Source organism: Dyadobacter sp. CY323 (assembly GCF_021390245.1).
Lineage (GTDB): Bacteria > Bacteroidota > Bacteroidia > Cytophagales > Spirosomataceae > Dyadobacter.
In genome coordinates this window covers 1-230,686 of sequence record NZ_JAJUXH010000007.1, presented here as the reverse complement: position 1 = coordinate 230,686, position 230,686 = coordinate 1, and the positions used below count along the sequence as shown (strand labels likewise).

The following is a 230,686-nucleotide window of genomic DNA, read 5'->3' as shown; positions in this document are numbered from 1 at the left end:
CCGAAAGTGAAAAGAAGGAATCGGTCAAGGAATTTTCGGCAATGAAAGGAACCATCGCGGCTGTTTTTGGAGGTATTATGAGCGCGTGTATGGCGCTGGCTATTCATTATGGCGGCCCCATTTCGGTGGAAGCTTTGAGGGCGGGGACTAGTGACGTTTTTGTGAATACGCCCATTTTCATACTGGCGATGGCGGGCGGTTTTACCACCAATTTTATTTATGTCATGATTTTAAGTGCCAGAAATAAATCGTTTTCAGATTTTACTCAACGTTCTCCATTTTTGACAAGGAATTACTTACTCGCTCTTTTGAGCGGCCTGATGTGGTACGGACAATTCTTTTTTTACGGAATGGGTTCTACCAAAATGGGCGACTACGATTTTGCCAGTTGGAGTCTGCATATGTCCTCCATTATCATATTCAGCAACTTATGGGGTTTATGGTTGAAGGAATGGACGCATGTGAACAACCGTACCCGCATTTGGCTCTGGGCCGGGATTATTCTGTTGATCGGGTCTGTGCTGCTGATCGGAATTGGGAATAGTATGTAGTGCTGTTCGAAAAATAGATTCCATTTAAAATGGTTTTGTCTACTCGTTTCATTCTGTTATAAAATGCGCAATGCGCTCATTACAAATCCGTTCGGTCAGATCTCTCAGCAGTTTAACACGATCGGATAAGTATTCCAATTCAGCTTTTTCGATCTTGTAATTCATATTATAACGCGAATCGATATACGCCTTTTGCAAGAGTTCAAATAGTCGCTTTTTCTCTGGCGTGTTTTTGGGAAAAACTGTCCCAAAGGCCGAATGAAGTTTTTCGACCTGATTCCCTAATACCTCAATGTCGTGAATTTTTGGCTTGTAATCGGTGAAAACGAGGAGGATTACAACATAATATTTTTCCGTTGTTTGATGAAGTAAAAAGGCGGAATCTTTAAACCAATTGTTTTCAAACTGAAATTCGAAGGTTTTTAGAAAATTGTTTGCAGATTCAAACCAATTCTTAAAATTCTCTTTTGCCTTTCTCAGTCTTTTCTCAGCATTCATCGCTTTCGGCTCGGATAATTTGAATGTTCCCGAATCAAAAAGCAAAACTCCTTCTTTTAAGATATCGACAAAAAAATATTGATTTTGTTCGATCGCATTATTTACAAAGCCAATGCCGTGATGGATGATGCTGACGTTTGGTTGCTCGCCGTTACCACTGTTTACTCTTTCTTTCAGGTCCCACCACTTTTTGTCGGCTTTGGCAGATTTCCTGCCTTTGGTAATGACGAGAATGTCATAATCGCTTACATATTCAGTGTGCTGCTGGTAATCCTCCACCCAATCACCACGCGCATGGCTGCCGAAGAGAATGATCATTTCGGCCGGTACTTTTTCAATAATGGTCTTAGTCAGATATTCCAGCTCTTCTTGTTTATCTTCGGGGAGGTGGGAAAGGGTGGTTTTCATGGGTGTGTGGTTTTTAGCTGATTGTTTTTGCTAACTGCATTGCAATCTAAACTAAGATTTATCAAAGTTCTATTTCGCGAATCGTTTTTTCTTGACTCGGGGTTTCTACTCACTTTTCAAAACCTTGGCAGGATTGTTCCGGGCGGCTTTTACGGTTTGAGATCCGATCAAAAGGAATGCAAAAAGCATGACCAGGAGTGAACCGCCGAGCATTTCAGTCAGGCTGATAGGCTGGTGATACGGAAATTTGGTTAAAACCACTTTGTCAAAAAACAGGTAAGTGAGAGGCAATGCAATGAATGTCGAGATCACCATAAGTACTAAAAACCCTCTGCATAGCAGATAAATCAGGCCGGTTTCGCTGGCGCCCAGCACCTTGCGGATGCTGATCTCTTTCAATTTCGTTTCGGTAGTAAAAACCACCATGCCGAACAATCCCAATGAAGCAATGCAAATGGCAAGGAATGCGATGAAGCCGATGATTTTGACGATCAGTGAAAATTGCGCATACGTTTCCTCGATTTGCTCGTCATAGAATTTAGCTTCCAGCTCATGGACCTTATCGACAGTTTTCCACGCGCTTTTAATGCTCGCCATGGTTCCAGGCAGGTCTTTGGAAGCAATTTTGACATTGAGATAAGTGGCGGGCTCAGCCAGATACCGGAACATCACCGGCTCGATCTTGTTTTCAAGTGAACCGTAATGAAAGTCTTTGAGCACACCTACGATCGTCATTTTTTGCCCGGCCACGCTAACGATCTCGCCCAGTGCTTTTTCAGGATTTTGTTTGGCAATGTTGAACCGTTTTAAAACCTGCTGATTCACGATGATCTCACTTTCTTTTCCTTTTTCAGGCTTTAACCGGAAATTATGGCCAGCCAGCAGTTTATGCTGATGAAGCGGCAGGTAATATTCATCCACCATATTCATCCATACCAGCGTGGAATCCGTGCCGTAAGTCAGATTTGTACCATGCGTACTCCCAAGGCTCGTGATCATCATCGATTGTGAAAAGTCTTGCACGGCCGGGATTTGTGCGATCTCTTTGGCTACAACCGCCCCTTTATTTCCTTTCAGCTTGATATTAATAATATTTTCCGTTTTGAAGCCCAGGTCAAATGTGATCAGGCCTTTGTACTGGTTATAGCCGATCAGCGTACCTGCAATGAAAATAAGCGATAATGTGAACTGGATCACAATCAGCACTTTCCTCATGCCGACTCGCCGAAACAGTTTCAGGTTGGAAACATCCTTCATCACTTGCAACGCATTCATTTTTGAGAAAAACAAGGCAGGCATAAAACCTGCGGCCAGCCCGGTTGCGATTGCTAAAAGGATAAAATAGAGTATGTTACGGAAAGAGATATCGAGAGAAAAAATGTCTCCGACGTGATTGTCCAGTCCCAGGAATTGTTCACGTAAAACCCAAAACAAGGCAAATGAAAACACCAGTGCCAGCAATGCAATGATCACGGATTCCGCCATAAACTGTCCCAGCACATGACTTCTATGTGCGCCGATGATCTTTCTTATGCCCACCTCCCGCGATCTGCGCAAGGAACGGGCGACGGAAAGGTTGGTATAATTGAAACAAGCCGAAAGGATGATCACGATCGCCAGGCCGCACAGCGTCCACATCACGGCAGGTGTAAACGCAGGTCCGATATTGTTGGAAAGCGGGCCGCCGAGAACAATGTCTTTCAATGGTTGTAATGAAACGAATACGGTCCGGGCTGTCAAATTCTTGTTTTCCTGTTTGCTAAGCCGGTCGAGTACTGCCTGGTGTTTCGAAATGTCGGTTTTTTCGGGAAATGTCACGTATACATAGTTTTGCCAGATGTTGGCCCAGCTATGAAGGTCCGCATTTTTGTGCCCGGCGTCGAGCGAGGCCAGGGATATCAATGCGCCAAAGGTCAGGTGAGAAAGTTTCGCCACATCCTGGGCTACGCCGGTGACGATGTAACTGGTCGTGTCGAATTGAACCGTTTTGCCTATCGGATCCGATGCTCCGAATAATTTTTCAGCCGTTTTCTCTGTCAAAACGAGGGAGTAAGGTTCTTTGAGCGCAGTAGCGGCATCACCTTTTATTAATGGGAATGAAAAAACTTTGAGAAACGAATTGTCGGCCCAGGTGGCGGCCATCGGAAATTTCGCGTCGCCAACTTTGGCGTCCCCGACTTTGGCGTCCCCCCAAAATCCCGGCCTCAAAATGGTAACATCTTCAATGGCTGGAATAATCTCTTTGATCTTTTCACCCACCTGAATGGACGTAGAAGCAAGCTTCAATTCAGAAGAATTTCCTTTTTCGACCGTTTTGGTGTTTACGCGGTAAGTCCGGTCTTTCTTTTCCTGAAAATCATCGTACGAATAAAGATCATTTACAATGGAGATCACCAGCAGTCCAACCGACATGCTCACCGCAAGTCCGATGATATTGATCAGTGAAAACAGTTTGTTGCGGACGAGGCTTCGCCGGGAAGTTTTGAAATAGCTGCCGATCATGATCCAGTGAATGAAAAGATGAAAAAAATCTATTTTGCGGATGGTGTATGGTCTGAGGAACTTGATCACGTCGAGCACGTAGATCAGTCGCGCCTTTTTTACCCCTTTTCGGGCGACATTTCGGTCGAAATATTCGTTAAGATCGCCTTCGAGATCTTCCAGCAGGCGCGGCCGGCAGTACCAATGTAAAAAGCGGGTGGCCCAGCGCGGCGGTTTGGCTTCTGTTTTTTGTTTCATATCGAACCTTCCAGATTAAAGCCAGGGATATTCCGCCAGATGTTTTCGCGCACTTCTTTGGCCTTCATCAATGCGACTTTGCCGGTGTGGCTTACCTCATAAAAGCGTTTCCTTTTTCCTCCCCGCGCGCTGGTGGCCTCGCCGAGGCGACTTTTTGCCAATCCTTTTTCTTCAAGGCGGTTCAGTACCGAATGCACGACGCCGAGCTTGGCAGTGCGGCCCGTATATTTTTCGAGCTCATCGCATATCGCGACACTATATGCATCGCTGGCGAGGGATGCGATCGTCAGCAGAACAAGTTCTTCAAATTCCCCCAGATTGGCTCCTTTCATTTACTCAGGCTTTTTTTTTGATATTGTAACCAAATGTATGTAAAATGGATTTATTAATTCAGGTTTTGTATGTAAAATATTTTGGGAAGCTAGTTTGGAGTGATTATCAAGGAGTTTGCCTGCTCTGTTGCGTGGAAGAAATCCTTCGGAGTCTGGCCGGTGAATGTTTTGAAATGCCGGATAAAATGCGACTGGTCAAAAAAACCGGCGTCCAGGGCAGCATCCGTAATGGGGCCGGCTACCTGCGCCCGGGCGATCACCGCTTTCATGCGGACGATATCCGCATACTGCTTGGGTGTGGTACCCACCACTTTTCTAAACCTCTTTTCGAATGCATCCAGACTGATATGCAGGTTGTCAGACAGTTGCTTCACGTTGAGGATCCCGTTCGCCCCTTTTATTTCCTGGACCGAGTGCGCGATGAGCAGGTCTGGCTTTTGGTAACGAAGTCTCGAAATGAAAAACTGCTGGACCATGTTCACCTTATCCTGCACGGAATCAGCTGCTTCCAGCTGCTCCTGAAATGCATTTAACTCCGAATGTTTGAAAAAATGGTCCAGCGATACGTTCAATTCAAACAGTTCGTGGATTGGCAAATGGAGAAAAGCAGCGGCGCCACCTTCTTTAAACTGAATAAGAATATTGGAACTGTTTTTCCCATATTCGGCTATTTTGAAAGACTTCCTTAAACCGGATACAGACCATACAGGCAGGGAAGCGTCGCCGGTCGGTTCTTTGAATTGTACAAGGCCCTGCAAGCGAATGGCTGCAACAATAGAGGTGTCAGGCAACAACCGGTTCACGAATGTGCCGTTGCTTTCGACTACCACAAACGCTTTAACGTATGGCTGTAAACAGGAAACCGGTTCGAATATTTGCATAAAATGACAGGTAAATGTACCATTTTACCGGAGTAGCCGCAACCATTCTGAAATGGCAACACCAATTTCATCCGATGAGTCCTCCTGCAGATTATGATGTCCTTGAACTTTCACAGAAGTCTGGTTGGGCCAAAGCATGCATGCTTCTTTTTCTGCCTGGGCCAGGGTCCCGGGTGTGGCTTCAATAAACAGTTTTGGAAGATCGCTTTTCGCAAGCCAGCTGCTATTTTCGTTTACGGCCTGGATGATATCCTCGGGTTCGCCGCCTAATGGCAGCTGCCGCGCCCAGCTCAGCATGGGACGTCTGCTCTCGCCGGGCTGGGAAAAGGGTCGGCGGTACTCAGCCATTTCTTCCTTTGTGAGGGGACGCAAAACTGTTTTTGGCAAATTAAACTCAATGAAGGAATTGTCGGTCAGTACCATTTGCTCACCTTCATTTGTGCGAAGTTTTTGAAAAGTTTCGCGTGCTGCACCAGGTACTTCATCCCATGAACGCGGCCTGGTGATGGCTTCCATATAAACAATGCCTTTCACGGCGCCGGGATGGTTTCGCACCCAATTGAAGGCCAGCACAGAACCCCAGTCATGTACTACAAAAGTGATGTTCTTATCAAGGCCAAGCGCACTAAAAAGTTCGTCGAGGTATTTTTCGTTGTTGTTGAAAGTATAATCCTCTTTATCAGCGAGTTGATCCGAGTCGCCCATGCCCATTAAGTCGGGGGCAATGCAACGTCCGAGATCTTGCAAATGCGGTATGATGTTCCGCCAGATATAGCTCGACGTCGGGTTTCCATGGAGAAAAATGATCGGATCACCTTCACCTTCATCCACATAGGCCATTTTGAGCCCATTAATGATTTCGAATTTCTTTTGAAGCTGAACCGCTGTTTCCGTCCGTGCGTTTTGTGCTGTTTCCATCTTGCGTTCTTTTGCTGGTTTGGTAAATAATATTTACGCAAAAGTCAGCAGGTGCAGGATTCGGAAATAGTATAAAATCATTGATATCGGATCAATGAAGAACTTTACAACGATAGCTCTCTCAGTCGGATTTCAAGCCTCCTTCGAAGGATCAGTTGCTTTCGAAGTGATCCGGAGCTGGTGGGTATTGAATACCTGGGAGTCGGGCGGGATGCTTTTAGTGAGGAAAACACTTCCGCCGATCACCGTATTTTTACCAATAATTGTATCGCCTCCCAGAATGGTCGTCCGGGCGTAAATGATCACATTATCTTCTACGGTCGGATGTCTTTTGGTACTGTGAAGTTCTTTCGCAACCTGCAATGCACCCAGGGTAACTCCCTGATAGATACTCACATTGTTGCCGATCACCGAGGTCGCACCGATGACAATGCCGGTCCCGTGGTCGATCATAAAAGGCACGCCGATGGAAGCCTCGGGATGAATATCCACCCCCGTTTTTCCGTGTGCGGATTCACTTAATATGCGTGGAAGAATGGGAATGCTGAGCCTGCTGAGGTAATTGGAAATCCGGTAAACCGTAATGGCATAAAAGCCTGGGTAGGACACAATTACTTCGTTCACGCTGGTTGCGGCAGGATCATACTCGTAAATTTTGCTTGCGTCCAGTCGCAGGTTCCGGTAAATGGTTTCCAGAGAGCCGTAAAAAGAACTGACCACGGCTTCGATCTCAATCTCCTTTGGGTCGAGATAACTCAGCAGGATATTTTCCAGGTCGATCTGGTTTTTCTTCAAAATCCCTTCGTACGAGGAATTTTTCGGCAGGTGATTGCTGGGAAACAGGAACTGGACCAGGTCATTGAGCCACGAGATCGCATCGTGCGACGAGGGAGTTGCTTCCCATTCCGCACGATGCGTTTTTCTGAGTAATTCAACCAGCGGACGGGTATCGCTATGTTCTTTTTGTGCCATTAAATTTTCCCTCTTCTTAACCGGTATAATGTGTCCACCAGCACATCAATTTCGGAGGTGGTATTGTAAAAAGCAAGCGATGGCCGGACGGTGGTTTCCTGGCCAAACCTGCGCAAAATGGGCTGCGCACAATGGTGTCCCGAGCGTACCGCAATGCCTTCCTGATTCAATGCGTTACCAACTTCTTCGGTGCGGTAACCTTCAAATACGAACGATAATACCGATGCTTTTTCCTTCGCCGTCCCAATTAGTCTGAGTCCCGGAATGACCTGCATCCGGCTGGTCGCATATTCGAGCAGGTAATGCTCGTACCGGTTGATGACATCGATCCCGATTTTGTTCACATAATCGATCGCTGCGCCCAAACCCACCGCATCTGCAATGTTACCGGTTCCGGCTTCAAACCGGGATGGGGCTTTGTGATATTGTATATGTTCAAAAGTCACGTCGACGATCATATTGCCGCCTCCCTGCCAGGGCTGGGTCGCATTCAGCAAGTCTTCTTTTCCATATAAAACCCCGATCCCGGTCGGGCCGAAGACTTTATGTCCGGAAAAAACAAACCAGTCGCAATTCAACCCGCGCACATCGGAGCGTAAATGAGAAACCGATTGGGCGCCATCCAGCAGCACTTTTGCGCCGGCCGCATGTGCCATTTCAATGATTTGTTTGGCGGGCGTAATGGTACCTAATGCATTGGAAACCTGGGTGAATGATACCAGTTTGGTCCGGTGGTTCAAAAGGCGCGCATATTCATCCAGCAGGACCTGGCCGTCATTGTCGACCGGGATTACCCGGATCTTCAACCCTTTTTTATCCGCGAGCTGTTTCCAGGGAACAATATTCGCATGGTGTTCCAAATGACTGAGAATGATCTCGTCGCCGGCTGCCAGATGCTGGTCCCCCCAGGTTTTCGCGACCAGATTAATGGCCTCCGTGGTACCCCGCACAAAAATGATCTCATTAACCGAACCCGCATTCAAAAACTGCCTGACCTTTTCCCGTGCACCTTCATAGGCGTCTGTCGCGCGTGCGGCAAGCTCGTGCGCGGCGCGGTGGATGTTGGAGTTTTCGTGCTCGTAAAAATAGCTGATACGGTCAATGACCTGGCGCGGCTTCTGCGTGGTAGCTGCATTATCCAGCCATATCAGCGGCTTGCCATTCACCCGCTCGTTAAAAACCGGGAAGTCTTTCCGGACCGAGTCAACATCGAAGCCGGAAATGCCCGGCGATTGCGTGATTGGCTTCGGAGTATTTTGTAAAAAATAATACGCCGGATCGGTGCCTTGAAATGCATGTAAAGGAATCTGAGGCAGCTTTTCCGACTGTGTGATCGCAGCTAACATTTGTTTCAACTCAATTTCCTGCCGGTGATCGAAATGGTAAGGCTTGAAATCACTTTGATTCACCTCGAACGGATGTGCATATGCGAGCGCAGCTGGCGGCACCTCCTGCGGTGACGGCGTATAGCTGTGGACCGCCCCGGCCGGGGAAACACCAACTCCGGTCGCGGATGGCGGCACTTTCCCATCTGCAAAATGCGGATCTGCCAGGCTCGTCTGCGGATTGTTCAGTTGAAATCCATCCTGTGGAGCCGGAGCTTTTGAGAAACCCGGCACGACAAGGTTCAGCATTTTTTCCATTCTGGGATGATCTTCCAGATGCGGTGAAAATACAGGCTTCGGCATTTCCGTCGGAAGTTCCGAAAATAGCTCATTCGCCAGCTTTTCGATCCACGCCGCATCCGGGACGCCCGGAATATTCGGGTCAGTATTTATACTCATGGTAGTTACTGATTTCGACATCCTCCAAAACCGCAATCGCATCGTCGACCAGCACGGCCAGAGAGCAATATAATGAGACGAGATAGGATGCAATGGCTTTGTCATTAATGCCCATAAAACGAACGGACAGTCCCGGCGACTGCTCACCAGGCAATCCCGGCTGATACAGTCCCACTACGCCCTGACGGCTTTCGCCGGTACGCAGCAAAAGGATTTTTGTCTTGCCATTCTCAATGGGAACTTTATCCGATGGGATGAGGGGAATGCCACGCCAGGTGATGAACTGGGAACCAAATAGCGAAATCGTTGGCGGCGGAACACCTTTGCGGGTACATTCTCGGCCAAATGCAGCAATGGCTTGCGGATGCAATAAAAAGAAACCGGGCTCTTTCCAGACTTTGGCCAGAAGATCGTCCAGGTCGTCGGGAGTAGGAGGGCCGAGGCGGGTAGAAATGCGCTGCGAAGGTGCAATGCTGCTGATCAGGCCATATTCGCCATTGTTGATCAATTCGCTTTCCTGGCGCTCCTTAATGCTCTCGATCGTGAGCCTTAACTGCTCGCTGATCTGATTGTATGGCTTGCTGTAAAGGTCAGAAACCCTGGTGTGGACGTCCAGAACCGTGTTTACTGCGGTGAGATTGTACTCGCGCGGGTTTTCGACGTAATCGATAAACGTGTGCGGCAGCTCTCTTTCATCGCGTCCGGAGCAGTCCACTTCGGCAGTACTGCCGTCTTTTACTTTGTTTAACCGGTACACGCCGGATTCGACCGGTATCCAGTTGAGCAGCCGGGTGAGCCAGCGGGGGGTAATGGCTTCAAACTGAGGGACGGTGCGGGTGGCGATGGCGAGCTGCCGCGCAGCCACATCGCCCAAAGCGGTTTGGTTTTGATTCTGTTTTGCCATGTAAGAATTGTGAATTGTTGTGATGCAGGGTCTTTTTATCGATACCGGGACTGACGATTGACCATGACGACCGACGATTGACCATTGATCATTGACAATTGGCCATTGACGTCCGGTACCCGGGGCGGTATGATTTTGTAAACATACGGGAAGTTGTCCCCGGAAAAACAGGAAAACCTGATGCTTACCACCTGCTAATCCGGTATAACTGGTATGTCTGATCGCTAATCAATACATTCGTTGGTATTCGGAATTATTATGGCTGTTTTGAGGAATAAAATTTTGTGATGCGCTGATAAGTGTGAGCCGAATTCTGCTATTAAGTCCATTACTTTAATAGGAGAGACAGATTGAACGATTGGGGACTTTACCACACGATCTATAAAAATCTATTAAACCGATAGATTTTATATTTTTATTTTATTAGCTTTGAAAAAGTACATGTTTCCTTCATGCCATGTCCGCAGGTAATCTGATCGATGTCTATAAAAACGAAGAAATGGCCGTCCTGGCGTTCAGGGACCTCCGATTGAGAAAAGGGGTTACCTGTAAAAAGTGCGGGAAAAGGGATCATTACTGGCTGGCATCGAAACAGCAATTTCAATGCAAACACTGCAGGTTTCGTACCACCTTGCAAAGTGGGACAGTACTGGAAGGAAGCAAGCTTCCGATCTCCTATTTTTTTATTGCGGTGTACCTCATGTTAAAAGAGGGAAATGCATTCACGGTACAGGATTTACAAGAGCAGACGGGCCACAAATACTATGAACCGCTGTACGATTTTGCACGAAAGATCAGGGCTTATCTGAATGAAAGTGATCAGAACGGTATTCTGATCACTTTCGTGGAAATATCAAATCAGCTGATTAACCGTCAGGCACCGGGTCCGCAAATACACATCGAGCACCTCATTTCGTGAACACACGGAGCTAACTTGTAAGCAACCTCCGTGTGCCAGGTCAACAACAAAAGCTACCTGCCATAAATCATGTTGAGATACTGTTTCTGCAAACTGGAAAAATAAGCCAGGCAACCGGTGGTGACCGCGGCAAGGAAAAGGAACGTGGTCGGGTGGGGGAAGTAATGGTATGTGATCACCACAATGAGCGCAGCCCGGGTGAATTCCAGGTAAAATACCCAGCGACGTTGTTCCAGGATCGCCCCGCAATTGATCAGCGTGACAAAAATCGTCAGCGCGATCATAATCTGAATGTAGGAAGTGATGTAATGCTCAAAAAGTAAAAGAAAGAACAGCGTTGTCACCATCAGGGCAAACTGGATAACTGCGTACAAACGAAATTTTTGTGACCGGGCCCGCACTTTGTGTTTGGACAGAAACCTCTTTTCTGCCAAAACTCTGAAGTCGGGATCGAAGTCGGCCGGACTACCGAAAATGATTTTCAGTTTGTTGAAAAACCCGCGCGTGCTTTTTACCGCATAACCAAGTTCCACCAGATAATGAAAATGCTGCCATAGAAAACTGTGGCTTTCCAACTGTTTCGTGAGACCGTATTTTGGCGTTTCCTTTTCTTCGGCAAAAGTCCCGAACAATTTATCCCAGATGATAAACATATCGCCGAAATTCTTGTCCAGATACACCTCATTGCTGGCGTGATGGACGCGATGATGAGAAGGTGTTACCAGGATATATTCCAGAAAGCCGAGTTTACCGATCATCTGGGTATGCGTAAAAAACGGGTATAATCCGTGCACGATGAGCATGGTGGTGATCATCGCCGGCGGAAATCCGATAACCGGTAATATCGCCCAGAATGCAGTGCGGATAAATGCCTGGAAAACGGTGATCCTGGTGCCTGCCGTGTAGTTGAACTCCTCGCTGGTATGGTGCACGACATGGAACCCCCAGAAAAGATTGATTTCATGTCCAAACCGGTGGTACCAGTACCAGACCAGGTCGGTAGCCAGTACCAGCGCGATCCACATTAAAATGCCTGGCTTAATGTCGAAAATCGCATAATGCTGATGCAGGTATTCGTAAAAGAAGTAAAATGAGGCCGCAGTAAACATATCAATCAGACGCTCGGCGACACCGACATTCATATTGGTAAGCGAGCTTGTGAAGTTGAAAACCTGACGCCCCCGCTTTTTGGAGATTACATATTCCAGTCCGATGAAAAACAAAAACACGGGGACTGCCAATGCCATGTAATTAAGGTTCATATAAGATTACACCAGATTTTAAAATACCCTGATTTTAGGGGGAAGTTAAGGAATTTTAAATAACTATATAAATGTTATAGAGTAAGTATTTTATTGCGCTCCGGCGGATTTGCTCTTCCGGTTCTATGAAGCAAATAAAAATTATATACTTTTGACTATGATATCTAAAAAGGCGAAATACGCGCTGAAAGCACTTAAAGTACTGGCGGAAAAATATGGGAAAGGCCCCGTCCTGATCTCGGAAATCGCTGAAAGAGAACGCATTCCTAAAAAATTTCTTGAAGCAATCCTGCTTGATTTGCGTAACAACGGTGTCCTGCAGAGCCAGAAAGGAAAGGGTGGCGGATATATGCTACGGATTGCTCCGGAAGAGGTAAGTTTTTCCAAAGTATTAAGGATCATCGACGGGCCGATTGCGCCTGCGCTTTGTGTTTCGATGTTTTTCTATGGCAGGTGTGACGATTGCAAGGACGAAGAAACGTGCAGTCTTAGAACTGTACTTACGAAATGGCGTGACGCAAACCTGACAGTCCTGGATACAACCACTCTTGCCGACATTCTGAAGGCCGAAAATGCGTACGTTGCGCCCAGTGACGCAGCTTAGTTAAGTACAATTTCTCCATTCCTGTTAATTTCAAGATTTTCCTTTGGAAACAATTTCCATTTACCTACATTTGCAATCTAATCTATAAAACTTATAGATTAAGTGTATAAAGCCATTGAAACAGACACATCACTTATGAAAAACTCCACAAAGTCAGGCAACTTCCTCGGTACCAACATTTTTGAGGTTCGCTATTTCGAAAGTTGTTGACAAACAATTCCTCTTTTCCTTCCCTTTTGGCCGCACCAGTTTAACCAGAGCGCTTCATCATTTTTTGATGATGCGGGCGAGGGCATTTACATCCGGCGGGAAGCTTAATTATTACTTAATTAACATTTAACATGAAAAAAAATCTAGTTTATCTGTTCCTGTTGCTTTTTGCCGTGCCAGTGAGCACTGCCTTGGCGCAGAATATTACGGTTGCGGGCCGCGTGGTTTCGCAGGCTGAAAATGAAGCGCTGCCCGGCGTTTCAATCCTACTGAAAGGTACTTCCAAAGGTACCGCTACGAATGTGGATGGCACTTACACGTTAGAAGCTGCGCCAGGCACGACGCTTGTTTTTTCTTTTATCGGCTTAAAAACAACGGAACTGGTTGTCCCTGCTGACGGGAAGCTGGATGTAGCGCTTGAAAACGACAATACCATTCTGCAGGAAGTGGTGGTGACAGCCCTGGGTATCACGAAAGAGAAAAAATCGCTCGGTTACGCGGTGCAGGAGCTCAAAACCAGGGACCTGGCAGAAGCGCGGGAGGGGAATTTAGTGAATGCACTTTCGGGGAAGATCGCCGGTGTGAATATTACGAATAGCCAGGGCGGGATGGGGTCTTCGCGGATTGTGATCCGGGGTGAAACCTCCATTGCCGGCAATAATCAGCCACTTTTCGTCGTGGACGGCATACCTGTCGATAACTCTCAACTGGGCGCCGGGGCCAATGGATCGAGGGATTTTGCGAATGCGATTTCGGACATTAACCCCGGTGATATCGAGTCGATCAGTGTTTTGAAAGGGCCGAATGCAGCGGCATTATACGGTTCGAGAGCTTCTAATGGGGTTATTTTGATCAAAACCAAGTCGGGTAACTCCGGCCAGAAAGGATTGGGGATTACTTTGAATATAGGCTACACGTTTGACAAACTTCTGGTACTCCCGAAATACCAGAATGTATTCGGGCAGGGAACCGGCGGACAGTTTTCTTATAAAGACGGTAAAGGCGGCGGCATCAATGACGCGACCGACGAAAGCTGGGGACCCAGAATGGACGGACGTTTGATCCCGCAATTCTTTTCAAATGGAGAAGCGGTACCGTTTGTGGCACATCCGGATAACGTAAAAAACTTCTTTGAAACCGGCCATACCAGGACAACCGGCGTTTCTGTTTCGGGTTCCAATGAGAAAATCGACTACCGGTTTTCTTTCAATAACAGCAAGCAAACCAGGGTTATTCCAAATACGGATATCTCTAAAAACTCATTTGGCGTGAACTCCACGTACCGGATCAACGACAAGCTGACACTTTCGACGAGCGCGAATTTCATTCGCACGGCGTCGGACAACTTGCCGGGAACGTCGGGCCGGGGAAGCAGCGTGATGCTCCAATTTTTGTGGTTTGGTCGGCAGGTGGATACCGAATTGCTGAAAGATTATAACAAAGGCGGTTTCGATTATAACTGGAACCACAGCTATTACAGTAACCCGTATTTGCTGCAATATGAAAATACGGTCCAGCAGCGTCGCGACCGGTTTTTCGGAAATGTAAACCTGAATTATAAGATCACCGACTGGCTTTCGGCGACTGTCCGCACCGGGAATGACTACTATACCGACAAGCGTAAGTTCAGAGTGGCTTATGGAACAAACGGTACGCCATTCGGCTCGTATACAGAGGATGGTTACGTTGTGAATGAGAATAATACTGACTTTAATTTTAATTTTAATAAAAGCATCGGCAGCGATTTCGAAGTGGACTGGCTGGTGGGAGGAAGTGTCCGCAGCAACTTCAATGAGCAGAATTACCAGCAGGCACCCAAGCTGGCGGTGAGTAATTTGTATACATTAAATAACTCGCGCGATCCACTGGTATCTTATAATGTGTTGAGAAAACAGAAGGTTTATAGTGCCTTTTCGTCCGCTCAGATCGGTTTCAGAAACTACGCATTCCTGAACCTGACAGCCAGAAACGACTGGTCGTCCACGCTTCCGACCGGCAACAATTCGTACTTCTATCCTTCGATCAATGCAAGTTTTGTGCTGACCGATGCATTTGACATTAAAAGCAATGTGCTGACTTTTGCCAAAATACGCGGCGGCTGGGCGGAAGTGGGGAAAGATACCGATCCATATCAGCTGATCAATACGTATCCATTCAACCAGCCTTTTGGAAGCAGTCCGCTGCTCACCGTTTCGGATGTTCTTTTAAACTCCAACCTGAAACCTGAAATCACCCGGTCGACGGAACTCGGTGTTGATCTCGCATTTTTCAGAAACCGGGCAAGACTGGATTTTAGTTATTATAACACAGATAGTTACAACCAGATATTGAGAGCCGATGTGAGCCCGACGACAGGTTATAAACAAAAACTATTGAACGCCGGCCACATCAACAACCATGGAATTGAGGCGATGCTGAATGTAAAGCCAGTCGATACCAAATCGGGTTTTAAATGGGATATCGGGATCAATTTTTCTAAAAACGTAAGCAAAGTAATCTCACTCGACGACGAAGGTTTCCTGAACGATTACAGGTTAGGAGCAAACGGAGCGACGGTGTATGCGAGCAAAGGAAAAGGGTACGGAGCTATTTTCGGGTCGGCATTTGCCCGCGATGCGAATGGTACCATTATCATCGGTGCGAACGGGTTGCCAACGCGTGACCCAAACCAGAAAGTACTTGGGCACTACACGCCAAAATGGATGGGAGGGGTTACCAACTCGTTTTCGTTCAAAGGATTTAACCTGAGTGTTTTAATTGATACAAAACAAGGCGGATCACTTTATTCGGCGACGAATGCAACCGGGAAATATACGGGTGTGCTGGTAGAAACGCTTGAAGGCCGGGACGCCGAGCACGGCGGGCTTACCTACTATTTCCCCGGAAATAACAAATCGGCACCGGCTGTACAATTGAATCAGGGTGGCGCGGCGCCTGCGGGAGAAACGACTTATGACGACGGGATTATCGCCAAAGGAAATACGGTCGACGGAAAGCCAAATGCGACGATCGTTTCGGCTGAGCGGTATTACAAAGGCGTGTACAGCAACAGTGCGGGGATCAATGAGGCCAGTGTTTTTGATGCATCCTTCATTAAGCTGCGAGAGGTGAAATTGGGCTACTCGGTACCGCAAACTTTGGTGAACCGCTATAAGCTGCAAAATGTAACGATCTCTGTATATGGACGTAACCTCGCATTCCTGCAAAGAAAAGCGACGAATATTGATCCCGAAACTGCATTTAACACCGGTAACACCGGGCAGGGACTGGAATCCCTTCAATTACCGACTACCAGTTCTTACGGCTTTAATCTGAACATTGGATTTTAACTTTCAAACAAGATCGAAACCGGTTTTATCTAAAATTTTTGAAGAAATGAAAACTAGAAATATATATTTAAAAAGCGCGTTTGCATTGGTTTTAACGGCGTTCCTGACCGCCTGCTCGGACGATCTGGAAGACATTAATAAAAACCCGAACGAAGCAATCACCGCCCAGCCCGACTACCTGCTGGCCAATGCGATCAAGTCGAATGCGGACATTATCCTCGGCTCGGATGCGAGCATGGAAACGACTACTCTGTACGTGCAGCATTGGGCGAAAATCCAGTATACCGATCCGGATAAGTACACGGCGAGTCTGACCAACATTCAAAACGTCTGGACAAACCTTTATTCGCAGGGGCTCACCGATTTTTCCACCCTTATTAAACTGGGTGAAGAAGCCGGAAATCCGAACTATCAGGCGGTTGGATTGATTTTAAAATCCTGGTCTTTTCAGATCCTGACGGACTTGTATGGCGACATTCCCTATTCTCAGGCAGTGAAAATCGATGAGTACCTGACACCCAAATACGATGCGCAAAAAGACGTGTACATTGGTTTGCTGGCTGATCTGAAAAAGGCCGGGGATCAGATCAATGTGGGCGGGAACCCCATTGCCGGTGACCTGATCTATGCTGGAAATATGACCAAATGGAAGAAGTTTGCCAACTCTTTGCGTTTGAGGATTGCATTACGGATCGCCGATAAAGATCCGGCGACAGCAAAAGCAGTAGTGGCAGAACTGGCGGCCGATCCGTCGCAGCTGATTGCCAGTAATGACGAAATCGCGCAGCTGATTTATCAGGCCTCGCCGAACCAGAACCCGGTTGCGAGAGATCGGGAAACGCGGGACGATTACCGTGTGAGCAAATCCGTGGTGGACAAATTAATTGAGCTGAAAGATCCACGTCTGGCGGTTTTCGCGAACAAAACAGTGGATACAACTCCGTTGGGTTATGTGGGAGTAACCAATGGTTTGCCGGCTGATTCGGCTGCAAAACTTGGGTTTACCAAAACGTCAAAACTGGGCGATTACTTTACCGCAGCCACTTCCCCGGCCGTATTTTTGAGCTACTCCGAAGTGCTGTTCAATTTGTCAGAAGCAGCCGCGAGGGGTTTCATTTCGAGTGATGCCGCAGATTTATATAAAAAGGCGGTTACGGCTTCGTTGCAGCAGTTCAGGATCGGCACTGCGGATATCACGGCATATCTGGCCCAGCCCGCAGTGACGTTTAATGCAGCTAATTACAAAAAGTCAATCGGCGAGCAGAAATGGCTTGCGTTGTTCAGTCAGGGACTGGAAGCATATACCGAATGGCGAAGACTGGATTATCCGCAGCTGAAACCAGCCTACGCCGGTGTTTTGAGCGGGAAATTTCCATTGAGGCTAACCTACCCAACCGGCGAGCAAGCATTGAATCTGTCAAATTACAAAGCTGCGGTGGCGAGTCAGGGAGAAGACAAGCTGACGACGAAACTATGGTTCGACGTGCAGTAAAAGTCGGAAGGATTATTTGATGGATGTAGGTGAACAAATTCCCGGCAGCGTTTTTGCCGGGAATTTTTTTGTTGCAAAACTGTCGGCTTACCTAATACGAAAAGAGTATAATGCGAGCCGGTTTTGCCTTCCTGGGTAACAGTTGACGATCCGAATGCCGTTCCTGACGGTACTGGATCGGTTTTTTATACTGAATTTTAACAAATAAAATATAAATATGGCCTCCGGTTTCTTTGCGATTTTAGATGACATTGCCTTTTTAATGGATGACGTTGCGCTGGCAACGAAAGTAGCAACAAAAAAAACAGCGGGTATCCTCGGGGATGACCTGGCCGTGAATGCGGAAAAAGCAACCGGTTTTTTGTCCGAACGGGAGTTGCCGGTATTGTGGGCTATCACAAAAGGCTCGCTGGTAAACAAGCTTATTATCGTGCCCGTAGCTTTGCTGCTGAATGCGTTTTTGCCCGCTGCGGTCACATACATTCTCATTTTGGGAGGGCTTTACCTGGCTTATGAAGGTGTCGAAAAAATAATCGAATACTTTTTTCATCATCCCAAGGAAGAACATCCGGTTGTTGCTATCATAGCAGAACCGGAAAATGATGCGCTCCGTGCCGAGAATGAAAAAACGAAGATAAAATCTGCGGTAACGACCGATTTTATCCTGTCGATCGAGATTGTGATCATTGCGCTGGGGAGTGTTGTCGAAGAGACTTTAAACATACAGATACTGACTGTTGCCGCAGTTGCATTACTGGCCACAGTCGGTGTTTACGGCATCGTAGCGCTGATTGTGAGAATGGATGATGCCGGTCGCAGGCTGATTGAAAAGTCGGGTGATAAAGGCCTTTTTGCAAAACTAGGCCACGTGCTGGTGAAGGCACTTCCTGTTTTGATCAAGATTTTAGGGGCCGTGGGAACGGTCGCATTGCTGCTGGTTTCCGGCGGGATTTTTGTTCATAATGTTGCATACCTGCATCACCTTTTTCCGGGTGTTCCATCAATAGTGAAGGAGTTCGGGATGGGTTTGGTTGCTGGTTTGCTCGTTTTCCTGCTTGTTACGGGCGTCAAAAAGGTGATTTCCCTCGCCAAATCGTAGCATCCATCACGCGGATCCAAGAATAGCCTTGATATAAATAGCCATCATTGTGGACTTTTTGTCAACAATAATTGACAAAAAGATATGTTTACATATCTTTGCAGAAACTAAACAATTAAACATGATGGAACAGTACCAAAAATCCGCGAACCAGCAATCGGTTATCTTCGCCCTCCTGCACGTCGCCACGTATTTGCCGGCGACATGGCTGCTTACACGTCATGTAGTTGACCAGCCTGTTTCGGTGCTGATTGCGATCGTGCCGGTCATTACGTTCGCCATTTTTATTTTTAAGTTAATCAAAGCCTTTTCGGTCATGGACGAAGTGAACCAGCGGGTGCAATTGGAGGCCGTTGTGATCGGTTTTTCATTGGCGGTAATGCTGATCATGCTTTTGTTTTTGCTTAGCCTTTGTGAAATATCGAATCCCGCCTGGTTTGGCTACGGGTATCTGGTGGCCTATTGCTGGGGATTTTATTTTATCGGATGGTTTGTTTCGAGGATAAAATACGGGGTATGAAAAACACGATAAAGGTTGAGCGCGCGAAAAAAAACTGGACTCAGGCTGACCTGGCAAAGTACATCGGGGTTTCGAGACAAGGCTTAAATTCGATTGAAACCGGGAAATTCATTCCTTCCACTTTACTTGCTTTGCGGATGGCGAAAGTTTTTGAAACTACTGTCGAGGTTTTGTTTCAACTGGATGATACCGAGGTGTGATTCAGGAAGAAGTGTGCGCCCGTAAATTATACGGAAACTTCCCGACGGATTTACATAAATTGCCTTTTCAACAAAAACCACCTTCCGCATGACACATACTACCACCAACCCCAGGATCCACGAAGGCCGCAACTTGAAGCGATTTCGGGAAATGATGGGTATCAAGCAAGAGGCACTTGCATTTGAGCTTGGCGAAGATTGGAATCAGCAGAGAATTTCCACGCTCGAACAAAAAGAGAAGATCGATGCCAATATATTGGAACAGGTATCGGCGATACTGAAAATACCGGCTGAGGCTATCCAGAATTTTGATGAGGAGCAGGCGATTACAGTTATTTCAAGCACATTTAATGACAATGCAGCCGTAGTTAATAATAATCCGGTGTTTCATCCGATTGATAAACTCATTCAACTACACGAGGAAAAAATCACATTGTACGAGCGGATGTTGAAGGAGAAAGATGAGATGATGGGGCTGTTGAGGGGGTTGATGGCGGGGAGGTAGGGTGGAAGTGGCGAGAATCATCATAAGATTTTTTAATTTATCTAATGACTGACAAAGTTCTCTATATCATTGCGGGCTGCAATGGAGCTGGCAAAACCGCAGCATCCTTTGCAATACTTCCAAAAATCCTGGATTGCAAAGAGTTTGTCAATGCCGATGAAATTGCGAAAGGTATATCACCATTTCAGCCGGAAAAGGTTGCACTAGAGGCCGGGCGCATTATGTTAAACCGGGTAAACGAGCTCTTAAATAATGAGGATAGTTTTGCATTCGAAACAACACTATCAACCAGAAGCTATAAGCAAAAAATAGGGAAGCTAAAGAAAAAGGATTTATAATAACACTGGTCTTCTATTGGCTTAACAATGTAGAATTGGCAAAAGATCGTGTAAGAATGAGAGTTTCCGAGGGCGGACATGACATTGCGCCTGAGGTAATCGAACGAAGATATATAAAAGGTATTAAGAATTTATATGATATCTATTTGACAATTGTTGACAATGTCTTTATAATCGACAATTCTTTTGAAAAAGAAGAATTAATAGCAGAAAAATTGGATGGTTTGAATTTGAAAATTATTGAGAAAGACAAATATGACAAATTAAGAAACTATTATGAACACAATTAAAAGGGGAGCAGAATTGAAGGAGAAAATACTCTTGGGGATAAAAAAGACCCACGAAGAAGTTATCGAGTTTAAAAAACAAAAGAATACGCCAATTGTTGTTATGAGGGGAGACAAGATTGTGAAAATTAAGCCATGGGAGAGGGACGGCATTCAACCTTGAACCGTATCATCAAGAAGAACATTACTATTCAAATTACCCATACACGCAAGCCACAATAATTGAGATCTTGTTAAATGGCGCTGCTATAATAAATCTCCCTTTTATAAATCGTATAAAGTCCGACAGAAACGAAGGTGAGTATTTCGGCAAAGGAGCGGGAAATCCATACGCCGTTTAATCCCATATGGAGGTGTTCCGGGAGTATCATTAAAAGAAGTGCGATAAATACGAATCCTTTCAAAACATTGATTAATGTGGAAATGGTTGATTTGCCGATACTCTGAAAATAGGCAGATAAAATGTAATTAGGACCGGCAGCAAGGAAAAGCAAAAAGTAAAGTCCGATGCCGCTGCTGGCTATTTGTTTGAACTCTGCGGTCGCGTCTTTCATTAGGTTTTCGATTAATAAATCGGGCAACAGGAAACCAAGTAGGGATATAATGCTACCCAAAGCCAGCGTGAAAACAAGTGAAAACTTGAAAATAGCCAGCACTCTCAGAGGTAGTTTCGCTCCGATGTTAAAGGATATGATTGGAAGTGAAGCAATCATCGCTGCCGTAAAAAAACGGATCAGTATAAAACTGACGTAATTGATCAGGCCAAAGGCTGAAACAGCGAGCGGACCGTAAGGCACAACGCGATGGCTTATGATCAAAAGACCACATGAGAAGGATAATTCCGATGCAAACGTCGGAAGCCCCAAATTCAGTAACTCCCTCCATTCCGTGAATTTCAGTGTAAAACGAAAATTGCGAAAGCTTAAATGATTCCGTCCTTTTCGGATATAGAAAAACAAATAGAGTACCGACGTAAAACTGGATAGAGCTGTTGCCAGAGACGCCCCTTTTACACCCATATCGAAGCCGATTATTAAGACAAGATCCAGGATAATATTGAGTGAAACGGCGATCAGAGATGCGTTTTTGGGAATATTTGGGGCGTTGTCGTTTCGGATAAAACCGCCCCAAAACATGCCTAAAAAGAAAAATGGCATACCGATCAGTTGCCAGAACATATAGTCGGAAATGTTTTTAACCAAGGTAGCATTGTCAACTCCGGCCAGAAAATTAGCAACAGGTTTGATCAGAAACGGCGCACTTAATGCAATGATCCCACCGAATAGTAATGCTATTGTGGTAGCGAATTGAAAAATATTATGAACCAGATCGTACTTCTTTGCTCCGATATTTTTACCAATCAAAATCCCGCTTCCAATCATAACGGGAAGCGCCAGCGCAATAAACAAAATGACAACGGGCCCATATAACCCGACTGCGGCCAGACCCTCTTTTCCAACTTGTTGACCCAATATTACGCCATTGATCACCTGGTGGAGCGTCGACGATAAGATACTTATGAGTGCCGGTGTGTAATATTTAAAAAACAAAGACCTGATCGGACGTTCTCCTAATTCATTGTCAATGCGCATATAGAAAAGGAGGAAAGCGGTTAGGGCTAGGATCTGGAAAAAGTGCACAAACCTACAACATCACCGCAAATTAATCCCATAGTTATTGCGTATCTGGAGCATTTACCAGATAAATTCCAGCTCGACAACCAATATCCTATTAAAAAACAAAAGCCCGTAAATCAAAAATTCACAGGCCCTCGCCCCATCTCACCGCACCGGCGGCCCGGATCTCACTTCTCACATTTCACATCTAACAAAAAAATTTAAATCCTCGCCTTCGCCACTGGCAAACAAACCTGCATTTCATGACCGCTGCCACGTTTAAATACCAGCTTTTTAACCAGCTTTTTCTCCGGCGCGGCGCTGCCTTCTCGAATTTTTATGAACTGGTTAGCCGCTATATTTTTTAGCTTTTGTACTTTACCGCTTCCATTCCAGCGGATTTCAACCTCGTCGATCACTCGTGCCGAGCCCAGGCCGATTTCCCGCTTGAACGGTGAAGATCCAAAACTCCCGCCGGACGATACAACCCGGTAAACGCTTCTGGTCTGTCCATTTTCGGTAAAAGTGAGTTTGATCCGTGAACCTACGGCGGCTTTGTTAGCTGTTACCCCTTCCAGGTCAATCGAAATCCAGTTGTTGCCGCTTTGACCGGGATTCATAAAAAAAGAATTCTGGTATGCATCGCCAATGTACGCGCCGCCCATTTCAATGTAAATGTCCTGGTCGCCGTCGTTGTCCATATCAGCAAAAGCTACGGAATGCCCTTTCTGCAGGCTTCCAACTTGTGCCGAGGTTGTCACGTCCGCAAAACCTTTACCTCCCATGTTTTTGAACATCTTGTTGGGGATCAGTGATTTGTAGCTTGGGTTACCTGTTCCGATGAAGATATCGAGATAACCGTCGTTGTCGATGTCCCCGAAATTTCCGCCCATCGCAAAACCGGTTTTGTCGAGCCCCATTGCCTTGGTCACGTTGCTGAATGTACCGTCGTGGTTGTTATGGTAAAGTACCGGCTGACCGTGAAACTCGGGCGACTTGCCCAGTCGCTCGGCGGCTGCGTAGTAGCTCAGCGCATAGTCCATGGTGTAATCGCCGCAGAGAATATCCTGCCAGCCATCGTTGTCATAATCCCAAAACCAGGTTGCAAAACTGCGGTTCTGATCTTTGTCCAGCGCAGCCGACTGCGTTACATCTTCAAAACTGATCCCACGTCCATCCGTACCGGCCCCCAAACCCTTGTTTCGCAACAGAAACCGGCGGCCGCTCAAAGTCGAAATGAAGAGGTCGTTCCAGCCGTCATTGTCGTAATCTGCCGAGGTTACGCCTTTTACAAAAGCGGCGATGTCTGTTTTTGCTTGTTTGGCAACTTCGGTAAATGTCCCGTTTTTGTTGTTCAGATAAAGTTCGCAGGGATGGTAATTCGCACCAATGGTGGTTTCATTTCCGATAAAAACGTCCAGCCAGCCGTCGTTGTTGAAGTCGTTCCAGGTGGCTGTCTGGGTCGGGTGCATGGAGAGTAATCCGGCGTCGATGGTAACGTCTGTGAATGTGCCGTCGCCATTATTCCTCAGCAGGGAATTAGGCTGCTCGCCAAACTGTCCACCCAGCCAGGCACCACGCAAAACGAAAATGTCCTTGAACCCGTCATTGTTATAGTCGGTCTGCGTCATGTGCAGCCCGCCCGTAAACTTGTTCAGCCGCGATTTTTCCGACTTGTCCGTAAATGTCCCGTCGCCATTGTTTTTGAAATAATGCATCGGTTCGCTGAGGTCCCAGCCCGACATGGCCAGATCCAGGAACCCGTCGTTGTCAAAATCCTCCGTGATCACGCCGCCGGCCATGTTTTTCACATCCAGTTTCAAGTCCGGTGCGATATCCTGGAACGGTTTCACCGCAATGGCATCGGGATTATCCATCGCCGGGATCAGCATGGTTTTGGGGACCCGCCCGGGGTACTGGCCGAGCGTCATATACGCAATGTTGAGCAGCCAAAGCGACTCGTAATCGTCCGGTTTTTCAGTCAGCATCTGCTCGTAAATAGTAACCGATCCCTTCGATCCTTTCGTGTTCCGGTGAATCCCTCCGTTTTTGATCGGCAGAATGCAGGCATCCACGGAATGGTGGTTAATGCAATTGACCTGCTCGCCAAACCGAAGGTAGGCCACCGCCATATCATCCGTAACTTTGCGCATAACCCCCGGCAAGGTAACGAATGGCCCCGGATCGCGTTCTAACGCCCGTAATATATTGATCGCGTCGTCGGGCTTGCCGAGTTGCATCAGAATATTTGCCTTGAAGTGCTTGATCCTGAACCGCTGCGCTACTTCGCTTTCTGGTACCGCTTTCAAAAGCGAATCGAGGTAGAGCAGCTGTGCCTCCGGGGAGAAGTTGTTTTGGTAGTTGAAAACCTTACGCCGGGTCTGTTCCAGAAGTTCCAGCATTTTGTCCTCCGAATTTGGCTTCGTGCACCGGCTTATCCCCACCGCGCCAATGAGCACGATGGTAAAAAGTATAAGTTTTTGCCTCATTTTCTAAGTTTTACTCTGATTGTTTGAACAAAACAGCATATACATACAGCTTTCCATTTCTGCTCAACAAAGAGGCAGCAAAGGATTTGTGATGTACAGGATATTCAAAAATCACCGGGGAGGCGGCGAGGCGATGTGAAGAAACAAGGAGGAAAATGTCAGTATAATGCCTTTGAAGCCCGGCGTAGCGCCGATCCAGTCGATGACGAAAAACCAGTGGTTCCGGTTGAAAGTCACGTAGTCTTTTAAGAAGTTTTTGAGGAATTGCGGAGACTTCCCCTTACCATCCGTCACGCCTCCTTTGACGTGCTTGTCTACATGCGAAACAAGGTCAAGGTAGCGGTCTTTTGCATCGATATCGAGTTTGCATTTCACATACAACGTATCATTGCGGAGCTGCTGCTCAACGATCTGATAAAAATCGTCCCCCCGCCGCAGGCGCCCCTCGGCAGGTTCCGCCACCTGCCAGTCGGTCTGATAGGGGATCATAATGGGGATTTTTAAGATCAGCATGCTTTTTGCCGCCAACGGTACCGCCGAAAATCCCGCACTTTCCTCCATCGCACAATACTCCTCGATCCAATACACCAAAGGGAAGCCCATGATGTTGTAGAGGAGTAAGCCGCACATGAGAATGGAGAATACTTTCTTCAACGGATTGTTTTTATTCAAATGTAGAATTTAAAAACCTTTAGTCATATAAGTTCTGCTAATATTTCCATTGCATCCGGTCTCAGGATGAGGAGGTTTCAGGTGCGTAACTATTTTAATAAGATTTATGGTTAATTTGCGAACTATCCTTCTTAAACGATTGCCAGTACAGTGAAAGCAAGTGGTCAGGATCAATTATGGAACAGTTTTAAGTCCGGTGACAGAGATTCTTTTGCCAAAATCTATGACATCTATATTGAGGACCTGCTGAGCTACGGGTACCGGGTAACATCCAACCGGCAGCTCATTAAAGATAGTATCCAGGACGTTTTTCTAAACCTCTGGCAGCAGCGCCGGAACCTGTCCGAGACCGACTCCATTAAATTTTACCTCTTTCGCGCATTGCGCAACCGCATTCTGCGTAACATCGGGATCCAGCACGAGAAACCGGTTTTCAGCGATCATCTGTTTATAGAAGATGTGCTCATCGACTTTCCTTTCGAAGACGCGCTCGTGGAAAATGAAACTTATCAGGAGCAGATCGAGCGACTTCAGAATGCAATCAGCCAGCTTCCCAAACGCCAGCAGGAAGTAGTTCAGCTCCGCTACAACCAGGATTTTTCCCTCGAAGAGATCGCCAGCCTGATGCAGATCAGCAACCAGTCTGTCCGCAACCTGCTGCACAGGGCCATTACCGAGTTACGCAGGTTCTTTCAGGTAACCGGCTGGATCCTGTTTTTCATTTTTCTGTTCCAATAAAAATTTTTCATTTTTTTTATAAAAAATGAGTACAAACCCATATGTCCCTGATTTAGGGGTCAGAATAGCATTGGTATGATCGAAAAATATGCAACATACTCTGTTGAAGACTTTGTCCGCGACGAGTTGTTTATTGAATGGGTGAAAACACCCGATCCGCGACGTAATGCACTTTGGCAGCGCGTAGTGGATACCTATCCGGGACAAAAACCCGTGATAAGACAGGCCAGGCAGATCGTAGCGCAGCTTTCGGAGGCGTCGCGTGCGCCATTTTACAGGGAAGATGCCGTCGGGATATGGAACAGTATTGACAATGAGTTGTTTACTTCCCAAATTAATTTCGGGAGAAAATCAATTTACCGTTCCTTGTGGATGGCGGCGGCTTCCATACTCGTGCTGCTGGGGCTCGGTTGGGCGGTATACAATCTGCCAAATAACAGAGAATCCATCGGGTATGACCAACTGGTACGCAAAACGGAAAATAAGCTGAAAGAGGTTGCCAATACCGGTGAAAAAACGCTGATGGTAAATCTTCCGGACGGAAGCCGGGTGTACCTCCAAAAAGATAGTAAACTAAGCTATGCCAGTGATTTTTCGGGAAAAACGAGGGATGTGTTCCTTTCCGGTGCCGCATTTTTTGATGTAACCAAAAATCCTGAGAAACCTTTTATTGTATATGCCAATGAGCTGGTGACCAAAGTGTTGGGTACCAGTTTCACCATCAGCGCATTCGACCGGGACAGCAAGGTGACCGTCGCGGTGAAAACAGGGAAAGTCTCGGTTTTTGCCAACCGGTATGTAGGTGACGTCGATCCCGAAACAAAGGGCATTATCCTGATCCCCAACCAGCAGGCGGATTTCCAGCGTAAAAGCGAGACCATCAGCCGATCACTCGTGGAGCAGCCGAAAGTAGTGATCGCTAAAAAGGAGCTTGAAAAATTCGCATTTAACAATGCACCGGTCGCCGAGATTTTTGCTGCGATGGAAAGTGCCTACGGAGTGGATTTTCTGTTCGACCATGAAGTGCTTTCCGAATGCCGCCTGACCACCTCACTTTCCGAAGAAACCCTTTTTGAACGACTGGATGTGATTTGTGAAGCGATCGGAGCCACTTATAAGGTGGTTGACGCGCAGATTGTAATTACCGGCAGAAAGTGCAATTAACCCTAAACCTCTAAACCCACTAATTATATATGAGTTGAACCCTACAAAAAAGCCGGTAACGGTTCCAGCGTTACCGGCCTAAAATTCCTTTCATGTTTCCGAAAAACACAGCATCCGCTTTCCGCGGATGAAAGGACCGTTATTGCTTTTCTCAAAACAAGAACAAATCAAAACTAATGAAAAAAGAATTTGTAATCCAAAAAATCCTATACCCCATTATGAAAATCTCGCTCATTCAGACGATTCTGGCGGTGATTTTTACTGGCTGGTCATTTGCGGGGAAAGCAGATGCGCAGGACCTTCTCAATCAGAGAATTACAATCAAAGCGAAAAATCAGGAGCTGGTGACAATCCTGAAAAACATAGAAAAACTGGCGGATGTGAAATTCACATACCGGCCCGACCTCATCCGTGATGCAAAAAAGCAGAGCCTGGAAGTAGAGGACCGGAAACTGGTGGAGTTGCTGGATGAGCTGCTTAACCCGCTTGAAATCAAATATAAGATTGTGAGACGGCAGGTCATCTTGACGAAGGTCGATAAAACCCAGAGCATCATCCCTGCGATCATGCCTTTACAGCCGAGAATACCGGCGGACCGCGAAGTAACGGGGAAAGTACTGGACGAGAAAAACACCGGGTTGCCGGGAGTGAGTGTAGTCCTTAAAGGCACGCAAAGAGGCACCACGACCGATATTGATGGGGCTTTCAAGCTGGCACTGCCGGACCAGAATGCCACATTGGTTTTCAGTTTCGTAGGTTATCAAAGCCAGGACGTGAACATTGGAAATTCATCGGCCATTACGGTGACCATGTCGCCGGAAGACCGCTCGCTGAACGAAATTGTAGTGGTCGGCTACGGTACCGTCAAGAAAAGCGACATTACCGGATCGGTGGCGCAGGTTAAATCCAAAGAATTGAATTCATTTCCTACTTCCAATGCATTGCAGGCACTTTCGGGCCGCGCTGCCGGTGTGCAGGTTACACAATCCAACGGCTCGCCCGGAGCGGGTATGACCGTCCGGATACGGGGGACGAACTCGATCCAGGGAAGCAACGAACCGCTTTATGTAATCGACGGTTTCCCGACTTCGGGAGGTACTCCATCCATTCTCAATAATGTGGACATCGAAAGTATGGAAATCCTGAAAGATGCATCCGCAACTGCCATCTACGGTTCACGGGGAGCGAATGGGGTAGTTTTGATCACTACCAAACAAGGTAGAGCCGGAAAAACTAGAGTGGATATTGAAACGAGTTACAGCTCGCAAACACTCCGCAAGAAGCTGGACCTGATGAATGCGGCTGAATACGCGCAGTTTTACAATATGCAGGCCGTGAATGATAAGGTAACCCCTTATTTTACAGATGATCAGATCAAAAATTTCGGTGAAGGATTCGACTGGCAGGATGAAGTTTTCCGCCGCGCGGCCATTAAGTCAACTGCATTGACGGTGAGTGGTGGAAATGATAAAACGCAGTTCTCCATCTCGGGTAGCTTCTTCGGGCAGGACGGGATCATCAAAGGCAGCGACTACAACCGCTATTCTCTGCGGACGAATTTCAAGCACAGCATCAGCAAAAAGATCGCATTTACGATGTCCACCACACTGTCACGTCTGAAAACCGCTCGCCGCGATAGTGAGGGAGGTGCACGAGGTAACTCTATGATCTCCGCTGCCATATCTTCACCGGCCACGCTTACCCCTTATAATGAAGATGGTTCATACCGGGTAATGGCTACGGCGTATCCCTTCATAGCCACGGATCTGATTAACCCGCTTAACTACATCAATGAGCAGACGAATGTGGTGAAAGCCAATCGCATACTTTCAAATGCAGCTTTCATTTATAATCCCATCCCGGAAATCTCCATTAAAGTCTCGGGGGGCATTGAAAACGCGGACGATCGCACGGACGTTTACACCACCCGTAATTTCGTTAACTCCAATGGGACCGCCAGTGTAAAAAGCCAGCAGCAGACCAGTTTTTTGAATGAAAATACCATTAGCTATAACAAGACATTCAATGAGATACACAGCTTTTCGGCGGTGGCGGGTTTTACCTACCAGGACTTTCTGAATACCAATGTCTCGGGCAGCGGAACCGGTTTTCTGAGCGACGTCCCTGAAACCTCGGGCTTAGGCTCGGCAGCAACACCCGGCATTCCGGGGTCCGGCTATTCCAAAGCCGTTTTGCTTTCTTACCTGGCGCGGGTTAACTATGGTTTAAAAGACAAATACCTGTTTACAGCCAGCATTCGCCGGGACGGATCTTCGCGGTACAGCAAGGATAACAAATGGGGTTACTTCCCATCCGGGGCAGTGGCCTGGCGGATTTCCAACGAAGATTTCCTGAAGAACAATAACAACATCTCCGAGCTGAAACTGAGAGCAAGCTGGGGACTTACCGGCAGCCAGGCGATCGAGCCTTATGCTACCTTAAATCAGTTAAATGCAAGCCGGACAGTATTTGACGATGCGATGTATACGACTTTCACACCTGGTACCATATTGCCTGGCGACCTGAAATGGGAAACCACCGAGCAGAAAGACATTGGTGTGGATCTCGGGATCTTGAAAAACCGGATCATTATTTCGGCGGATTATTATATCAAAAATACACGTAACCTTCTCAACAGAGTAAGCTTACCGTCGTCCCTGGGCTACACCTCTACCATCAGGAATGTGGGGGAAATGCAGAATCAGGGTGTGGAACTCGGCGTTGATACCCGCATTCTCACCGGCGAGTTTAAATGGGACCTCAATGCAAATATTTCATTAAACCGTAACAAGGTGGTGAAACTGTATGACAGCGGCGATGTGCTCGGTGGCAACGTCAATGTGGTGGCGATCAACGATGTAACTACGATTCTGAGAGAAGGCCGGCCGGTTGGTCAGTTCTGGGGATATCGGGAAGATGGTTATACCGAACAGGGAAAACTGAAATTCGCAGATTTGGATGAAGATGGCGCCATTACCCAAAACGACAAAACCTACATTGGAAACCCCAACCCTGATTTTATCTACGGGATCAATTCCAGTATGTCTTACAAAGGCTTCGACCTGACACTGTTCGTTCAGGGCATTCAGGGAAACGACCTGTTTAATGTAAGTTCGGTAGTGAACACGATGGATTACGGTTTCGGTCTGAATATGCCGAAAGAAGTGCTTTACAATCACTGGTCACCGGAAAATCCCAACGCGAAATATCCGATTATCAGCAGAAGCTCGAATGTGCGGGTTTCCGACCGCTTTATTGAAGACGGTTCCTTTCTGCGGCTGAGAAATATCCAGCTTGCCTACAATCTTCCATTGGAAAAATGGCAGGTGAAGTCTTTGAGAAACGTGCAATTATATGTGAGCGGACAAAATCTGCTGACGCTTACCAAATACTCGTGGTGGGACCCGGAGGTCAATTCGAAAGGCGGCGGTAATGTACAGGCCCAGGGACTTGACCACAATAGTTACCCGACTGCGAAGTCATTTACTGCAGGCGTCCGTGTCGGATTTTAACACCATTCCAGTTTTGTGTCCACTGATAAAAGCATTCTCATGAAAATCTCAAAATATATACTCCCAGCGATCCTTCTCGCCGCACTCACCTCTTGCGAGGAAGTCCTGGAAGAAAGCCCAAAATCTATTGTTGTCGAAACATTCTTCAACACAGCTGCCGAGGTGGAAGCGGCGACAAACGGCATTTACATTCCGCTCCGGAGCAACAATTATACCGTGTACGAAACCACGCTGGAATGTCAGGCCGACTATGCGTACGGCCGCGGAAGCTGGGCCCCGCTGCATGAATACCAGGGTTTTAATGATGCGAACATCAGCCGCGTGGCGGATCTTTGGAATGCATTTTACCTGAGCATCCGTAATGCGAACCTGATCATTTTAAATGCGCCAAAAGGAAAGACCATCAGTGAAGCCGATGTCAAAAAATATGTGGCCGAAGCCAAATTCCTGCGGGCTCTCAACTATTTCCAGCTGGTGAGAAACTGGGCCGGCGTACCGCTGCGGACAGAAAATAACATGTCGGAAGAGAATCTTGCAAAAAGTACTCCCGAGCAGGTATATGAGCTGATCCTGGCCGATCTCGCGGAAGCGGAGCAAAACCTGCCCGAAAAAGCGGCGATGAATGGAAGACCATCCAAATGGTCGGCCAAGATCATGCTGGCCGACGTGTATCTGAACCTCAAACGGTTCGGGGAAGCACGCGATAAGGCTGACGAAGTGATCAAATCCGGGAAGTTCTCTTTGGTTCCCATCAAATCGGCAGCCGATTATCAGACCAACGTCTTTGGTCCTGAACTGGTTAGTACCTCCGAAGAGATATTTTTCTTCAAATATACCCGTCAGGTAGGTCAGGGAAATTACATGCTCTGGATTACCAATCACCCGAGTACCGGACTGTTTAATTTCGGTGGGGCGTACGTGGTGTATGGCCAGTCAACCGAACCGTTTTATCAGACCTGGGATGAAAAAGACATTCGTAAAAGCTTATGGAACAAGGTCAATATCGGCTTGGGTGCCAATACTTTGCTGAGCTCCAAGTTTATCGACAAGGCAGCGATCGCACAAAATGGTGCGGGAAATGACGATCCGGTTTACAGCTATGCCGATGCGTTGCTGATCTACGCAGAGGCGGCAGGAATGGCTGGTAACGGACCTACGGCAGCAGCCATGGAAGCAGTGAACCAGGTTCGCCGCCGCGCATACGGGCTGGCGCCCACAACCGCAGCGGCAGGCGATTACGTCGCCAGCAATTACAATGTAACCACATTCCAGGATCTCGTTTTGCGTGAAAGAGCCTACGAATTTCAATATCTGGGCAAACGCTGGCTGGATTTGAAACGTACTGGAAAAGTGAAAGAGGTCATTCAAAAAGTAAAAGGCATTACCGTGGCAGACAAGCATTTGCTGTGGCCGATACCCAATTCAGAAATCAATTTTAACAAAGCATTGGATCCCGCCAAAGACCAGAATCCAGGCTATTGATCATTATAAATTTGACAGGATTATGAAGAGAAGATCAGCGTTAGCATCCATCGGCGCCATTTCATTTGGTATTGGTTCAAAAGAAGTGGATCCGGTTGAAATCGTAAGAGAACCTTATAAAGTCAAAAAACAATCCCTGAAAACCGATATCGTCGTGGTAGGAGGGGGAACGGCCGGGGTTATTGCAGCCATCCAGGCAGGCCGCGCCGGGCGTAAAGTGATCTTGATCGAAAACGGAAGCCAGCTTGGCGGTACCACTACCACGGGCGGCGTCGCATTTCCGGGGATATTTTTCGCCTGGGGAAAACAGGTGATCGGCGGCATCGGCTGGGAACTGGTGCAGGAAGCCGTCGCATTGAATGACGATACCCTGCCCGATTTTTCCATTCCTCACGGCAAACACCATCCGCGCCACCAGGTTAGGCTGAATGGGCAACTTTACGCCATGCTGATCGAAGAGAAATGTCGGGAAGCCGGTGTAAACCTGCGTTTTTATGAAACACCCACCCGGGTCGCGTTCCAAAGCAATACCTGGACGGTGGAGACGGTCGGAAAAGGCACAAACACGGAAATTACCTGCAAGCAGCTCATCGACTGCACCGGCAATGGATATGCCGCGCACCTGGCAGGTTACAAACTTTTGCGGGAAGCTGAAACGCAGCCGGGTACACTCCAATTTCAGCTTGGCGGATATGATTTTAAGTCGTTGGATCTGAAAATGATACAGGCTAAGTATCAGCAGGCCATTGCCAGCGGGCAGCTTGTAAAAAGTGATTTTCGGAACAACATCGTGGGTTTGCTCAAAAGCGAGGGCGATAACATTCAGCACATTCTGGGTGCGGATTCTACCACTTCCGAAACCCATTCCCTGGCTAACGTTCAGGGAAGGACGGCGCTTTTGAACACGCTGCGTTTTCTGAGAACATTGCCGGGACTTGAAAAAACGAAGATCGTGGACATGCAGAATGAAACCGGCATACGGGAAACCTACCGGATCGACGGTTTGTACAAGATCACGCACGAAGATTACGTCACCGGAAAACTCTTCGATGACGCCGTTTCGTATTCCTATTACCCCATCGATGTCCATGACGAAAACGGGGTAGTGCCCGATCATTTGAAAGAAGGCGTGGTGCCGAGTGTGCCGCTCCGCGCGCTGATCCCGAAAAACAGTAAGAATTTCATGGTAGCAGGCCGTTGTCTGAGCAGCGACAGGCTCGCCAATTCCGCCCTGCGCGTGCAGGCTTCCTGCATGGGTATGGGACAAGCCGCAGGCGCAGCTGCGGCATTAGCCTGCAAGCTTGACAAAACACCTCTCGAAGTTCCTTTAAAAGATTTGAGACAACTCATCACCGAGCACGGCGGGATCGTGCCGGGCATTGTCTGAATGGATGTTTCATGAATAAATGCCGCATATTATTTTTACTCACGTTACTTGCATTGGCTGCATCGGGCTTCCGGTCCGATCAGCCAGGCAGGTATTTTTTATCCCCGACATTATCACTTCCGGCCGACCACGTCCAAGCCTTCACGTTCGATTTCAAGGATGAGCTTCTGGACGATACACTCTTCCAAACCAGGTCAAAAGAAGGATTCCCATTATCCTATCACCGCAGGTTAAAAACGAGCGTTTGTTTTGATGACAAATGCAGGTTGCTCGATGTGGCCATTTACTGGAACATTACCGGCCGCTATCTGGGTTTTGAACTCCCTCAAAAAGAATATTTAAGCAAAACCGACCACGAACCGTTCACAACCGACGAATATCAGCGATTGAACGCATTGCTGGCAGACGAGCAGTCGCCACTCGGCAATATGTCGTACGAAGAACTTGTGCCAAGACCCTACTTTACCGTGAAAGGCATCGACGGGGTTACCTCGGCCACAGCCAAAAGTGTGCTGGATTACATTGTGAAAGGCGCCGCCTACACGACTTATAAAATGTGGCATTTTATTTACGGCCCCACCCAGGAGCGGGTTACTGAGCTTACAATCAAATCGTTATCGCCGGAACTGATCATGAAGATCCTGGAAAGCGGCGATGCATATGATAAACTTTGGGCATTGAACCACATCAACGGACATGTAAAACCGACTCCTCAGATCCTCGGACAGTTACTCAGATTCATAGATAACCGCAATTACAGCCTGTCCGAACGCGCGATAAACGCCATTAGCCCCACCGACCTGCAATCCGATTCCGTGCAGGTATTATTGCTTTCAAAACTCAATCAGGCGGATTACAGTCAGAAAAAGCTGCTCATTAAGAAACTGAAAGAAGCGCCATTTTTGAATGCGGACGTAAAAACCAATCTCGCAGATCAGCTTCCGAAATTAAGCGCGGAACTGGTCGGGGACGTGCTGGTTTTGTTCCAGAAATTTGGCGTAAAAGATCTTCCCACTTACCGTGCTGTCAGCCAATTACTTCGAAGTGAAAACAGGTTTATCGGGTCAAAAGCATTGAAATTTTTGCAGGACGCCGGAGTAACAGACGAAGCTATTTCAAGGGAAATGGCAGCTTTCCGGACAAGCCAATAACCACACCCGCCACGTTATTTAAGTACCGCAATTTTCCTTTTAGGTGTTTCCGTGACTATTAAAGTCATATAGATTTCCTTGTAACAAGTGAGAAAGGAGTTACTTGTGTCTTTGGTGAATATCCTAATCTGTCGCCATTAAACGGGCGGCTTATTCCTAAACCTAATAAACAAGATGAAAAAAATGTATTTGAGTGGGGCTCTCCTCCTTTGCGGGGCAGTGCTGCACGGCCAGCAGGCACCTTCCGGAAAAGCTTTTCGTGCGGGCGCAGCCACGAGCATCATTTCGCCAAAGATCGGCACTTCCAACAATGGCAACATGCAGGATGTTACCATTAAAAGTATCCACGATGAAACCATGGCGCGCAGCATTGTGCTCGACGACGGCGATACCCGGCTCGCCATTGTGGTTTCGGACCTTTGCATGGTTTCCCGCGAGATCCTCGACGTAGCCAAACGCCGCGCCAGCGAGATCACCAAAATCCCTGCCGCGAACATGCTGATGTCTGCCACGCACACGCACTCCGCCGGTACTGCCTGCGGTGTTTTTCAAAGTGAGCCGGATTCGGAGTACGTCAAATTCCTGAGCGAGCGGATTGCCGATGCAGTCATTCGCGCGAACCACAATCTGGCTCCCGCGCGCATTGGCTGGGGTGTGGGAAATGAGCCTTCCCAGGTTTTCAACCGGCGCTGGAAAATGAAACCGGGCACACCGATCATCAACCCGTTCGGAAAAGAAGATCAGGTAAAAATGAACCCGGGAATCGGTAACCCGAACCTCCTGGAACCTTCCGGCCCGACCGATCCGGAGCTGCCTATTCTCTCCATACAAACGCCTGCTGGCCAGCCCATTGCCCTGCTGGCTAATTATTCCCTGCATTATGTAGGCGGAGTTGGTGCCGGTGAAGTTTCAGCGGACTATTACGGCATGTTCGCCGAGCGTATGAAACAAATGCTTTCTGCGGAAGGCCAGGATCCTGCATTTGTGGCCATTATGTCCAATGGTACCAGCGGGAATATCAACAATGTCAATTTTGGAGGAAAACTAACAGCACCTGCAAAGCCTTACGAAAAAATGAGAGCAGTGGCAAATGTTGTCGCAGCGGAGGCATTTAAGGTATATCAAAATATAAAATACCAGGACTGGGTATCGCTTTCGAGCGTTCAAAAGGAGATCACACTGGGTGTGCGTAAACCGGCAGCCGATGAGGTAACGCGGGCCAAGGATATTATTGCCAAAGCGAAAAAGCCCGTTATGACCAGCATGGAAGAGATCTATGCCAAAGAAACGATGGCTATGAAAGATTATCCGGATCAGGTGAAATTGATCCTGCAAGCCTTCCGGATTGGTGATTTGGCCATTACTGCTATCCCATGTGAGGTTTTTGTGGAAATAGGTCTGGACATTAAAAAGAGAAGTCCGTTCAAACCGACATTCAGCATTTCACTGGCAAACGGATATAACGGCTACCTGCCTACACCCGAGCATCACAAATTGGGCGGGTATGAAACCTGGCGTGCCAAATCGAGCTACCTGGAAGTGGATGCTTCTGCTAAAATCACCGAATCCTTATTTGAACTATTGGGGAAACTCAAAACTGTAAATCCCTGAGATCCGATGAGAGTTTCGCGAAAAGACTTTTTGAGGTCAGCAACGCTGGCCACGGCCGGCTTGCTGGCTGTACCTCCGTCCATTACACTGGCTGGTACCCATTCCATTAAAAAATCGGCCGTTGCATTGCCGCATTTCCCAGACAAACTTCACGCCTTCTTGTGGAGAAACTGGGGGCTCGTTTCGACGGAGCGGCTTGCGGCGGTTACCGGGGCGAAGCCTGATGCTATTCTCAAACTGGCGGCAACGCTGGGACTTCCGGCGCCAAAACCGGTTACGTCCGACCAGGAGCAGCGGAGTTACCTCACCGTGATCCGGCGAAACTGGCACCTGCTGCCCCGCGAGCAGATGCTGGAACTGCTCGGCTGGACAGATGAGAAACTGACGTTTACATTACAGGAAGATGATTTTTTCTATATCAAACTCGGGAGTGTCAAACCCGAATGCGAACCGATCAGATTCCGCGCTTCTTCTGAATCACTCAAAAAGCAGGAAAAATGGTTTTCCGATGTGATCCATGAAGAATTTCGGGACGGATTGCCGCAGCATGGTCAGCCGCTTTTTCAGTTTGTTAAGGATTTGTCAAAAACCCCGGAAAGGAGCGTAAAACAAACTTCTTCAGGTTTCTCGCCCCGATTTGGATATGCGTATTTCGCCCTTTTCGGTGACCCATTGTTACAGCCCGAAGTGGATCCGTACCCCGAGGGTTACCTTGCGCAAATGGCGGCCTCGGGCATGGACGGTACGTGGATGCACATTGTACTTTCCAAACTCACGCCATTCCCGTGGGAACCGGCATTGAGCGACCGTTGGGAACAACGGCTCGAAAATCTTGGAAAACTCGTTGCGAAGTCCAAAAAGCATGGGATCGGCATTTATTTGTACCTCAATGAGCCGCGCTTCATGCCGCTGGCTTTTTTTGAGAAACACCCGGAACTTAAAGGCGTTCAGATCGGGGAGCAGGCCGCGCTTTGCACAAGCCACCCCGACGTTCAGAAATACCTGGTCGATTCCATGGCGATGATCACATCCCGGGTACCCGACCTGGCCGGTTTCTTTTCCATTACTGCCTCCGAAAACCATACCAATTGCTGGTCACATGGCAAAGGCGCCGAATGTCCGCGTTGCTCCAAACGAGGCCCGTCCGAAGTCATTTCTGAATTAAATCAGCTTTATCTCAAAGGTATAAATCAGGGGTTATCAGGTCACAAACAACAAAAAGGTCCTGGACTGATTGTCTGGGACTGGGGCTGGCGGGATGGCTGGGCGGAAGACATTATTCCTGCGTTGCCCAAAACTGCCTCGCTGATGAGTGTCAGCGAATGGGACCTAGAAATAAACCGTGGCGGCGTGAAAAATAAGGTCGGGGAGTATTCCATTTCATCCGTAGGGCCGGGGCCACGCGCATTGCGGCATTGGGAGATCGCCCGTAAAAATGGCTTGAAAACCATCGCGAAAATCCAGGCGGGATGTACCTGGGAAATTGCGGCCGTACCCTACATCCCGGCTATGGAAAACGTAACGCGACATGCCGAAAACCTGCGAAATGTGCAGGTAGACGGACTTATGCTGGGCTGGACGCTGGGCGGTTATCCTTCCCCAAATCTAGAAATCGTTGCTGAAATGGGCAGCAGCAAAACCATCACCGGCCTGGAAGCCATGCAGAAAGTCGCAAAACGCAGGTATGGTGCTGCGGGTGCGGCAGTAACGAAAGCGTGGCAGCATTTCAGTAAGGCATTCAGTGAGTTTCCGTACCATGTCGGCGTGGTATACTCGGCACCTTTACAGGCTGGGCCATCGAACTTGCTTTGGTCAAAACCTACCGGATATCATGCAAGTATGGTCGGTTTGGCGTATGACGATGTGAACAGCTGGCGCGCGAATTACCCCGTGGATATTTTTATTTCTCAAATGCAAAAAGTGGCCGGCGGTTTTCATGACGCGCTCGCCAGACTACGCAGCGAGACGTCCGGGTTGAAACTATCGTCGCCGGTTCGGAAAGCGCTGGACGATGAATGCGGCGTAGCGGAAACTGTGGAAGTCCATTACAGCAGCGTCGCAAATCAGGCGCGGTTTGTCGTGGCCAGGGACAAGCTGGCAGCCGCAAAAGACAGGAAACAAGCAGCCGATCTGGTAACCGAAATCGAAAAGATCCTGCGTGCGGAAATCGTCCTGGCCAAACGCATGGCTATGCTCCAAGGTGGCGACAGCCGGCTCGGGTTTGAAGCATCCAACCATTATTTCTATGTGTGCAACGACCTGGCCGAAAAAGTCATCAACTGCCGCGACTTGCTGGACCACTGGCTGCCGGAGGTGAAAAAAAGCTTCGCAGGTTAATTGGGATTAAAGTTTTTTAGGATCAGGGTGCGATAGTAAAAAGTGCCCTGATTCGATATTATAGGTAGGTATTAAATGCCATTAACCAAATATTGTAGGCGATTTTTCAAAAAGACTAAAATATTTTTTTCAGACCATAGGTGTTTTTCTACGCCCGGACGTCTCCCTTTCAGAGTACCAGATCAATGCCGGTCACCTTTATCTTGAAATACTCAGCATGGAGCAAGCAAGTAATCTTTATCGCGGTGAGAGAGGAGGGGGACCTTCTTTGACAAATCCGGACGATAGCGCATTTACCGAGCAGGGAAAACACGCGGATTCGGAGATTTTGATTAGAAAAGGTTTTGAATCCGATGTGAACCGGGGCATTTAACTGCTTTTCAGGTACTACTACCGCCCATTGTGCAGTCACGCGGTGCGTTATGTGTCTTCCAAGGAAATTGCCGAAGACATCGTTTCGGATATTTTTTACAAATTCCACCTGGAACAAACCTATCTGGAAATTCATAGCTCCTACCGGTCATACCTTTTCACTTCCGTGCGGCATAGGGCTTTCGATTATGTCCGTAGTGAGCTGAAACGAAATACCTCCATGCAGTTTGCAGAACTTGTCGCAATCCAGCCCGACCAGCAGCCCGACCAGATCACACAGTACGAGGACCTGTGCAACGATGTGGAAAATGCGGTGAACAGTTTGCCATTGAAACGCAGGCGCATTTATGTCATGCACCGTTTTGAAGGTAAAAAGTACCAGGAAATAGCGACCGAACTCAATTTATCGCTCCGTACGGTTGAAGCACAAATGTACCAGGCGTTGCATCAGGTCAGGAAGATCATACAGAAAAAGTGGTTTTTGTTATTCATCGCTTTTTTGAGGTGAGTATGCAGCGGGATTGCCAACAGGCCAGATCTTCATTTAACATTTGAAAAATGAACACAGAAATCAATAAGGAGCTTATATTCAATTATTTCGCAGGGAGGGCTACGGCTTTTCAAAAGCAAATGATTGAAGACTGGGCGACAGACTCCGCCAACCGGGAACAGTTTTTCATCTGGTTACAGGAATGGGAGCAAAACAATGCGCAGTATTTTTCCGATGTAGAAAAAGGATTGAGCAGGCATTGGACGCGGATCAACAATCAGGGAAACGGGATTGAAACGGCAGCTGAGGTGGCCTTGGAAGAAACGAAACGGGTCCCTTTTTTCAGCAGGTTCAACTGGCTGATCGCCGCATCGGTTGTTTTCGTGATCGCGGCAGGCGGCTGGTTTTTTAAGGAAAACCTGGAATACCACATCCACCGGACCAGCTTCGGCGAAATCCGGCGGTTCAGCCTGCCTGATGGAAGTAAGGTCGTATTGAATTCCAACTCGGTTTTGAAGATCCCGCGTTTTGGTTTTGGTACAAAAACGAGGGAGGTACTTCTGAGCGGAGAGGCGAATTTCGATATCCGTCACACCCGGGACCATCAGCGGTTTATTGTGAAAACCATCAATAGCCTGGAAGTGGAAGTACTGGGCACGGAGTTCGACGTATATAGCAGACCGAGGGGTACGAAAGTGATTTTGAACAAAGGAAAAGTGCAGCTGCGCTACCAGCAGGGCCAGGACAGGAAACAGCTGACCATGAAGCCGGGTGACCTGGTAACCATGGATGAGAAAGGATATGCGAGCCTGCGTAAGACAGATCACCCCGAAAAGTTCTCCGCCTGGAAAGCCCACCGCTTTGTTTTTAATAAAACAAGCCTCAAAGAGGTATGCCATTTGTTTGAGGACAACTTTGGAGTGAAGGTCGATATTCCCGATTCCACGCTGGCTGGGCTAACCATATCCGGCTCATTTACAGCATTAAATGCAGAAGAACTATTGGAGATCCTGACAGAGGATTCCGGGTTGAACTATACCAAATCCGGGGACGGAAAGAGCATTACCTTATCCTATTAGTACGCGTACCGATTATTCCTAAACCTTTAACCTAATCCCTTTATGAAAACAACAATACGATTATTTGTATTGACGGTGCTGCTGTGCGGAAGTATTCGGCCCGGCTTTACCCAATTGATCGCCAGCGCCCAGCTGCAGCCCCGATCAGTGGTTTCGCAGCCTTCGGTTAAAACGCTGAAAGATGTATTGCAGGAATTCAAGACCCATTACCATGTCGACATTCTTTATTTCGACCATCTGGTGGAAGGTTACCGCGTATCGGCAGACGCCGTAAAACTGGACCCGAATGTGGAACAGAGCCTGACCGACCTGCTCAAACCGCTGGGCTTAAAGTACAAAAAGACCAACAATGGGGGTTATGTGATTACCAAAGCAAAAAACAGCGAAAAGAAAGAGCAGAAGTCCCTGGTGCCTGAGGAAGTACACCTCATCAGAAACGATTTTGGCCAGGGGAATTATGCGGGTAGCATGTCGGCGCTGAAAGGCGATCAGCTTCTGCAAAAGATGAATTTCGCCGACAAGACCATTACCGGCCGGATTACCGATGCCGAAAAGCGTGAAGGTTTGCCCGGCGTGAACGTATTGGTGAAAGGTACCACAAACGGAACGGTGACGGATGCGAATGGCGGTTACAGCATTTCCATTCCCGACGGACCGGTGAGCCTGGTGTTTTCCTTCATTGGTTTTGTAAGTCAGGAAATTGCCATTACGTCGCAATCCGTGGTGGACATCGCGCTCGTTGCCGACATTCAGTCGCTGAGCGAAGTGGTGGTGACGGGTTACTCGTCCGAACGTAAAAAAGACATTACCGGCTCGGTGGCGGTGGTGGATATGAAGGCATTGAAATCCATTCCGGGCGGCTCGGCGGTGCGTGCATTGCAGGGACAAGCCTCGGGCGTGAACGTAATCAGCTCGGGGGTACCGGGCGGGGCCAGTACGATCAACATCCGCGGTATCAGCTCGTTTGGCAACACGCAGCCTCTGGTGATGGTGGATGGCGTGGAGGCAAACTTGAATGAGATCAGCTCCACGGATATTGAATCCATTCAGGTTTTGAAAGATGCGGGTGCCGCGGCCATTTACGGGGTTCGCGGATCCAACGGGGTAATTATTGTGACTACCAAAAAAGGGAAAACAGGCGCTCCGAAGATTAGTTATGACACCTACTTTGGCCAGCAGGTACCGTTGAAAGGCAATGTGTTTGACATGCTCAATCCGACCGATTTTGCCAGACTTTCCAAGATCGCATTTCCTTCCTCCGTATTGTTCAAAGACGGTCTTCCCGATTATTTATACAGCGGTCCCGGCGTTTCGGGCACCGGAAAAGAGGGTGATGCCGTGGTAAGTCCTTCCAAATATTTGCTGGACCCATCCAACCCCGCCAATAATTACCTGATCCAGAAGGTGAACAAAGAAGGTACCGACTGGTTTCACGAGATTTTCAAAAGTGCGCCCATTCAGGAACATAATTTATCGATCAGCGGCGCGACGGACAAAGCCGGTTACCTCGTTGCTTTGGGTTATTTGAACCAGCAGGGAACGTTGATCGAGACTTTTCATAAAAGGGTGTCGGCGCGGGTGAATACCAATTTTAAGATCGGTAAAAACATCCGGGTTGGGGAAAATCTCTACCTGTACAGCACGAAAAACCCCGGTTTCGCTAACCAGGCCGAAAATAACTCCATTTCGCATGTATACCGTCAAATGACGCTTCTGCCTGTTTATGACATTGGCGGCAACTTTGGGGGGATGTTCGCAGGCCCCGACCTGGGTAATGCGTCCAACCCGGTGGCGATCCAGAAACGTACCGCAAACAACCGGGGAAACACCTGGAACATTGTCGGCAATGCATACGCGGAGGTGGATTTTTTGAAAAATTTTACCGTTCGTACCAGCATTGGCGGCAGCATCAACAACCGCTACAACATTACTTTTGACTACAACCGTTACAACGACCGCGAGGGAAATACGAGTTTGAACAGTTTGTCGGAAGCGTCCGGATATTCCACCAACACGATCTGGACCAATACGCTGAATTACAACAACCGTTTTGGTAAACATTATGTAAAAGTGTTACTCGGCTCGGAAGCGATCCTGAATTATTCCAGGACTTTGAATGGAAGCAGAAGCGATTACTTTTCAACGGATTTCGACTACCTGGTTCTTGGAAACGGGACATCCAATCTCAACAATTCCAGTTCTGCTTCGGAAAACACGCTTTACTCCATGTTCGCCCGGGTTGACTATGCATTCAGCGACAAATACCTGCTCGGCGCAACAATCCGCCGCGACGGTTCGTCCCGGTTTGGTTCTGAAAAAAGATATGGCGTTTTCCCGTCCTTCTCGCTGGGCTGGCGGTTATCCGACGAAGCCTTTATGAAGGATATCAACTGGCTCAACGACTTGAAGATCAAAGGCAGCTACGGTGTGCTCGGCTCTCAGAACAACGTCGATCCGGCCAATGCATTCACATTGTTCGGCTCGGGCATCGGGACTTCCTATTATGACATTACCGGTTCAAACACCAGCGCAAAACCCGGCTTCTATCAAACCAGGAACGGAAACAGAAATACCAGCTGGGAGAAAAACATCGTCTCCAACTTTGGTCTTGATGCATCGATCCTGAACAACCGGCTTGAATTCTCTTTGGAATACTATAAAAAATCGATCAACGGATTGCTTTTTCCATTGCCACTGGCTGCAACTGCCGGTGCCGCAGCGGCTCCGACGGTCAACATCGGGGACATTCAGAATACCGGTTTCGATCTTTCAGGAACCTACCGCGGCAAGATCAGCGATGACTTCCTTTTCACGATCGGCGCGAACATTACTACCTATCAAAACGAGGTGGTAAGCACGCCCGACCCGGGCTATTTCGATACGGCTGATTCGCGTAATGGTAACCTCGTGCGTAACCAGATCGGACATCCGGTGAGCTCTTTCTTTGGATACCAGGTAATGGGGTTGTTTAAAAACGAAGCCGAGGTAACTTCCTCACCGACCCAGACCGCAGCCGCTCCCGGACGTTTCAGATACCAGGATATTGACGGCGATGGTGCAATTACAGCTGCAGACCGCACATTCACCGGAAACCCTAATCCCGATTTTACTTATGGGCTAAACCTCGGGTTCAATTACAAAGGGTTTGATTTCTCGTCCATATTCTACGGATCGCAGGGAAATGAGGTTTTCAACCTGGTACGTTACTATACCCATTTTTACTCCGGTTTCAGGGGCGGAAAAAGCAATGTGCTCCTGAATGCCTGGACTCCTGAAAATACGGACACGACGGTTCCGGTGATTGAAGCTGCCGGTAATTTCAGCACATCCAGCGTGCCCAATTCGTATTACATTGAAAACGGTTCGTTCCTCAAACTGCGGTCGCTGATCCTGGGTTACACCGTTCCTTCGGGCATTTTGCAGAAGATCAAAGCGAACAATCTGCGGCTTTATGTGCAGGCCTCCAATCTTTTTACCATCACCAAATACACGGGACTGGATCCTGAACTGATGGGCGAAAGTTCGGCATTCGGGATCGATCGCGGGAATTATCCCAACAATCAGAAGACGTTCCTGGTAGGTCTAAACATCTCATTTTAATCATCTTTTTTAACATTAATAATGATGAAAAATATCACGTCCAAATTTCTCACAGCGGGTTGCCTGATCTCCCTTTTGGCCATTCCGTCCTGTAAAAAAGATTTCCTGGAAATAGGTGCGATCGGGACTGTAAATGAAACGACACTTGCCAACAAAGAAGGTGTAAATCGCTTATTGATAGGAGCTTATTCCTTGCTGGATGAAAACGGCGGGGCGCCCGGCGCATCTTATTTCAAGTCCGGGACAAACTTTCTTTACAGCAACATTGCGTCCGATGAGGCACATGCCGGAACACTGGGTAACCTGCCTAATAATGAACTTATTGAAGCTTGGCGGCACGATGCCAGCAATGTGAATTTCGGTTTCAAATGGGCGGAAATATATGCGGGCGTGCAGCGCGCCAACGATGTGCTGCGGGTTTTGGCGCAGATTCCGGAAGGATCTATCAGCGCAGATGAAGCACTGCAAATCAAAGCAGAAGCCGTTTTTCTGCGTGCGGTGTATCATTTCAATGCCATTAAAATGTGGCGGAATGTGCCTTACCTGGACGAAACGGTGAGTTTTGGAAATAACAACTTCCTGGTATCCAACACAGAACCTGCCTGGCCCAAAGTGGAAGCGGATTTCCAGTTTGCGGCAGCGAACCTTACGCCTACCAAGCCCGACGCAGGCCGTGGCAACAGCTGGGCAGCGAAGGCTTTTCTGGCCAAAGTGTATATGTTCCAGAATAAATTTACCGAAGCAAAACCCTTGCTGGCCGATCTGATCGCAAATGGGGTAACGGCCTCGGGTAAAAAATATGCATTGGTCAATTACTCGGACAACTTCAATCCGGTTAAACAAAACAATTCGGAATCCGTATTTTCGGTCCAGAACTCTGTGAAGGATGGTTCCAGCGGCGCCAATGGGAATAATGGCGATGTAATTTCCATTCCGCTCGTGCCGGGAGCAGGTGGTTCCGGTTCCAATCAGCCCTCGTTCAGTCTGGTCAATTCCTTTAAAACAGATCCTGCAACCGGTCTGCCGCTGCTCGATACCTTCAATGATTCTGACATCAAGCACGACCAGGGTCTGGCCGCAACCGATCCATTTACACCTTATGCCGGAACAGTCGATCCCAGATTGGACTGGACGGTTGGAAGAAGGGACATTCCTCTAATGGACCACGGGCTTTTTGGGCGTTACTGGATTCTTTATCAGGATATTGGCGGACCTTATGGGCCTAAGAAGAATATGTTCTACCTTGCCGATGCAGCCTCCACCAGCGAGTCGATCGGATGGTCGCTCGCGACAGCGAACAATTACAATATGATCCGTTTTGCCGACATTCTTTTATGGGCTGCCGAAGTGGAAGTGGAGATCGGAAGTCTGACAGAAGCAGAAAAATATGTGAACATGATCCGGGCACGTGCGGCTAATGTGGACGATTGGGTGAAAACCTACGTCGACAATGCCAATCCATCCAAAGGATTTACCACAAAACCGGCGGCGAACTACAAGATCGGATTATACGCAGGCCAGTTTGCGGCCCAGGGAAAAGAATTCGCCCGGAAGGCGGTCCGTTTTGAAAGGAAGATCGAGCTTGCGATGGAAGGTCACCGGTTTTTTGATCTTCAGCGATGGGACAATGGTACCGGCTATATGGCGGATGTGTTGAATGCATATCTGGCCCACGAGACTAAGATTCCGGGTTTTGTTTATTCCAACAGGCTTCAATCGAAATTTATCAAAGGCAAACACGAACTGTACCCGATCCCGCAGAAAGAAATTGACCTGAGCGTACGGGAAGGTGCCTCTGTTTTGAAACAAAATCCAGGATTTCAATAAGTATGAGATTAGCTAAACTAGGATTTGTACTGATCGCATTGCTGGCGATTGCCGGCAATGCGGCAGCCTCGGAACTCTACATTGGTACAGCCACAGTCGACGTAACGCCAGCCTTGCCCATTGCGGTGACGGGGCAATTCCACCTCCGGGTTGCTCCGGTGGCGGAAACCCCGCTGACTGCGAACGTAATGGTGCTCGAATCGAGAGACGGTGCAAAACCGCTCGATCTGTCGATCTTCGTTTCCTGTGATTTGTTGTATGTGCCTGTGGATCTGATCGGGATCATCCGCGAAGATGTCCGCCAAAAGCAGCCGGATATTGACGTGAGCAAGATCATCATGAATGCGACCCACACGCATACCGCCCCGGTTTTGATGGCCGAAGGTGAATACCTGATCCCGAAAGAAGGTGTGACGCAGGTGGAAACGTACCGCCGTTTTTTTGCCAAAAAAGTAGCCGAGGCGATTGTAAAAGCGTGGAAAAACAAACAGCAGGGAAGTGTAACCTGGGGCATGAGCTATGCGGTGGTCGGCAACAACCGGCGCATTTCCTACGCCGACGGTTCCGCCGGAATGAGCAGCAAAACCAATTTGCCTGAATTCCGCAGTTTCGAAGGTTACGAAGACCATGACGTGAACATGCTGTTTTTTTGGGATAAACGTAAAAAGCTGATCGCCATGAGTATAGACCTGCCTTGTCCTTCCCAGGAAGTGGAAGGCCGGGTTGCTGTGAATGCGGATTTCTGGCATCCCGTTCGCGAAAAATTGAAGAAACAATACGGTGATCAATTATGTGTGATGGCGTGGATCGGGGCCGCAGGCGATCACACGCCGCACATGATGTACCGCAACGCATCCGACGACCGCATGCGTGAATTCCGCAAGTTGAGCCGGATGGACGAGATCGCCCGCCGGATCATCAATGCAGTAAATGAAGCATACGATGCCGTGAAAGACGATGGCCGCAGCGAAGTGATATTAAAACATCATGTTGAGAAACTGCCGATCCCGGCGCGGGTCGTGACGGATGCCGAATACAAGGATGCCAAAACATTTGTGGAAGAATCGGAAGCGAGCATTGCCAAAGACCCGAAAGCCGCGGACCAGCTTTACAGAAAAATGAAATGGACCGACGCTACCGTCAAACGTTACGAAAGCCAGCGCACCAATCCCAAACCGGTGTATGAAATGGAAATGCATGTGCTGCGGCTGGGCGATGTGGCGATCTGTACCAATGAATTCGAGTTCTTTTCGGATTACGGGATCAGGATCAAAGCGCGGAGTAAGGCATTGCAAACTTTTATCATCCAGCTGGCTGGAAGCCAGGCCTGGGGCGCCTATCTCCCGACTGAAAAAGCCGTGAAAGGCGGGGCGTACAGTGCGGTGGTACACAGTTCGCTGGTCGGGCCGGAAGGCGGGCAGGCCATTGTGGACCGTTCAGTCGAGCTGATCAATGCATTCTGGCCGGAGGTGAAATAAGTTTTGTGATCTGATTCAGGAGTAAAAGCATTCATTTTTCAACCTATAAATATGAACCTAACCCGCTACTTGACCATTTTCGTCATTTGCCAACTGCTGTTTCCCACCGTGCAGGCTTCGGAACTATACATTGGAAAAGCGACGGCCGATATTACGCCTGCAATGCCCGTCGCTTTAATGGGGCAGTTCAATCTGCGCATTGCAAAAACCGCCGATACACCTCTGACGGCAAACATCGTCGCATTGGAATCCCGCGACGGAACGCAATCTGTGGATGCTACAATCATTGTTTCCTGCGATCTGATCTACATTTCGGCGCAGCTGCTGGCAATGGTACGCGCGGAAGCCGGAAAGCGGATCAAGGGTTTGGATGTGAACAAGATCATCCTGAACGCTACCCATACCCACACTGCGCCGGTTTTGGAAGACGGGCCCGACGAAGCTTCTTTTCTTTACCCGATCCCGAAAGGCGTGGTGCCAGTAAAAGATTACAAAGCGCTTTTTACAAAAAAAGTAGCAGACGCCATTGTCCAGGCATGGAACAGCCGCGCACCCGGAAGTATGACCTGGGGCCTGAACCGCACAGCCGTCGGTTACAATCGCCGGTCGGTATATGCGGATAAAAAGACGATCATGTATGGCAAAACGAACTCGCCCGAATTCCGGAATCTGGAAGGGTATGAGGACCATGATATCAACTCGCTTTTCTTTTGGAATAAGGCTGGCAAGCTCATCGCAATGAGTCTCGACGTGGCTTGTCCGGCGCAGGAACTGGAACATCAGGAAACCGTAAATGCCGATTACTGGCACCTGGTACGCCAGGGTCTGCAGAAAAAGTTTGGTGCGGATGTCTGTGTTTTGGGTTGGATCGCGGCGGCGGGTGATCAGTCCCCGCACACGATGTACCGCAAATCCGCAGACGAAAGAATGCTCAAACTGAACAAAATGACACGTCTGGAAGACATTGCGCAGCGCGTGATCAATTCGGCGGAGGCTTCTTACAATGCGGTAAAAAATGATAAGCATACGAATGTAAAACTGGTGCACAAAGTGGAAAAATTGAAGCTTCCCATGCGCATCATTACCGCAGCTGAGTACAAGGAATCGATGGCGGTGCGCGACGAAGCTGCCGCGATTATGGCGAAGGATTCGAGTACCGTCGGCGCACAATATGCAAAAATGACCTGGTTCGGAGATGTTTTGAAACGGTATGACTGGCAACAAAAAAATCCCGATCCAACCTACGAAAGCGAGATCCACGTGGTGCGGATCGGTGATATTGTGGTGTGTACCAATCAGTTTGAGCTTTTTACGGATTATGGGATACGCATTCAGGCCCGGAGCAAAGCGCTGCAAACCTTCGTAGTGCAGCTCGCCGGGCCAGGCACCTATCTGCCTACTGAAAAAGCGATTGCAGGCGGCGGTTACAGTGCGGTTTGCCAGAGCAATGTAGTGGGCGCCGAAGGCGGACAAATGCTCGTTGATCGCACCGTGGCGCTGATCGATGGAATGTGGGAAGAAAAAGAGTAACGAACGGAACGAATCCTTTTTTATGAAAAAAATAAATCTGAGTAACTGTTTCAGCTGGTTTTTTCAGCTGATGATTTTAATGGGAATACTGGCGTCGTGCCAGAAAAAGGAAGCAATCACAGGCTCGCGAGAGGGTTCTACGCCGCCGGAAAAAGCATTGGGCACCTTTGAACTTGAAAAAGGTTTTAAGATAGAATTGCTGGCCAGCGAGCCGGATGTAGCCAGTCCGGTGGATATGGAAATTGATGAATACGGCCGGTTATATGTCGTGGAAATGCCGGGTTATCCGCTGGATAAAAGCGGTACCGGTCGCATTAAGCTGCTTTCCGACTCGGATGGGGATGGTAAAATGGACAAGAGTACCGTTTTTGCGGAAGATCTGGTGCTGCCGAATGGCATCCTGCGCTGGAAAAAGGGCATTATGATCACTGACGCGCCAAATGTGCTTTATCTGGAAGATACGGATGGCGATGGAAAAGCCGATGTAAGAGATACATTACTGACCGGTTTTTCACTATCAAATCCGCATGTAAATGTCAATAATCCGGTTTACGGGCTGGATAACTGGGTCTATCTTTCGCATTTAGGCGCAATCGGTACAAGAAAATACGGGACGGAATTTGGGGATAAAGGTTCGGAAATCCGGTTCCCCGGCCAGGCGGACGGGCCAAAGTTACCTCCGAATGCAGAAAGCCATAATGTACGTTTCAGACCCGAAATGCATCAGCTGGAAATGGGTTCGGGGCGGTCGCAGTTTGGACACACGTTTGACCAGTGGGGACATCATTTTTTTACCCATAACCAAAACCACATTTACGAAGAAGTGATCGGCGCACAGTACCTGGCCCGCAATCCCGACCTTTTGATCTCGGATGCGACGCAGGTTATTTCCGATCACGAGAAAGCAACCGAAGTTTTTCAGATCACCAAAAATCCTGACAGGCAACTCTTTACACCCGTTGGCGTGACCACGTCCAGCAGCGGACTTACGGCTTATCTGGGCGGCGCATTTCCTCCGCCGTTTGATGGGATGGTCACTTTTGTGGCTGAATCGGTGAGTAATTTGGTACATGCGGATATTGTTAAAGAAAAAGGCGCGACGTTCACAGCCAGCCGTTTGCAACCCAATAAGGAATTTCTGGCGTCGACCGATTCCTGGTCGCGGCCGGTGAATATGTATGTAGGGCCTGATGGTGCATTGTATGTGCTTGACTACTACCGGCAAACGATTGAGCATCCCGAATGGATGTCGGACGAAGCGGTGGCGGCGGGCGGCTTGTATAATGGCTACAACATGGGCCGCATTTACCGGATCACACCCACCGATGCCAAAGGTTCGGAATGGACAAAAGGTTTGAAACTTGGTGACGCGACAAATGCAGAACTCGTGGATTATCTTACCAACGCCAACATTTGGTGGCGGATGAACGCGCAGCGGTTACTGGTGGACCGCGCCGACAAAAGTGTGGTTCCGGTTCTGGAAAAAATGGCTGCTAATGCCACTTCTCCGATGGGCCGCCTGCACGCGCTCTGGACATTGGAAGGAATGAAATCACTCAATGCTGATTTGATTTCCAGGAGTTTGACAGATCCGGTTCCGGGTATCCGTGAGAATGCGATCCGGTTGGCCGAATTGCACCGCGACAGTTCCGATTTGCTGAAAAACCTTTTGGTACTTCAAAATGATACAGACCCGAAAGTAAGATATCAACTGCTTTGTACGCTTGGATATTTCAATACACCGGAGGCAGGTACTGCCCGTCAGAAACTGCTTTTTAAGGATCTGGATGATGACTGGGTGCAGATCGCAGCATTATCCGCAAACTCCTCACAAACTGCGCCATTGTTAAAAACGGTCATGCAAACCTACCAATCGGACAAACCCGCTTATGCGGGATTGCTCCAAAGATTAACGGGTATAGTCGGGGCCGGGGATAAGCCTGAGCCCATTCAGGAGCTAATCAACAAAGCAATTGCGCCCCAAACAGGCAAACAATCGGGCTGGCAATCGCCGATACTGACCGGGCTGACAGACGGTTTAAAACGTAAAAAAATCGATTTTGCATTATTACAAAATGAGCAGAATGCATTGGTCGAAAGCACATTTGAAAACCCCTCGGCTGATGTCAGAAAAGCTTCTTTACAAATGCTGAAAGTAATTGGTGTGAAGGATTCGGTGCAGCTGGAAAAAACATTTAAAAAAGCCATTGCAGTGGCAGGGAATCGGAATCTTCCAAATGAAAAAAGAGCGGAAGCACTTAATTTTCTGGCACTTGGCAATCCTGCGCCTTATGCTGCTACCCTGGCAGGCCTCATTGTTCCGCAGGAAGAGCCGGCGGTACAACTGGCGGCTTTGAAAATCCTGGGCCAGGTGCCGGACGAAACCGCACCGAATTATGTACTGAAAAACTGGGAGCGATTAACCCCCGAAATCCGTGATGAGGCTTTAAATACTTTTATGACAAATCCGGAGAGAGTCACATTGCTTTTGAATGCCGTCGAAACCGGAAAAGTAAAACCAGAAAGTGTAGGCTGGCCGCGCAGCGTTCAACTCATGAGCCACTCAGACGAAAAATTACGCGAAAAAGCCAGAAAACTGCTTTCCGGGGGTGATAAGGCAAAAACCAACAAGGAATACCAGCAGGCATTGAGCCTTGCCGGCGATGTGAGTAAAGGCAAGCTGGTATATATGCAGAATTGCGCGCTTTGTCACCAGGTGCGGGGAGAAATCGGGGTGGGTTACGGGCCGGACCTGGGCACGGTGCATAACTGGTTGTCCAAAGATCTGATGGCCAACATTCTGGATCCGAGCTTGTCCATCGCACCGGGTTTTGACCTCTGGGAAGTGGAGCTGAAAGACGGCTCGCCCGTGCAGGGAATGATCATGAGCGAAACCTCCGCAGCGATTAAACTGAGGACTGCCCCTGGAATCGACAAAATGATTAACCGTCAGGATATCAAAGCGTTGAAAGTGTTGAATATGTCGGTAATGCCGGTATTGAGCAGCCAGCTGGACCATCAGAAAATGGCTGACCTGATCGCATTTTTGAAAAACAGCCGAAGCGAATAACTGAACCGAACGATCATGAACAGACATACTTTTATCAGGCAAAGTTTATTGGCCGGAGCTGCATTGGTTTCGCTGGATCCGATGCGGAGTGCCGCGAATGCATTGAATCTTTTGAAAGAAAAACCTTTCAACATGAAGTTCTCGCCGGAGTTCGGGATTTTTAAAGAACTTGTCGGGAAGGATATTATTGATCAGATCAAATGGGGATATGATCAGGGTTTTCGTGCCTGGGAAAGTACCTGGCTTGCGCGCAGACCGGTGGAGGAGCAGGAGCGTATCAGCAAAACGGTGAGCCAGTTGGGTATGGAGTTCGGGCAGTTTGTAGGAACCATGAATTTCAAAGAACCCACTTTTGCCAGCCGCGACCAGGCTATTCGTGACAATGTATTAAAAGAGGTGAAGGCGTCGGTAGAAATCGCAAAAAGGATGAACACCAAATTTATCCACAATGTACTGGGAATGGCAGATCCAAAGCTTCCCTGGGATTTTCAGATGGCCAATGCGATCGAACTTCTGAAACGTGCGGCCGCTATTTACGAACCGCACGGAATTGTGATGGTGATGGAAACCATGAACCACAAGATCAACCACCCGGGCATGTTCCTGCACACGATCCCGCAAGCGTATGCCATGGCGAAAGCGGTAGGAAGCCCGAGCCTGAAAATTCTTTTTGACTTCTATCACATTCAGATTCAGGAAGGTAACATCATCCCCACGCTGGATTATGCCTGGGACGAAATCGGCTACATGCAGATCGGCGACTCGCCGGGAAGAAACGAGCCGACGACCGGGGAGATCAACTTCGTAAATGTTTTACAGCATGTGTATGACAAAGGTTACCGCGGATTTATGGGGATGGAACACGGCATTCTAAAACCCGGAAAAGCCGGAGAAGTGGCTGCATTGGCGGCTTACCGTGCCGTAGATCCGAAGTAAATCGTTCGCCACGACATCCTCTCACTTTCTAAAATCGGAAATTTAACGATTCGATAAAACCTTCGAAGGGTTTTGATGGTTCACTATCTATACTTTGGGGCTACTATTCCAAGCTTCAAGTTCGTTTCCGATTTTGCTCACGTTACGATGTCGATTTTTAACCAAAAATATAAGCAGCCGGTTTTAAAAAAGAACCAGCCTGACGATACTTATAAATTTCAACCTTTGCCTGCACCGACTGGCGAATATCCCTATCGTTTAGATCTGACGAAGATTCAGCAGGTGCCGGATGTTAGCAAACTTGCTTTTCACATGCTGGGTGATACCGGCAGCATTCGAAACCCGGATTTCCAGAAGCTGGTAGTTGCTGAAATGATCAAGCAATACCAGAAAACGGAGGACACTGGTTTTGAGCCGCAGTTTTTGTACCATTTGGGCGATGTCGTTTACAATTTCGGGGAAGCCAGTCAGTACAAAAGGCAGTTTTTTGATCCCTATGAAAGGTATCCCGGCCCGATTTTCGCGATTCCGGGAAACCACGACAGTGACGTTAACCCCGACAGCCGCGTTCGGTATAGCAGTCTGGATGCATTCAGGAGGGTTTTTTGTGATACGCATCCTCAGACGGTACCGTTTAGCGGAAATGCCGCACGCAAAAGTTTGGTTCAGCCGAATGTCTTCTGGACGCTGGTTACGCCGGTCGCCAATATCATTGGTCTGTATTGTAATGTTCCGAAGTTCGGAGTCATCACGCCCGATCAGCGGAAATGGTTTATGGAAGAGTTGCGCCATGCAGATTCGGAGCGGCCGGGGAAGGCGATTATTCTTTGTATGCACCACGCGCCATATTCGGCGGATGTCAATCACGGTTCAAGCCTGAATATGATCAGGTTTCTGGACGGCGTGTTCGAGCAGGTGGGCATTCGGCCGGATGTTGTGTTCAGCGGCCATGTTCATAATTACCAGCGGTTTTCTAAGAAATTCCATGACGGCAAAGTGGTACCATTTGTGGTGGCTGGTGGCGGCGGGTATGATGAGCTGCACCCGGTCGCGAACACTTCCGACTCTCGTTTTACACCAAACAATGCACTTTTCAATCACGTAAAGCTTGAAAACTATTGTGACACCAAGCACGGTTTTCTCAAAATACTGATTGAAAAAACCGTTACTGGTGTCACCATCACCGGGGAATTCTATACGCTGCCTCACGAAAAACATGTAGGCCCGGAAATGAAAGCGGATCTTGCAGACCGTTTTGTTATCAAAACGGGCGGTTAATTCAGCGGCAATTTTTTATTGTATGAACTTTATTTTTGAGAATGTCAGCAACGGTTGAATGGCAGTTGCGCCTGCATTTTTAAATACAAAATAAATATCGTGCTTTCCTTTGGTCGGCTGGATGCTGATGGATACCGGCGCTCTGGTCGGACGACGCGGTGGTGTTTTTGGAGCTTCACCGGGTTTCAGGTTTTTATTCTGATTTTCCAGTTCAGCCATTAATTTCTGCATATCCACTTCGGGGGCGAGCTCTACTTTCTGTTCACCCACCAAGGTCCCGGTGGGGGAGTCCAGGCGGATTTCGATGGTTCCTCCCACGGCACCTTCCCGGTTTTGGGCGACTGCGTTTAATTCCAGTTTTTCGATTCCCGAAAGGTCAATTTCGTTAAATGCAAGAAAGCTGTTCGCGAACGGCATTACGCTGAATCCAAGTCCCGCGGTACCTAATGCTTTTAATTCGGCACCTTTTACGATATTGGCTTCGGCAGCATTCAGCTCGGGGCTGCGCAACACGATCATTTCTTCGGAGGTCTGTGCAGGAATCGCTTTGTTTCCACTCACGGCGCGATCGGTGAATGCGGCCCGGATCAGAACGGAGCCTTTTCCATTATCCTTTGCAGGGATTGTTGGTGTATATTCACCTTTAACCGGCAGCGTTGCGAGCGTTTTGTCGGTGCTGTTCAGGATGTATTTCACAATCACTTCCGCATCTGCAACGGGTAATGCCGGGTGCGCGGCCATGGCTACTTCGCCCCAAACTCCAGAGCCGCCTTCCAGTACTTTTTTTACGAGCATTTCGGTTACGCCCGGTTTGCCTTTGTATTTATTTGAAATATCGGCAAATGAAGGGCCGACCGATTTCGTGTTTGGCTGGTGGCAGACTTTGCAATCGCTTTTGCCAATTAACACCTGGGCAACTGCAAATTGTGTGGAAGCATCCACACTGCGCTGACTCTGAATTACTTCAGCATAATCAAAACCTTCCGAAGTGTAGTCGATACTCACCGCTACCTGATCGGCTTTGATTTTTCCATCCGCCAGACTACCATCTTCTTTATCCGTTACATCAATCGAATAGGGGATGGGTTTGCCGGCAAAGAAAAACGTTTTATTTCCGTCCAGGTTTACAGCGACTTTTGGAGGCTCATTTCCGGCTACGATTTTTAAAGCCTGAGAATTGCTGGCTCCCTTCGCATCGGTCACCGTGAGGCTGGCCGTATAAACGCCTGGTTTGTCGAAGGTTACCTCCGGGCTTTCAGTATTGAATGTTTTGGGAGCAGATCCGGCGCCGGTGATTTTCCAGCTGTATTTTAATGCATCTCCGTCAAAATCTTTGGTGCCCGCAGCCGACAATTTTGCTTTGAATGGAACAGTGCCTCCTTTTTTGTCGATCGCTGCTACTACGATCGGTTTGCGGTTTCCGCCATTATATTCAATGCGTACCAAACGTGAGTTTTCGCTTTTCCGGAACCAGTTGCTGCCATATTCCAACACATACAAATCACCGGACGGGCCGAATTTGATGTCGATAGGCTGCACGGGATGGTAATTTGGCATAACCCGCTCCATGGACTGGTAGTCACCATTTTCTGCCATCGTAATGGCCATGATCCAGCCGCGCGAAAAGTCAGCGGCGATCCATTTGTTTTCATAATACGCTGGCCACGGACGTGTAGGCGCCTTGAAGTCGGCACGGTGATAAATGGGTCCGCCGGTCGCACTTCTTGAACCGGAACCTACCAGCGGGAATTTTTCGGAGATGCCATATGGATAGTAAATGAAGTTCGGCGCATTCGGGAAAAGCTCTTTCAAACCCGTATTGTTGGGCGATTCATTCACCGGATGGTTTGGGTCTTTTTTGGCGAGTGGCTTATTTGTAGCGTAATCAAAAACAGGAAATGCCTGATTATCACCTACAAACCATGGCCAGCCAAAGTTACCCGGTTTCCGCGCCTGATTCAATTCGTCATATCCTCTCGGCCCGATCTCCGAATCTTCACTGGCATCCGGGCCTACTTCTCCCCAGTACAAATAGCCCGTTTTGCTGTCAACCGCAATGCGCCACGGATTCCGATGTCCCATTGAATAAATTTCCGGGCGGGTTTTCGCCGTTCCTTTTGGATATAGATTGCCTTCGGGAATGGTATATGTGCCGTTCGGTTCCGGATGGATCTTCAATATTTTTCCTCTCAGATCATTCGTATTTCCCGCATGTCCCTGATCATCCCAGCTGGCCCTGCCAGGACGTTCGTCGGTTTGCGCAGCACGCTGGTTTCCGGTGTTATTGCCAACCGTCAGATAGAGATTTCCGGCTTTATCCCAGGTCATTCCCCCGCCGGTATGGCAGCAAACTTCCCGCTGCGTTTCCACTTCTATGACGTCTTTTTTACTGCTTTCTACAAGTTGCTCGTCTTTGATTTCCCAACGCGAAAGAATGTGCTTTTTCTCTGTCGGGTGGGCGTAATAGAGGTAAATCCAGTGGTTTTTATCGTAATTCGGGTCCATTGTAAAACCCATTAACCCTTCTTCGGCTTCTCTCGCTAGACCTTCGGCGCTGGTGTATTTGGTATTCACCGGGATGTTGGCGATCAGGCTGGTGGATTTGGTTACCGGATTGTATTTTTTTAAAGCTCCTTTTCTTTCAATGATGTAAACGGAGCCGTCCTTTAATACTTCGAAAACCATCGGCTCATCCAGGTTATCGGCTACAACGATGGGTGTAAACCTGCTTTCGTCGGGTTTGGGCGGACTATCCTGGAAGGTAAATGCGGCAATAAATAGTACCGGGGAAAAACAGAGAAATGACTTTAATGCGCGTGGGAACGCGGAAAGTAAGGATAAGTTGGTCATAGAGTAGCTAAATGGGGTCAAAATGTGTACCCTCTAATTTACTACTATTTTAAGAAAAAATGGGCGCGATCTTATTTTCCCATCCAATGCTTGAAATCGCTTACTTTTTCCCGGCTTACCAATGCTTCTTTACTATGACCTGGGCGGAGCGTGAGTGCCAGTCTGTTACCAAAATAGGGATCAATTTTATCGACGGCTTTATGAGCAACCATCATACCCCGGTTGATCCTGAAAAAGCGCGACGGGTCGAGTACTTCCGCCAGTTCGTCGAGCGTATAATCCACGAGTAATTTCTGACCAGAATCAGTAATGAAAAAGCTGTACCGATCGTCTGTGAAAAAATAGGAAATGTCGCCAACCTCAACCGAAAGCATTTTTTGACCTTGTTTTACAAGAAACCGCTGCCGGTATTCCACGGCGGGTTTCCGAAATCCTTCCAGCAATTTTCGGATTCCTTCCAGCGAGTCGGCGGCAGGTTGCGCACGGAGGTTTTCATATTTCTGCATACTGCGCTGCAAATCTTCCCGGTGTACCGGTTTCAGCAGGTAATCGATGCTGTTCAGTTTGAAAGCCTGCAAGGCATATTCGTCATAAGACGTCGTGAAAATGATCGTACTGGTAACCTGGATCCGATTAAATATCTCAAAACTCTGCCCGTCGGAAAGTTCGATGTCCAGGAAAATGAGATCCGGATCGGCGTTGTTTTTACGATTTTTTTCGAGCCAATCCACGGTTTCCTCAATGCTGTCGGTTACGCCCGCGACGGTCAGCGACGGAACGGTTTCTGCCAGCAACTTCTTCAACCTGCGCACGGATAAATCTTCGTCTTCAACAATCAGGGCATTCATAATGATATCAGGCAATTAAAGGTAATGTTACTGTGAAAAATTCGTGATTGCTCTCAACAACCGGCTCAGGCAATGTGGGCTGGTATTCGTTGAGGAGCTTGTATTTGGTAATGATATTGATCAGGCCTACGCGCGTGGATTCGAGATGTTCTGCGCCGGCAGTCAATGTCTTTTTTTGAAGATTATTCCGTACCATGAGCTGGTCATTTTCGGTGCTGAGAATGAATATCGTCAAAGGCCGACTGACCCGGATCACATTGTGCTTTACGGCATTTTCAACCAGTAATTGCAGCGTGAGCGGCGGAATCCGGCGCGTCAGGAGATTTTCTTCGACGTGTATATAAAGCTTCATTCCTTCGCCATACCGCGTTTTAAGCAAATGTCCGTACGATTCGATAAATGAAAGTTCTTTTTGAAGGGTAGTGAGCTGGCCGAAGTCACCGTTATCGAACGAAGAATGATTTGTTTGTAATAAATACCGGTACACCCGCGCCATTTCGTCCACAAACTGCTCGGCTTTCTGAGGATTTTCAGCAATGAGAGTCGAAAGGGAATTGAGTGTATTGAACAGAAAATGTGGACTCACCTGCGCTTTCAGACTTTCCAGCTGTCCATTCACATGCTCTTTCATCCATCGCTCTTTATTAACCTCCTGCTGCCTCCACCTCCCGATCGCGTGAAACGATTCCTGGATACCCATTACCAGCACGATCGCCCCCAGATTTACCACATAAATAATGAAAAGCGTGCGAGCCGTAAGTGTGGACCCGAAAAGCTTGAAATGCACATAAAGCCAGGCGCATAATAGTAAGAAAACCGCGGATAAAATGGCGTGCGAGCAAACCGATACGAAGATCCTTTTTACGGTTTCGTCCAGCCCGGAGTAGCGCCGGATGATGGAATCGTTGATGCGGGATTGAATGAAAAAGGTGGTCGTCAGGATTGCTCCGTTGAGCAGAATGCCACCTGTAAAAGTCTTCCAGTTACTGAAAAACGAAGGTCCGATCATCAGGTAGCTAAAAAACGTCAGGAAAACCGGCATGGTCAGTGCATAAGACCATCGGCTTTTCGGACTAATTTCTCCTGAGATATTTTCAAACCATTTTTTCATTTTTCGGTTGATGAACCCGGCATTTCAGCGGCTTTGGATGATCGGTTAATTCAAAAATAGAATAAAGGAATCTACGGCCGTCCCTAATGTTGTATCAACTGTTTTTTTTGAAGTATGAATTGTAGCGAACAGGTTACACGCGCACCGGCTCGGACAACAGGGGCAGGCTCACAATGAAGTTTTCCTCGTTCTGCTCCACGCGGACTTCCCGGTTGCTGAGTTCCTTATATTTGGCTTTGAGGCTTGCCAGTCCCGCGCGCGTCGTCCGGATCGAACGGATTTTGGTTTGCATATTATTTTTAATGGCGATTCGCTGGCTGAATGCAATTTCGATCTCGATCACGAGCGGTTTTCCAGCCGACATTGCATTGTGGTTGATCGCATTGTCCACCAATATCTGCAAAGCCAGCGGCGGAACAAACAAATCGCCCGGACCTGATTCAGGCGCGATGATCTGTAAACTTTTTCCGTACCGAACGTGCAGCAGTCTCGAATAGGTTTGTAGAAAATTCAGTTCAGATTTCAGAGGTATTAGTTCGGTTTTTCCGGCCTGCAGAATATATCGGTAAATCTTGGCAAGATCTTCGACAAAGGTTTCCGCCATATCCTGGTCTTCGCTGATGAGGGAGGAAAGCGTGTTAAGACTATTAAATAAAAAGTGAGGATTAACCTGACCTTTCAATGCATCAAGCTGGGTTTGAAGTGACATGCGTTGTAATTTTTCACTTTCAGCTTCATTCTTTCTCCATTGTTCAAGCGAGTAAAATAAACCCAGCATTGCGCATAGAAATACATCAAAAAAAGCGCCAAGTACCATAATCGGCCAGACCGTATGCCAGGCAAACTGCACCTTCAAACCGGGCGTGATGCTGTAAGCCCATACATCGAAAATCGCCAGCAACATGGTAATGCTTCCAACATAAAACAGCATCACAAGCAAACGTTTGGTTGTTTGATCGACGCCCGGATAATGATTAATAATCCAGCGAACGAGAAGCGTGAGAGTTACAATGGAGAACCAGTAAAGCACAGATACAAGCAGGGACGCAATTATAAATGTGTCGGGATCTGTAAAATAGCCTGAACCGATGAAGTAATAGTTTCCAACTGCAAAAAACACCGGCATCATCGCCAGGTGATACCACCATTCATATTTTGAAAAGAAATCGGGTTTCATGTTTTAAGAGAAGGAAGGTGTTAATGGTTTTTTCAAAAATAAGTATCCCGCACCTGAATCCAAATGGGCGCCGAGAACTTTCGGGATCGCGAGCCGGAAAAGCGCTTCGAAATTGCTGATTTTTGATTTTATCTGAATTCCTTAGTTTTGCCGACTATGAAAATTCCACACTATCAAACTCATCAGGATGATCCCGCTGACTACAAAAAGAAATGTCGCTTTTCGGAATACTTTATTCATATAAATTTTACAGTATTGGTAGAGCAGGAAACTTCGAGCTACGCATCGTCATCAGTAGGTTAAGTACGGCTGTACGAACAAGGTTATATCAACGGGAAATCGCGAAGATTATAGACCTGGTTCCAAGAGAGCTGAAAATAGAAGGTTTGATCAGGGCCGACGATATCGGATTTATGGATTTCAAAAAAGGGATAAACTTTGATGCTTTTTTGTTATCAGCTAAATGATTTGTACATTTCAATATACTTAAAACACGATATTATGTTTTCTTCTATTGCGAAGGATGAAAAAGGCAAGACTCATGCAGACAGAAAGCTTGTCGTAACTCCGATGGATGAAAATGGTTTATCCTTCATCGACCGCAAGACCATCCGAATGGACGAAACTTTAAAAAAGTTTCCCAGGCGTGCTGAAAAATAAACTAAGTACGTTCATATACGGCACGAACTTTCGTGCAGTTTTAACCGGCAATCATTTCTGATCTGTCGGTTTTTGATTTTTATACATTTAATAATTACATCGACCTCGGTATACATGGAGGCTTTTAATCAAAAACAAAATGGCTAGTCAGAGCGCGGGAATTTTAATGTATCGGAAAAAAGAAGAGTTAGAAGTGTTGCTGGTTCATCCGGGCGGACCTTTTTTTGCCAGGAAGGATTTGGGCAGCTGGTCGATACCGAAAGGGATTTATGTGTCCGGCGAAGATGCACTGGACGCAGCAAAACGGGAATTTGAAGAGGAAACCGGATTTAAACCGGAAGGTGATTTTATCGCATTGAAACCGGTAAAATTGAAAAGTGGAAAGGAAGTGAAAGCCTGGGCATGCGAAGGCGACCTGGATGCGTCGGCAATTGTCAGTAATTCATTCGACATTGAATGGCCGCCGCGTTCCGGGAAAAGGCAGACGTTTCCGGAAGTAGACAAAGCCGGTTGGTTCGGATTACAGGTTGCCACACAAAAAATGAATGAAAGGCAGATTCCCTTTCTGGAAGAATTGAAATCGCTTTTAAAATTATGAAGTTTGAAATTTAAATGGGGCACTCTATTCCGCCTATTTGACCACATCAGGCGCAAGATAATTCGTCTTTTTCTTTGAGTTAGTACGCTCGGACTTTTGTGATAGTATGGTCTCATTATTAGTAACTTAGTTATCACTTGTTATGGAGTGTCAATCCGTTTTTACACCGTACAACAATCATCGGCATTGCGGATTTTTATTAAGTGAATTCGGCCCATGTATCGGGAAATTGATGTGATCGGACTGAGGATTTATTATTAAAAGTTGCGCTTATTTTGGGAGCGAATTCAATTCATATATTATGTATTTGAAATTAAACTTAATTACAGCTTCATTTTTTATTGGATAAAAGTTTTAATTAATTGGCATGATTGCTTTATTTGTAAATAATTAAACTAATAATAACCCATCATATCCAATATGAAAGCAAGCGCGATAAAATTCTTTTCTCCGGAGGAGAATGTTGCTGTCACTAAAAAACCAAAAGAACAACCAAAGCCAACCGGTTATATATCCGCCACAGGCAAGTTGGTACTTCCTCCGAAAACGCTTGAAGAATTAGGTATAGAGCCATTAAGCACACGTTTCAGAATTGGTACCCAGCAGGGAAAAAGAACTTTGAAAAATCTTTATCTCATTCCAAGCGCAGATACCGAAGGTACTTTTGGTTTGACAAAAAGTGGTCGTGGATACTCCATTCCGCTCGATATAATCCTCAAAAAAGGCGGCGTCGATTTTGAACAGGCAAAATATACGTTTGACATCACATTGTTTAATTATGAGGAAGGTGTAGTTGGGTACGAACTCGAACTATCAAGCTCAGACTCAAAACCAAAACCAGAGTATACAGGCAAGCCACGTGGCCGCAGGCCAAAAGCTGCCGTTTCGGAATAATAACCGGAAGGGTTTTCCCTTACTCGTTTTTTTAAGTCTTTTATCTAACCAATCTGGCCAATGCGGCAGGTTGGTTTTTTTTATTAATTGCTGCGCACGAAGTGGAAATTCATTTTCACTTTTCGTATATGCGCTAATGGATAATAATAAAGTATCATTTAGCAGGTTAGGGAAAATTGCATTGGCATAATTGTTATAATTATGAACGCATTATTTTACTTCACCATGACCTATGACCACCGACTATCCCGATATGCAGGCTGAAACCGTTGAAAATTTCACCCCTCAAAAAGTGACGCTTACTGTCAACCAAAAGCCCGTTGAACTGGAAGTACTTCCCTGGGTAAGCCTGCTTGACGGGCTGCGTGACTACGCCGGATTGACCGGGACGAAAAAAGGTTGCGATCACGGGCAATGCGGTGCATGTACTGTTCTTTGTGACGGTGAGCGGATATTGAGCTGCCTCACATTAGCTGTGATGAACGATGGTTCCGAAATTACGACCATCGAGGGAATTGCGCAGGAAGGTGAGCTTCATCCGCTGCAAAAGGCATTTATTGAGCATGATGCATTTCAATGCGGCTACTGCACGCCGGGGCAGATTTGTAGTGCGATCGGGATGCTGAATGAGGGAAAAGCAAAATCACGCGAGGAAGTAAAGGAGCTCATGAGCGGTAACCTGTGCCGGTGCGGGGCCAATACCAATATTATCGACGCCATAATGGAAGTTAAAAATCAACTCGCCCATGAATAACTTCAACTACCTCAGAGCGTCGGACGTACAGGATGCAATCAGTCAATCCGCACGTGAGGCAGATGTGAAATACCTTGCGGGAGGTACCAATCTCATTGATTTGATGAAATATAATCTGACCAGAGCGGACATTTTGGTCGATATAAACCGAATTAGCGACCATCGCGAAATTACGGAATTACCGGATGGGGGACTACGTTTAGGGGCATTCGTTAAAAACGCAGCGACGGCCTGGAATCACCTGGTGGAGGAGCATTATCCATTGTTATCGAAAGCAATATTGGCCGGAGCATCTGCGCAGATCAGGAATATGGCCACGAATGGGGGGAATCTGCTGCAGCGTACCCGGTGCTACTATTTTTACGATGCGAATGTTCCGTGTAACAAACGGGAGCCCGGTTCAGGCTGTTCTGCAATAACTGGTTATCAGCGTATTATGGCCATATTGGGCACGACCGAGCATTGCATTGCGGTGTTCCCATCCGATATGTGCGTGGCACTTGCTGCATTGGATGCGGTGGTACAGGTCGAAGGTCCGCAGGGTATGCGAAGCATTCATTTTGCTGATTTTCACCGTCTTCCCGGCGATACGCCGCACATAGACAATAACCTGAAACCGGGCGAAATAATCACGGGAATTGATCTGCCTGCGAAGGGTTTTTCCAAAAACTATTCCTATCTCAAACTGCGTGACCGGAATTCGTATGCATTTGCATTGGTGTCGGTGGCAACCGGCCTGGAACTCGACGGGGAAACGATTACGGACGCCCGGATCGCATTAGGCGGGGTCGCGCACAAACCCTGGCGCGTGGCTGCCGCAGAAGATTTCCTGAAAGGCAAAACCGCATCAGGGGAAAATTTTCGGCAGGCAGCGGAAATCATCGTTCAGGGTGCCGTCGGTTATGAACATAATGCTTTTAAAATCGAATTGGCGAAAAGAGCGATCGTGCGGAATTGCATGATGGCACTTCACCCGGAATCACAGTTGCCCGGCGCTCAGCCTTCGGCCTAAACTTCAACCAAACTATGTCAACAATCCCATCAATCGGGCAGTCCGTAAGTCGTCTTGAAGGAAAATTGAAAGTAACGGGTACGGCAAAATACGCCGGTGACTATCAGGTTCCCGGATTACTTTACGGATATGTCATCAACAGTATCATTACCAAAGGAAAAATTATCCGTTTTGATACCAGCAAAGCCACGGCGCTTCCGGGCGTTATTGCGGTTTTTAATCATACCAACAGACCTTCATTAGCCTGGTTCAGCATGCAGTATACTGATATGGACGCGCCGCCGGGTTCGCCATTCCGGCCACTGCGGGATGAAGAAATTTTATATAACGGACAGCCGATCGGACTTGTGGTGGCAGAGACTTTTGAGCTGGCGCGCTATGCTGCTACGCTCGTGGAAGTGGAGTACGAAACCGAGGCCTTTGAAACAGACCTGCGTAACAACGCATCGGAGGCGCGTTCCCCGAAAATGGGTATGGCTACGATGTTGAAACCATTACCACCACGTCCGAAAGGCAATTTTGAGAAGGCGTTTGAGCAATCATTTGCACAGAGTTCGGGAGAATATTACCACGGTACCGAGCATCACAACCCACTCGAATTGTTTGCAACCACGACTATTTATGAGGGCAAAGGAAAACTGACGATTTATGATAAAACGCAGGGAACGATCAATAGTCAGCTTTACGTGGCCAATATCTTTGGGCTGAAATACAAAAATGTGAGGGTTATTGCACCTTATGTCGGCGGGGCATTTGGTTCGGGTTTGAGGCCTCAGTACCAATTGTTTTTGTCTGTAATGGCGGCGCTGGAACTTAAACGGTCGGTTCTGGTGACGCTGGACCGCAGTCAGATGTTTACGTTCGGCCACCGGCCGCCTACCATTCAGTCTACGCGTTTTGGTGCAGACGAAAATGGGAAGGTAACTGCTCTGAACCACGCGGCCATTGCGGAAACTTCGCGTTTTGAAGATTACACGGAGGTGGTTGTGAACTGGTCGCACATGCTTTATCCGGCGGAAAATACACTAATGCAATATAAATTGGTTGAGTTGGATGTGTTCACTCCGCTTGACATGCGCGCACCGGGCGGATCCACCGGTTTGCATGCAATTGAGAGTACCATGGATGATTTGTCGTACAAGCTGAAAATCGACCCGCTCGAACTCAGGCTTATTAATTATTCCGATACGGATGTGAGCCTGAACCGACCATATAGCAGCAAGGAACTGAGACAATGCTATTTGCATGGCGCTGAAAAGTTTGGCTGGAAGAACCGCAATCCTGAGCCGCGTAGCATGCGTAACGGTAATAAATTGGTAGGTTATGGCATGGCAACCGGGATCTGGGAAGCGAATTCGTTGCCGGCACGTGCCGAAGCGATCATTACACGAGACGGAAAATTACATGTAAACAGCGCGGTGACGGACATCGGTACGGGAACACTGACGGTAATGAGCCAGATCGCCGCGGATGAGCTGGGACTCCGGGTTGAAGATGTTACCTTTTCTTACGGTGATAGTCAAAAGCCGTTTGCGCCGATTCAAGGCGGTTCCTTCACCGTTTCTACGGTAGGCTCGGCCATTAAGGCAGCCGGGTCAGCTTTGCGAAAAAAGCTGTTCAAAATAGCGGTGTCGATGGAAGGCGCCTTGCTGAAAGGACTCGAAATCGAAGATGTCCGGTTTGAAAACGGCTGCATTGTTTTAAAAACAGACCCTTTCACATTCATCTCATTTACGGATATTATCGAAGCCAACGGAGGTACTCCGGTAAAAGTGATCAAGTTTTCAGTACCTAATCTGTTAAAACTAAAAAAGTATTCACGGGCGACACATGCCGCGGCTTTTGTAGAAGTAGAAGTGGATGAGGAACTTGGAATTATTAATGTCACCCGCGCCCTGACCGCCGTCGCAGCGGGAAGGATTATTAATCCCAAAACGGCGCGCAGCCAGATCCTCGGCGGAATGGTTTGGAGTATCAGCAAAGCATTGCGGGAAGAGACTATCAACGATTCGCTGCTTGGAAAATACATGAACCAGAACCTCTCGGAATACCACATTCCGGTACATGCGGATATCCACGATCTGGACGTGATTTTCGTCGAGGAAAAGGATGATATAGTGAATGAACTAGGTACAAAAGGTGTCGGCGAAATCGGGCTGGTAGGAATGCCACCCGCGATAGCCAATGCGGTTTACCATGCGACGGGAAAGAGAATAAACCAGTTTCCGATCCATTTCGATTATTTGTTGTAAGGCGGGTACATTACTGGACAAAAGTATAGCGTTGACCGTTTGGTATAAAAATAGTGGTGGTAGTTTTACAAAACCTAAAACTCCCCACATGAATTCAGATTTTAACAACAGACTCAGACAGGTTTTTTATCTCGTTGTGGTTATCTCCCTGGCCATTCTGGTTTTCAGGCAGCTCTACACCTTCTTTCCCGGATTTCTGGGCGCGCTTACCTTATACATTCTGTGTCGCAGATACTACTTTTATCTTACTCTCAAAAGGCACTGGAACAAGAGTCTGACGGCGTTGCTTTTTATGGCTTTGTTCATGGCTTGCATTGTTGCGCCCGTTTATTTTTCGTTACAAATGGCTTATACCAAAGTCGCTGCCGTGGCGAAAGAACCTGAGCAGGTAAATCAGGCATTGGATGCTATTTCTGCACAGATTAAGGATTGGACCGGGCAGGATCTGATCACAAACGAGGCGACAGCCAACATCCGGAAAAAAGCGGCCAGCTTCATCCCCCGCATTCTAAACAGTTCGGCGACCATGCTCGGCAACCTGCTCATGATCCTTTTCCTGGCGTATTTTATGTTTAAAAACGGCCAGAGCCTGGAAAAGAATTTGCAAAAGGCTATCCCGCTGAAAACCAGGAATATCAATCTGCTGTCTGACGAAATCATCAGCATGGTACGTGCCAATGCGCTGGGGGTACCATTAATTTCCGTCATTCAGGGCATCGTGGCGGTGCTCGGGTACTGGGCTTTCGGGATAAAGGATTTTTTACTGCTAGGAATGGTCACCGGAATCTTCGCTTTTTTTCCGGTGATAGGAACCGCTTTAATCTGGATACCTCTGGTTATTTTTCTTTTCTCCACCGGCGAATCCGGGAAAGCGATCGGACTGCTCATTTATAGCGTGGTGGTGATCGGTAACATTGACTATGTGGCGCGGATTACTTTTCTTAAAAAAGTGGGTGATGTACACCCGGTAACCACGATTTTAGGTTTGATAGCCGGCTTGAAACTGTTTGGTTTCTGGGGATTTATCTTCGGTCCGTTGCTGATCAGCCTGATTTTGGTTTTATTCAAAATTTACAAAAGCGAGTTTGCCACAGAACCGAAAGAAGCATAAAAAAGCCGGAATCACTTCCGGCCTTTTGCTAAATCGCTGTATCATTTTTAGAATCGATCTTATAATCGGCGAATGCATTTTTTTCATCCGACCATTTATAAACGATCTTTTTGAAACGGAGATCATTGACGATCTCCTGAATGTTATTGGTAAATGCCTTCTGAGATTTTTTAGCCTCAAACATTTCACCTGAAATCATGAGTACGTCTTTGTGGTCTCCTGAAAGCGCAATGTCGATATGCTGCGTGGCTAAAACTTCTTTTTTCGACTCGACATATGCGTTTCGCAGCTCGGGAAATTCGCGGCCCTGGACTTTCACCATTTTCTTTTTCAGTTCTTCACGCTTGGTCGCGATCTCCTTGTCCTTGCTGCTTTTAACCTCATCATAAAGTGCATGGTTTGATTTGTGCCACGACAACCGTGTCGCAATATCAGCTTCATTATGGGTCACGGCCAATTCCTGATCAATGTCAATGATCTTGTTATCAATAAACAAAGTCATGTTTTTATTGGAGGAAATGTCGACTTCCTTCGGTTTAAAGAAGTGTATTCCCAGGCCAACTGCGGCTACCAGCAGAAGCAGATACACGATAATACGGCCAATTCTCCCTTTTTTTCTATGGTCATCTTCCATCTTAAAATTCGATTTTGTTTCTGATTTATTTTCAAAAAATATGCCACCATTGGAACAGAATTTTTTCAGAGAAAGGAATATTTGAATAAATCCCTTTTTTACAAAAATGAAATTGAGTCAATTTTACAACCAGGTTTATGCCTGGATGCTTCGTACCGGCCCCTCGTTTTTATTAGGTGCAGGCGTTCTAATTATCGGCTTTTGGCTGATCCGCATCCTTTCGAGATACATGCATGCGCACATGTTCAGGAAGAAAATCGATCCGTCGCTTACGCCGTTCTTGCTGAGTCTCACGATCACTACTCTCCGCATTCTGCTCCTCATCTCTGTGATGCAGATCGTAGGTATTCAAATGACGGTTTTTGCAGCATTAGTGGGCGCAATCGGCGTTGCTGCGGGTCTTGCATTGTCAGGGACACTGCAAAATTTCACGAGTGGTGTGCTGATCCTGATCCTGAAACCATTTCAGGTCGGGGATAATATTATAGCGCAGGGGCAGGAGGGCACTGTCCAGGCAATCAAAATTTTCTATACGATCGTCAATACGTTCGACAATCGCATGGTTGTTATCCCAAACAGCAAGTTATCGAATGAGGTGATCATCAACGTGAGCGGAACGGGAAGCAGAAGGCTGGATGTGGAGATGAAATTCAACAATAGTATCGATTTCAAAGAAGTCAGGCGAACGATAAACAATGTCCTTGATGATGCTCAAAATGCCCTGAAAATCCCCGAACGCAGGATCGGGATCTCATCCATCGAGCCCGACGGGTACAAAGTAATGGTAAACGTATGGCTCAACGCCCACGGATTTGTGGATACAAAAATGGAGATTCAGGAGCAGATCATGACAGGCATTAAGGAATCCGGATTGAAGTTGCCGGGACTTTAATCAGAATCCTGCAGGCATTTCATTTTAAATTTTGTTTCTTTGTTTTATGGCTGTAAATTTACAACTGTAAAAATGCAAATGTGATTATGACCTACATCAGCGCTCAACCTCAGGTAAGTAATTCCTGGAATGACATATGCTACCCTGTCAATCCCGTCTGGCTGGCGGACTTGCTGCCGGATTACGATATCATCGCTACCGACCGGCAGCAACTGATTGTAGGGCAGCCATTTATGGGCAGAAAAACGATTTTCGGGATCCAAAGTGCCGATTATGACATCGTACCTAACATTCTGATCCGGGAAGTAGTGGACAAGCTGTATCGCGACTATACCCTTCAGATTAAATACACGTCAACCGGCGAATTCAACATCAACATCATTCTTCCGCAAGAGTTTTCTGTGGGCGGAGAGCAGTTGCAGCGCAGTATGATATTGACAAACAGCTACAATGGTAAAACGCCTTTCAGCATTCAGGGGCAGACTTTGACGGCCATGCTGGACAGTCACTCCAGTCCCGGCAGCAGTATGTACCGGGAGGTTTGTCAAAATGGCCTGATGGGATGGGCTGATTCGTTTGATGAGCTGCCCAACTATCAGCTGTGGCTAAATGAAGGGTCGGAGAAAAACAGGAAACAAAATGTGAAACATGCCCAGGGAATGAGGCAGCAGGCAAAAAAAGATTCGGTTGTGCGGAAAATCCATCACAGCCGGCTTAGCCCGGACTTATTTCAGGAGCAGCTCTATGAACTACTCGCCGATCAGGACCAGCAGCGGGTCACCCTCACTGCCAAAGTCTATGAACATTTTCAAAGGCGTTTTGTAGACCGGCAGGATGAGAGTATGCTCAAAACACTGCCGATTCCGGTGCAGGTGGCGAAGCAGGCTCACGAGCGGCTGCGACTTGAGCAGCGGCTTTTAGGGGTGGATTCGTCTTACTGGCTTATGTATAATGCTGTAAATCATGCACTTTTCAATGCCCGGAGCAGCCTTACACTAAATGATCGCTATAAGTTGGATGAAAGAGTTTTTCACCAGCTCGCGGCTAGTTCTTTTGCTTAATGAAGGCAGAATACGTTGTTTAACATCAATTGAATCTTATGCAGTCTACTTACATGAGACCAGGATCTGCTTCCGTAGCGCTGGTGCTGGCAAATATGGAAGATACGCTTAAAATGAGCGGAAGTCAGAGAAAAGGAGAGCCTGATGCCAGCTGGCAGCATTCTGATTTTTCTCTATATGCCAATTTTATCCAGGAAAATGCAGCGATACTTGGTAAAAGCAGCACTCATCCGCAGCAGTTACAGGTTAATCCGGTGAAAATCGAGGAGCGGGATAGAAATCGTTTTCTAACTATTTTAAGCCGTGTGAGCAGGGGTCACGAAGGTGTATCACGTCAGGAGCGTCTGTTTGTGTACCGGTTTTGGGCCGAAATACAAAAGACTTTTTACAAGCTGCGTAATGCGTGAAAGAATAATTGTCAGGGTATGGAGGGTAACACGCCGATCATTCTGAGAGAAAGCGACTTTCGTATTTTAAAGCGATATGTCGCGAAAATGCCGCCAAACGAATCCACTGAGTCTATTTTATTGTACTGGGACCTCAGATCGGCGATTGTGGTGGAAGACGAGATTTTGCCCGAAAATTGTGTGCGGCTAAACTCGACGGTTAAAGTAAAGGAATGGGCCAGTAATCAGATCATGGAGTTCAGCATTGTAACTCCGGAGCTTGCGAATTCAGAAAAAAGAAGAATTTCATTTTTGGATCCATTGGGTGCCGCATTTATCGGGCTTTGCAAAATGGAGAAAATAGAAAGAGAAATTTATGGGAATACCAAATGCTTCAAAATACTGGATGTCAGACATCCGACCAATCAAGTAAAAATTTGAGATACCGGAAAGGGTAAATCAAATCTCGGATCAAATCTATTTTAATTCTTACGCCGGTACCTGATCGCGCCAGACGATTTTTTATTGTCTGAAAATGCGGATCAGGCAGCAGGCTTATTGTTATACACTTTAATTAAATTGATATGAATAATCAGAAAAATCACGTCATACTTAGCGAAGATGATTTTCGCATGTTGAAACAATTCGCTGAAACTTTCCCGGGCAGTGCGAATGCAAACGAAATGTCTTTGTCCTATGAATTGAACAGGGCCATCGTCGTGGAAAATGAAGACCTTCCGCCTGACAGTATCCGCCTGAATTCGCATGTAAAAGTAAGAGAGCTAACCAGTAATAAGGAAATGGAATTCGCCATTGTAATGCCTGCGCTCGCGGATTTTAACCAAAAGAAAATCTCAGTTCTCACACCAATGGGTGCGGCTTTGATCGGTCTGTGCAAAGGTGAAACCGTGGAGTGGAAAATGCCCGCCGGAATGAAAAAATTCGAAGTATTGGATGTCATTCAGGTGGCCTGATTTAATTTTTTATAAAAAGCAGGTTACGCGGTTCAAGTACCCCGGACCTGCTTTTTTGATTTAAAAAGCTTCCTTTTAATCTGGTAACATGAAAATGCTGTGGCACGGCCTTTAACTCAGCAGGAACTCCTGCGCGGAGCAGACTGTCGGTAACCGCCGGTGTCGTATATAAATAACACGGCGCTTTTTTTATGAAATTTTGCAGGTCATTCTGGGTTTTTATCAAACTTACATCGCCCGGCGCATAGAATTCGAAACTGTATGATAATGAGCCATATTCAGCTGTCGGAATGTGTTTATGTTCTATCGGAATGACCTTTGCCGCCTGGCGGCCCGATTGGTACTGTAATAAAAAAGGATAGAAAAACAGAAATAGAAAAAGATACATGATCGCGCCCGTTGCATACGCTTTGTACAAAAGTTGCTGAAGAGGATTTTTGACCCGGATAAAAAAATTGGCAACTACAATAACCCCGCAGATGGCAACGGCGATAATTGCATTTTGAATGCCTGTGATATAGAGCAAACCGGCAATTAAAATAAATGTCAGAACCAATATCCCGCTTTGAATGTGAACAAAGATTTTGAGTTTAGATGCCCCAGCCATTTGATACAAATAATAGGCGGTAATGAGCGAGAAATGCGGGAATAAAATGACGAGGTAATGTGGTAATTGAAACCGGGACAGCGAAAAAAGAAGGAATGTAAGCAATGCACTGCCGTAAACGATCCACCTGACCGGCTGTCGGTTTTTATCCGATTTAATCAAATAAATAATCCCGGCAACCAGTCCTACCGACCATGGTAGAAATGCCCATAATGTGGTATGTAAAAAGAAAGTAGCACTGCCTTTTCCCTTTATCGGACCCGTATTGAAAAAACGTCCGAACTGACTGTCCCAGAAAAAAAAGCGGATCCCGGATACATTTGTTTTACCAAAAACCACTTTTTCGGGGTGCAGGTCAAACTGTGCGTATAAACTGTATAGTTCAGGCAGGATGAATAGGAAGCACAGAACGAGCATCAGCCACCAGCGCCAGTTGAGAAGTTCACGAAATTGCCCGGTCACCAGCCAGAAAATCGCCCATCCGCCGGTAATGGTCAGGAGTGCAAAAATGCCTTTTGTCATGATGGCGCACGCTGCAAACAATGCGGCTGCCACGATATGTCCCCAATGTTCTTTCCTGTAAACCAGCAACATATGCCAGATCGCCGCGATAATGCACGTGGTGAGATAGGGTTCCGCACGCACATCGAAGTTGAAGAGTGTACTGTGTAATGCAATGGCCGAAACGAGCACGGCAATGCGCGCGACATCCACATTATACAAATCCCGGCCCAGCAAATAGGTATAACGCAGACCGATCAGGAAGAAAATGAATGCGGGGAGTTTATAGGTAAATCCGGTGATCCCAAAGATCTTATAACTGATCGCAGCCATCCAGAATGGGAAATGCGGCTTGTCGAGCCAGTCGTGCCCGTCGCCGAAAAGGTTGATCCAGTCTCGGTGAAGTACGATGTGTTTGGCAATCGTGGCATATAATGCACCATCCGGCTCGATGATATCGAGGAATAATCCGGGTACATTTAGGGCAATTCCAATGAAAAGTAGCCAGGGAAAATAGCGTTTTAAAAAGGGATCATTCATATTCCAGCGGCAGCTTAGCTTGGCAAATGGATTCAGTTTGTCGCCGCAAGTTAACAAACAACCCTGCTAGATTCCGAGAACTTTCGGCCCGCTTTGTTAAAAATTCACTTTCGCCAGATCTGGTCGTTCGAACACTTCAGCTTCCGGCCGGGTTTCGATCCACCAGATGCGCTCGCATTTCGGGTCATAGTAGCGGGCGAGCCTGCCTTTGAATAAAACCACCTTCCGGACTTCGTTTTTTGCGGGCATGAGATTGCTTCCGACACCGTATGTCTGCCTGAAACCATCGAGAAAATAAGGTTCGTTCCGGAGTGTTTCCAGATCAAATTCACTTACCGTTTTCGATTCGATATTGCCTTTCAGCAACGCAACAGGTGGCGCGGCTTTGTGAAGTGGAAACGTGAGGTAAAAAATCTCTTTGCACAACCCTCGCTCCGCCCGGTTTTTGTATTCCTGTGTCTGGTCGATGAGGTACGGGTAACTTTTAAATGCCTCATTCACCGCATTGTAATCTGCTTTTTTTCCATCCAGATAAAACTGGGTCATGCCTTCGTAACCTACCAATTCTTTATCCCGGTTGAAATAACCTTTTCCGAATTTAGTAATCACATTTTGTGGCCATGGGTGCGCTTTTCTGAAATTGACTTTCAGAGTATGCTCCGCAAGGAATTTTTGAGACGAATCGGTGAGGTAACTTTTAAGAGAATGCCGAATGTTACCCGATGGATTTGATTCAAAAAAAGCGGATTTTGAAATGCTGTAGAAATCGGAAGGGATGTCATTGCTCCCCTTACGACTGAGAAAGATGATCTCAAAGCCGCCGAAAACGCCATACTTTTCCATATTTGGATTTTTTAATAAGCCAAACTGAGAAAATTGGTGGCCCACGTAGCTCAGCGAGTAGCTGGTTTTTTGGAAAAGCAGCTTTGTGTTCTCACTGGAAGCGTTATTTTTCGGTGGAATTATTTTTATTTCCTGATAATAAAAGCCCCTCTCGTCGGTACGGATGGATTTAACAAGCGTGTCGTTATATGAAATGTTGAGCGGAAGATTTGAAACTGGTTTGTTGGTTTCCGCATCCATTATGATCCCTGAAATGTATAGAATTTTGCGGTTCGTTTTAATAGGAGTGTCCTCCAGGAAGGACCTTAATTGTGAAACCTTATCACTGTCAGCCATTTGACTGATATCGTCCCGGAAAATGACGACTAAAACGGCCAGTAAAGGCATTGCCAACAGAAAAGCCGACAAAAATAATCTGTTTGATCTGGCTTTATTCATCATGATGATCCGCTGCTTTAATGATGAGAAACTAAACTGATTCGCGATCCTGAACCCGGGAACGCCCGCAACTTTCAAAAGTAGATACTGGTACTGGCGCATATCCACCTGGTTTTCCAGCACTTTCTGATCTGCAATGAATTCAAGATTTTGCCTGATGGCGTGACGAATGAGCCACGCAAATGGATTGTACCAGTTGAGAATGCATAGCAGTTCACCCCAAAGAATATCGACCGAATGCCGCTGCCGGACATGTATATACTCATGCAGGATGATGTCTTTCAATTCTTCGGGCCGGTGCATTTCAGGATTATAAAAAATGGCATTTCCGAACGAAAATGGGCTTATTTGTTTTTCAACATGGTAGATTTTCACGCCATCTTCGGAGACTAACGTCGCATTTCTCAGGACTTTGAGATACGAGAAAACTTGAAGTCCGAACCTGGCCAGCATCATTGCGGTGCCGACAATGACCAGAATGAGAAACGCCAGGCCGGGATCAATGGAGTAGGAGGAAACCTGTCCGACTGCCGGGATACTTCCGTTGCGGAATTGATAAATGGCTGGAATTTGGTTAATCAGGCCGGAATTGCTGATTTTGGAAATGGAATGGATAGTCTGCCGGGCATCGATAAATGGAAGTATGAAACAAAATGCAGAGTACAACAGCAAATAGTAGCGGTTCCAGTTGTAAAAGGTAAGACGTCGCAAAACGGCGTAGTAAAAAAGGCTGACGGCAGCCACGCTAACCGACATTTTGAGCAGATATTCAATGACAGGATGCATATCTTGAAGCGTTTGACCCGTTACTTTTTACCTTCAATAAGACTGATGATTTCTTTCAGTTCATCCGAGGATATTTTATTCTTCTCCACAAAAAAACTGACGAGTTCCTTATAGGAATTTTCAAAATAATCCTTCACGACATTTCCCATGAATTTTTGCTTAAATGCCTCCTCCGTCACGGCGGGCGCATATAAATTCACATTTCCGACGAGCCGGCTTGTGATATAACCCTTCTTTTCAAGGTTTTTAATGGTAGAAGCGAGGGTAGTGTAAGGTGGGAGCGGGCCTGTAAATGCGGCCATGAATGACTTAATGCTGCCTTCGCCGGTTTTCCAGACTGCCAGCATCGCCTCTTCTTCCTGTTGCGTCAACTTTTCCATAACTACGATGTTTTCGTAAATCTACGAATATTTCGTAATTAACAAACAGGATGTCTATTTTTTAGAATTAAATGCACGGATTACTCACACATCCGCATTCTGACTTTTATAAATCTGCACTTTCTTAAACATTTCAATCAGTGTGGAAACGCCCAACTTTTCGAAAATCCGGGCTTTGTAAGTACTTACGGAACTTTCGGTAAGATTAAGGTGAATGGCGATCTCCTTGGTCCAGTAGCCTTCTAACAGCATATCCATAACTTCCAGTTCACGCTGGGAGAGGTGTTTGAGCGGGTTTTCGCCATTCGTTTTGCTTTCGAGTGTATTCTTGAGTAGTTGCTGCTGTACCGCCTGACTCAAATAATTGCCCGATTCGAACATCGACAGAATGGCTCTTTTGATTTCGTTTTGTGATGAATTTTTCGATAAAAAACCGTTGGCACCCGCCTTAATGTAATGCAATGCGTAGATCTGTTCTTCAAGACTTGAAAAAATCAGAATCAATACCTTCGGTTGGATCTCCCGTATTTTCGGCATCATATTGAAACCTTCTCCATTGGGAATGTTGATGTCGAGCAAAATCAGATCAAATGTATTTGCAGCGACTGCGGCAAGAGTTTCTCCAAACGTGGCAGCTTCCATTACTTTGACAGGATTCAGCAATTCCTGAACCAAAACCTTGGTCGCCAGCCTTACAATCGCATGATCTTCAACGAGTAAAATTTGTTTCATTTTTTTAGAGGAGGCCTAAATTTTAAACCTTTTGTGTATGATCAATCAGTGCCAAGTAGTAAAACTAGGTTACAAAATCTTCGTAGTATTTCTTAGCAAGCTACGTAATATTTGGGCAATATTTCATAATGCATATTTACTTTTAAAGGTCGGATTTATCAAATTTTGTTTGTGTTCAATTCCAATTATTTTCTTGTCAACCTCCGGGCATAAAAAAAGCGTTGCCTCGCAGCAACGCTCCCGTTTGGATTTAAGAACCTTATTTAACCGGTCTTTTGAAGATTGCGTCGTCAACCGGTACATTCACTGCGATCTTGTTTGTAATGAATGACATAGTGCCCATTTGTGGATTAGAAATATCCATGGTATTCGGGAATTTCACGCCATCAACTTCTTTGTAGTCGGACATCTCAATTTCACCTTCCGTACCATTCATTGTTGCTTTGATTTTATTAATCAGATACGTGCCCGCGTCCAGATATTCGTCGATCACCTGGCCGTCCGCCGAGGTAACTTTGAGATGATAAACATCCTTCTTATCCAATTTTTCCTTTCCGATCAGTTCTACTTTGGTACCTTTTTCTTTGTACCCCACCAGGCCGCCAAATGGGTCTAGCGAGCTTATCTGTTGTTTCAGCTGATCTGCCGGCATATCTTCCGGCTCGCCGGTACCGCCCATCATCGTCGGGCGGATCATCCAGCCTTTCGAATCACTTACTACCTGCACCATCGAGTTACCCATTACGGTAGATTCGCTGCGGACTGATTTGCCGACAACCAGGATCGTTTTGGTCGGGATTTCCATTCCCTGCACGGCAAGTGAACGTTCTGTGACAAGCGTATTTACCGCTTTGATCTTATCCATTCCGCCTAATGCGGCGACATGTTTTTCTACGAGTTCATCCACAGTCTGAGCGTAGGACCCTGCCGCAAACAGCGTAGCAGCCACGGTAAAGAATAGGTTTGTTGTTTTCATACCGGTGTTTTATTTGAATGGATTAGTTTAGTGATATTTAAAGTCATTACAGTCAATTAACTACCTTGGAGTGCTGCCGCCGCCCGTAGTTCCGCCACTTTGCTGGCCGCCGCTGCCGTCACTTTTCACATCGTCGTTGTTGACGGACTTCGCTTTTTTCTTCGGCGCATCCATTGTCATTTTACCGATTTTATAAGTAAATGTTAAACGGACACCTCTGTTGTACATGTAAATGTCGTTCACCTGGTTGAACTGGATCGAATTCAGTTCAGTATGCATCCTGAATCGTTTGCTCAGGAAGTTCTCCGCAGCAAGTCCGACACTTCCTTTTTTGTTGGCAAATTCCTTTTTAACCCCTATGGTGTAGAACCCGAAGCCTCCCTGCATTCCCTGCAACTGAACCTGGTTGCCCTGCATAAAACCAAATGCCTGCGCTCCCCAGCCGTTTTTGAAAGTTGCCTGAGAGAAAACACCTCCGCTGACATTGAAACCGTCGTTTTTAATTTCCTGTGCCTTACCGTTTTGTCCGATCGTTTGTCCCGTCAGAGTGGTATAGAATGCATTGGCAAAAATCCCGAAGTTTATCTTTGAGGTAGCTGCGATATTTGCAAACAAGTTGGTACCATACGCATGTTGCTTACCGATGTTTTCAAACGTAGTCACGATCGATCCCGCCAGTGTATCAGAAGGTGCGCGAACCTGGCTTATCGCATTGTTGGTCACCCGGCCAAAGAAAGTCGCATTAATGAACGTCTTTTTAATGTTCTTGCTCAATCCGAGTTCGAAGTTGTTGGTCAGCTCGGGACGAAGTTCGGGATTACCAACGCTGATGTTCTGCGGGTTTGCCGAGTTGAAGTTCGGGTTCAGCTGTTGTAAACCGGGACGCTGGATCCGGCGGTTATAGGCCAGCTTCACCGTAGTACCCTTAAATGTTTTCGACGCATTTACACTCGGCACCAGTACACCGTAATTTCCTACACCCACCGTTCCTTCATTTGTGCTCGCATCTATGAAAGTATGCTCGTACCGCAAACCACCTTTGATGGTGTAGCGTTTTTTGGTGGTGTACGTATAAGAAGTGTAACCGGCGGCAATGTTTTGATGGTAGGTCAAATCACCCGCTGGCTGATCCGTCTCCGGACGGAAATCGCCGGTCGGCTCTGCGATCAGGAAGCTATATGCACTTTTTACCTCGCGGAAAATTCCTTTTCCACCAAATTCCAGCAACTGGTTTTTCTTGATCGGCGTCTGATAATCAGATTGGAAGGTGTATTCCTGGTTAATGCTTTTGTTCAGGTTGCGCTGGCGGCTGGTCAGTTCATTGCCTCCGTTGAGCAAATTGGCATCGAAATCATTTGTAAGATCATTCCGGCTGTAGAGTGTCGAAACGCTCCATTCCTGCTGCGGTTTGAATGTATGCAGGTAGTCGAGGTTTACATCCACTGTTCCTGAAAGGTTTTTGGCATCCACATCGCGGTTCGTAATGACATCACTCGATCCGGTTTTCATCAGCCGTGTCATCAGGTCCTGCTGGTTGCTGAAATTCCGTACGCCATATTTCACGCCGGCAGTCAGACTTTGATTTTTAGCAAGATCGTAGTCGAATCCCAGGTTATAGTTTCCAAAAAGTCCCCGGCTGCTTCCGTCGCCGGTTTGTCTGGTAACCGTAGTCACATTCTCAACCGTACTGCTTTGTTCCAGCGATGTTTTAGTAATGGTGTTGTACATCCCGCGACCAAATCCACCAATCGTAAATCCGGCTTTTCCTTTGCGGTAACCTCCATTCAATGAAAGCATGGAGCCCCGGTTTCCAACACCGGCATCCACATTCAGGTTAAGTCCCTGCAAACTGTTTTTCTTCGTAATGATGTTGATGATACCGCCCGAACCTTCAGCGTCATATTTGGCCGACGGGCTGGTAATCACTTCCACCGACTTGATCTGATCCGCAGGAATCTGTTTCAATGCGTCGGCTACACTGTTCGCAATGATGGTACTCGGTTTGTTATTGATCAAAACCCGGATGTTCTGGCTGCCGCGAAGCGACACATTACCATCCAGATCGACGGTCAGAAGAGGTACTTTTCTTAAAATATCCGTAGCATCTCCCCCTTTTGCGGTAATGTCTTTTTCTGCATTGTAAACAAGCCTGTCCACTTTTTCTTCGATTAGCGCAGCTTGCCCGGTTACGGTGACTTCGTTCAGTGTTTTTGTATTCGACGCAAGTGTAATGGTGCCCAGGTCCAGTTCCTGGCCTTTGGCAAGTGTAATGTTATCGATCGTTTTGTTGGCATAACCAATGAACGAAACCATTACTTTGTAATCTCCGGCGGCCACTTTGGTCAGTGCAAACTTTCCTTTTTCGTCGGCTACCGTTCCGTCTATTGCCTGTCCGTTTCCTTTGTTGTAAAGCGCAACGCTCACAAATTCAATGCCTTTTGATGAAGTGGAATCTACAATGGAACCAGTGATTTTCGAAGTACCCTTCGGAGTAGTGTCGCCCGCAGTACCGGGTAGCGCTTTCGGTGTAGATGCACCACCCGTCGGAAACTGCGCAAATGCAGGAGCAAAAAAGGTGGCCAGAACAATAATAATAGTGAGCAAAAGTTTTGACATTTTCATTGGTTTAAAATTAACGCAACAAAAATGCCATTAAACCCAAATGTTAAGAAGGAAATTATGACAAAGGCTAAAATAAACGGGATGGATGTCCTTATTGTCCTGCCAGATCTTTGTAGCCGATCAAAACGATTCCCTTTTCCTTAATTGCATCTTTCACTTTCTTGCTCGTGAAAAGATCCGTTACACCCTGGCGGTCCATTGCCACATCCTCGTAGCCGATGTGATGTATAGCCTTCAACTCTTCGTCATCCAATCCGGGATGATCCACAAAAAGATATGTTTTCCCGCTTTCCAATTTATTAAGCATACCAATAAAGCTGTCAATCTTCTCCTGAGGCGTCTTATGTGTTCCGGCATAGCCTGCATAAGCAAGATTTGCCGGCTCCGGATCAATGGGGATTTTGTATTCTCTGGCCAGTTTTCGGGTTAGTTCTTTTACCTCCGGCGATATTCCCGTGCAGCCCATATGTGACGATAAATGGCTTATCTGAGGAAGGTATTTCAATGCAATCTCGATCTGTGCGCGAAATTCTTTTTCTATGTCGGCGATTTTCCAGTCGTTATCCATGATGGCCCGTTTAGGGTAGTTTTTGTTCGCGCGGATCATGGGATAAAAGTAGCCGTCCGCATCCCTCAAGCTCGGACAATCAGATACCGGGCGCCATTTCACGTTGTCCCATTCACTGGTAATCGCGAGGTGAATGCCGATGTCGGTCCCCGGATTTTCCTTTAACATTTTCACCGCCTCGGGAAACCATGGCGACGGTACGATGATCTCAATGGAAGTCTGAATGCCTTCTTTAAAACTTTTGATCAAAGCAAGATTTCCAGAATGCGAATAGCCCATGTCATCGCCGCGAACGATCAGGCGGGCACCTTTTTGTGCATACACAGTAAATGCTGCGACAGAAAAAAGAAGAGATAGTAAAGTCTTTTTCATATTATAAAAGTTGAAGTCAGTTCTTTTGAGGTAAAAATCCGGAATGCTTAGATACTACCCATTCAAAACGCGGACTATATTTACGCAATGGAAAAAACGAATGCATTAAATGGTGTAAAGGAAATAGCGCGGCGCGCCAACGTCTCTACCGCAACGGTCGACCGGGTATTGCACAACCGCACGGGTGTTTCGGAAAAAACGCGGCAGAAGATCAATGAGATTATAAAGGAGCTTGATTATCAGCCGAATATCTTAGCCAGTCGGCTTGCTTCCCGGAAAATCATTACCCTCGCCATTTTAATCCCGAGCATTTCTGAGGAAACGAATTATTGGGATGCCCCATTGAATGGCGTGCGCCGCGCCGAATCGGAAATCAAGCAATATGGCGTGCAGACCACGGTTTTCTTTTTTGATCTGAGCGACAAAGATTCGTTTGCAGATCAGGTCAAGGCGATATTTCAGGCGGATTTCGATGGTATACTGATTTCACCTTCATACGTGGAGGAAACAAGGAAATTCGCCGATGAATGCACGAAACGTAAAATCCCGTTTGTATTCATAGATTCCGACGTGCCCGATTTGCGGAGACATTCCTACATCGGCCCGCATTTGCATAAAAGTGGGTATGTCGGTGCCAAATTGCTGACGTACAGGTTGGCAGAAAACAAAAAGGTACTGATCATCCATATTTCGAAGGAGATCGATAATTTCAACTACCATGAAATAGAAGAGGGTTTCCGGGCCTTTTTTAAAGACAATAATCAGCCGAATGACATCGTGCGGATCGATATCCGGGAAACGGATTACCAGTCTGTGGCGCGGCACCTTACTTATGTATTCCATTTGAATAAAGACATCGGTGCTGTATTTGTCACCAATTCCCGCGTACATACGGTGGCTTCCTTTTTAAAGAACAGCCACCGGACCGATATTTCACTGATCGGCTACGACTTTGTAAAGGAGAATGTCGACTACCTGGAAAAGAATGTCATCGACTTTCTGATCTGTCACCGGCCCGAGGATCAGGGCTACCGTGGCATCATGACCCTCTACCAAATGTTAGTGATCAATTCGTCCGTTAATCAGATTCATTATATGCCGATTGACATTGTGACGAAAGAAAATTATGAATTTTATCAAAATTAGCAACTTCCAGAAATATCTTTTCTATATTTACGGGCACGTGCCCGTTTTCTTTAAATCGCATCATAAGTTAATCTCATATCCGACCCTTTACATTGGAAAATTCTAAATCAGGAGTGCTAAGATGGCTCAAATCGCTGGGCCCGGGAATGATCACGGCGGCATTGGTCTTCGGACCAAGTAAGTTGACCATTACCTCAAAACTAGGGGCAGTTTACGGATACTCATTGCTGTGGATTGTTCTCGTGGCCATTTTGTTCATGGCCGTTTTTACGTCGATGTCAACGCGGATTGGCGTAGCGACGAATCAATCGTTTCTTGCCTCAGTAAAACAGAAATGGGGGAAAGGTGCTTCCGTAGCCATTGGGATCGGCGTTTTTTTGGTTACCACCTCGTTTCAGGCAGGTAATTCGGTTGGGGTGGGGATCGCGGCGGGAGAACTTAATAATACGTCGCCGGTTCCCTGGATCATTTTCTTCAACCTGGTCGGAATCAGCCTTTTATTTTTCAGAAGCTTTTATTCGGTTCTGGAGCGCACGATGATCATTCTGATTTTTGTGAAGTTATTCTCATTCGTTACTACTTTTTTCTGGGCAAAACCTGATGTTGCCAAAATTGTGAAAGGTTTTACAGTACCGACGCTTCCGGAGGGTTCGCAGGGATTGATCATCGCATTCGTCGCTTCCTGTTTCTCCATTGTCGGGGCATTATATCAATCTTACCTCATTCAGGAAAGGATTCGCCTCAAACCAGAACTTCGTACTGCTAAAAATGACAGTACCACCGGGATCATTCTGCTCGGATGTATGTGCAGTATTGTGATCATCTGCGCAGCTGCCATTCTCAATCCGAAAGGCATTGCGGTGAATTCGGCTACCGATATGGCAAAAGCGCTGGAACCGATTTTTGGCAGTAATGCTACCACGCTTTTCCTGGTCGGTTTGTTCGGTGCCGCGTTTTCCTCATTGATCGGTAATGCGTCTGTTGGCGGCACGTTGCTGGGGGATGCGTTGGGACTAGGCAGTAATTTTAGCTCAAAGTCAGTACGTTACCTAGTAGCTCTGGTCATGGTGATCGGTGCCTCCATCGCAATCCGGTTTGGTAAACTACCGTTGGAGCTCATCGTTTTTGCGCAAAGCGTAACCATTTTCGTCGTTCCTTTTATAGGTACTGCATTATATATGGTTGGAAATGACAAGAAGATTATGGGCGATAAAGTAAACAGTCCGCTTGTAAAAGTGGTCGCAGGGTTAGGATTGATCGTCATCTTTTCACTCGCTATAATTAATACAAAAGAATTATTCTTTAACAACCCGCTTTTCAAATAATGAACGGAATAGAATCTTTGGAAGAAAAATGGTTAAGCCCGTCTGATGCGCTCATCGAAGATATGAAGCGGATCAAAGGGGACATTATGGTGCTCGGCGCAGGCGGTAAGATCGGCCCGAGCATTTGCCGGCTTGCAAAACAGGCCATCGATCGTGCCGGTGTGGACAAGCATGTCATCGCCGTGTCCCGGTTCAGCGAAGAAGGTGTGGCTGCGGAACTGAACGCAGACGGGATCGAAACGATCTCTGCGAATATTCTGGACGATCCGCAGTTGAAAAACCTGCCGGAAGTTGAAAACGTGCTCTACCTGGCTGGTACTAAATTCGGGACGTCTAGTAATGAGCCATACACGTGGGCGATGAATACGTATCTGCCGGGTCGTGTGGCTGAGAAGTTCCGGAAATCAAAGATCGTGGTGTATTCGACTGGAAATGTTTATCCTTTTACACCAGTCAATTCCGGCGGCGCTACGGAAGACATGCGCGCTGATCCGGTTGGAGAGTATGGTCAGTCGTGCCTGGGCCGCGAGCGGTTGTTTCAATACTTTTCCTCCGTTTACGGTACACCTCTGCTGATTTACAGACTGAACTATGCGATTGATTTCAGGTATGGCGTCCTGCTGGAAATTGCGAAGTCGGTGCTCGCTCAAAAGCCGATCAACGTGAATATGGGGCACGTGAATGTGATCTGGCAGGGAGACGCGAACGAAATGGCGATCAGGTCTTTACTGCATTGCGAAGCGCCGGCGAAACTGCTGAACATTACCGGTCCGGAAACCGTACCGTTACGTTGGCTGGCGAAAGAATTTGGGAAAATATTCCAGGTTGAGCCGCAGTTTGTAGGCGAGGAGCAACCTACCGCATTACTCAGCAATGCAGCAGAATCATTCAGGCTTTTCGGTTATCCACGCACAACTCTGAAAGAAATGATCGGAATCACGGCGCAATGGTTATTGGAAGGTGGTAAAACGATCAATAAACCGACGCATTTTCAGGAAAGAAAAGGGCAGTTTTAATTTTTGGAATTATGTTAAAAGAAGAAATAAAAAAGCTGCTGTTTGAAGGAACTGTCATTCCGGCCCACCCGCTGGCATTGGATAGCAATCTGAAATTGAATGAAGAAAGGCAGCGCGGACTCACCAGGTATTACATGGCGAGTGGGGCAGGTGGCGTGGCGATCGGTGTTCATACCACCCAGTTCGAAATCCGCGATCCGGGTGTGGACCTTTACGAAAAACTACTTGCGATCACTTCGGATGAAATTAACAAAGCGGATCTCGACCGCCCGTTTATCAAAGTTGCCGGCATCGTAGGATTGACTGATCAGGCATTGGCGGAAGCGAAAATTGCGGTAAAGTACGGGTACGATCTTGGTCTCGTGAGTATGGCTGCCTGGAAACATCAGTCAGAAGATGAGATTATTGCACATGTAAAGTCGGTTGCCGAGATCATTCCGGTTTTCGGTTTTTACCTGCAGGCTGCGATCGGCGGGAGAGTTTATTCTTATGATTTCTGGCAAAAATTCGCCGACATTCCGAATGTGTGCGCCATTAAAGTGGCTGCATTCAATCGCTATCAGACCATTGATGTGGTCCGCGCGGTGTGCGCCTCGTCGCGGCGGAATGAGATCGCATTGTATACCGGTAATGACGATAATATTGTCGCCGATCTTTTGACACCATTCCGGTTCAGTATCGATGGCCGGACAATCGAAAAGAGATTTGTAGGCGGGTTACTCGGACATTGGGCAGTTTGGACTGAAAAAGCAGTAAGGCTGCTGGCTTTCATTAAAGAAAGCATCGCGAGCGACAAAAATATCTCTGAATTGATGAGCATGAATGGCGAGGTGACCGATATGAATGCGGCGATTTTCGACCCGGCACATCAGTTTCACGGCTGCATTACCGGTGTCCACGAAGTGCTGCGTCGTCAGGGATTGCTGGAAGGGATTTGGACATTAAACCCAAAAGAGACACTTTCACCCGGTCAGTATGAGGAAATTGCGCGAGTGATTGATGCCTATCCGCATTTGATCGACGATACATTTGTAAATGCTTTCCTGCAAAACGACGCTGACAACATTAGGAAAGAAGAAGCGGGCCCTTTGAGTTCATAAACAATCAATTTGTTTATGAAGACATTAAAATTTAAAATCCCGAAACTGCTGGCTGCATTCGCTATGCTGGCATGTTTGTCTTCGACATCCGACCCGTCGTATAAGGTCATAGAAGCCTTTCCGAAACTGAAATTCAAAGAGCCTGTCGATCTGACCCATTCCAATGATGGCAGTAACAGGCTTTTTGTATTGGAGCAGGAGGGTACCATTCGGGTTTTTGAGAATAATAACTCGGCGACCACCTCGCAACTTTTCTTGGATATTAAAAAGAAGGTGAGCTACGGCGGGGAGGCTGGACTTTTGGGTCTGGCATTCCATCCCGATTACAAGAAGAACGGCTATTTTTTTGTCAACTACACCAGTAAAGTTTCGGGGAAGCTCGAAACAATTATCGCGCGCTACAAGGTGAGTCAAAACAATGCGAATCAGGCGGATCCGGCCAGTGAGACGGTTTTATTTACCTACGAGCAACCTTATGATAACCATAATGGCGGTGCGGTAAAATTCGGAAAGGATGGATTTCTCTATATTTCTGCGGGTGACGGTGGAAGCTGGGGCGATCCGCACAACAATGGCCAGAACAAAAGTGCATTGCTCGGAAAAATATTAAGGGTTGATGTCAACTCGACTGAAAAAGGGAATTATGGTATCCCGAAAGACAATCCGTTTGCAGGTAACAGAGAAGGTTTCAGGGAGGAAATTTATGCACTGGGTATGCGCAATCCGTGGCGAATCAGCTTTGATAATGAGACGAATACACTTTGGGCCGGCGACGTCGGACAAAACAAAAGAGAAGAAATCGATATCATTGTAAAAGGCGGGAACTACGGCTGGCGCAAAAAGGAGAGCATTGACTGCTACAAGCCCAACAAAGATTGTGAGGAAACAGGATTCATCGACCCGATACTGGATCTGCCGCAATCCAATGGCGAGCATTCGGTCACCGGCGGATTCGTTTATCGTGGGAAAGCACTGCCCGAGCTTACCGGCAAATACGTCTTCTCCGATTACGTGAGCGGTCGCGTTTTTGCGCTGGAAACGAAAAATGGTAAAGCGGTAAAAAACAGTGTTTTGGCGGAAAAAGTCTACCAGGTTTCTGCATTTGGTGAAGACGCTGATCGTGAGCTATACCTCTGCAGTCACAGTTCAGGTAAGATTTTAAAGCTGGCTAAATGAGGTTTTTTAGGGTAGCAATGCCGCTTTTTTGACTTTCTTACATGGATCTAACAAACCATTTACATTGTGAGCGAAAGTTCTGAACATATAGACCGCCGTACATTTTTACAGCAAGCCGGCATGATTGCCGTCGCCGGTGCGAGTACGGATATCACAGGTCTGCAAATTCCATTAAACCCAACCATGAAAAAAATAAAGATCGCGAATGTCAACTCGAATTTTGAGCGGGAGCCGCTGAACCCGTACCGTTTCAAAGGCAGCGCGATCACGGATAGCTGGCAGGGGATTGCTATGCTGGAATCCGAATCGGGGATAAAAAAAGTGGGATTAGGGACGCAGGGAGTATTGTGGTCCGATTCAAAAGTGTTTGCGGAGCATTCGGAAAGTGCGGGAAATGCATTGATGTATGCGATGAGCGAAAGGGCGCTGCAAATGCTGAAAGGAACAACTTTCACAGACCCGGTACAGTTGCTGGATGACCTTTTACCCGAAGTTCTGGCTTATGGAAAAAAGATAACCAGGCATCCGGACCTTCGTAAAACCTTTGCGCTCAATGCATTGGTTTGCGTGGATAATGCGGCCTGGCTTTTATATGCGCAGGAAAACGGGATCAAGCAATTCGATGATATGATACCGGCGGCTTACAAACCCGGATTATCGTACCGTCATGAAAAAGTGGCCAGCATACCTTCGTTCAGCGTGGGTACTACCGCCGAGAGGATCAAGCAGGCGGCTGATGAAGGGTATTTTATATTAAAACTTAAAACCGGTGCAGCGGGAACGCAGCAGGAAATGATCGAGAAGGATATCGCATTCCTGACTTCGCTGCATAAAACGATCGGGCATTACGAAACGCAGTATACCGCGAGCGGAAAAATCCCTTATTACTTCGATATGAATGGCCGGTACGAGAAAAAGGAAACGTTGATGCGGTTTTTGGATCATGCCAAAAAAATAGGCGCATTCGATCAGATCGCGGTGATCGAGGAGCCGTTTGAAGAAAGTAATGAAGCGTTTGTGGGGGATCTTGGCGTGAGGGTTGCAGCCGATGAGAGTGCTCACACGGTCGAAGATGCGGCACATCGCATTGAGCTGGGCTACACCGCCATTGCTGTGAAAGCGATCGCTAAGACGCTGAGTATGACGATGAAGATTACGCAGCTGGCTTATGAGAAGAAGATCCCTTGTTTTTGCGCGGATCTGACGGTTAACCCGATCCTGGTGGATTGGAATAAAAATGTTGCCGCGCGTTTGCAGCCTTTCCCAGGCATGTCCGTGGGATTACAGGAAACCAATGGACATCAGTATTATAAAAACTGGGACAGGCTGATGACTTACCATCCGATGGCAAGCGGCAGCTGGGTTAAGACGCAGAAGGGTGTATATCCTACCGACAAATCCTTCTACGCGCAGAGCGGGGGCATATTGGCGCCGTCTGCTCATTATGAAGAGCTGTTTAAAGGCTGATCACCTCTTTCGCTGCATGCGGAAGAAAAATGACTTTCTTTACGATCGCTTCTTTATTGGAAGTGGATGAAGATTTCTTAGAAGAAGTTGAGAAAGAAGAAGGCAGGAGAGTTTAAATCGCTTTCAACGTCTTGAAAATCTCTGCGTGCGGCTGCTCACCTTCGTACGTTTTTACCAGTTTGCCTGTTTTGTCATAAATGGCAATGTAAGGAAACGACCGGATCTGGTAGTATTTCTGGACGACATAAGAAGTTCCCTCCGTCCCGACTTTGAAATTTGAATAAGAGTTCAACCCGTATTGCGTAACAAATGGTTTGAGCATATCCATTGCCTGAAACGTCACCATCACCACCTGCTTGTTCGCAACTACGCTGTAATTTTTGATGAGATCCTTTGTGAAATCCTGGCAATGATCACAGTCCGGCGAGAAATAAATAAGTACCACAGGTCCCGCTGCTAACTGAGAATAATTGTATTGCTGGCCATTCGTAAGTCTCATCGAAAACGGCGCTATTTTTTTCGCGGCTGCTCCACCTTGCGAATAGCATTTAGAAAAAGCGATAACCAGTAAAAGAACAAGTAAGAATTTACGAAGCATGTCTGGCAGATGTCTGTTTATAATAGCTGCAAGATATCAATCAGAAACCTCATCCATCTACTTTTCTATCACTTTTTCCAAAATACCGAGGAAGTTGGATGTCGCAGATATGACTTTGCTTACTTTTCCAGAATGCCTTTTAGTGTGGTAAGACTCGTTTCCAGGTCTGTGCCCAGCATTTTGTCGATAAACAAATTGGTAATGTTCATCGGATACTTACTCGTACCAGCCATTTGCCAGGTTACTTTCGTCTGTTCGGGAGCCACCGATTGCGTGGCTATTTCGGTAAGACCGATCCCCTCAAAAGGTTTGATGAAACGGATCTCGATGTTGACTCTTTCGTTTTCAGTAATGCCCGTAATTTCTTCAGCACCTTTCCCGACATTACCGTTTTTACTGTCCCATGCATAAGTGAACCCAACGGTACCATCCGTTCCGTTAAATTGTTTGGACATGTTCGGATCGGCCATTACCCATTTGTTAAAGTTGTCCTGGTTTTTCAAATACCTGACATAATCAAATACGGCCTCTTTTGGCTTGTTAATGACGACTTCCCGCTTAATGATGTACTCTTTTTTGACAAAAAGCGCGACCAAAAGAAATAATACAACAATGCCGGTAACGATGAGCAAAATGATCTTTAAGACTTGCATAACAATAAATTTAAAAGTTGTTTCAGGCAGCAAATACCACTTCGCTTTCTTTTTTGTGGTAATAAAAGTAAGAAGCGGCAATCAGCACAAGGCCGACGATCAACCCACCCCACATCTGTACGCCATCGCCAAATGCCAGGTGTGAATATAATGCGCCAAAGACATCATAAGTGAGCCCGGCATATGCCCATTCCTTGATCCGCGGATAACCCGGAACCAGAATCGCGATGATGCCAAGAATTTTCATAACACCTAAAAAAGGCACCAGGTATTCCGGGTAGCCGATCCTGGTGATGTGCTCTACGGCCTCAGGAGCCGACATGGCATCAAAAACGGAGCCGATACCAAGCATCGCAGCGAGCAGACCTGTGAGAATCCAGTAGATGATTTTTGTCTTTTTCATTTGAATAAGCATTAGGTTTATATAGGTTTTAGAGATGCCGTTGAGGCTTATACGCTCTTGTTGCAGGGGATTTTTGTTTATAAACTGTTGAGGAATAATGCATTGAAAACAGCCGACACGCAGGTACATCGTCCTTCAACACTTCTGCTTGATATCCAAAATCCTGCATAAGCCGGATTAAGCTGGTTGCGCACACTGCATTAGTGGTTGACTTTACACATAAAACTTTGTCACAATCTTCCAGGTCGAACGTTGCGGAGTAGCCCGTGAATGTTCGTTGGATCAAATCAATCATGATCCTTGCCTGATTTTCTTTGACGACATTGGTTTTAAAAACTTCTGTCATAACAGTAAGAGTTAGGTGATAAAATCAGCGGATAACCGCCCGTTTCAGTCATACAAACTAAGCAGGATGAAAACTAAAAAATGGATGTGATTTGCGACAATATGAGGGGGGGATTGTGACAACTACAAGCTGCTAAATGCGCATTCAACTTCCTTCCATTGCACGGATGTAGCTGGCGAACGTGTCGAAGTCCGTGGGCAGAATGTGCGAATGATCGGGGAAAGTATGACCGAAAAGGCCGACGTGAAGTGGAATAGGGGTTACGGGCGGCGCACCGATGTCTTTCGTTTTGAGATCGGCTACTTTCAGAAAAGTCCTGTTCACATGAATGCTGAAATCGGACCAGCCGAACAGGTAAGTCGAACTGCAGGTATTGCACGTCCAAATCGCATTATTGGCTTCGTTCCCCTCAGGGATGGGCTCAACCGTGAAATGTTTGTAGGCGGCGCTGATAAATCCCTCGGTTTCACTGGCGTAAAATGACTTTCTGAAATCCACGCAATCAATTGAGACAATTTGCCGGAAACGCTGAAAAGCGCACGGACAAGCCGTTTCATTATAAAAGTCAACCGTCTCTTCCAGGTATTTCCAGACTTTATCCGTTTTTTCCTGCGTCATTCTCAGGTATTCGGCATTCCCGGTTTTGTTTTGGGACTGGGGAGCTGCTTTAAAAAGTTTTTGAAAGATATTCATGATCGCCTTTTTTAGTTGAAGAAAGGCGAATAAAAGCGATTAAAACCGGGCACAAAATCCGGGTTATTTTCCGGCAGCTCAATCGCCCCACGCGGTAATTACCAGACTTCTCGAACCTCCGTGATCACGATGCTCACAAAGGTAAATGCCTTGCCAGGTGCCAAATGCAGGTCTGCCATTTGATATCGGAAACAGTACGGAACTTCCGAGTAACGCAGCTTTCAAATGCGCGGGCATGTCATCGGAACCTTCGTAATCATGCTCATAATCGGGATCGTTTTCCGGCACGGATTTATTGAAATACATTTCAAAATCCTTCCGGACGGTTGGATCGGCGTTTTCATTGATCGTGAGTGAAGCCGATGTATGCTGGATAAAAACCTGGCACATACCCGTTCTGATCTCTGAGATTTGCGGGAATGCGCGGAGGATCTCATTGGTTATTAAATGAAATCCTCTGCGTTTCTCACGTAATGGAATGGTTTGCTGATACATTTTCATGCAGCAATACCGTATAGTGCAACGATTGCAGCCATTTTATTACTGTTTGGATTTTCCATCTGTTAATGGTTTAGGTGAGAAAAGCGACACTATTTTTGAATAACCGACAGGATATTGCCAGCCGGATCGGTGAACCAGGCAATGGTCGGTCCCTCGCCTCTTGAGATATTGTCTTCGTCGGTTTTCAGTCCGGGCAAATCATAGCTTTCAAATTCTACACCTATGGCTTTTAGGTCGCTAACTGCCTTTTCGATATCAGAAACCTCAAAATTAAGAATTGTAAACGTCGCCGGTTCGTGATTTGGTTTTTCATAAATCATCACCGTATGCCCGCCTGCTAAATGCAGTCCCAGCACCATATCCTCCATTTCCTCAGTTACTTCGAGTCCGAGAATGTCACCATAGAATTCTCGCGCTTTTTGCAGATTGTTTACTGAAAATCCGCTGAATGCATGTGAGTCTTTAAACATGATTTTGATTGTTTAGTTGTTGATAAAGTATAATTCAAATCAGAAGCCGGAAGCAGGCAAAGCGCCCGCATCCATTTCTGGTTCAGGCTTTTTATAGACCTTTGAGAGCTTTTGATACGCATCCGATTGCATGGCAAGAAGGGTGATCAGTAATCCGATAAATCCGGTTGCGATAAACAAAAGAGCCAGCCCGCGAGCGGTCCCCGTTCCAAACCACGAACCGATCCAACTTGCGCCGGCGCCGGTAGTCATAAACGGAATAAACATAAACTTGGCAATTGGCCCGATCATAAATGCAGTTATGGGCGACGCTGCCTGCTCGATACTCTGGGCAAAACCAAAAACCCTTCCTTGTCTTTCATGCGGAATAACCTTTTGTAAAATCGTTTGCTCCGTTGCTTCCACAACAGGTATCAGACAGAGGTAAGCAAACATTCCGACCGCCAGTAACTCAATCGAGGCTTGAATCGGGAAGAGGATCGTGATTATCCACATAATGATGTTGCACACGAAAAGGGTTTTCAAAGGCTTTTTGCCCAACCCTTTTTTAGCTACAACCAGCCCGCCAATGATGAATCCGAGACTTAAAACGCCCCACAAGATCCCCCAGACCTGTACCGATACCATCGATAAACCGTATGCATCCATCAGCGACATAAAAACGCCGCCCAGAAAGTTGTTAAATGTGTTGAAGAAAATGAGACCGAAAAGCCCGGGAACGAGCCCGACTACCTTGATCGTCCCGCGAATGTCAATGCTTTCGTAATGCGACTCGGTATGCACAATGCCTTTTTCTGGAATCGTAATGGTCATTAAATGCAGCAGCACAATAATCGTGCAGCCCAGCGCGAGCGCCATCATCCAGAGAATTCCCATGAATCCGATGACCAGACCGCTGAAAATCGAGGCAACTAAAAACGAGACACCATTGGCCGTTCCTACCATCCCGTTTGCTTTGTCGCGGGTTTCCTCAGGAACGAGAATCGTCACCACAGTCGACAATGCGATTGTACGGATGTTGCCTGTGATCGCTCCGAAAAGCGCCAGGACGATGAATGCCCAGAGACTAATGCTGTCGTCGCGTTTGAAAACTTCATCCGGCGTGACAATGAGGATCAACAATGCGGCGGTGTAAAAAAGCAGTGTTAATACCCCGGAAATCATCATCGAGGTCTTTTTTTTGTACCGATCTACAATGGATCCCAAAAAGAAACCCGACAATGCGACCGTTCCCAAGTAGACACCGGCCATTACGGAAGTGGCAATGACCGATTTGGTTTCCAAATACACCCAGAAAGTCACCGCAAACCAGACAAACGTGTTGGTTAATGCTGCTGCAAGTGAATTTGCCAGAACGGCATAAAACGTTTTCATGATCTGACGGTAACAAGTTTTGCAGAAGAATATATTTCCTTCCGACAATACAAAATTACTGCAAACCTTTCGTCAACAAGCTGGCAGTATGCGACAAATGAAGGGTGGGATTGTGCCACCCTCGGTTAATAGTTAGGCTGTAGTCGCTGTGGAGAAGCAGGTACCGCGGGTGCAGTCGTGGCGGCCCGGGGTTGTGTAACAGTGCGTTGCTGCGCATTCGTCTGGCTTTGATTGGCAGTCCGGGAGTTAGGGGTCTGTTGTTGATTCACCTGTTGCTGATTCCCGGCCTGGGGCGTTTGCGTGGTCGTTGAATTTGTATTTCCCTGCTCGGTGGGCGTTGTTACATCGGTTTGAATCACCTGACCAGCAGTCGTGGACTGATTTTGTCCAGGCAAAGTCTGAGTTTCCTGAGTCGTGATCGTGGTTTCTGACTGAGTTACCGGATTTGGATTATACCGTTCAGGGAATGTCCTGGCATCCTGGTTTGAATTCACTTTCGGAACCTGACCTTGTTGCAGCACACCGCCAGACTGGGCGTTACCGGACAGCTGTGAAGCTGCCTGATTTGTAGTTTGCTGAGGAATCGTTCCTTCGGCAGGTGCAATCTGGCCGGTTGGTTTTGGCTTAAATTCAGAATACGAACTTCCTGGTTGGCCTGAGTAAGATTTTGGTACTTGTCCGGTAGGAGCTGGCCTGCGGGTTTGCGCATAAACATTTCCAGCAAATAGAAAAAGAGTAACAGCTGCGATGCGGATCAGATAGGTGCGTCTCATTAAAGTGTGATTTGTTTACACGAAGGTACTTACTAAAATTATTCCACAAAGAAATTGCATTATAAAAGTAGTTCCGGATCAAAAATCCGGTGGCTCTTGCATCGTGCCACAGGTCTTTCCCATCCGGAACTCAGATTAAAGGCTAATAAATGCTAACGGTCCCAAAATGCGGGCGGTTCGACTCCCAGCGCTCTCAGATACACATATCCTTGTGCGCGGTGATGTATCTCATTGTCAATCATATATAGGATCGTATTGTAGATCGTATTTTCGTACATTCCAAACGCCGCCTCTTTTTCGTGGAATCTTTGTGGCTGGATTTGTGGCCACAGGAGGTTGATGTAATCGGTAACCACGTCCCATAGTTGCAATACTTCCGCCTTTGTTGCCGGCGCGGGGGTTGAATGGTCCAGAGTAGGTTCGGTGAAAGTCCAGTCTCCAAATGCTATGCCCCTGATTCCAGGCGCTGAAATGCCGATTATCTCCATCGCAAGCTGGGCGAAAGTGCGCATGCCGCCAATCGAAAAATCATAAAACCGATCTTCAGGAAATGCCTCAATAACCCTGCGTGTAAGAGCACGATGTCCCTGCCAGTGTTCAAGTAATATTTCGGGAGTGATAACGGCGACGGTTTCTGGTTTTGTCTGAATGCTGTTCGTTTCCATGTCAATGATTTTTTGTTTGAGTTTGATTACATCACAAACTAAATACCATCGAATGACAGCAGTATGTCAGCAGTATTTTCAGAAACCATTATTTTTTTTCAGGGTCAGATTTGCCACAAACTATCCGTAAAATAATGTTTACAGTCGAGAAAGTGCCCGATCACCCGGAAGCCATTTGTTTCCGCAGCCTGATTTATTTCGTTAATCGTGTATTTCTTAGAAAGCTCCGTCCAGATCAATTCATTTCGCTCAAAATCGTAACATCTGTCCATTTGTGCAATATGCACCTTTTGAGGTACCAGACTCACCAGATAACTCCGTACTTCGCCATTTAATGGATTATAATGCGAATAAAAATCAAACTGGCTGGTGTTGAAATTTCCGCCAAGCTCGCGGTTGATCCGGTGGAGGAGGTTGATGTTGAATGCTTTGGTGATCCCTTTTGGATCGTCGTATGCACAGCGGATGGTCGCCGGATTTTTCTGTAAATCAAATCCGATAAGTAACTGATCACCAGGCCGCATGCTTTTTTTAAAATCTCCAAGCAGGTTATCAACTTCTGGTTTTTCGTAGTTTCCAATGTTTCCACCCAAAAACAGATATAATGCAGGAATCGCGGAATGCGATAATTCTTCCATCATCGAAAAGTAATTGCCGATCATGGGTTCTATTTTCAAACCGGGGAGTTGCTGATACATGCCAGCTTTCAACTCGCCGATCGCCTTTTTTGAAATATCGATGGGAACGTATGTGAAATCAATGTTTCGTTCGGTCAGCTTTTTGAGCAATTGCCGGGTTTTAGTCCCGTCGCCTGCCCCAAATTCCACGATATTGAACGGTTTCTCGAAGTCCAGCTTATTGATGATCTGATCTCCCTGCAACGAAAGGATTTCAAATTCGCACGGAGTAGGGTAGTATTCAGGCATTTTCATGATATCCTGAAATATCCCGCTGCCAATATCATCGTAAAAATATTTGGAGGAAATATGTTTTAGCGGTGCAGTTAACCCTTTGTGTATATCTTTTGCAAATGTATTGTCCGACATATTGAATTAAAATCAATTACTTAACCAGCCTGATGCCGGTGAATTGCCAACGTTCATTGGCGTGAAAAAAATTGCGGTACGTTTTTCTGCTATGTTCCGGGGACGTGGCCACCGAAGCTCCTCGCAACACCATTTGATTGATCATAAATTTCCCATTATACTCGCCCACGGCGCCAGCGGCTTTGGTAAATCCCGGATAAGGCAGGTAGGCGCTGTTCGTCCATTCCCAGCGCTGCCCCCAATCCAGATTTACAGAAGCAACTTCCCATTCAAATTCCGTCGGCAGCCGCATTCCCTTCCATTGCGCGAATGCAGAAGCTTCAAAAAGATTAACGTGACTGAGAATAGCCTTCGGATTAACTTGCTGCAAACCGCCGAGCGTATAATAATGCCATGCTCCATGGATCTTGTGCCAGTACATCGGTGCATTCACTTTGTTCTCATTCACCCAAGACCAACCTTCATCAAGCCATAAATTGAAATCCTCGTATCCGCCACTTTCCATAAAATCGATGTACTCTTCGTTGGTAACGAGAGATTTGCTGATTTCAAAATCATGGAGATACACCTTGTGCCGGCCAAGTTCATTGTCGAAACAAAATCCATCGCCCATAAAACCGATGTCATAAATTCCCTCCGGTACTTGCATAAAGCCGGATTCTGCATTGAATGAATTCACGAGCTGGTGACCTTCTTTGTAAACCGGAAATAATGGATTATGCCCGAGAATGTATTTAATATCGGTAACCAGAAGTTCCTGATGCTGCTGTTCATGATGCAGCCCGAGTTCTACGAGTGACCGTGTTTGATCATCCAGATCCTGATCCAGAAGTTCTTCCATGCAGCGATCCACATGTTGCCGGTAAGCATACACAGCTTTGGTGGTCGGGCGTGTAACATTTCCCCTGTCCGTCCGCAGAACCCTGTCGCCTACATTGTTGTAGTAACTATTGAACAAATAGTTGAAATCGGGATCGTATTCCTGGTAGCCGCCAAGGTATTTTTTAAGCAAAAATGTCTCAAAAAACCAGGTCGAATGCGCCAGGTGCCACTTTGGGGGACTTACAAATGGCACAGGTTGCGGAACATAATCTTCCGTCTCCAAAGGCGAACAAATTTGCTCGGAATATTTTCTAACACTGTTATATGCCTCTTTTAGGGCGGTGGTTTCCGTTAGCTGCATAGGTTGTTAAATCAGTAATGGATTTTATATTCAAGGATTGTGCCTGATTTTTTCGCATCATCAGGGCATATGCATTGTTGAATCCAATCGGTTTGAGCCATTGTAACTGGTAGTGGTTCGAGAACTGTTTTTTGACAAATTCGAAGACTTTATCGCGATTACCTTTAAGATTTTCGACCTCCGTTTTAGTTGGTTTTAAAATAACCAGCAAACCGGTACCGGTGTATTCGGGATACAGGTCGATTTCATTATTCGTTAATGCATCAAAACAGATCTTGGTTCCGCCCAGACCGGTTTTTGAGACGGTTTTCAATTGTGTGTTTCCCTCAATGAGTTCTTTATACATCTCGATCAAAATGTATTGTTCAGCGAATATCTTGGAACCCAGCCGGATAACTCCCTTATTCCCGATATTAGGTTTTTTATAAAGTCCATTGCGCACCAGAAAGTCATGCGCCACTTTTTCAGGAGTTTGTTTCAGATAATCCACCCGATAATTCAAATCCGTCATGATCGAATCATTGATTTTCCCGGATAGTAATTCCAGTGCGGGCTGCAATTCAGGATATTTTATCAAAACATCAGTCCGGACTAATGGTGATGCATAATAGGGAGGGAAAATATGTTGATCGTCATCCAGTGTCATCAGATCGTATGCTTTGAGCCGCCCGTCTGTACTATATCCGCTGATCACGTCGATCTTTTTTTCAAATGCAGCTTTGTACATGACGGCATCGCTGATCACAACCGTTGGAATACGGAGTTTGTATTTTGATTTTAAGCCGAGATAACCATCCTCGCGCCCCATAAACTCGGGTGTAAACCCGCCCAGCAGCTTGTTTTCTGAATTTGGAATGATATAAAAAGACGAGAGTACCAGCAACAAAACCGGTAAGATCACCGACACTTTACGCATTCGTTCCAGGTTCGTTTTCTGAATTCTGGACAACAAAAAATCGAATAGAATAGCGAGTAATGCGGCTGGAATTGCTCCGGCCAGGATCATGTTGCTGTTATTGAGCGCAATACCGCCGAAAATGAATTCTCCCAAACCACCTGCTGCAATGTAAGCTGCCAGGGTGGCAACGCCGACATTAATCACAGTCGCCGTACGGATTCCGGCCAAAATCACCGGCAATGCGAGCGGAAGTTCAACACTGAAAAGTATCTGCCTGGTAGTCATTCCCATTGCCCGAGCCGATTCGGTAATGGCCGGATCAACGCCTGTGATGCCAGTGTAAGTATTTCGGATAATGGGAAGTAATGCGTACAAAAACAGTGCGGTAATCGCCGGCAGCGCGCCAATTCCGAGTAACGGGATCATAAAACCGAGCAATGCTATGCTGGGTATGGTTTGTAAAATGCCCGCAATCCCGAGCACAACCCAGGTTGCTTTTTTTCTTCGGGCTATCCAGATTCCCAGCGGCATACCCACAATAACGGCGATCAGCAAGGAAATACAGGTGAGGCCAATGTGCGCGATTGTCTGGCTCCAGAGCTTGTCCGACTGTTGCCCCATGAATTCGAGTAGGCTTTGCTGTGGCTCCATTATAGGTTGTATTTGAACCGGTTGAGCGACTCCTGCAAGTTTGCCAGCGTCACTTTTTTGTGAATTTGATTGATTTTATCTACGACGACCAGTTGAGTTTTTTTCTGTTCTGAAAGATATTCCATTCCTTTCCACAAGGTTTCATTGCTCCAAAGAACCGGACCTGATAAATCGTCAGCATGAGGTAAAAGCTCCCATATGTCGTTGAATGACAATGATTTTAATTCAAGATAGAGTCTTTGGCTTTCAAAAAATGCTTTAACAAAATCATTAACCGGTTTCATGAGTAAATCCCTCGCAGTACCCGACTGCACAATTTCACCCTGGTCCATTAAACAAATCTTGTCGCCAAGTTCAAGCGCTTCCTGAATGTCGTGGGTGACCAGCACAATGGTTTTTCGTTTCAATTCGGGCAGCTGGGTAAATTCGGTTCGTATGCCCGCGCGGGTGACGGGGTCCAGCGCACCGAAAGGTTCGTCCATTAACAAAACAGGAGCATCCGCAATGAGCGCCCGGGCAACTGCCACGCGCTGTTTTTGTCCCCCACTCAGCTCATCCGGGTACTTGTGTGCGTACTCTTCCCAAGGTATTTTTAACTGCGCCAGTAATGCTTCCGTTTTGGTCTGAATGTCAGATTTCGTCCAATGCAGCAATTTTGGGATGATTGCGATGTTTTCAGAAACTGTGAAATGAGGGAATAGTCCGTTGTTCTGGGAAACGTATCCGATTGTACGTCGAAGCTTTTCCGGCCGTTCCTGAAAAATATCTTTTCCATCGATCGTAATTTTTCCGGAACTGGCCTCTATCAGCCGGTTGAGCATTTTGAGGGTAGTGGTTTTGCCGCAGCCGCTGGTACCTAGCAAAACCATGGTTTCTCCTCTTTTCACCTCAAAAGAAATATTTCTTACTGCCTTAATTTCCCGAAAATCCTTTCTGATGTTGTCTGCAACGATCATGCGCAGTGGTTCTGAATGGGTTGTTTACTTAGGATTTATTCGTCAAGCGTCATAAACAGGTTGTTCAGGGACTCGGCGTAAGTCGGGTGTGCAAATGCAGCGTCCCGGATCTGCTCATAAGTTAGCCCGCCCATCATGGCCACCTGCAAAAGCGTAGCTATTTCGCCGCCCTGCTCGGCAAGTACGGACGCGCCGAGTATTTTGCCGGATTTGGCATCCACAATGGCCTTCATCATCCCACGCTCATCGCCCGTTTCAATGGCGCGCGCCACCGAATCGTTTTTAATGGCAGCCACTTTAATCTCAATGCCTTGTTCCTTCGCTTCCTGTTCGGTGATCCCAACGCGCCCGAGTTGCGGATCGATAAACATACAATATGGAACGATGCGATCCGTTATCGACGCTGCTTTTTTATCAATAACATTGCTGGCCACAATGCGGTAGTCGTCGTACGAAATGTGCGTAAATGCCGGTCCGCCTTTCATATCTCCTAATGCAAAAATTCCTGCCGCAGAAGTTTCGAGTTTGTCATTAACTTTTACATACCCTTTTTCATCGATTTCGACACCTGCCACATTAAGTCCGAGATTGTCTGTCTGAGGTTTCCGGCCCGTGGCAACCAGCACGTGAGAGCAATTCAGCGATGTTGTTTTACCTTCCTTTTCAATGCGGGCAGTAATTTGGCCGCTCTGCTTTGCAAACGCGATGGCTTTACTCCCGGTTTCAATCTGAATACCTTCTTCGGCCAGAATTTTAGTTATCTCTTCCGCAATATCCTCATCTTCTTTTTTAAGAATCCGCCCGGAAGGTTCCAGAATGGTAACATTGCTACCAAACCGACGGAACATCTGACCAAATTCCAATCCGATATAACCGCTTCCAAGTATCAGCAAATGTTCGGGTATTTCTTCAATGTCCAGGATTGTGGTGGAGGTATGATAATCAATATCTTTGATTCCTTCGATATCCGGGATTGCAGGCGTTTCGCCGGTGTTCAGGAAAAATAAGTCGGCTGTCAAAACGGCGCTGCCACCATCATTTAAAGTGACAGTTATTTCTTTTTTATCCGTAAAAATGGCCGTTCCTTCAATCAGATCAAGATTTTTTGTTTCACCAATTCCTTTTTCCAGATTTGAGCGCATGGTATTTACGACCTTATTCTTACGTCCTAGAATGGTTTTAAAGTCAATCGTGATGGCACCAGGTTCAACGCCAAGACTTTTATTGTGTTCCGCAGACCAGGCTGCTTTTGCCGACGCGATCATGGTTTTACTGGGCGAGCATCCGTCGTTCACGCACGTACCGCCGAGCCAGCGCTTTTCGATCAATGCGGTTTTAAATCCGGCAGCAGCGAGCTTTTTGGATAGGGGAGTACCAGCCTGGCCCGAGCCGATTACAATGGCGTCATAATGTGTCATAAGATTGCATTTGGCCACTATCCGGCCGTTTTGAAAGACGAGGGCAATTTACCCGCATTCAAAAACAATAAAAGCGTGCCCGGGTAGACACGCTTTCTTAAGTCGTTAATATAGATTGCTTACTTATGCGAAATAGCTCAATGTATTTGCTTTGTCGAGGTTGATCTGTTTCACCAGCATATCCAATCCGTCAAACCTCTGTTCAGGACGCAAATAGCTGACGAGTTCAAGTTTCAGGTCCTCCCCATATATTTCCTGGTCAAAATCAAACAGATGCGCTTCAATTGTTCTTGTAGTACCGTCAACAGTGGGCCTCACACCGATGTTGAGCATTCCTTTGTACCGGTTTTCCTGATGCGTCGCGTAGATAATGTAAACGCCGTTCATCGGCACCAGCTTGTACGATTCGTGGAGGTGAAGGTTTGCAGTCGGAAAGCCAATTGTGCGTCCGAGTTGTTTGCCTTTCACTACGGTTCCCGACAAAGTATAAGATCTTCCCAGAAGCTCATTTGCTTCCTGAATGTGGCCGGTAACCAGTGATTTACGTATCCTGGATGAGCTTATCGCCATATTCTCAATGTCGGCGCGGGGAATTTCCTCTACCTCAAAACCGTATTTCGGACCGTTGTTTTGTAAAAACTCAAAGCTGCCTTCGCGGTTGCGTCCAAACCGGTGATCGTAGCCGATTACCAGCTTTTTGGTACCAATGCGATCGAGAAGGATTTGCTGGATAAATTCGTCGGATGACAGCTCTGAGAACGCGCGGGTAAACGGAACGATGGCGAGGTGCTTGATCCCTAACTCAGCGAACAGTTCGATTTTTTCATCGATCGTGGAAAGCAACTGCAGATCCTGGCTATCTTCTGAAACCACCATACGTGGATGTGGCCAGAATGTAAGTACGACCGATTCGCCTCCCGATTGTTCACTGATTTCAATGAGACGGGAAAGGATTTTTTTATGTCCCAAATGCACGCCGTCAAAGGTGCCACTGGTTACGACGCCATTTTCCAGTCTTTCAAAGGAATCCAGGCTGTGGTATATATTCATTCGTCAACTTCTAACTTCAACTCTACTCTTTTTTGATGGATGAAATCCGTGAGATTCCAGGCATTTGACAGTTCGAAAGCCCCGATACGTGTCCTGCATAGCGTTTTTAGATACGCACCGCTTCCTGCTAACTGGCCAAAATCGCGAACCATACTGCGAATATAAGTACCTTTTGAACAAATGATCCTAAAATCGATGGCAGGAAAATGCTGGCTTTCGATTTCAAAAAGAGAAACTTCGACACTGCGTTTCTTGATCTCAACCACCTCACCGCGCCGTGCTTTTTTGTAAAGCCGCTCGCCATCTACACGCACCGCGGAATAGATCGGCGGGATTTGCTCGATCATCCCGGTGAGCTGCAAACGGGCATTTTCAAGTACTTCGGGAGTAATGTGCGCGGTAGGATATTCGGCGTCAAACTCGGTTTCCAGGTCGACGGAGGGAGTGGTTTTTCCTAATACAAAGGTGCCGGTATATTCCTTTTCCTGCGCCTGATAGGTATCTATCTGTTTGGTTTTTTTGCCGGTACAAAGTATGAGCAAACCGGTTGCCAGCGGATCCAGAGTTCCGGCATGGCCAATTTTTTTGAATTTGCAGGCGCGTTTAAGCTTGTTCGCAACGTCAAATGATGTCCAGGTCAGAGGCTTGTCAATGAGAATGACTTCACCTTCGTCTGGTATGTTGTTTTCGGTATTCAAATCATGAGGTTTAAGAGGACCGGCGTGGATTTGTTATACAATATCCAGTTTATAACCGGACGCCAATAGGCCCAGCAGGATCAGTCCCAGGATAATGCGGTAGTAGCCAAACACTTTGAAACCATACTTGGTCAGAAAGCTGATAAAAAATTTAATCGCCAGCATCGCTACCACAAATGCGACCAGATTACCGATCAGCAAGGTCTGAATATCTTCGGACTTGATCGTATCGTAGGTTTTGAGTAGCTTATAACCACCTGCGGCTGCCATTGTTGGAACTGCAAGAAAAAATGAGAATTCAGCCGCCTGTTTTCTCGAAAGTCCCTGAAGCATCCCGCCGATGATGGTAGATGCAGACCGTGATACACCCGGGATCATCGCAATGCACTGGAAGAACCCGATCTTTAATGCGGTCAGATACGTAATTTCCTTTTCGCTGGTGTCATCATTGGTGATCCGGTCGATGAAAAGAAGGATGATACCGCCAACCAGCAACGAAATGGCAACTACGATTACGTTTTCAAGCAATGCGTCTATAAAGTCATTTAATAAAAAACCAATGACAGCGGCCGGCAAAAAGGCGATAAAAAGCTTAAAATAGAAGTCTGTGCTTTGGAAAAAGCGTTTCCAGTATAAAACCAGCACGGAGAGAATGGCGCCGAACTGAATATTAACCGTGAACATTTTGGTAAATTCCAGATGACTGATCCCCATGAATGAGGAAGCGATAATCATGTGGCCGGTAGAAGAAACGGGCAAAAACTCAGTAATACCTTCAACAATTGCTAAAATGATGGCCTGCCAGATGCTCATGAATTACTGGGTTTACGTAAGATCGCCCAAAACTCAACGATAAAGCCTAAAACCGTAACTATGGGGCCAAGTGTCAATCCAAGGAATCCGAAACCAAATTCTTCGCTATCGAATGCCATGATCAGGAAACCCGCCAGAATTAACGCAATGCCGACCAGCATCACGGTGTAATTGGATGAAGAAAAAGGAAGTTCTTCTTTTTTGCTGCTCATATTCGTATCTGTTTTCTTTTAACTCGTTGAACTTGATATGATCAGTACAGATCGTCCAGCGCCATTCTCAGGTAGCGCGCCAGGGATTGATAAGTACTTGAAATTCCGATTAAAATGCCGAGCGAAAGGACTGCCAGGATAAGAAAAGCAATTTTTTCATATTCCTGCAGCATTGCAAGACCTTCTACATTGCGTACCGCGATCTGTTGCAAAACAATAAGCAGGATCCCGGCAAGAACGCCTCCCACGAGCCCCTGAATGGCTCCCCGCAGTACATATGGACGCTGGATAAAGCCATTGGTTGCGCCTACAAGCTGCATACTCCGGATCAGGAAACGCTGGGAATAAATGGCAAGTTTAATGGTGTTATTCACCAGCAACACGATGATAATCAGCATCACCAGCGCAAAGCTGGCAAGTACAATGTAGATTTTTGTAACGTTCCGGTTGATGTTATCCGCGAGATCTTCCTGATACACCACTTCATACACGCCTTTGATCTGCTCAATGTCTTTTTTGATTTGCTGCAATTTGGCTTCTTCGAAGTAATCCTCGTGGATCTTGACGCGATAGCTGTTGCGAAGTGGGTTTTCTCCAAGAAAATTTACAAAATCCTCCTTGGTACCTTCTATAAATTCTTTCGCGGCTTCTTCTTTTGAAACAAAAATGATGGGTTTCACTTCGGTGGAAGCTAATACGAAGGGTTTTGACTGGATAGCCTGTAAGATCGAATCTTGTCCCGCTTTGTTTACTTCCTTGTCTAAAAATACCCTTACCTCAATATTTTGCCGAATGATGGAAACCAGCTTTTTCGATTGAATGACAAGTAGTCCGCAAAAGCCGATGAGGAACAATGCAGCCGTGAGGCTCATGACGATCATTGCATTCGGGTAACTTCCAATCTTCTTTTTTTTAGGCATGAGAGCGTACGATTTCGCTTATGTTACTTGAAGTTCGGGAAAACGAGGTGTGGCAAAAATAAGGATTTATAATTCAAAAAAGCCCAATTAGAGGGCTTCCTTAACTATTTTTAACTTAACAAAGTTGCTTGGTCAGTTCCTGCGGCCCATTTCGTCGCGGATCTTGGCTGCTTTTTCGTAGTCTTCTTTTGCAAGCGCATCGTCGAGCATTCGTTGTAGCTCGTCGAATGGGAGGTCACGTAACTGATCTTTCGAACCGGATGCTTTCACAGTCTCGCGAACCGTTTCGTCATCATCTTCTTCGTCCTCAGTCAGCGAGCTGGAAACGATTCCGGCTTCGGATAAAATAGCTTCGTAAGTGTAAATAGGAATGGCAAAACGCAGCCCGATCGCTATTGCGTCGGAGGGACGTGCATCAATTTCCACCTGCCGGAGCGAATCCGTGCAAATGATCTTTGCGTAAAAAATCCCTTCTTTCAGATCAGAGATGACAATTTCTTTCAACGTGTAATTCATTCCATCGGCGAATGATTTGAACAAATCATGCGTCATGGGACGATTAGGGACAATATTTTCGATCTGAACCGCAATCGCCTGGGCTTCGAATACACCAATGATGATCGGCAAGCGACGGTTGCCGGATTCTTCTCCCAGCACCAAAGCAAAAGAACCGGCCTGAGATTGGCTGGGCGAAAGCCCCAGAATTTCTAACTTAATTTTTTTCACGTTCAAACAGAATGTGCAGGTATGATTGACAGTAGTGATGAATACTTGCTGATTTTCAAGGCATTAACAAGCAAATTTTTCAAAGTGTTCCATCTTGCCAAACAGGCCTCGCGGAATTGAAGTTGCAAAAATAAATAACCCGTACTGCATAAAAAAATACGGTACGGGTCAAGAATCGTGTTACCTCAGGTCTGGTGAAAGTAAAACGGCTTAAAGAACTGATTTATAAGCTATTTTTAAATTTGAGCCTGCTTCGAAATATTGCATTTAAATTAAAAAGCGAGAAAATTGCCTATTTTAAGCTTTTTGCAGCTTCGGTCAGTTTTGGCAATATTTCAAATACGTCACCGATTATTCCATAGTCGGCGGCTTTGAAAAAAGGCGCTTCCGGATCTTTATTAATGACGACGATGCACTTGGAACCGTTAACACCAGCCAGATGCTGAATGGCCCCGGAAATGCCACAGGCAATGTATAAGTTGGGGGCAACTTTAATGCCCGTCTGTCCGATGTGTTCGTGATGCGGGCGCCAGTCGAGGTCTGAAACCGGTTTGGAACATCCGGTCGCAGCTCCCAGCGCTTTTGCCAGGTCGATCAGCGGTTGCCAGTTTTCAGGGCCTTTCATTCCACGCCCGCCGGAAACGATAATTTCCGCCTCCGTCAGGGACAGCTCGGAACTGGCCTTCTCAACCTTGCTCACGCTTGCTTGGAAATCTTCGTCGCGAAGCGGTGGAGTAAATGCGGTAATCTCAGCTTGTACGGTCGAAACCGGGGAGTCGTCGATTTCAATAGCATTCTTCCGGACAACCAGAATTTTGATATCTGATTTAATTTCAGTTGTAGCAAATGCTTTCCCGGTAAAAATACTTCGGGTCACCTGAAATGAGTCACCAATCTCAGGCAAAGCGGTAACGCCGGAAACGATCCCCGCTTTAAGTTTTGCAGCGGCGCGGGCAGCCAGTGCATCACCCAATCCGGATTTTGCAAGAATGATCACCTTGCTGGACTCCTGGCTTGCCGCCTGCACGAGTACATCGGCATAAGCCATTGCGTTTTCGTGCGTAAGCTTCGCGTCGGCGGCATGCAGTACTTTGGAAGCTCCATAATTACCAGCTTTTTCCAGCTCAGCCGAAGCTGCATGTCCAATGGCCAGAACGACCGCTTTCTCACCGATTTTTTCAGCAACTTTCGAGCCAAAAGCGACTGCTTCGAGGGATGTTTTTTTGATCGAACCGTTATCCAGCTCTACATATATAAGGACTGACATGTTATTCTAGATTTAAATGGATTGACAAAACCTGCTTAAAGCACTTTGGCTTCCGTTTGCAACAAACGAATGAGAGTTCCGGCTTCACTGGCCGGGATCATTTTGCAGGCACCTTTGGGCGTGGGCAGAGTATATTTCTGGGGAGTAGTTAGCTCTTCCAGCGCAACCGGTTCCAATACCTGAAGTGGCTTTGTGCGGGCTGTCATGATGCCACGCATATTGGGTATTTTCCATTCGGCAATGGGTTCCTGGCATCCCAGTACCAGTGGGAGCGGCGCTTGCAACACTTCTTTTCCCCCGTCGATTTCACGGGACAACGTGGCTGTTGAACCCGTAATTTCCAGTTTCATTACCGGTGAGTATGAAGCGATTCCGAGCATTTCGCCCACGAGCCCGTGCACTACGCCGCTATTATAATCAATGGATTCACGGCCCATTAAGATCAGGTCATACGTACCAGGCTTTGCAACCTGTGCGATCTGGAAAGCGGTGAAATAGGAATCCAGTGGATCCGCATTGATCCGGATCGCATCGTCGGCGCCGATTGCGAGTGCTTTCCGTATTTGCGGATCGGCATCCGCCTCACCTACGTGCAATACGGTGAGGGAGCCGCCGGTTTGCTCTTTTAATTCCACTCCCCGCGCAAGTGCGTAGTCGTCATACGGGCCAATGATATAAGGTATGCCTGCTTTATTAAGCTTGGTGTCGTTGTCGGTGAAAGTTATCTTAGCGGTTGTATCCGGTACATTGGTTATACAAACTAGAATTTTCATGATATTTCAGTTGCGAAACTTTTGGTTGATGAGACTAATTTAATCCGGGCAAATTAAGGCAAATCTAAATCGTATGCAAGCATAATAATTACTCATGAAAGGCTCCTTTCTTACCTCTTTACTGACATTTTACGAAGAAGATCCGACCGATCCATTTAATGTTTACGCGCTCGCCATTGAATACACGAAGTCCGATCCGATCCAGGCCGAACGTTTTTTTGAGATACTCCTGACCCAACATCCTGACTATCTGCCGACCTATTATCACGCTGGCGCATTTTTTGCAGCGTTGGAAAAAGTGGAAAAGACGGAGCAGATTTATCAGAAAGGTGTGGAGCTGGCCCGTTCCCGGAACGATTCAAAAGCACTTCGGGAGCTGATGGGAGCTTACAATGCCTTTCTTGATGAGCTGGACGACTGAACGATTTGATGCCCAAATTTGCTGTTTTCGGCGAAAACGAGTACCTTTCGCACTTAATCTATACTATTTGCCAGACTGCATACGGCATAAATCTTTCCCTCTGCTCAGTTTAGCTCGATTTTTATTGTAGAAGTCCCTGTAGAGTGGGAAGAAAAAAAAATATTCATTCATCATTATGGAAAAGGAATCATTTATTCCGCAGGTAATTAAATGGGCTAAGGCTCACGGTTTTAAGGATATTCAGGCTAACATGGAAGGCTACGAAATCCCGAAATCTTATGAAAGGGCAGCAGACAATATCAAGTTTACGCCTGATGTTACTGGTGTTAATATGTTTAACCGCCATTATCTTGAAGTTTCTGTTAAAACAGATCAGATGCGTGGCAACATCTCAAAATGGAAGTTATTGAGTGAATTGGCAGGAATGAAGGGGGCTAAATTATACTTAATGGCGCCACGCGGACACGTGAGATTCACGCGTGAAATGATTGATCAATACAACATTCCCGCTGAAGTGATTAAGATTGACTGATTGCTGTTCTCTTGGTGATACTTACTAGTCATTTATAGTCATTAATAGTCATTTATTGTTTTCTGGATATAATACAATGAATGACCACCAATGACGATAAATGACTTTTTTTACACCTTCGGATACTTCCACTCCCCGCGATAGTTCCGGCTCAGCAATTTATTTGCTTCCGCGTCACCCTCGATCGTTTCTTTTTCTCCGTCCCAGATAATACTCCTGCCTAATTTATAGGAAAGCATTCCGAGTAAAGCCACATTGGTCGACTTCTGACCCACTTCGATGTCACAGATCGGCGGGGTATTTGTTTTAATTGAACTTAAAAAATTGGCCCACAAGAGCTGGATATTCTGATCATCGGGTTTGTCCAGTTTGGCATCTTCGTGAATGATCGGCTTGTTTGGGTTTGTAGGATAAAATGTCCATCCGTCGAGCCAGCCCATGTGAAATGTGCCCTCGGTTCCGTAGAAATAAACGCCTACTGCTTGCTGCGGATGTGTTTTTTCCGCATTGTTAGCCGCGAAATTCCGGTGCTCCCATTCCAGTGTGAAACCATCAAAATCGAAAACCGCTACCTGATGGTCGGGTGCGTCGGTATTGTCTTGCCGGATCGCACGGCCGCCCGTTGAGTATATTTTCTTCGGATATTTCTGTTCCGACCACCACAATACCTGGTCAAGCCAGTGGATTCCCCAATCGCCGAGCGTGCCATTTGCGAAATTGAGATACCCCCTGAAACCGCGCGGATGAATGGTTTTATTGTATGGTACCAATGGTGCGGGTCCGCAGTAGAAATCCCAGTCGATGGTTTTTGGAGCTTCTTCGTTTGGTGTTTTCTGGCCAGGTCCGCCGCCGTAATGCACGAATGCACGCGCCATTCCAATTTTTCCAGCCTTACCCGATTTCAGAAATTCCATGCCGGATACATTGTGCGGAGACACCCGTCTGTGCGTTCCTACCTGCACGATCTTTCCATGTTTCCGCGTTGCATTCACCATGGCGCGTCCTTCTTTTATGGTATGTGAAATCGGTTTTTCGACATACACATGCGCACCCGATTCGATGGCTGCAATGCAACACAATGCGTGCCAGTGGTCGGGCGTGGCCACGATCACGATCTCCGGCTTTTCTTTTAAAAGCATTTCCCGGTAATCGCGGTAAAGTTTAGGTTTGTCAGGCGTCAGTTTGGAAACGACATCGGAGCAAACTTTCAGCTGATTTTCATCCACATCACAAAGCGCGACAACTTTCGACTCGCCGGCCTGAATGGCGCAGCGCAGAATATTGGTACCCCACCACCCCGCACCGACCAGCGCAGTGCGGTAAGGTGCGGCCCTGCTCAATGCGCTCAGCAATGGAAGTGCTGAGAAAGCGGCACCCGCAAACGCAGACTTTTCAATAAATGTCCGACGGTCCATAGTGTTATTTTTTTGCTGTTAATTTTTCAATCAGCCAGTTGTTCATCACGTCGCGCTCTTCCTGATATGTCCAGTGGCCGGTGTCGAGATATAGTTTCAGTTCTTTTGGTGCAGTGGTTACATTATATGCAGAATACATGGAGGTAGGAGGGCAGGTTTCGTCATTGAATCCCCAAATGTAAAAGCCCGGCACCTTCACTCTTCTCGCAAAATTGACTACATCGTAGTAGCCCACTGTTGCCAGTTTGTCTTTGGTATTATTCCATTTCACGCTGTTTTTATCGAAGTAATGAGGCCAGCCACCCGCGCGACCGTGCAGGTAACCAGTAACATCGCTTAATGCCGGATAAAATGCGCCCAGCCATTTCACACGCGAGTCGAGGCCGGCTGTGATAATGGATAATGCGCCTCCCTGGCTGCCACCTGTAACTGCCAGATTAACCCCGTCGAACTGCGGCATACTTACCAGAAAGTCATTTGCTCGCACGCATCCGAGATAAACCCTTTTATAATAAAACCGGTCTTTATCATCCAGATTAGCAGACGGATACCCATTTAAAGCCCCCTGGCCCAGATCGACGTAAACCGACGGATCCATTGTCACCGGAACACCGTGAATGCCTATTTCCAACGTGATAATGCCTTTTTCGGCAGTCGCTACATCACCATAATACGCTCTCACACCAGCGCCTGGCACTTTAAGTAATGCAGGGTATTTTCCTTCTTTTTTAGGGACACACAAAATCCCGTAGACGCGCACGTTCGTTCTGTTATTTTGAAGATTAAGGTGATATACATTCACTTTTTCGGTGCAGCGTTCCGGTAGCAGAGTCATTTTGGCATCCATCGGGACCGTCGCCAGCTCCTTTTTTGCATTCGCCCAAAACGTATCGAAATCTTCCGGATTTGAAACGGTCGGCTGTATTTTCAGTGGGTCGAAACCGGCCGTTGCCAACCCGCGATATTCACCGCCATCGACGTTTGCCCAGGCAATGCACCTCAAAAAACCCGGTGTTTTCAAAGTTCCACCGTCAATGGTAAGCTTTCCGTCAGCGGCCGTTTTGGTTTCTTTGATGGTCGGATCAAGTTTTTCCAAACCTATTTCATAACGTATCGATGCATTTTTAACCGGATTACCGTTACGCAATACCTGCACAATAAACTGCGCTTTTTCACCGGTTTTGTAAGTCCAGTCTTCATGGTCGGCCGTAACGATTACTTCTACGGGACGCCTGGCAGGCTGGGCATGAAGGGAAATGAGAGATACCCAGAAAAGTAACTGGACAAGGAGTAAGCGATTTTTCATACTAAACGAATATTCTATCAGACTAAGTGAAAAAATTGAGAATTGACAGATAAAGGGGCGAACCGCCGGAATCTTTGATAAAACCGGGATAATTTTTACGATTTGCTGTATTTTGTCGACGCATTCAGTACTCAGTAATTTTGAAATAATGGAATTGACCCGCATTAATAAATTTATCAGTGAAACCGGTTTTTGTTCCAGGAGAGAGGCGGACAGGCTGGTGGAACAAGGTCAGGTAACGTTGAATGGGAGGGTTGCGGTACTGGGCGACAAAGCTTCTGCGGCGGATGATGTGCGGGTAAAAGGGCAGCGGTTGAAGATTAAGAAAAAGTCCGTTTACATTGCTTTTAACAAACCGGTAGGGATCACGTGTACGACCGAGCGTAATGTGAAGGGAAATATTATTGACTATATCCGGCATCCTGAGCGCATTTTCCCGATCGGGCGGCTCGATAAACCTTCGGAGGGATTGATATTTCTGACCAGTGACGGAGATATTGTAAATAAGATACTCCGGGCCGGAAACAATCATGAAAAAGAATATGTGGTGACGGTCAATAAACCGGTAACCCCTGATTTTATCGCAAAAATGGCATCCGGCGTGCCTGTTTTAGGGACGATTACCAAAAAGTGTTTTGTGAGAAAAGACAGTAGTCATGTTTTTACCATTATCCTTACTCAGGGTTTAAACCGCCAGATCAGGCGCATGTGTGATTTCCTGGGCTATGAAGTACGGAAACTGAAAAGAGTCCGGATCATGAATGTTACGATGGAAAACCTGCCGGTAGGAAAGTGGCGAGACCTCACAGAGGAAGAAATGAAAGAGATTAATGCGGCGGTAGAAAGTTCGACCAAGACAGAAGAAGGCTCACAGATTGCCTGGGAAGAATAGCTGTGCGGGGAAGCTGAAAAGAAAAATGGAATATCTCCCCGATTTGTCTAAATTTAGATTGAAATAATACCTAAACCCGTGATGCTATGAAGTCGTTGTCCACCCTGGCCATTTTACTGATTTCAATCGGCTGCGTATATGCCCAAAAGAATACTGACGTAGTTCGGGTAAAAGATGGCAGCGACATCGGCAAAACTCTCCCGTATTCCCTGCGATTTCAGTACGATACGTTTCTCGACGGACAGGCAGTTTTCCGGAATGGCACGATTTCGAAGGCGAAATTTAATTACAGCCTCGTACACGGACAAGTGATGTTCATCGCTCCAAGTACGGATACGATGTTGTTGAACGATATTGATTTCATACGCTTCGTCTCCATCGATCAGACACCCTACTACTTTTACCAGGGCCGCGGACATGTGGAAGTTGCCGGTGAATACGGCAGGGTAAGGCTTGCTAAAAAGCTGTTTTTAGTTCAAATGGGTAATGAAAAATACGCCTCTTATGATCAGTATTCCTCCACCTCGGCTATTTCAAGCTATTCTTCTTATATGAATGGAAATGGCGTCCAGTTTTTGGAGGGACGGGACAAAGTCATTCTTAAAAAGAGATCCACCTTTTATCTTCTCGACAAAAACGATCGCATCCACCTGGTGAACCGTGGAAGCCTAATGAAAATTTTCCCATCCAATAAATCGGAAATTAACCGGTTTTTAAAAGAAAAAGGGATTAATCTGGAAAACGAGGAGGATTTGAAACAGACCCTCGCGTTCTGCAGCACCCTTTGACCTATATTCCGGCTTCATCTTTAAATCAAATATGAAACCGTTTTTATTCACTTTAATCGGCGCATTCCTCGCGATTACAGAGTTAGCCGCACAAAATCTTCCAATCTGGAATGCCGCATTTGATCAGAAAAGAAGCTCAGACTGGCTGATCGGAACTGTTAAAGAGAAAGCCGCAGCCTATAAATCTTCTGACGGTAAAAACATCATCCTGCATAATGGTCTGTTGAAACGGACGTTCCGGTTGTCGCCCGACCTGGCATGCACCGATTTTACTAATCTTTCAAATGGCCAGCAGTTGCTCCGTTCCGTTAAACCGGAGGCCCGCGTGACGATAGCCGGCCGCCATTACAACGTCGGAGGATTGTATGGTCAAAAAGAAAACGGTTATCTGCTTCCGGAATGGATCGACGGGCTAAAATCCTCGGACAGCGCTTTTCATTTCGTCGATTTTACGATCGGCAACATCAAACCGTATCTCAACTGGAAAACCTCCATGTGGACCGGCGACAAAAATCAGCCTACCGGTAAAACCATCGAATTTCATTATAAATCATCTCTTCCTGACTTGCAGGGCATTGAGGTAAATGTGCATTACTCCATTTTCGACGGCATTCCGCTTTTGAGTAAATGGGTTACCATAGAAAACAATTCGTCTTCGGAGGTTACTGTCGATCAAGTTGTTAACGAAATTCTGGCTGTGGTTGAAGAGGAAAGTGCAGTTGTCGGTACGCCGCATAGTATGGCGAAACCAAATGGGATTTATGTTGAAAACAACTTTGCATTCAACAATTCCATGCGGTACAATCTGAGCGACCAGGCGACCCACTGGAAAGTCGATCCGGCATATACCTCACAGGTTAATTACGAGTTTCAAACGCCTTGTTTACTGGAAGTACACCCGGCCAGAAATATGGGAATGGTTTTGAAAAAGGGCGAATCACTGGAATCCGTGCGAACGTATGAACTGCTGCAAGAAAGTTATGATCGTGAGCGTAAAGGATTAGCTATCAAGAGAATGTACCGGACCATTGCGCCCTGGACAACCAGTAACCCGATCTTTATGCATTTGGTCAGTAAAAACGACGAAGAAGTAAAAACAGCGATTGACCAGTGTGCGGCAACGGGTTACGAAGCCCTGATCCTGAGCTTTGGCAGCCATTGCATTATGGAAGACGTGAGCCAGACAAACCTGGATAAATGGAAAAAGCTGGCAGATTACGCGTATAGTAAAAACATTTTCATCGGCAGTTATTCTTTGTTCAGCTCGCGGCGGATCAGCGATGAAGACGATGTAATCGACCCGAAGACCAACAAGCCTGGCGGCGCTTTCTTTAATGGGCACGCACCATGCCTGGGTAGCAAATGGGGACTTGCCTACATAGAGAAACTCAAACAATTTATGAGTTACACCGGATTCAATATCTTCGAAAATGACGGACCATATCCGGGTGACGTGTGCGCATCCACGACACATCCCGGGCATACCGGGCTGGCCGACTCGCAATGGAGGCAGATGGAATTACAGAAAAGTTTGTATCGCTGGTGCAATGAAAACGGCGTGTATGTCAATGCCCCGGACTGGTACTTTCTGGATGGAACAAATAAGGTTGCGCTGGGGTATCGGGAAGTGAATTTTTCATTATCGCGGGACCAGCAAAAGATCCTGAACCGGCAGAATATCTATGATGCCATGTGGAACGAAATCCCGTCGATAGTCTGGGGGTTTGTACCACTGACGAAATACCAGGGTGGGAATGAGGATGCTGTTCTGGAACCATTGTCCGAACACCTGGATACCTACGAGCAATTGATGATGCAATATTACGGAGCAGGCGTGCAGGCTTGCTACCGCGGACCGCGGCTTTACGACACCGACCTGACAAAAAGTAAGGTATCGGAGGTAATAAACTGGTATAAGAAATACCGTGACATTTTAAACTCGGATGTGTTGCATTTGCGCCGCGCGGACGGACGTGACTGGGACGGGATCATGCATATCAATCCCGCATTGAAACAAAAAGGGTTGGTAATGCTTTATAACCCCCTCGAAATCAGCATTCAGCGCAGTGTTAAACTTCCGGTTTACTACACAGGCCAGCACGAAACGATCAGGGTCAGAGAAAAAGAAAGTGCCGCTAAAACGGTAAAAATCAGCCGGGATTATGATGCGATGGTCACAGTCACAATTCCGGCTAACTCGTACACCTGGCTGGTTTTGGAATAATGTATTGGTTTTAAAATACCAGATCCCTGATTTTCTCGCCTGATTTGATATCCCATTCCTCGAACCGGCGGAGGAGATGCATTGCTTTTAAGGACAGGTCGTCAATAGTATTAAGGCCGTTGGATTAGTTAATCTCGCCTCAGGATAAGCGTTTTGTTAGCCCACAGTTGATTAAAACTATGTTTGCGGCTTACCATAAACGTAAATCAGCTAATGAAGAAGCTTATTTTGCTACTAGGATTTTCATAATCCATCAGTACCTGTTCGGGCAGGGAGTAGGGATTAATATTGCCTCACCAGATCCAAGTGCAGCGCTCGACATTCAAAGTACTAATAAAGGTGTTTTGTTACCAAAAGTTTCGCTCACGTCAATAACCGACAAAACAACAATAGTATCTCCTGCGACAAGTCTGCTGGTTTTTAATACTAATAACGTGCTGCCCAATGGGACGGGATTTTATTTTAATGCTGGTTCGGAACAATCTCCTTTCTGGAAAAGCTTATCGAGCTGGACTACTCCATTTTACGCGGCTGCATCACCAACTGGCGCTGCTTTTCAAATCGAAAATTATGACGGGAGCCCAACATCAATCGCAATCAAGGGAATTGGTAAAGGGTACAATGTGGGAGTAAAAGCTCAAAGCACCGAAGGAAATGCGTTGGTTGTTGATGGTAAGATGCGGATATTTAATAACGGCCCCAATACTCTACAAGGAAAAGTTCTCACAAGTGATTCAGAAGGTAATGCAACCTGGGAAGGAGCAATAGCATTCAACGCGAAAGGTGTTGTAGGTAACGGAAGCGAAAAGATTGGCGCTCAAAAAAACAAGGTTCCGTTTAGTTTTGAGGAGTATGACAGGCAAAATAATTACAACAATGCTGTTCAGGCGAACCATAGCACTTTTACTGCTCCTGTAAAAGGCATCTACCATTTCAACGTCCTGGTTTCCTGGAAAGAATATGATGGAGAACCGGATGAAAATCACCACACATTCATCTACCTGGTAATGACAAGAAATGGAGCGAGTGGTGATCTAATTCGCCAGCAAAGTCATTTGCCAGGAGGTAATTCCGGGAAAATTTCAGCTGATGTCCTCTTGGAAGCCGGGGATCAAATATCCGTTCATTTCAAGCAGCTTGGTTATGATTATCTCAATCTCAGGACGGGCAACGAAGATGCGTTTTTCAATGGTAGACTTGTAATTAAGTTGTAAATAATTTTTAAAGACGGTTTAAACGAATCGTATTCACTATGAAAAAGCTTATTATAATTTTCATCTTTTTTATCATCCAGCGCCATCTGGCTGCACAGGGTGTGGGTATTAATACAACTAATCCTGATGCCAGCGCGGTTTTAGAAATAAAGAGTTCAGACAAAGGTGTGCTAATTCCAAGAGTCTCTCTTACATCGGTCAGCGATAACAGCACGATCATCCTTCCGTCCACCAGCCTATTGGTTTATAACACTAATTCAACTTTGCCGAATGGTTCTGGATTCTACTTTAACGGCAACACGCCTCAGGCTCCTGTCTGGACAAGTGTATCTAGTTGGAACTTACCTTTTTATGCTGCCGCTTCACCGGACGGCGCCGCTTTTCAGATTGAGGTAGACCAGGCAGCTGGTGCTGATGGAGTTGCAATTAAAGGTTTTGGAGTAAATAAAGGTGTCGGTATCTACGCTCAGAGTTCATCCGGAAAGGCGCTGATTGTGGATGGATTTTTAAAATTAACCGGCGATGATATTGCACCACCAGCAGTCGGGAGAATATTGACAAGTGATGATGATGGGAATGCGAGCTGGCAGGGGGCAATTGCATTCAAGGCGACTGGAGTGAAAGGGTCTGGAAGTGAAAAGATAGCAAAAAATGTCCTAACAAAAATTCCATTCGCATCTGAGCAATATGACCTGCAAGAAAGCTACACAAATTCAGAGCAAGCGAATCATAGCACTTTTACAGCACCCACTCGTGGTATTTACCGGTTTGACGCCATGATCGCATGGGAAGATATAAATGTACTGGACACTTACGCCACTGAACTGTTTTTAAGAAGGCAACGAAATGGAGGTTGGCTTACCTTAAATGAGTCAAGGTTTGACACTCCTGGTGGGAATTCGAATTACATGTCTTCTGAGGTGATACTGGAGGCTGGCGATCAAATTTCAATCTGGTGTGAACAGGGAATTCCCGATTATCTCAATCTAAATACTGACCAGGCTGCCAGTTATTTCTCGGGCAGGTTATTAATTAAGTTATAACATACACTCCAACATCATCTTATTTATGAAAAAATTAACTTTTTTTTTAGCGCTATTAATTACAGGCCAATCGGTTTTTGGACAGGGAACAGGAATAAATACATTAGACCCGCATCCCAGTGCAGCATTAGACGTTCAAAGCAATAACGGGGGCATATTAATTCCGCGGATATCTCTCAATTCCCTGACTGATAAATTAACGATCTCGTCACCTGCAAATGGCTTGTTTTTGTTCAATATAAATTCTGCCTTGCCGGGTGGTAAAGGATTTTACTTTAACAATAATTCTTCACAAAATCCAGCCTGGACAAATGTGGCGTTTTGGAGTTTGCCATTTCAAAGCGTTTCCACAAAGAATGGACCGGCATTCCAAATTGACAATTATCAGGGATCTTCGAGTGGAATTGCAATAAAAGGATTTGGAGCATTATCAGGAACAGGAATTTATGCGCAGAGTGAATTAGGATTTGCAATGGCTGTTACCGGAAAAATGAAAATTATGGGAAATGGTCAAACTCCTGACTTCGGCAAAGTGCTTACAAGTGATTTGGCAGGTAATGCCACATGGGAAGGAGCAATTGCATTTAGCGCATTAGGCATAAAAGGCGAGGGAAGTGAAAAAATAGCCAAGGATGTTGCAACGAAGATTCCATTTGACTTCGTGAGCTTTGACTTACAAAATAACTACACGAATGCCGAGCAAGCTGGTCATAGTACTTTCACTGCGCCAACCGACGGGATTTATAATTTTGATGTGCAGGTGTCTTGGGAGCCACGAAATTTTGACGAAAATTTCGATACTGTGGTACAACTTGTGAGAAAAAGAAACGGAAATGAGTCTGTGATGGCAGAAAAAAAATGTCGAGCGGCATTTTCAAATACCAGTTTTATTAACACCGATTTAAATCTACAGCTAGGTGACCAAATCTGTGTCAAGTTTTTGCACTTTCAATACGATTATGTGAAACTTTATACATCTCGTGAATTGAATCATTTCACAGGGAGTCTAATCATGAAGCTTTAACATAACCTTTTTATAAACTTTTCACTGGCCGTTTAAATGAACCAACGAGGTACATTTAAACGGCCATTTTACTGGAGGAAAGTCTCGAAACGTTTCAGGGAGCTTTTAAAACACCAAATCCCTGATTTTCTCGCCGGTGGTAATATCCCACTCTTCAAACCGGCGGAGTTCGAGAAACGATCCGTAATGCCAGTCGGTGTTGATGATGATGGCGCCTATTACGAAAAGGTACTTTCCGGTGAAACTGGTTTTTTTGATCAAACGGCTGATCAGCTCGCCTGAGTTCTCGAAAATAACTTCCGTAGCTTCCTTAATAGGCGTTTCCGAGTTCAGTACCCGCTCTTTTTCTTCAAATAAAAATTCCTGCAGACAATGCTGCTGGTAGTCATCCGCTGGCTTTTCTCCCGGAACAATCTCATCGTTTTTCAGACGGTTCAATGCCAGTACTGCCGCGCCGCAGCAGCTGGATTCTTCATTCTGACCCACCCGGATGATCTTGCCAAGCTCACCGTTGTTGCTAACCCCGATATGCGGGGCGTAAAAGATCATAGCCGCCCCATCGTCGGGTACATGGTGTGCAAATGCGCTCATTCCGGTGAGGCCCGTGAACGGGTAACCATTTAATCCGCCCATATTGAACGGACCGAGCATTTGCCTGCCTTCCTCGGGATATTCGATGGCGTTTACATCGTCGGAGCAGATCGAATGCGCGAGCATGATCTTGTCCGGCGTAAGCTGGTAAGGTGCGAGTGATTTGTACACATTTAATACAAAATCACTGGACGGAACTGCATTCGGAAAGTATTTCTGGACCTTTTCTAACATGGAGAAGTTACATTAAAATATTATTGACAGCTGTGATAGGGGCAGGGATTGATTCTTCATTCAGCATTTCGCGGAGGTCTATCTCGATCGTCCGGCAAATGGCTGTCATCGGAATGTCATTTATGGCATTTTCAAACGGATTTTCACTGGTATCACCCACGACTTCCATGGTGTTGAAAACCCACGCAATCACCATATAACTCGGGATTGAAAGCCAGAGAAAACCCGGCCCGAGTTTGGCAAACTCATTGATCAAACCAAACGGCAGGATCAAAATGAAAAGCCAGACAAATACTTTGCTGAAATAGGCATACTGGCGGGGAAAAGGGAAATTCTTGATCCGTTCGGCCGCACCCTGCTGGTTGTAAAATTCCTGGATCACGTTCATCATGTGAAAATAAAACAGCTCGTTGATCTCGCCTCTCCGGAAAATCTCATCCAGTTGCCGGGCTTGTTCCTTCATGATGTGCGTCGCAGGATTTTTTTTCGAAAACAGGTAATCCGCCTCCTTTTCAGGTAAAAGTCTTTTAAGAAGCAGCAGCAAATTCGAATCGTCCGGAATGTGTTGTTTCTGGACCAGCGCATGCGAAACCGTATCGGTATCGTTCCACACGCTTTTCGCCCGCAGTTGAATGCGGACTGCATTTACATAAGCGATATGCCTGTGAATGAGCTGCGCTTTGGCCAAGCCGCCATCTTCCGTTTTAACATAGGTACTGGCCAATGTCCCCCAGGTGCGGCTCGCATTCACGATAGCACCCCAGATCCGGCGCGCCTCCCACAGACGTTCGTACGACGAGTTGTTCTTAAAGCCTACATAAAAAGCTACGGCGGTACCGATGAGGCCGATCGGAACGAATGAGATCCCGAGTGTGAAACCGGAAAAATAGCTTATGCAGCAGAGGATTGTAGAATAGAGGAAGAAAAACAGAATGATTTTCCAGGCAAAGGACAAAACGATCCCCAGCTTTATTTCGCGACCGGTATACATGAAAGGTAAATGTTAAACAATATGATGCAGGTGTTATTCGGACGCTAATATTCTCTTTTAATCACAAAATCATCACCGATTTCAAATGAACCTGACAATTTGGGAAACCAAGAAGAAAAAAATGCAGGTGAACATGCGGGGACTCACGACAACTCTTCAAACCATTTTTTAAAAATCGGGACACGTTCTTTGCTGATCAGGATCTGATTGGTCGATGATGGGGATGTCCTGATGAGCAGCCTGCCATTAAAATACAGTTCGATCTCGGTAATGCATTGGCGGGCGATAATAAACTGACGGTTCGCCCTGAAAAAGTTGGCCGGTTCCAGCTGGTTTTCCAGTTCTTCGAGCGATTTATCGATCACAAAGTTGCGGTCATCGTGCAGGGTAGCAACCACGACGCCATTTCGGATGGTGAGCCACGCAAAATCGGTATCGCGCAAGGGGATCAGCTTGTCCCGGTAAGGTACCAGGAAGCTCCGGCGTGGATTTCTCCGGTTGAGGATCTGGGTATGCATGAGCTCTTCCAGGTATTTCACTTTGCTGATCGCATTTTCTTCATTTAGCTGGTAATATTTGTCCAGACTGAATTTCAAAGCCTCCTGCCGGATCGGTTTCAACAGATAATCAATGCTATTCAGCTTGAAGGCGCGTAATGCATATTCGTCGTGAGCAGTTGTGAAAATAACCGGGCACCCGATGGAGATTTGTTCAAAAATCTGAAAACAGGTACCGTCGCCGAGTTGTACATCCAGAAAAATAAGGTCCGGCACGGGGTGGCTTCCGAGCCATTCTACCGCTGTTTCCACGCTTTCAATGACATCCAGAATTTCTGATTTCGGGTCAATTTTTAAAATAAGTTGTGTCAGATACTGTCCTGCGGGTTGTTCGTCTTCGACGATCAGAATTCGTGTCATGGCGCTTCAATCAAGGGTACTTTTACAGTAAATTGTTGTTCGTCTTCGATAAGTGACGGCTTTTGGCCGGTCTGGATCTTGTAGCGTTTATCAAGATTCTGTAACCCGATCCCGGTGCCGCCGGAGTTCATTTTTTTATTTAGCGTATTCATTACAATCACCTGCTTTTCCTTTTCATTGAGACGAACCTCGATGAAAAGAACCTGACTGGATGACATTACATTATGTTTTATTGCATTTTCAATGAGGATTTGCAGGGATAATGGAATGATGTACCATTGTTTTGTCGTTTCGGTGTCTACAAATTCAAAAGTCATTTTTTCTCCAAATCTCGCCTTGTACAAATCAAGATATGCACGTGCTGCGGCGAGCTCGTCTGTTAAAAGGATCAGACTTTGATTTTGAACTTTCAGGTTATACCGCAGAATATCCGATAAGTCTAGCACGATGTTCTGGGCGAGTTGCGGGTTTGTGGCAATGGAGATATTCAGAATATTCAGTGCATTAAAAAGAAAATGCGGGTTCAGCTGATTTCGCAATGCTTCGAGCTGTGCCTTTAACTGTTCTCGTTTGAGCTGCTCATTTTCCAGTCCGATTTTGTGGTTCTCCTGTGTGGTAAGCAAAAAATTCCGGAAGCCGACGATCGCCAGCAAAAGCAGAAGGTGATAGAGATAGTAAACCACCCTGAAAATCAGCATATCCGAGTGGTTCGCATCCAGTGCGATCTTTAGTTGGAAAAGAATTTCATTAATGGAAAGGAAAAGTAATATGAGAAGCAAAGCCTGCACCCAGGGATTTTGCCGGTTGAACCAGCTGGGCATCTGGTAAGTATAATGCAGACAGATGTAGACGAATATCCAGGCAAATTCAAAACTGATAATGAACTGGATGCAGATATCCAGCAGGCCCGAGCCAAAGTTATCACTGCTAAATAATGACGGCCAGACGAAGATGAGTCTGGGAATGGTTGCGAAGAGGCTTAAAATAAAACAGAGACGCCAACCCAATGACATCCCGTTTTTGTAATTCAACGCTTGGTTCATGCCGGACTCGTAAGTAATTCAGGGTTTAGCCGGGATGATTTTTCGTTTGAGAGATATTTTTTGTGGATCAGGCCTGAGATCAGAACTACCAGTTCGATTTCGGCTTCCGACCATTCTCTGATATTCATGGTGTCTTCCAGCCCGATGTAGGCCAGCCATCTTCCATTTTCACAAACCGGTACTGCAAGTAGGGACATTATATCATGCCTTGCAAGCCAGTGGTGCTCATTTCGTGGCAGGTTTTCGAGTAATTCCTGAACCGGCCTTCCTGATTCAAACAGTATATTCCATCTTGTGAAAAAAGGAATTTCGAGCGGATTGGCGGACGCGGACCGTTTCAATGCAACGCCTGGCGCGGTAACCTCCACCCGTTTCCTGATCTCGGTTTCGCCGTCGTTTCCATTATGAGGCATACATAGGTAAATGCGACTCAGGTCCATTACTTCCAGCAACAGTTCAAATGCCGAATCGACAGCTTCGGCGGATCCATCGTGTCCTTTGTCCGAAGAAAATATCTCCTCGCACCGAGCCATTACCTTCTTGTTAAAAGTCTCCGAGCGCTGCTGATGCTGGTCGAGTTTCTGCTGCGCATTATTTTTCCATTTTATCAGCGTGTTTTCCAGCGCGGGAATCCATTCCAGCTTATTGGTACAATTGATGTAATAGTTAGTATCTGTTACCGCCAGGACCGGGCCTGCACTCACGGGACAAAATCCTTCAGACATCACCAGGCAAGGCAGCTGACTCCCCAGCACGTCTGCCAGATCTGTAATCGTGCCATCGGGCAATGCGCAATTGGAGATCAGCAGGTCATACCTGCCTTCATGAAATGCCTTGATTGCGGCTTGCTTTGAATCGGCTTGTTTCATTTGAAATGTATAGCCGGCATAGGTAAGTGAATTTTCCAAAAGAATGAGCCATTCGGGTCGGATCGCTACAATTAGTAGATTCAAGGGTGTCATTTACAGATATTTATAGTTATAAACGAAGTTTGTAGCGCGTATGAATTCGTGCGTGTAGCATGTTGCCCTTTAAAAGACATTGGATGGGCAGAGTTTGATTAAGTGGGAGCACCTGCAATTATACTTATAATGGTAGAAATAATACTATTGTTTTCTTCCGTTTTTCGAAAATTAATCAAAAGATTTTATGCATAATTTATTAAAAGGTAATCGATTATACTGCATTCGGACAGGTGGAAAAATTTCATAATGCCTTTTCGCAGGTTCGCAGAACCTTCGTCGGTTTGAGGTCTGGAATCAACGGGTTCAACATGCTTTTTTTCAGTTTCGATAATTATTTGAAACCCTCGGCCCCGGGTTGTAGAGATATTTGGAAATCAGAAATTAAAAAAGAACGATTCGGTATCATTTTTAACTAAACCTTCCTCCCTGGGACTTTGACCAAGATGAATACAAACAAGGTACTTTCAAGACGTTACTTTTACCAGATCATGAACGGGATGAACGAGCAGGTTGCTCACGAGATCCTTTCAGAAGATTTTGTTTTCACCCTGCCTACTCACCCAGAGCCATTTTATGGTCCCGACGGATTCATCGGACTTGTTAAAATGCTTCATGGTTCATTCCCTGATTTTTACATCAACCCGCAAGAAATGCTGGCTGGCGGCGACTGGGTAATTACCCGTTGGAAAGGCGGCGGCACGCATACCGGTGGACCTTTGGTAACTGTAAAAGGAGATGTACAAGCGAGCGGAAAACATTTCGAAATCGACGGAATGACCTGGCACACCATTAAAGACGGTAAAATCGTGGAATCGATCGGCCATGAAGATACACTTGGTCTGATGCTGCAATTGGGCGTGCTTCCGTCAGAAGGCGCGGAGGCTGAGCACGACCTGGAACACAACCAAACTTTGGCTACCCGGTACTTCGAAGAAATTATGAGCCAGGGCAGGCTGGATGTAGTAGAAGAAATTCTAGATCCTGAATTTGCATTTATTATACCTACCCAGCCTGAGCCAATCGCGGGCTACCCGGCTTTCAAAGGATTTGTTTCTTACCTGCGGAATGCATTCCCGGACATCAAGTTCACGGTGATGCGCCAGACAGCCGAAGGAAATAAAGTAGCCAGCAGATGGAATATTGAAGGTACTCACCTGGGAGAATTCCTCGGAGCACCTGCAACCGGAAACCACGTGAAGGATTACGGTATCGACATTTTTACGATCAAGAATGGCAAAATCGTTTCAGTGCATGTGAACGAAAATGATTTCGGTTTGATGCAGCAACTCGGCGCCATCCCATCCTGAAACGTCAACCATCCGGATTCATGGAAACCAGTGTTGCGCAACCAACCACTTTGTTAAGAAGATTTTACGACACATTAGAAAATAACCAAATCGATCAGCTACTGCCTTTTTTAGCAGAAGATGTGATTTGGGAAGTTGCCGGTCCGACCGATATCATGCCCTGGGCAGGAGAATGGAAAGGCCACGAAGGTGTCAGACAATATTTTATTTTACTCAACGAAGGATTAGCTTCCGATAAGCTGGTTCCGACCCGGTTTATCGTCCAGGGCAACACAGCAGCGGTTGTCCTGGACGGAAGCGGCGAAACCAGGAACGGGAGCAGGTTCACCGGGGGTGCGGTACATTGGATCACGATTACTGACGGGAAAATTAGTCGCTTGCAATCGTACCGCGACGCTTTTCCCATTATTGAAGCTCTGTATGGCGGAAGGCCATTCACGGTGCAGCTTTCGCAGTCCGCTTCCCATTACGTGATCAGTCCGCTGGCGCCTGAAAAGAATGCGGATGCCCCGCTACCCGAAACAGTAAAGACGGTATTGGCGATGTACGGCGCTTTGCAAGGTTTGAAGACGGATGAGTTGCGGAAAGTGTTTGCAGAAGATGTAGTCTGGGAAATGTTCGGTCCCGCAGACATTATCGGATGGTCGGGCAAGTGGATAGGCCCGGACGAAGCAATGGAATCGGCGAAAGCGATCATTGAAACCATGCATTTCGAACATTTTAAAGCTGTCGGGATGATTTGCGAGGGAGACACAGCAGCTGTCCTGATCGACGAGCCGGGTTCATCAAAAGCCACCGGATTACCATTTCACACCAGCGTAGTCCATATAGTAACCGCAAAGGAAGGCCGAATTACAAAGTTCACAAACTACGTAAACACAGCCGGAATCGTGGAGGCATTTTTAGGCGGGAGACCGTTTGTAGTAAGCTAAATGCTGTTAGCTATTAGCCGTTAGCTATTAGCTTTTAGAAACTAAGCCGTTCGCAACGAGATGATTATGTACCAGATTGAGAGTTTAATAAGTTTCAAAATAAAAAAAAGGCTAACAGCTAATGGCTAACAGCTAAAAGCTTCCCCCTACCATTTCAACCCTTAAAAGAAAAAACCATGTCATTAACAGCAGAAGAAAACAATGCCATTTGTATCGAGTTTTTTGAAGCTGCCTGGAATACAGGTATCGTAAGAGAAGACCTTTTATCGTCTGACGCGATCGACCATTCTCAGGTAGGTGGAAAAACCGTATCTGAACCTGGGTCAGCCAGTTTCAAAGGAATTGTGGGAATGTTTCGCGGTGCAATGCCGGACGTACAGCTTACTATCGAAGACCAGATTTATGTGGCTGACAAAGTCGTTCACAGATGGAGACTGAATGGTACCGATACTGGCGGAGTAATGGGAATGCCACCATCCGGCAAATCAATCTCCATGTCAGGAACGACGACGGTTCGTATGGCCGATGGTAAAATCGCAGAACGCTGGGCAAATGTCGACGAACTCGGTCTGTTACAGCAGCTGGGAGTTGTGCCTCCTCCTCCGGGACATTGATTTCTAAAGATATCAAATCTTCCTCTTGATCATTGATCCTCCTCTTATCAAAATTTTAAAGCTTCGAAAAACCAAAAAATATTATGTCTAAAAAAATACTCGCCGTTTTATCGGAATATGGATATTGGGGCATTGAGCTCGTAGGCCCGCTCGAAAAACTGGAAGAAGCCGGTTACACTGTAGAATTCATTACACCGACAGGTAAAAAAGCAGAGGCATTGCCGCCGAGCTACGATACTACCTATGTGGATCCTCCGCTGGGAGTATGCGTTACTACGCCGCTTGCTGCTGAGAAAGTGATTGCATTCGAGAAATCAAACCGTCTTGAAGAAAGAATGAACCTTTCCGAGATCCTTCCGGAACGTCCGTTTTTCTCAACGCCTGACTTTTTGAGAGCGTTTGAAAAATATTATGCAGATCTTAAAATTGCGCAGGAAAAACTGACCGAAGAATATGCAGCCGTTTTCCTAGTAGGCGGCAGCGGCCCGATCGTTGACATGGTCAACAATCAGCGCGTTCACGATCTGATCTTAGGCTTTTACAAAAAAGGATTGCCTGTTGCGGGAATCTGCTACGGAGTTGCTCCGCTGGTTTTTGCCCGCGATTTCAACGAGCGCAGACCGATTATCCGTGGCAAACATGTGACCGGACATTGCATTGAGTACGATTACCACGACGGTACCGGCTTCCTGCACACGGATCTGAACATGGGCGCGCCGCCATATGTACTGGAATATATCTTGTCCGACGCAGTGGGACCAGAAGGTCAGTATCATGGCAATTTTGGAAAAGAAACCTCAGTAATCGTTGATTATCCATTTATTACCGCACGTTCGCTGCAATGTTCTTTCGAATTCGGAGAGCAGTTTGTGAACGTATTAGACAAAGGTCTCACTCGTTATGGCTGGTAAAACCGGGAATCAGAAGATAATCGAACAATTTCTTGCCGACGGTATGGATTTCATGTTCGGGAACCCGGGAACGGTGGAGCAAGGTTTCCTCGATGCCCTGGCCGAATACCCGGACATGAAGTATATTCTTTCCCTGCAGGAAACCATTGCCGTCATGATGGGCGATGGTTACGCGAGGGCTACGCAAAAACCTACCCTGGTGCAACTGCACAGTTCGCCGGGTATCGGTAATGCGGTGGGCGCCGTGTATCAGGCTAAACGGGGACATGCGCCGCTGGTCGTGATCGGATCGGACGCGGGTGTGCAGTACATGAATATGGACGCGCAAATGGCGAACGACCTGGTAGCGATGATGGCCCCGGTTACCAAATATGCAACGATGGCGACCTCGTCGAAATCGCTGTTGAGGACTTTGCGCCGCGCGATTAAAATAGCTACCACAGCACCAATGGGGCCGGTTTACGTTTGTTTGCCGATGGATATTCTGGACGAGATAAACGATGAGCCCGTATTCCCAAGCTGCATTCCGTCTACGCGGGTTTTACCTTCGGAAGATTTGATCAGACAATCTGCTGAAATGCTTCTGAATGCAGAAAAACCAATGATTTTCGTGGGGGACGGCGTGGCATATTCAGATGCGATCCCGGAATTGACGAAAGTAGCGGAGCTTTTAGGCGCGGAAGTATATGGGGTTGAATTTGGTGACGTGGTAATGGACAATACGCATCCGCTTTACCAGGGCACGACCGGCCATATGTTCGGTTCATTCAGCCACCCGATTACTACAAAAGGCGATGTAAACCTAGTTGTGGGAACCTATATGGTGCCTGAGGTTTTCCCGGAGCTTGGTGAAATTTACGCACCGGACGCCAAAGTGATCCATTACGATCTGAATGCATATGAAATCGCTAAAAATCACCGTGTTGACCTGGGTGTAGTTTGCGATCCCAAGTTATCACTTGCTGAACTCGCTGAGGCTATTGAAGCCATGATCTCTCCCGAACAAATGTCGATTGTGATCGAACGTATAGAGCAGATCGGTCAGGCAAAAGAAGAGAAAATACGCAACGAAAAACAACTGGACGATAAGCAACAGGGAAAAAATCCTTTGCATATGGCACAGTTCAGCCGCGTTCTTGCAGAAAAACTCAACCAGGCCGAAACAATTATTTTCGACGAAGCATTAACGAGTTCGGCAGCAGTTAGCAGGTACATCCCGCCACGGTCTGCCGGCCAGTACTTTACAACACGCGGAGGTTCGCTCGGAGTAGGCTTTCCGGGTGCGATCGGTGCCAAGCTGGCTAATCCTGAAAAAACGGTGATCGGCTTTTCGGGCGACGGCGGAAGTATGTATACCATTCAAACGCTCTGGTCTGCGGTCCGGCATAACACCGGAGCAAAGTTTGTAGTGTGTAACAATGGATCGTACCGTCTTTTGCAACTCAATATCGACCAATACTGGCAGGAAAGAGAGATTGGCAAACATTCGTTCCCGCTGCCATTCGACCTTTCATATCCCGCGATCCGGTTTGACCTGATGGCGCAATCCATGGGCGTCGATTCCGTCCGGGTGGAAAAAGAAGAAGATATTTTACCGGCAATCGAGAGGATGCTGGCCGACGATAAACCCTTTTTAATTGACCTGGTGCTGGAAGGTGACCACCGTTCCGACTGGGTAAAAGTGAACTGTTCGCATTAGCTGACCAATTAACCTCCTCCATAAAAATGTTGAATAATCAAATCTACGATTACATCATTGTGGGCGCCGGAGCCTCCGGCAGTGTGCTTGCAAACCGATTGAGTGAAGATCCGAAAAACCGGGTTTTACTGATTGAAGCCGGTGGTAGCGATCAGAACCCGGCTGTAAAAGATCCCGGCGGTTTTGTAAGCTTGTGGGGCACGGACTTGGACTGGCAGCTTGAAACTACCGGTCAGGAGGGGTTGGGCGGGCGTAAAATAGTGATCAACCAGGGCAAAGTACTAGGCGGAGGCACATCGCTGAATGCCATGATGTACGTCCGCGGAAATCCGGGGAACTTCAACGAATGGGAAGCCCTGGGCGCCGAAGGATGGGGATATGACGATGTATTAACCTATTTTAAAAAATTAGAGAACTTTGAAGGTGGTGAATCCACGTACCATTCAACGGGCGGCGAAATAAGTATCCGTTATTGCCCGGACGATGTGATGCGTTCCGAACATTTTCTGAAAGGTGCGACGGAACTGGGTTACGACGGCCCGGACTGGGATTATAATGGCGCCCGCCAGGAAAATGGAGCTGGTTTGTTACAGTTTCACATTGATAAGGAAAATCGCCGCGATAATGGCGTTTCAGCATTTTTAGATCCGATTAGAGAAAGGCAGAACCTGACGATTATCACAAATGCGCAGGTGTCCCGGATTTTGATCCAGGACAAAAAAGCATTCGGGATTGAATTCGAGCAGGAGGACCTGACCTGGCATGCTTTGGCCGAAAAAGAAGTGATCGTTTCTTCGGGTGCGCTGGCTTCGCCGAAGTTGCTGTTGCTTTCGGGAATCGGGCCGGCGGCAGAACTGAAAGCCCTGGAAATACCGGTAGTCGCTGATTTGCCGGGTGTTGGAAAAAACCTGCAGGATCATTTGCAGCTGCCGATGATTTTCAGGTCGAAGATTCCAATGCCAAATACGACGTTGCTGACCGGTAATGCCATTTTTCTTTGCACAAAAGAAGAAGGCGGACTGGTAGATCTGCAAATCAATTTCACTCCAAGTTTGCCGGGACCGCTTGCGCCGATATTGCCCGATCTGGGCGGCCCGGTTTGCATATTCCTGCCGATTTTGGTGCAGCCGGAAAGCAGGGGAGAAGTTACTCTTCAGTCGAAGCATTTCATGGACCCCCCATTTGTAAATCCAAATTATCTCCAGGCAGCTGCCGACGTGGAAGTACTTTCCAAAGCAGTCGGGATAGTGCGGAAACTTGCCAATACCAACAAATTCCTGGAACTGAACGGCGGTGAAATGGTACCGGGCGAAGGAACGGACCTGGAAGGATTTATCCGTAGCCAATGCACCACACTCTGGCATCCGGCGGGGACCTGTAAAATGGGACAAGACGAGATGTCGGTCGTTGATCCGAGCCTCAAAGTACACGGCATTGCAAATTTAAGAGTAGCCGACGCCTCGGTCATGCCGACTGTGATCAGCGGAAATACAGTCGCAGCCTGTTTTATGATCGGTGCAAAAGCCGCAGAAATGATCCTGAAACAGCATTCCGAAGCCATAACAAGCTCGGTAGCAAGCTAATTTATCAAAGACTTTAAACACAACTGAATACCATGTTAACACAGGAAGCAATAAAAGAATTAGCACTTGACTGGTACGCTAAACTGGACGTACACGTTCCGATGGTCGAAGTTTTACCTCTGCTGGCAGACGCGGAACTGGAAATGGTATTTCCGGAAGCTACGGTTTACGGATATGCCGGTTTTGAAGGCTGGTTCCAGCGCGTGATCCGCATTTTCTTCGATGAAGTGCATACTGTTAAAAGTGTAGAATCGACGATCAATGGCGACAGAGCTACCGTAAAAGTGGTGGTACAATGGGAAGCGAGCGTTTGGAATGCACCTGAGGCATATAGCAAACGCATTAAATGCGACGCGTTCCAGACCTGGGAAGTGAAATTAAATGACGCCGGAAAGGTAGTTATCACTAAATACATCGTGGACGGACTGGAATATCACGAAGGTTCAGCCACACTTTAATACCGATCAATATTCCTTCTTTATCCCAAACAACATTATGAAGAACGTACCGGACACCAAGCTGGGTAAAATGTATAGAGAGCATATCCAGCACATTCTGGATAAAAACATCGATGCTCTTCTGGATCAATATACCGACGATGCTACGCTGATCAGCAGCTTTTCCAAATCACCCGTGGTTTACAAAGGCCGTGATCAGGTCAATGAACACATGCAGGGAATTTTAGGGATAGATGGCCTCGAAACAGAGATTATTTTCTGGGCAGAAACTGAAAATCCCGAAACGCTGATGATCACCGAACAGATCACGATGACAGTAGGCGGTGAAAAGAGCGAAATGCGTTTTGCCGATAGCTGGGTGCTGGAAAACGGTCGCATCGCCATTCATTTTGCAGGAATGGTACAACATCCTGACGGGACTCTCGCCTAAACTAGTATCCAAAAAATAACCCCCGTCATCATGAAACTTGTAGGAAAAAAGATCGGCGTGCTCATTGAGGCCGACTATTTCGAGAACGAAATCTTCTATTACAAATTCCGCTTCCCCGAGGAAGGCGCCGAAATTCATTTCCTATCTCGTCTCTGGGGACAGGATAAGCTCACATTTCTAGGTCACGAATACCGTGCGCCGATGGATTGCTGGGAGACATTCGAAAATATGAGCGACGAAGAGTTGCGCTCGTACGACGCGATCATCGTTCCGTCAGGGATGGTTTCTGACAGGCTTCGATATACCGAAGATGTGGAGAAAATCCCGCCGGCAACGGAATTCCTGAAACGCGTGTTTGCAGAGCCAGGCATTCTGAAAGGTATTATTTGTCATGGCATGTGGCTGGTAGCTCCCGCAACGGAACTTGTGAGAGGCCGGAAAGTGGTTTGCCATAACAACCTGATCGGCGATGCCAAAGCCTACGGCGCCATTTATACCAATGAAGATGTGGTTGTAGACGGCGACCTGATTACCGGAAGATCGGGCGGCCATGCCCATTTGTTTGCGAAGATGATCATTGAAACGCTTTCTGTAAACTGATAACAGCATGGAAACAACATTTTTTCATTTGGCACTGACCGTCAAAGACCTGGCAAAATTCGAGTCCTTTTATTCCAGGCATTTCGGGTTCCGACGGGCACGGGTGATCAGTTTAGGCGACGACGCTGAGCTGGTTTTCCTGAAAAACGACAAAAACGTATACCTGGAAATCTTCCCGCCTGAAGAAGAACGTCCGTGCGCAATGTCGGAGGCCGATGGACCGCATTACCCGGGACTGCGTCACATTGCATTTTCGGTCGACGACATCGATGCCAAGCTCCAGTCCATGGGGGAAGACGCGGTGATCACCCTCGGCCCATTGCATTTCGACGATGTGATCGAAGGCTGGAAGACGGTCTGGTTGAAAGATCCGGAAGGAAACATCATCGAGATCACCCAGGGCTACCGGGACCAGGAGAATCTGGTGACGGCCTAGGCCGTGAGGCCGTCGTGCCGTCGTTGGTGCCGTCGTTGGTGTTCTCACCAACGACAAAATCGCCGGTGAGAACACCGGCAACGACAAAATCGCCGGTGAGAACACCGGCAACGACAAAATCGCCGGTGAGAACACCGGCAATGGCGAAATCGCCGGTGAGAACACCGGCAATGGCGAAAATCGCCGGTGAGACACCGTCAATGGCGTAGAATACCCCTCAAATCAAAACATTATAAAACACCTTAACGACTAACGAATGAATTTAAATTTCACTTTTTCGGATACCATTGCGGGTTATATCACCGGATATAATGCAGAGGAACGCTGGTTTACTTTGGAAACTTCGGACAAAAGACCGTTCAAGCTCAACCTGATCGCCTCTACTTACGCACGCAGCGTACAAAACCTGACCGAAGGCTGGCAGGATCCGGGCGATATTGCCACGTTTCTGTCTACGAACGGCCAGTACGTTTTCGCCTACGGAACATTTTATCCAAATGCCGGCGCAGACGAAGCCGCATTTGAAGCACAGCAATTGATTTTCCCGGGTAAAGAACCGAAGGTATACCGTCACGAAGAACAAAACTGGTGGATCACGCAGATCAGTTCGATCGCTTCCAGCTACCTGAAATGGCAATTTGATTATCCCAAAGAGGAAATCAACTACAAGAACTACCGCACAATGCTGCATTTGGGAGGTTCTAAAAAAGGCGATTATCTTCAGGAAACGGATACTATATCCCGTATGGTTTACGGATTCGCTTCCGCCTACCTATTAACCGGAAAAGACGAATTCCTTGAAGGTGCGGAGCTCGGAACGGAATACCTGCGCGACCACATGCGGTTTTTCGATACCGACGATGATCTCGTTTACTGGTACCACGGTTTAAAAGTGGAAGGTCAGAAAGAAACGAAATTGCTGACTTCTGAATTCGGTGACGATCTGGATTCACTTCCAATGTACGAGCAGATCTACGCATTGGCAGGTCCTACTCAAACCTACCGCATTACGGGAGATCAGCGCATCCGTGACGATATCGACAAAACCATTGACCTTTTTGAAAAATACTTCAAAGATCCGAATGGAATAGGTTATTACTCTCACTTACACCCGATTACGCTTGATGCGCACGAGGAATCCCTTGCACACAACAAAGCCCGTAAAAACTGGAACTCGGTAGGTGACCACGCGCCTGCTTACCTGATCAACCTGTACCTGGCAACGGGTGAGAAGGCCCACGCCGACTTCCTCGAATATACGTTTGATACGATTACAAAGTATTTCCCGGATTACGAAAACAGCCCGTTCGTTCAGGAAAAATTCTTCGAAGACTGGAGTAAAGATCAAACCTGGGGATGGCAGCAAAACCGCGCGGTAGTAGGTCACAACCTTAAAATCGCATGGAACCTGATGCGTCAGCAATCGTTAACCCCAAAACAAGAGTACCTCGATTTCGCTAAGAAAATTGCAGAACTAATGCCTTCGGCTGGTTCCGATCAGCAACGTGGCGGCTGGTATGATGTGGTTGAAAGAGTAAAGAAAACCGGCGGAAAACATCAGTTTGTGTGGCACGACCGCAAAGCCTGGTGGCAGCAGGAGCAGGCAATCCTTGCTTACCTGATCATGTACGGAATCCTGGGCGACGAGGAATACGAAAAACAAGCTCGTGAGGCAGCTGCATTCTACAATGCATTCTTCCTGGATAACGACGATGGCGGTGTGTATTTCAATGTGCTTTCGAATGGTATGCCTTACCTGCTGGGTACGGAGCGTTTCAAAGGAAGCCACTCGATGAGCGCCTATCACAGTACCGAATTGTGCTACCTGTCAGCGGTTTACATTAACTTGTTGATCACAAAAGAGCCGACGTACTTCTACTTTAAGCCTTATCCAAACGGTTGGAAAGACAATATTCTTCGTGTTTCTCCTGACATTTTGCCTCCTGGAAGCATTTACATCAGCGAAGTTTTCATTGACGATCAGCCATATACCGATTTCGACGCGCAGGGACTTACCGTAAAACTTCCGGAAACAGAAGAACGCATCCGTGTGAAAGTATTGATCAGCCCGACGAAATAGGGGATAGGCCGTCGGCAATCAGCCGTCAGCTATCGGCAATCTCAAATTGATTCCAAATCAAAAAGAGAGCCGAAAGCCGACCACCGAAAGTCGACGGCCAACTAAGCTAACCGCTAAAAGCTAAAAGCTAAAAAACATGAAAGTAACAATTACCGAGCAGGACGAGATTGCGGTTGTGGAAGTAACCGGCGATATCGACAGCAAGACGGCACCTGAATTTGAGCGAAATGCGAAGCTCGCGACCGAAAAAAGTCAGAAAATCGCCATTGACCTTACCAACGTGGAATTTATGTCCAGCGCAGGATTGCGTGTGCTGCTCATGGTTTTCAGGAACATCAAATCGCAAAATGGGAAGGTGATCCTTGTCGGCGTTTCGGAGGATATTCAGGATGTGATGTCTACTACTGGTTTTATCAACTTTTTCACGATCGTTGGGACGCTGGACGAAGCACTTGTCATTCTTAAACAAGACTAGCCCATGGCAACAGATATCAGGATAGATTATTATCCTACCCACGAGCAGCAAGGCATTAAATTCAGACGCGGACATGCATTGCCTTTTGGGGCTACCATGGTTCCGAACGGGATCAATTTCAGTATTTATTCGAGCGAAGCCATCGACTGCACGCTGGTGCTTTTCGAAAGAGGTGAGGCCCAGCCATTCGCTGAGATCCGTTTCCCGGAGGAATTCCGTACCGGTAATGTGTATTCCATGATCGTGTTCGACCTCGACTACGAGCGACTGGAATATGGTTACCGCATGGACGGGCCATTCAAGCCGGAAGAAGGACATCGTTTTGACAAAAGCATTATCCTGAGCGATCCGTATGCGAAAGCGATCGGCGGCCGCGATACCTGGCTGGCGACTCCGAACTGGGACAACATTTATCCGTATCGGTCAAGACTCGTTTTCGAAGACTTCGACTGGGAAAATGACCACCCGCTGGAAACGCCGATCGAGGATCTCGTAATCTACGAAATGCACGTCCGCGGCTTTACGCAGCATCCGTCTTCCAATGTCAAAAATCCGGGAACGTTCGCAGCGATCCGCAGCAAGATTGCCTATTTGAAAGAACTGGGCATTAACTGCGTGGAACTGATGCCGATCTACGAATTCGATGAATGGGAAAACAGCAAGGAAAATCCCGTTACCGGAGGTCTGATCGTCAATTTCTGGGGATACAGCACCGTTAACTTCTTCTCGCCAAAAGCAGGTTATGCCGCAACCGGGAAGTTCGGGATGCAGGTGGATGAGCTCAAAACGCTGGTAAAAGAACTGCATAAAGCAGGTATCGAGGTCATGCTCGATGTTGTGTTTAACCACACGGCCGAAGGCGATCACCGCGGACATACCATTTCTTTCAGGGGGATTGATAACAAAACCTACTACATGCTCACGCCTGAGGGTTATTACTTCAATTTCTCGGGAACGGGAAATACATTGAACTGTAACAATCCGGTGGTTCGTAACATGGTACTCGACTGTCTGCGTTACTGGGCGGCTGATTATCACATTGACGGTTTCCGTTTTGACCTCGCCGCCATTCTCGGCCGTGACCAGAACGGTGCGCCGTTGAGCAACCCGCCATTACTTGAATCACTGGCCTACGATCCCATTCTTGCCAAATGCAAGCTGGTTGCCGAAGCCTGGGATGCAGGAGGATTATATCAGGTAGGCTCATTTCCCGCATACGGCCGCTGGGCGGAATGGAACGGAAAGTACCGCGACGCAATTCGCAAATTCCTGAAAGGGGACGAAGGCCTGGTAGGTGAAATGGCGCAATGTATCCAGGGATGGCCTGATCTGTACTATTACCGCGGCCCGACTGCCAGCATCAATTTTATTGCCTGTCACGATGGTTTTACGCTTTATGACCTTTTTGCTTACAATGAAAAACACAACGAAGCGAATGGAGAAGGTAATAATGACGGCGGCAATGATAATCATTCATGGAATTGTGGTGTGGAAGGTGAAACAGAAGATCCGTACATTAATCAACTACGTCACAAGCAGATAAAAAATGCATTGTCGATCCTGATGGTAAGCCAGGGTGTGCCGATGATCTTGTCGGGCGATGAAATGGGTGTGACCAAAAACGGCAACAACAATACCTACTGCCACGACAACGAACTGAACTGGGTTGACTGGAACCTGCTGGAAAAAAATGCCGATATCTATTATTTCGCGCAACGCATTACGCGGTTCCGCCGGGCGCATCCGGTACTGAGAAGCAGGACGCATTTCCAGCACCGCGATTATGTAGGCAGCGGATTTCCTGATGTCAGTTTTCACGGTACACAAGCCTGGGAACCAAACTTCGACGCATCGAGCCGCTGCCTGGGCGTAATGCTCGACGGCGCGCATGCAAAAGGTGGGACGATCGAAGACGACAGTATTTACATCGCGATGAACTCACATTACGACGCATTGTATTATGAGCTTCCGCAACTGCCAAACGGCAAAAGCTGGCACCTGGCCGTAAATACAGATATGCCGACAGGTGACGACATCTACGACATCGGAAAAGAGCCGAGACTCGAAGATCAGGGCAGGTTCCTGGTTGGAGGAAGGGCTACGGTGATATTGGTTGGGAAGTAGTGGAATGCGATGTCAGTTATGGTCACTAATAGTCACTTATTGTCATTAATAGTCATTCATGGTAATAACGCTTAATAACAATTCATGACGATCAATGACGACAAGTGACAATAAATGACAGAACCAACCCGGCCTCCCTGGCAACAGCTCATTTACATTTTAAATCAACTTTATAATATTAAAATCATGGCATTTCAAATAGAATCAGTAGTTGAGGATCAGGTTGCGAAACTTACTTTACATGGCGAGCTTGATTCGCTTTCGGCGCGTGTGTTTCAAACCGAGATCGAAAAAATCGCTAATCAACCGATCGAGTCGTTGGTACTTGACATGGAGGAGCTTAACTTTATGTCATCCGCAGGATTGAGGGTTTTAATTTATTCCAAACAAAAAATCGGCCCGAAACTGTCCATTTATATTGTAAAACCACAGGAGCTGATTGTTGACACGCTCACCAAAACGGGTCTTCAGCACAGCGTTACGATTGTCGATCAATATCCTGTTTAACTTCCGTTATGATGGAATCGAAAAGTTTTCCCGGCAATGTGGATTCTCTGGATTCGCTGCGGGAATACGTTGGTGAGCTTTCGCAGCAGGCAGGTTTGGCCAAAAAGCCAACTTACAGTCTCAAACTGGCTGTTGATGAAATTGCTACAAACATCATTTTGTACGGTTATCAGGAGGCTGGTTTAAATGCCGATTTCGCAGTTTTGAGCGAAATCACAGATAAGGAACTGGTTTTGATCCTCGAAGACGTAGCTGCTCCGTTCGATCCGCTGGCCAAAGACCTGCCAAATGCAAAAGATCTGACACTTTCGCTGGAAGAACGCGGAATTGGAGGATTAGGCATTTTCCTGACGATCAATGGTGTCGATGAATTTTCATATGAATACGCGGATGGGAAAAACAGAAACAAATTTGTTATGAAAATCGCCGCAACCTGAAAGATATGGTTGATAGTTCTACGCTTGCCAATCCATTTCCCGGACTAAGAAGTTACGAATACGAGGATCACGCTTTGTTCTTCGGCAGGGACGCGCACATCCGGGAGTTAAAAAATAAACTCCTGGATGGGCGGTTCCTTGCGTTGATCGGTTCCTCGGGCAGTGGTAAGTCATCGCTCATTAAAGCGGGGCTGATTCCGTCCGTCGAAGAAAGCGAAGGCGGAAATCGCTGGAAAGTCGTCATTTTCAGACCAGGTAGTAATCCTGTCCGAAGCTTTCTCACCGCTTTGAGAAATGCGTTGAAAAACGACGACCCTAGCTGGGAACATCGGGATTCCGAGACGATTGAAAAAGAAATTTTCCAGGATCCGAGAGTCGCTCTCGCATTGCTTACCGAGATCCGCGAGGCCAAAATCCTGCTGGTGATCGACCAGTTCGAAGAGCTTTTCCGTTACGAACTGGCGGAAGATTTTTCAGGTAAAAGCAGGACTACTTCGTTTGTACAACTGCTTTTGACCCTGATCAACCAGAGAGAGCTGCCTGTTCACGCGGTGATCACGATGCGTTCCGATTACCTGGACCACTGCACCGAGTTCAATGGACTCACCGAAGTGATCAACAAGGGCTACTACCTCTTGCCGAAAATGAATGCGGATGAGGTAAAGCAGGTGATTGTCGGGCCGATTGAATCTGTTGGGGCGACGATCGAGCCGGCACTGGTAGGCGGACTTTTGAAAGAATTGTCCGACAATCCGGATTTTCTGCCCATTCTGCAACACGCGTTAATGCGTACCTGGGACCGATGGAAATCCACAAAACCATTTTCGTCACCGGTTAGTGTTACTGACTATGAGGCGATTGGTGGGATACAGGAATCCATTAGCCAGCATGCCGAAGAAATATACACACAGCGACTGGACGAAAAACGCAGAAATGCAGCCGCAAAGCTTTTCAAATCGCTCATCGTTCTTGGGCCGAGCGATACTTCATCGCTGCACCCGACCGCACTTCGCGAGATCATCCAGATTACGGGCATTCCGGATTACTTATTGATTGATGTCATCCTCGTTTTCCGTGAAAACGGGGTTTCGTTTCTTACGCCCAAGCCTGGCATCAAAATCGACCATGACTCCATTATCGATGTTTCGGTGGAGAAGATCCTGACGTTTTGGGACAGGTGTAAAAAGTGGATCGAGGAGGAGCTGGAATCGGCGAAATTGTACAAGCAGCTTAGTTATTCCGCAGCATTGTATCAGGAAGGCCGCACTGGGCTTTGGGTGAACCCGGAGCTGCAAATGGGGCTCAAATGGTTGAAAGAAAGTGAGCCGACATTGGAATGGGCGCAACGTTACGATCCGTTTTTCGAGCGTGCGACTAATTTTTTGGATTATAGTAAAAAACAATACGAGCTCGAAGTAAGACAAAAAGAAGACCGGCAGAAAAGAGAACTGCGTAAAGCAAGAGTTTTCGCATCGGTACTTGGGATCAGTTCGCTCGTTTCACTTTTGTTCCTGATCGTCGCATTAGTACTGCGGACGCAGGCGCAGCAAAGTGAGAAAACGGCATTGGAGAAAGAAAGTCTGGCTTTGGAAGAACGTAAACGGGCTGAGGACCAGACACGTGAAGCCATTTCTCAAAAAAAGATCGCAGAGCAGCAAGGCACATTCGCAGAACTGCAAAAAGCATTGACAGAAGAACAAAAAGCCATTGCGGTACGGGAGCAGGAAAAAGCTGTAAAAGAAAGCATTGCGGCAAAAGCAGCCAGGGAAATTGCTGAGGAACAGAGAGCTCAGGCAGATAATGCCAGAAAAGCAGCGGTACAATCCCAAAAAGAAACCGAAGTTCAAAAAGAATATGCAGTAAGTGCCCAAAAGGAATCGGACCGGCAAAAAGTGTACGCCCAAACCGCGCAAAAAGAAGCGGAGAGTTCCAGGAACGACGCATTGAAACAAAGATCCAAAGCAGTTGCCCGCTTTATTGCGATCCAATCATTCCAAATGCCGGCAGGAGACGATCTGGCTGCATTACTTGCTTTGAAAGCGTATGACTTTAACGTAAAAAACGGGGGAGAGCAAGACAATCCCGACATATTCAACGCATTGTCCAAAGCAGCGGGCGCGAAAGCGACTTTGATCGCGCACAATGACATTGTTCGCGCAGTGGCCGAGCCTCAGGCAACCAGCTCTCTTTTTGCTACTGCCGGTGACGACGGGATTGTCAGTCTCTGGAATTATCTCACTCCATCCGCCAGACCTGTCTCGATCCGTAATCCCCGGCAAACGTTCAAAAGCATTCGTTCACTGGCCTTTATGCCCGACGGGAAAACCATTTTTACCGGTTCTTCAAATGGCCAGATTGTTCGCTGGGACAATTTCGCGCCGGGTAGTTTGCCCACTAAAACACTTGTGGGACATGACGGTATTGTGTTTTCAATGTCGGTCAGGAATATCAATAATAAGCCCCAGTTGATATCCGTAAGTTCAGCCGGGCAGATCCGGATCTGGGATGTGAGTGATAAAAAGATGGATGTGCTCAAAAATCTGAATCTGGGCGTGGAAGTCGCGAGTATGGAAACGATGTCAGACGGTCATTATATGTTTTTAGGTACCGGAAATGGAAAGCTGGTCCGGGTGAATTTAACCAAACTGGAAGAAAAACCGGTGGAATACAACTTCGCTAACTTGCGGGGAAGGCTGATTTCGATGGCTTTTACGCCGGATCAGAAGCATCTGTATTTCGGGACGAGCTCGGGGATGTTATACAATGTGAGGGTGGTAAATGATGAACCGGTGATGAATTCGCTGAACGGCACCCAGGGTACACATACTTCGGGGATAACCAAAATTGCATTCGCGCCCGATGGAAGTCGCATTGCCACAGCTTGTTACGACTGGAAAATACGGATCTGGAATGCGAAAGAAGACATTTCCAAACAACAGCCGGTATTATTGAGTGATTTCGATTACTGGGTAATGGATATCCGGTTTAGTCGCGACGGCAACAAGCTGCTTGCCGCGGGGGCTGACAAAACGGTGCGGATCTGGGACATTAATTCAGCCGATCTGTTCGCGGAAGTTTTAAAGAAAGCAAAGAGAGAATTGACCGAGGAAGAATGGGACCAATACATCGGAAAGGATATTCCGTACGAAAAATTGTCCCGAAACATTCGATAAGCACATGATGAAAAATTTTTTACTCCTGTTTGTTATCATCATACTGACCTTTGTGCCTGGCATTGCGTCTGCCCAGAATGACTGCGACGCATCGGTGATCGTGCCCGAGGCCGACAGGAAATACCGTACCGGGAATTTCGACGAGGTATTTCAATTGTTGAATCCGTGTCTGAAAACAAAGTTCTCGCCCAATGCACAGGTTCAGGCCTACAAAATCATCGCACTCACTTACCTCGCATTGGATTCGCTGCCACAAGCTGCAACCGCCGTTCGGAACCTGCTGATCGCCAATCAAAATTATGAGCCGGAATTTTCTGCATTGCCTCAGTTTAAAGATCTGGTAGCCCAGCAGCGTGATCTGATGGACCGCATTGTTCAGATTACTTCGGTTTCCAAAAAGGCGGAAAACCTGTTGCAGGTACCCGCCACGGTAACGGTTTTGACACATACCGACATTGTAAAACGAGGCTATAAAGACTTAACCCAGATGCTGAACGACATTCCGGGTTTCGATGTGATCCGGGGAAACGGACCTTCTTACGTCACTTTTTATCAGCGCGGTTACCGTTCTACCTCCAATGACCGTACCATCCTTTTGGTGGATGGAGTAGAAGAAAATGACTTGAATTCGGATAACATCCCGATTTCGAGACAATATGCATTGTCGGACATTGAGCGGGTAGAGGTCATTTACGGGCCTGCCTCCACGATGTATGGTGCGAATGCATTTATGGGGGTTATCAACCTCATTACCAAGCGTTTTCTGGAAAGAGAAATGCCGGAGGGAAAAAAAGTTGATTTTTCGGCAAATGGTCAGCTCCGTTATGGATCACTTAATACGAAGCTTGTCGACGGTGTAGTGACAGTCCGGACAAAGGATATCGCCGTTTCCGTTACTTCACGGTATTTTGCTTCCAACGAGCTGAATTACAGCCAGTACCCGGAATGGAATTATGATCCGCGAACGGCCGCAAATTATCCGTCACAACAGAACATAAATGGTGCCGCGGCCCAAACTTATATTACAAACAACAAGCTGACCACGCTTTTTCCAAACAGCGACTTATATCAGATTGGGTATGATGCCAATGGAAGTGCAAATGCACTGAGCCTGACCCCGGCTGGGAAAGCAAAAGCCGCCGAACTGGACAATGCAAATCTGTTCCAGGCCAATATAAATGGCGATCAGGTTGGGTTTAATGATGATTCGAGAAACGTATTTGTCCGCGCTAAAATCGAATTCAAAGACTTTATGATTTCGCTGATGAGCTGGAAAACCGATGAAGGTGCCACACCGTGGTATACAAACAGGTCCAGGATTGTGACGCCGGAGCTATCGCGCTGGGTAGCAAACAATAAAGCATTTTCATTGACCTACAATAAATACATTTCGGATAAAGTCCAGATCCTCAACCTTACTTCATACCGGTTGCACGAGCTCAATGGAGCTACAAACCTGCCAACCTACCGGGGCTATTACAACGGAAGTTACGGGATTGTTGACCTGCTGAACCAGCGCAAACCAACATATTCTGTACCGTACTGGTACCGTGTTTCCAACCAGCTGCGTAACGAGTTCCGTGTTCTCTGGACGCCGCTGCCGAAAATGGATATCAACAGTGGTATCGAGATCCGGAACAGTATCATCCAGGCCAATTACATTACCTCGCTGGTGGGACAGGCAGATGAAAAGGGACGCCCGGACTCGACGCTGGCAGGAGGTGATAATTTCAGGGTTTTCGATATCGGACTTTTTAGCCAGGGTACCTATAACTGGACGGAAAGCCTTAAAATGGTGCTCGCCTCACGCCTGGACTACAACCAGATCCGCTCGAACGGAGGGTATGGTTTTGTATTTAACCCCCGGATCAGTCTCATTTATTCAAAAGGCAAATTCGTATTCAAAGGCATTTATACCGAGGCATTTAAGGATGCTTCTTATCTTCAAAAATATGGAACAGGCAGCGACCGTCTTCTGAACAATCCCACGCTGCAGCCTGAGCGTGTGAAGAATGTGGAAGGCAGCGTGTCTGCAAGGTTCAGCAAAGCGTTATCCGTGAATGTGGCGGGTTATATGTCCAATTACAGTAATGCGGTAGGGCTGGCTCCGGTCGTAACACCGGCCGGCATAAAGACAAACCAGTTTCAGGCACTGGGCAAGCAGCGAATTATAGGCCTGCAATCGGAGGCACGTTACGATGTTAAAAACCTGAATGTCTGGGGAAATTTCACATACTCTAATCCGCGCGATCTCAGCAAAGTGGAGGGGCAGAAGGTACCGGTGAGTGACATTGCGCCGTGGTCAGCTAATCTTGGGGCGGTTTATGAGCCTGTCAAAAACCTGAGTATCAGCATTACCAATAATTACATTAGTGCCAGAAAATCGGGCGCGGGGACTTCCGGGAGCAGCAACCCGATCACGCATTTCGCTTCGATCTACTTGCTGAACTCATCGGTTACCTATCATAACCTGTTGAATTTATTCAGCCTGCAATTACAGGTTTCCAATATTTTAAACAGCGAATACTTTGTCCCCGGCATCAGGGCTGCCGATGGAGTTACCTCTGCGTCGCGCTATCCGCAGGAAAGACGAGTGTTTTCAATCGGATTGCTCATCGATACCAACCGGAAATAATTAGTAAGGAAATATGGAATTAGTGACTTTAAAAACTCCTCGCGTCATGGAAACACGGTTTGAAATCGGGAATTCAGAATTCTTGCTGACAAAGCTGGATTATCCCGAGAGATTGGACGAAATGGGCGCATTGCGTGTACTTGCCTGGAAAGATGAACAAGGTATCAGCCATGATTTTTTCTCGCACAAATCATGGCTTGACGAAGACGATCTGCGGGCACATCATTGGGTGATCAGCCACAATAAAGTGATCGTTGCGGCGGCCAGACTAAGTTTTCACAAAGAATACAGTTCTGTACCACATGCCGATCTTTTCGACGAATCGTTGATTGCAAAGTATGGGACCGGGCCGTATGCTTCGCTCAACCGGCTGGTTGTAGCGCCCGAATACCGCGGCAAGGGATTTTCGACTTTACTGGATGAAGCGAGGATCAACTACGCGGCAACGAATGGTGCCAAAATGATCATCGCACAGCCGGTAGCTTCGCGGATCAAATCATTGGAAGAACTCGGGTTTTTATATCTGGGAAAGATAAAACCGCTCTACCAGATGCCCGAACGTCAGATCTATTTTATGATTAAGGAGATAAGTAACTAGCTATTGAAAAAATTCAGGAACATATCGCGGATGTTGAACGTCAGGAAGGACGAGGAAGGCCTCGTAAGCTTGCTGATGGCCTATTCTTTCTTTATGGGAGGGGCAACCGCGTTGTTTTACACGGTGGTCGCGTCTTCGTTCCTGGTGAGTTTCGACAGGCTTGCGCTGCCTCAGGTATATGTAGTGGGCGGGATTTTTATCTACGTGCTGGGTTTGGGCGTCACGAGGCTGCAAAAGAAGATTGCATTCGACCGGCTGGCCGAAAACATGCTTCTGTTCCTGATTGTATCCATTAGTCTGTTTCTGGTATTTTATCACGTTACCGGCAACCGTTGGGTTTTCTTTATCCTGTTTCTCTGGAACCGCGTTTTTGTGTTGGTCAATGGCGTGACCTTCTGGGCAGTTGTAGTAAAGCTGTTCAATTTTCAGCAATCCAAAAGACTTTCCTCGCTGATTAATACAGGTGATGTATTTTCCTCGGTGATCATGTATCTCGCTGTTCCGGGTTTGGTGAAAATTCTGCCCATTGACTCGCTGCTAATCATTGCCGTGGGGTTTTTGGTGGTTTGCGCCGTGCTGCTGAGGCAGATACACAAGCGGTATGTAACTGCCGAACATAAAAACGACGAGGTAAGCAGCGAACATGTCGACAAAGTGGCCGACGACGTTGTAAATCCCTCATACTACCGTGCCATCTTTTTCCTGGCCTTGTTGCCGGTATTTGCATTGTTTTATGTCGAATACATTTTCTTCATCGAGTCGCGGGTTATTTTTCCAAACAAAGAATCACTTGCCAGCTTTCTGGGTGTGTTTTTTGGCATCTCCGCCATTCTGGAATTTTTCATTAAAACCTTTTTTTACAACAAGCTTATCAGCAAATACGGGGTCAGGCTTGGGATAATGATCCTGCCTTTAAGCCTCGTTTTCAGTTTTGCGGTATCTGTTATTTATGGTTTAGGTTATGACACTGCTGCCATATTCTTTGCTTGCGTCGCATTGTCGCGGTTTTTCCTGAGTGCCATACGAAAAGCGATCAGTGAACCGGCATACCAGGTACTTTATCAGCCGATCCAGGCGCGGTTTCGTCTGAACATCCAGGGTAGGATCGAGGGGCGGGCCAAGGCAATGGGAGGTCTGGCGGCCGGAGTCGTCCTTTTAATATTGGTCAATTTGTGGCAACTGGAAGCTTTGCCACTCGCAATCGTGTTTTTGGTAGTTGCGCTCGGCTGGGCGGTTGTATCATTTGCAGGCCAGAATGCCTACAAAAAGATGGTGCGCGAAAAAGTATTTCACTTTCCTGCACGCCAGGTGCGTGGAAACGCCTATGTTCCTCAGAACGAAAGGACAAGCAAACCTTTTGATGAACTGATCAGCCAGGTTTTTTCAAAAAATGCCGAAGAAAGGACCGAAGCTGCATTGGGACTTGGCGGCGCAAACCGGTTTTTGTCTTACAAATACCTGATACCACTTTTGCAGGATCCGGATCAGCGTGTTCGCGAAGCTGCTATTTATACGGCGGGAGAGCTCCGGAGATCGGAACTATGGCCGTATCTGATGGAGCAAATGGAGATAGACCGGTATTATTCTGTGGCATTCGATGCGTTGGTAAAATCGGGAGTCCCATTATTGAAATACATTGAAAAGTCATTTTTAAGTAATAATGATAATCGCTATCGCCAGCTTCATTTACTCAAAATCGTAGAAGAAATAGGTGGGGGCGAGGCGATCCGTTTTTTCAGACGAAACCTTGAAAACCCAAACCGTTTTATAAAAGACAAAGTCCTTGAATCGCTCAGAAACCTGAATTACGGCTGCAACAGTACCGAAAAGATATTCCTGCTCAATGAACTGGACGAGCATTTGAAAACCTTCGTCTGGCTGCTTTCCGCACAATACGACCTTTCCGAGACATACCCGCACGATTCGCAGTTGATGCTGAATATCGAAAGAGAAAAGCAAAGGATTATCCGCAAAGCATTTATTGTACTGGAAGTCGTCTATGGGTCTAGGTTTCATGCGATCACCCTGCTGAAAGGTGAGCAGGCCATGGATGCACGCGACTATCTTACTGAGATCTCGGACTTATTGCTACCCGAAAACATCAAGAATAAAATCCTGCCTTTTCTGGATAGCGCCTCGTCTGATGAAATGCGCAACCGGTATGCAGAGATTTTACCGGTTTCCGAGTTGTCGGTTGAAGAAAGGCTGATCGATATTATTAACAAAGATTATACACGGATTTCGAGGTGGACCAAAGCGGTGGCGATCCGGGAGCTGCGGCATTTTCCGGCTGAAATTGTAACTCCGGTACTTGTTGCCAATGCAGTTTCTCACTCGAAAGTAATATCGCAAACTGCTTTTTACATTCTCAGGATCGTCAATCCGGGCCGGTTTAAGTCGCTGATGGACGTGATGACGCGTGACAAAGATGCATTTCATCTCGACATTATGAAGCCGCTGGAATGGCTGGCGACCGAGGAAGATCTGCTTATCAGCAAGTTGCGCCGGCTCAGGGAGGCTCAAGGACTGAGCAAGTTGCTTAATGGCGAACTTCAGAAGATCCTGCTTAACTCGGCCTATTTTCAGGAAGAAGAAGGCGAGGTGATCGACCTCCGGAAGTATACCAACAATGCAGACGTTTCGCTCCTGATCACATATGGAAAGCTGTTTTTTTCCAAGATCGGCGGCATTGAGGCGGGAGAGATCAGGAATGTGGTTGAACTTAAAAACCAGGGAGTCGTAATGATTCCGAATGTGATGGAAAACACGGAGTTCTACCTGATCGAAAATTACCTTTTGAAAGATCTTAACATCACGCACCATGTGTCTGAGGAGGCTGTTAGTCAGTAATATTTTTCTTTTAACAATGCTTATTGCGGGGATCGGACCTGCATGGGCGCAGCATGTGGTTTCCAAAAAGCCGGAGATTGGCCGGCCTATGTCAAGCTATTTTGAATCTTCGGAATACCGCGCACACGCTCAGAACTTTGCCATTACCCAGGACAGGTCGGGTGTCATGTATTTTGCCAATTTTGCAGGTGTACTCGAATACGACGGGGTAACCTGGAATACCGTTCAAACCGAGAATGTGACGCGCGTTACTGCTCTGACGACTGACGCGAAAGGACGGGTGCTTGTCGGTGCAAATGGAGAATTTGGGTACCTCGGCTATGATTCGCTTGGCGTTCACCGGTTTGTGAGCCTCTCTTCAAAATTGAAAGATGAGGTGGGGGAGATCACGCAGATTTTAACTGTTCCGACCGGTGCGTGGTTCATTACCGGCAAGAATGGCTTTTTCTGGAATGGGTCTTCGGTTAAAACCTATACACATAATCTGAACATCCAGTCGGCATTTGCATACGATGGTAAAGCCATTGTCTTTGCGAAAGGCAGGGGAATTGTTACGCTCAGTGGCGCCAAATCTTCTGGAATCGAGCAAGATAGCGATGTTCCGGTTTTGCTCGACCTGATTTCCGTGGTACCAATGACCGATGGCTCGGCGATCTTGTTGACAACGGGTCAGGGGATTTTCCGGCTTCGAAATAACCGCATTGAAACGATCGGTGGGGATGCAAACCAGGCACTTGTCCGCATGAAGGCGGCCTACGCAGTGAAATTACCGGATGGAAATATAGCGATTAGTCTGGCTGCGGACGGCATTATAGTAATTACTTCAACCGGCGATATCGAGTATTCAGTGGCTTTCAGCGATGAAATCCGGGATAGTCAGGTGGCGTCGATGTTTACCGATCGGGACCAAAATCTTTGGCTTGCGCTGAACGACGGGATCGCGCGTTTCGACCTTCCTTCACCCATTTCCATGTATGATGCGGCAGATGGGCTGAAAGGTGCGGTGACTGCGATCACGCGTTTTCAGGGGAGGATCGTGGTGGGTACTTTATATGGTTTGTATTACATTGAAAATAACCGGGTGGTCCGAATTAATAGCTTTCCCGGCAGCTGTCTGGGGTTTGATGAGGCCGGAGGTAATCTTTACATAGCATCAAATAAAGGCCTTTTTCAATGGTCGAAAGGCGGAGGTCTGACAAATCTTACAAACGATTTTCCATTAAGTGTCACGGCTTCCGAATCGGGATATGAGCTGTATGTAGGCATGCAGGATGGGCTGAATATATGGAGAAAAGGTGCGAATGGATGGAGCTCCAATAAAGTCAAATCCATTAATGAACAGGTAACAGGCGTTTTGGAATACCCCACGGGCACATTCTGGCTGGAAACGCTTTCCAACGGACTTATGAAGTTTGATCCTGCGACTGGCCATGTGAAACGATTCTCCGCGGCTCAGGGAATTTTAAGCCCATTGTATAACAAATTGTCACTTTACGGTAACAAACTCATTGTCTCCAATAAGGACGGTTTGTTTGAATACCAGCCACAAGCCGACCGATTTTCGTGGGCCGACTGGTTGAATGGAGAAAAGGCCTGGTTCGACCGCGTAGAGCAGGATAGTCAGGGAAATGTGTGGACGACGCGGGGGGATAAGAAATCAGCTTCGTTTTTCAGAAAGAAACCTTCCGGCGGATTTGAGCTTGTTGAGACGCCATTAATGCCCATTGCGAGGGTCCAGTTTCAGGTTATCTACTCAGATTCGGCTGGGGTGGCCTGGCTGGGAGGCGATCAGGGACTTTACCGGCTCGACCTTCGGGTACCGAAGCAGTACGTCTACAAATATCCGGTCTTATTAAGAAATGTCTCGACGCTGAGAACTTCGGCTTCCGCAGTTTCCGCTCAGAGCGGCAGCATCGCACTGACGCAGGATAGTATCCCGGTTTCAACGGTTTTGGGTAACAAACAAAACAACATCGTATTTCAATTCGCATTGCCGAGTTATCGGAGCAACGAGGAAATTCAGTACCAGTATCAACTGGAAAATTATGATAAGGAATGGTCGGACTGGACACCGATCACCCGGAAGGAATACAATGGGCTGCCTTCGGGGAAATATGTTTTCAAGGTTCGGGCGCGGGACATTTATAATAACATCTCAAAAGAGGCAGTATTTCCGCTTACAATCCTGACTCCATGGTTCCGGCAATGGTATATGATTTTGTTGTATGTGGTAGTCTTTGCAGTGATGATTTACTATGTGGTCCGCTGGCGGTTGAGAAGTATCATCCGTGAAAAAGAAGCACTGGAAAACCTGATCCGGGAAAGAACGGAGGAAGTCGTGAATCAAAAGGAAGAACTCGAATTTCAGTCCGAGGAACTGTCGGCAACAAATGATCAGCTTGAACGGATCGATGAGTTTGTAAAGTCCATTAATGGGGAAGTAAATACAGGGAAGTTGTTTCAGCTGGTACTTGACCGGTTGTGCGAATTCCAGAATGTGGATGGCGCCTCGGCATTGATCTATAATAAAACCGCTGACAGTTACCAGTTTATCGCACTAGCGGGTTCAGTGGGCAATGCGAAGGTAGATGAGGTGAGGCTCACAAAAAGACAGGCAGAGGAACGGTACGTGGAGAATGGCGAGGAAGTATTTGAAGATATTTTCCTGAAAAACAATTTCCGGTACCAGAATGCAGATGAGTCGATCGACGAAGTGTTCACACCCAAATCGCTGATCAGTATTTTAATACGTGTTGAAGGTGACGTAAAAAGCTACATTACGCTGGAAAACATGGGCCGCGAAAATGCATTTGGCGAGCGTGATTTCAATATGGTCAAAAACCTGAAAGAGCATTTGATCGGGGCTTACATTAAAACCAATATTCTTGAAAACCTGGAAAGTACGCTTTCAAACCTGAAATCGACCCAGGAAGAATTGATCCGTCAGGAACGTCTGGCGTCTGTCGGAAGCCTTACAAAAGGGATTGTAGACCGGATCCTCAATCCATTGAATTACATTAATAACTTCTCGCAGTCGTCGGGGAAATTGTTGAAAGAGATCACAGAAGTGACCGATAAACATCAGGATGGACTTTCGGAAGATGAAAAGGATGATCTGGACAGTGGTTTCAGCATGCTTGAAAAAAATCTGGAGAAGATTTACGAACACGGAAACAGTACTACCCGCATTGTAAAAGACATGCAGAAGTTGCTGAAAGGAAAATCGACGGAGTTTTTCGTGACAGACCTGAACCCGTTTTTAGAGTCAAAATCAAAATCTGCGATTCAGGAAGTATTAAATGATTATAAGGATGCGAAAGTAAAGCTATCCTTTGCGCTGGATCCAACTCCGATCAAAGTCAGCTTGTTACCATTTGAATTTGCACAGGTTTTGACCAACCTGATCAGTAATGCATGTTATGCAGTGATTGAAAAAACAAAAATTGATAAGGTCTTCGAGCCAGAGATCACTGTTTCCACCGGCCGGTCCGAGGGCGGTATTTCCATTTACATACGCGACAACGGAAAAGGGATTCCGGTGAAGGAAACGGAGCAATTGTTCAATCCGTTTTTTACGACAAAACCAACGTCCAAAGGAACGGGGCTGGGTTTGTATATGAGTAAAGACATTATTGAATACCACAAAGGACGGATGTCCGTGAAGTCGAAGGAAGGTGACTTTACCGAGGTTGAAATTTATCTTCCAACCGTCAAATAATTTTTAAGTTACAAGATCACTTAATTGTCCGGATTATGGAGCCCGCAACGACCGACAAGGAAATCGAGATTTATCAGCAAAAAATAGTGGAACTGAACCGGCTCGCCGAAATCGGTCAGCTCAGTGCGGGGATTCTGCATGAAATTAAAAATCCGGTCAGCTTCGTGAATAATTTTTCGCGGCTTTCACAAAGTCTTGTGGAAGAGATCCGTGACCTCGCAGAGAAGAAAATTACGGATTTAAATGAGGATGATTTGGCAGACGAACGGGATTTACTCAATACCTTGTCGCAAAATCTGGTGAAGATCAACGAGAATGGAAAACGGATCGAACGTATTATCCAGGGAATGTTAGCGCAAACACGGTCGGATAATGCGGTGCTGGAAGCGACGGACCTGAACCAGCTTCTCGAAGAATACAGCAAGCTGGCGTACCAGAGTGTGCGGAGTGAAGACAAGGAATTTAATGTGACGCTTACCTACGAGCTGGACCCGAATGTAGGCGACGTCGCTATTTCGAAAGGCGAGTTCGGGCGTGTGATCGTCAACCTTGTGAACAATGCATGCTATGCTGTGAATGAAAAGCGAAAGCAAGGTTTGGAAGGCTACGAGCCGGAAATTAAGATCACAACAACAAGGCTCGAAACGGACATTGACATCCGGATCTCGGATAATGGAATCGGCATTCCGGAAGAAATAGTATCCAAGTTGTTTGATGCTTTTTTTACCACGAAACCGCGCGGGAAAGGCACCGGGCTGGGGCTTTCGCTGACATATTCCAGCATTGTCGACACGCATAAAGGGAAAATTAGCGTAAGCTCCGTTCTGGGTGAAAAAACGGAATTTCAGATTGTGATCCCAGGCTGAACGGCGCATTAATACAGAAAGGAAATATCTACAAAATCTCATAAATAGCAAGATAATGGCAATCAGAATATTAAGTGTGGACGATGAACAGGACATGGAGATGCTCATTCTTCAATTGTTCAGGAAGCAGATCAGAGATAAAAAATACGAGTTTGTTTTTGCCAACAATGGGGTGGAGGCGCTGGAAAAGATGGAGGAACATGATGATATCACGCTGATTTTGTCCGATATCAACATGCCCGGGATGGACGGGCTGACCTTTCTTTCCAAGATCAATGAGAAGCAAAATCCACTTCTGAAGGCAATTATGGTGTCGGCTTATGGCGATATGGATAACATCCGGACGGCGATGAACCGCGGTGCATTCGACTTTGTGACCAAGCCCGTGAACTTTGAAGATCTTGAGATCACGATCTCGAAAACGGTGGAGCATATCGAAATGCTTTCTACGCTGGAAAAAGGACGGGAGCAACTGATTGCGATCCAGAATGATTTGAGTGTAGCGAAGGAAATCCAGATGTCGATGTTGCCCAAAACGGTACCGGCCAACATTGGTAAAGCCGGTGTAGACCTGCATGCCTTTATTCATCCCGCGAAAGCAGTCGGCGGAGATCTTTATGATTATTTCATGATGGATTCCGAGCGATTGTTTTTCATGATCGGCGATGTTTCCGACAAAGGAGTTCCCGCAGCTTTGTTTATGGCCATTACCAAAGCGATTTTCAAAAGCCAGTTTTCGAACCGGAACGGGGACACGATTTGTGAGAAGGTGAAGATTGTGAATGAATTTTTGAGTGAAGACAACTCTTCATTTATGTTCGTGACAGCATTCGTTTGCATATTAAATGTAAAAACAGGCGTAGTTGAGTACGTGGATGCCGGACACGAACCTCCGATCGTTATCCGCGCGGACGGTTCAACGGAGCTTATTCCGAAACAGGGGGGAATGGCGCTTTGTTTTGACAGTTCCTTTGAGTTCGAATCTCACACCGTTACTCTTAATCCGGGCGATAAATTTGTATTATATACAGACGGTGTTACCGATGCCAATAATCTCTCTGGCGCGAGGTACGGGTTGCATTATCTGCAGGATTTCTTCACTACCGGCGATGGCTCCACAAAAGTTACGGCAAAAGAGATGAATGAAACGACGCTGGAAAGTCTGATCGATTTCATCGGCGCAGCGAACCAGTTCGATGACATTACGATGTTATCACTGAGGTATCTGGCGAGTTAGGGATTGGAAGAAGTTCATCTTTTTTGTAATCATAGGGTCTCTGAACGAGGCCCTATTTTTGTTGGAATGAATAAAAACAAAAGAGCTTTGCAAATAACTGCTAAACTCTTTTACCGACCGGGAACACCCCAATCCCAAAAAAATGTAATGTAAAATATTAAATGGCAACCTTTCTCGAAAGTAGCTTCAATACAAATTCGCCACGGGCTGATATCTGATTAGTGCCAGCCGGTAGCATTCCTGGTATCGAAGCTGCAACTCAGTCCAGCAAAGTCTGTCCAAAACTTGTCTGGATAACCTGGCGCGCGGAATGTATTGATGGTTTTCGAATGAAAATACAAAGTCTTCTAATACGGAAGTGAGCTGGGCGGCCGCGCTCTCGTCGGACTGGTAGCGGCGGTTGATGATCGCAATCTCATGATCCTGATCGGCCGTTACAGCATCGCCGATGAACTTTCCAAAACCGGAAAGATCACTCGAAATGACCGGCGTCCCATGCATAACAGTTTCCATAGGTGCGTATCCCCAGGGTTCGTAAAGGGATGGAAAAATGCCAAGATGACAGCCTCTCACAAAATCAAGGTAATCCATGGAAAACAGTGAGGTCGCACGGTCCATAAAATCGGGATGGTAAATCACTTTCACGCGATCTTCCTCTTTATTGTTTAGCCCGGCCCGCTGCAATTCGCGCGTAACCTCGTCGTCGTTGTGCAAATGGTGGGTTGTAACCGGCGGAAGTCCATCCCGTTTAAACTGGTTAACTGCCTGGCGCCAGGTATGGTGCAGCTCATCGTCCATGAGCTGATTGAGATCCGGCAGTTTCCGGCCGCCCGGGCCGGTGACATTGGAGTATATACGCGGCCCGATCCGAGCACTTATTTGCTTGCAGATTTTTTGCAGGTTCTGGTATCGCTGCCTGGCTTCGAGTACCTCTGTGCGGATGTTGTAAAACGGTTTTTTTGAGATCAGAAAGAATACGACCGTAATGTCGGAACCGTTTCGCTTCAAGGCCTCATTCAGTCTGGAAACCGCTGCCAGTGTAATGTCAAATCCTTTATTCTGGAACTCGTATCGGCCCGAAGTGAAGAAGTACAGGGTCTTTTCCGTTTTGAACTGATAACTTGGAGAAAACAGCGCTTTTACGAATGCATCGATTTTTGAACGGTTTTGAAGGTGTTTTTCAAAAACCTCGTGGCCAACTCCCGGTTTTCGGTGTATCCCGGCGCTGATGATGCTATCCGGGGAACGGTCCAAAAACGCTTCGCACTCTCTTGCTGTCACGCTACTGCTCGTAATCAGCACATGGGCGCTTTTTGCAGCGGTTCTTTCGATACCAACCCGATCTTCGATCTGGAAATCCGACGCCTTTTGTCGCCAGTCGATTTCGTGCAGATTAAGGTGATATTGTTGTTCATTTGGCGCCACGTACCTTCCGATAAGTGTTGCATGAGCTGTAAAAATGGTCGCCACACGTACTTTCTCAGCCACCAGCCCGATCAAACTCACGGCTGACATCCATTCGTGGTAATGCGCGATGACGTCTTGCTCGAAATGAATACGATCAATCAGTTCGGTGAGGAGGATCCGGGTTATTTCGCCAAATGCGATCACCTGGTCTGTTAATGGATCAGGCTGGATTGTCGAGATCCCGTGCTGGTTCCAGAGCCTGGCTTTTATGCTGTCGCTATGTTCTTTCCTTAGTACAGGGTTGATTAACAGTACTTTGGGGCGGGCTTCTTCCAGAAGCCAGTAGCCATAGTGAACTTCAAACCCGAGGTTTCTGGTATGTTGTATCGCCTGCGATAATGGCGAATCATCAAGTTCGCGGATGGGCCTGAAATCTAATTTAGCCTTTTCAGGAAAATACGGGCCGATCAGCATATACTCTTCACCGTAGGTGTCGACCATGGTCGGCACCCTCGATTTGATGTACGTGAAAATACCGCCAATCTGGTTACAGACTTCCCAGGCAATTTCTAACTGAAGGGTATTCGGCTTCAAAATTTAGAGGATCGGAAGGTAAATTATATAGCGTTAAGCAGGATATTTCAATTAAAATTAATTACTTAAACAAGAAAGAGGAAAATGCTCTCGGCAAAGCAGATAAAACGGCATTTGAAGCAGAAAAATGCCGCCCCGAGATGTAATTGACCTGAAAATAAGCGCACATTGCAAAAAAACCATTTGTATTCAACCTCCCTAATCCGATCTGAAAAATGACTAAGAATGCGCCGCTCCGTCTGGATTCCATCGACACTTTCCGGGCCTTGACCATGTTTCTCATGATCTTTGTCAACGACTTCTGGACCCTGCAGAATATTCCGCAATGGCTGAAACACAGCCGGGCCGCGGAAGATGCCATGGGTCTTTCGGACGTTGTTTTTCCCTGTTTCCTGTTTATCGTAGGACTTTCTATCCCATTCGCGATTTCAAATAGAAAGGCAAAAGGAGATACCTCATTCATTATCGTTTTTCACATTATCGAACGTACGTTTGCGCTACTGGTAATGGGTGTTTACACGGTTAACCTGGAAAATGCGCTCGGCGATCTCATGGTGATCAATAAGCAAGTGTGGTCGCTTTGGATGGTAATTGCGTTTTTCCTCATCTGGAACGTTTACCCGAGGCACTCCGGGATCCGGAATACGAGTTTAAAAATTGTCGGATACATTATTCTGGCGGCACTGGCGGTGGTTTATAGGGGTGGTGATCCCGCCAGTCCATCAGGAATGGGTACGCTCTGGTATGGGATTCTTGGGCTCATCGGCTGGTCATACCTGATTTGTGCGCTGATTTATTTCTTTACGGGCGACCGTTTGGTTGGCGTTATCATCGGCTGGCTCTTCCTTGTTCTATTTAATCTGGGCGACTTCGCAGAAATTCTTCACCCGCTCGACGGAATCCGGAATTTCGTCTGGATCGTGGGGAGCGGCGCGATGCCTGCATTTACAATGGGCGGGGTTGTAGCTTCGGTGATTTACAGGCATTATGTAAATCAAAAAGGCATTAACCAGACCTATTTGCTCATCCTGGTCATCCTGGGCGTTATCTGTTTCTTTTATGGGTTTGGAACACGTCCATTTTGGGGCATCTCAAAAATACGGGCAACTCCCGCCTGGATTGGCATTTGTAGTGGGATCAGCTTTTTGGCGTTTGCGTTTTTATTCTGGCTTGTGGATTTAAGAAAAATAAAAAACTGGGCAAACGTGCTGAAACCTGCCGGAACTGCTACGCTCACCTGCTACCTCATACCTTACGTCTGGTATGCGGTCATTACTATTTTTGGTATTAGTCTCCCTATGTATCTGCGGACCGGGCTGGCAGGTCTTTTAAAATCCTTGTCTTTCGCGCTGTTGGTGATTCTGGTTACTGGTATCATCAATAGGCTGGGGGTCAAATTGAAGATTTGAATGGGTAGGTGGTAAATTCTGGACTGCGCGTCTTTATATTAAAACAGATCATAAACTACATATTATATGGATTCAAGAAGAGCATTTTTCAAAAAGGGAGTGGCAGGTGCGATCGCAGGTAGTCTTTTGGGACTTTCAGAAAACGAGCTGCATGCGAAGCCGATGGCTAAAAAAGAAGATCCATTCCATTTAGGAATTGCTGGATTTAGTTTCGTCAATTTCAAATTGGACGAATCGCTCGCCATGATGAAAAAGGTGAATGTCCATTACCTGTGTATAAAAGATTTTCATCTTCCTTTTAATAGTACTGCCGAAGAAATTGCCGCTTTTCATGCCAAGTTGAAGGAATCGGATATTACGGGTTATGCAGTCGGCCCCATTTATACCAAAAACCCAAAGGAAATTGACGCGGCTTTTGAGTACGCAAAACGGGTTGGAGTAAAACTGATCGTCGGCATTCCAAATTACGATGACCTGAAATATGTGGATCAGAAAGTAAAGGAATATGACATCCGTTACGCCATTCACAACCACGGGCCGGAAGATAAGTTGTATCCAAATGCGGCTTCCATTTACGATCGCGTGAAAGAGCTGGACGCGCGTGTGGGAATTTGCTTCGATATCGGACATAACAGAAGAGATAACCAGGATTCCGTAGCAGACCTCGGAAAATACGCGAAACGTATTTTCGACCTGCACCTGAAAAACGTGACGGCAGCGTCGAAAGACGGGAAAGCATGTGAACTGGGGCGCGGGGTGATCGATATTCCTGCATTTGTTAAAATGCTCCGGAAAATCAAGTATCCGGGCGTTTGCAGTCTTGAATATGAGAAAGATATGAAAGATCCCCTGGCCGGAATAGCAGAGTCTGTGGGATATTTTAATGGCGTTTGTGATGCAGTCTGATGCGCAAAAAGTCCGTAAACTGCTGTAAAATGATATTTTTGCATGTTCAAGGCTGATTTTTACTTTAACAAATCGAAAAATGCTACAGACCGTACCCTTTGACAGGTTGCCCGCCTATAAGAAACTGAAATCCCATTTCAAGAATATATCTCAAAAGCATATAAAAACGCTGTTTGAAGAAGATGGAGACCGTCATAAAAAATTCTCCATTCGTTTCGGTGAAATTCTGGTTGACTATTCCAAAAACCGGATCACCTCCCGGACGCGTTCTTACCTGGTGCAGCTTGCTGAGGAAGCCGGTCTTGCGCAGGCGATCGAAGACATGTTTACAGGGGAAAAAATCAATGCGACCGAGGGACGTTCAGTTTTACACACCGCGCTCCGGAACCGCTCAAATGAACCGGTTTTGGCCGACGGAAAAGATGTGATGCCGGATGTCAATGAGGTACTAGGCAAAATGAAAGAGTTTTCGGGCAAAGTAAGGTCCGGAGCGTGGAAAGGGTATAGTGGGAAGGAAATCACAGATATCGTCAACATAGGTATTGGTGGAAGTGACCTGGGTCCGGTGATGGTGACTGAGGCGCTTAAAGCATACGGTAAGGTAGGATTAAATGTCCATTTTGTTTCGAATGTCGATGGTACTCACATTGCGGAGACTACTAAGGGATTGAACCCGGAAACTACCTTATTCATGATCGCGTCTAAAACGTTCACGACGCAGGAAACAATGGCAAACGCACACAGTGCGCGTACGTGGTTTTTAGAAAAAGCAGTTGATAAACAACACGTTAAAAAGCATTTCGTAGCGATCTCAACCAATCAGTCGGAAGTTGAGAATTTTGGAATTGATCCTGAAAATATGTTTGGTTTCTGGGATTGGGTAGGGGGGCGTTACTCGCTTTGGTCGGCCATTGGTTTGTCCATTGCTTGTTTCATCGGCTTCCAGAATTTCGAGCAGCTATTGTCCGGCGCTCACGAAATGGACAAGCATTTCAGAACTACGAAGTTTGAACGCAACATCCCGGTAATGCTTGCTTTATTGGGGATCTGGTATAATGATTTCTTTGACGCTCAAACTCAGGCCATTTTACCTTATGACCAATACATGCACCGTTTTGCAGCGTATTTTCAGCAGGGTGATATGGAAAGTAATGGAAAGAGTATGGGCCGCGACGGAAAACCGGTTGGTTATCAAACTGGTCCGGTCATCTGGGGAGAACCTGGCACCAATGGTCAGCACGCTTTTTATCAGCTTATCCACCAGGGTACAAAACTGATCCCGTGTGATTTCATCGCGCCGGCTACCAGTCATAATCCGCTGGGTGAGCATCATAAAATGCTTTTATCCAATTTCTTTGCGCAAACCGAGGCACTCATGAATGGTAAAAGCGATGAAGAAGTGCGGGCCGAATTGAAAGCTGCCGGAAAGAACCCCGAAGAAATTGACCAGATCGCTCCGTTCAAAATTTTCTCAGGAAACAGGCCTACTAACTCGATTCTCGTAAAGAAAATTACCCCGAAAGTGCTGGGAAGCCTGATCGCCATGTACGAGCATAAGATATTCGTCCAGGGAATAATCTGGAACATTTACAGCTTCGACCAATGGGGGGTGGAATTGGGCAAGCAACTCGCCAACAAAATTTATCCCGAACTTCAGAACGACTGGCCGGTGAGCAACCACGACAGCTCCACAAATGGACTGATCAATCAGTACAAACGCTGGCGATAACGGTTGATGACTAAGGCCGTGAACAAATAGCCGATGAGTACACCAGCAGCATCTGCCGCAGCATCCCACCAATCGAAGGTGCGATCGAATGGCAGAAGCTGCTGGTAAAATTCGAGACCCAGGCCGTAAGCCATTCCGGCGATTACCAATAGCGTACTTTTCTGCGGATAAACTAAAATCCAGAGTGTTATCCAAACAATGAACAGCCCCGTGTGAACAATTTTATCAAAACCGACGACGGGCGCGGCAGGTATGTCTTTCCCCGGCCAGGTGCAAGCTGTGAGGATAAGCAGCGTCCAGAACCACGCGAGCCACGGACGTTTTGAAAGGAGAGAAATAATTGATCGGAACAAAGTGGTAAAGTTGAGTGAGTAACAAATTTATAGGAAGAATTTGTTAGCCGCCACATTTTAGGATCACGACTGAAGAAGTTTAACCAGAATCTTAGCATAAATAAGGCGTCCCTGATTCCAGAGACGCCTTATTTGTTCGTTGATGAAATATAATATCTTAGCCGTTGTCGGCAAATTCGGGGTACAAGGTCATACCACCGTCAATGTATAGCGTTTCGCCGTTCACATAGTCGGATTCGTCGGATGCAAGCCAGCCTACCGCTTTTGCCACATCCTGCGGTGTACCGATTCTTTTGTATGGAATTAAGTTTAATAAGCTTTTGTATTGCTCGGGATCCGACCAGACTTCTTTATTGATCGGAGTTTTGATCGCTCCCGGGCTCACTGAGTTTACCCGAATTTTATGAGGCGCCAATTCCTGGGCGATGGATTTCATGAACATCATAATACCACCTTTTGAAGCAGCATAATTCACATGTCCGGCCCAAGGTATAATATCGTGTACCGAGCTCATCATCACAATCTTACCAATGGAAAGTTCACTATGGGAAGCTTCTGTATCCTCTTTTGCCTGCGCAACGAATTGCCTCGCCGCAGCCCGGCAACAAAGGAACATTCCGGTGAGGTTCACATCGATCACTTTCTGCCATTGCTGCAAACTCATTTCCAGAAACGGTGAATCTTTTTGAAGACCGGCATTACTAACCAGTACATCAAGCCGCCCGAATTTGGAGATCGTCTCGCGGAAAAGCGCCAGCACATCGTCTTCACGACTTACATCTGCCTGGACCAGGATTGCACTTCCGCCGTTAGACAATATTTCATCCAGCGTTTGTTGTCCCTCCTCCGGACTTGAGCTGTAATTTACGACGACATGCGCCCCCTGATTTGCAAAATAAATGGCGCAGGCTTTGCCTATTCCGGAACTGGATCCGGTTACTATGACTACCTGATCCTTAAATTTCAATTCGGGGCCGATCATATCATCTCCTTTTCAAATGACTTTAATTTTTTCCAGACATTCCTGTTCACATTTTTAACCGCCCAGTTTTTTGCAATAAGAATTGCTTTGGACACAGCTTCGCGGGGCGAAATGTTATTAGCTCTTAAAAGTTCCTGCGCAATTACAACCGCTTTTTCTCGGGTTGTGGGAGATAAGTACATCAACTCAGGTAATGCGATCCTTGTGTCCATACGTTAAAATGAATTTTAGTTACAGGTTTTAAGATTGATGAAGTGTATGATTCGGTTTATAAAAAGTGATGCCAGCAAAATTCGGTATTTGTTCATCACGCTGATAGACGTTCAATGACCCCATTTTGCTGCAACGGGTGTAAAAAAAATCCCCATCTTATTAAGGACGGGGATTTTTAATCTGAAAGTCTTATTTAACTTCCTCGAAATTAACATCCGTCACGTCGTCGGTAGCGCCTCCATTATCTGCTGCTCCCGCGTTACCAGGGTTTCCACCCGGTGCGCCTCCTGGCTGACCTTCGCCACCCTGAGCATACATTTCCTGTGAAGCGGCCTGCCACGCGCCGTTCAATTTTTCCATTGCAGTGTCGATACCAGCAAGATCCTGGCTCTGATGTGCCGTTTTAAGCTCACCCAGGGCACTTTCTATCGCTGATTTGTTTCCTGCCGAAAGTTTATCGCCAAATTCTTTCAACTGTTTTTCAGTCGAGAATATCAGGCTGTCTGCTCCGTTGATCTTCTCAATTTTCTCACGTTCCGCTTTGTCAGCAGCCTCGTTCGCTTTCGCTTCTTCACGCATTTTAGTGATCTCTGCATCCGTCAAACCGCTGGAAGCTTCAATGCGGATTTTTTGCTCTTTATTGGTTCCTTTATCTTTTGCAGATACATGAAGGATACCATTTGCATCCACATCAAACGTCACTTCGATCTGCGGTGTACCGCGTTGCGCTGGTGGAATATCGGACAAATGGAACCGTCCAAGTGTCCGGTTTTGATTCGCCATCGGACGTTCTCCTTGCAACACGTGGATCTCAACGGATGGCTGGTTATCAGCAGCAGTCGAGAATGTCTCTGTTTTTTTAGAAGGAATGGTTGTGTTTGCATCAATCAATTTGGTAAACACACCACCCAAAGTTTCAATACCCAGCGACAATGGAATTACGTCGAGAAGAAGTACATCTTTCACTTCACCAGTTAAAACGCCACCTTGAATCGCTGCACCAATTGCCACAGCTTCGTCGGGGTTAACGCCTTTTGAAGGCTTTCTGCCAAAGAATTTCTCAACTTCTTCCTGTACACGTGGGATACGCGTAGACCCACCAACTAAAATAACTTCGTTGATATCATTATTTGTATAACCCGCGTTTTTCATGGCTCTTTTGCAGGGCTCCATCATTCTTTGGAACAAGGTGTCTGCAAGTTGTTCGAATTTTGAACGAGTCAAGGTGCGAACAAGGTGTTTTGGTATCCCATCAACCGGGAATATATAAGGTAAGTTGATTTCAGTCTGGGTAGAGCTGGACAATTCAACTTTTGCTTTTTCAGCGGCTTCTTTCAGACGTTGAAGCGCCATCGGATCTTTACGAAGATCAACCGCCTCATCTTTCTGGAATTCGTCAGCAAGCCAGTTAATGATCACCTGGTCAAAGTCGTCACCACCTAAGTGTGTATCACCGTCGGTAGATTTTACCTCGAAAACGCCGTCTCCCAATTCAAGAATGGATACATCGAAAGTACCACCACCCAAGTCAAACACAGCGATTTTCATATCGAGGTGTTGCTTGTCAAGACCATATGCCAAAGCAGCAGCAGTAGGTTCGTTGATGATACGTTTCACATCAAGACCTGCAATCTGACCCGCTTCTTTAGTAGCCTGACGTTCTGCGTCATTGAAGTAAGCCGGAACGGTAATCACCGCTTCTGTAACTTCCTGACCAAGATAATCCTCGGCAGTTTGTCTCATTTTTTGCAAAATGAATGCAGAAACTTCCTGTGGAGTATATAACCTGTCTCCGATGGGGATACGAGGCGTGTTGTTAGGTCCTTTTTCTACGCTGTATGCAACCGTTTTCATTTCGCCGGTTGTATCATCGTATTTTTTACCCATAAATCTTTTTATGGAGCTGATAGTATGCTTGGGATTCGTGATCGCCTGACGTTTGGCCGGTGCTCCGATTTTGCGTTCACCATTATCCATGAATGCAACCACAGAAGGAGTTGTGCGGGCACCTTCGCTGTTTGCAATGACAACCGGCTCATTACCCTCCATGACAGCCACGCAGGAGTTCGTTGTTCCTAAGTCTATGCCAATAATTTTTCCCATTGTTCTATATTAATGTTTAGTATAATTTGATTCTGTAATGTTGAGCAGAAACCGCCAAAACGTGCGGTTACTTCGAGTTCTACTAAAAACCCCGTACCAGAATATTTTACACAAAACAGAAATGACAAAGTGTCAGGCCGCTCCCGACCTGACTTTTTCGGGATAGGATCAGCTTAGCATCTTACCCATAAATGGGTCGCTCAGGCTCGAATGCCCGGTTTCTACGTGGCCCGCATAGCGGCTCAGAAACTCGGGATCTTCCTCGATCAGAATGGAGAAATCGTACCAATTGGCATTTTTTTCAAGTTGCAGGGAAACCTGCACAATATTTCCTTGGGAGTTTTCGAAATTAACTACCTGATCGTTAGCGCCGTATGCATTATCCCTGATGATAATGGTCTGATTTGACTCAGCTACCGATCTGGTTAGTTCGATGACCAGGATGCCTTGTGATTTTTTATTTTTATCGATCGAGTAATGACTTCCGACTTTAACTCCCGAGCCATTCCTTGAACCCTTGTATTCTCGCATGAAGCCATTTGGCCCGTAAACGATCAAATGGTATTTCTGATCTGCAAAATCGCTTAATTTCCAGGTTCCGGTCAACGCGTCTCCTGGCTTTACGGCGTAATTCCAGACTTTCATTGGTTCTTTTTTATATTTACCAGGTGCATAAACCATGTACGGAGCGCCGGCGGACTTGTCCTTAAACATGCCATTTCTGGCTTCCAGCTTAATCTGAAATGCAGTTTTGTCAGAGTTCAGCGCGCCATCAGCATATAGTTCATACGGAATTGCACGAGCAGGTCTCGTCCCTTTTTCCTGTTTTGGCATCACGGGCGACAGACGAGGATCTATATTAATTTGTGCGATCTCCTTTTCTGTTAATGCTTTATAGCCGTTTGGAAGCTTTTTAAATTTTGCATTATAAATGCCTTCCATAAATTCATCTCTCTCCAGGAAAGTTGGCAGTTGCATTTTTTCGCCGTTATAAGGAGTAAAAGTGGAAGTAAGATCCCCGCAGATCGTACGCCGCCATTCACTGATATTGGTTTCTCTAATACTCTTCCCTGATTTGTGACTGACAAACTTCTCGAGGAATTGCAAAATAGAAGTATGGTCAAAAACCTCCGAACAGACATTCCCGCCACGGTTCCAGGGAGAGGCAACCACGAGAGGTACCCGGTAACCCAGACCAATCGGGCTTTCCCGGCAATCTTTTTTCGGCTTCTTAGTCATATCCTGTTCCAATGTGACGAATTCCGTTTTACAATCAATGCCTTCGGATACAGCACCTGTATCTTCCTTATACGGATTGGGAACGGAAAATGGCGGAATGTGATCGAAATAGCCATCATTTTCGTCATAGCACAAAATAAAAATGGTCTTTTTCCAAACTTCCGGATCAGCAGTAAGAATGTCCATCACTTCTGAAACATACCAGGCGCCATACCAGGGAGACGTGGGGTGGTCGGAGAAGTTTTCGGGAGCTACCAGCCAGGAAACCGTGGGCAGTCTGCCACTTTTCACATCCGAGCGGAATTGGTGTAAAATATCACCTTGCGGAGCCTTTGCTTCGTGCTCGATATCCCCATCCATATATTTGACGGTAGTGATCTTTCGATAGTCCGGGTCTTTCTTGTTTGTGGTAAATGCTTTGTTGTGGATGTTTTTGCTGCGTTGCGATAGTTTTTCAAAATTCTCCGGACTCCATCTCACCAGTTCTTCCTTCGCCAATGCCAGCAACTGTTCTTTTTCTTTAAGTGATTTAGTAAGCTTCTCGGCATCCTGTCCGGCAGCAGCTTCTTTTAATTTAAATCTTGCCTCCTCTATTTCGCGAGGCAAATTAGCTTGTCGTTCCTTCAAATAGGTTTGGTATCCCGTATGAAAGCGTACATTATACTGACTGAACCATTCGATCGGATTGTCCGTAAAATTGGCAAGCCAGGAATCTTCTTCCCCGACAAACCCGGTTGAAATACTGAGCTCGTTCTGATAGATTTTCCAGGATACTCCATGATCTTCAAGTCTTTCCGGAAAGGTTGTCCAGGAAGCTTCCGCGTCATCGGACACGTTTTCATTCCGCACGTTGGCATAATGCTTCGGATCAGGATTTTCCCGGATCGTGCCCGACCATAAATACAGTCTGTTTGGAGTTGTTCCGGTCAAAGACGAGCAAAAATTTTGGTCACAAACGGTAAATGCGTCCGCTAATGCATAATAAAATGGGATGTCTTCACGGTTATAGAATCCTTGCGTCAAAGGCATTTTGGAATAATCCTTATGGCCTGCTTGCTTCGCGATCAGCCATTTATCGTACTTTCCATCATTCCGGGCATCCACCTGATTCGTCCAGGAATGCGGCAGAGAGCCCATCCAGGTTGCATTCGATTCCCGCATATTCAGCCGGAATGGCACATGGGTTTCGCCAAATGCATTGGTTTGTAACCATACCAGATTCTCGTTGGGAAGCTTTATCGCCCGCGGATCATTAAAGCCGCGAACACCTCGTAATGTTCCGTATGAATGGTCGAACGAACGGTTTTCCTGCATCAGGATTACGACATGTTCAGCGTCAAGATAGGTACTGCCCTTTTTTGGGTCAATCGCAAATGCTTTTTGAATGGACGCGGGTAAGGTGCTGAACATTCCGGCAGCACCGGTGAGCATGGTTGCCTTTTTGATAAATTCCCTTCTGGATTCCATAGAACAGGGTTGTGGGTTTCAAACTTTATGAGTAGTACCTGACAAGGCTACTAAAGTACCAACCTTTCGCTATTCGGGGAATTAATAAATTGTAAAGAGAGAAGTAAGGGGCAAAAAAAATCCCGCCGGAGAGGCGGGATGCTGTTTTATTTTACCTGATCAACGATTGCTTTGAAAGCTGCCGGATGGTTCATCGCCAGATCGGCCAGAACCTTTCTGTTTAGCTCAACGCCTGCTGCACTGAGTTTACCGATGAATGCAGAATAAGATAATCCGTGTTCACGGGCTCCTGCGTTGATACGCTGGATCCACAAGGCGCGGAAATTACGTTTTTTCTGTTTACGGCCTTTGTATGCGTAAGCCAAACCGCGTTCTACTGCGTTTTTAGCAACGGTCCATACATTTTTACGACGGCCAAAATAGCCTTTCGCAAGTTTTAATACTTTTTTACGTCTTGCACGTGAAGCGACGTGATTTACTGAACGTGGCATAATTTAAACTGTTTTTGATAATCGGCGCTCTGTTGAGTCTTAAAAGCCTTTCATCGGGTTGAACAAAGAACCTGAATGGTATTCACTCTTAATGGCTTTGGATTATTTTCCAAGCATTGCCAATACCTGCTTGTGGTTAGACTCATCGATAAGACCAGTTTTAACCAAACCACGCTTGCGCTTGTTTGATTTTTTGGTCAGGATGTGACTGTGGAACGCGTGTTTACGCTTAATTTTTCCAGTGCCGGTCAGCGAGAAACGCTTTTTAGCTCCTGAAATGGTTTTCATTTTAGGCATGATTCAAAAATAATAGTTGATAAAATATAAAACAGCGCGCGAAATTAGCCAAAATGTTTATAAAATGAAAATCGTGGCCCCGGTAAATCCGAGACCACGATTTCTATATATGTGATAATCACTTACTCTTAACAATAGGAGCAAGGATGATTGTCATTCTTTTTCCTTCCAGTTTTGGCTCCATTTCCAGTTTTCCAAATTCAGCCAGTGCCTCGGAGAATTTTTTCAAAAGATTCACACCACGTTCTTTAAACACAATCGTACGTCCCACAAAATGGACATAGGCTTTTACTTTTGAACCTTCTTTGAGGAAATTAATGGCATGTTTCAATTTGAAATCGAAATCATGATCATCTGTGTTAGGGCCGAACCGGATCTCTTTAATAACCACTTTCATTGCCTTCGCTTTGATCTCCTTCTGCTTTTTCTTCTGCTCGTATTTGAACTTCGAGTAGTCGACCACTTTGCATACAGGCGGAACTGCGGTAGGTGCAATTTCAACCAGATCAAGGCTTTGTGCCTTTGCAATTGCTCGGGCTGCACTAATTTCAACTATACCTGGTTCGATATTTTCTCCTACCAGGCGTACTTCTTTTGCTGTAATTCGTTCGTTAATTTTATAAGGTTCTTCAGGAACTCTTAACCGTCCACTAGGGGGTCTTAATGCCATATAATTTGGTTTGGTGTTTTTTTAGTTTTTGGTGGAAATCGAAAAAGCTAACACTATGGAAACAAAAATAGTGCCTTACTGACAGAATTATAGTAAAAAGTTAAAAAAATCAAATTATGCTAGCTTCTTTTTTGAAAAAGCCTGCAAATTCTTCAACTGTCATGCTTCCAAGATCTCCTTCTCCTTTTCTACGTATCGATATTTTACCTTCTGCCATTTCTTTTTCACCCACAATGAGCATAAACGGAACTTTGGTAACCTCCGCATCACGGATTTTCCTTCCAATCTTCTCGTCCCGGTGATCTACAAATCCGCGGATGTCGTGATCCTGCAATTTGAAAAATACATCCTCCGCATAGTCAGCAAACTTTTCGGAGATCGGCAAAATGGCGATCTGATCCGGAGAAAGCCACAATGGAAATTGTCCCGCTGTATTCTCGATTAAAATTGCAATGAATCTTTCCATTGATCCGAAAGGCGCACGGTGGATCATTACCGGCTGATGTTTCTGGTTGTCGGAGCCGGTATATTCCAGTCCAAAGCGTTTCGGCATTTGATAATCAACCTGGATTGTACCCAATTGCCACTTTCTTCCCAATGCGTCACGCACCATAAAATCAAGTTTCGGGCCGTAAAATGCAGCTTCACCCAGCTCGGTAACGGTGCTCAGTCCACGCTCCTGGGCCGCTTCGATGATCGCATTTTCAGCACGTTCCCAATCCTCGTCTTTTCCAATGTACTTTACTTTGTCATTTGGATCACGCAATGAAATCTGGGCGCTATAATCCTCAAAACCCAGTGATTTGAACACATAAAGTACCAGATCGATCACACGCACAAACTCTTCTTTCACCTGATCCGGGCGGCAGAAAATGTGTGCATCATCCTGTGTAAAGCCACGAACGCGTGTCAAACCGTGCAGCTCGCCACTTTGCTCGTACCTATAAACCGTTCCAAACTCCGAAAACCGCAATGGGAGATCTTTGTAGGAGCGGGGAGAAGTTTTATAAATCTCGCAATGATGCGGGCAATTCATTGGTTTTAAAAGGTATTCCTCGCCAACATTCGGTGTTTTAATTGGCTGGAAAGAATCCTTCCCATATTTATCCCAGTGCCCGGAAGTCACGTAAAGTTCTTTGCTTCCGATATTCGGGGTAATAACCGGCAGATAACCTGCGCGGGATTGTGCCTTGCTCAAAAACGATTGAAGCCTTTCACGAAGCATTGCACCTTTTGGCAGCCACAATGGAAGTCCCTGACCCACTTTTTCGGAGAATGCGAACAATTCCAGCTCTTTCCCGAGTTTCCGGTGGTCGCGTTTTTTGGCTTCTTCCATTAATGTCACATACTCTTCCAGCTCTTTTTGTTTTGGAAAAGTAATCCCGTAAATGCGGGTTAACATTTTGTTTTCCTGCTTGTTACGCCAGTACGCACCTGCAATATTCGTCAGCTTTACAGCTTTTATAAATCCTGTATTCGGAATGTGAGGTCCGCGGCAAAGGTCGGTAAATCCACCCTGCTCATATAATGTAATGGAACCGTCTTCAAGTCCGTCGATCAGTTCCAGTTTATATTGATCTCCTTTTTCAGTAAAGTATTCGAACGCGTCCGCTTTGCTGATCGGCTTGCGAACATACTCGTTTTTCTGGCGGGCCAGTTCAAGCATTTTCGCCTCGATCTTTGGAAAGTCGTCCTGCGAAAGCGTTTGCTCGCCAAGGTCCACATCGTAGTAAAAACCTTTTTCAATGGAAGGCCCCGTTCCGAATTTAACGCCCGGGTAAAGTGCTTCGAGAGCTTCGGCAAGTAAGTGGGCTGAAGAATGCCAGAATGTCGATTTGCCATCCTCGTCATTCCAGGTCAGTAGTTTCACCAGAGAATCCTCTGTAATCTGACGCGTAGGGTCCCAAATTTCATTATTGACTTTCGCTGCGATCACATTGCGCGCCAGTCCTTCACTGATACTGAGTGCGATTTCGAGTGCGGTTACACCTTTTGGGTAATAACGCTCACTTCCATCCGGCAGGGTAATTTTTACTTGAGACTCGTCTTTCATTCAAAATTTATTCTATGACTGTAATTCAATGGCTTTGGGAAAGCTGTAAAGTGCAAATCTATTCAATTTTAGCTTTTCGTGACGAGTCAACCCGGATATTTGTCGTACCGCGTGGCTGTATCGTCCTGATTTGGACGCGTGACGTGTCGAGCAGTTTATAACCCGTACCTTGCTTTTCTTCCGGATAGTACGAATCGTATAGACCTTCATTTTCACGCTGACGGATCCTGTACAGCCCATATCGCGCATCCTGATCGCCGGGCGCTACTACCAGCGCAGTGCCATAATATCCTCTGGCTTTCTCAAAATCCCCGATTTTTTCATAACAAAAACCGAGCATATTATTGATTTCTTTCGACTTCGGCTGCTTTTTATAGAGTTTGTCGAGAGCTGATACCGCCCGGTAATACTCGCGGATTGAAATCCCGGTCGTGGCAATTTTCATTAATGCATCATCGTAGTCGGGATTGAGCCTTGCTGCTTTCTCATAATTTAAAAGAGCAGTATCTGGTCTGGCGAGATTGGTATATATTTCTCCGCGCTCAAAAAATAAGGTGGCTTTTGAAGGAAAACGTTGAATAGCCTTTTCATTGATAGCAAGCGCTTTATCAATGTTTTTAAGTTTTATCAAAATGTCGGTACTCCTCTCGTAGGCCCTGAATAACCTCGGATTCACATTCATCGCATAGTCGAAACTGGACAGGCTGGCAAGTGAATCTCCTTGTCGCGCCTGCAACATTCCTTTGACAAAATAGGCCGAACCATCGTAGGGAGCCATTTTTAATGCCTGGTTCAGATATCCCGCCGCTTCTCCAAAACGGTTTTTCGCCTGTAAAATGTCGGCAAGCAAAACGTACAACTCCGGGCTACTTTGCTGCAATGCCTCTGCCCGCTGCGCATCCTCTAAGGCATTATCAATTTTATCGAGTTCGCGGTTGATTTTTCCTCTCAGCAGAAAGTACTCGCTGATATTATCCTGCTCGTAAATGGATTCATTAATGTCGTCCAGCGCCTCATTATATTGTTCGCGGTCGAAGTAAATTCGGGCGCGTTTAAAATAGTTTACATCTGAGTCAATTCCACGGTTTATAAGTTCAGTCAGCGACAGTAATGCGTCGTTTTCCCACTGCGTTCTGGATTTTTTTACAGTCGGCGGGATACGGGTTGCATTACGTGCATCACTCTGGCACGACTGGTTTGCAATCGTGAGAATGACCAGGATAATAACCGTGAAAAGTGTAGACCGATCAAACTTCATGCGTATCTTTTTGATCTGAAAATCTGGAAAAAACACCTAACGGAAGTTTCTTTCCAAATGAGTCTGGGATAAACAATTCGCCAAATTCGTGACCATCCTGCGTTCCAAAATGAGCCTTGATCAGATTTTCAACGATCAATGCAGAAAAACCTAGCGAGTACAGATTGATGATAAAAAAGTAATTTTCCTTTTTTAAAAGCAATGCGCAAAGCCGCAAAAGTTCATTCAGACTTTCTTCCAGCAGCCATTTTTCACCATCCGGACCTCGGCCATAAGCCGGTGGATCAAGGATAATGCCATTGTACTGGTTACCGCGCCGCACTTCTCTTTGTACAAACTTCATCGCATCTTCCACCACCCAGCGAATATTATCCAGTCCGCTAAGTTGCATATTTTCCCGCGACCAGCTGATTACCTGCTTGATAGAATCCACGTGCGTCACGTCCGCGCCCGCTGATTTCGCTGCCAGCGAGGCAATTCCGGTATATGCAAATAGATTCAAAACCGATGGTTTCTCCTCGGGCATTTGTTTCAAAGTCTTTGTAATGTAATCCCAGTTAGTAGCCTGTTCCGGAAAAACGCCCACGTGTTTAAATGAGGATAAAATCAGTTTCGACCGCAGATGCAGGTCTTTTGTACGATACTGAAAAACCCATCGCTCGGGCATATCGCCTTTTGAAACCCACTGTCCTTTTTCCTGTGAATTTTTATCTTTTTTGAAAACGGCATTCGATTGCTTTTCCCATTCTTCCTCAGAAAGCGATTTGTCCCAGATCGCCTGCGGCTCGGGACGTGACAATATATAAGGTCCAAATCGTTCAAGCTTTTCAAAGCGCCCGGAATCGATGAGTTGGTAGTCGGTATGTTGGTCTGGTGAGAGAAGAAGCATTTTGGGAGGTTTTTAGCTGTTTGTTGTTGGCTGATAGCTATTAGCTTTTAGCTTTTAGCTTTGTTTTTTGCAGTTAAATGCAGACGATCTGCATTTTGTATTAATTAATTTCAGTAGTATCAGCAAGCGCATAGAAAAAAGCGAAGAAAAAAAGCTAACGGCTAACGGCTAAAAGCTAACAGCTAATGGCTAACAGCTAAAAGCTAGTACGCAATCTTATTCAAATAAAAAACATTCCTTCGTCCCCTGGTTTGTGGGTCGCCGGCGGCGTTGATGATGCGCTGCTCGCCCCAGGCAAGGTAAAAGTTTCCGTACCAGTAGTCGATGTCGTCGGTGCTGGTTTTCCGTACTTTATCACCTTCTACATTGGTTTCATTCGGTATAACCCGGTCGCTGTCAATAACCTGGTCGCCTTTTATGATCTTACTGCGAATGCCGCCATTGTGACTGTAAACCAGTCTGGAATTGCCGTTTGCGAATGTCTGGACGCGGATTTTCTCTTTCAGCTCCATACTTTTTACATTGTCGAAGTTAATGCTGTTATCCCACAGCAGCTTCCCGTTTTGATCCACATCCGCAACGATGGCATGTGTGTATGTGAAGCCGTCAAAAACCTGCTGATTGTAGCCCCGTCCTCCGTACATCGGGTTCCATAAGTAAGGATTGTAAAGTCCCATTCCAAACGGGTAGCCAATTAATCCACCATACCCGTAACCGCCCATTATATTCGGGTTTTGGTACCGGTATTCGGGATAAAAGACTTCTGCAACGAGGAGGAAATTGTTGCTTTTCGGTACAACGTCATGAACCAGCAAACGGTAGTTGAGTTTCAGATCATCCCCACTTTCCTTTTTCTTTTTAATGCGCCTTTCCATTTTTTCCTGCTGGCGCTCGTTCATGAAGTTGAAGAAGTTTTTGAAATCGGTAAAACTATGGTACCGGGTAAAAACCGTCTCCTCGTTGATGATTTTACTGATATACAAACCCTGAGAAGCTGCATTGCTGCTGCTTTGCATATTGCGATAACCATACGTGCCGATCACGACGCGGACAGAATCATTCAGGACCTGTAATCTGCCACTCAACAAAGAAAAGTCATCTTCCGGGTCAACCGAAACCTGCGCGTACAATTCGCCGGTCTCCTCGTAGGAACGCGCGACAATTTTGGTTTGCCTGCCTTTTTTTACCGCAAAACACACATTCACAAGGTGATGCGCAGTATCCACTTCAACGGTTTGAATGGCATTTGAACCTTTAATGGCGGAGGGTAACACCTTAGTTTGTGACGTGGTGAGTTGGGTATAAATAAGTACCGGCTCGTTACGCACCATTCCGGCCATAAATACCGAATAACCGAGCGTTTTAAAATCGGTGATCTCGAAACGGTCGAGCGTATTGATCGTAAAAGTTTCAATAAAGCCCGGTCTTACATTCACTTTCACAATTTGATACAACGAACTGCGGTATTTACTAAAAAGCAAAAAAACAGCCTGCCCGTCGTAGGAAGACGTAACATAATCCAGATTTGACTCGATGGGGCCATCAATGGACCAGACCCGGTCCAGGTTCGTATCAAATTTTTGAACGTTAAACGTACCACGGTCGGGTTTAGAGATCAGTAGCACACCCTGCTCCCCGAGTGGCACCGCCTGATAGGCAGCGTTGCCGGCCAGAGGCAGTTCTATTCGTTTGACACCCTGCCCGAGGACGTGCACCGAAATGGAAACCAGAAAGTAGATAAATAGCCTCGTTTTCAAACCGGTGAATTTATTCAGCATCATGGGCCAGTGCAACAATGATATCGAATTCGGCAGGTTTAACCGGCACAACGGACAATCTTGACAATTTCACTAATGCCATTTCTTTCAGCCTCTCATCCGCTTTGATCTGTGCCAACGTCACCGTTTTCGGGAATTTTTCAACCGGAACGACATTCACAACTACCCAGTCACCTTCCTTGGCAGTAGGATCGGGATAATGTTCTTTGGAAACTTTTGCCAGCCCTACCACTTCTTTACCTTCATTACTATGGTAAAAAAGTACGGGATCACCCACTTTCATGGCCATCAGATTATTGCGCGCGGCATAGTTGCGAACACCGTCCCACATTCCTTCTTTTTCTTTCACAAGTTGGTCCCAGGGATATGCGCTGGGTTCAGATTTTACAAGCCAGTGGTTCATAAGATTAGATCAGGTAATACTAATTAGAATGTTGGATCGAGGAAACAGATCAGGGGAATTTGGGGAATTTGCTAAAATCAGGTGTTCTCTTTTCAAGGAACGATTTTTGGCCTTCTTTCGCTTCTTCGCTCAAATAGTACAGCAATGTCGCATTTCCGGCAAGTTCCTGAATCCCAGCTTGTCCGTCCAGTTCCGCATTGAATGAGCTTTTGAGCATCCGGATTGATAGAGGGCTTTTTTCCTGGATTTTTTTACACCATTCAACCGTCGTCTTTTCCAACTCTTTCAGAGGTACTACTTTATTTACCAAACCCATTTGCAACGCTTCCTGCGCATCATACTGATCACAAAGGAACCAGATCTCACGAGCCTTTTTCTGGCCGACCACGCGTGCCAGGTACGAGGCACCGAAACCACCATCGAAGCTGCCTACTTTCGGTCCGGTTTGCCCGAAACGCGCATTTTCTGCTGCAATGGAAAGATCGCAGATAACATGTAGAACGTGCCCGCCGCCGATCGCCCAGCCTGCTACCATCGCAATCACCGCTTTTGGAATGGAACGGATCATCCGTTGCAGATCGAGTACGTTCAAACGCGGCACATGATCGTCGCCGATATAGCCGCCGTGTCCGCGGACGGATTGGTCGCCGCCGGAGCAAAATGCTTTGCCGCCCTCACCCGTTAGAATAATGACATCGATACGCGGGTCTTCCCGGCAAATATGCATGGCATCGATCATTTCCGTCACAGTAAGTGGCGTAAACGCATTGTGTTTGTGCGGACGGTTGATACTTATTTTCGCAATTCGTTCATGAAGTGTGAACAGGATTTCCTCGTATTCTTTAATGGTTTCCCATTGAAATGAGCTGGACATAAATCGAAATGTAAATGAATAATGATGCAAATGCGGCCAGATCTGAACGCAGCCTGCATTGCTTAATCCACGAAATTACAGATTGTTTGGGTTTCCTTCAAAAACAAATGAATAACTTTCGGGCAAATGAAATGGGTTACCAGCAATATCGTTTTTGATCGGCAAAACAAACCGGGGCACGCTTATTTCGGCCGGGCTTACGATTTTATAAAAGCCTGGAATGACGGCCAGGAGGCGTTTGTTCTGCAAACTTCCGGATCAACAGGTTTGCCGAAACCGATCACTGTTACAAGGAAACAACTGACAGCCAGCGCACGAATGACCGGCAGAGCTTTGAACCTGAATGCTGGAACCCGCGCATTGGTATGCCTCAATATCTCCTACATTGCCGGCCTGATGATGCTGGTCCGAGGAATGGAACTGGGCTGGGAACTGACCATCATCGAACCTGCTGCAAATCCGATTTTAAATGAGGAATTAGCTGATTTCGACTTTGTTGCACTGGTACCTATGCAGTTAGCAGAGATTTTGGATAATCCTTTGACAACAAGCAAAATCGAGAAGCTTGGGAAGGTTTTACTCGGAGGTGCGGCTGTCAGTATTTCGTTGCAAAAACGCATTGAGCATTTGGAGGTACCTGTTTTTCAAAGTTATGGAATGACTGAAACCGTTTCCCATATTGCATTGAAACAACTGAATGGACCTCATGCCAGCGCTGGTTATACTTTTCTGCCAGACATTGAATATGGAACGGATGAACGCGGTTGTCTCTTCATTTCGGGAGTGGTTACAAATCACGCATTGATCCAAACCAATGACATTGTGGCAATCTCGGGCAATCAGTTCGAGTGGATTGGCCGAGCGGATAACATCATCAATTCGGGTGGCGTAAAAATCTTTTTGGATCAGGTTGACATTCGCATTGCGGAAGTTTTTTACGATTTAGGTGTGCCAAATGCTTTTTTTTCCTGGCATCAAACCGACGAAAAATGGGGACAGAAACTGATCCTCGTGATAGAAGGCGAAGTGAGCGCTTTTACTCAAGAACAGCTCACTAATGAAATTAGGAAGCAGCTTTCCGCGTATGAAACCCCGAAAGGTATTTACTTTGTGGAACGGTTTAGCAAAACGCCGACAGATAAGGTGGACAAACGCCTCACAATTCAACAGCTTTTTTAGTACCAAATGGATCTCAATCTTCAAATACCCGGCGAATACATTATCAGGTTTGAAACTGCAACGGTCGTTCCGGCTCCGTATGCACATTATTATACCCTCAAAATGAATTTTTCTGCCGAAGAAAAACTCTTAGTGGACTTCGAAATAGTTTATACGGACCGTGACGGCATCTCGGAAGATGACCTGTACGACGAAGGTTTTTCCGAAGATGACGATTACAAATGGAACGGCGAGGTTCCGGCGATCTGGATCAGTGAATTCCGGAACATTCTGACTTCGTCGAAAATAATCCGCAAGCGAAATGAGAGTGAGTATGAGGATTTTATCGAATTGGAAATTGAGGAGAATGAGAAAAGAGTAACCATTTATCCGGTCGATAAGGAACGCTGGTCCTATTTTCTGCAGGAATTCATGCAGGCTATTTTTGAGACGGGCGGAAAAGAAAAACCGTTTGAAATGAGTTTTTTAGACATTGATTCAGATAAACAAACTTCCATTGATCTGATCGCTTCGTTTGGAGACAAAACCTTTAAAATAACGAAAGACAAAGGAACAGCACGGAAGCTGGAATGGGCACAACTGCAAAAGGTAATGGATACCGTTTACAGAGCGGAATTTGTGGCTGACAATGCATCCGAGTCAAAGCCATCCAAAAAAGGCAAATACATTACCGCTGGCGACGGGCTTTGGTATCAACTTGGAGTAGCGGTTCTTGAAACAACCTCTAAAAGCAAAGATCTTGCTAAGATAGAAGCTTTGTTCGCAACGCTTTCAAGCAAGATTTAATGCGATTTTCTACTGCCGGTACTGAGCAAGTTCCTGCTGCAATTCGTCGATAAGATTATATATTTTTTCCAAAGAAGGCTGTGGAGCAGGCATTTGTGAACTCACGAATGCTTTTACTTCCCAGACTTCCAGCACATCCTGCAACGGAACTTCCAAGTTGGGCATTCCAGGATTATCGGAAGCTAGCAGCAGAATCCCAGAGGTTTTCACGTGATTGTAAGCTCTGCTGCAGATCACACCGTGGCTGCGCAGCACAAAAACATACTGCATTCCATCCTTGATGTCATACCAGTTGCGGATAAATGTCCCGATCAGCAATGCATTCGGGTATATAAAATCTTCACCGCTTTCAAATCCACGATAGTATCCGGCAGGCAGATTTGGCAGCTGGAATGCAGGTAAATTCGTCAGATAGGACGGATTCTGAAAGTTGGCCAGGTATTCCTGCTGTTTACTTCTGGCTATCCATTGAATCGTCGGATAACTTTCCGCCCGGCTCTCCACCTGGTTATTGAACTGACCCGCCTGATATTGATTGTTGAAAACCGGAAACTGTCCGGCCGTATGCGGCTGTACGAACTGAGGTTGCGGAGCTGGATACTGTTGCACGGGTTGCTGTGGAATCGTCGTTTGAATCACTGGTCGGGGTGCCGGAACGGGTTGCGGCGTTTCTCCGCTCACCGGTTTAAGGTTTACCTGCCTGGAAACCATTCTGATCGGCGGCTCTGGCTGCTGGTATTTGTCCATGATTTTCGCCAGTGGCTGCGGCTCCGCGAATGTTGGTGTGCGGGCCGGAACAGGCGTCTGTGCATTCCCGGAATGCGAAACGGTCATAGGCCGCGGCGAATTCAGCGGGAGCGAAAGGTCAGGCGTTTCTCTTAGTTTTCTGAGATCGTTTTTTAGCAAATTATCGACGGTGATGCCGAAAGCAGCCGCCATATTTTTGAGGTTAGTAAGATTGGGATTGGCGCGGGCCTCTTCATATGCACCGAGTAGTGAGCGTTTAATCGCTATTTTTCGGGCAAATTGTTCCTGGGTCAGCCCATTTAGCCTTCTCAGATATTTGATGTTATTGCTTACAATACTCATAGTAGAGACTTTCTGTAAAAGTACTTACTAATTGACAAATGTTTTAGTAAAAAGCAAATACAGAAAGTTTTACTCTACTTATAAATCTCTTTTTTTGCCGCTTTAAATGTATTGGTGAGCAATCCGCAGATGGTCATAAGCCCCACACCGCCGGGAACCGGAGTAATGTAACTAGTTTTGGCAGCAACGTCATTGAAATCGACATCGCCTTTGATAGAGAATCCGCTTTTTTTGGCTTCGTCGACAACGCGGGTAATGCCTACGTCGATGACCACGGCACCTTCTTTCACGTAGTCGGCTTTCACGAATTCGGGTTTGCCCAACGCGACTATGAGGATATCCGCCGTCTGGCAGATTTCTTTCAGGTTCGTGGTTTTACTATGTGTGATTGTAACTGTGCAGTTCCCGGGATACTCATTTCGCTGCATTAAAATGCTCATCGGAAGCCCCACAATCTGACTCCGGCCAATTACTACGCAATGTTTGCCACTGGTTTCAATGCCCGCCCGGATCAGCATTTCAAGGATTCCGAATGGTGTTGCTGAAATGTAAGCCGGAAGCCCTTTACACATTTTACCGACATTCACCGGGTGAAAACCGTCCACATCTTTCGCAGGATCAACTGCTTCCATGACGGTATTTTCCGAAATATGTTTTGGCAATGGGAGCTGCACAATAAAGCCATCCACATCGGGATCGTTATTGAGCGATTCAACCGCATTCAGCAATTCGCCCTCCGTGGTATCCGGATCGAAACGCAAAAGGGTAGAGGTAAAGCCTATTTCTTCGCAGCTTCTGATCTTAGAAGCCACATATGTTTCACTGGCGCCGTCGGCCCCAACCAGAATAGCGGCCAGATGCGGCTTTTTCCCGCCGCCGGCAATCCATTTTTCTACTTCTTCTTTGATTTCGGATTTGATTTGGGAAGAAATGGCTTTCCCGTCAAGTAATTGCATTAGCTTTCAGTAGGTAAATATTTGGTAATCAATGTTTCCATCCCGGTTGTGGCCTTTTCCTGAATGAAAGTCATATTGGGTTTTATGCTGATCTCAGGCTTCGCCGGATCGATAATATAAACCGGTTTGCCACGCTTTACATAATGTACCAGGCCAGCTGCCGGATACACGGCCAGCGACGTACCGATCACGACAAAAATATCTGCTTCTTCAGTAATTTCCACGGCAGTTTCCATCATCGGGACTTCTTCGCCGAACCAGACAATGTGCGGCCGAAGCTGGCTTCCCAACTCGCATAAATCGCCTTTTTTTAACTCCCAGGAGGTCATTTCATAAACCAGATCGGGATTCTTGGTACTTCTGGATTTGAAAAGTTCTCCGTGCAAATGCACCACTTTTGTAGAACCTGCCACTTCGTGCAGATTGTCTACATTTTGCGTGATGATGGTAACGTCAAATTGCTTTTCAAGCTCCGCTAATGCGTAATGAGCCGCATTTGGTTTGACGCTGTCAGCCTGTTTTCTTCTTTGATTGTAAAAATCAAGTACCAATTCCTGGTTTCTCACCCATGCTTCGGGCGTCGCCACATCTTCAATGCGGAAGTTATCCCACAACCCGCCATTGTCGCGAAAAGTACTGATGCCGCTTTCGGCGCTGATTCCTGCTCCTGATAAGATTACGAGTTTTTTCATTTTAAGTGTGTTTTTTTATGCCACGAATACACGAATGAAACACGAATGCATTAGTGGGCAATTAGTGTATTCGTGGCAAATAATCTACTCTTTTTTAACAACCTTCTTAGCCGCAGGTTTTTTAGCGGCAGCTTTTTTAGCAACCGGCTTTTTCTCCGCTGCTACTTTAGGCGCCGCTGCTTTTTTAAATCCGCCTCTTCCCGCCGGTTTATCCGGAGTTTCCGCAGCCAGCTTTACGATTTCTTCATAAGTCAATGCCGCCGGATCCGAACCTTTCGGGATCTTCACATTCTTTTTACCAAATGCGATATAAGGTCCGTACTTTCCATTCAAAACCTTCGCAGCGGGGTCTTCGCTAAACTCTTTGATCGTCCGGCTGCTGTCCTGCAAACGTTTTTGGATAATGATCTCCACCAGACGATCTTCAGTCACAGCCATCGGATCATCCGTTTTCAATAGCGAGAAATATTTGCCATCGTGTTTTACGTATGGTCCGAATTTCCCGATGTTGACGATCAGTTCTTTATCCTCATACAAACCCACTTCCCGCGGTAGTTTGAACAGTTCAAATGCCTCTTCCAGCGTGATGTTTTCCATCAGCTGACCTTTCATCAGACTGGCAAACTTCGGTTTTTCCTCGTCTTCGGCGTCACCGATCTGCACGTAAGGTCCATACTTGCCGATGCGGACCGATACTTTTTTACCCGTCGCAGGATCTTCGCCCAGGTCTCGCGAAGTCAGACTTCTGTCGATCGCTTCTTCACGTGCCTCAGTTACTTTTTTCTGGAATGGCGTGTAAAAGTTCTTGATCATCTGCCTCCATTCAAGCTGACCGTCGGCAATGTTATCGAAGTCTTTCTCCACACTCGCCGTGAAAGAATAGTCGATGATGTCGTTGAAATGGCTCACCAGGAAGTCGTTAACGACCATCCCCGTACTGGTCGGGAACAATTTGGCTTTCTCCGAACCGTATATTTCTTTATTAACCTTGCTTTTTATCTGATTATCGGCAAGTGTGAATTCTTTGAAATCACGCTCAAATCCCTGGCGGTCTTCTTTTACGATATATTCACGCCGAAGGATCGTGGAGATCGTCGGCGCGTATGTGGACGGACGGCCGATACCCAGTTCTTCCAGCTTTTTCACAAGACTTGCTTCCGTGTAACGGGGCGGGTTCCGGGTGAATCGTTCCGTTGCTTTCATGTCGGCAAGATTCAGGATCTGGCCGATGTTCAATGGCGGAAGCATTCCTTTTTGTTCTTCGTCACCCTCATCGTCGCTCGATTCGAGGTATACTTTAAGAAAACCTTCAAATTTGATCACCTCACCTTGTGCTACCAGCTCTTCGGAAGCAGTTGATATTCCGATGGTTGCGGTTGTACGTTCCAGCTGCGCATCGGACATTTGTGAAGCAATCGCCCGTTTCCAGATCAGTTCGTAAAGACGCTGTTCATTCCGGTCGCTGCTGCCATTTAACGTCGAGAAATCCGTTGGCCGGATGGCTTCGTGAGCTTCCTGCGCCGATTCGTTTTTGGTCTTAAAAATCCTTTTGTTATAATATTCCTGACCGTACTCCGTGGTAATTTGCTGTCTTGCTTTTTCCAGCGCTTCTTCCGACAAATTGGTCGAGTCGGTACGCATGTATGAAATTTTACCGGCCTCGTACAATCGCTGAGCGACGGTCATGGTCTGAGCTACTGAAAAGCTCAGTTTCCGGGATGCTTCTTGTTGTAAAGTAGATGTTGTGAATGGCGGTGCAGGTGTTTTTTTAGCTGGTTTTACTTCAAGATTTTTGATAGAAAACTGTGCTCCGATGCATTTTTCGAGAAATTTGAATGCATCTTCTTCATTCGCAAAGTTCTTAGCCAGTTCTGCATTTAAGACTTTGCCATTTCCAAGATCGAAATGCGCAGTTACTTTAAAGCTGCTTTTACTTTTGAATGCATCGATTTCCCTTTCTCTTTCCACTATAATCCGAACCGCAACAGACTGCACGCGGCCGGCCGAAAGGTTTGATTTACCAATTCTGATTTTTTTCCAAAGTACCGGCGATAGTTCATATCCCACAAGTCTGTCGAGGATCCGGCGTGCCTGCTGGGCGTCAACGAGGTCCGCATCAATGGTCCGTGGCTTGGCGATCGCCGTCTGCAATGCAGATTTCGTAATCTCACGGAATACAATACGTTTGGTATCATCCGGTAGGCCCAGTGCCTCTTTCAAATGCCAGCTGATCGCTTCTCCTTCGCGGTCATCATCCGTTGCGAGCCACACTTCTGCGCCTTTTGCAAGCTTTTTGAGCTCTGAAATTACCTTGACTTTGTCGGCAGAAATCTCATAAGACGGCTGAAAACCATGTTCGACATCAACTCCCATGTCATGTTCGGGAAGATCGCGGACGTGTCCGAAACTTGACTTAACCGTGAAATCCTGTCCTAAATAACTTTCAATGGTTTTGGCCTTCGCCGGTGACTCTACGATCACCAGATTTTTTGACATAACTTTGGATTTAATGGATCTGGTAGCACTTTGAATGTCCAAATATAGGGGACAATCGAAAAAAAAGTAAGATTGGTAAAAAAAGCTGAGGGAAATATTGGCCAGCTTCTCAGATCAACCCGGACGCATTTTAATTAATTCCTTTATTATGTTGATGCAGAGAACAAAAACGGGTGGGGCAGGGTTTTCTAAAAGAACACTAGTATATAATGATGCTAAATAGTATCGAAAATAGTCGCAATTCCCTTCCTATATTGGGTAAATTCGTATTTTCGCGCGTTTTACAAACAATAAATAATCCAATTACAGTTAAATACTATGGCTTTTAATCAGGACATGATTAAGGTCATTGAAAAGAACCAATCATGAACATTTATAAGGATTACATTCAAGAAATTGAAGAAAGAAAAACCCTGGGACTTCATCCAAAGCCGATTGATGGCGCAGAATTGTTAGGTGAAATCATCGCTCAAATTAAAGATACGGAAAACGAGTACCGCGAAGACTCTCTCAAATTCTTTATTTACAATACTTTACCAGGTACAACGAGTGCTGCCGGCGTGAAAGCCAGGTTTCTAAAAGAGATTATTCTTGGAGAATCCGTAGTGGCAGAAATATCACCCGCTTTTGCTTTTGAGTTGCTGTCTCACATGAAAGGCGGACCGTCCATTGGCGTATTGCTCGATCTTGCCCTGGGTGATGAATTATTTATCGCAAAACAGGCTGCGGAGGTTCTTAAAACGCAGGTTTTCCTTTATGATGCAGACACAGATCGCCTGAAAGAGGCATTTAAAAGTGGTAATGTAATCGCCAGAGAAATTCTTGAAAGTTACGCCCGGGCTGAATTCTTCACTAAGCTCCCCGACGTACCGGAAGAAATTAAGGTCGTGACTTTTATCGCCGGCGAGGGCGACATTTCAACAGATTTGCTCTCCCCGGGTAACCAGGCACACTCCCGGTCAGACCGTGAATTGCACGGCCAATGCATGATCACGCCTGCGGCACAGCAGCAAATCAAAGCGTTGCAGGAAGAACATCCTGACAAAAACGTGATGCTGATTGCCGAGAAAGGTACAATGGGCGTGGGTTCATCCAGGATGTCTGGCGTGAACAACGTGGCGCTTTGGACGGGTAAACAAGCTAGCCCGTATATACCCTACGTGAATATTGCTCCGATCGTTGGAGGTACGAATGGAATCTCTCCGATTTTCCTTACTACGGTCGACGTGACCGGCGGTATCGGTATCGATCTGAAAAACTGGGTAAAAAAGGTGGATGAACACGGTAATGTTGTCCGCAATGAAAGTGGCGACCCTGTTTTGGAAGAAGTTTACTCGGTTGCTACAGGAACTGTTTTAACCATTAACACGCAAACCAAAAAACTTTATAATGGCGACCGGGAACTGATTGACATTTCCAAGGCGCTCACTCCACAGAAAAAAGAATTTATCAGGGCGGGCGGATCATACGCCATTGTATTTGGTAAAAAGATCCAGACGGTCGCAGCGAAGATTTTAGGCATCGAACCTACTCTTGTATTTGCGCCATCCAAAGAGATTTCCAACGAGGGACAAGGTCTGACAGCGGTTGAAAAAATATTCAACAGAAATGCGGTTGGTACCACTCCGGGTAAAGTTTTACACGCAGGTTCGGATGTTCGTGTAGAAGTTAACATTGTCGGCTCGCAGGATACGACAGGTTTGATGACCGCTCAGGAACTGGAATCAATGGCTGCGACAACGATTTCGCCGATTGTTGACGGTGCGTACCAGTCAGGCTGTCATACGGCGTCGGTTTGGGATAAAAAAGCGCAGGCAAACATTCCGAAACTGATGAAGTTTATGAATGACTTCGGCCTGATCACTGCGCGTGACCCGAAAGGGGAGTATCACTCCATGACCGATGTGATCCATAAAGTACTAAACGATATCACGATTGACGAGTGGGCGATCATCATCGGTGGCGACTCTCACACAAGAATGTCCAAAGGTGTTGCTTTTGGTGCTGACTCAGGAACCGTTGCGATTGCATTGGCTACCGGTGAGGTATCCATGCCAATCCCTGAATCCGTGAAAGTAACGTTCAAAGGCGACATGAAAGAGCACATGGATTTCCGTGATGTGGTGCATGCTACACAAGCTCAGATGCTTCAGAAGTTTGGCGGAGAGAACGTATTCCAGGGGAGGATCATTGAGGTTCATCTTGGAACGCTACCAGCCGACCAGGCATTCACGTTTACAGACTGGACTGCGGAAATGAAGGCGAAAGCTTCCATCTGTATTTCTGAGGATGATACTTTGATCGAATCACTGGAAATTGCGAAAAACAGGATCCAGATCATGATCGATAAGGGAATGGAGAACCACAAACAAGTTCTTCAGGGATTGATCAACAAAGCGGATAAGCGGATCGCTGAAATTAAATCAGGCGAAAAACCAGCTCTGGTCCCCGATGCCAATGCAAAGTATTACGCGGAGGTTGTTATTGACCTCGACGTGATCGTAGAGCCGATGATTGCCGATCCGGATGTTAACAATAAAGAAGTTTCCAAGCGGTACACCCACGATACCATTCGTCCGCTCTCTTATTATGGGGAGGATAAAAAGGTAGATCTTGGTTTTGTCGGCTCCTGCATGGTTCACAAAGGAGATTTGAAAATTGTTTCTCAAATGCTCCGGAATCTGGAGTACCAGCAAGGAAAGGTTGAGTTCCACGCTCCGCTGGTTGTGGCAGCGCCAACCTATAACATTATAGAAGAGCTGAAAAAAGAAGGTGACTGGGATGTATTGCAGAAATACTCTGGTTTCGAATTCGACGATAACGCTCCGAAAGTCGCGGCACGTACGGAATACGAAAATATGATGTATCTGGAACGTCCCGGCTGTAATCTTTGCATGGGTAACCAGGAAAAAGCTGCGAAAGGAGACACTGTTCTGGCAACCTCGACGCGACTTTTCCAGGGAAGAGTTGTGGAAGATTCAGAGCGCAAAAAGGGAGAGTCATTGCTCGCATCCACACCGGTGGTGGTGCTGTCTGCAATCCTTGGACGCATTCCTAATGTGGATGAATACAAAGCTGCGGTGGTCGGCATTGACCTGACCAAGTTCGCGCCTCCCGTTAAGCAGCTGAGCAGATAGTGATTTTGGTACAGTTATTTATAACTGTGAGTACATAAGTATTAATTACAAAAGATATGGCATTTGACTTAGACATGATCAAGGGCGTTTATGCCCGCATGCAAGATAGAGTTGAAGCTGCCCGGGCAATTGAGGGGCGTGCTTTGACCTTGGCAGAGAAGATCCTATATTCTCATTTGTGGGAAGGTACACCCACCCAGGTTTACGAACGTGGGAAGTCGTATGTAGATTTCGCTCCCGACCGCGTTGCCATGCAGGATGCGACTGCCCAAATGGCCCTTTTACAATTTATGCAGGCTGGCCGCCCGCAAGTTGCCGTTCCTTCAACTGTACATTGCGATCACCTGATCCAGGCAGAAGTAGGTGCAGTACAGGATTTGGCCACTGCTGTCGATAAAAATAGAGAGGTATACGATTTCCTTTCCTCCGTTTCCAACAAATATGGTTTAGGTTTTTGGAAAGCGGGTGCAGGTATCATTCACCAGGTCGTTCTTGAAAATTATGCATTTCCAGGTGGTATGATGATCGGAACGGATTCTCATACGCCAAATGCAGGTGGTTTGGGCATGATCGCGATTGGTGTCGGTGGAGCGGATGCGAGTGATGTAATGTCAGGGCTTGCGTGGGAATTGAAAATGCCAAGATTAATCGGTGTAAAATTAACCGGCAGACTGAGCGGGTGGACAGCAGCGAAAGACGTAATCCTTTGGGTTGCAGGTCAATTGACTGTGAAAGGTGGGACAGGATATGTAGTTGAATATTTTGGGGAAGGTGCTGAAAGCATTTCTGCTACCGGGAAAGCGACCATCTGTAACATGGGTGCTGAAATCGGTGCTACAACCTCGATCTTCGCATACGATAAAAGAAGCGCAGCCTATTTGCGGGCCACAGAACGTGCAGACATTGCAGATGCAGCTGATGCGGTTCAGGAATACCTCCGTTCCGATGACGAAGTCTATGCTGATCCTGCAAAATACTTTGATCAGTTGATCGAGCTTGATCTTTCTGCATTGGAACCACACATTAATGGTCCTTTTACACCGGATCTGGCGTGGCCATTGTCGAAATTCGCTACGGCTGTGAGAGAAAACGGATGGCCGGAAGTTCTTTCGGTGGGGTTGATTGGGTCTTGCACGAACTCGTCTTATGAAGATGTAAGCCGTGCGGCTTCTCTTGCACAACAAGCTGTTGATAAAAAATTGCAAGTAAGTTCAGAATATACCATTACTCCCGGTTCTGAGCAGGTAAGATATACGGTGGATCGTGACGGTTTCCTGGATACGTTCGCTCAGATTGGCGGTGTGGTTCTCGCGAACGCTTGCGGGCCTTGCATCGGACAATGGGCACGTCACGGGGCTGAGAAAGGAGAAAAGAACTCCATTATCACTTCTTTCAACCGTAACTTCTCGAAACGTGCCGATGGTAATCCGAACACGCATTCATTTGTAGCATCGCCCGAAATTGTCACCGCAATGGCTATCGCCGGACGTCTTACTTTCGACCCGCGCGTTGACAAACTGGTGAATGTGGACGGTGAAGAAGTAATGCTCGACGAACCAAGTGGCCTGGAATTGCCTACACGCGGATTTGCGGTAGAAGATGCCGGGTACCAGGCTCCGGCCGAAGATCCAAGCCAGGTTCAGGTTTTGGTGAGCCCAACTTCTGACCGTCTTCAATTATTGGCTCCATTTGCTGAATGGGAAGGAACAGATCTGAAAGGTTTGAAACTGCTCATTAAAGCAAAAGGAAAATGTACGACCGACCATATTTCAATGGCAGGGCCGTGGTTAAAATACCGTGGGCACCTTGATAATATTTCGAATAACATGCTGATCGGCGCGGTAAATTTCTATAATGAAAAAACCAATACCGTTAAAAATCAGCTTAGTAATCAATATGGAGAAGTTCCTGCTGTTCAGCGTGATTATAAAGCGCACGGAATCGGAACGATCGTAGTCGGCGACGAAAACTATGGAGAAGGTTCATCCCGTGAGCATGCAGCCATGGAGCCGCGCTTCCTGGGGGTTCGTGCAATCCTGACGAAGTCTTTCGCCCGTATCCACGAAACCAACCTGAAAAAGCAGGGAATGCTTGCATTGACTTTTGCAAACACGGCTGATTACGATAAAATCCAGGAAGATGATACCATTGATATCGTAGGATTGGAAAACTTCGCCGAAGGTCAGCCATTAACAATCGTACTGCATCATAACGACGGCACAAACGAAGAATTCCCGGTAAACCACACGTATAACAATCAGCAGATCGAGTGGTTCAAAGCCGGTTCAGCATTGAATATTATCAGAAGATCGGTGGGAGTGTAGAAAGCTATTAGCTTTTAGCAGTTAGCTGTTAGCCAAACTTTGTTTTTCAGCTAACAGCTAACAGCTAACAGCTACCCCAACATCCTCCCTCTCTGCCTCTGATACGATTGCGCCAGAAAAATAAACATCCCCGTCATAATGGAGACATCGGCCATGTTGAATATTCCTGTTTGGAAAAGGCCGAAGTTGAGATGCATGAAATCGGTGACGGAACCGTGTACCATGCGATCGTAAATATTACCGATGCCGCCTCCGATCGCGAAGCTCAGCGAAAGCGCACTCAACCAGGTCAGGTTCTTTTTCATTAAGATATAAACGATCCCGAAAATAAGGGCGATCAAAGGAATAACGGACAAAACGATTAGCTTGACCGTGTGAGGTAAATTTCCTCCGATGCTCAGAAATGCGCCCGGATTTTCGACATACGTGATGGTAAACAGATCTTTAACAATCGTCCTGGTTTCGTAAAAACCGATATTTTGGCGAATTACGTTTTTAGAGATCTGGTCGCAACCGATGTTGGCAACGACGATAAATACAATCCCTATATTTCTGAAAATCCGGCTGGATCTGAATGTTGGCATTATTTGGTTAGTGTTTTAATAGGCGTAATCTGCATTTCCCTGAACTCAACTTCCGAACCTTCCGATTGTACTGCGATCTGACCTTTTGAGGCGGTCGCATTGTACCCATGATTGACCATTTCGCCATTCAGCCACACCTTGATCGAATTTTTAACACATTCGATCACCATGGAATTCCACTCGCCCAATGGCTTTTCGGTTCCGTCGGTCAGGTTTGGAATGCGGCGCAGCTTGTCTCCATTCACGCCCCATTTTTCTTTCGGGCCACGTCTTTTTTCCATATCCGGAACAGTTATATCCTCCTGGATGCACCAAAAATCACCTGCATTCTGGTTCATCATTTGAACTTCAATTGATTTGGGGAACATTTCATATAACGCCCGGTGAGTGGATACAAATACCAGTGCGCCGCAATTTCCCGGCTTTCCGGCAAAACGATACTGAAAGGTCCATCTGAAATTCTCGTATTGCGCATCGGTAATCAAATGTCCACCCGGCGCACCTAAACTCACCAATAATCCATTGCGAACCAGAAAGGGGCTTTTTACAGACTTGTCTTTGTCCATTTCAGGAACGTCGACGTGCCATCCTTTCAAATCTTTCCCATTGAAAATGGATTTGGATTGTGCTTTGGAAGATTCGTTTAAAAGGAATGTGAATGCAGCCAGGAATAACAGTTTTTTCATGCGGGTCTAGACATTGTTAAGTTTTAATGGAATTCAGGTGGAAAAATTAAGCAATAATACGCTTACTCCGGGTATCGGTTTGGAAATTGTGAATGGAATGGGTTAAATTGGTCAGGCAGCATTAACTTATTAACCCGGTATCATGTTAAAAAAAATACTCTTTATTGTTGGCTTTCAAGTTATTAGCGGCTCGCTATTTGGCCAGAAAATCAGTTACGATGTTTCTTTCCCAAATATCGCGCACCACGAAGCCCGCATCTCACTGACCGTTTCGGAAGCATCTCAGCAGCAATTGACTTTTCGCATGAGCAGATCGTCGCCGGGCCGGTATGCGACCCATGAATATGGAAAGAACATTTATGATGTGGTAGCGGAGGATCAATCGGGCAAAGCCCTGCCGGTTCAGCGGATTGACGGTGATGTTTACCAAATTTCCGGCGTAAACGGATCTGTAAAAGTCTCCTATACATTGTATGCAAACCATGCGGATGGGACCTATGCGGGAATCGATCCGGCGAGTGTGCATCTGAACATGCCGGCGACTTTTATGTGGGTGAAGGAATTACAAAAGGCACCGATTGAGGTTAAATTTAATTTGCCGGAAGGAAACGAATGGACGATCGCTACCCAATTAATGCCAACCAAAAATGTAACAATTTTCACGGCACCGGACCTGCAATATTTTCTGGACTCGCCAACCAAGATTGGTAATTTATTCGTAAAAGGATGGGCACTGGACAATGGGGGAGGTAAAAAATCGAATTTCAGGCTGGCTTTGGAAGCTACAACAACGGATGCAAAAGCAGATGAGTTTGCGGCAAAAGTAAAGAAGGTAACTCAGGAGGCGCAAACGGTTTTTGGTGAATTTCCAACCTTTGATGTAGCAAGTTACACCTTCCTTGCCAGCATTAATCCATACGTGCGGGGCGATGGGATGGAACACCGGAACAGTACGATGATCTCCATTCCAACAGCATTTACAGGCGATAACAATCTGCTGGGTGTGTTCTCTCATGAATTTTTTCATACCTGGAATGTCGAGCGGATCAGGCCTAAAAGCTTGGAGCCGTTTAATTTTGAGAAAAGTAATATGAGCTTCGAGCTATGGTTCGCCGAGGGATTTACACAATATTACGGTGACCTGATTCTCGAACGTGCCGGTTTTGATTCGCCAAAAGAATATTGCCGCACACTTACTTCTCTCGTCAACACAAAAGAAAATACGGCTGGCGCAAAACGCATTTCACCCGTTCAGGCGAGTTGCCAGGCGGTTTTTGTCGACGCCGGAGTGGCGATCGACAAAACGAACTACCCGAATACCTATACTTCTTATTACCCGTATGGCGCGTCCATCGCGCTGGCACTTGACCTGGAACTGCGCGCAAAAGGCCTGAACCTTGATGGCTTTATGAAACTGGTTTGGCAAAAACATGGCAAACCGGAAGTAGCCTATACGGTTTCAGACCTTCAAAAAGTACTCGAAAGTTATGCGAAAGACAAAGCCTTCGCGGAGGGTTTTTTTGCAAAATATGTAAACGGACATGAAGCATTTAATTATGCTCCATTGCTCCGAATGGCCGGATTGTCGCTGAAAAAGCAATTTGAGGGACAAGCGTGGATCGGAGATGTTCGCTATAAAGAGGGAACCGAACTGACCATTATTTCAAACACCATCATTGGAACACCTTTATACGATGCCGGACTAGATATCGACAATCAGATTATCAGTGTGGACGGAAAACCTACGGGTACGCAGGCGGAACTGACAGCCATTTTGAAAGGTCATAAACCTGGTGAAAAGGTTACGGTTACGTATCGTCACCGCGACCAACAAAATTCTGCTACCATTACATTCGCGGAAAATCCCCGGTTTGTTGTTGAGTTGAACGAGGATATCAACCAGCCGGTAACCGCCGAAATGCAGAAATTCAGACAGGATTGGCTGGGAAGTAAAATGAAGTAAATCTTACTTATTGCTGCTTTTCGGACAGATATTTCCAGTAACGTTTGGGGACATGCCGGATGTGCAACTTCATATTTTTGCGGGTAGGAATGTTGGTACTTCGAAAATAGTCTTTCCACAAAACACTGTAAAGTTCTTCTTTCGGATCAAGAAGTCGGGAGGGTAAAGCATTTAAATTTGGCGACATTTCAGCCGAAAAATCGAATGCTACCTCCTCCACTTTTTCGAGGTCGTAAAACAATCCATATTTTCGTTTCAAATCGTAAATTATCCATTTCTGGTCTGCATACCGGTTTTGGAAGTGCTCGGTGAGCAGAGGTAGCACGTTGAAATCCGGCTCGATGTGGGCATAAAAAATTTCATCAGCCGTTTTTTGGAACCGGATAAATGCCTCCATCCGATGTTTTTCGCGATGCACTTTCTGCGCCATTTGTGATATGGCCAGCACATGCGGATTTCCAAAATTATGTTCTGCGCCTGCCGGGTTATCGATGATATATCTTGCAAAATTGAACAGATGCTGAAATGTCTCCGGCTGTTCGGACAAATAAGATTGGTAAAATCGCAGCAGCCATTCTTTATCAAGCTTTTTCTTCAACCCTTCCCACACTCTCCGGCCTTTTTCATCGTCACTGACCACCAGAAAGTTCGTTTGAAAGACATCCGGCAAATGATAATCCTTGTTAATCAGCTTTACAGTACCGGATTTTCGTTGGTAACAATAAAAGATCGATGTCAGTAAACCTTCGAGCGTGCCATCAAAAATGAACGTTTCCATTAGAAAATAGAAAGTTGATTGGCTGCGACCCTCTGATATTTGCTCTGACTTTCTGCTAAAATCAATCCTTTGATGTGCCCGGATTCAAAATCCTTCAATTGCACCGGACTATCTGCAAAGCGGATAAAATGTTTTGCCTTGTTGTATGAGATTCCTATTTTTTTGAGATTGTCCTGATATAATCTCCCGAATTTTCTTGCCTGAACGATTTTTAATGCGGAGGCCACGCCGATTCCCGGAACACGCAGAATCATATGATAGTCTGCGGTATTGACGTCCACTGGAAAACGGTCCAGATTTCTCAATGCCCAGCTCAATTTAGGGTCCACATCCGCTTCGAGATTCGGGTGTGCATCATTTAAAATTTCCTGGACATTAAAACCATAAAACCGCATCAGCCAGTCGGCCTGGTACAACCGGTTTTCGCGGATCAATGGCGGCTGCGTGCCGATCACGGGTAACCTGTTATCATTACTAATTGGAATATAGCCCGAATAATAAACCCGTTTCAGTGAGAAATTTTTGTAGAATGCATTGGCCGTATCCATGATTTCCTTGTCGGTATCGGGTGTGGCCCCAATCACAATCTGAGTACTCTGCCCGGCCGGGACGAATTTCGGGACACTCTTAATCAATGCTTTTTCGTCCGAAAATTGATTTATATTCTTTTGAATGTAATTCAGAGGTTTCTTAACTTCTTCATGTGATTTTTCAGGGGCCAATAATTTCAATCCGGTTTCAGTCGGCATTTCGAGATTGATACTCATTCTGTCCGCGTACATTCCGGCTTCTTTCAGCAATTCTTCACTGGCGCCGGGAATCGTTTTCAGGTGGATATATCCATTGAATCGCTCCTCATTCCGCAGTTTTTTTACAATCCTGACAAGCCTTTCCATCGTGTAGTCGGCGTTTTTGAATATGCCGGAACTTAGAAAAAGCCCTTCAATGTAATTTCTGCGATAAAAATTCATAGTTAACTCAACGACTTCTTCTACCGTGAATGCAGCCCGTTTAATGTCATTACTCCGACGGGACACACAAAAGGCACAATCGAAAATGCAGTGGTTGGTCAGCAAAATCTTCAGAAGAGAAACGCACCTGCCGTCTTCTGTGTACGAGTGACAAATTCCGGTTCCATAGGCATCGCCCAGGCCCTTGTTTTCATTTTTTCGATTACTTCCACTGGATGAGCAAGATACGTCGTATTTGGCGGCGTCTGCTAAAATCTCCAACTTCTCACGAATCCGCTCAAACATATCCTTGATTCAATTTTTTATTTTTGTTAAAATATTTTGACAAGCTCCACAGTTATATCAACGCCGCGAGTCAGAATTTGTGATGCAAAATATCAAACTTTTGATACTAATACAATCAAAATCTTAATAAAACCGTTCCACATGAATTTCAATAAAACTGAGATTTTTACTTTTCTCATTTTTACTCTTTCCTTTTACATTTCAAACGGTCAGCCACCCGAACCCAAAGTAACCCGGTACAATGGAAAAGTAAGTCAGCAGTTTGTAATGAACCGTGAAACCGTCATTATCAACCATTCGACCGGCAAGAAAATCAGTTACGAAGCTTATGATGAGTTGCTTAGGCGAAATCCGGGGGTGTATAAAACGCAGCCTATTTTTGACAAATACGGGAAACCGTCATCATTCGAATTGATTAAAAGAAGTCAGTTGCAGATTCAGGAAAATGGGGCGGTGATGCAGAATTCCGATTTAATGCCCGAGATAGGGGAACCGCTGCCTCCATTCATTATGAAGGGTTTGGACGGAAAGGAATACAATTCGGAAAAGTTGCGGGGAAAATATATTCTGCTCGGATTTTGGGTTAAATATGAAAAACCACTTTACACGCTGGCCAGTACCAAAGTGATTTCCAATTTTATTGATGAAAATAAAAGAAAGGGAATTGAAATTGTCTCGCTCGGGACCACACTGAATACGTCGGAAGAATGCTTAGAAGCGATTCCAAAACGGAATTGCGGCTTCGTTCCGGTGCCCGATTCATATGGTTTTAATCACCGCTATAAAATTAGTGAAACGCCATTTTTTATATTGGTTGATAAAAAAGGCATTATCCGGGAAATGGCCCCTCACACCGAGTTTTCGAAAATCAGTGACTTGAATCTGAGGTGATTAACCTAATTGCCCACTAATCCGGTTGAAAATTTTATCTGCTTTCCAATCCCGTTTTTTACCTAAAACCATTCTACGGGAAAACCGGAGTTGTTGAAATCCATTCGCTTCAAGAAATTGAATGGCCGATTTATTATCGATCGGTAAAATGGCGGTACCAGCTCGCTGAATGTGCATTCGCAACAACTCAATCCCGGCAACATCGTCGATTGCCAGGACAGGCCCATCGCCCCAATCCGGAATATAGTATCCCAGTACGCGTGATTCTTCCATATACAAGTATGCCGATCCTATAAAATCGGATAGTACGCCGCGGCGATCTTCGCCCGAAACCTGCCGGTCGAGTTCGAAGATCTGATTTTTATACTCCTCTGAAAATGGAAGAATTTTTTCTGATAATGAAGAAGAAGAAGAAAGAGGCTCCTTTCTAGAAAAATGCCCATACGCCATTTCCACCCCGAAATTCAATTTCAAGTAAACAGGGTATCCGAAGTCAGTCGCATCGAGATAAATGGTTTGATACCGTTCCTGATCGATGTCCTGAATTAATGACTTGGTCATTGTTAACCCCAAACCTTTGTTGCGGTGATCGGGATGAACCACAATGCAGGCAAGCCAAACAGTATCCTGATGATAGATGCTTGTCCCAATCGCGACCACCTGGCCATTTTCAGAAATTTTAATGGGGCGGCAATATTCAGATTCAATAAAATACGCAAACCGGGGAACAAGGTCGCCCCAGGTCGGGGGTTGCAATGCCGGAAGCTGGTCCAGATCCGCAGGAAGAAATTCAGAGTGGAGCATTAATAAACTAGTAATTAAGAAATAACAGGTTGAACCTTTCGAACGTGCGCTATTTATCCTTTCCTTATCGCGCGTATTTGATTTGCGTTTAACGTTTCCACCGCGATCGTGTCGCCATCCAGCGCTATAAACTCGACTTCATATCCCAAATCTTCTCCGTGAATCATCACAATTGCTCCTACATCCCCAACTTTTAACTCGTAGTTGTAAATATTTTCAGTGAGCACCACTTTGTCCAATTCGCTAATCATACTTTATCAAGGAATTACAGTGATCAATCGGGGAATATTCTGGTCATCGTTCATATCAAAAAACCAACCGATTAGAACCTTTGGATTTCGTTTGTCGGGTGATTCGCATTTCCCGATCATCGTAACACGTGTTCCGAAAGGTGGTCGGTATTCTTGCTTCACTACTTTACCTTCGCAAGCCACTTTTATTAGGGCGGTTTGAAGAGAAATACTATTTCTGACAGAATACCCAAATTTAATAAAAATCTTGCTTTGGACTGGCCTTCGGGATGATTCGGGTTTAAGTAGGTATTTTTCAATTTTACTTAACGATACCAATGCGTGTGAACAGTTGCGGAGAAGGGGCATACCCAATTTGAGTTTGATATGGATATATTTTAGACGCAAATTGTCCGTAAAAGTCACTTTCTTTATGAAATTCAATCGCTATCCATTCATTATGAACATTATTACCACACAAAAACTAAAAGACATTTCAAGCCAGGAGCAGGTGATCTTCGTCGATGCGAGGGGTGGCGCAGATGCTTTTGAGAGGTATAAAGCTGCGCATCTTGAACATGCACTTTTCGCAGACCTCGAAACGGACCTTTCTGAAAAAGGCGAAAATGCGGCCAATGGCGGCAGACACCCGTTGCCTGAGCCTGGCGCATTTAGCGCATTTCTTGGAAAACTGGGCATTGCACCAAGCTCGACCGTTGTCGTTTATGACGATAAAAAAGGAGCAAATGCAGCCGCGCGATTCTGGTGGATGCTCAAAGCAGCCGGGCATGAAAACGTGTATGTGCTGAGTGGCGGTTTGGATGCATTAAAAGCCGCTGATTTTCCGATTACACAGGAAATTCCCGGATCTCCCGCAGAAACCAATTATCCGTTAACGGAATGGAAATTGCCAACCGTAGACATGAACCATATCTCTGAGATTTCTACGGATCCGGATTTTATGGTCATCGATGTGCGGGAGCATTACCGGTATATCGGTGAAAGCGAACCGATTGATCTGGTAGCCGGACACATTCCAGGCGCGGTCAATATTGCCTATACATCCAATTTGGATGAAAGCGGAGAGTTCAAATCCGTGGAAGCGTTGAGGGAAATGTATAAGTCGGCCATTGCAGACCGGAAGATTGAAAATGTGATTGTGCATTGCGGTTCCGGGGTCACGGCTTGTCACACGTTACTTGCACTTTCAGAGGCTGGTTTTGATGGGGCGGGTTTGTATGTAGGGTCGTGGAGTGAATGGTCGCGAAACGATAAACCGATCGCAATCGGAAACAACTGATATTCATAACTGCCCGGACTTTCAAATCCAGGCAGTTATGCTTTTAGTCAATGGACTGGAGATATTGATAAAGTGACGCGAGCTCTGTTTGGGTATACTGCGCAGTCATTTTCCAGGGCATATCTTCATTTTTGAGAATGTGGCCTTCCGGAGTAGTACCGGTTGTCAAAGTTGTAATGAATTGATCTTGTGACCATTTACCGACATGTCCGGATCGGCTAATGTCAGGCACGGGAGGAAATCCCAGGGCCAGGGGCTCGCCACCTTTCATATTACTTCTGTGGCAGCCTGAACAGGAAATGGACAAATATTTTCCCTGTTCTATTCCTTCATTTGAATCTACCTGTGCGACCATCGGCTTGTTATGATCGATTTTTTCAACAGATAATAATGGCGTTTTATCCAGATAACTCATCACCAATGCAACCGGCCCCAAATCAATCTTCGGCATCACGCGGTCCACATCCGGAACGCGTCCGCAATAGGCAATGAGTGCAGACATATCTTCCTGAGAAAGAAGGGTGGTTTCATGTGACGGCATGAAAATCAGTGGCTTACCTTGTTTATTTACACCGTGCCGAAGCGCCATGAGCCAATCCGAGTCACTGTAATCTGCGGGCAAACCACCGGAACCTTTTGTAAGATTACTGGCAACAAGCCTGCCTACGGCTCCATCGTCGTTCATGATTTTTCCACCCAAATCAGTCCCATGACAATCCTGACAACCCTTAATGGCGATCAGATGTTTTCCGCGGGCAAGAGTCAGACTATCTGACGGAATCTCTATAGCCTCTTCACTAAAAGTGTACGTTTTATTCATGCGGCCATTCACATTGATGCTGACGTTGATGTATGCCGTTACAAGAATGAAGACAATCGCACCGAGAACAATTCCGGTCCATTTCAAAATTTTAAGAATCATAGCTTATCCATTTTTTGCCTGCAAAGTTGTGTTCGGATCGCGAATCGGCGCGTACGCAAAAAGGATAAAATTCTACGCAGGAGGGATTATTCGGCAACCTCTTTCAGCGTGTGATTTCCGTTAAGTAACTTCTGTCAACTAACTGCTGCGAAAACCATTATTTTAGAGCTTTTAAGAATAGAAAATTAACCATTAGCCAGCCATGATTATCAATTCAACGGACGTATTCGAGTTCAGCCACATCCCCGATCCCAAGTCGGTCAGTACGGGCAAACCTGCCGACGCGTGCCCCCAGTTTACCAGCAGGTACCATCCCAAAGCCGGGAGTATCCGGTTCAGGAATGCATTATTTCCTCACATGCACCTTATGAACCTGTGCTGGCAGACGGAGGAAGCGATTGAATTACATGATAGCTCGCCATCCGATACGGTCAATATCAATTTTCACCTTTCTGGAAAGCTTGACACTCAATTTGTTGGCATTAAACGAGAACTTAATATGCGTCCCCGGAAACATAACCTGGTGTACGCACCGGACGGGGGAAATATCAATAAGGTAGCTTCCAAATCCTCGCTGGAAATGTTCCACATCAGCCTTGAAAAGAACTTTTTTAGCGGAGCCCTAGGCTGTGACGATCCGTGGAGCGAAAAGATCCATGAGAATTTGTACCATAATCGTCCGTTTTCCGGAACGGAAGGCACGTTGGATATGACCCCTCACATGCTGCGACTGATCGATGAAATGCGCGTTTGCACCTACTCGGGGCCAATGCGTAACCTCATGATCCAGTCTAAAACTCTGGAACTTCTTGCTTTGCAGATCGAACAATTCAAATCTCCGGGTCCGGCAAGTGATTCGGTCAAACCCGATGAAGCGGAAAAACTGTATGCTTTAAAAAAGCATTTGGAAGTTCACTTTCTGTCCGATCTGTCGCTGAGCGAATTAAGCCGTGTTTGCCTTTTAAATGAGTTTAAGGTCAAGAAAGGATTTAAAACACTATTTGGAGAAACGGTTTTCGGATATGTGAGGAAATTGCGGATGGAATATGCGGCGAAACTGCTGAAAGATTGCAACATGTCGGTCGAGGCGGTTGCCAATATTTTGGGTTATGAGCATTCACAGCATTTTTCCGTAGCATTCAAAAAATTTACCGGCGTCAGTCCGTCGCAGATTGGCAGTTATGCATTCAAGCCAAACCTCATAAGACAAGCGTCATGAAAAGGAATCTGCTTCTTATTCTTTCTACGATAGCCTTTTCTTTCACAATTTTAGTAATAAAAACCTGGAAGATCGCGGACGGTTACATCATCCGGTTCGATGGCAAATATGCGCATGGAACCTTTGAAAAGCTCAGTGGAGACATTCAGTTTGATCCGGAAAATCCATTGAATGCAAAATTTGATGTTTCGGTCGATGTGAATTCCATTAACACCGGAATCGAGTTAAAAAATAAGCACGCAAAAAGCGAAAAATGGTTTGATGCGGCACAGTTTCCGGTAATCCGGTTCGTTTCCACGAATGTCTCAAAACTGGATTCCGGATATGTGGTAAATGGAGAACTGGAAATGCACGGCATCAGGAAGCCGGTTTCAATCCCTTTTTTATTCAAAGAATCTGAGGGCAAATCGTTGTTTCAGGGGACATTTAAAGTGAATCGCGGCGATTTCGGGATTGGTAAAACGACCGGAAAGGAATCAGACTCCACCAGTGTGGAAGTTTCAGTGCCAGTACATGCATTATAAGGTAGTCTGTTGGTATGATATTTTGTAATAACCGATCATGAATCACATATTAAGCCATGAGAAATATTGAATGCCACTATAATGACGGATCACTGGTTTTCTGCACGACGCAGGATTACACGATCACGAATGCACACAAAATACTGAACATTTTTCACGTCGCCGGGCTTGTGTCGACAATCAGGGAAAAGTCAAACGATCTATTTAATGTAGTTGGGCAACTTCCTGTCGACTATGATCCATTTGGCACAAATTCAGACAAATGGAGTGAGGTAGTCAGCGAATTGACTAAAACGAAAGAAGTGCTGGAACAAGAAGTTAAAGCAGTTTAGCCTCGTTTAAGATCATCCAGCTCTTGGATCAGATCTTCTAAATCCTGCTCCAAACTTTTTAGTGATTTCAGGTCCGTGGCGTCCAGATCGCTTTCCGGCGATTGGCCTGCATTGATCATTTCTTCCTTTACATCAGGGTTTTCCCGGTTGTCATCTGACAGCATCTGATCAGCCTCCACACTATTCCGCTCAAACTCAATTTGCTGACGTTTAGAGAGAATTTTCTCCTCCAATTCCTTTCGTTTTTCGTTTTCCAAAGACATGGTTTTTTAGTTTGATTTATCTGATCGAACTAAAAAACCAAGCCAGTCCCGTTGATTGCACTGTTTATCATTTTAAGCTGGGATTCGAAAACTCACTGAACCACCACTTTCTTCGTCAAAACATTCCCACCGGAGGTGAACCGGAAAAGGTAAATGCCAGCTTGTAACCTTCTTGGGAAAGTGATTTTCCGAGTGTTTGAGAACGTTAGTTCTTTTTCAAATACCTGGTTGCCAGTTAAATTGTACACGGTTACTTTACCGTCAAACATACTCCCTCGGGTTAATTTTAGCGTGACCTCGCTGCCTCCCGATGGATTAGGAACGAGGCTTAAATCGAAGTTTGCAGAAAGTGAATGGAGTTTTACCACGATCATCTTGGAGTAGATGTACGTCCCATCCTGATCGATTTGTTTGAGTCGATAGTAATATTTCTCAGAATGCTGATTGCCTGCGGTACTGTCGATCGCCGCGTAAGAACTAGTTCCCTGAGAATTTCCCTGCGCCGGTATTTTCGAAATCTCAACAAACGTGATGCTGTCGGTTGAACGTTCAATGACGAACTGCGAAGCATTTTGCTCGAAACTGGTCACCCATTTCAACGTCACCTGATTGGCATCATCCGCCACGCCGTCGAATGAAATCAGCTTGACAGGCAACACCGGGCTGACTTTGACGTGGAATGTGTCGCTCAGGCATTCGAAATTGTCTTTAACAATGTAGTCGGTATCAACGGTGGGCGAAACCACAATGGACCTGGACGTAGCACCCATATTCCACTTATAAGTTCCTATAAACGACGAATTTAGGGTTACGCTGTTTCCTGAGGTCAGATCAATGTTTGTCTTTCGGCTTACGTCTTTTTCTAATGTAAACTTGTCCCGGATCACACCATCGGCCCCGATCCATTTCGCGTCGAGCCGGTTACCCTCCACTTCCAGCACCATTCCACCGCCGTGTGTCGCATTGGAAAATGGCAGCGCATCATGCGGATAGTTGGCCTTCATTCCGCCAAGCTGGCCAGCCGAGCCAGAGACCACATACACGGTTCCTCTGTTTTTGGCTGACTTTTTTTCGTAGGGACAGGAATTGAGCGAGCCGTCATACATACCACTCGAACTGCTCAAATTATGCACAGAGGGATCCAGGGAATTCTCCAAACCGTAATGTCCCTGCATTAATTTCGACCGCTCGTAGTCATGGCTGTGCCCGCACAAGATGAGATCCACACCATTACGTTCTAAAATCCGAATGAAATCGGTCCTGATTTTGAGCATGGAAGATTCTGTGTCAGAGTCATGAGAACCTTTCGAATAAGGCGGATGGTGCCAGTATGCGACGATCCAGTCTTTATTTGCATTGGCTGCGAGGTCCTGTTTTATCCATGTAACCTGCTTTCCGAGAGTATCATAGAGGCGGGTCGCATTATCTTCTTTACCGTACGAATCCAGAGATAGAAAGTGAATATTTCCATAATCGAATGAATAATAAGCCTCTGTACCCGACGCAACGCCACCGGCTTCTCCTTGTTTTGGTATCGTAAAAACATCATAATAAGGAATGTTGTGATCATTTTGATGATCTGAATTGTCTGCATAATCGTGGTTACCCGGCGCAGGATATAATGGGCTTTTTTTAAGAAAACCATCTTTATATACGTTAAAAAAATTCGACTGATATTCCGGATCTGTGCCGAACGAGTATGCATTATCACCCAATAAGATCCACGCATTCATATAGTTAGCGCCGAGATAATTTCCTACCTGATCCCGGACATTTAACTGATTAACAGAGTTATTTCCGCAATCACCGATCACGCCGATCCGGTATTTGCCGATTGCTCCGGGCAGGGGTGGAGTTTCGAAGTAATTTTCACTGTTACCCTGCAAAACCGTACTGCTGCTTCCAATGGAATAGTAATACCTGGTTTTTGGATTTAGCCCGGTCAATTTGACTTCATGCTCAGTAACCGGCGTGACGTCGTCGACAACTTTGTTGAGGTTTGCGGCTGAACTGCCAAACTTTACCTGACTATTCGAAGCTTCGTCGGTCCGCCAGCGAATCACAATGCTTACCGATGTGGCCGATTGCAAATAGGGGCCACGTATCAGAGAAGGAATGCTGAATGCAGTAAAGCTGTTCAAAATACATGAAATGAGCAATGTATAACTGCACACCATTTTGAAAGAACTGAATTGTAAAAGTGATTTCATATTCAACTGTTTAAAGCATAATTGGTTGATACACAATTATTTTAATTTACTGATGTCATCCGTCAAAGCTTCGAGAAAGGCAACCAGGTTTATTTTTTCAGTATCGGTAAGATTGAGATGCGCGGAGGAAAGTGTCTGATTTTTGACATCCATTCCAATTCCTTCGCCGCCGCCGACATTATAAAATTCAATGACGTTTTCCAGCGTTTTGAATGCGCCATTGTGCATATACGGTGCAGTCGCCGACGAATTTCTGACGGTCGGCGTTTTAAAAGCATTCTCATAGAATGAAACGGGATACAATGCAAACCGACCTCTATCTAAATCCGTGATGGGCTTTTTCAAATCGTCATTTCCGGGAGTGCCCAAAACTTCAAATTCAGTGAGCAGATATGCGGGCGGGACCAGGCCATTAAAAACGGGCGCAAAATGACAGGTTCCGCATTGCGCTTTCCCCATAAAAAGATTGAAACCGGCGACTTGATTTTCCGTCAATGCTTTTTTATTACCCGCCATATATTCGTCAAACGGGGAATTATGGGGATTGAGCGTAGCAATGTAGGATGCGATGGCGCGGTAAATGTCCTTTTCTACAATCTTACCAGACTTTTTCTTACCAAAGGCCATTTGAAATGCAGCGGAGTAATTTTTATCTGCATTTAATTTTTTAAGAATAGAAGGCATATTTCCATGCATTTCTTCCGGATCTTTCAGTACCTGCCCAATCTGAGTTTCCAGGTTTTTTGCCCGGCCATCCCAAAATTGGTTATGCTGCAAACCCGCGTACAACAAGGAAGGAGCATTGCGCCGCACCACGGTATTTGGCCTGAATCCCTTGCTCCGCACAAGACTGTCCGAAAAATAAGTATCCGGATTATGGCACGACGCACAGTTTCGTTTTCCATTTCCAGAAAGTCGTTTCTCGAAAAACAACCGTTTACCCAGCCGTATCTCGTCTTTTGATACCGCACTTTTACGACCGGTTACTGCATGGATATGGATAGCGTCGCGCGAAAAGAGATGTTCGGCATTGTAATTCAGGATCTTACTTTTATTGACTTCCAGGTTTAAACTTCTGATTAGGATTCCCAGATGTTTCTGTAACGGTAATGCATGTTCAGTCAGAAATTCCATTCTGTTAAATGTATCAAAATCAGTGTTTAGACTAAGATAATGAATGGATTTTTCAAGAAAATACGCCACGCTGTCCGTTGTCCTGTTTTTGTTTTTGGAATAAAAAAGCAGCGTAGGCTGCATCGTTTCGAGCGCGACTTTCGATTCGCGGATACCTGTTTTAAGTGATGGAGCGTCAAAACCTGTGACTCCGAGCGTGATGATCCTGATGAGCTGCAAACGGATGCTTTCGAGGATCTGGCCTTCTGTGCCCGAAAACCGGTATAACAGTGACGGTAAGTCTTCAGAAGACAGTTTCAGAAGCCGGACCTGATCCCGAAAATCCTTCCTGTGATCCTCAGGAAGTGTATCAAAAAGCATTTGTTCAATATATTGAAATCCTGCGGGTGCCTGCCATTCTAAAAACGGTTCTTCTACCTCGTTTTTCGGCGCGCGGTTGTAAATGCGGGAAGAAGTGGTAAAGAAATACTCCATAAAGTATTCCAATTTCTTGTAGGCCAAACGACTGTCTGCCATTGCAATCTTCGCATGGAGGATCGATTTCTCGTCCGCATTATCGATCCCGCTCAACGCATGGTCGAGGATATCAAGACTGGCCGACAGATTTTTAGAATCGGATTTGAACCGGCTGATGGTCTCGGACACGACTTTTGACTCGTTTTGCTGATAGATAGCAGCCGTAAGAAGATGCGCCAGCAAGAAAATCAGGAAAGCAGGGCCGATTCGCTTTTTCATTTCATATTGAGGGCACGCTTTAAAAAAGCTCCCAAAAAGCTGGCGGCAAATGTGAGGATCATGGAACCGTATAAACCAAAGTTTTCCAGTTCCTGTTGACCTTTGTTCCCGGGTGTTTCAACAAACGACATGTAGCCGGCAAAAATTAAAACACATTGGGCGATTGCGAGAAACCAACCCTTTTGAGGCTCGGCGAAACCAATGATGATCGCCGAGAAAACGGCCACCAGATACGGGATATGCACACTTTTAGCATGATGTATCACAGAAACGACCATCGCACTCGTAAAAATGACCATCAAAAAGCTGGCGATAAACTTACGGTCAACGAACTCACTTTTCGATGTTGATTGAAAAGCCGTTTCTGGTTGTCCAGCTGCGCGGATATCTTTTCCAAGATTAAAATCCTGCTGCGCGGCGTCGGGTTGGTTGAGCTTCAAGTACGTGTGGCCACGCAGGTGATAAACTTCCGGGTTTAATGTATCTGCAAGGTTCTCAACCTTATTAAATGCAATCAGCGCATTTCCGAAATCACCCTTTTCCAAATACATTTTTCCTACTTCAAGCTGGATCCGATAAACAGCATCATCTAAGCTAACTGCTGTTTTCAGATCTCGTTCTGACTCCTCCTGATGTCCATTGGCTTTAAAAATCAGCGCGCGATAGAGATATGCAATGGGAAGCTTTGGTTTTTCCGCAATGCGACGATTGAAGTAGGCGAGTGCTTCATCTAGTTTGTTACTATTGTATAATGCGATGCCATCGGCCAATGCGGCTTCTTCTTTTTCAGAGGCCGTTCGCAAGTCAGCGTAATTTCTTAAGTAGAAGATATAACCGAAAAAGGCCAGGACAATCAAAAATTCCATGCTATTCGTCAGGTAACCGGTTTACCCTCAAAGGAAACAGGTCTTGCTGACAAAGAAAAGAAAATGGTCGGCCAATAATTTGCCGGAGTGGATAAAGGCAGCGAAAGCTGTTATTGATACCAGAATGGCCATTTACCTTTATAGGTAAACCGTTAAATCAAAACGGCCATGTCGGGATCCATGCGGCTGTCATGCGAAAATGCGGAATAGCCTAATGCGACGCGTTTCCCTGTATTTTCAGCCATTTCCAATAACTGAAAAACTTTTTCTTCGCCTTCAAGCCGAAGTGCCTGATATAAAATGTTTCCGTAATGGAACTCCTGGGAGCCAAGTCCCTTTGCAAGTGCAGCCAGTTGGTAGCGGTCAAATAGTTCCTTTCCTGTCATGGAGTGCAATGTTTTATATTAAATCTGGCATCTTAATTTGACCGAAAGATGCCGGATTTAACGCCAAGGTTGCACGGCTATATTAAATGTTGCGGAAGGGGAAGATTTTTACTGGATTCATCCGGGATCGGCGCAAGCTTTGTACTTGGTATGGGGATAATGCCCGACCAGATCGGCAATGCAAGATCTTCTTCCTCGTCGTTCGGCATTCCATCGCGGGTTTTCGCAGAAGCTTCGTCAAATGCAAATGCCAGCGCCGTGGTTTTCCTGACCTCACTGTCTTTCATGGGCCGTAAATATTCCCAGCTGCCGGGTACAATTTTGTCAGTCAGCCATTCAAATGCGGCCTTTTTCGTTTCAAAATCCTCAATCTTTTCGGCTTGGGAAAAAATCGTAACGGAGCGATAATTCACCGAGTGACTGAATGCAGACTTCGCCACGACCAGCGCATCTGTAAGCATAATGGAAATGCAAACGGGAATCCCTTTCTCAATTTCTCTGATAAAGTGGCTTCCCACCGATCCGTGAATGTAAATCTTGTCTTCGTACCTTACAAATGCGGTCGGAATGGAAAACGGGCGATGGTCGGAAACATAGCTGATCGTGCAGAAAAGTGCTTCTTCAAGGATCGAACAAATGGTTTCATGATCGTAATGCGCTCTTTTAGGGAGCCGGCTTGGGACGAGGTGCGGAGGGTGATTTTGCATGGTGTTTTTGTTTTACACAAAATTAAATGCAAATTGGATGCTTGTTATGATCCAATATTTAAAATTTTGGTAGTCCAATTCGGTGAACATCCTTTCTACATTATTAGCGATTGAAAAATCGGAACGCCTGCCGGTTTACCTGCAATTGGCAAATCAACTCATGGGGCTGATCCGAAACGGCACATTGCAGCCTGGTTACCGCTTGTTGAGTACCAGGCAGCTGGCGGGCATGTTGAAAATCCACAGACGCACGGTTGTCCAGGCTTACGACGAGCTATTGGCGCAGGGCTGGCTGGAAAGTCATACAGGAAACGGAACTTTTGTAGCTAAAAATCTTCCGGAAATTCAGGTAACGTCAAAGGAAGAAACACCGGAAAAGTCTTCGAACTCTCTCAAAAAAGCAGGTTTCAAGTTTGAAACACCGCCTTACCTGAACAGACCTGTCTTGAAATCGGATACCAGGCTGCATTTGGACGATGGTTTTCCGGATCCCCGATTGGCGCCATTGGAAGAATTGTCGCGCGCCTACCGAAGCCAGCTTTTGAACGGTAATCCCTATATGCGTTTGGGTTATGGCGATACAAAAGGTTCGTCCTGGCTCCGGCAGGAATTGTCTGTTTACCTCAATGAAACCAGAGGATTGAAAGTATCAGCTGATAACATCTTGATTACGAGGGGCGTAATTATGGGAATCCACCTGGTGAGTACGGGTTTGCTGCGTCGTGGAGATTTTGTGGTGGTAGATTCCCCGGGATGGTTCGGAGCGAATATGAATTTCGTCCAGGCAGGTGCGAACGTGATTGAGTTGCCTGTGGATGAATTCGGGCTTGATGTGGATGCGCTCGAGGAGGTTTGTAAAAAGCAGTCGATCCGGTTACTATATGTCACATCGCATCACCATTATCCGACCACCGTTGCATTAAGGGCCGACCGTCGCATTAAATTGATCAAGCTTTCGGACAAGTATGGTTTCATTATTTTTGAAGATGATTATGATTACGACTTTCATTATCTGAGCAAACCTTTGCTGCCTTTGGCCGGTGCGGACAAAGCGGGAATGGTGATGTACTGCGGTTCATTTACCAAAACGATCTCACCTGCATTTCGGGTTGGATACCTCGTCGGACCGGAAGATGTGATTGCGCAACTGGCGCGGCTGCGGCGCATTATTGATCGTCAGGGTGATCAAATGCTGGAAAACGCAATGGCGGAATTGATCCAAACCGGTGTGATCCAAAGGCATCTCCGGAAATCGGTGCGGGTTTATAAACAGCGCAGGGACTTTTTTTGTGATCTGCTCAAAACAAAACTGGGTGATCGCGTGAGCTTTCAGATACCGGACGGTGGAATGGCTGTCTGGGCAAAGTTTGACCCGGAAATCAATCTGAAAGAATTGGCTGGCAAGGCATTAAAGAAGGATTTGTATTTCTCCGAAGGCTCCAATGCATATCCCGGGAGCCCGCGTCACAATGCAATACGATTGGGTTTTGCATCGTCGAACCTGGAAGAACTTGAAGAAAGCATACACATCATTAAAGATTTGTTATGAGCTTTGCGTGAGCTTGCATTACCATTATGATCAACAAAATAATTGACAGTTACCGCATTTCTTTCAGTGGTTTAAGTCGTGAAACCTGGTTATTGAGCATCGTCGTGCTTGTGAACCGTTGTGGATATATGGCCGTGCCGTTTATGAGCATGTACATGACCCAAAACCTCCACAGAAGCATCACCGACGCCGGATTGATCATCACACTTTTTGGGGTAGGCTCAGTATTAGGCGCAATGGCGGGAGGTTATCTCACCGACATTTGGGGATTTCGTCCCGTCCAGATCATTAGTTTGATCCTGAGCGGGGTGTTTTTTGTGCTTTTCGGGCTTGTTGCGAATTTTACGGGCCTGTGCGTGCTGATCGTTTTACTTAGTTTTTTCGTGGAAGCCTTTAAACCAGCGAACAGTACTGCCATTGCCGCGTACTCGTCGCCGGAGAATCTGACACGTTCGTATGCACTTAACCGTTTGGCCACTAATATCGGATTCGGTTTCGGAACTTCGGTGGGAGGGCTCCTGGCGGCGATCAATTACCATTTGCTGTTTTGGGTGGATGGTGTGATTTACGCATTGGCAGGAATTCTGATTGCTGCGCTGCTATCAAAAGGAAGGATGATCCGGCAGATTACGATGAATATGGAGGAAGAAATTCCGGGGATCTCACCGTGGAAAGATCGGTTTTTCGTCCGGTTTTTAATTATGACAACCTTATATATGGTGTGTTTTGTGCTTCTTTTCAGGCTGGCGCCGGTTTATTGGAAAGAAGAAATGCACATCGGTGAGTCGATGATCGGGATCTTGCTTGGGATGAATGGGCTCGTGATCGCTGTCTTTGAAATGGTTTTGATCCAGAAGCTGGCGAACCGGCGTCCCGATTCCTTTTACATTACGGCCGGGGTCTTATTTTGCGGGCTGGCATTTATGGCGCTGGTGGTCCCGGTGGGTTTTCCAATTTTACTGGCAGCTGCGGCCGTACTGCTGTTTACCATCGGCGAAATGCTGGCGATACCGTATTTAAGCACCTTTGTGATAAACCGCGCGAGTGAGCGAAACCGGGGAAAGTATTCAGCGGCATACTCGGTTGCCCAGTCGGTCGCACAGATTATCGGACCGGTACTGGGCGGGTATATGGCTGCTGAATGGGGTTATGATAAGCTTTGGATTTTACTGATCTTCATCAGTTTCACCTGCGCTGCTGGATTCCGGAATCTGTTTCAGCGGAATGTCGGCCTGAGATAGCTTTTTCGGTTCTTCGTAGGGGTTCAGCGCCTTTTCCAGTTGTTCTTTCAAGTTGCGTACCCTTTCTTCTTCCATTTCCAGCGCTTTCCACTGTAAGCCGATCAGATCGTCTTTTCTAACCATCACATAATTTTCGCGTGGTTCTTCCAGTATTGGCGCTTCGCCCACGAGCTGAGCTACCGTCGTATTAAAAATTTCGGCCATTTTACGCACCTGCGCAAGGGATGGATCGACTTTTCCATTTTCCCAGTGCGATACAATAGTCTTCCCGGACTTGCCCATCAGGGCCGCCAGCTCATCCTGATTCATACCAGCTAGTTCGCGGTACCTCTTAATTCTTTGGCCAGTGATTGACATCTAATATAATTTTGTTGTTAAAATACTTGACTTTGTTGTTGTTAAAATATACTTTTGTATATACTTATAGTGCTTTACGCAAATTACAAAAATTACACACACAAACTCAAATCCCATGGAAGAGCTACATGCGAGAGTGACTGAGTTCGGCGGCCTGTCAATTAAGGAACGTCTTTTGGTCCGTTTCATCCGTTCGCGGAAACTTGTAGGGAAAAACTGGCGCGGAATCCTGGCGTCGCATGACCCCTTTTTTAACACCAAACTTGGTAGTGATTACCTTACCTCTGTCGCTCAGGCGGTCTCAGACACGAGCCGCGGAAACGTCGACCGGATCGAGCGGGTGACGATGGCACTGGAGAAAATCGCAGGTATTTCATCAAATCCAATCGTTTAGCCATGGTTTCAGCACTTTGTGAACTGGCTATGTTCCTGACAGGTGACGGGATGGTATGGTTGGTTACTACCTTCGGAAATTTACTTTTGCTCGTCATTGTCCTCTTCCTGATCTGCATGGTTGTGAAGTTCATGTACCAGGATTGACAAGCCGGAGTTTTTTGGCTAGCAGTAAGCGTAAAAAACACATTCAGATCGTCCGTAGAGCACTGTTCCGGATTTTCTGAATGTGATTCTGCGGTATCTTCAATTATTTAACGGAAATCTAGATTTTTTTGCCCTGAATCCTGAATGCATTCAGGATCGCGAGCATGGCTACGCCCACATCGGCAAACACTGCTTCCCACAACGTCGCAATGCCGCCCGCTCCCAAGATCATGACTGCAATTTTGACACCGATCGCCAGGGTGATATTCTGGTACACGATCGTTTTTGTGATCCTGCCGGCTTTAATCGCCGACACGATCTTGGTAGGCTGGTCATTTTGAATCACAATATCGGCGGTTTCAATTGTCGCATCGGAGCCTAGCCCACCCATTGCAATGCCTGCGTCGGCTAATGCAATCACCGGCGCATCGTTCACTCCGTCGCCAACAAATGCGATCCGTTTTCCCTCATCTTTCAATTTTTGAACATGGCTGACTTTATCTTCCGGCAGCAAGTTGCCATAACTTTTACTGATCCCTAAAAGATCAGCGACTTTTGAAACCACTTCGCTTTTATCTCCTGATAGCATAATAGTCTCTATACCAAGATGTTTCAATTCGGAAACCGCCTGCGCGGCGTCTTCCTTCACTTCGTCTGCAATGGTAATGTAACCCGCATATTTACCTTCAATCGCTACCACGACAATCGTTTCGAAAATCGACGATAGGGTTTCCGGATAGCTGATCGCATATTTATCCAGAAGTTTCAGATTGCCAGCCAGGACTGTCTTTCCATTTACTATGCCTTTTAATCCATGCCCCGAAATTTCCTCTACTTCCAGCGGTTTTGTCAAATCGAGGTCCTCTGCATGCTGTACTACGGCCCTGGCCACCGGATGCGTCGAATAGCTTTCCAGCGATGCAACCTGGGTTAAAAATTCAGCTTCGTTCAGCTCGGTTTTTACCGTCTGCACTTTGAAAACACCTTTTGTGAGCGTGCCGGTTTTGTCAGAAACAACGGTATCGATCTTGGTCATAACGTCCAGAAAATTAGATCCTTTGACCAGGATACCATTCCGGGAAGCAAGTCCGATTCCTCCAAAATATCCCAGGGGAATGGAAATCGTGAGTGCGCATGGACATGCAATTACAAGGAAAACCATTCCGCGATAGAGCCATTCATTGAAGTCGTAATTTGCGACAAACAGTAGGGGGATGAAAATGATCAGGACAGCCAGGAAGAAAACTATCGGTGTGTATATTTTGGCTAACCGGCTGATCATTAATTGAGTAGGTGCTTTTCGCGCGGTTGCTTCCTGCACCATTTCCAAAATCCGCGACAATTTTGAATCTTTGAACAATGCCCGTACTTCAATCTCCACCGTTTTTTCCGTATTGATCATCCCGGCGAGGACAGGGTCATTTTGTCTGATGGTCCTTGGAACGGATTCACCCGTTAATGCAGCCGTATTGAATATTCCCGAAGCCGATGAAAGTACTCCGTCGAGCGCCACTTTCTCTCCGGCTTTCACTAAAATGGTCTCCCCGGTTTGCACCGAATCCGGGCTTGTCTGAATGTCTTTCTGGTCACGGATCACCGTTACCGTTTCGGGCCTGATGTCCAACAATGCCTTAATGGAGCGTTTGGAGCGGCTTACTGCGAGATCTTGAAACAATTCACCAATTTCATAAAAAAGCATGACGGCAACACCCTCGCTAAACTCGCCGATAAAAAATGCACCGAACGTAGCGATTGTCATTAATGTAAATTCATTGAAAAAATCACCCCTCAATACCTTTTTAAAAGCTGTTGCGATCGTTTTATTTCCCGCAAGCAGATAGGCGGTAACCATTAATGCAATCTCAACGATACGGCTAACCTCTATTTCAAGAATGAACGTCGTGAGCAAAAAACCGGCCAGGATCGCCAGACTCAGCCAAAGCATCCATCTGCTTTTCAGAATACCGCTATCTCCCTCGCCACCGTGACTGTGACCATCGTGATCGTGGTCGTGATCATGTCCATCGTGGCTATGGTCGTGCTGTTTTTTATGTTGATGGGAATGAGCGACAAGCTTTTGCGGTTCGTGTGAGCAACAATCGTCCACTTCCTGAGGCAATTTATTTTTTGTTTGAACTTTCATATCATTAATATAAAATCGTATTTCGCAGGGTAGCCGACAAACCAAGGTCGACAGAATTACATGCGTGCGATCGGTGCAAATATAATCTCAAACAGCGTGCAACAGGGTTACATGTGCTGGAAATCAATTACTTGCAATGATGTTGCATGGTTATGTACTTCGCATTTGCTGTAAATGGCCGAGCCTTTTTAGGGGAAATAGAAAATGACCTTTTAATTGTTCCGCCAATGTAATAACTCGCATGCGGTCTGGCCGACGTTACGAAAATTGGAATTAATAGTATACTAGTTACAAAACATGGACAAAGAAAACTTCATTGCATTGTTTTCGCGCGACATTGCTAAGCTTCGGTCGGAAATCGCTCAGTATCCATCGGAGGAATCGCTATGGGTGTTACTTCCCGGGACGCTCAATTCCGGCGGTAACCTGGCGCAGCATCTCGCAGGTAATCTCAGAACATATATCGGACTCACGCTGGGCGGCTTTGCGTATGTTCGCGACCGTGATGCCGAATTTTCGGCAAGGCGTTTTTCAGGCATTGAGTTAATGGAAGAACTAGATCTCACCTTGCAGACCGTTATCGGGACATTAGAAGAGATTACTTCGGAAAAGCTTCAATCGGAATACCCCAAAGAGGTCCTGGATTTGTTTCCCGGACAAAACGTGAGTTTGATCCTGCACCATTTACACGGGCATCTTTCCTATCATTTAGGGCAAATAAATTATCACAGACGGTGGATAAGTCAAACTTTAAAGTCTCTGTGATTTGTATTTGCAAAAATGTACATTTACCCCCGGCCATCCCGCTTACAATATGTCCAGGCAACTTTCTTATTGTTTACTCTTATTTACGGCTTTCGGGTTTATGCAATGCAGTTCGGCTCAATCGGTTTTAAAGGTGAGAGAAATCCCTGGTTACGGCGCACAAGTGCAGGATCACATCCTTTTTCTGCATTTTAAAATCAAAGACGGGGGAGAAGGCAAGAACGAAAAGGTGGAGTTTTTGAATGCTACCTCGGGCAATGGACGAATGAAAAACCTGGCGGTGCCGGTGCATTATCCGTATCAGATCAAGGCGGTACCGCGATACACCACGAGCCATTTTGAAATAGGGATCACACTCGAACATCCGCTTTTCCGGTCGGTGGAAGTGGCGAGCCAGGATGGGACGATTGCAAAAGCGGAAATTACGGCGCGGGAAGGAAATCTTTCTTTCAGAATCCAGGAAGAGAGTTACATGGACCGCATTGATATATACAGTATCACTCCCGAACGCGGCGAAGTGAAAATTTACACACTAAATCTGAAACAATGAAAAAAGCGTTTACCACACTATTCTTCCTTCTGATCATCTGCAAAAGTTTCGCACAAACTTTTACGGTTGATACTTTGTACAAAACCGGGGTAATCAACAACCGCATAAATGTGGTAATCCTGGGCGATGGTTTCACAGAGGAGGAAATGCCCAAGTTTCGAGCAGAAGCCAAGAAGTTTGCTGATTTCTTTCTCTCTTACGATCCCTACAATCATTACAAAGGATATTTTAACTTTTTCTCCATATCGACTCCTTCTAAAGAAAGTGGCGTCACCAATCCCGGAACTTCGCCCGATGCATATCCGGATCAGCCGGTCGGTAAAAAGAATACTTTTTACAGTGGCACATTCGGATCGTCCATTCATCGGCTGGTAACAGTTAATTATTCAGTCGTGATGAATGTGCTTTCATCCAATTTTCCAAGCTATGATCTGGCTGTGGTGTTGGTGAATACGAAATTTTACGGCGGTTCGGGCGGCTCCATTGCGGTGCATACTTTGCACGATCAGGCGCATTTGATCGGTGTTCATGAAATCGGGCATACCTTTTCTGCATTAAACGATGAATACTGGGCCGGTCCGGGCTATGGCTGGGAAGCGCCAAATATGACTCAAAATAGCAACCCGTCCACCATTAAATGGCGAAACTGGCTAAATTCGGATAATATCGGGATCTATCAACACGGATTTTCCGGCGAGTCGGAAACCTGGCATAAACCCACGAGCGGCGGATGCTTAATGGAAGTTCTTCTTCGGCCGTTTTGCGCAGTCTGCAAAGAAGCTACCACAGAAAAAATCTTATTTTTCGTTAATCCGGTCGAAAAAGTGGAACCGGATGCGGAGGGGGTTACAGTTGTCGGCAAGCCGCAGGTTTTCAAACTGCATTTGGTCAATCCGGACCCCAATACATTATCGGTTGATTGGAAACTGGACGGGCAGCTGATTTCAAAAGCTCCGAAAGAGATCACCCTATCACCAGAAAATCTACCCGAGTTTGGGACATTAACAGCAACCATTTTTGACTCCACAGCCATGAGCAGGAGGGATAATGCGCGGGAACAGCGTACCTGGACAATGGAATGGAAATTACAATCCGAATCTCCGGGTGTATTTAAAGTAGAAGCGGCTGCCGATAGTATTTGTGCTGGTTTTGAAACGGTATTGACAGCGTCGGGTTGTCGCGGTACTACGAGCTGGTCGACAGGCGTGTTAGGTACCAGCCTCACCGTCAAGCCGACTACGACTACTGCATATATTGCATCTTGCAACGTTGAGGGGCGAGAAACGACCACGTCTGAGATTTCGATTACCGTACTTCCATTGCCCGCTGCCACGGCGACAAACACCGGCCCGTACTTTGAGGGTGCGGTGATTGAGCTCAAAGCAAACGGGGGCGTAACTTATGAATGGACCGGGCCGCTCAATTTCTCTGCAAAAACAGAGCAAGCATCGATTCAGAACGCGAAACAAGCGAATGCAGGAGCATATCAGGTGAAAGTCACGGATCGCTACGGATGCGTCGCAGCTGCCATAACTGACGTAAGAGTGGATCCGATTCTGGCGGTGGAGAAAAGTGAGAACAATTTCGTTCGAGTATCGCCTAATCCTGCCAAAGAGTACATTCGCATTGAGACGCACTTACCTGGCGAATCCACGATTGTTTTTTATAATGCAAATGGACAACAAATGCTGAAAAAAGCATTTGAAGGAAAAACACAGGTGAAGCTTACTGCGGGAACCGGCCTCTATCTTTTTCGTTTTAAAAATGGCGCGAGTGAATCTTCGGGAAAGCTGATTATTGAATAAGTATATCAAATATAAATCAACAAAAAAGTCTCCCGCTTGGGAGACTTTGTGCTATTCAGTAGCAGATTTTGGCTTTCGGCCTACTTTGGTACGGTTTCGTATTTTGTCCGGACGCGGCCTGATTTCTTTATCCTGAAAATACAGCTTTAAGGATTCGAGAATGATGTCTTTTTGCGTGAGGCCTTCCCAATAACCATAGTCTTTCATGTTTTCCATTAAAATGTAATCACAATCAAACGTGACTTTGGTGGGAGCTCCATCGACTACCTCTTCGGTTTTGGCCGCCTCTTCCTGTATGTCGGTAACCAGGGGTAGGGGTGCAAAATCAAATTTCCTTTCCTTTGCCATAATTCAGTGATTAAATTCGTGTCAGTATTTCTTTTGTTAACTTATAATAATCTTCGGCACCGTTGCTGTCGGGAGCGTATTCAAATATCGTTTTCCCGTTCGCCTGAGCTTCTGACAAGGCGATGTTGTCGCGAATGTACGAATCCATAAATACTTCACCAAGTTGCTCCCGGGTCGCGGCGATCAGTTCGTGGCTGATCTTCTTCCTGATTTTCGGGTTGTAACGCGTCGCAAAAACACCTCCCAGATTGGTACTCGGACTTATTTTTTTGATCTCTGCTGAATACACCAAAAAGTTGCGCAAACCTTCGTAACTCAAAAACTCCGCCTGCAATGGAACGTAGTACTGATGGCAGGAAACCAATGCCAATCTTGTATTTCCATAGAGCGCCGGGGGGCAGTCGATGATCACAAAATCGTACCTGTCTTTTACTTTTTCCAATGCAATTTTAAGGTTGAAAGGAAAGATCGGGGCGGACTTAATGGTGTCTTCCCGGTGTATCATTTCGGCCGATCCCGGCAGCACATCAATGTCGCCAACACGTTTGACAATGTCGTCAAATTCATATTCGCCGGTAATGAACGAACCGCTGTCTTTTTTCAATCCGGCATGTGTGATGCCGAAACTTTTTGTAAGACTAGCCTGTGCATCCAGGTCAATAACCAACACCCGGGCGTTGGCAAATTTACTTAGACCGGCAGCAATGCTCTGGGCAGAAGTGGTTTTACCCACACCTCCTTTGTTGTTGACAATACTGATGATTTTCATTTATAAATATTATATGTATAAAAAGTATGAATTTATCTTACGTTTCGTACGTAAATAAACGTAAAATAATTTTATTACTAATATTTATAAATAGAAAGCTACAAAAGTTTTTTGCTTTGTAAATGTATTAAACTTTTTAAAAGAACAATAAGTATTAAAAGAATTTTTTTGCGATAAAAACTTAAAAAGCTGGATTTGAGGAAGTACCGGGAGCGGCCGCAAGTTTCGCGGTGACGTATTTGTGAATGCGATACATTAGAAACGCGGTAACGATCACAGCGAATACGACTACGTCGCCGAGCAGCGGGTAGTTTTCAATGAACCCGGAGCTGGTTTCCGAAACAATAAAACCCGCCAGCAGAGAAGCCAGGCCGCCGGAAATTTGCTGAATGGAAGAATTAATACCCATGAATGCACCACGATCCTGAGGCTCCGGAACTGCAGTCATGAGTGCCGAAGCAGAGATCATCCGGCCTGTGATACCTACGAAAAGCAGTACATTTAGAATGATGATGATCCAGAGTGGCGTAACGCTGAGGTTGCAATATATGAGTGTCATGATACACGTAATTGCTGATCCGGCCAGGAATACCTGGTACTTTCCGATCTTGTCGGAAGCCCTCCCAATGAGCGGACTGAATAGCAACATGCAAATGCCGGTTACCATGTATAAGCTCGGCAACTGGGCTTCTTGAATGCCGAGATTATTCACACCAAATGCAGTTCCAAAAGGCATAAGCATGAAACCGCCGGTTGCCAGCAAAGTGGTGGCTGCAAAAGCCTGCAGATAGTCGCGTCGGGCAATGGTTTTTCCCAAATGTTGAAATGCATTTCCTTGGGACGGAAGTTTGAGGTGTTCATTGATTGGTTTCAGATATAAAACGATCAGGACGCCCACGATCAGACTTAGTCCGACGATCATCAGAAACGGTGCATGCCAGGAAAATTCTTTCGCCAAATACAAACCTATCGGAATACCTAAAACCTGACTGCTTGCAAAAGCCATTTGTACGAAACCCATGACGCGTCCCCTGACCTGGATCGGAAAAAGATCGGTGATGATCGCAAAGCCGATGGAGCCAATCACACCACCGAAAATGCCGGTGAAGATCCGGGCCAGAAGCAGGAAATGGTAAGTAGGCGCGATCCCGCAAAGAAAGGTGCCGATCACGAAACCCGTGTAAAAGAACAGTAACAATTTTTTCCGGTCGAATTTGTCCGCGAAACCGGCGGTGAGCAAACCCGACGCGCCCGCGCTAAATGCGTATGCGGAAACGACAAGCCCGAACTGGCTTGTGCTGATGGAAAGCTTATCCAGCAGAATGTAGCCTAATGGCGATAGTACCATGAAATCCAATACTACCGTAAATTGTAATGTGGCGAGCAGGGCTATGACAAACTTTTCATAACCCGTAAAAGTGGTTTTTTTTTGTTCCGACATCGGTGTGGGCGGCTATAATTTGTTAATCGGTTAATTCTTCGCAGGCATATCCCGCTTGTTTTACCAGCTCAATGACCGGCGCACAATCGGAATGGGTGGCTTCTATCCGCAAAACATTGTCAATATCGGACAAATCTACGTTCCATTTTTTGATCGTGTCACATCCGTTGAGAAGTGGAGAAATAGTTCTGACATGTTTTTTCCGGTTGATGTTGGTCCGGAAAACAAGGATGTGATCATGTGTCTGGTAAATATCATTCATGGCAGTTCGTTGAGGTTTTTATCAGATATTATGGTTTGAGGGCTTTAATGACTAGTTCCAGTGTTTGGTTTATCTTCTCTTCATCAAAAATGAATGGCGGTCTTCCCGGCATACTCGTCTTCGAAATGTGGAATTTCACGAGTTGATAGAGCGGCGCGAAAGCGATGGACCAGTAGATTTCGACCGGTAATGAGACGATTTCTTTCCGTTCGATTGCCTTGTGAACAAAAGTGGACATCGCGTGCAGGAACCGCTGATCAATTGAAGAGCGGTCCACCAGCGGTGAATGCTTCACTTGTTCCATGAACGTCATACTATATGGATTTTTCAGGCAGTACCTCATTCGGTTCATCCATTGAACCTTCAATCCTTCGTCAAAATGCGATTCCGGATTAAAATTCAGAAGTGTAGCTTCGGCCATTTTCGCGTTTTCTTCCGTGTAAAGTTGCTGAATAAGTTGTTCACGATCTTTGAAATAGATGTAGATCGTGGCGACCGAAACACCGGCGGATTTAGCGAGTTTATGCATACTCAACCCGTCGAATCCGTGATTGACAATGATCTCAATGGCTTTTTCCCTGATCAAACTTTCCTTATGTATATCCCGCGTCCTCAATTTATCCTGTAATATTTCGAGTAAATATAAATGAACGTTCGTTTATTTATAAACCATAACTCACTTATTTTTAGCTGAATGTGACTGGAATGCTAACTAATCTTTTGTTATAACAAAGTTTTCGATCGCTTTCTTGTTGTAGCCTTTATAGCCACCCTGAAAATCCCTGCCTGCCACTGCAATGAAATCCGCCATTCTCTGCGAGTTCAACTGGGTAAGCAAAGTCTCGTAATCGCCGTCATACTTAATAAAATAGCCGGAATAGACGGTCGCTTCCTCGTTTTCATGCAGGACGAAATTAGGTGACAGGTTCATTGGTGAAAAGATGATCTTCTTGCCAAAAGAACTATCCAGACTCTGCGAACGTCCGAATGCATACCACGCCACGGCATTCGGCTTTCCATTATCACGACGATCGAGCGCGGGTTTTACTTTAAGAAAATAGGAAAAAGTTTCGGGAAATTTAGATTCGAGCTCATCTTGAGGGATAATGCGCTGTTTACCAGATTCATCTGTTTTGTAGGGGAATAAAATATATTCAGTGATCGGGTCTTGTGAGGTTTTAAGTTTTGAGCCCTTTACGATGGGTTTGAGAATCGCTTTTTCCAGATAAACTTCCATCCCGTTTTTGTTTCTGGCATAAACCAGATCATCGTTTTTACTAATAATGGAGAATAAATAGTAGGGATCAGCCAGGGTAGTGACGCCGACTGAAATTTTACAAATGTCGCCAAGTCGTTCACCGGCAATTTCCTGACTAACTTCTGGGGCTAAATGCCAGGGCTGATTTTCTCTCAGTTCTGAGTAACTGACATTTCTCCCATTGTATTGGAAATCCGATGTTCGGCATTGTTCGAAAAAGAATGCGTCATTTTTGATTTTGCCGAAAATGGTAACCGCTGCATAGGTGGAGGTACCTTTAAATACGGAAAAATGGGCAAAATTAGTCAGTAGTAAAAGGTTTTGATTGCATTCAAAATAGGAGCGCAGTGCTCTCCCGGTTTCGGACGTCAGGTAAGAATTGGGAGTAATGAAACCGCAATGGCCATTTTCAGTGAGTAATTCGGAGGCGAGTTCGAAAAAGGCTACAAATGCGTCTGTCGAGCCACTTTGGCAAAATGAATATTCTTTTTGAATGTATTTTCGCTGCTCCTCGGGCAAATGCTGAATGCGTATGTAGGGTGGATTTCCGACGATGAGGTCAAATTTCCGGCCGGAATCTCGCTGCTTTAATGCATCGCAGATCTCCAACTTCCATTGGATTTCCAAGCCTAGATCTGCCACCAGATGATCCAGATTTTTCCTGCAACTTTTAATTGCTTCGGGATCAATATCCCAGCCCTCAATTTTGCCTAATCTTTCAGAAAGCTGGTCGGCCGGTGAATTTTGGATGAGATATTCCGCGATGGGGACAAGAAAACGGCCATCGCCGCAGGCTGGGTCAAGAATAGTAATGGGAGCTGGACTGAGATTGTAAAATCCGCAATGCGTCAGTATTTTTTGTACAATGTGTAGTGGTGTGTAAACCTGGCCGAGCAGTTTTTTCTTTTCGTACGAGCGATTCTGTGAAGCCATTTGATTTTAGAAGTCGCGTCCCTTCGTTTTTCTTAAAATGCTTGTAAGGAAGTTGTATGGCGACGTAATGCTAATATTTGTGGCGTTTGAAAACTTAAAGTCTTTGGTGTTGTTGGTTATCAGAAAATTACACCCTACTGCGAGAGCAGTTTGAAGCTGATAAGAATCTTCAATGTCTTTCATTCCTGAATTAAGAGCATTGACAAAACAGGTCGTACTGGAATTGCATACTTTTAGAATTTTGAGGTATAACAATAGACGAGTCTTTAAATCATTATTTTTGAGCCCTTCCTTTTGCAGTACGTAAGTAAAAGTGTAAAAGCTGGCAGAGGAAATGAACATTGGAATTTCATTTTCGAGCGCCCAGGAAAGTAAGAATTTAGCTTCGTTTGACTGACCCGTTATTCGACTAAGTGCATGATCTACAAGCACGTTGGTATCTAAAAATAACTTCATAGACCGAATTTATCTTTGATCATCAGATCTTTAATTTCTTTGTCGGTCATATTACTCAATGGCCCGCCACTCGCACAGCCATATAGCTGATCTGCAATGTTTAGCTTTTTGCTGGGTTCGTTGGTTTCAGAGTCCTTTAAACCAACCAAATGATCCTCAATTAATTGAGAGACTGAGGTTCCGTTTTCGGAAGCATATTTCTTCGCCTTTTCGATTACTGATTTTTTCACACTAACTGTCAGTTTAACTTTGGGATCCTTTTCCGCTTTCATTTCATACGTATCATGTTGAGTCTGGTAATTCAAATGTACGTATAAATTTCTTATTTAAGCTCACAGATCCGAAAGGCTTTCAGCTTCTTAATAGACTCTGTAACAACCGGAGGATCAATGTCTCCGAAGAGTACTTCATACGTATTTTCGTAGAATGTAAATGCAGTCCCGTCCGATCTGACGCGCTTGGTGCCGGATTTATACAACTGCCCGATCACGCCATTTTCGAGTGCTTGTTTGTCAATGAAACCAATCAAGGAAGCAATCGTGCCTTCCGTTTCACATTGGTGAAATGAGATGCAGAAGTAATGGGAGGTTTTTGAATTGGGTTTGTGGAGTTGAGATGATGGGATATTCAGAACATAGTCGGCCGCCAGACTTCCCGACTTGCGTTTCATCGATTTGATGTCAACCGAAAATGCAAGCGCGTCGGATTTGATCAAAAAGTCCTGGCCCCAATCCTGGCCGTCTGCTGCTCCGAATGAACGTTGCGGACGAGGCAAATGATAGCAGTCCGCAAACACAATCTCACCCAAAGTTCCGGTGAAACGCATCATGCGCGTTTTCGAAAGCTTGTCATCATGTTTGTCCCAAATATTGGAAACGAGGTGATGGCGCAGCGAATGTTCGACTAGTTCCCGTGCAGAAAGCTTCTGTTCGTCGGTCACGGAGATTTGTATGTACGAGGCCTTGTTCAAAACAGTCTGCTCCATGCAAATCTGATGGCGAGCAAAGTGAGCACAAAACCGATTAAAATGACGCTAAACGGAACGTAAGTAAATGCTACTAAGTGGATTCTGTCAAAAAACCACATGGTTCCTATGAGCGCAGCAATCAATGTCAGAAATCCGGAAATTTTGCCAAAACCCGGGATTTGAGAGAATGGGATCTTGCTTTTGATCAACATAAGGGTCATTGCCATTGAAATCACCGGGACAAACTGGAGAACGACATTCGCCTGCCAGATGCTCTGTCTTTCAAACAAGAATAAGTAAATATCCAATGTAACCGCGAAAATTCCCGGAATGCAAACTGCGTAAACTAGAATTGCATAAATTAAACTCCAAAATTTAACATCACGACTTCCATTAGCTATGACACCAATCAGCCAAGCAAGCAATGGGAGTAGAAGGAAATAAACCGTCGCCGGCCAGGGGTTTTGCGAAATGGAATTGAATAGTTGTGATAGTGTCATAGGCTGAAAATAAAAGAGGGGAAGAACGTTTCCGTCTTCCCCTCAAAATTACTTTTTAATTACAAACCCAAAAGAAAACCGATCGTAAAGTTTGCATCCCAGTCAAAAACGAATTGGTTGCAGCCTGTGGCATCTTTAACAGCCTTATAAATGTTCACACCCGCTTTGGTTTTTGCATTTGTCAGCTTCGAGTAAGCCAGCGGATCGCTCAATGTCGTGTAGCGTTCCTTTCCTTTCCGTACTTCTTTTGCCATTTCAAACGGAACTCCGCCAATGATGAAACAGGTATTTCTCAACTCTGAGGGGATCTGCTTGGATTTCGCACTCACCTCATCGTATACTTTCGAATCAGCAGTACCATCCTGATAATATTTGGCTCCATAAGCTTCCAGAGCTGACGTTTTTCCATTGTTGATCCAGGAGATCTTCGTGTTTCCCGAGCCGATGTCCACCACGAACGCTTTGCCCGCATATTCAGCTGGAAGAACAGATTTCAATGCTAACTGACCTTCCTGCTCGGGAGTTACCTGATTCACTACATATCCCAAAGATTTTAAAACGCGCGTAATTTTCTGGGTAACATCCGCTTTGGCAGCGCCAGAACTTACTACAAAGTGAATGTCTTTGCTGCTCACTCCATAGTCCAGCATTCCGCCGATGTACTTTTTCAAGCCAATGCGAATGTCTTCATCTGTTGCCATATTCTCTGTCACCAGACTGTTTCCAAACTCGGATTTTTCAAGGTCCCAGCGTTTCTGACTATCAACTTTGATGATAAAAGAGTTAAATCCGCTCGCGCCAAGTTCGACTACCCCCTTTAATTTACCGTCGACCGGGGCAGGAGGGGTGTAGTTAAATGCAGACGTTCCGGATGAAACGGCTTCTGAATCATTCGAGCTGCTTTCCTCCGCCGGAGCTTCACTTGCTGATCCGGTCGTAGCGGTGGTATCGGGCGTTTGGGCGCGATCCTCGGCCATTTGGTTCAAAGCCTTTTCCCCGCCAAGGTATTTATAACCCAAAAATAGGGCACCTAAAATGATTGCCGTGATAATGAGGCGGCCTGCAACTGTGAGTCTTTTCATGGGTGTTTATTATAAATTGAACGATGTAAAATGTTTTAACAAAAGTGATTAATCCAATAAACCCTTGTAACTGGAGTCTTTCGGCGTATCAATGTTCCGGGATACCGGCTGGGGAGAATCGATCTGGATCAGTTTGAACTGACCGGAATTATAGGCTTCCAGCATGGCTTGTCCTTTATCTGAAAGCAGCCCATTCTGAACGTCGACGCCATTGATAAAGTCCAGTGAAAGGTCCATTGCCCGTTTCATTTCGCCCAGTTTCTGGCTCATATCGTCCTGGATGTATTCCATGGACTCGTCAAAATAGAACTTTTTGTCCGGGTTTCCTTTGAAAATGCTGATCGCGGTACGCAATGCGTTGGAGCTCTCTTTCACGATCCGGTACTCGGCTTCTTTCAGTTTAACCTTTATCTCGGTCTCTTTAATAATGTAATCGGCACTTTTATTGACTTTCTCCATGAATTCCAGAATGGTTTTCATATTACGTTGCAATGGAAAAAGCTTCTCGTTCATTTCCTGTAAACCGGCACCTTCGATGGTCGCAAGTGATGCCGTTTCCTTCATGCCCGGGCGGTCGAGCATTGTACTCGCCTTGTTTGCTTCTGCGAATTTCTGCTTGATCTGCTCATTGTTCTGGCTGATATTTTTATTTAGTTTGACCAATTGTCCGGCCAGCGTATTGATCTGCCCCTGCATTTTTTCACGCTTCTCTTTCAGGTCATCAATGTAAATTTTCATGATCGCAATCGGATCAAGCTTGATGATCGTACCGGTAATCTTGCGCATCAGCGTTTTGAAAAGAAAGAAAACAGCCGTGCGCACATCCTTACTGGTAAAAAGGAAGATCACCAGTGCGAGCGCAGCCATCAAAAAGCCGAGGTACAGTGTATTTTGTGTCACCTCAATGAGGAATGCGGCGATTTTATTCCAGAAATATAATGCAGCCGCGCCAAGTCCGCCCAGAAAAAGCAGGGAAGTAATGCCCTCGGGCTTACTCCAGTACGACCGCTTGGAACCGTCTTCCTGTGAGCCGCCGATTTGAGAGAAATCAGGTGTTGCCATTGATTCGAGATGTTAGGTTTTAGTTTATTTTAAGTATTGGTTAATTTTCAAAAGGTCAGACTTAATCTGCTCTGCAAAGCTCAGATACGTGATTTCGAAATTGTCTTTATTCGCATTGATCTTCGCGCTTTGTTCCGTAACCTCGCCCGAAATCTGTCCGAGCCGGTTTTTATTTTCTTCTATTTTCTTCTGGATTTCCTCGATCTGTTTAATAAAAGAAGCATTCGATTCTTCCAGTTTCTTTTGCTCGTCCTGCAAAGCGCCAACGCGGTCTTTAATGGCCTTTTCTACATCTTTTAAAAATGATTCGCGATCCCGCGCCAGAATTGCAAGGTATTGATCTGCCGATGTTTTGAGAATTGTCGTGTCTTTCACGCCACCCATCGCTTTGAAACTTGCCCAGGCAGCCTGAAACTGCTTCTCTTCCCCAAGGCTCAAACCGTCCATACTTTGAAGTGCCTGTTTGTACTCAAAATAATCCGGCCCGGGCAGGTTCGCTTTTTCGAGCAGGCTCACGAAATGCTCTACAAATTTTCGGTCCACATTAGCAGTTCCCGCCACGTTTGGTACGGTAGGACTTGGTACCGGTTTTATGGGTTCCGGATTTGCACCTGTGATAGGTGCGGATTTTGCCGGTTCTTCATTTTCCTTGATAAAAAAGCTGAGTATCTTTTTGCCAATACCCGGTTCTGAGTCTGCCATAAGTGTTTAACTGGTTAGAATTCATTGCTTTTGTCAGATCAATATTACTAAAATTAAAAGGATTTAGTACGGGTTGATATTTACCAATGGCAGCCTGAATTGATGAAGCCTCGGAAAATTTGGATGGAATTCGGGACTAGCCTTGAATGCAGTCAGTTTTTTACTGAAGTTTACCTCAAAAACTGCTTTATTATGCTAAAATTAGGTTTTAATAGTGCCATACTAGCCGATTTCGGGTTCGAGCATGTTATCCAGTTTGCTGGAAATCATGGTTTTTCATGTGTGGAAGTAATGTGTTGGCCGCCTGATAATGCCGATAGCCGAAGGTACGCCGGCGTGACGCATATCGACGTGACTGCGCTTACCGAGCACAAGGTATCGACCATAAAGCATAGATTGAAAGAAGCCCATGTTTTCATTTCTGCATTGGGCTATTATCCGAATCCGCTCGATCCCGATCCAAACCGTTCCGAATATTTTATTGAACATATTAAACAGGTTATCAAAGGTGCGGCAAAGCTCGATGTTCCGGTGGTTACCACCTTTATCGGGCGGGATCCTTCAAAGAGCATCAAGGATAACCTGGCCAGATTCGCAGATGTGTGGCCTTCGATTGTGAAAGTAGGTGAGGAGTATAATGTAAAAATTGCCATTGAAAACTGTCCGATGTTCTTCACGGATGACGAATGGCCGGGGGGTAAAAACCTCGCAATCAGCCCGGCCGTGTGGGACAGAATGTTCGAGATCATTCCCAATCCGGTACTTGGGTTGAATTACGATCCCTCACACATGATCTGGCAGATGATGGATGAAACCTATCCGATTTATAATTATAAATCAAGATTGCATCATATACATTTGAAAGATGCAAAAATTTACAAAGATAAATTGAATCGGGTGGGCATTATGGCAAACCCCCTGGAATACCATTCCCCGAAATTGCCCGGACTGGGTGATGTGAACTGGCGCGCCTTTTTTGCTGCGTTAACCGATGTTCGCTATCGCGGACCGGTCGTTATTGAGGTTGAAGACAAAGCGTATGAGAATGGCATTTCTGATATTCAAAGCGCCATTCTCACCAGCCGGAATTACCTTCGGCAGTTTCTGGGTTAATTGCCCAGAAACTGTAACAATGGAGTAATAAATCGATTAAAATCCTCAATGTGAGGTAAATGGCCAATATTGTCTAGTTCGACGAGTTGGCCGTTTTTAATTTTTGCCTTTGTTTGTTTCCCAAGCTCCGGGTAGTTTCCCAGTGTCTTTCTCACTGCCTCGGGAGCAAGGTTTTTGCCCACGGCACTGCGGTCGCGCTGACCAATAATGAGCAGAGTAGGAACGGCCAATTTGTCAAACTCATAACAAACTGGCTGCGAATAGATCATATCATATATCAATGCGGAATTCCAGGCGACGCGGGGGTAGTCTTTATTAAGTGTCCAGCCTGCCAGCAAATTCACCCATTTGGTATACTGGTCCTTCCATTTTCCATCATAATAACTGGTGAGCTGATAGTTTTTAATGGAGTTGAAATCGGCTTTTAATTCACTCTGATACCATTTGTCTACAGATTGATATGGCACTTTAAGCTTGTAATCTTCCAGACCGATCGGATTTTCGAGGATCAGTTTTTCAACCAGTTCTGGATACATTAATGTAAACCGTGTGGCAACCATCCCACCCATGGAATGTCCCAGAACGACCATTTTGTTAATTTTTAGTTGATCCGGAATGCGTTTGGTTGCCGCGGCAAGTTCCTGAAAGGAGTACTGAAAATGCATCGGTTTGGTCGATTTTCCGAAACCGATCTGGTCGGGGATCAGTACACGGTAACCCTTATCAATCAATGCTTTCGCAGTTTCTTCCCAGTATGCCCCATTGAAATTTTTACCGTGCATCAGCATGACCGTTTTCCCATTGGGCTTCGATGGCTTTACATCCATATATGCCAACTGGATTTTTTCAGCCTGCGATTCAAATTCGATATAGCTCACGGGAAAGGGATATTCGTAGTTTTCCAGATTGATATCCAGACTTCGCAATGAGTCTTTTTGAGCGTTCACAGCAGTAGCCAGGAACATCAGGATTATGAAGAGAAGATGTAATTTTTTCATTTTGAATACTTTAAATGCAAAAAAGGAAGCCCGTCCGGACTTCCTTTTTTAAAGCGAAAAATATGTACCAGCACTGAATTATTGAATCAGGCGGGCTTTTGTGGATAAGAATGCAGTTAATGAGGCCAGAATTCCAACGATCGCAAACGACCAGCGCAGGTCTGCAAACTGGGCAACGATACCAATCAATGGCGGGCCGATCAGAAAACCGATGAAACTGATAGACGAAACCGCCGCGAGTGCCATGCCCGCTGACATCGTCGTAGATCTTCCCGCCGCGCTATAAACCAGCGGGACGACCGAGGAAACGCCGAAACCAACCAATAGAAAACCAAACGTCGCCGGCACAAGAGATGGAAACAAAACAGCGACTGCTAATCCGGTACCCATTAAAGATCCACTGATCTGAAGCATTTTTCTTCTTCCCAAACGGTTTGCGAGCCAGTCACCGGCAAAGCGACCACCGGTCATGGTTGCCATAAAAGAAACGTAGCCCAATGTCGTCATGGATGCTGGCACATGTACCGCTTCCTGGAAATAAACGCCGCTCCAATCGAACATCGCACCTTCACAAACCATGGCACAGAAACCGATCAGACCCAATGTGAGCAGATCGCGGTCGGGTTTTACAAACATAGGCTGCGGTTCACCTTCATTTTTATCACTGTCCGGCATGGTATGCTTGTAAGCGGTGAAAATGATGATAAATGCGATAATGGCAATGATTATAAAGTGTATTTGAGGAGGGATGTTAACCGAAATAAAAACGGAACCGATCATCGCGCTCACAAAACCCGCCAGGCTCCAAAGCCCGTGGAACGAGGCCATAATGGATTTGCCGTACACCTGCTCAACTGCAACTGCCTGCGTGTTAATTGCGATATTGGTAAGATTACCCCAAAGACCAAATGCAAAAAGCGCGATGACAAGTTGCTCGGTGCGGGTTACGAAACCGATGAAGGTCAATGTGGTTGCGTACAAAATCGCACCGATCAAAACCATTTTCTTACTGCCGTAATGGGTTACCATCCAGCCTGATATGGGCAAACTGGCCATCAGCCCGAGAGGCAGTGCAAGTAGTACGGTACCCAAGCCGCCTTCCGTGAGGTGGAGCATGTTTTTAATGTCCGGGATCCGGCTTGCCCAGGCTGCGAAACTAAGTCCCTGCACGAAAAAGAAAGCTGCAACGGCAAGTCGCAGGTATTTTCTCGAATCAGATGGGGCTAAAATTGAATAATTCATAGGAGTGAAAATTTGTGTAAACGACATCCGTTCACGATTCCTTATTTATGGCTAATGTAATTTTTTCAATAATGGATTTTATAGAAGAAATATGAAAGGAAACTGAGCGACCACCTAGAAGCCTTATTTCCAATACAAAAGTAACGTAATGAGGATTATTTAGTTTCAAAAAAGTGGTAGTTTTTAAATAAAATTAAAAAGTATGTATTGTACAAAAGTAAGAAACTGGATTTTGCAGGAAAGAAATAGAACCGATTGCTCCTGCTCCAATCAGAAATAGTAGTAAAAACAGACTGCATTTGTTAAATTCATCCGTAACATCAACCATCCAGCCATTCATGTATCGGATTATTTTTACCATTTTCATTCTAACTCTGAGCCTTGGTTCCCGCGCGCAGGTAGCTCAGTCAGACCGTATTGAGAAGATCAAGGCGACTTTTCCGGCAGTTGAAAAGCTTTATAAAGATTATGCAGAGAAAAATCATTTTCCTGGATTGGCATTTGGGCTGGTTGTCGACGGCAAGTTGATCATGTCCGGCGCTCAGGGATTTTCTGAGATCTCTACTTCGACAAAGGCTACGCCGAAATCTCTTTTCAGGATAGCGTCCATGTCCAAAAGTGTGACCGCCATGGGAATTCTTGCACTTAGAAAGGAGGGGAAATTGAAACTGGACGATCCGGCATATCTCTACATTCCGGAACTTAAGAATATGCCCGGCCTGACAAAAGATGCGCCCGCGATTACAATCCGGCATTTACTTACGCACGCCGCGGGTTTTCCGGAAGATAATCCCTGGGGCGACCGCCAGCTTGATTCAAAGGATGAAGAACTGATTGCGCTGATCAAAAAAGGAATTTCTTTCTCAAATGTTCCCGGGATCACGTATGAATATAGCAACCTCGGTTTCGCTTTACTAGGCAAAATCATAGGCAATGTTTCCGGGAAACCGTATCAGCAATACATTGACGAAGTCATTTTTAAGCCGCTCGGAATGAATAATACCATTTGGGAATATTCAAAAGCGCCCGGGGAATTGCTGGCACATGGATATCGGTACGAAGACGAAGTCTGGAAAGAAGAGGAACTGTTGCACGATGGTACTTATGGCGCAATGGGCGGTTTAATAACTTCGATTGATGATTTTAGTAAATACGTTTCCTTCCATTTATCTGCCTGGCCGCCGAGTTCGGGGCCTGAGACCGGACCCGTTTTGCGCAGTGATGTCCGCGAAATGCAAATGCCCTGGAATTTCAATAGTCTGAATGCAAAATTTCAGTATCCTTCCGGTCGTGTTTGCGCGATGACGTCCGCATATGGTTACGGGTTGCGGTGGAGCCGTGATTGTGAGGGAAGGACTGGCATCGGACATACGGGTGGGCTGCCCGGTTTTGGTAGTCAATGGCAGATTTTACCCGAATATGGAATTGGAATTATAGCGCATGCGAACCGGACCTACGCGGGAATGGCGACAATCAATACGGCTGTTTTAGATACTATTATTGCTTTGGCAGGGCTGAAACCGCTTCCGATTGGCGTTTCTGAGATTTTAAATAAAAGGAAACAACAATTGGCGGCGATGCTGCCTGAATGGAAAAATGCCGAGCAAAGTGGCGTTTTTGCCGAGAACTTTTTCCCGGACCGGTCCATATCCCATCGTAAAAAGGAACTGGACGTGCTTTTGGTAAAATCTGGGGCGATCAATGGATCAACGGAAATGATCGCCGATAATCAGCTGCGGGGGAGCTTTTTGCTGAAAGGTGCAGCTGCGGATATTAAGGTTTTCTTCACACTTTCACCCGAAAATCCAGGGCTTGTGCAACAGCTTGATTTTTCGTTGGTAAAGAAATAGAGACAGTAATTTCAGTACAGCGATAGGGGGAAGGATTTGATGGATTGTCTGGGAGGAAACAACTCAGATATTATGAAAAAGATTATTCTATCCATCACATGCTTTTTTTCTCTGATCGTGGCTACGGGTTCGTTTGCCCAGGATAACCAGACTATTTTCAGAAGTGACGGTATCCGTAAATCGGGCGGATATGTGGCGCTATCCAATAAGTTTACAAAGATCAATGGGCATTATGCCAATATGCCTGAATTTTACGGCGGCTGGTTTATTAATCAAAAGTTTATGATCGGAGTAGGAGCGGCGGCAACGACCAATCACATTCCCGTTGCGCTGGCGGATCAAAATTTTCCCGGAAACAAAGTCACATATCAGTACGGACAGTTGGGCCTGATGACCGAATATGTGGTGGCATCCACGAGGCGGGTACATTTCAACGTGAATCTGCTGACGGGGACAGGCTTCACTTTACAATACGATCGCCGGGAAATTGATGACTGGGATTGGGATTCGGACCGGGACGACCGTTATGAGGACGACGCGAAATTTTTCTTTGTCATGGAACCAGGTGTGCAGGTGGAATTCAATCTCTTGAAATGGATGCGGTTTAGTCCGGGTGTATCGTATCGAAAAGCATTTAATGCAAAAGGCAATGGTCTTACTGACAGTGATTTGAGTAACATTTCGTATAATGTGACATTGAAGTTCGGGATATTCTGAAATACGGGGGTTGAGGGACAGTTTGAGGTTGAAACTGCTTCTTTCAATCCCCATTTCACATTTAGTACACGTTTGCTCGGACTACCAATTGGCTGATAATCTTCATCCCGGGACAATAGGAACAAAAGTTGTACTGTTATATAGCAATTGCACACAAATACGCCAGACACCATGATAATGCGGGTTGTTTTTTCAGGATTTCTGATGTTATGTATATCGGCAGCACATGCCCAGAATATGTATGATGTGATCGTCGCCGGTCGCACCATTGGTTCGTTGAAGGTTTTTGATGACAAAGGAAAAGATAATACGGAAACGCACCGGATCGAATCAGACTTCAAGATCATGTTTTACAAAGGAAAGTACGCTACTCAAACCAGCTACGTGCAGGGAAAGCTGGTTTCCGCCTCATGTTCGCACCATGTAAATGGCGATCTGAAAGAAAGGACCTTGACTAAAAGCAGCACAAAATCGCTTTACGAAGTGCTTTTTTCGGGAGAAGATGGTGAGGATAAGCCCAGGCTGGAACTGAATTCTCCGATTAACAGTACCATTACAAGCTTGTATTACAAGGAGCCCGTTAATATTACGGAGGTTTATTCTGAACGCTACGGAAAGATGTGCAGCGTTAAAAAGTTATCGGAAGGCAAATACGGCGTATTGCTGCCAGACGGTAAGCAGGGCATTTATTCCTACAAAAACGGCCTTTGTCAGGAGGTTAAAACAGATCTTGCTGGCTTTAAATTACGTATTGTACTCGCTGGCGGAAAGCGGCTTTAATTGGTCGCTGAAACCAGTTTTTGGTTTTTCACTTCCGAATTGTCCCGGATTTCTTCATTTGCCGACTTCACGATAACATCTCCGTCTTTTACATCCCCAAACACTTCTGTTAATTCGTCGCTGCTCGTCCCGGTTTTTATCGGAACCCAAATCGCTTTTTTATCGGCGACCTTGATGAGGTAAGTTCCCTGAGTCGAATTCAAAACCGACGACCTCGGAACTGCAAATGAATGCGCACTGCCCGTCAAAGGAATGGAAACTTCTGTGATCATACCGGGCAAAAGTTTTCTATCCGTGTTAATCACGTCCATTTCGGTCCTTTGCGACCTTAATCGATTGTCGAGAGCCCCGGCCAGCCGCGTTACTTTTGCAGAGAAAGTTTGGTTTGGTAGCGACTTCACTTTGAATGTAACCTCACTTTTATTCTTTAAATAGCTCGTATAAGCTTCCGGCACGCTCACAACTAATCGTAATTTTCGCTGCTCTACCAATGTAAACAATGGGAATTCGGATCCTTTTCCGGTAGGACCGACATATGCGCCGGTACTCACATTTCGTGCCGTGATCACGCCGCTGAAAGGGGCTCGTATTTCGAGGTAATTGCGGGTATCGGTAATTTCGCGGCTGGCAGATTTGGCTGCTTCAAGCTGGGCCAGATCCGATTTTTGTTTTGCCAAAGCTGCATCCAGATCAAGCTGAGAGACCGTGCCGGGCGTTTTGCTGGTTTCCAAAAGCCGCTCGTAATTGGCTTTGCTGTTCTCATAAATGGCTTCCTGAGACTGCAGACGCGATTGGCTTGACGAGACTTGGGCAGACAACTCAGGTGCCTCCATGGAAGCCAGTAATTGTCCCTGCGAAACCTCGCTACCCACATCCACGTGCAGCTTTTTCACAAAACTGCTCACTTTTGCGTACAAATCAACCTGCTGAAAAGCAATAAGCTCGCCCGGAATCT

209 protein-coding genes (1 of these 209 cut by a window edge) are annotated in these 230,686 nt (G+C 46.3%); 104 read left to right on the top strand and 105 right to left on the bottom strand.

Features of this window, described 5'->3' with window-relative positions; all coding sequences use genetic code 11:
- Positions 1-551: the 3' portion of an L-rhamnose/proton symporter RhaT gene (locus LZG72_RS13885; RefSeq protein WP_233873158.1), read on the top strand. Its footprint begins 481 nt before the window's first position; only the last 551 of its 1,032 coding nucleotides appear in the window; its start codon lies beyond the left edge, outside the window; it ends in the stop codon at positions 549-551.
- Positions 552-599: 48 nt separating this feature from the next.
- Here LZG72_RS13885 and LZG72_RS13880 read toward each other — a convergent pair whose 3' ends face one another.
- The 8 genes from LZG72_RS13880 to LZG72_RS13845 form a co-directional block, all read right to left on the bottom strand.
- Positions 600-1,457: a HEPN domain-containing protein gene (locus LZG72_RS13880; RefSeq protein WP_233873155.1), complete on the bottom strand. Its 858-nt coding sequence runs from the start codon at positions 1,455-1,457 to the stop codon at positions 600-602.
- A gap of 105 nt (positions 1,458-1,562) precedes the next feature.
- Positions 1,563-4,196 carry an ABC transporter permease gene (locus tag LZG72_RS13875; protein ID WP_233873152.1) on the bottom strand — a complete coding sequence of 878 codons (2,634 nt, stop codon included), beginning with the start codon at positions 4,194-4,196 and terminating at the stop codon, positions 1,563-1,565.
- Positions 4,193-4,528, bottom strand: coding sequence for a PadR family transcriptional regulator (locus tag LZG72_RS13870; RefSeq protein WP_233873149.1), 336 nt, complete (start codon positions 4,526-4,528; stop codon positions 4,193-4,195). Before LZG72_RS13870 ends, LZG72_RS13875 begins: the two co-directional genes overlap by 4 nt.
- 89 nt (positions 4,529-4,617) lie before the next feature.
- Positions 4,618-5,409 (bottom strand): helix-turn-helix transcriptional regulator, encoded by a 792-nt coding sequence (locus LZG72_RS13865; protein ID WP_233873146.1) that lies wholly within the window; start codon positions 5,407-5,409, stop codon positions 4,618-4,620.
- A 24-nt stretch (positions 5,410-5,433) separates the two neighbouring features.
- Positions 5,434-6,327, bottom strand: coding sequence for a haloalkane dehalogenase (locus tag LZG72_RS13860; RefSeq protein WP_233873143.1), 894 nt, complete (start codon positions 6,325-6,327; stop codon positions 5,434-5,436).
- A 132-nt stretch (positions 6,328-6,459) separates the two neighbouring features.
- Positions 6,460-7,299: a serine O-acetyltransferase gene (locus LZG72_RS13855; RefSeq protein WP_233873140.1), complete on the bottom strand. Its 840-nt coding sequence runs from the start codon at positions 7,297-7,299 to the stop codon at positions 6,460-6,462.
- Positions 7,299-9,083, bottom strand: coding sequence for a family 2A encapsulin nanocompartment cargo protein cysteine desulfurase (locus LZG72_RS13850; RefSeq protein ID WP_233873137.1), 1,785 nt, complete (start codon positions 9,081-9,083; stop codon positions 7,299-7,301). Before LZG72_RS13850 ends, LZG72_RS13855 begins: the two co-directional genes overlap by 1 nt.
- Positions 9,067-9,987 (bottom strand): family 2A encapsulin nanocompartment shell protein, encoded by a 921-nt coding sequence (locus LZG72_RS13845; protein WP_233873134.1) that lies wholly within the window; start codon positions 9,985-9,987, stop codon positions 9,067-9,069. Before LZG72_RS13845 ends, LZG72_RS13850 begins: the two co-directional genes overlap by 17 nt.
- A 457-nt stretch (positions 9,988-10,444) precedes the next feature.
- On the opposite strand from LZG72_RS13845, the gene LZG72_RS13840 reads away from it, so the two are divergent.
- Positions 10,445-10,906, top strand: a complete 462-nt coding sequence (locus tag LZG72_RS13840; protein WP_233873131.1) for a transposase — start codon at positions 10,445-10,447, stop codon at positions 10,904-10,906.
- 53 nt (positions 10,907-10,959) lie between these two features.
- Here LZG72_RS13840 and LZG72_RS13835 read toward each other — a convergent pair whose 3' ends face one another.
- Positions 10,960-12,168, bottom strand: coding sequence for a sterol desaturase family protein (locus LZG72_RS13835; protein WP_233873128.1), 1,209 nt, complete (start codon positions 12,166-12,168; stop codon positions 10,960-10,962).
- A 157-nt stretch (positions 12,169-12,325) separates the two neighbouring features.
- Here LZG72_RS13835 and LZG72_RS13830 point away from each other — a divergent pair, with 157 nt between their 5' ends.
- The 10 genes from LZG72_RS13830 (at position 12,326) to LZG72_RS13785 (ending at position 20,915) form a co-directional block, all read left to right on the top strand.
- On the top strand, positions 12,326-12,772 hold the full coding sequence (locus LZG72_RS13830) for an Rrf2 family transcriptional regulator (protein WP_233873125.1): 447 nt from the start codon (positions 12,326-12,328) through the stop codon (positions 12,770-12,772).
- A gap of 341 nt (positions 12,773-13,113) precedes the next feature.
- A complete protein-coding gene (locus LZG72_RS13825) occupies positions 13,114-16,311 on the top strand; it encodes a SusC/RagA family TonB-linked outer membrane protein (protein ID WP_233873122.1) in 3,198 nt (1,065 codons plus the stop codon).
- 46 nt (positions 16,312-16,357) lie between these two features.
- Complete coding sequence (locus LZG72_RS13820) at positions 16,358-17,803, top strand: SusD/RagB family nutrient-binding outer membrane lipoprotein (protein ID WP_233873119.1); 1,446 nt, start codon at positions 16,358-16,360, stop codon at positions 17,801-17,803.
- A 217-nt stretch (positions 17,804-18,020) separates the two neighbouring features.
- Positions 18,021-18,902 (top strand): DUF808 domain-containing protein, encoded by an 882-nt coding sequence (locus tag LZG72_RS13815; RefSeq protein WP_233873116.1) that lies wholly within the window; start codon positions 18,021-18,023, stop codon positions 18,900-18,902.
- Positions 18,903-19,023: 121 nt separating this feature from the next.
- Entirely contained in the window at positions 19,024-19,422 is a 399-nt protein-coding gene (locus LZG72_RS13810) for a hypothetical protein (protein WP_233873113.1), read from the top strand.
- The gene (locus LZG72_RS13805; RefSeq protein ID WP_233873110.1) at positions 19,419-19,622 is read left to right on the top strand and encodes a helix-turn-helix transcriptional regulator; all 204 of its coding nucleotides are present in this window, start codon (positions 19,419-19,421) and stop codon (positions 19,620-19,622) included. Before LZG72_RS13810 ends, LZG72_RS13805 begins: the two co-directional genes overlap by 4 nt.
- Before the next feature lie 88 nt (positions 19,623-19,710).
- On the top strand, positions 19,711-20,127 hold the full coding sequence (locus LZG72_RS13800) for a helix-turn-helix transcriptional regulator (protein ID WP_233873108.1): 417 nt from the start codon (positions 19,711-19,713) through the stop codon (positions 20,125-20,127).
- Between the two features lie 44 nt (positions 20,128-20,171).
- A complete protein-coding gene (locus LZG72_RS13795) occupies positions 20,172-20,465 on the top strand; it encodes a hypothetical protein (RefSeq protein WP_233873105.1) in 294 nt (97 codons plus the stop codon).
- Positions 20,466-20,500: 35 nt separating this feature from the next.
- Entirely contained in the window at positions 20,501-20,755 is a 255-nt protein-coding gene (locus LZG72_RS13790; protein ID WP_233873102.1) for a hypothetical protein, read from the top strand.
- Positions 20,742-20,915, top strand: coding sequence for a hypothetical protein (locus LZG72_RS13785; RefSeq protein ID WP_233873100.1), 174 nt, complete (start codon positions 20,742-20,744; stop codon positions 20,913-20,915). Before LZG72_RS13790 ends, LZG72_RS13785 begins: the two co-directional genes overlap by 14 nt.
- A gap of 70 nt (positions 20,916-20,985) precedes the next feature.
- Here the strand turns inward: LZG72_RS13785 and LZG72_RS13780 are convergent, their stop codons facing one another.
- The 3 genes from LZG72_RS13780 to LZG72_RS13770 all read right to left on the bottom strand — a co-directional run bounded on the left by LZG72_RS13780 (position 20,986) and on the right by LZG72_RS13770 (position 25,511).
- Positions 20,986-22,344, bottom strand: a complete 1,359-nt coding sequence (locus LZG72_RS13780) for an MATE family efflux transporter (RefSeq protein ID WP_233873097.1) — start codon at positions 22,342-22,344, stop codon at positions 20,986-20,988.
- 245 nt (positions 22,345-22,589) lie between these two features.
- Positions 22,590-24,857, bottom strand: a complete 2,268-nt coding sequence (locus LZG72_RS13775; RefSeq protein ID WP_233873094.1) for a CRTAC1 family protein — start codon at positions 24,855-24,857, stop codon at positions 22,590-22,592.
- A gap of 111 nt (positions 24,858-24,968) precedes the next feature.
- On the bottom strand, positions 24,969-25,511 hold the full coding sequence (locus tag LZG72_RS13770; protein ID WP_233873091.1) for a hypothetical protein: 543 nt from the start codon (positions 25,509-25,511) through the stop codon (positions 24,969-24,971).
- Between the two features lie 168 nt (positions 25,512-25,679).
- Between LZG72_RS13770 and LZG72_RS13765 the strand changes: the two genes are divergently transcribed.
- From LZG72_RS13765 to LZG72_RS13680, 18 genes are all read left to right on the top strand, one after another.
- Positions 25,680-26,267, top strand: a complete 588-nt coding sequence (locus tag LZG72_RS13765) for an RNA polymerase sigma factor (protein ID WP_233873087.1) — start codon at positions 25,680-25,682, stop codon at positions 26,265-26,267.
- Positions 26,268-26,342: 75 nt separating this feature from the next.
- Positions 26,343-27,431, top strand: a complete 1,089-nt coding sequence (locus LZG72_RS13760; RefSeq protein ID WP_233873084.1) for a FecR family protein — start codon at positions 26,343-26,345, stop codon at positions 27,429-27,431.
- Between the two features lie 176 nt (positions 27,432-27,607).
- On the top strand, positions 27,608-30,943 hold the full coding sequence (locus LZG72_RS13755) for a TonB-dependent receptor (protein ID WP_233873081.1): 3,336 nt from the start codon (positions 27,608-27,610) through the stop codon (positions 30,941-30,943).
- Positions 30,944-30,982: 39 nt separating this feature from the next.
- The gene (locus LZG72_RS13750; protein WP_233873078.1) at positions 30,983-32,425 is read left to right on the top strand and encodes a RagB/SusD family nutrient uptake outer membrane protein; all 1,443 of its coding nucleotides are present in this window, start codon (positions 30,983-30,985) and stop codon (positions 32,423-32,425) included.
- A gap of 22 nt (positions 32,426-32,447) precedes the next feature.
- Positions 32,448-33,812: an FAD-dependent oxidoreductase gene (locus tag LZG72_RS13745; RefSeq protein WP_233873075.1), complete on the top strand. Its 1,365-nt coding sequence runs from the start codon at positions 32,448-32,450 to the stop codon at positions 33,810-33,812.
- Between the two features lie 11 nt (positions 33,813-33,823).
- A complete protein-coding gene (locus LZG72_RS13740; protein ID WP_233873072.1) occupies positions 33,824-34,963 on the top strand; it encodes a hypothetical protein in 1,140 nt (379 codons plus the stop codon).
- A 174-nt stretch (positions 34,964-35,137) separates the two neighbouring features.
- Entirely contained in the window at positions 35,138-36,574 is a 1,437-nt protein-coding gene (locus tag LZG72_RS13735; RefSeq protein ID WP_233873069.1) for a neutral/alkaline non-lysosomal ceramidase N-terminal domain-containing protein, read from the top strand.
- A 6-nt stretch (positions 36,575-36,580) separates the two neighbouring features.
- Positions 36,581-38,911, top strand: a complete 2,331-nt coding sequence (locus tag LZG72_RS13730; RefSeq protein ID WP_233873066.1) for a hypothetical protein — start codon at positions 36,581-36,583, stop codon at positions 38,909-38,911.
- 217 nt (positions 38,912-39,128) lie between these two features.
- Positions 39,129-39,284 (top strand): hypothetical protein, encoded by a 156-nt coding sequence (locus tag LZG72_RS13725; protein ID WP_233873063.1) that lies wholly within the window; start codon positions 39,129-39,131, stop codon positions 39,282-39,284.
- Positions 39,285-39,791: an RNA polymerase sigma-70 factor gene (locus LZG72_RS13720; RefSeq protein WP_255701026.1), complete on the top strand. Its 507-nt coding sequence runs from the start codon at positions 39,285-39,287 to the stop codon at positions 39,789-39,791. It abuts the gene before it with no gap.
- Between the two features lie 50 nt (positions 39,792-39,841).
- On the top strand, positions 39,842-40,852 hold the full coding sequence (locus LZG72_RS13715) for a FecR family protein (protein WP_233873057.1): 1,011 nt from the start codon (positions 39,842-39,844) through the stop codon (positions 40,850-40,852).
- Between the two features lie 42 nt (positions 40,853-40,894).
- Positions 40,895-44,452 carry a SusC/RagA family TonB-linked outer membrane protein gene (locus LZG72_RS13710; RefSeq protein WP_233873054.1) on the top strand — a complete coding sequence of 1,186 codons (3,558 nt, stop codon included), beginning with the start codon at positions 40,895-40,897 and terminating at the stop codon, positions 44,450-44,452.
- A gap of 21 nt (positions 44,453-44,473) precedes the next feature.
- Positions 44,474-46,279: a RagB/SusD family nutrient uptake outer membrane protein gene (locus LZG72_RS13705; protein WP_233873051.1), complete on the top strand. Its 1,806-nt coding sequence runs from the start codon at positions 44,474-44,476 to the stop codon at positions 46,277-46,279.
- Positions 46,280-46,281: 2 nt separating this feature from the next.
- Positions 46,282-47,757, top strand: coding sequence for a hypothetical protein (locus LZG72_RS13700; RefSeq protein ID WP_233873048.1), 1,476 nt, complete (start codon positions 46,282-46,284; stop codon positions 47,755-47,757).
- A 51-nt stretch (positions 47,758-47,808) separates the two neighbouring features.
- Positions 47,809-49,287, top strand: a complete 1,479-nt coding sequence (locus LZG72_RS13695; protein WP_233873045.1) for a hypothetical protein — start codon at positions 47,809-47,811, stop codon at positions 49,285-49,287.
- 22 nt (positions 49,288-49,309) lie between these two features.
- Entirely contained in the window at positions 49,310-52,357 is a 3,048-nt protein-coding gene (locus LZG72_RS13690) for a PVC-type heme-binding CxxCH protein (RefSeq protein ID WP_233873042.1), read from the top strand.
- Between the two features lie 15 nt (positions 52,358-52,372).
- Entirely contained in the window at positions 52,373-53,293 is a 921-nt protein-coding gene (locus LZG72_RS13685; RefSeq protein WP_233873039.1) for a hydroxypyruvate isomerase family protein, read from the top strand.
- Between the two features lie 75 nt (positions 53,294-53,368).
- Positions 53,369-54,571, top strand: coding sequence for a metallophosphoesterase (locus LZG72_RS13680; protein ID WP_233873036.1), 1,203 nt, complete (start codon positions 53,369-53,371; stop codon positions 54,569-54,571).
- Positions 54,572-54,586: 15 nt separating this feature from the next.
- On the opposite strand, the gene LZG72_RS13675 is transcribed toward LZG72_RS13680, so the two are convergent.
- From LZG72_RS13675 to LZG72_RS13660, 4 genes are all read right to left on the bottom strand, one after another.
- Positions 54,587-57,421 carry a PQQ-dependent sugar dehydrogenase gene (locus tag LZG72_RS13675; RefSeq protein WP_233873033.1) on the bottom strand — a complete coding sequence of 945 codons (2,835 nt, stop codon included), beginning with the start codon at positions 57,419-57,421 and terminating at the stop codon, positions 54,587-54,589.
- 71 nt (positions 57,422-57,492) lie between these two features.
- On the bottom strand, positions 57,493-58,269 hold the full coding sequence (locus LZG72_RS13670) for a LytTR family DNA-binding domain-containing protein (RefSeq protein ID WP_233873030.1): 777 nt from the start codon (positions 58,267-58,269) through the stop codon (positions 57,493-57,495).
- A 7-nt stretch (positions 58,270-58,276) separates the two neighbouring features.
- The gene (locus tag LZG72_RS13665) at positions 58,277-59,380 is read right to left on the bottom strand and encodes a sensor histidine kinase (RefSeq protein ID WP_233873027.1); all 1,104 of its coding nucleotides are present in this window, start codon (positions 59,378-59,380) and stop codon (positions 58,277-58,279) included.
- A gap of 133 nt (positions 59,381-59,513) precedes the next feature.
- The gene (locus LZG72_RS13660; protein ID WP_233873024.1) at positions 59,514-60,557 is read right to left on the bottom strand and encodes a sensor histidine kinase; all 1,044 of its coding nucleotides are present in this window, start codon (positions 60,555-60,557) and stop codon (positions 59,514-59,516) included.
- A gap of 212 nt (positions 60,558-60,769) precedes the next feature.
- On the opposite strand from LZG72_RS13660, the gene LZG72_RS29460 reads away from it, so the two are divergent.
- The 8 genes from LZG72_RS29460 (at position 60,770) to LZG72_RS13625 (ending at position 67,838) form a co-directional block, all read left to right on the top strand.
- The gene (locus tag LZG72_RS29460; protein WP_409017702.1) at positions 60,770-61,024 is read left to right on the top strand and encodes a DUF6934 family protein; all 255 of its coding nucleotides are present in this window, start codon (positions 60,770-60,772) and stop codon (positions 61,022-61,024) included.
- A gap of 34 nt (positions 61,025-61,058) precedes the next feature.
- Positions 61,059-61,217, top strand: coding sequence for a hypothetical protein (locus LZG72_RS13655; protein WP_233873021.1), 159 nt, complete (start codon positions 61,059-61,061; stop codon positions 61,215-61,217).
- A 139-nt stretch (positions 61,218-61,356) separates the two neighbouring features.
- Complete coding sequence (locus LZG72_RS13650; protein ID WP_233873018.1) at positions 61,357-61,815, top strand: NUDIX domain-containing protein; 459 nt, start codon at positions 61,357-61,359, stop codon at positions 61,813-61,815.
- A gap of 420 nt (positions 61,816-62,235) precedes the next feature.
- On the top strand, positions 62,236-62,709 hold the full coding sequence (locus LZG72_RS13645) for a hypothetical protein (RefSeq protein ID WP_233873015.1): 474 nt from the start codon (positions 62,236-62,238) through the stop codon (positions 62,707-62,709).
- 232 nt (positions 62,710-62,941) lie between these two features.
- Positions 62,942-63,463: a (2Fe-2S)-binding protein gene (locus LZG72_RS13640; protein WP_233873012.1), complete on the top strand. Its 522-nt coding sequence runs from the start codon at positions 62,942-62,944 to the stop codon at positions 63,461-63,463.
- A complete protein-coding gene (locus LZG72_RS13635; protein ID WP_233873009.1) occupies positions 63,456-64,475 on the top strand; it encodes a xanthine dehydrogenase family protein subunit M in 1,020 nt (339 codons plus the stop codon). The genes LZG72_RS13640 and LZG72_RS13635 overlap by 8 nt, the downstream gene beginning before the upstream one ends.
- Before the next feature lie 14 nt (positions 64,476-64,489).
- The gene (locus LZG72_RS13630; RefSeq protein WP_233873006.1) at positions 64,490-66,727 is read left to right on the top strand and encodes a xanthine dehydrogenase family protein molybdopterin-binding subunit; all 2,238 of its coding nucleotides are present in this window, start codon (positions 64,490-64,492) and stop codon (positions 66,725-66,727) included.
- An 88-nt stretch (positions 66,728-66,815) separates the two neighbouring features.
- Complete coding sequence (locus tag LZG72_RS13625; RefSeq protein ID WP_233873003.1) at positions 66,816-67,838, top strand: AI-2E family transporter; 1,023 nt, start codon at positions 66,816-66,818, stop codon at positions 67,836-67,838.
- 28 nt (positions 67,839-67,866) lie between these two features.
- Here LZG72_RS13625 and LZG72_RS13620 read toward each other — a convergent pair whose 3' ends face one another.
- Entirely contained in the window at positions 67,867-68,472 is a 606-nt protein-coding gene (locus LZG72_RS13620; protein ID WP_233873000.1) for a hypothetical protein, read from the bottom strand.
- A 106-nt stretch (positions 68,473-68,578) separates the two neighbouring features.
- Here LZG72_RS13620 and LZG72_RS13615 point away from each other — a divergent pair, with 106 nt between their 5' ends.
- The 5 genes from LZG72_RS13615 (at position 68,579) to LZG72_RS13595 (ending at position 71,785) form a co-directional block, all read left to right on the top strand.
- The gene (locus LZG72_RS13615) at positions 68,579-69,364 is read left to right on the top strand and encodes a mechanosensitive ion channel family protein (protein WP_233872997.1); all 786 of its coding nucleotides are present in this window, start codon (positions 68,579-68,581) and stop codon (positions 69,362-69,364) included.
- Between the two features lie 86 nt (positions 69,365-69,450).
- Positions 69,451-70,425 carry a hypothetical protein gene (locus tag LZG72_RS13610; protein WP_233872994.1) on the top strand — a complete coding sequence of 325 codons (975 nt, stop codon included), beginning with the start codon at positions 69,451-69,453 and terminating at the stop codon, positions 70,423-70,425.
- 38 nt (positions 70,426-70,463) lie between these two features.
- Positions 70,464-70,832, top strand: a complete 369-nt coding sequence (locus LZG72_RS13605) for a hypothetical protein (protein WP_233872991.1) — start codon at positions 70,464-70,466, stop codon at positions 70,830-70,832.
- Positions 70,833-70,850: 18 nt separating this feature from the next.
- On the top strand, positions 70,851-71,252 hold the full coding sequence (locus LZG72_RS13600) for a GreA/GreB family elongation factor (protein WP_233872988.1): 402 nt from the start codon (positions 70,851-70,853) through the stop codon (positions 71,250-71,252).
- Positions 71,253-71,395: 143 nt separating this feature from the next.
- Entirely contained in the window at positions 71,396-71,785 is a 390-nt protein-coding gene (locus LZG72_RS13595; RefSeq protein WP_233872985.1) for a GreA/GreB family elongation factor, read from the top strand.
- A gap of 1 nt (position 71,786) precedes the next feature.
- Here the strand turns inward: LZG72_RS13595 and LZG72_RS13590 are convergent, their stop codons facing one another.
- The 7 genes from LZG72_RS13590 to LZG72_RS13560 all read right to left on the bottom strand — a co-directional run bounded on the left by LZG72_RS13590 (position 71,787) and on the right by LZG72_RS13560 (position 81,150).
- Positions 71,787-73,433: a glycosyltransferase family 39 protein gene (locus LZG72_RS13590; protein ID WP_233872982.1), complete on the bottom strand. Its 1,647-nt coding sequence runs from the start codon at positions 73,431-73,433 to the stop codon at positions 71,787-71,789.
- 96 nt (positions 73,434-73,529) lie between these two features.
- Positions 73,530-75,500, bottom strand: coding sequence for a M56 family metallopeptidase (locus tag LZG72_RS13585; RefSeq protein WP_233872979.1), 1,971 nt, complete (start codon positions 75,498-75,500; stop codon positions 73,530-73,532).
- 20 nt (positions 75,501-75,520) lie between these two features.
- Positions 75,521-75,880 (bottom strand): BlaI/MecI/CopY family transcriptional regulator, encoded by a 360-nt coding sequence (locus LZG72_RS13580; RefSeq protein WP_233872976.1) that lies wholly within the window; start codon positions 75,878-75,880, stop codon positions 75,521-75,523.
- 84 nt (positions 75,881-75,964) lie between these two features.
- A complete protein-coding gene (locus LZG72_RS13575; RefSeq protein WP_233872974.1) occupies positions 75,965-76,612 on the bottom strand; it encodes a response regulator transcription factor in 648 nt (215 codons plus the stop codon).
- A gap of 259 nt (positions 76,613-76,871) precedes the next feature.
- A complete protein-coding gene (locus LZG72_RS13570) occupies positions 76,872-77,588 on the bottom strand; it encodes an outer membrane lipoprotein-sorting protein (protein WP_233872971.1) in 717 nt (238 codons plus the stop codon).
- Between the two features lie 60 nt (positions 77,589-77,648).
- A complete protein-coding gene (locus LZG72_RS13565) occupies positions 77,649-80,210 on the bottom strand; it encodes a TonB-dependent receptor domain-containing protein (protein ID WP_233872969.1) in 2,562 nt (853 codons plus the stop codon).
- Between the two features lie 91 nt (positions 80,211-80,301).
- On the bottom strand, positions 80,302-81,150 hold the full coding sequence (locus LZG72_RS13560) for a polysaccharide deacetylase family protein (RefSeq protein WP_233872966.1): 849 nt from the start codon (positions 81,148-81,150) through the stop codon (positions 80,302-80,304).
- Between the two features lie 87 nt (positions 81,151-81,237).
- Here LZG72_RS13560 and LZG72_RS13555 point away from each other — a divergent pair, with 87 nt between their 5' ends.
- The 6 genes from LZG72_RS13555 (at position 81,238) to LZG72_RS13530 (ending at position 88,380) form a co-directional block, all read left to right on the top strand.
- Positions 81,238-82,296 (top strand): LacI family DNA-binding transcriptional regulator, encoded by a 1,059-nt coding sequence (locus LZG72_RS13555; RefSeq protein WP_233872963.1) that lies wholly within the window; start codon positions 81,238-81,240, stop codon positions 82,294-82,296.
- A 92-nt stretch (positions 82,297-82,388) separates the two neighbouring features.
- The gene (locus LZG72_RS13550) at positions 82,389-83,621 is read left to right on the top strand and encodes an Nramp family divalent metal transporter (RefSeq protein WP_233872960.1); all 1,233 of its coding nucleotides are present in this window, start codon (positions 82,389-82,391) and stop codon (positions 83,619-83,621) included.
- Positions 83,621-84,637 carry an NAD(P)-dependent oxidoreductase gene (locus tag LZG72_RS13545; RefSeq protein ID WP_233872957.1) on the top strand — a complete coding sequence of 339 codons (1,017 nt, stop codon included), beginning with the start codon at positions 83,621-83,623 and terminating at the stop codon, positions 84,635-84,637. Before LZG72_RS13550 ends, LZG72_RS13545 begins: the two co-directional genes overlap by 1 nt.
- 11 nt (positions 84,638-84,648) lie before the next feature.
- Positions 84,649-85,737: a dihydrodipicolinate synthase family protein gene (locus LZG72_RS13540; RefSeq protein WP_233872954.1), complete on the top strand. Its 1,089-nt coding sequence runs from the start codon at positions 84,649-84,651 to the stop codon at positions 85,735-85,737.
- Between the two features lie 15 nt (positions 85,738-85,752).
- Complete coding sequence (locus LZG72_RS13535) at positions 85,753-86,913, top strand: sorbosone dehydrogenase family protein (RefSeq protein ID WP_233872951.1); 1,161 nt, start codon at positions 85,753-85,755, stop codon at positions 86,911-86,913.
- A gap of 183 nt (positions 86,914-87,096) precedes the next feature.
- Positions 87,097-88,380, top strand: coding sequence for an enolase C-terminal domain-like protein (locus tag LZG72_RS13530; protein ID WP_409017703.1), 1,284 nt, complete (start codon positions 87,097-87,099; stop codon positions 88,378-88,380).
- Between the two features lie 112 nt (positions 88,381-88,492).
- On the opposite strand, the gene LZG72_RS13525 is transcribed toward LZG72_RS13530, so the two are convergent.
- The 23 genes from LZG72_RS13525 to LZG72_RS13415 form a co-directional block, all read right to left on the bottom strand.
- Complete coding sequence (locus LZG72_RS13525; protein WP_233872948.1) at positions 88,493-88,978, bottom strand: thioredoxin fold domain-containing protein; 486 nt, start codon at positions 88,976-88,978, stop codon at positions 88,493-88,495.
- A gap of 119 nt (positions 88,979-89,097) precedes the next feature.
- Positions 89,098-89,631 (bottom strand): SRPBCC family protein, encoded by a 534-nt coding sequence (locus LZG72_RS13520; protein WP_233872945.1) that lies wholly within the window; start codon positions 89,629-89,631, stop codon positions 89,098-89,100.
- Between the two features lie 22 nt (positions 89,632-89,653).
- Entirely contained in the window at positions 89,654-90,034 is a 381-nt protein-coding gene (locus LZG72_RS13515) for a DoxX family protein (protein WP_233872942.1), read from the bottom strand.
- 28 nt (positions 90,035-90,062) lie between these two features.
- Positions 90,063-90,380, bottom strand: a complete 318-nt coding sequence (locus LZG72_RS13510; protein ID WP_233872939.1) for a hypothetical protein — start codon at positions 90,378-90,380, stop codon at positions 90,063-90,065.
- A 144-nt stretch (positions 90,381-90,524) separates the two neighbouring features.
- Positions 90,525-91,073, bottom strand: coding sequence for a hypothetical protein (locus tag LZG72_RS13505; protein ID WP_233872936.1), 549 nt, complete (start codon positions 91,071-91,073; stop codon positions 90,525-90,527).
- A gap of 78 nt (positions 91,074-91,151) precedes the next feature.
- Complete coding sequence (locus tag LZG72_RS13500) at positions 91,152-91,574, bottom strand: secondary thiamine-phosphate synthase enzyme YjbQ (protein ID WP_233872932.1); 423 nt, start codon at positions 91,572-91,574, stop codon at positions 91,152-91,154.
- 89 nt (positions 91,575-91,663) lie between these two features.
- Positions 91,664-92,044 carry a VOC family protein gene (locus LZG72_RS13495; protein ID WP_233872929.1) on the bottom strand — a complete coding sequence of 127 codons (381 nt, stop codon included), beginning with the start codon at positions 92,042-92,044 and terminating at the stop codon, positions 91,664-91,666.
- A gap of 39 nt (positions 92,045-92,083) precedes the next feature.
- On the bottom strand, positions 92,084-93,418 hold the full coding sequence (locus LZG72_RS13490; RefSeq protein ID WP_233872926.1) for an MFS transporter: 1,335 nt from the start codon (positions 93,416-93,418) through the stop codon (positions 92,084-92,086).
- Between the two features lie 125 nt (positions 93,419-93,543).
- Positions 93,544-94,191: a hypothetical protein gene (locus LZG72_RS13485; protein WP_233872923.1), complete on the bottom strand. Its 648-nt coding sequence runs from the start codon at positions 94,189-94,191 to the stop codon at positions 93,544-93,546.
- A 152-nt stretch (positions 94,192-94,343) separates the two neighbouring features.
- Positions 94,344-94,856, bottom strand: a complete 513-nt coding sequence (locus LZG72_RS13480) for a DinB family protein (protein WP_233872920.1) — start codon at positions 94,854-94,856, stop codon at positions 94,344-94,346.
- Between the two features lie 104 nt (positions 94,857-94,960).
- Positions 94,961-95,902 carry an L-histidine N(alpha)-methyltransferase gene (locus LZG72_RS13475; RefSeq protein WP_233872917.1) on the bottom strand — a complete coding sequence of 314 codons (942 nt, stop codon included), beginning with the start codon at positions 95,900-95,902 and terminating at the stop codon, positions 94,961-94,963.
- Between the two features lie 16 nt (positions 95,903-95,918).
- Positions 95,919-97,085 carry an ergothioneine biosynthesis protein EgtB gene (gene egtB / locus LZG72_RS13470; RefSeq protein WP_233872914.1) on the bottom strand — a complete coding sequence of 389 codons (1,167 nt, stop codon included), beginning with the start codon at positions 97,083-97,085 and terminating at the stop codon, positions 95,919-95,921.
- A complete protein-coding gene (locus tag LZG72_RS13465) occupies positions 97,045-98,634 on the bottom strand; it encodes an ABC transporter permease/substrate-binding protein (RefSeq protein ID WP_233872911.1) in 1,590 nt (529 codons plus the stop codon). Before LZG72_RS13465 ends, egtB begins: the two co-directional genes overlap by 41 nt.
- The gene (locus LZG72_RS13460) at positions 98,634-99,590 is read right to left on the bottom strand and encodes an ABC transporter ATP-binding protein (RefSeq protein ID WP_310590558.1); all 957 of its coding nucleotides are present in this window, start codon (positions 99,588-99,590) and stop codon (positions 98,634-98,636) included. The genes LZG72_RS13465 and LZG72_RS13460 overlap by 1 nt, the downstream gene beginning before the upstream one ends.
- 35 nt (positions 99,591-99,625) lie before the next feature.
- On the bottom strand, positions 99,626-101,008 hold the full coding sequence (locus tag LZG72_RS13455; protein WP_233872908.1) for a mercuric reductase: 1,383 nt from the start codon (positions 101,006-101,008) through the stop codon (positions 99,626-99,628).
- A 123-nt stretch (positions 101,009-101,131) separates the two neighbouring features.
- The gene (locus LZG72_RS13450; RefSeq protein ID WP_233872905.1) at positions 101,132-102,058 is read right to left on the bottom strand and encodes a bifunctional riboflavin kinase/FAD synthetase; all 927 of its coding nucleotides are present in this window, start codon (positions 102,056-102,058) and stop codon (positions 101,132-101,134) included.
- Positions 102,055-102,756, bottom strand: coding sequence for a tRNA pseudouridine(55) synthase TruB (gene truB / locus LZG72_RS13445; protein WP_233872902.1), 702 nt, complete (start codon positions 102,754-102,756; stop codon positions 102,055-102,057). The genes LZG72_RS13450 and truB overlap by 4 nt, the downstream gene beginning before the upstream one ends.
- A 33-nt stretch (positions 102,757-102,789) precedes the next feature.
- Entirely contained in the window at positions 102,790-103,569 is a 780-nt protein-coding gene (locus LZG72_RS13440) for an undecaprenyl-diphosphate phosphatase (RefSeq protein ID WP_233872899.1), read from the bottom strand.
- Positions 103,566-103,781: a DUF3098 domain-containing protein gene (locus LZG72_RS13435; RefSeq protein WP_233872896.1), complete on the bottom strand. Its 216-nt coding sequence runs from the start codon at positions 103,779-103,781 to the stop codon at positions 103,566-103,568. The genes LZG72_RS13440 and LZG72_RS13435 overlap by 4 nt, the downstream gene beginning before the upstream one ends.
- 41 nt (positions 103,782-103,822) lie before the next feature.
- Positions 103,823-104,701, bottom strand: coding sequence for an ABC transporter permease (locus LZG72_RS13430; protein WP_233872893.1), 879 nt, complete (start codon positions 104,699-104,701; stop codon positions 103,823-103,825).
- Positions 104,702-104,833: 132 nt separating this feature from the next.
- Entirely contained in the window at positions 104,834-105,427 is a 594-nt protein-coding gene (locus tag LZG72_RS13425; protein WP_233872890.1) for a bifunctional nuclease family protein, read from the bottom strand.
- A 292-nt stretch (positions 105,428-105,719) separates the two neighbouring features.
- Positions 105,720-106,694: an electron transfer flavoprotein subunit alpha/FixB family protein gene (locus tag LZG72_RS13420; RefSeq protein WP_233872887.1), complete on the bottom strand. Its 975-nt coding sequence runs from the start codon at positions 106,692-106,694 to the stop codon at positions 105,720-105,722.
- Positions 106,695-106,729: 35 nt separating this feature from the next.
- On the bottom strand, positions 106,730-107,467 hold the full coding sequence (locus tag LZG72_RS13415) for an electron transfer flavoprotein subunit beta/FixA family protein (protein ID WP_233872885.1): 738 nt from the start codon (positions 107,465-107,467) through the stop codon (positions 106,730-106,732).
- Between the two features lie 94 nt (positions 107,468-107,561).
- On the opposite strand from LZG72_RS13415, the gene LZG72_RS13410 reads away from it, so the two are divergent.
- Positions 107,562-107,888 carry a tetratricopeptide repeat protein gene (locus LZG72_RS13410; RefSeq protein WP_233872882.1) on the top strand — a complete coding sequence of 109 codons (327 nt, stop codon included), beginning with the start codon at positions 107,562-107,564 and terminating at the stop codon, positions 107,886-107,888.
- Positions 107,889-108,063: 175 nt separating this feature from the next.
- Positions 108,064-108,420, top strand: a complete 357-nt coding sequence (locus LZG72_RS13405) for a hypothetical protein (RefSeq protein WP_233872879.1) — start codon at positions 108,064-108,066, stop codon at positions 108,418-108,420.
- Positions 108,421-108,530: 110 nt separating this feature from the next.
- On the opposite strand, the gene LZG72_RS13400 is transcribed toward LZG72_RS13405, so the two are convergent.
- Complete coding sequence (locus tag LZG72_RS13400) at positions 108,531-109,835, bottom strand: Gfo/Idh/MocA family protein (protein WP_233872876.1); 1,305 nt, start codon at positions 109,833-109,835, stop codon at positions 108,531-108,533.
- A 4-nt stretch (positions 109,836-109,839) separates the two neighbouring features.
- Entirely contained in the window at positions 109,840-111,141 is a 1,302-nt protein-coding gene (locus LZG72_RS13395; protein ID WP_233872873.1) for an acetylxylan esterase, read from the bottom strand.
- 148 nt (positions 111,142-111,289) lie between these two features.
- Here LZG72_RS13395 and rluF point away from each other — a divergent pair, with 148 nt between their 5' ends.
- The 6 genes from rluF (at position 111,290) to LZG72_RS13365 (ending at position 118,326) form a co-directional block, all read left to right on the top strand.
- Complete coding sequence (gene rluF / locus LZG72_RS13390) at positions 111,290-112,033, top strand: 23S rRNA pseudouridine(2604) synthase RluF (RefSeq protein ID WP_233872870.1); 744 nt, start codon at positions 111,290-111,292, stop codon at positions 112,031-112,033.
- An 86-nt stretch (positions 112,034-112,119) separates the two neighbouring features.
- Positions 112,120-112,821 (top strand): hypothetical protein, encoded by a 702-nt coding sequence (locus LZG72_RS13385; RefSeq protein WP_233872867.1) that lies wholly within the window; start codon positions 112,120-112,122, stop codon positions 112,819-112,821.
- 31 nt (positions 112,822-112,852) lie between these two features.
- Complete coding sequence (locus tag LZG72_RS13380; protein WP_233872864.1) at positions 112,853-115,045, top strand: alpha-galactosidase; 2,193 nt, start codon at positions 112,853-112,855, stop codon at positions 115,043-115,045.
- A gap of 179 nt (positions 115,046-115,224) precedes the next feature.
- The gene (locus LZG72_RS13375; RefSeq protein ID WP_233872860.1) at positions 115,225-116,259 is read left to right on the top strand and encodes a hypothetical protein; all 1,035 of its coding nucleotides are present in this window, start codon (positions 115,225-115,227) and stop codon (positions 116,257-116,259) included.
- Between the two features lie 38 nt (positions 116,260-116,297).
- Positions 116,298-117,302 (top strand): hypothetical protein, encoded by a 1,005-nt coding sequence (locus LZG72_RS13370; protein ID WP_233872858.1) that lies wholly within the window; start codon positions 116,298-116,300, stop codon positions 117,300-117,302.
- Positions 117,303-117,327: 25 nt separating this feature from the next.
- Positions 117,328-118,326, top strand: coding sequence for a complement C1q domain-containing protein (locus tag LZG72_RS13365; RefSeq protein WP_233872855.1), 999 nt, complete (start codon positions 117,328-117,330; stop codon positions 118,324-118,326).
- A 105-nt stretch (positions 118,327-118,431) separates the two neighbouring features.
- On the opposite strand, the gene LZG72_RS13360 is transcribed toward LZG72_RS13365, so the two are convergent.
- The 5 genes from LZG72_RS13360 to LZG72_RS13340 all read right to left on the bottom strand — a co-directional run bounded on the left by LZG72_RS13360 (position 118,432) and on the right by LZG72_RS13340 (position 123,055).
- Complete coding sequence (locus LZG72_RS13360; RefSeq protein ID WP_233872854.1) at positions 118,432-119,151, bottom strand: hypothetical protein; 720 nt, start codon at positions 119,149-119,151, stop codon at positions 118,432-118,434.
- Between the two features lie 7 nt (positions 119,152-119,158).
- Positions 119,159-120,142: a bestrophin family protein gene (locus tag LZG72_RS13355; protein ID WP_233872851.1), complete on the bottom strand. Its 984-nt coding sequence runs from the start codon at positions 120,140-120,142 to the stop codon at positions 119,159-119,161.
- A gap of 143 nt (positions 120,143-120,285) precedes the next feature.
- A complete protein-coding gene (locus LZG72_RS13350) occupies positions 120,286-121,059 on the bottom strand; it encodes a LytTR family DNA-binding domain-containing protein (protein WP_233872848.1) in 774 nt (257 codons plus the stop codon).
- Positions 121,056-122,102: a sensor histidine kinase gene (locus tag LZG72_RS13345; protein ID WP_233872845.1), complete on the bottom strand. Its 1,047-nt coding sequence runs from the start codon at positions 122,100-122,102 to the stop codon at positions 121,056-121,058. The genes LZG72_RS13350 and LZG72_RS13345 overlap by 4 nt, the downstream gene beginning before the upstream one ends.
- A complete protein-coding gene (locus LZG72_RS13340) occupies positions 122,099-123,055 on the bottom strand; it encodes a GAF domain-containing protein (protein ID WP_233872842.1) in 957 nt (318 codons plus the stop codon). The genes LZG72_RS13345 and LZG72_RS13340 overlap by 4 nt, the downstream gene beginning before the upstream one ends.
- A 455-nt stretch (positions 123,056-123,510) precedes the next feature.
- Here LZG72_RS13340 and LZG72_RS13335 point away from each other — a divergent pair, with 455 nt between their 5' ends.
- The 23 genes from LZG72_RS13335 (at position 123,511) to LZG72_RS13225 (ending at position 152,737) form a co-directional block, all read left to right on the top strand.
- Positions 123,511-124,374 (top strand): ester cyclase, encoded by an 864-nt coding sequence (locus tag LZG72_RS13335; RefSeq protein ID WP_233872839.1) that lies wholly within the window; start codon positions 123,511-123,513, stop codon positions 124,372-124,374.
- 20 nt (positions 124,375-124,394) lie between these two features.
- A complete protein-coding gene (locus LZG72_RS13330) occupies positions 124,395-125,306 on the top strand; it encodes a nuclear transport factor 2 family protein (protein WP_233872836.1) in 912 nt (303 codons plus the stop codon).
- Between the two features lie 176 nt (positions 125,307-125,482).
- Positions 125,483-125,920 carry an ester cyclase gene (locus LZG72_RS13325; RefSeq protein ID WP_233872833.1) on the top strand — a complete coding sequence of 146 codons (438 nt, stop codon included), beginning with the start codon at positions 125,483-125,485 and terminating at the stop codon, positions 125,918-125,920.
- A gap of 83 nt (positions 125,921-126,003) precedes the next feature.
- On the top strand, positions 126,004-126,831 hold the full coding sequence (locus LZG72_RS13320; protein ID WP_233872830.1) for a type 1 glutamine amidotransferase domain-containing protein: 828 nt from the start codon (positions 126,004-126,006) through the stop codon (positions 126,829-126,831).
- Positions 126,821-128,530: a thiamine pyrophosphate-binding protein gene (locus tag LZG72_RS13315; protein ID WP_233872827.1), complete on the top strand. Its 1,710-nt coding sequence runs from the start codon at positions 126,821-126,823 to the stop codon at positions 128,528-128,530. The genes LZG72_RS13320 and LZG72_RS13315 overlap by 11 nt, the downstream gene beginning before the upstream one ends.
- Before the next feature lie 26 nt (positions 128,531-128,556).
- The gene (locus tag LZG72_RS13310) at positions 128,557-130,113 is read left to right on the top strand and encodes a GMC family oxidoreductase (protein ID WP_233872824.1); all 1,557 of its coding nucleotides are present in this window, start codon (positions 128,557-128,559) and stop codon (positions 130,111-130,113) included.
- 32 nt (positions 130,114-130,145) lie between these two features.
- Entirely contained in the window at positions 130,146-130,571 is a 426-nt protein-coding gene (locus LZG72_RS13305) for a hypothetical protein (RefSeq protein ID WP_233872821.1), read from the top strand.
- 37 nt (positions 130,572-130,608) lie between these two features.
- Entirely contained in the window at positions 130,609-131,001 is a 393-nt protein-coding gene (locus LZG72_RS13300) for a nuclear transport factor 2 family protein (RefSeq protein WP_233872818.1), read from the top strand.
- 30 nt (positions 131,002-131,031) lie between these two features.
- Positions 131,032-131,601 carry a DJ-1/PfpI family protein gene (locus LZG72_RS13295; RefSeq protein ID WP_233872815.1) on the top strand — a complete coding sequence of 190 codons (570 nt, stop codon included), beginning with the start codon at positions 131,032-131,034 and terminating at the stop codon, positions 131,599-131,601.
- A gap of 7 nt (positions 131,602-131,608) precedes the next feature.
- The gene (locus LZG72_RS13290) at positions 131,609-132,037 is read left to right on the top strand and encodes a VOC family protein (RefSeq protein ID WP_233872812.1); all 429 of its coding nucleotides are present in this window, start codon (positions 131,609-131,611) and stop codon (positions 132,035-132,037) included.
- A gap of 65 nt (positions 132,038-132,102) precedes the next feature.
- Entirely contained in the window at positions 132,103-132,246 is a 144-nt protein-coding gene (locus LZG72_RS13285) for a hypothetical protein (RefSeq protein WP_233872809.1), read from the top strand.
- Between the two features lie 47 nt (positions 132,247-132,293).
- Complete coding sequence (locus tag LZG72_RS13280) at positions 132,294-134,117, top strand: AGE family epimerase/isomerase (RefSeq protein ID WP_233872806.1); 1,824 nt, start codon at positions 132,294-132,296, stop codon at positions 134,115-134,117.
- 136 nt (positions 134,118-134,253) lie between these two features.
- Complete coding sequence (locus LZG72_RS13275; protein ID WP_233872803.1) at positions 134,254-134,592, top strand: STAS domain-containing protein; 339 nt, start codon at positions 134,254-134,256, stop codon at positions 134,590-134,592.
- A 3-nt stretch (positions 134,593-134,595) separates the two neighbouring features.
- A complete protein-coding gene (gene glgX, locus LZG72_RS13270) occupies positions 134,596-136,716 on the top strand; it encodes a glycogen debranching protein GlgX (RefSeq protein WP_233872800.1) in 2,121 nt (706 codons plus the stop codon).
- Between the two features lie 186 nt (positions 136,717-136,902).
- A complete protein-coding gene (locus tag LZG72_RS13265) occupies positions 136,903-137,223 on the top strand; it encodes an STAS domain-containing protein (protein ID WP_233872797.1) in 321 nt (106 codons plus the stop codon).
- An 8-nt stretch (positions 137,224-137,231) separates the two neighbouring features.
- Complete coding sequence (locus tag LZG72_RS13260; RefSeq protein WP_233872795.1) at positions 137,232-137,660, top strand: ATP-binding protein; 429 nt, start codon at positions 137,232-137,234, stop codon at positions 137,658-137,660.
- A gap of 5 nt (positions 137,661-137,665) precedes the next feature.
- Entirely contained in the window at positions 137,666-140,833 is a 3,168-nt protein-coding gene (locus LZG72_RS13255) for an NACHT domain-containing protein (protein ID WP_233872793.1), read from the top strand.
- A gap of 4 nt (positions 140,834-140,837) precedes the next feature.
- Positions 140,838-143,468 carry a TonB-dependent siderophore receptor gene (locus LZG72_RS13250; RefSeq protein ID WP_233872790.1) on the top strand — a complete coding sequence of 877 codons (2,631 nt, stop codon included), beginning with the start codon at positions 140,838-140,840 and terminating at the stop codon, positions 143,466-143,468.
- Between the two features lie 46 nt (positions 143,469-143,514).
- On the top strand, positions 143,515-144,066 hold the full coding sequence (locus LZG72_RS13245) for a GNAT family N-acetyltransferase (RefSeq protein WP_233872787.1): 552 nt from the start codon (positions 143,515-143,517) through the stop codon (positions 144,064-144,066).
- Positions 144,067-144,069: 3 nt separating this feature from the next.
- Positions 144,070-146,916: an MFS transporter gene (locus LZG72_RS13240; protein ID WP_233872784.1), complete on the top strand. Its 2,847-nt coding sequence runs from the start codon at positions 144,070-144,072 to the stop codon at positions 146,914-146,916.
- A 16-nt stretch (positions 146,917-146,932) separates the two neighbouring features.
- Positions 146,933-150,634, top strand: a complete 3,702-nt coding sequence (locus LZG72_RS13235) for an ATP-binding protein (protein WP_233872781.1) — start codon at positions 146,933-146,935, stop codon at positions 150,632-150,634.
- 35 nt (positions 150,635-150,669) lie between these two features.
- Entirely contained in the window at positions 150,670-151,500 is an 831-nt protein-coding gene (locus LZG72_RS13230) for a sensor histidine kinase (RefSeq protein WP_233872778.1), read from the top strand.
- A 55-nt stretch (positions 151,501-151,555) separates the two neighbouring features.
- Complete coding sequence (locus LZG72_RS13225) at positions 151,556-152,737, top strand: PP2C family protein-serine/threonine phosphatase (protein ID WP_233872775.1); 1,182 nt, start codon at positions 151,556-151,558, stop codon at positions 152,735-152,737.
- Between the two features lie 186 nt (positions 152,738-152,923).
- Here the strand turns inward: LZG72_RS13225 and LZG72_RS13220 are convergent, their stop codons facing one another.
- Entirely contained in the window at positions 152,924-154,738 is a 1,815-nt protein-coding gene (locus LZG72_RS13220) for a glycosyltransferase (protein ID WP_233872772.1), read from the bottom strand.
- 215 nt (positions 154,739-154,953) lie between these two features.
- Between LZG72_RS13220 and LZG72_RS13215 the strand changes: the two genes are divergently transcribed.
- The 3 genes from LZG72_RS13215 to pgi all read left to right on the top strand — a co-directional run bounded on the left by LZG72_RS13215 (position 154,954) and on the right by pgi (position 158,782).
- Positions 154,954-156,147: a DUF5009 domain-containing protein gene (locus tag LZG72_RS13215; RefSeq protein WP_233872769.1), complete on the top strand. Its 1,194-nt coding sequence runs from the start codon at positions 154,954-154,956 to the stop codon at positions 156,145-156,147.
- A gap of 66 nt (positions 156,148-156,213) precedes the next feature.
- Positions 156,214-157,053 carry a sugar phosphate isomerase/epimerase gene (locus LZG72_RS13210; protein ID WP_233872766.1) on the top strand — a complete coding sequence of 280 codons (840 nt, stop codon included), beginning with the start codon at positions 156,214-156,216 and terminating at the stop codon, positions 157,051-157,053.
- A 79-nt stretch (positions 157,054-157,132) separates the two neighbouring features.
- Positions 157,133-158,782, top strand: coding sequence for a glucose-6-phosphate isomerase (pgi, locus tag LZG72_RS13205; RefSeq protein ID WP_233872763.1), 1,650 nt, complete (start codon positions 157,133-157,135; stop codon positions 158,780-158,782).
- Here the strand turns inward: pgi and LZG72_RS13200 are convergent.
- The 14 genes from LZG72_RS13200 to menB all read right to left on the bottom strand — a co-directional run bounded on the left by LZG72_RS13200 (position 158,761) and on the right by menB (position 173,852).
- A complete protein-coding gene (locus LZG72_RS13200) occupies positions 158,761-159,135 on the bottom strand; it encodes a VanZ family protein (RefSeq protein WP_233872760.1) in 375 nt (124 codons plus the stop codon). The two genes, pgi and LZG72_RS13200, sit on opposite strands and share 22 nt — an antisense overlap.
- A gap of 157 nt (positions 159,136-159,292) precedes the next feature.
- Positions 159,293-160,117, bottom strand: coding sequence for an SDR family oxidoreductase (locus LZG72_RS13195; protein ID WP_233872757.1), 825 nt, complete (start codon positions 160,115-160,117; stop codon positions 159,293-159,295).
- Positions 160,114-160,329: a hypothetical protein gene (locus LZG72_RS13190; protein WP_233872754.1), complete on the bottom strand. Its 216-nt coding sequence runs from the start codon at positions 160,327-160,329 to the stop codon at positions 160,114-160,116. Before LZG72_RS13190 ends, LZG72_RS13195 begins: the two co-directional genes overlap by 4 nt.
- Before the next feature lie 190 nt (positions 160,330-160,519).
- Positions 160,520-162,433, bottom strand: coding sequence for a molecular chaperone DnaK (gene dnaK / locus LZG72_RS13185; RefSeq protein ID WP_233872751.1), 1,914 nt, complete (start codon positions 162,431-162,433; stop codon positions 160,520-160,522).
- 168 nt (positions 162,434-162,601) lie between these two features.
- Entirely contained in the window at positions 162,602-165,139 is a 2,538-nt protein-coding gene (locus LZG72_RS13180; protein WP_233872748.1) for a phosphocholine-specific phospholipase C, read from the bottom strand.
- A gap of 146 nt (positions 165,140-165,285) precedes the next feature.
- Positions 165,286-165,630 carry a 50S ribosomal protein L20 gene (gene rplT, locus LZG72_RS13175; RefSeq protein WP_233872745.1) on the bottom strand — a complete coding sequence of 115 codons (345 nt, stop codon included), beginning with the start codon at positions 165,628-165,630 and terminating at the stop codon, positions 165,286-165,288.
- Positions 165,631-165,732: 102 nt separating this feature from the next.
- Positions 165,733-165,927, bottom strand: coding sequence for a 50S ribosomal protein L35 (gene rpmI / locus LZG72_RS13170; protein ID WP_233872743.1), 195 nt, complete (start codon positions 165,925-165,927; stop codon positions 165,733-165,735).
- Between the two features lie 118 nt (positions 165,928-166,045).
- Positions 166,046-166,597, bottom strand: coding sequence for a translation initiation factor IF-3 (infC, locus tag LZG72_RS13165; RefSeq protein WP_233872740.1), 552 nt, complete (start codon positions 166,595-166,597; stop codon positions 166,046-166,048).
- A gap of 109 nt (positions 166,598-166,706) precedes the next feature.
- The gene (gene thrS, locus LZG72_RS13160; protein WP_233872737.1) at positions 166,707-168,650 is read right to left on the bottom strand and encodes a threonine--tRNA ligase; all 1,944 of its coding nucleotides are present in this window, start codon (positions 168,648-168,650) and stop codon (positions 166,707-166,709) included.
- 58 nt (positions 168,651-168,708) lie between these two features.
- A complete protein-coding gene (locus tag LZG72_RS13155) occupies positions 168,709-169,908 on the bottom strand; it encodes a lipopolysaccharide assembly protein LapB (RefSeq protein ID WP_233872734.1) in 1,200 nt (399 codons plus the stop codon).
- Positions 169,898-170,797: a class I SAM-dependent methyltransferase gene (locus LZG72_RS13150; protein ID WP_233872731.1), complete on the bottom strand. Its 900-nt coding sequence runs from the start codon at positions 170,795-170,797 to the stop codon at positions 169,898-169,900. The genes LZG72_RS13155 and LZG72_RS13150 overlap by 11 nt, the downstream gene beginning before the upstream one ends.
- A gap of 203 nt (positions 170,798-171,000) precedes the next feature.
- A complete protein-coding gene (locus tag LZG72_RS13145; RefSeq protein ID WP_233872729.1) occupies positions 171,001-172,578 on the bottom strand; it encodes a hypothetical protein in 1,578 nt (525 codons plus the stop codon).
- Positions 172,565-172,978 carry an EVE domain-containing protein gene (locus LZG72_RS13140; RefSeq protein ID WP_233872726.1) on the bottom strand — a complete coding sequence of 138 codons (414 nt, stop codon included), beginning with the start codon at positions 172,976-172,978 and terminating at the stop codon, positions 172,565-172,567. Before LZG72_RS13140 ends, LZG72_RS13145 begins: the two co-directional genes overlap by 14 nt.
- Positions 172,979-173,027: 49 nt before the next feature.
- Entirely contained in the window at positions 173,028-173,852 is an 825-nt protein-coding gene (gene menB, locus LZG72_RS13135) for a 1,4-dihydroxy-2-naphthoyl-CoA synthase (protein ID WP_233872724.1), read from the bottom strand.
- A 126-nt stretch (positions 173,853-173,978) separates the two neighbouring features.
- Here menB and LZG72_RS13130 point away from each other — a divergent pair, with 126 nt between their 5' ends.
- Together LZG72_RS13130 and LZG72_RS13125 are read left to right on the top strand one after the other, a co-directional pair.
- Positions 173,979-175,031 carry an AMP-binding protein gene (locus tag LZG72_RS13130; RefSeq protein WP_233872723.1) on the top strand — a complete coding sequence of 351 codons (1,053 nt, stop codon included), beginning with the start codon at positions 173,979-173,981 and terminating at the stop codon, positions 175,029-175,031.
- A gap of 6 nt (positions 175,032-175,037) precedes the next feature.
- Positions 175,038-175,817: a hypothetical protein gene (locus LZG72_RS13125; protein ID WP_233872721.1), complete on the top strand. Its 780-nt coding sequence runs from the start codon at positions 175,038-175,040 to the stop codon at positions 175,815-175,817.
- Positions 175,818-175,826: 9 nt separating this feature from the next.
- Here the strand turns inward: LZG72_RS13125 and LZG72_RS13120 are convergent, their stop codons facing one another.
- From LZG72_RS13120 to topA, 4 genes are all read right to left on the bottom strand, one after another.
- Positions 175,827-176,906, bottom strand: coding sequence for a helix-turn-helix transcriptional regulator (locus tag LZG72_RS13120; RefSeq protein ID WP_233872719.1), 1,080 nt, complete (start codon positions 176,904-176,906; stop codon positions 175,827-175,829).
- 74 nt (positions 176,907-176,980) lie between these two features.
- Complete coding sequence (locus LZG72_RS13115) at positions 176,981-177,862, bottom strand: bifunctional 5,10-methylenetetrahydrofolate dehydrogenase/5,10-methenyltetrahydrofolate cyclohydrolase (protein ID WP_233872717.1); 882 nt, start codon at positions 177,860-177,862, stop codon at positions 176,981-176,983.
- The gene (locus LZG72_RS13110) at positions 177,862-178,554 is read right to left on the bottom strand and encodes an NAD-dependent deacylase (RefSeq protein ID WP_233872715.1); all 693 of its coding nucleotides are present in this window, start codon (positions 178,552-178,554) and stop codon (positions 177,862-177,864) included. Before LZG72_RS13110 ends, LZG72_RS13115 begins: the two co-directional genes overlap by 1 nt.
- Positions 178,555-178,638: 84 nt before the next feature.
- Positions 178,639-181,050 carry a type I DNA topoisomerase gene (gene topA, locus LZG72_RS13105; RefSeq protein WP_233872713.1) on the bottom strand — a complete coding sequence of 804 codons (2,412 nt, stop codon included), beginning with the start codon at positions 181,048-181,050 and terminating at the stop codon, positions 178,639-178,641.
- 365 nt (positions 181,051-181,415) lie between these two features.
- On the opposite strand from topA, the gene LZG72_RS13100 reads away from it, so the two are divergent.
- Together LZG72_RS13100 and LZG72_RS13095 are read left to right on the top strand one after the other, a co-directional pair.
- Positions 181,416-184,187, top strand: coding sequence for a bifunctional aconitate hydratase 2/2-methylisocitrate dehydratase (locus LZG72_RS13100; RefSeq protein ID WP_233872711.1), 2,772 nt, complete (start codon positions 181,416-181,418; stop codon positions 184,185-184,187).
- A gap of 56 nt (positions 184,188-184,243) precedes the next feature.
- Positions 184,244-186,511, top strand: a complete 2,268-nt coding sequence (locus tag LZG72_RS13095) for an aconitate hydratase (RefSeq protein ID WP_233872709.1) — start codon at positions 184,244-184,246, stop codon at positions 186,509-186,511.
- A gap of 71 nt (positions 186,512-186,582) precedes the next feature.
- Here the strand turns inward: LZG72_RS13095 and lspA are convergent, their stop codons facing one another.
- On the bottom strand, positions 186,583-187,095 hold the full coding sequence (gene lspA / locus LZG72_RS13090) for a signal peptidase II (protein WP_233872707.1): 513 nt from the start codon (positions 187,093-187,095) through the stop codon (positions 186,583-186,585).
- On the bottom strand, positions 187,095-187,781 hold the full coding sequence (locus LZG72_RS13085) for a DUF1080 domain-containing protein (protein ID WP_233872705.1): 687 nt from the start codon (positions 187,779-187,781) through the stop codon (positions 187,095-187,097). Before LZG72_RS13085 ends, lspA begins: the two co-directional genes overlap by 1 nt.
- Positions 187,782-187,923: 142 nt before the next feature.
- Between LZG72_RS13085 and LZG72_RS13080 the strand changes: the two genes are divergently transcribed.
- Positions 187,924-189,744, top strand: a complete 1,821-nt coding sequence (locus LZG72_RS13080) for a M61 family metallopeptidase (protein ID WP_233872703.1) — start codon at positions 187,924-187,926, stop codon at positions 189,742-189,744.
- A 7-nt stretch (positions 189,745-189,751) separates the two neighbouring features.
- On the opposite strand, the gene LZG72_RS13075 is transcribed toward LZG72_RS13080, so the two are convergent.
- Positions 189,752-190,522, bottom strand: a complete 771-nt coding sequence (locus tag LZG72_RS13075) for a TIGR03915 family putative DNA repair protein (RefSeq protein WP_233872701.1) — start codon at positions 190,520-190,522, stop codon at positions 189,752-189,754.
- The gene (locus LZG72_RS13070) at positions 190,522-191,778 is read right to left on the bottom strand and encodes a putative DNA modification/repair radical SAM protein (RefSeq protein ID WP_233872699.1); all 1,257 of its coding nucleotides are present in this window, start codon (positions 191,776-191,778) and stop codon (positions 190,522-190,524) included. The genes LZG72_RS13075 and LZG72_RS13070 overlap by 1 nt, the downstream gene beginning before the upstream one ends.
- A gap of 141 nt (positions 191,779-191,919) precedes the next feature.
- On the opposite strand from LZG72_RS13070, the gene LZG72_RS13065 reads away from it, so the two are divergent.
- Positions 191,920-192,669 (top strand): thioredoxin-like domain-containing protein, encoded by a 750-nt coding sequence (locus LZG72_RS13065; RefSeq protein WP_233872697.1) that lies wholly within the window; start codon positions 191,920-191,922, stop codon positions 192,667-192,669.
- On the opposite strand, the gene LZG72_RS13060 is transcribed toward LZG72_RS13065, so the two are convergent.
- From LZG72_RS13060 to LZG72_RS29455, 3 genes are read right to left on the bottom strand one after another with little or no spacing between them, the layout of a single operon-like run.
- A complete protein-coding gene (locus LZG72_RS13060) occupies positions 192,670-193,473 on the bottom strand; it encodes a GNAT family N-acetyltransferase (RefSeq protein WP_233872695.1) in 804 nt (267 codons plus the stop codon). It lies immediately after the preceding gene.
- Between the two features lie 53 nt (positions 193,474-193,526).
- Positions 193,527-193,724, bottom strand: coding sequence for a DUF4926 domain-containing protein (locus LZG72_RS13055; RefSeq protein WP_255701022.1), 198 nt, complete (start codon positions 193,722-193,724; stop codon positions 193,527-193,529).
- Positions 193,725-193,730: 6 nt separating this feature from the next.
- The gene (locus LZG72_RS29455) at positions 193,731-194,072 is read right to left on the bottom strand and encodes a DUF6883 domain-containing protein (RefSeq protein ID WP_409017700.1); all 342 of its coding nucleotides are present in this window, start codon (positions 194,070-194,072) and stop codon (positions 193,731-193,733) included.
- A gap of 64 nt (positions 194,073-194,136) precedes the next feature.
- On the opposite strand from LZG72_RS29455, the gene LZG72_RS13050 reads away from it, so the two are divergent.
- Complete coding sequence (locus LZG72_RS13050) at positions 194,137-195,003, top strand: sulfurtransferase (RefSeq protein ID WP_233872692.1); 867 nt, start codon at positions 194,137-194,139, stop codon at positions 195,001-195,003.
- A 43-nt stretch (positions 195,004-195,046) separates the two neighbouring features.
- Here LZG72_RS13050 and LZG72_RS13045 read toward each other — a convergent pair whose 3' ends face one another.
- The gene (locus LZG72_RS13045) at positions 195,047-195,925 is read right to left on the bottom strand and encodes a c-type cytochrome (protein ID WP_233872689.1); all 879 of its coding nucleotides are present in this window, start codon (positions 195,923-195,925) and stop codon (positions 195,047-195,049) included.
- 202 nt (positions 195,926-196,127) lie between these two features.
- Here LZG72_RS13045 and LZG72_RS13040 point away from each other — a divergent pair, with 202 nt between their 5' ends.
- From LZG72_RS13040 to LZG72_RS13030, 3 genes are read left to right on the top strand one after another with little or no spacing between them, the layout of a single operon-like run.
- Positions 196,128-197,144, top strand: a complete 1,017-nt coding sequence (locus LZG72_RS13040; protein WP_233872687.1) for a helix-turn-helix transcriptional regulator — start codon at positions 196,128-196,130, stop codon at positions 197,142-197,144.
- Positions 197,141-197,668: a YceI family protein gene (locus LZG72_RS13035; RefSeq protein ID WP_233872684.1), complete on the top strand. Its 528-nt coding sequence runs from the start codon at positions 197,141-197,143 to the stop codon at positions 197,666-197,668. The genes LZG72_RS13040 and LZG72_RS13035 overlap by 4 nt, the downstream gene beginning before the upstream one ends.
- A 56-nt stretch (positions 197,669-197,724) precedes the next feature.
- On the top strand, positions 197,725-198,000 hold the full coding sequence (locus LZG72_RS13030) for a hypothetical protein (protein ID WP_233872681.1): 276 nt from the start codon (positions 197,725-197,727) through the stop codon (positions 197,998-198,000).
- On the opposite strand, the gene LZG72_RS13025 is transcribed toward LZG72_RS13030, so the two are convergent.
- From LZG72_RS13025 to LZG72_RS13000, 6 genes are all read right to left on the bottom strand, one after another.
- Positions 197,997-198,263, bottom strand: a complete 267-nt coding sequence (locus tag LZG72_RS13025) for a hypothetical protein (protein ID WP_233872679.1) — start codon at positions 198,261-198,263, stop codon at positions 197,997-197,999. The two genes, LZG72_RS13030 and LZG72_RS13025, sit on opposite strands and share 4 nt — an antisense overlap.
- A gap of 92 nt (positions 198,264-198,355) precedes the next feature.
- Positions 198,356-200,473, bottom strand: coding sequence for a metallophosphoesterase (locus LZG72_RS13020; RefSeq protein ID WP_233872676.1), 2,118 nt, complete (start codon positions 200,471-200,473; stop codon positions 198,356-198,358).
- Between the two features lie 36 nt (positions 200,474-200,509).
- The gene (locus tag LZG72_RS13015) at positions 200,510-202,342 is read right to left on the bottom strand and encodes a cytochrome-c peroxidase (protein WP_233872673.1); all 1,833 of its coding nucleotides are present in this window, start codon (positions 202,340-202,342) and stop codon (positions 200,510-200,512) included.
- Positions 202,339-203,208: a M48 family metallopeptidase gene (locus tag LZG72_RS13010; RefSeq protein ID WP_233872670.1), complete on the bottom strand. Its 870-nt coding sequence runs from the start codon at positions 203,206-203,208 to the stop codon at positions 202,339-202,341. Before LZG72_RS13010 ends, LZG72_RS13015 begins: the two co-directional genes overlap by 4 nt.
- Before the next feature lie 152 nt (positions 203,209-203,360).
- Positions 203,361-203,594, bottom strand: a complete 234-nt coding sequence (locus LZG72_RS13005; RefSeq protein ID WP_233872667.1) for a hypothetical protein — start codon at positions 203,592-203,594, stop codon at positions 203,361-203,363.
- A gap of 77 nt (positions 203,595-203,671) precedes the next feature.
- Entirely contained in the window at positions 203,672-204,301 is a 630-nt protein-coding gene (locus LZG72_RS13000; RefSeq protein WP_233872664.1) for a pyridoxamine 5'-phosphate oxidase family protein, read from the bottom strand.
- Between the two features lie 82 nt (positions 204,302-204,383).
- Between LZG72_RS13000 and LZG72_RS12995 the strand changes: the two genes are divergently transcribed.
- Together LZG72_RS12995 and LZG72_RS12990 are read left to right on the top strand one after the other, a co-directional pair.
- On the top strand, positions 204,384-205,850 hold the full coding sequence (locus LZG72_RS12995) for a PLP-dependent aminotransferase family protein (RefSeq protein ID WP_233872661.1): 1,467 nt from the start codon (positions 204,384-204,386) through the stop codon (positions 205,848-205,850).
- A gap of 26 nt (positions 205,851-205,876) precedes the next feature.
- On the top strand, positions 205,877-207,091 hold the full coding sequence (locus tag LZG72_RS12990) for an MFS transporter (protein WP_233872658.1): 1,215 nt from the start codon (positions 205,877-205,879) through the stop codon (positions 207,089-207,091).
- Here LZG72_RS12990 and LZG72_RS12985 read toward each other — a convergent pair.
- Positions 207,017-207,448: a helix-turn-helix transcriptional regulator gene (locus LZG72_RS12985; RefSeq protein ID WP_233872655.1), complete on the bottom strand. Its 432-nt coding sequence runs from the start codon at positions 207,446-207,448 to the stop codon at positions 207,017-207,019. The two genes, LZG72_RS12990 and LZG72_RS12985, sit on opposite strands and share 75 nt — an antisense overlap.
- 115 nt (positions 207,449-207,563) lie before the next feature.
- Between LZG72_RS12985 and LZG72_RS12980 the strand changes: the two genes are divergently transcribed.
- A complete protein-coding gene (locus LZG72_RS12980) occupies positions 207,564-207,842 on the top strand; it encodes a hypothetical protein (RefSeq protein WP_233872652.1) in 279 nt (92 codons plus the stop codon).
- Positions 207,843-207,844: 2 nt separating this feature from the next.
- The gene (locus LZG72_RS12975) at positions 207,845-207,988 is read left to right on the top strand and encodes a hypothetical protein (RefSeq protein ID WP_233872649.1); all 144 of its coding nucleotides are present in this window, start codon (positions 207,845-207,847) and stop codon (positions 207,986-207,988) included.
- 118 nt (positions 207,989-208,106) lie between these two features.
- Here the strand turns inward: LZG72_RS12975 and LZG72_RS12970 are convergent, their stop codons facing one another.
- Complete coding sequence (locus LZG72_RS12970; protein ID WP_233872646.1) at positions 208,107-210,131, bottom strand: heavy metal translocating P-type ATPase; 2,025 nt, start codon at positions 210,129-210,131, stop codon at positions 208,107-208,109.
- A 297-nt stretch (positions 210,132-210,428) separates the two neighbouring features.
- On the opposite strand from LZG72_RS12970, the gene LZG72_RS12965 reads away from it, so the two are divergent.
- The 3 genes from LZG72_RS12965 to LZG72_RS12955 all read left to right on the top strand — a co-directional run bounded on the left by LZG72_RS12965 (position 210,429) and on the right by LZG72_RS12955 (position 213,251).
- Positions 210,429-210,896 carry a DUF1572 family protein gene (locus LZG72_RS12965; protein ID WP_233872643.1) on the top strand — a complete coding sequence of 156 codons (468 nt, stop codon included), beginning with the start codon at positions 210,429-210,431 and terminating at the stop codon, positions 210,894-210,896.
- 133 nt (positions 210,897-211,029) lie between these two features.
- A complete protein-coding gene (locus tag LZG72_RS12960) occupies positions 211,030-211,446 on the top strand; it encodes a hypothetical protein (protein WP_233872640.1) in 417 nt (138 codons plus the stop codon).
- Entirely contained in the window at positions 211,443-213,251 is a 1,809-nt protein-coding gene (locus tag LZG72_RS12955; protein WP_233872637.1) for a M64 family metallopeptidase, read from the top strand. Before LZG72_RS12960 ends, LZG72_RS12955 begins: the two co-directional genes overlap by 4 nt.
- A 51-nt stretch (positions 213,252-213,302) precedes the next feature.
- On the opposite strand, the gene LZG72_RS12950 is transcribed toward LZG72_RS12955, so the two are convergent.
- The 13 genes from LZG72_RS12950 to LZG72_RS12895 all read right to left on the bottom strand — a co-directional run bounded on the left by LZG72_RS12950 (position 213,303) and on the right by LZG72_RS12895 (position 223,031).
- Complete coding sequence (locus tag LZG72_RS12950; RefSeq protein WP_233872635.1) at positions 213,303-213,599, bottom strand: hypothetical protein; 297 nt, start codon at positions 213,597-213,599, stop codon at positions 213,303-213,305.
- A 10-nt stretch (positions 213,600-213,609) separates the two neighbouring features.
- Positions 213,610-214,368, bottom strand: a complete 759-nt coding sequence (locus LZG72_RS12945; RefSeq protein ID WP_233872632.1) for a ParA family protein — start codon at positions 214,366-214,368, stop codon at positions 213,610-213,612.
- A gap of 181 nt (positions 214,369-214,549) precedes the next feature.
- Positions 214,550-215,809: an MFS transporter gene (locus LZG72_RS12940; protein ID WP_233872629.1), complete on the bottom strand. Its 1,260-nt coding sequence runs from the start codon at positions 215,807-215,809 to the stop codon at positions 214,550-214,552.
- A 22-nt stretch (positions 215,810-215,831) separates the two neighbouring features.
- Entirely contained in the window at positions 215,832-216,071 is a 240-nt protein-coding gene (locus LZG72_RS12935) for a hypothetical protein (RefSeq protein WP_233872626.1), read from the bottom strand.
- 28 nt (positions 216,072-216,099) lie between these two features.
- Positions 216,100-216,657 carry a TetR/AcrR family transcriptional regulator gene (locus LZG72_RS12930; protein WP_233872623.1) on the bottom strand — a complete coding sequence of 186 codons (558 nt, stop codon included), beginning with the start codon at positions 216,655-216,657 and terminating at the stop codon, positions 216,100-216,102.
- A gap of 126 nt (positions 216,658-216,783) precedes the next feature.
- The gene (locus LZG72_RS12925; protein WP_233872620.1) at positions 216,784-218,262 is read right to left on the bottom strand and encodes a class I SAM-dependent DNA methyltransferase; all 1,479 of its coding nucleotides are present in this window, start codon (positions 218,260-218,262) and stop codon (positions 216,784-216,786) included.
- 6 nt (positions 218,263-218,268) lie between these two features.
- Positions 218,269-218,718 (bottom strand): PIN domain-containing protein, encoded by a 450-nt coding sequence (locus LZG72_RS29450; RefSeq protein WP_409017699.1) that lies wholly within the window; start codon positions 218,716-218,718, stop codon positions 218,269-218,271.
- Positions 218,715-218,990 carry a DUF6364 family protein gene (locus LZG72_RS12920; protein ID WP_233872617.1) on the bottom strand — a complete coding sequence of 92 codons (276 nt, stop codon included), beginning with the start codon at positions 218,988-218,990 and terminating at the stop codon, positions 218,715-218,717. Before LZG72_RS12920 ends, LZG72_RS29450 begins: the two co-directional genes overlap by 4 nt.
- 50 nt (positions 218,991-219,040) lie before the next feature.
- Positions 219,041-219,703, bottom strand: a complete 663-nt coding sequence (locus LZG72_RS12915) for a hypothetical protein (protein ID WP_233872614.1) — start codon at positions 219,701-219,703, stop codon at positions 219,041-219,043.
- Entirely contained in the window at positions 219,685-220,185 is a 501-nt protein-coding gene (locus LZG72_RS12910; RefSeq protein ID WP_233872612.1) for a hypothetical protein, read from the bottom strand. The genes LZG72_RS12915 and LZG72_RS12910 overlap by 19 nt, the downstream gene beginning before the upstream one ends.
- Positions 220,186-220,244: 59 nt before the next feature.
- A complete protein-coding gene (locus tag LZG72_RS12905; protein ID WP_233872610.1) occupies positions 220,245-221,267 on the bottom strand; it encodes a hypothetical protein in 1,023 nt (340 codons plus the stop codon).
- A gap of 48 nt (positions 221,268-221,315) precedes the next feature.
- Positions 221,316-222,329 carry a hypothetical protein gene (locus LZG72_RS12900; protein WP_233872607.1) on the bottom strand — a complete coding sequence of 338 codons (1,014 nt, stop codon included), beginning with the start codon at positions 222,327-222,329 and terminating at the stop codon, positions 221,316-221,318.
- A gap of 24 nt (positions 222,330-222,353) precedes the next feature.
- Entirely contained in the window at positions 222,354-223,031 is a 678-nt protein-coding gene (locus LZG72_RS12895; RefSeq protein ID WP_233872604.1) for a hypothetical protein, read from the bottom strand.
- 192 nt (positions 223,032-223,223) lie between these two features.
- Between LZG72_RS12895 and LZG72_RS12890 the strand changes: the two genes are divergently transcribed.
- Positions 223,224-224,144, top strand: coding sequence for a sugar phosphate isomerase/epimerase (locus tag LZG72_RS12890; RefSeq protein WP_233872602.1), 921 nt, complete (start codon positions 223,224-223,226; stop codon positions 224,142-224,144).
- On the opposite strand, the gene LZG72_RS12885 is transcribed toward LZG72_RS12890, so the two are convergent.
- On the bottom strand, positions 224,141-225,142 hold the full coding sequence (locus tag LZG72_RS12885; protein ID WP_233872599.1) for an alpha/beta fold hydrolase: 1,002 nt from the start codon (positions 225,140-225,142) through the stop codon (positions 224,141-224,143). The genes LZG72_RS12890 and LZG72_RS12885 overlap by 4 nt on opposite strands.
- A 78-nt stretch (positions 225,143-225,220) precedes the next feature.
- Positions 225,221-226,384: an MFS transporter gene (locus LZG72_RS12880; RefSeq protein ID WP_233872597.1), complete on the bottom strand. Its 1,164-nt coding sequence runs from the start codon at positions 226,382-226,384 to the stop codon at positions 225,221-225,223.
- A gap of 338 nt (positions 226,385-226,722) precedes the next feature.
- Between LZG72_RS12880 and LZG72_RS12875 the strand changes: the two genes are divergently transcribed.
- The 3 genes from LZG72_RS12875 (at position 226,723) to LZG72_RS12865 (ending at position 229,731) form a co-directional block, all read left to right on the top strand.
- Positions 226,723-228,234 (top strand): serine hydrolase, encoded by a 1,512-nt coding sequence (locus LZG72_RS12875; protein ID WP_233872594.1) that lies wholly within the window; start codon positions 226,723-226,725, stop codon positions 228,232-228,234.
- A 72-nt stretch (positions 228,235-228,306) separates the two neighbouring features.
- Positions 228,307-228,951 carry a hypothetical protein gene (locus tag LZG72_RS12870; protein ID WP_233872591.1) on the top strand — a complete coding sequence of 215 codons (645 nt, stop codon included), beginning with the start codon at positions 228,307-228,309 and terminating at the stop codon, positions 228,949-228,951.
- A gap of 177 nt (positions 228,952-229,128) precedes the next feature.
- A complete protein-coding gene (locus LZG72_RS12865) occupies positions 229,129-229,731 on the top strand; it encodes a DUF6134 family protein (protein ID WP_233872588.1) in 603 nt (200 codons plus the stop codon).
- On the opposite strand, the gene LZG72_RS12860 is transcribed toward LZG72_RS12865, so the two are convergent.
- The coding region (locus LZG72_RS12860) for an efflux RND transporter periplasmic adaptor subunit (protein ID WP_233872585.1) at positions 229,728-230,686 on the bottom strand (959 nt) is incomplete at its 5' end. The two genes, LZG72_RS12865 and LZG72_RS12860, sit on opposite strands and share 4 nt — an antisense overlap.

Coding starts and splice junctions, on each gene's coding strand:
- LZG72_RS13245 (WP_233872787.1), top strand. CDS start 143,515: ATGGAAACACGGTTTGAAATCGGGAATTCAGAATTCTTGCTGACAAAG.
- LZG72_RS12945 (WP_233872632.1), bottom strand. CDS start 214,368: ATGAAAATCATCAGTATTGTCAACAACAAAGGAGGTGTGGGTAAAACC.
- LZG72_RS13230 (WP_233872778.1), top strand. CDS start 150,670: ATGGAGCCCGCAACGACCGACAAGGAAATCGAGATTTATCAGCAAAAA.
- LZG72_RS13050 (WP_233872692.1), top strand. CDS start 194,137: ATGAAATTCAATCGCTATCCATTCATTATGAACATTATTACCACACAA.
- LZG72_RS12900 (WP_233872607.1), bottom strand. CDS start 222,329: ATGGCAACACCTGATTTCTCTCAAATCGGCGGCTCACAGGAAGACGGT.
- LZG72_RS13815 (WP_233873116.1), top strand. CDS start 18,021: ATGGCCTCCGGTTTCTTTGCGATTTTAGATGACATTGCCTTTTTAATG.
- LZG72_RS13120 (WP_233872719.1), bottom strand. CDS start 176,906: ATGAGTATTGTAAGCAATAACATCAAATATCTGAGAAGGCTAAATGGG.
- LZG72_RS13430 (WP_233872893.1), bottom strand. CDS start 104,701: ATGCCTAAAAAAAAGAAGATTGGAAGTTACCCGAATGCAATGATCGTC.
- LZG72_RS13580 (WP_233872976.1), bottom strand. CDS start 75,880: ATGGAAAAGTTGACGCAACAGGAAGAAGAGGCGATGCTGGCAGTCTGG.
- LZG72_RS13375 (WP_233872860.1), top strand. CDS start 115,225: ATGTTTGCGGCTTACCATAAACGTAAATCAGCTAATGAAGAAGCTTAT.
- LZG72_RS13520 (WP_233872945.1), bottom strand. CDS start 89,631: ATGCAAGTCTTAAAGATCATTTTGCTCATCGTTACCGGCATTGTTGTA.
- LZG72_RS13695 (WP_233873045.1), top strand. CDS start 47,809: ATGAACCTAACCCGCTACTTGACCATTTTCGTCATTTGCCAACTGCTG.
- LZG72_RS13785 (WP_233873100.1), top strand. CDS start 20,742: ATGAACACAATTAAAAGGGGAGCAGAATTGAAGGAGAAAATACTCTTG.
- LZG72_RS13025 (WP_233872679.1), bottom strand. CDS start 198,263: ATGTCTTTGGAAAACGAAAAACGAAAGGAATTGGAGGAGAAAATTCTC.
- LZG72_RS12920 (WP_233872617.1), bottom strand. CDS start 218,990: ATGAAAGCGGAAAAGGATCCCAAAGTTAAACTGACAGTTAGTGTGAAA.
- LZG72_RS13190 (WP_233872754.1), bottom strand. CDS start 160,329: ATGGACACAAGGATCGCATTACCTGAGTTGATGTACTTATCTCCCACA.
- rpmI (WP_233872743.1), bottom strand. CDS start 165,927: ATGCCTAAAATGAAAACCATTTCAGGAGCTAAAAAGCGTTTCTCGCTG.
- LZG72_RS13380 (WP_233872864.1), top strand. CDS start 112,853: ATGAAACCGTTTTTATTCACTTTAATCGGCGCATTCCTCGCGATTACA.
- LZG72_RS12940 (WP_233872629.1), bottom strand. CDS start 215,809: ATGTCGGAACAAAAAAAAACCACTTTTACGGGTTATGAAAAGTTTGTC.
- LZG72_RS12880 (WP_233872597.1), bottom strand. CDS start 226,384: ATGAATTATTCAATTTTAGCCCCATCTGATTCGAGAAAATACCTGCGA.
- LZG72_RS13055 (WP_255701022.1), bottom strand. CDS start 193,724: ATGATTAGCGAATTGGACAAAGTGGTGCTCACTGAAAATATTTACAAC.
- LZG72_RS13545 (WP_233872957.1), top strand. CDS start 83,621: ATGAACGGAATAGAATCTTTGGAAGAAAAATGGTTAAGCCCGTCTGAT.
- LZG72_RS13610 (WP_233872994.1), top strand. CDS start 69,451: ATGACCTACATCAGCGCTCAACCTCAGGTAAGTAATTCCTGGAATGAC.
- LZG72_RS13805 (WP_233873110.1), top strand. CDS start 19,419: ATGAAAAACACGATAAAGGTTGAGCGCGCGAAAAAAAACTGGACTCAG.
- LZG72_RS13515 (WP_233872942.1), bottom strand. CDS start 90,034: ATGAAAAAGACAAAAATCATCTACTGGATTCTCACAGGTCTGCTCGCT.
- LZG72_RS13645 (WP_233873015.1), top strand. CDS start 62,236: ATGAAAGCAAGCGCGATAAAATTCTTTTCTCCGGAGGAGAATGTTGCT.
- LZG72_RS13450 (WP_233872905.1), bottom strand. CDS start 102,058: ATGAATATATACCACAGCCTGGATTCCTTTGAAAGACTGGAAAATGGC.
- LZG72_RS13150 (WP_233872731.1), bottom strand. CDS start 170,797: ATGCTTCTTCTCTCACCAGACCAACATACCGACTACCAACTCATCGAT.
- LZG72_RS13625 (WP_233873003.1), top strand. CDS start 66,816: ATGAATTCAGATTTTAACAACAGACTCAGACAGGTTTTTTATCTCGTT.
- infC (WP_233872740.1), bottom strand. CDS start 166,597: ATGGCATTAAGACCCCCTAGTGGACGGTTAAGAGTTCCTGAAGAACCT.
- LZG72_RS12980 (WP_233872652.1), top strand. CDS start 207,564: ATGGAAGAGCTACATGCGAGAGTGACTGAGTTCGGCGGCCTGTCAATT.
- LZG72_RS12885 (WP_233872599.1), bottom strand. CDS start 225,142: ATGAAAAAATTACATCTTCTCTTCATAATCCTGATGTTCCTGGCTACT.
- LZG72_RS13875 (WP_233873152.1), bottom strand. CDS start 4,196: ATGAAACAAAAAACAGAAGCCAAACCGCCGCGCTGGGCCACCCGCTTT.
- LZG72_RS13485 (WP_233872923.1), bottom strand. CDS start 94,191: ATGAGACGCACCTATCTGATCCGCATCGCAGCTGTTACTCTTTTTCTA.
- LZG72_RS13715 (WP_233873057.1), top strand. CDS start 39,842: ATGAACACAGAAATCAATAAGGAGCTTATATTCAATTATTTCGCAGGG.
- LZG72_RS13295 (WP_233872815.1), top strand. CDS start 131,032: ATGAAACTTGTAGGAAAAAAGATCGGCGTGCTCATTGAGGCCGACTAT.
- LZG72_RS13590 (WP_233872982.1), bottom strand. CDS start 73,433: ATGAATGATCCCTTTTTAAAACGCTATTTTCCCTGGCTACTTTTCATT.
- LZG72_RS13030 (WP_233872681.1), top strand. CDS start 197,725: ATGAGAAATATTGAATGCCACTATAATGACGGATCACTGGTTTTCTGC.
- LZG72_RS12965 (WP_233872643.1), top strand. CDS start 210,429: ATGGACAAAGAAAACTTCATTGCATTGTTTTCGCGCGACATTGCTAAG.
- LZG72_RS13660 (WP_233873024.1), bottom strand. CDS start 60,557: ATGAAACCCGATTTCTTTTCAAAATATGAATGGTGGTATCACCTGGCG.
- LZG72_RS13355 (WP_233872851.1), bottom strand. CDS start 120,142: ATGTATACCGGTCGCGAAATAAAGCTGGGGATCGTTTTGTCCTTTGCC.
- LZG72_RS12875 (WP_233872594.1), top strand. CDS start 226,723: ATGTATCGGATTATTTTTACCATTTTCATTCTAACTCTGAGCCTTGGT.
- LZG72_RS13300 (WP_233872818.1), top strand. CDS start 130,609: ATGAAGAACGTACCGGACACCAAGCTGGGTAAAATGTATAGAGAGCAT.
- LZG72_RS13685 (WP_233873039.1), top strand. CDS start 52,373: ATGAACAGACATACTTTTATCAGGCAAAGTTTATTGGCCGGAGCTGCA.
- LZG72_RS13710 (WP_233873054.1), top strand. CDS start 40,895: ATGAAAACAACAATACGATTATTTGTATTGACGGTGCTGCTGTGCGGA.
- LZG72_RS13015 (WP_233872673.1), bottom strand. CDS start 202,342: ATGAAAAAGCGAATCGGCCCTGCTTTCCTGATTTTCTTGCTGGCGCAT.
- LZG72_RS13345 (WP_233872845.1), bottom strand. CDS start 122,102: ATGAACCAAGCGTTGAATTACAAAAACGGGATGTCATTGGGTTGGCGT.
- LZG72_RS13505 (WP_233872936.1), bottom strand. CDS start 91,073: ATGAATATCTTTCAAAAACTTTTTAAAGCAGCTCCCCAGTCCCAAAAC.
- LZG72_RS13005 (WP_233872667.1), bottom strand. CDS start 203,594: ATGACAGGAAAGGAACTATTTGACCGCTACCAACTGGCTGCACTTGCA.
- LZG72_RS13040 (WP_233872687.1), top strand. CDS start 196,128: ATGATTATCAATTCAACGGACGTATTCGAGTTCAGCCACATCCCCGAT.
- LZG72_RS13315 (WP_233872827.1), top strand. CDS start 126,821: ATGGCTGGTAAAACCGGGAATCAGAAGATAATCGAACAATTTCTTGCC.
- LZG72_RS13840 (WP_233873131.1), top strand. CDS start 10,445: ATGTCCGCAGGTAATCTGATCGATGTCTATAAAAACGAAGAAATGGCC.
- LZG72_RS13560 (WP_233872966.1), bottom strand. CDS start 81,150: ATGAAAAAGACTTTACTATCTCTTCTTTTTTCTGTCGCAGCATTTACT.
- LZG72_RS13605 (WP_233872991.1), top strand. CDS start 70,464: ATGCAGTCTACTTACATGAGACCAGGATCTGCTTCCGTAGCGCTGGTG.
- LZG72_RS13265 (WP_233872797.1), top strand. CDS start 136,903: ATGGCATTTCAAATAGAATCAGTAGTTGAGGATCAGGTTGCGAAACTT.
- LZG72_RS12905 (WP_233872610.1), bottom strand. CDS start 221,267: ATGAAAAGACTCACAGTTGCAGGCCGCCTCATTATCACGGCAATCATT.
- LZG72_RS13180 (WP_233872748.1), bottom strand. CDS start 165,139: ATGGAATCCAGAAGGGAATTTATCAAAAAGGCAACCATGCTCACCGGT.
- LZG72_RS13705 (WP_233873051.1), top strand. CDS start 44,474: ATGATGAAAAATATCACGTCCAAATTTCTCACAGCGGGTTGCCTGATC.
- lspA (WP_233872707.1), bottom strand. CDS start 187,095: ATGCCAACATTCAGATCCAGCCGGATTTTCAGAAATATAGGGATTGTA.
- LZG72_RS12975 (WP_233872649.1), top strand. CDS start 207,845: ATGGTTTCAGCACTTTGTGAACTGGCTATGTTCCTGACAGGTGACGGG.
- LZG72_RS13670 (WP_233873030.1), bottom strand. CDS start 58,269: ATGAATGCCCTGATTGTTGAAGACGAAGATTTATCCGTGCGCAGGTTG.
- LZG72_RS13525 (WP_233872948.1), bottom strand. CDS start 88,978: ATGCTTCGTAAATTCTTACTTGTTCTTTTACTGGTTATCGCTTTTTCT.
- LZG72_RS12910 (WP_233872612.1), bottom strand. CDS start 220,185: ATGACACTATCACAACTATTCAATTCCATTTCGCAAAACCCCTGGCCG.
- LZG72_RS13555 (WP_233872963.1), top strand. CDS start 81,238: ATGGAAAAAACGAATGCATTAAATGGTGTAAAGGAAATAGCGCGGCGC.
- LZG72_RS13260 (WP_233872795.1), top strand. CDS start 137,232: ATGATGGAATCGAAAAGTTTTCCCGGCAATGTGGATTCTCTGGATTCG.
- LZG72_RS12985 (WP_233872655.1), bottom strand. CDS start 207,448: ATGTCAATCACTGGCCAAAGAATTAAGAGGTACCGCGAACTAGCTGGT.
- LZG72_RS13400 (WP_233872876.1), bottom strand. CDS start 109,835: ATGGACCGTCGGACATTTATTGAAAAGTCTGCGTTTGCGGGTGCCGCT.
- LZG72_RS12915 (WP_233872614.1), bottom strand. CDS start 219,703: ATGGAGCAGACTGTTTTGAACAAGGCCTCGTACATACAAATCTCCGTG.
- LZG72_RS13585 (WP_233872979.1), bottom strand. CDS start 75,500: ATGCATCCTGTCATTGAATATCTGCTCAAAATGTCGGTTAGCGTGGCT.
- LZG72_RS13145 (WP_233872729.1), bottom strand. CDS start 172,578: ATGATGCTGAATAAATTCACCGGTTTGAAAACGAGGCTATTTATCTAC.
- LZG72_RS13740 (WP_233873072.1), top strand. CDS start 33,824: ATGAATAAATGCCGCATATTATTTTTACTCACGTTACTTGCATTGGCT.
- LZG72_RS13080 (WP_233872703.1), top strand. CDS start 187,924: ATGTTAAAAAAAATACTCTTTATTGTTGGCTTTCAAGTTATTAGCGGC.
- LZG72_RS12865 (WP_233872588.1), top strand. CDS start 229,129: ATGCGGGTTGTTTTTTCAGGATTTCTGATGTTATGTATATCGGCAGCA.
- LZG72_RS13335 (WP_233872839.1), top strand. CDS start 123,511: ATGAATACAAACAAGGTACTTTCAAGACGTTACTTTTACCAGATCATG.
- LZG72_RS13735 (WP_233873069.1), top strand. CDS start 35,138: ATGAAAAAAATGTATTTGAGTGGGGCTCTCCTCCTTTGCGGGGCAGTG.
- menB (WP_233872724.1), bottom strand. CDS start 173,852: ATGTCCAGCTCATTTCAATGGGAAACCATTAAAGAATACGAGGAAATC.
- LZG72_RS13085 (WP_233872705.1), bottom strand. CDS start 187,781: ATGAAAAAACTGTTATTCCTGGCTGCATTCACATTCCTTTTAAACGAA.
- rplT (WP_233872745.1), bottom strand. CDS start 165,630: ATGCCACGTTCAGTAAATCACGTCGCTTCACGTGCAAGACGTAAAAAA.
- LZG72_RS13630 (WP_233873006.1), top strand. CDS start 64,490: ATGTCAACAATCCCATCAATCGGGCAGTCCGTAAGTCGTCTTGAAGGA.
- LZG72_RS13100 (WP_233872711.1), top strand. CDS start 181,416: ATGAACATTTATAAGGATTACATTCAAGAAATTGAAGAAAGAAAAACC.
- LZG72_RS13745 (WP_233873075.1), top strand. CDS start 32,448: ATGAAGAGAAGATCAGCGTTAGCATCCATCGGCGCCATTTCATTTGGT.
- LZG72_RS13010 (WP_233872670.1), bottom strand. CDS start 203,208: ATGGAATTTTTGATTGTCCTGGCCTTTTTCGGTTATATCTTCTACTTA.
- LZG72_RS13690 (WP_233873042.1), top strand. CDS start 49,310: ATGAAAAAAATAAATCTGAGTAACTGTTTCAGCTGGTTTTTTCAGCTG.
- LZG72_RS13725 (WP_233873063.1), top strand. CDS start 39,129: ATGGAGCAAGCAAGTAATCTTTATCGCGGTGAGAGAGGAGGGGGACCT.
- LZG72_RS13250 (WP_233872790.1), top strand. CDS start 140,838: ATGATGAAAAATTTTTTACTCCTGTTTGTTATCATCATACTGACCTTT.
- LZG72_RS13850 (WP_233873137.1), bottom strand. CDS start 9,083: ATGAGTATAAATACTGACCCGAATATTCCGGGCGTCCCGGATGCGGCG.
- LZG72_RS13305 (WP_233872821.1), top strand. CDS start 130,146: ATGTTAACACAGGAAGCAATAAAAGAATTAGCACTTGACTGGTACGCT.
- LZG72_RS13385 (WP_233872867.1), top strand. CDS start 112,120: ATGAAGTCGTTGTCCACCCTGGCCATTTTACTGATTTCAATCGGCTGC.
- LZG72_RS13595 (WP_233872985.1), top strand. CDS start 71,396: ATGAATAATCAGAAAAATCACGTCATACTTAGCGAAGATGATTTTCGC.
- topA (WP_233872713.1), bottom strand. CDS start 181,050: ATGTCAAAAAATCTGGTGATCGTAGAGTCACCGGCGAAGGCCAAAACC.
- LZG72_RS12895 (WP_233872604.1), bottom strand. CDS start 223,031: ATGGCAGACTCAGAACCGGGTATTGGCAAAAAGATACTCAGCTTTTTT.
- LZG72_RS13650 (WP_233873018.1), top strand. CDS start 61,357: ATGGCTAGTCAGAGCGCGGGAATTTTAATGTATCGGAAAAAAGAAGAG.
- LZG72_RS13210 (WP_233872766.1), top strand. CDS start 156,214: ATGGATTCAAGAAGAGCATTTTTCAAAAAGGGAGTGGCAGGTGCGATC.
- LZG72_RS13640 (WP_233873012.1), top strand. CDS start 62,942: ATGACCACCGACTATCCCGATATGCAGGCTGAAACCGTTGAAAATTTC.
- LZG72_RS12970 (WP_233872646.1), bottom strand. CDS start 210,131: ATGAAAGTTCAAACAAAAAATAAATTGCCTCAGGAAGTGGACGATTGT.
- LZG72_RS12870 (WP_233872591.1), top strand. CDS start 228,307: ATGAAAAAGATTATTCTATCCATCACATGCTTTTTTTCTCTGATCGTG.
- LZG72_RS13045 (WP_233872689.1), bottom strand. CDS start 195,925: ATGATTCTTAAAATTTTGAAATGGACCGGAATTGTTCTCGGTGCGATT.
- LZG72_RS13820 (WP_233873119.1), top strand. CDS start 16,358: ATGAAAACTAGAAATATATATTTAAAAAGCGCGTTTGCATTGGTTTTA.
- LZG72_RS13830 (WP_233873125.1), top strand. CDS start 12,326: ATGATATCTAAAAAGGCGAAATACGCGCTGAAAGCACTTAAAGTACTG.
- LZG72_RS13420 (WP_233872887.1), bottom strand. CDS start 106,694: ATGTCAGTCCTTATATATGTAGAGCTGGATAACGGTTCGATCAAAAAA.
- LZG72_RS13115 (WP_233872717.1), bottom strand. CDS start 177,862: ATGCAATTACTTGACGGGAAAGCCATTTCTTCCCAAATCAAATCCGAA.
- LZG72_RS13865 (WP_233873146.1), bottom strand. CDS start 5,409: ATGCAAATATTCGAACCGGTTTCCTGTTTACAGCCATACGTTAAAGCG.
- glgX (WP_233872800.1), top strand. CDS start 134,596: ATGGCAACAGATATCAGGATAGATTATTATCCTACCCACGAGCAGCAA.
- LZG72_RS13620 (WP_233873000.1), bottom strand. CDS start 68,472: ATGGAAGATGACCATAGAAAAAAAGGGAGAATTGGCCGTATTATCGTG.
- LZG72_RS12955 (WP_233872637.1), top strand. CDS start 211,443: ATGAAAAAAGCGTTTACCACACTATTCTTCCTTCTGATCATCTGCAAA.
- LZG72_RS13675 (WP_233873033.1), bottom strand. CDS start 57,421: ATGACCAACTTATCCTTACTTTCCGCGTTCCCACGCGCATTAAAGTCA.
- LZG72_RS13215 (WP_233872769.1), top strand. CDS start 154,954: ATGACTAAGAATGCGCCGCTCCGTCTGGATTCCATCGACACTTTCCGG.
- pgi (WP_233872763.1), top strand. CDS start 157,133: ATGCTACAGACCGTACCCTTTGACAGGTTGCCCGCCTATAAGAAACTG.
- LZG72_RS13310 (WP_233872824.1), top strand. CDS start 128,557: ATGTTGAATAATCAAATCTACGATTACATCATTGTGGGCGCCGGAGCC.
- LZG72_RS13095 (WP_233872709.1), top strand. CDS start 184,244: ATGGCATTTGACTTAGACATGATCAAGGGCGTTTATGCCCGCATGCAA.
- LZG72_RS13760 (WP_233873084.1), top strand. CDS start 26,343: ATGATCGAAAAATATGCAACATACTCTGTTGAAGACTTTGTCCGCGAC.
- LZG72_RS13615 (WP_233872997.1), top strand. CDS start 68,579: ATGAAATTGAGTCAATTTTACAACCAGGTTTATGCCTGGATGCTTCGT.
- LZG72_RS13510 (WP_233872939.1), bottom strand. CDS start 90,380: ATGACAGAAGTTTTTAAAACCAATGTCGTCAAAGAAAATCAGGCAAGG.
- LZG72_RS13455 (WP_233872908.1), bottom strand. CDS start 101,008: ATGACACATTATGACGCCATTGTAATCGGCTCGGGCCAGGCTGGTACT.
- LZG72_RS13665 (WP_233873027.1), bottom strand. CDS start 59,380: ATGAAAAAATGGTTTGAAAATATCTCAGGAGAAATTAGTCCGAAAAGC.
- LZG72_RS13570 (WP_233872971.1), bottom strand. CDS start 77,588: ATGAAAACAACAAACCTATTCTTTACCGTGGCTGCTACGCTGTTTGCG.
- LZG72_RS13730 (WP_233873066.1), top strand. CDS start 36,581: ATGAGAGTTTCGCGAAAAGACTTTTTGAGGTCAGCAACGCTGGCCACG.
- LZG72_RS13435 (WP_233872896.1), bottom strand. CDS start 103,781: ATGAGCAGCAAAAAAGAAGAACTTCCTTTTTCTTCATCCAATTACACC.
- LZG72_RS13810 (WP_233873113.1), top strand. CDS start 19,024: ATGATGGAACAGTACCAAAAATCCGCGAACCAGCAATCGGTTATCTTC.
- LZG72_RS13325 (WP_233872833.1), top strand. CDS start 125,483: ATGTCATTAACAGCAGAAGAAAACAATGCCATTTGTATCGAGTTTTTT.
- LZG72_RS13750 (WP_233873078.1), top strand. CDS start 30,983: ATGAAAATCTCAAAATATATACTCCCAGCGATCCTTCTCGCCGCACTC.
- LZG72_RS13330 (WP_233872836.1), top strand. CDS start 124,395: ATGGAAACCAGTGTTGCGCAACCAACCACTTTGTTAAGAAGATTTTAC.
- dnaK (WP_233872751.1), bottom strand. CDS start 162,433: ATGGGAAAAATTATTGGCATAGACTTAGGAACAACGAACTCCTGCGTG.
- LZG72_RS13575 (WP_233872974.1), bottom strand. CDS start 76,612: ATGAAACAAATTTTACTCGTTGAAGATCATGCGATTGTAAGGCTGGCG.
- LZG72_RS13065 (WP_233872697.1), top strand. CDS start 191,920: ATGAATTTCAATAAAACTGAGATTTTTACTTTTCTCATTTTTACTCTT.
- LZG72_RS13780 (WP_233873097.1), bottom strand. CDS start 22,344: ATGCGCATTGACAATGAATTAGGAGAACGTCCGATCAGGTCTTTGTTT.
- LZG72_RS13845 (WP_233873134.1), bottom strand. CDS start 9,987: ATGGCAAAACAGAATCAAAACCAAACCGCTTTGGGCGATGTGGCTGCG.
- LZG72_RS13530 (WP_409017703.1), top strand. CDS start 87,097: ATGAAAAAAATAAAGATCGCGAATGTCAACTCGAATTTTGAGCGGGAG.
- LZG72_RS13125 (WP_233872721.1), top strand. CDS start 175,038: ATGGATCTCAATCTTCAAATACCCGGCGAATACATTATCAGGTTTGAA.
- thrS (WP_233872737.1), bottom strand. CDS start 168,650: ATGAAAGACGAGTCTCAAGTAAAAATTACCCTGCCGGATGGAAGTGAG.
- LZG72_RS13140 (WP_233872726.1), bottom strand. CDS start 172,978: ATGAACCACTGGCTTGTAAAATCTGAACCCAGCGCATATCCCTGGGAC.
- LZG72_RS13795 (WP_233873105.1), top strand. CDS start 20,172: ATGACTGACAAAGTTCTCTATATCATTGCGGGCTGCAATGGAGCTGGC.
- LZG72_RS13280 (WP_233872806.1), top strand. CDS start 132,294: ATGAATTTAAATTTCACTTTTTCGGATACCATTGCGGGTTATATCACC.
- LZG72_RS13460 (WP_310590558.1), bottom strand. CDS start 99,590: ATGATCGTTGCAGACAACATCAGAAAGGATTTTCGGGAAATTAAGGCA.
- LZG72_RS12890 (WP_233872602.1), top strand. CDS start 223,224: ATGCTAAAATTAGGTTTTAATAGTGCCATACTAGCCGATTTCGGGTTC.
- LZG72_RS13490 (WP_233872926.1), bottom strand. CDS start 93,418: ATGAAAACGTTTTATGCCGTTCTGGCAAATTCACTTGCAGCAGCATTA.
- LZG72_RS13465 (WP_233872911.1), bottom strand. CDS start 98,634: ATGGAGCCACAGCAAAGCCTACTCGAATTCATGGGGCAACAGTCGGAC.
- LZG72_RS13775 (WP_233873094.1), bottom strand. CDS start 24,857: ATGAGGCAAAAACTTATACTTTTTACCATCGTGCTCATTGGCGCGGTG.
- LZG72_RS13155 (WP_233872734.1), bottom strand. CDS start 169,908: ATGAAGTTTGATCGGTCTACACTTTTCACGGTTATTATCCTGGTCATT.
- LZG72_RS13495 (WP_233872929.1), bottom strand. CDS start 92,044: ATGTTTAAAGACTCACATGCATTCAGCGGATTTTCAGTAAACAATCTG.
- LZG72_RS12950 (WP_233872635.1), bottom strand. CDS start 213,599: ATGGCAAAGGAAAGGAAATTTGATTTTGCACCCCTACCCCTGGTTACC.
- LZG72_RS13255 (WP_233872793.1), top strand. CDS start 137,666: ATGGTTGATAGTTCTACGCTTGCCAATCCATTTCCCGGACTAAGAAGT.
- LZG72_RS13410 (WP_233872882.1), top strand. CDS start 107,562: ATGAAAGGCTCCTTTCTTACCTCTTTACTGACATTTTACGAAGAAGAT.
- LZG72_RS13600 (WP_233872988.1), top strand. CDS start 70,851: ATGGAGGGTAACACGCCGATCATTCTGAGAGAAAGCGACTTTCGTATT.
- LZG72_RS13655 (WP_233873021.1), top strand. CDS start 61,059: ATGTTTTCTTCTATTGCGAAGGATGAAAAAGGCAAGACTCATGCAGAC.
- LZG72_RS13110 (WP_233872715.1), bottom strand. CDS start 178,554: ATGAAAAAACTCGTAATCTTATCAGGAGCAGGAATCAGCGCCGAAAGC.
- LZG72_RS13070 (WP_233872699.1), bottom strand. CDS start 191,778: ATGTTTGAGCGGATTCGTGAGAAGTTGGAGATTTTAGCAGACGCCGCC.
- LZG72_RS13130 (WP_233872723.1), top strand. CDS start 173,979: ATGAAATGGGTTACCAGCAATATCGTTTTTGATCGGCAAAACAAACCG.
- LZG72_RS13075 (WP_233872701.1), bottom strand. CDS start 190,522: ATGGAAACGTTCATTTTTGATGGCACGCTCGAAGGTTTACTGACATCG.
- LZG72_RS29455 (WP_409017700.1), bottom strand. CDS start 194,072: ATGCCCCTTCTCCGCAACTGTTCACACGCATTGGTATCGTTAAGTAAA.
- LZG72_RS13195 (WP_233872757.1), bottom strand. CDS start 160,117: ATGATCGGCCCCGAATTGAAATTTAAGGATCAGGTAGTCATAGTAACC.
- LZG72_RS13825 (WP_233873122.1), top strand. CDS start 13,114: ATGAAAAAAAATCTAGTTTATCTGTTCCTGTTGCTTTTTGCCGTGCCA.
- LZG72_RS13060 (WP_233872695.1), bottom strand. CDS start 193,473: ATGCTCCACTCTGAATTTCTTCCTGCGGATCTGGACCAGCTTCCGGCA.
- LZG72_RS13880 (WP_233873155.1), bottom strand. CDS start 1,457: ATGAAAACCACCCTTTCCCACCTCCCCGAAGATAAACAAGAAGAGCTG.
- LZG72_RS13870 (WP_233873149.1), bottom strand. CDS start 4,528: ATGAAAGGAGCCAATCTGGGGGAATTTGAAGAACTTGTTCTGCTGACG.
- LZG72_RS13035 (WP_233872684.1), top strand. CDS start 197,141: ATGAAAAGGAATCTGCTTCTTATTCTTTCTACGATAGCCTTTTCTTTC.
- LZG72_RS13370 (WP_233872858.1), top strand. CDS start 116,298: ATGAAAAAGCTTATTATAATTTTCATCTTTTTTATCATCCAGCGCCAT.
- LZG72_RS29450 (WP_409017699.1), bottom strand. CDS start 218,718: ATGAAGTTATTTTTAGATACCAACGTGCTTGTAGATCATGCACTTAGT.
- LZG72_RS13320 (WP_233872830.1), top strand. CDS start 126,004: ATGTCTAAAAAAATACTCGCCGTTTTATCGGAATATGGATATTGGGGC.
- LZG72_RS13275 (WP_233872803.1), top strand. CDS start 134,254: ATGAAAGTAACAATTACCGAGCAGGACGAGATTGCGGTTGTGGAAGTA.
- egtB (WP_233872914.1), bottom strand. CDS start 97,085: ATGCAGCTAACGGAAACCACCGCCCTAAAAGAGGCATATAACAGTGTT.
- LZG72_RS12925 (WP_233872620.1), bottom strand. CDS start 218,262: ATGGCTTCACAGAATCGCTCGTACGAAAAGAAAAAACTGCTCGGCCAG.
- LZG72_RS13225 (WP_233872775.1), top strand. CDS start 151,556: ATGGCAATCAGAATATTAAGTGTGGACGATGAACAGGACATGGAGATG.
- LZG72_RS13835 (WP_233873128.1), bottom strand. CDS start 12,168: ATGAACCTTAATTACATGGCATTGGCAGTCCCCGTGTTTTTGTTTTTC.
- LZG72_RS13365 (WP_233872855.1), top strand. CDS start 117,328: ATGAAAAAATTAACTTTTTTTTTAGCGCTATTAATTACAGGCCAATCG.
- LZG72_RS29460 (WP_409017702.1), top strand. CDS start 60,770: ATGTCGCTTTTCGGAATACTTTATTCATATAAATTTTACAGTATTGGT.
- LZG72_RS13855 (WP_233873140.1), bottom strand. CDS start 7,299: ATGGCACAAAAAGAACATAGCGATACCCGTCCGCTGGTTGAATTACTC.
- LZG72_RS13475 (WP_233872917.1), bottom strand. CDS start 95,902: ATGTCGGACAATACATTTGCAAAAGATATACACAAAGGGTTAACTGCA.
- LZG72_RS13440 (WP_233872899.1), bottom strand. CDS start 103,569: ATGAGCATCTGGCAGGCCATCATTTTAGCAATTGTTGAAGGTATTACT.
- LZG72_RS13235 (WP_233872781.1), top strand. CDS start 146,933: ATGCTTATTGCGGGGATCGGACCTGCATGGGCGCAGCATGTGGTTTCC.
- LZG72_RS13500 (WP_233872932.1), bottom strand. CDS start 91,574: ATGAAAATGTATCAGCAAACCATTCCATTACGTGAGAAACGCAGAGGA.
- rluF (WP_233872870.1), top strand. CDS start 111,290: ATGGAATTGACCCGCATTAATAAATTTATCAGTGAAACCGGTTTTTGT.
- LZG72_RS13480 (WP_233872920.1), bottom strand. CDS start 94,856: ATGGAAACGAACAGCATTCAGACAAAACCAGAAACCGTCGCCGTTATC.
- LZG72_RS13535 (WP_233872951.1), top strand. CDS start 85,753: ATGAAGACATTAAAATTTAAAATCCCGAAACTGCTGGCTGCATTCGCT.
- LZG72_RS12935 (WP_233872626.1), bottom strand. CDS start 216,071: ATGAATGATATTTACCAGACACATGATCACATCCTTGTTTTCCGGACC.
- LZG72_RS13395 (WP_233872873.1), bottom strand. CDS start 111,141: ATGAAAAATCGCTTACTCCTTGTCCAGTTACTTTTCTGGGTATCTCTC.
- LZG72_RS13635 (WP_233873009.1), top strand. CDS start 63,456: ATGAATAACTTCAACTACCTCAGAGCGTCGGACGTACAGGATGCAATC.
- LZG72_RS13540 (WP_233872954.1), top strand. CDS start 84,649: ATGTTAAAAGAAGAAATAAAAAAGCTGCTGTTTGAAGGAACTGTCATT.
- LZG72_RS13415 (WP_233872885.1), bottom strand. CDS start 107,467: ATGAAAATTCTAGTTTGTATAACCAATGTACCGGATACAACCGCTAAG.
- LZG72_RS13290 (WP_233872812.1), top strand. CDS start 131,609: ATGGAAACAACATTTTTTCATTTGGCACTGACCGTCAAAGACCTGGCA.
- LZG72_RS13700 (WP_233873048.1), top strand. CDS start 46,282: ATGAGATTAGCTAAACTAGGATTTGTACTGATCGCATTGCTGGCGATT.
- LZG72_RS13565 (WP_233872969.1), bottom strand. CDS start 80,210: ATGAAAATGTCAAAACTTTTGCTCACTATTATTATTGTTCTGGCCACC.
- LZG72_RS13755 (WP_233873081.1), top strand. CDS start 27,608: ATGAAAAAAGAATTTGTAATCCAAAAAATCCTATACCCCATTATGAAA.
- LZG72_RS13860 (WP_233873143.1), bottom strand. CDS start 6,327: ATGGAAACAGCACAAAACGCACGGACGGAAACAGCGGTTCAGCTTCAA.
- LZG72_RS13680 (WP_233873036.1), top strand. CDS start 53,369: ATGGTTCACTATCTATACTTTGGGGCTACTATTCCAAGCTTCAAGTTC.
- LZG72_RS13405 (WP_233872879.1), top strand. CDS start 108,064: ATGGAAAAGGAATCATTTATTCCGCAGGTAATTAAATGGGCTAAGGCT.
- LZG72_RS13360 (WP_233872854.1), bottom strand. CDS start 119,151: ATGTTAGAAAAGGTCCAGAAATACTTTCCGAATGCAGTTCCGTCCAGT.
- LZG72_RS13000 (WP_233872664.1), bottom strand. CDS start 204,301: ATGCAAAATCACCCTCCGCACCTCGTCCCAAGCCGGCTCCCTAAAAGA.
- LZG72_RS13800 (WP_233873108.1), top strand. CDS start 19,711: ATGACACATACTACCACCAACCCCAGGATCCACGAAGGCCGCAACTTG.
- LZG72_RS13350 (WP_233872848.1), bottom strand. CDS start 121,059: ATGACACGAATTCTGATCGTCGAAGACGAACAACCCGCAGGACAGTAT.
- LZG72_RS12990 (WP_233872658.1), top strand. CDS start 205,877: ATGATCAACAAAATAATTGACAGTTACCGCATTTCTTTCAGTGGTTTA.
- LZG72_RS13020 (WP_233872676.1), bottom strand. CDS start 200,473: ATGAAATCACTTTTACAATTCAGTTCTTTCAAAATGGTGTGCAGTTAT.